Origin of the sequence: Streptomyces sp. Tu 3180 (genome assembly GCF_009852415.1) — a bacterium.
GTDB lineage: Bacteria > Actinomycetota > Actinomycetes > Streptomycetales > Streptomycetaceae > Streptomyces.
The window spans coordinates 6477257-6707942 of record NZ_WOXS01000002.1 but is presented as its reverse complement, the minus strand read 5'-3'; the positions used below and the strand labels follow the sequence as shown (position 1 = coordinate 6707942).

At 74.6% G+C, this 230686-nt stretch carries 176 protein-coding genes and 7 pseudogenes (2 of these 183 cut by a window edge); 69 read left to right on the top strand and 114 right to left on the bottom strand.

What is annotated here, in order from left to right; all coding sequences use genetic code 11:
- Positions 1-885, top strand: the 3' portion of a protein-coding gene (locus GL259_RS30800) for an SDR family oxidoreductase (protein WP_159536542.1). Its footprint begins 684 nt before the window's first position; only the last 885 of its 1569 coding nucleotides appear in the window; the start codon falls outside the window, past its left edge; it ends in the stop codon at positions 883-885.
- Between the two features lie 62 nt (positions 886-947).
- On the opposite strand, the gene GL259_RS30795 is transcribed toward GL259_RS30800, so the two are convergent.
- Complete coding sequence (locus tag GL259_RS30795) at positions 948-1955, bottom strand: MerR family transcriptional regulator (protein WP_159536541.1); 1008 nt, start codon at positions 1953-1955, stop codon at positions 948-950.
- 163 nt (positions 1956-2118) lie between these two features.
- Between GL259_RS30795 and GL259_RS30790 the strand changes: the two genes are divergently transcribed.
- From GL259_RS30790 to GL259_RS30780, 3 genes are all read left to right on the top strand, one after another.
- Positions 2119-2727, top strand: a complete 609-nt coding sequence (locus tag GL259_RS30790; protein WP_159536540.1) for a sigma-70 family RNA polymerase sigma factor — start codon at positions 2119-2121, stop codon at positions 2725-2727.
- 152 nt (positions 2728-2879) lie between these two features.
- Positions 2880-3713, top strand: coding sequence for a DUF4397 domain-containing protein (locus tag GL259_RS30785; RefSeq protein ID WP_159536539.1), 834 nt, complete (start codon positions 2880-2882; stop codon positions 3711-3713).
- Positions 3706-4350: a class F sortase gene (locus GL259_RS30780; protein ID WP_243762423.1), complete on the top strand. Its 645-nt coding sequence runs from the start codon at positions 3706-3708 to the stop codon at positions 4348-4350. The genes GL259_RS30785 and GL259_RS30780 overlap by 8 nt, the downstream gene beginning before the upstream one ends.
- Positions 4351-4841: 491 nt before the next feature.
- Here the strand turns inward: GL259_RS30780 and GL259_RS30775 are convergent, their stop codons facing one another.
- The 3 genes from GL259_RS30775 to GL259_RS30765 form a co-directional block, all read right to left on the bottom strand.
- Complete coding sequence (locus GL259_RS30775) at positions 4842-5420, bottom strand: DNA starvation/stationary phase protection protein (RefSeq protein WP_159536538.1); 579 nt, start codon at positions 5418-5420, stop codon at positions 4842-4844.
- A gap of 159 nt (positions 5421-5579) precedes the next feature.
- Positions 5580-5912, bottom strand: a complete 333-nt coding sequence (locus GL259_RS30770; RefSeq protein ID WP_159536537.1) for a DUF3140 domain-containing protein — start codon at positions 5910-5912, stop codon at positions 5580-5582.
- A 5-nt stretch (positions 5913-5917) separates the two neighbouring features.
- Positions 5918-6148 (bottom strand): DUF2945 domain-containing protein, encoded by a 231-nt coding sequence (locus GL259_RS30765; RefSeq protein WP_159536536.1) that lies wholly within the window; start codon positions 6146-6148, stop codon positions 5918-5920.
- A 257-nt stretch (positions 6149-6405) separates the two neighbouring features.
- Between GL259_RS30765 and GL259_RS30760 the strand changes: the two genes are divergently transcribed.
- Positions 6406-6663: a hypothetical protein gene (locus GL259_RS30760; RefSeq protein WP_159536535.1), complete on the top strand. Its 258-nt coding sequence runs from the start codon at positions 6406-6408 to the stop codon at positions 6661-6663.
- Between the two features lie 80 nt (positions 6664-6743).
- Positions 6744-7208: a hypothetical protein gene (locus GL259_RS30755; protein ID WP_159536534.1), complete on the top strand. Its 465-nt coding sequence runs from the start codon at positions 6744-6746 to the stop codon at positions 7206-7208.
- 128 nt (positions 7209-7336) lie between these two features.
- Here the strand turns inward: GL259_RS30755 and GL259_RS30750 are convergent, their stop codons facing one another.
- Positions 7337-9094, bottom strand: coding sequence for a lectin (locus tag GL259_RS30750; RefSeq protein WP_159536533.1), 1758 nt, complete (start codon positions 9092-9094; stop codon positions 7337-7339).
- Positions 9095-9112: 18 nt separating this feature from the next.
- Positions 9113-11988 (bottom strand): annotated as a pseudogene (locus tag GL259_RS30745) (lectin).
- A gap of 384 nt (positions 11989-12372) precedes the next feature.
- Here GL259_RS30745 and GL259_RS30740 point away from each other — a divergent pair.
- Positions 12373-13395: a glycoside hydrolase family 43 protein gene (locus tag GL259_RS30740; RefSeq protein WP_208026639.1), complete on the top strand. Its 1023-nt coding sequence runs from the start codon at positions 12373-12375 to the stop codon at positions 13393-13395.
- 8 nt (positions 13396-13403) lie between these two features.
- Here GL259_RS30740 and GL259_RS30735 read toward each other — a convergent pair whose 3' ends face one another.
- Together GL259_RS30735 and GL259_RS30730 are read right to left on the bottom strand one after the other, a co-directional pair.
- A complete protein-coding gene (locus GL259_RS30735) occupies positions 13404-14132 on the bottom strand; it encodes a type 1 glutamine amidotransferase (RefSeq protein ID WP_208026538.1) in 729 nt (242 codons plus the stop codon).
- Between the two features lie 123 nt (positions 14133-14255).
- Positions 14256-15028: pseudogene (locus GL259_RS30730) on the bottom strand (beta-galactosidase); the annotation flags it as partial.
- A gap of 267 nt (positions 15029-15295) precedes the next feature.
- On the opposite strand from GL259_RS30730, the pseudogene GL259_RS30725 reads away from it, so the two are divergent.
- Positions 15296-16338, top strand: a pseudogene (locus GL259_RS30725) (LacI family DNA-binding transcriptional regulator).
- A 9-nt stretch (positions 16339-16347) separates the two neighbouring features.
- Here GL259_RS30725 and GL259_RS30720 read toward each other — a convergent pair.
- On the bottom strand, positions 16348-17373 hold the full coding sequence (locus GL259_RS30720) for a DNA topoisomerase IB (RefSeq protein ID WP_159536531.1): 1026 nt from the start codon (positions 17371-17373) through the stop codon (positions 16348-16350).
- Positions 17374-17588: 215 nt separating this feature from the next.
- Positions 17589-19205, bottom strand: a complete 1617-nt coding sequence (locus GL259_RS30715; RefSeq protein ID WP_159536530.1) for an IucA/IucC family protein — start codon at positions 19203-19205, stop codon at positions 17589-17591.
- A 94-nt stretch (positions 19206-19299) separates the two neighbouring features.
- On the opposite strand from GL259_RS30715, the gene GL259_RS30710 reads away from it, so the two are divergent.
- On the top strand, positions 19300-20841 hold the full coding sequence (locus GL259_RS30710; RefSeq protein WP_159536529.1) for an IucA/IucC family siderophore biosynthesis protein: 1542 nt from the start codon (positions 19300-19302) through the stop codon (positions 20839-20841).
- Positions 20842-21100: 259 nt separating this feature from the next.
- Here GL259_RS30710 and GL259_RS30705 read toward each other — a convergent pair whose 3' ends face one another.
- Complete coding sequence (locus GL259_RS30705) at positions 21101-21727, bottom strand: winged helix-turn-helix transcriptional regulator (RefSeq protein ID WP_159536528.1); 627 nt, start codon at positions 21725-21727, stop codon at positions 21101-21103.
- Positions 21728-21815: 88 nt separating this feature from the next.
- Here GL259_RS30705 and GL259_RS30700 point away from each other — a divergent pair, with 88 nt between their 5' ends.
- A complete protein-coding gene (locus GL259_RS30700; RefSeq protein ID WP_159536527.1) occupies positions 21816-23024 on the top strand; it encodes a pyridoxal phosphate-dependent aminotransferase in 1209 nt (402 codons plus the stop codon).
- A 30-nt stretch (positions 23025-23054) separates the two neighbouring features.
- Here the strand turns inward: GL259_RS30700 and map are convergent, their stop codons facing one another.
- Positions 23055-23837, bottom strand: coding sequence for a type I methionyl aminopeptidase (gene map, locus GL259_RS30695; protein WP_159536526.1), 783 nt, complete (start codon positions 23835-23837; stop codon positions 23055-23057).
- 66 nt (positions 23838-23903) lie between these two features.
- On the opposite strand from map, the gene GL259_RS30690 reads away from it, so the two are divergent.
- From GL259_RS30690 to GL259_RS30675, 4 genes are all read left to right on the top strand, one after another.
- Positions 23904-24206, top strand: a complete 303-nt coding sequence (locus tag GL259_RS30690; protein ID WP_159536525.1) for a helix-turn-helix transcriptional regulator — start codon at positions 23904-23906, stop codon at positions 24204-24206.
- A gap of 527 nt (positions 24207-24733) precedes the next feature.
- A complete protein-coding gene (locus tag GL259_RS30685; protein WP_159536524.1) occupies positions 24734-26380 on the top strand; it encodes a multicopper oxidase family protein in 1647 nt (548 codons plus the stop codon).
- Positions 26381-26649: 269 nt separating this feature from the next.
- A complete protein-coding gene (locus GL259_RS30680) occupies positions 26650-27288 on the top strand; it encodes a hypothetical protein (protein ID WP_159536523.1) in 639 nt (212 codons plus the stop codon).
- Positions 27289-27346: 58 nt separating this feature from the next.
- On the top strand, positions 27347-27769 hold the full coding sequence (locus GL259_RS30675; protein ID WP_159536522.1) for an acyl-CoA thioesterase: 423 nt from the start codon (positions 27347-27349) through the stop codon (positions 27767-27769).
- Between the two features lie 43 nt (positions 27770-27812).
- Here the strand turns inward: GL259_RS30675 and GL259_RS30670 are convergent, their stop codons facing one another.
- Positions 27813-28214 carry a helix-turn-helix domain-containing protein gene (locus GL259_RS30670; RefSeq protein ID WP_159536521.1) on the bottom strand — a complete coding sequence of 134 codons (402 nt, stop codon included), beginning with the start codon at positions 28212-28214 and terminating at the stop codon, positions 27813-27815.
- Positions 28215-28315: 101 nt separating this feature from the next.
- On the opposite strand from GL259_RS30670, the gene GL259_RS30665 reads away from it, so the two are divergent.
- The 3 genes from GL259_RS30665 (at position 28316) to GL259_RS30655 (ending at position 31650) form a co-directional block, all read left to right on the top strand.
- Positions 28316-29782 (top strand): MFS transporter, encoded by a 1467-nt coding sequence (locus GL259_RS30665; RefSeq protein WP_159536520.1) that lies wholly within the window; start codon positions 28316-28318, stop codon positions 29780-29782.
- A gap of 220 nt (positions 29783-30002) precedes the next feature.
- On the top strand, positions 30003-30890 hold the full coding sequence (locus GL259_RS30660; protein WP_159536519.1) for a lysozyme: 888 nt from the start codon (positions 30003-30005) through the stop codon (positions 30888-30890).
- 97 nt (positions 30891-30987) lie between these two features.
- The gene (locus GL259_RS30655; protein WP_159536518.1) at positions 30988-31650 is read left to right on the top strand and encodes a peptidoglycan recognition family protein; all 663 of its coding nucleotides are present in this window, start codon (positions 30988-30990) and stop codon (positions 31648-31650) included.
- Between the two features lie 202 nt (positions 31651-31852).
- Here the strand turns inward: GL259_RS30655 and GL259_RS30650 are convergent, their stop codons facing one another.
- From GL259_RS30650 to GL259_RS30620, 7 genes are all read right to left on the bottom strand, one after another.
- Positions 31853-33238 carry a nucleobase:cation symporter-2 family protein gene (locus GL259_RS30650; RefSeq protein WP_159536517.1) on the bottom strand — a complete coding sequence of 462 codons (1386 nt, stop codon included), beginning with the start codon at positions 33236-33238 and terminating at the stop codon, positions 31853-31855.
- 244 nt (positions 33239-33482) lie between these two features.
- Positions 33483-34862: an 8-oxoguanine deaminase gene (locus GL259_RS30645; RefSeq protein ID WP_159536516.1), complete on the bottom strand. Its 1380-nt coding sequence runs from the start codon at positions 34860-34862 to the stop codon at positions 33483-33485.
- A 111-nt stretch (positions 34863-34973) separates the two neighbouring features.
- Positions 34974-35894: a factor-independent urate hydroxylase gene (pucL, locus tag GL259_RS30640; protein ID WP_159536515.1), complete on the bottom strand. Its 921-nt coding sequence runs from the start codon at positions 35892-35894 to the stop codon at positions 34974-34976.
- Positions 35895-35900: 6 nt separating this feature from the next.
- A complete protein-coding gene (gene uraH / locus GL259_RS30635; protein WP_159536514.1) occupies positions 35901-36296 on the bottom strand; it encodes a hydroxyisourate hydrolase in 396 nt (131 codons plus the stop codon).
- Positions 36297-36302: 6 nt separating this feature from the next.
- Positions 36303-36812, bottom strand: coding sequence for a 2-oxo-4-hydroxy-4-carboxy-5-ureidoimidazoline decarboxylase (gene uraD, locus GL259_RS30630; RefSeq protein ID WP_159536513.1), 510 nt, complete (start codon positions 36810-36812; stop codon positions 36303-36305).
- A 219-nt stretch (positions 36813-37031) separates the two neighbouring features.
- A complete protein-coding gene (locus tag GL259_RS30625) occupies positions 37032-37400 on the bottom strand; it encodes a helix-turn-helix domain-containing protein (protein ID WP_159536512.1) in 369 nt (122 codons plus the stop codon).
- On the bottom strand, positions 37397-37648 hold the full coding sequence (locus GL259_RS30620; protein WP_159536511.1) for a hypothetical protein: 252 nt from the start codon (positions 37646-37648) through the stop codon (positions 37397-37399). Before GL259_RS30620 ends, GL259_RS30625 begins: the two co-directional genes overlap by 4 nt.
- 365 nt (positions 37649-38013) lie before the next feature.
- Between GL259_RS30620 and GL259_RS30615 the strand changes: the two genes are divergently transcribed.
- From GL259_RS30615 to GL259_RS30600, 4 genes are all read left to right on the top strand, one after another.
- Positions 38014-38844, top strand: a complete 831-nt coding sequence (locus tag GL259_RS30615; RefSeq protein WP_159536510.1) for a TIM barrel protein — start codon at positions 38014-38016, stop codon at positions 38842-38844.
- Positions 38845-38873: 29 nt separating this feature from the next.
- Positions 38874-39764 (top strand): 2-hydroxy-3-oxopropionate reductase, encoded by an 891-nt coding sequence (locus GL259_RS30610; RefSeq protein WP_159536509.1) that lies wholly within the window; start codon positions 38874-38876, stop codon positions 39762-39764.
- A gap of 613 nt (positions 39765-40377) precedes the next feature.
- A complete protein-coding gene (locus GL259_RS30605; protein WP_159536508.1) occupies positions 40378-40614 on the top strand; it encodes a hypothetical protein in 237 nt (78 codons plus the stop codon).
- Between the two features lie 188 nt (positions 40615-40802).
- Positions 40803-41510 (top strand): TIGR04222 domain-containing membrane protein, encoded by a 708-nt coding sequence (locus tag GL259_RS30600; RefSeq protein ID WP_159536507.1) that lies wholly within the window; start codon positions 40803-40805, stop codon positions 41508-41510.
- A 59-nt stretch (positions 41511-41569) separates the two neighbouring features.
- Here the strand turns inward: GL259_RS30600 and gcl are convergent, their stop codons facing one another.
- The gene (gcl, locus tag GL259_RS30595; protein ID WP_159536506.1) at positions 41570-43354 is read right to left on the bottom strand and encodes a glyoxylate carboligase; all 1785 of its coding nucleotides are present in this window, start codon (positions 43352-43354) and stop codon (positions 41570-41572) included.
- A gap of 211 nt (positions 43355-43565) precedes the next feature.
- Here gcl and GL259_RS30590 point away from each other — a divergent pair, with 211 nt between their 5' ends.
- Together GL259_RS30590 and GL259_RS30585 are read left to right on the top strand one after the other, a co-directional pair.
- Positions 43566-44237, top strand: a complete 672-nt coding sequence (locus tag GL259_RS30590; RefSeq protein WP_159536505.1) for a hypothetical protein — start codon at positions 43566-43568, stop codon at positions 44235-44237.
- 82 nt (positions 44238-44319) lie between these two features.
- Positions 44320-44865: a GNAT family N-acetyltransferase gene (locus GL259_RS30585; protein WP_159536504.1), complete on the top strand. Its 546-nt coding sequence runs from the start codon at positions 44320-44322 to the stop codon at positions 44863-44865.
- A gap of 214 nt (positions 44866-45079) precedes the next feature.
- On the opposite strand, the gene GL259_RS30580 is transcribed toward GL259_RS30585, so the two are convergent.
- Both GL259_RS30580 and GL259_RS30575 read right to left on the bottom strand, forming a co-directional pair.
- Entirely contained in the window at positions 45080-46693 is a 1614-nt protein-coding gene (locus GL259_RS30580; protein WP_159536503.1) for an AMP-binding protein, read from the bottom strand.
- The gene (locus tag GL259_RS30575; RefSeq protein WP_159536502.1) at positions 46690-48363 is read right to left on the bottom strand and encodes an AMP-binding protein; all 1674 of its coding nucleotides are present in this window, start codon (positions 48361-48363) and stop codon (positions 46690-46692) included. Before GL259_RS30575 ends, GL259_RS30580 begins: the two co-directional genes overlap by 4 nt.
- Positions 48364-48507: 144 nt before the next feature.
- Between GL259_RS30575 and GL259_RS30570 the strand changes: the two genes are divergently transcribed.
- From GL259_RS30570 to GL259_RS30560, 3 genes are all read left to right on the top strand, one after another.
- Complete coding sequence (locus GL259_RS30570) at positions 48508-49344, top strand: helix-turn-helix transcriptional regulator (protein WP_159539121.1); 837 nt, start codon at positions 48508-48510, stop codon at positions 49342-49344.
- A gap of 164 nt (positions 49345-49508) precedes the next feature.
- Positions 49509-52319: a LuxR family transcriptional regulator gene (locus GL259_RS30565; protein WP_159536501.1), complete on the top strand. Its 2811-nt coding sequence runs from the start codon at positions 49509-49511 to the stop codon at positions 52317-52319.
- 196 nt (positions 52320-52515) lie between these two features.
- On the top strand, positions 52516-53307 hold the full coding sequence (locus GL259_RS30560; protein ID WP_159536500.1) for a serine protease: 792 nt from the start codon (positions 52516-52518) through the stop codon (positions 53305-53307).
- A 90-nt stretch (positions 53308-53397) separates the two neighbouring features.
- Here GL259_RS30560 and GL259_RS30555 read toward each other — a convergent pair whose 3' ends face one another.
- Complete coding sequence (locus tag GL259_RS30555; protein ID WP_159536499.1) at positions 53398-54516, bottom strand: winged helix DNA-binding domain-containing protein; 1119 nt, start codon at positions 54514-54516, stop codon at positions 53398-53400.
- Between the two features lie 194 nt (positions 54517-54710).
- Here GL259_RS30555 and GL259_RS30550 point away from each other — a divergent pair, with 194 nt between their 5' ends.
- The 3 genes from GL259_RS30550 to GL259_RS30540 are packed head-to-tail and all read left to right on the top strand — an operon-like array spanning position 54711 to position 56274.
- Positions 54711-55640 (top strand): polysaccharide pyruvyl transferase family protein, encoded by a 930-nt coding sequence (locus GL259_RS30550; RefSeq protein WP_159536498.1) that lies wholly within the window; start codon positions 54711-54713, stop codon positions 55638-55640.
- A 60-nt stretch (positions 55641-55700) separates the two neighbouring features.
- Positions 55701-56021: a DUF3040 domain-containing protein gene (locus GL259_RS30545; RefSeq protein ID WP_159536497.1), complete on the top strand. Its 321-nt coding sequence runs from the start codon at positions 55701-55703 to the stop codon at positions 56019-56021.
- A gap of 52 nt (positions 56022-56073) precedes the next feature.
- Complete coding sequence (locus GL259_RS30540) at positions 56074-56274, top strand: hypothetical protein (RefSeq protein ID WP_166461578.1); 201 nt, start codon at positions 56074-56076, stop codon at positions 56272-56274.
- 117 nt (positions 56275-56391) lie between these two features.
- Here GL259_RS30540 and GL259_RS30535 read toward each other — a convergent pair whose 3' ends face one another.
- The 11 genes and pseudogenes from GL259_RS30535 to GL259_RS30485 form a co-directional block, all read right to left on the bottom strand.
- The gene (locus GL259_RS30535; protein ID WP_159536495.1) at positions 56392-57288 is read right to left on the bottom strand and encodes a glycosyltransferase family 2 protein; all 897 of its coding nucleotides are present in this window, start codon (positions 57286-57288) and stop codon (positions 56392-56394) included.
- Positions 57285-58163: a glycosyltransferase gene (locus GL259_RS30530; RefSeq protein ID WP_159536494.1), complete on the bottom strand. Its 879-nt coding sequence runs from the start codon at positions 58161-58163 to the stop codon at positions 57285-57287. Before GL259_RS30530 ends, GL259_RS30535 begins: the two co-directional genes overlap by 4 nt.
- A gap of 31 nt (positions 58164-58194) precedes the next feature.
- A pseudogene (locus tag GL259_RS30525) lies at positions 58195-59115 on the bottom strand (glycosyltransferase family 9 protein); the annotation flags it as partial.
- 314 nt (positions 59116-59429) lie between these two features.
- Positions 59430-60791 (bottom strand): D-glycero-beta-D-manno-heptose 1-phosphate adenylyltransferase, encoded by a 1362-nt coding sequence (gene rfaE2 / locus GL259_RS30520; protein WP_159536493.1) that lies wholly within the window; start codon positions 60789-60791, stop codon positions 59430-59432.
- Position 60792: 1 nt separating this feature from the next.
- Positions 60793-61419, bottom strand: a complete 627-nt coding sequence (locus GL259_RS30515) for an SIS domain-containing protein (protein ID WP_159536492.1) — start codon at positions 61417-61419, stop codon at positions 60793-60795.
- Entirely contained in the window at positions 61419-62636 is a 1218-nt protein-coding gene (locus GL259_RS30510; RefSeq protein ID WP_159536491.1) for a glycosyltransferase, read from the bottom strand. The genes GL259_RS30515 and GL259_RS30510 overlap by 1 nt, the downstream gene beginning before the upstream one ends.
- Complete coding sequence (locus GL259_RS30505) at positions 62633-63583, bottom strand: glycosyltransferase (RefSeq protein WP_159536490.1); 951 nt, start codon at positions 63581-63583, stop codon at positions 62633-62635. Before GL259_RS30505 ends, GL259_RS30510 begins: the two co-directional genes overlap by 4 nt.
- Positions 63580-64578 carry a glycosyltransferase family 9 protein gene (locus tag GL259_RS30500; protein ID WP_159536489.1) on the bottom strand — a complete coding sequence of 333 codons (999 nt, stop codon included), beginning with the start codon at positions 64576-64578 and terminating at the stop codon, positions 63580-63582. The genes GL259_RS30505 and GL259_RS30500 overlap by 4 nt, the downstream gene beginning before the upstream one ends.
- Positions 64575-65240: an HAD family hydrolase gene (locus GL259_RS30495; protein ID WP_159536488.1), complete on the bottom strand. Its 666-nt coding sequence runs from the start codon at positions 65238-65240 to the stop codon at positions 64575-64577. Before GL259_RS30495 ends, GL259_RS30500 begins: the two co-directional genes overlap by 4 nt.
- Positions 65237-66244, bottom strand: a complete 1008-nt coding sequence (locus GL259_RS30490) for a glycosyltransferase (protein ID WP_159536487.1) — start codon at positions 66242-66244, stop codon at positions 65237-65239. Before GL259_RS30490 ends, GL259_RS30495 begins: the two co-directional genes overlap by 4 nt.
- Positions 66241-67878 carry a carbamoyltransferase C-terminal domain-containing protein gene (locus GL259_RS30485; RefSeq protein ID WP_159536486.1) on the bottom strand — a complete coding sequence of 546 codons (1638 nt, stop codon included), beginning with the start codon at positions 67876-67878 and terminating at the stop codon, positions 66241-66243. Before GL259_RS30485 ends, GL259_RS30490 begins: the two co-directional genes overlap by 4 nt.
- A 756-nt stretch (positions 67879-68634) precedes the next feature.
- Between GL259_RS30485 and GL259_RS30480 the strand changes: the two genes are divergently transcribed.
- Both GL259_RS30480 and GL259_RS30475 read left to right on the top strand, forming a co-directional pair.
- On the top strand, positions 68635-69411 hold the full coding sequence (locus GL259_RS30480) for a polysaccharide deacetylase family protein (RefSeq protein ID WP_166461577.1): 777 nt from the start codon (positions 68635-68637) through the stop codon (positions 69409-69411).
- 86 nt (positions 69412-69497) lie between these two features.
- The gene (locus GL259_RS30475; RefSeq protein WP_159536485.1) at positions 69498-69938 is read left to right on the top strand and encodes an SRPBCC family protein; all 441 of its coding nucleotides are present in this window, start codon (positions 69498-69500) and stop codon (positions 69936-69938) included.
- 42 nt (positions 69939-69980) lie between these two features.
- On the opposite strand, the gene GL259_RS30470 is transcribed toward GL259_RS30475, so the two are convergent.
- The 5 genes from GL259_RS30470 to GL259_RS30450 form a co-directional block, all read right to left on the bottom strand.
- A complete protein-coding gene (locus tag GL259_RS30470) occupies positions 69981-71132 on the bottom strand; it encodes an XdhC/CoxI family protein (protein ID WP_159536484.1) in 1152 nt (383 codons plus the stop codon).
- Positions 71133-71177: 45 nt separating this feature from the next.
- Positions 71178-72635: an NCS2 family permease gene (locus GL259_RS30465; protein ID WP_159536483.1), complete on the bottom strand. Its 1458-nt coding sequence runs from the start codon at positions 72633-72635 to the stop codon at positions 71178-71180.
- A 282-nt stretch (positions 72636-72917) separates the two neighbouring features.
- Positions 72918-75302: a molybdopterin cofactor-binding domain-containing protein gene (locus tag GL259_RS30460; protein ID WP_159536482.1), complete on the bottom strand. Its 2385-nt coding sequence runs from the start codon at positions 75300-75302 to the stop codon at positions 72918-72920.
- A 2-nt stretch (positions 75303-75304) separates the two neighbouring features.
- Entirely contained in the window at positions 75305-75883 is a 579-nt protein-coding gene (locus GL259_RS30455; protein ID WP_159536481.1) for a (2Fe-2S)-binding protein, read from the bottom strand.
- Positions 75883-76773, bottom strand: coding sequence for a xanthine dehydrogenase family protein subunit M (locus GL259_RS30450; protein WP_159536480.1), 891 nt, complete (start codon positions 76771-76773; stop codon positions 75883-75885). The genes GL259_RS30455 and GL259_RS30450 overlap by 1 nt, the downstream gene beginning before the upstream one ends.
- A 343-nt stretch (positions 76774-77116) precedes the next feature.
- Here GL259_RS30450 and GL259_RS30440 point away from each other — a divergent pair, with 343 nt between their 5' ends.
- Both GL259_RS30440 and GL259_RS30435 read left to right on the top strand, forming a co-directional pair.
- Positions 77117-78832, top strand: a complete 1716-nt coding sequence (locus tag GL259_RS30440) for a PucR family transcriptional regulator ligand-binding domain-containing protein (RefSeq protein ID WP_159536478.1) — start codon at positions 77117-77119, stop codon at positions 78830-78832.
- Positions 78833-79035: 203 nt separating this feature from the next.
- Positions 79036-79803: a hypothetical protein gene (locus GL259_RS30435; protein WP_159536477.1), complete on the top strand. Its 768-nt coding sequence runs from the start codon at positions 79036-79038 to the stop codon at positions 79801-79803.
- 66 nt (positions 79804-79869) lie between these two features.
- Here GL259_RS30435 and GL259_RS30430 read toward each other — a convergent pair whose 3' ends face one another.
- A complete protein-coding gene (locus GL259_RS30430) occupies positions 79870-80694 on the bottom strand; it encodes a GntR family transcriptional regulator (RefSeq protein ID WP_159536476.1) in 825 nt (274 codons plus the stop codon).
- Positions 80695-80874: 180 nt separating this feature from the next.
- On the opposite strand from GL259_RS30430, the gene GL259_RS30425 reads away from it, so the two are divergent.
- Both GL259_RS30425 and GL259_RS30420 read left to right on the top strand, forming a co-directional pair.
- Positions 80875-81720: a (2Fe-2S)-binding protein gene (locus GL259_RS30425; protein ID WP_159536475.1), complete on the top strand. Its 846-nt coding sequence runs from the start codon at positions 80875-80877 to the stop codon at positions 81718-81720.
- A gap of 303 nt (positions 81721-82023) precedes the next feature.
- Entirely contained in the window at positions 82024-83073 is a 1050-nt protein-coding gene (locus GL259_RS30420; RefSeq protein WP_159536474.1) for a DUF2637 domain-containing protein, read from the top strand.
- A 79-nt stretch (positions 83074-83152) separates the two neighbouring features.
- On the opposite strand, the gene GL259_RS30415 is transcribed toward GL259_RS30420, so the two are convergent.
- Both GL259_RS30415 and GL259_RS30410 read right to left on the bottom strand, forming a co-directional pair.
- A complete protein-coding gene (locus tag GL259_RS30415; protein WP_243762422.1) occupies positions 83153-83665 on the bottom strand; it encodes an ATP-binding protein in 513 nt (170 codons plus the stop codon).
- 206 nt (positions 83666-83871) lie between these two features.
- The gene (locus tag GL259_RS30410; RefSeq protein ID WP_159536473.1) at positions 83872-84489 is read right to left on the bottom strand and encodes a hypothetical protein; all 618 of its coding nucleotides are present in this window, start codon (positions 84487-84489) and stop codon (positions 83872-83874) included.
- Positions 84490-84771: 282 nt separating this feature from the next.
- Between GL259_RS30410 and GL259_RS30405 the strand changes: the two genes are divergently transcribed.
- Entirely contained in the window at positions 84772-86352 is a 1581-nt protein-coding gene (locus GL259_RS30405) for a helix-turn-helix transcriptional regulator (RefSeq protein ID WP_243762607.1), read from the top strand.
- A 6-nt stretch (positions 86353-86358) separates the two neighbouring features.
- Here the strand turns inward: GL259_RS30405 and GL259_RS30400 are convergent, their stop codons facing one another.
- Both GL259_RS30400 and GL259_RS30395 read right to left on the bottom strand, forming a co-directional pair.
- Positions 86359-88101, bottom strand: coding sequence for a pyruvate dehydrogenase (locus tag GL259_RS30400; protein WP_159536471.1), 1743 nt, complete (start codon positions 88099-88101; stop codon positions 86359-86361).
- 68 nt (positions 88102-88169) lie between these two features.
- Complete coding sequence (locus GL259_RS30395) at positions 88170-89741, bottom strand: protein phosphatase 2C domain-containing protein (RefSeq protein ID WP_159536470.1); 1572 nt, start codon at positions 89739-89741, stop codon at positions 88170-88172.
- A 231-nt stretch (positions 89742-89972) separates the two neighbouring features.
- Between GL259_RS30395 and GL259_RS30390 the strand changes: the two genes are divergently transcribed.
- Positions 89973-90455, top strand: a complete 483-nt coding sequence (locus GL259_RS30390) for a DUF456 domain-containing protein (RefSeq protein WP_159536469.1) — start codon at positions 89973-89975, stop codon at positions 90453-90455.
- A gap of 6 nt (positions 90456-90461) precedes the next feature.
- Here GL259_RS30390 and GL259_RS30385 read toward each other — a convergent pair whose 3' ends face one another.
- The 3 genes from GL259_RS30385 to rsgA form a co-directional block, all read right to left on the bottom strand.
- Entirely contained in the window at positions 90462-90968 is a 507-nt protein-coding gene (locus GL259_RS30385; RefSeq protein WP_159539115.1) for a methylated-DNA--[protein]-cysteine S-methyltransferase, read from the bottom strand.
- 5 nt (positions 90969-90973) lie between these two features.
- Positions 90974-92377, bottom strand: coding sequence for an AlkA N-terminal domain-containing protein (locus GL259_RS30380; protein ID WP_159539113.1), 1404 nt, complete (start codon positions 92375-92377; stop codon positions 90974-90976).
- A gap of 100 nt (positions 92378-92477) precedes the next feature.
- The gene (gene rsgA / locus GL259_RS30375; RefSeq protein ID WP_159536468.1) at positions 92478-93581 is read right to left on the bottom strand and encodes a ribosome small subunit-dependent GTPase A; all 1104 of its coding nucleotides are present in this window, start codon (positions 93579-93581) and stop codon (positions 92478-92480) included.
- A 1015-nt stretch (positions 93582-94596) separates the two neighbouring features.
- Here rsgA and GL259_RS30370 point away from each other — a divergent pair.
- The gene (locus GL259_RS30370) at positions 94597-94833 is read left to right on the top strand and encodes a hypothetical protein (RefSeq protein ID WP_159536467.1); all 237 of its coding nucleotides are present in this window, start codon (positions 94597-94599) and stop codon (positions 94831-94833) included.
- A 202-nt stretch (positions 94834-95035) separates the two neighbouring features.
- Here GL259_RS30370 and GL259_RS30365 read toward each other — a convergent pair whose 3' ends face one another.
- Together GL259_RS30365 and GL259_RS30360 are read right to left on the bottom strand one after the other, a co-directional pair.
- Complete coding sequence (locus GL259_RS30365) at positions 95036-96538, bottom strand: cellulose-binding domain-containing protein (protein ID WP_159536466.1); 1503 nt, start codon at positions 96536-96538, stop codon at positions 95036-95038.
- Positions 96539-96751: 213 nt separating this feature from the next.
- Complete coding sequence (locus GL259_RS30360; RefSeq protein ID WP_159536465.1) at positions 96752-98074, bottom strand: radical SAM protein; 1323 nt, start codon at positions 98072-98074, stop codon at positions 96752-96754.
- A gap of 218 nt (positions 98075-98292) precedes the next feature.
- On the opposite strand from GL259_RS30360, the gene GL259_RS30355 reads away from it, so the two are divergent.
- The 3 genes from GL259_RS30355 (at position 98293) to GL259_RS30345 (ending at position 104222) form a co-directional block, all read left to right on the top strand.
- The gene (locus GL259_RS30355) at positions 98293-99549 is read left to right on the top strand and encodes a D-arabinono-1,4-lactone oxidase (RefSeq protein WP_159536464.1); all 1257 of its coding nucleotides are present in this window, start codon (positions 98293-98295) and stop codon (positions 99547-99549) included.
- 128 nt (positions 99550-99677) lie between these two features.
- Positions 99678-100910, top strand: coding sequence for an ROK family transcriptional regulator (locus tag GL259_RS30350; protein ID WP_159536463.1), 1233 nt, complete (start codon positions 99678-99680; stop codon positions 100908-100910).
- Positions 100911-101360: 450 nt separating this feature from the next.
- Positions 101361-104222, top strand: coding sequence for a glycoside hydrolase family 2 TIM barrel-domain containing protein (locus tag GL259_RS30345; RefSeq protein WP_159536462.1), 2862 nt, complete (start codon positions 101361-101363; stop codon positions 104220-104222).
- A 55-nt stretch (positions 104223-104277) separates the two neighbouring features.
- Here GL259_RS30345 and GL259_RS30340 read toward each other — a convergent pair whose 3' ends face one another.
- Both GL259_RS30340 and GL259_RS30335 read right to left on the bottom strand, forming a co-directional pair.
- Positions 104278-104808: a hypothetical protein gene (locus tag GL259_RS30340; protein ID WP_243762421.1), complete on the bottom strand. Its 531-nt coding sequence runs from the start codon at positions 104806-104808 to the stop codon at positions 104278-104280.
- Positions 104790-106499 carry a PHP domain-containing protein gene (locus tag GL259_RS30335; RefSeq protein ID WP_159536461.1) on the bottom strand — a complete coding sequence of 570 codons (1710 nt, stop codon included), beginning with the start codon at positions 106497-106499 and terminating at the stop codon, positions 104790-104792. Before GL259_RS30335 ends, GL259_RS30340 begins: the two co-directional genes overlap by 19 nt.
- A 200-nt stretch (positions 106500-106699) precedes the next feature.
- On the opposite strand from GL259_RS30335, the gene GL259_RS30330 reads away from it, so the two are divergent.
- Entirely contained in the window at positions 106700-107278 is a 579-nt protein-coding gene (locus GL259_RS30330; RefSeq protein ID WP_159536460.1) for a TetR-like C-terminal domain-containing protein, read from the top strand.
- Between the two features lie 229 nt (positions 107279-107507).
- Here GL259_RS30330 and GL259_RS30325 read toward each other — a convergent pair.
- From GL259_RS30325 to GL259_RS30275, 11 genes and pseudogenes are all read right to left on the bottom strand, one after another.
- Positions 107508-107741: pseudogene (locus GL259_RS30325) on the bottom strand (NUDIX hydrolase); the annotation flags it as partial.
- Between the two features lie 55 nt (positions 107742-107796).
- On the bottom strand, positions 107797-108600 hold the full coding sequence (locus tag GL259_RS30320; RefSeq protein ID WP_159536458.1) for an isocitrate lyase/phosphoenolpyruvate mutase family protein: 804 nt from the start codon (positions 108598-108600) through the stop codon (positions 107797-107799).
- Positions 108601-108707: 107 nt separating this feature from the next.
- The gene (locus GL259_RS30315) at positions 108708-109772 is read right to left on the bottom strand and encodes a rhamnogalacturonan acetylesterase (RefSeq protein WP_159536457.1); all 1065 of its coding nucleotides are present in this window, start codon (positions 109770-109772) and stop codon (positions 108708-108710) included.
- Positions 109769-111181, bottom strand: a complete 1413-nt coding sequence (locus tag GL259_RS30310; protein ID WP_159536456.1) for an RICIN domain-containing protein — start codon at positions 111179-111181, stop codon at positions 109769-109771. Before GL259_RS30310 ends, GL259_RS30315 begins: the two co-directional genes overlap by 4 nt.
- A gap of 1 nt (position 111182) precedes the next feature.
- On the bottom strand, positions 111183-112268 hold the full coding sequence (locus GL259_RS30305; RefSeq protein ID WP_159536455.1) for a glycoside hydrolase family 43 protein: 1086 nt from the start codon (positions 112266-112268) through the stop codon (positions 111183-111185).
- Positions 112269-112419: 151 nt separating this feature from the next.
- Positions 112420-113247 (bottom strand): class II glutamine amidotransferase, encoded by an 828-nt coding sequence (locus tag GL259_RS30300; RefSeq protein WP_159539109.1) that lies wholly within the window; start codon positions 113245-113247, stop codon positions 112420-112422.
- Between the two features lie 51 nt (positions 113248-113298).
- A complete protein-coding gene (locus GL259_RS30295; protein ID WP_243762420.1) occupies positions 113299-114684 on the bottom strand; it encodes a diacylglycerol kinase family protein in 1386 nt (461 codons plus the stop codon).
- Positions 114685-114694: 10 nt separating this feature from the next.
- Positions 114695-115144: a hypothetical protein gene (locus GL259_RS30290; RefSeq protein ID WP_159536454.1), complete on the bottom strand. Its 450-nt coding sequence runs from the start codon at positions 115142-115144 to the stop codon at positions 114695-114697.
- A gap of 30 nt (positions 115145-115174) precedes the next feature.
- On the bottom strand, positions 115175-115645 hold the full coding sequence (locus GL259_RS30285; protein WP_159536453.1) for an SHOCT domain-containing protein: 471 nt from the start codon (positions 115643-115645) through the stop codon (positions 115175-115177).
- 109 nt (positions 115646-115754) lie between these two features.
- Complete coding sequence (locus GL259_RS30280; RefSeq protein ID WP_159536452.1) at positions 115755-117107, bottom strand: hypothetical protein; 1353 nt, start codon at positions 117105-117107, stop codon at positions 115755-115757.
- Between the two features lie 29 nt (positions 117108-117136).
- Positions 117137-117802, bottom strand: a complete 666-nt coding sequence (locus GL259_RS30275; protein ID WP_159536451.1) for a DUF308 domain-containing protein — start codon at positions 117800-117802, stop codon at positions 117137-117139.
- Between the two features lie 178 nt (positions 117803-117980).
- Here GL259_RS30275 and GL259_RS30270 point away from each other — a divergent pair, with 178 nt between their 5' ends.
- Entirely contained in the window at positions 117981-119384 is a 1404-nt protein-coding gene (locus GL259_RS30270; RefSeq protein WP_159539105.1) for a DUF2252 domain-containing protein, read from the top strand.
- A 19-nt stretch (positions 119385-119403) separates the two neighbouring features.
- Here GL259_RS30270 and GL259_RS30265 read toward each other — a convergent pair whose 3' ends face one another.
- The 4 genes from GL259_RS30265 to GL259_RS30250 form a co-directional block, all read right to left on the bottom strand.
- A complete protein-coding gene (locus GL259_RS30265; RefSeq protein ID WP_159536450.1) occupies positions 119404-119601 on the bottom strand; it encodes a hypothetical protein in 198 nt (65 codons plus the stop codon).
- Between the two features lie 140 nt (positions 119602-119741).
- The gene (locus GL259_RS30260) at positions 119742-120266 is read right to left on the bottom strand and encodes a hypothetical protein (RefSeq protein ID WP_159536449.1); all 525 of its coding nucleotides are present in this window, start codon (positions 120264-120266) and stop codon (positions 119742-119744) included.
- Positions 120267-120282: 16 nt separating this feature from the next.
- Positions 120283-121914 (bottom strand): MFS transporter, encoded by a 1632-nt coding sequence (locus GL259_RS30255; protein ID WP_159536448.1) that lies wholly within the window; start codon positions 121912-121914, stop codon positions 120283-120285.
- Positions 121915-122050: 136 nt separating this feature from the next.
- On the bottom strand, positions 122051-124741 hold the full coding sequence (locus GL259_RS30250) for a LuxR C-terminal-related transcriptional regulator (RefSeq protein ID WP_159536447.1): 2691 nt from the start codon (positions 124739-124741) through the stop codon (positions 122051-122053).
- A gap of 107 nt (positions 124742-124848) precedes the next feature.
- Between GL259_RS30250 and mmuM the strand changes: the two genes are divergently transcribed.
- Positions 124849-125760 (top strand): homocysteine S-methyltransferase, encoded by a 912-nt coding sequence (gene mmuM, locus GL259_RS30245; RefSeq protein ID WP_159536446.1) that lies wholly within the window; start codon positions 124849-124851, stop codon positions 125758-125760.
- 83 nt (positions 125761-125843) lie between these two features.
- Here mmuM and GL259_RS39015 read toward each other — a convergent pair whose 3' ends face one another.
- Positions 125844-126266: a hypothetical protein gene (locus GL259_RS39015; RefSeq protein ID WP_243762419.1), complete on the bottom strand. Its 423-nt coding sequence runs from the start codon at positions 126264-126266 to the stop codon at positions 125844-125846.
- A gap of 222 nt (positions 126267-126488) precedes the next feature.
- On the opposite strand from GL259_RS39015, the gene GL259_RS30235 reads away from it, so the two are divergent.
- Entirely contained in the window at positions 126489-126920 is a 432-nt protein-coding gene (locus GL259_RS30235) for a VOC family protein (RefSeq protein WP_159536445.1), read from the top strand.
- Positions 126921-127156: 236 nt separating this feature from the next.
- Here the strand turns inward: GL259_RS30235 and GL259_RS30230 are convergent, their stop codons facing one another.
- The gene (locus GL259_RS30230) at positions 127157-128716 is read right to left on the bottom strand and encodes a carboxylesterase family protein (RefSeq protein WP_208026537.1); all 1560 of its coding nucleotides are present in this window, start codon (positions 128714-128716) and stop codon (positions 127157-127159) included.
- 178 nt (positions 128717-128894) lie between these two features.
- Between GL259_RS30230 and GL259_RS30225 the strand changes: the two genes are divergently transcribed.
- Positions 128895-129953 (top strand): substrate-binding domain-containing protein, encoded by a 1059-nt coding sequence (locus tag GL259_RS30225; protein WP_159536444.1) that lies wholly within the window; start codon positions 128895-128897, stop codon positions 129951-129953.
- Positions 129954-130243: 290 nt separating this feature from the next.
- Positions 130244-131473, top strand: coding sequence for an MFS transporter (locus GL259_RS30220; protein ID WP_159536443.1), 1230 nt, complete (start codon positions 130244-130246; stop codon positions 131471-131473).
- A 78-nt stretch (positions 131474-131551) separates the two neighbouring features.
- On the opposite strand, the gene GL259_RS30215 is transcribed toward GL259_RS30220, so the two are convergent.
- Positions 131552-132202 carry a ThuA domain-containing protein gene (locus GL259_RS30215; protein ID WP_159536442.1) on the bottom strand — a complete coding sequence of 217 codons (651 nt, stop codon included), beginning with the start codon at positions 132200-132202 and terminating at the stop codon, positions 131552-131554.
- 186 nt (positions 132203-132388) lie between these two features.
- Between GL259_RS30215 and GL259_RS30210 the strand changes: the two genes are divergently transcribed.
- Positions 132389-132772, top strand: coding sequence for a hypothetical protein (locus tag GL259_RS30210; RefSeq protein ID WP_159536441.1), 384 nt, complete (start codon positions 132389-132391; stop codon positions 132770-132772).
- Positions 132773-132782: 10 nt separating this feature from the next.
- On the opposite strand, the gene GL259_RS30205 is transcribed toward GL259_RS30210, so the two are convergent.
- Both GL259_RS30205 and GL259_RS30200 read right to left on the bottom strand, forming a co-directional pair.
- A complete protein-coding gene (locus tag GL259_RS30205) occupies positions 132783-134807 on the bottom strand; it encodes a transcriptional regulator (protein ID WP_159536440.1) in 2025 nt (674 codons plus the stop codon).
- Positions 134808-134828: 21 nt separating this feature from the next.
- On the bottom strand, positions 134829-135854 hold the full coding sequence (locus tag GL259_RS30200) for a polyprenyl synthetase family protein (RefSeq protein ID WP_159536439.1): 1026 nt from the start codon (positions 135852-135854) through the stop codon (positions 134829-134831).
- Between the two features lie 380 nt (positions 135855-136234).
- Between GL259_RS30200 and GL259_RS30195 the strand changes: the two genes are divergently transcribed.
- Positions 136235-138391, top strand: coding sequence for an MMPL family transporter (locus tag GL259_RS30195; RefSeq protein WP_159536438.1), 2157 nt, complete (start codon positions 136235-136237; stop codon positions 138389-138391).
- Between the two features lie 10 nt (positions 138392-138401).
- Positions 138402-140387: an AarF/UbiB family protein gene (locus GL259_RS30190; protein WP_159536437.1), complete on the top strand. Its 1986-nt coding sequence runs from the start codon at positions 138402-138404 to the stop codon at positions 140385-140387.
- Positions 140388-140528: 141 nt separating this feature from the next.
- Here GL259_RS30190 and GL259_RS30185 read toward each other — a convergent pair whose 3' ends face one another.
- From GL259_RS30185 to GL259_RS30000, 31 genes are all read right to left on the bottom strand, one after another.
- Positions 140529-141317 (bottom strand): ABC transporter permease, encoded by a 789-nt coding sequence (locus tag GL259_RS30185; RefSeq protein ID WP_159536436.1) that lies wholly within the window; start codon positions 141315-141317, stop codon positions 140529-140531.
- The gene (locus GL259_RS30180; protein ID WP_159536435.1) at positions 141314-142270 is read right to left on the bottom strand and encodes an ATP-binding cassette domain-containing protein; all 957 of its coding nucleotides are present in this window, start codon (positions 142268-142270) and stop codon (positions 141314-141316) included. Before GL259_RS30180 ends, GL259_RS30185 begins: the two co-directional genes overlap by 4 nt.
- Complete coding sequence (locus GL259_RS30175) at positions 142267-142842, bottom strand: DUF3995 domain-containing protein (protein WP_159536434.1); 576 nt, start codon at positions 142840-142842, stop codon at positions 142267-142269. The genes GL259_RS30180 and GL259_RS30175 overlap by 4 nt, the downstream gene beginning before the upstream one ends.
- Positions 142843-142909: 67 nt before the next feature.
- Entirely contained in the window at positions 142910-144181 is a 1272-nt protein-coding gene (locus GL259_RS30170) for a cytochrome P450 (protein ID WP_159536433.1), read from the bottom strand.
- A 61-nt stretch (positions 144182-144242) separates the two neighbouring features.
- Positions 144243-148214: a non-ribosomal peptide synthetase gene (locus tag GL259_RS30165; protein ID WP_159536432.1), complete on the bottom strand. Its 3972-nt coding sequence runs from the start codon at positions 148212-148214 to the stop codon at positions 144243-144245.
- Positions 148211-154402, bottom strand: coding sequence for a non-ribosomal peptide synthetase (locus GL259_RS30160; protein WP_279578654.1), 6192 nt, complete (start codon positions 154400-154402; stop codon positions 148211-148213). The genes GL259_RS30165 and GL259_RS30160 overlap by 4 nt, the downstream gene beginning before the upstream one ends.
- Complete coding sequence (locus tag GL259_RS39010; RefSeq protein WP_279578637.1) at positions 154303-162588, bottom strand: non-ribosomal peptide synthetase; 8286 nt, start codon at positions 162586-162588, stop codon at positions 154303-154305. The genes GL259_RS30160 and GL259_RS39010 overlap by 100 nt, the downstream gene beginning before the upstream one ends.
- Positions 162585-168374 carry a non-ribosomal peptide synthetase gene (locus tag GL259_RS39005; RefSeq protein WP_243762418.1) on the bottom strand — a complete coding sequence of 1930 codons (5790 nt, stop codon included), beginning with the start codon at positions 168372-168374 and terminating at the stop codon, positions 162585-162587. The genes GL259_RS39010 and GL259_RS39005 overlap by 4 nt, the downstream gene beginning before the upstream one ends.
- Positions 168374-169732 carry an AMP-binding protein gene (locus GL259_RS39375; RefSeq protein WP_279578636.1) on the bottom strand — a complete coding sequence of 453 codons (1359 nt, stop codon included), beginning with the start codon at positions 169730-169732 and terminating at the stop codon, positions 168374-168376. Before GL259_RS39375 ends, GL259_RS39005 begins: the two co-directional genes overlap by 1 nt.
- Positions 169705-184185 (bottom strand): non-ribosomal peptide synthetase, encoded by a 14481-nt coding sequence (locus GL259_RS38995; protein WP_279578635.1) that lies wholly within the window; start codon positions 184183-184185, stop codon positions 169705-169707. The genes GL259_RS39375 and GL259_RS38995 overlap by 28 nt, the downstream gene beginning before the upstream one ends.
- Before the next feature lie 279 nt (positions 184186-184464).
- A complete protein-coding gene (locus GL259_RS30100; protein WP_159536431.1) occupies positions 184465-184677 on the bottom strand; it encodes an MbtH family protein in 213 nt (70 codons plus the stop codon).
- Between the two features lie 68 nt (positions 184678-184745).
- Entirely contained in the window at positions 184746-185366 is a 621-nt protein-coding gene (locus GL259_RS30095) for a DsbA family protein (protein ID WP_159536430.1), read from the bottom strand.
- An 84-nt stretch (positions 185367-185450) separates the two neighbouring features.
- Positions 185451-186197, bottom strand: coding sequence for a 3-oxoacyl-[acyl-carrier-protein] reductase (fabG, locus tag GL259_RS30090; RefSeq protein WP_159536429.1), 747 nt, complete (start codon positions 186195-186197; stop codon positions 185451-185453).
- A gap of 9 nt (positions 186198-186206) precedes the next feature.
- The gene (locus GL259_RS30085) at positions 186207-186686 is read right to left on the bottom strand and encodes a 3-hydroxyacyl-ACP dehydratase FabZ family protein (protein WP_159536428.1); all 480 of its coding nucleotides are present in this window, start codon (positions 186684-186686) and stop codon (positions 186207-186209) included.
- Positions 186683-187141: a hypothetical protein gene (locus GL259_RS30080; RefSeq protein ID WP_159536427.1), complete on the bottom strand. Its 459-nt coding sequence runs from the start codon at positions 187139-187141 to the stop codon at positions 186683-186685. The genes GL259_RS30085 and GL259_RS30080 overlap by 4 nt, the downstream gene beginning before the upstream one ends.
- Complete coding sequence (locus GL259_RS30075; RefSeq protein ID WP_159536426.1) at positions 187141-187380, bottom strand: acyl carrier protein; 240 nt, start codon at positions 187378-187380, stop codon at positions 187141-187143. Before GL259_RS30075 ends, GL259_RS30080 begins: the two co-directional genes overlap by 1 nt.
- Before the next feature lie 55 nt (positions 187381-187435).
- Entirely contained in the window at positions 187436-188527 is a 1092-nt protein-coding gene (locus GL259_RS30070; protein WP_159536425.1) for a beta-ketoacyl synthase N-terminal-like domain-containing protein, read from the bottom strand.
- 22 nt (positions 188528-188549) lie between these two features.
- Positions 188550-188939, bottom strand: a complete 390-nt coding sequence (locus GL259_RS30065; RefSeq protein WP_243762417.1) for a hypothetical protein — start codon at positions 188937-188939, stop codon at positions 188550-188552.
- 32 nt (positions 188940-188971) lie between these two features.
- On the bottom strand, positions 188972-189379 hold the full coding sequence (locus GL259_RS30060; RefSeq protein WP_159536423.1) for a hypothetical protein: 408 nt from the start codon (positions 189377-189379) through the stop codon (positions 188972-188974).
- Between the two features lies 1 nt (position 189380).
- On the bottom strand, positions 189381-189737 hold the full coding sequence (locus GL259_RS30055; protein WP_159536422.1) for a hypothetical protein: 357 nt from the start codon (positions 189735-189737) through the stop codon (positions 189381-189383).
- Positions 189734-190705 (bottom strand): hypothetical protein, encoded by a 972-nt coding sequence (locus tag GL259_RS30050; RefSeq protein ID WP_159536421.1) that lies wholly within the window; start codon positions 190703-190705, stop codon positions 189734-189736. The genes GL259_RS30055 and GL259_RS30050 overlap by 4 nt, the downstream gene beginning before the upstream one ends.
- Positions 190702-191553, bottom strand: coding sequence for an alpha/beta hydrolase (locus GL259_RS30045; protein WP_243762416.1), 852 nt, complete (start codon positions 191551-191553; stop codon positions 190702-190704). Before GL259_RS30045 ends, GL259_RS30050 begins: the two co-directional genes overlap by 4 nt.
- Positions 191553-192506 (bottom strand): beta-ketoacyl synthase N-terminal-like domain-containing protein, encoded by a 954-nt coding sequence (locus GL259_RS30040; protein WP_159536420.1) that lies wholly within the window; start codon positions 192504-192506, stop codon positions 191553-191555. The genes GL259_RS30045 and GL259_RS30040 overlap by 1 nt, the downstream gene beginning before the upstream one ends.
- A complete protein-coding gene (locus GL259_RS30035) occupies positions 192503-193648 on the bottom strand; it encodes a beta-ketoacyl synthase N-terminal-like domain-containing protein (protein WP_159536419.1) in 1146 nt (381 codons plus the stop codon). The genes GL259_RS30040 and GL259_RS30035 overlap by 4 nt, the downstream gene beginning before the upstream one ends.
- Positions 193642-194901 (bottom strand): beta-ketoacyl-[acyl-carrier-protein] synthase family protein, encoded by a 1260-nt coding sequence (locus GL259_RS30030; RefSeq protein ID WP_159536418.1) that lies wholly within the window; start codon positions 194899-194901, stop codon positions 193642-193644. The genes GL259_RS30035 and GL259_RS30030 overlap by 7 nt, the downstream gene beginning before the upstream one ends.
- Positions 194902-194961: 60 nt before the next feature.
- Complete coding sequence (locus GL259_RS30025) at positions 194962-195216, bottom strand: acyl carrier protein (RefSeq protein WP_159539097.1); 255 nt, start codon at positions 195214-195216, stop codon at positions 194962-194964.
- A 174-nt stretch (positions 195217-195390) separates the two neighbouring features.
- Positions 195391-196158 carry an alpha/beta fold hydrolase gene (locus GL259_RS30020; protein ID WP_159536417.1) on the bottom strand — a complete coding sequence of 256 codons (768 nt, stop codon included), beginning with the start codon at positions 196156-196158 and terminating at the stop codon, positions 195391-195393.
- 184 nt (positions 196159-196342) lie between these two features.
- Positions 196343-197278: an ACP S-malonyltransferase gene (locus tag GL259_RS30015; protein ID WP_159536416.1), complete on the bottom strand. Its 936-nt coding sequence runs from the start codon at positions 197276-197278 to the stop codon at positions 196343-196345.
- Positions 197279-197546: 268 nt separating this feature from the next.
- On the bottom strand, positions 197547-198539 hold the full coding sequence (locus GL259_RS30010; RefSeq protein WP_243762414.1) for a transcriptional regulator: 993 nt from the start codon (positions 198537-198539) through the stop codon (positions 197547-197549).
- Complete coding sequence (locus GL259_RS30005) at positions 198532-199329, bottom strand: helix-turn-helix transcriptional regulator (protein ID WP_243762413.1); 798 nt, start codon at positions 199327-199329, stop codon at positions 198532-198534. The genes GL259_RS30010 and GL259_RS30005 overlap by 8 nt, the downstream gene beginning before the upstream one ends.
- Positions 199330-200739: 1410 nt before the next feature.
- Positions 200740-201087, bottom strand: coding sequence for a hypothetical protein (locus GL259_RS30000; RefSeq protein WP_159536415.1), 348 nt, complete (start codon positions 201085-201087; stop codon positions 200740-200742).
- Positions 201088-201223: 136 nt separating this feature from the next.
- Between GL259_RS30000 and GL259_RS29995 the strand changes: the two genes are divergently transcribed.
- On the top strand, positions 201224-201619 hold the full coding sequence (locus tag GL259_RS29995) for a VOC family protein (RefSeq protein WP_159536414.1): 396 nt from the start codon (positions 201224-201226) through the stop codon (positions 201617-201619).
- Between the two features lie 11 nt (positions 201620-201630).
- Here GL259_RS29995 and GL259_RS29990 read toward each other — a convergent pair whose 3' ends face one another.
- Complete coding sequence (locus GL259_RS29990) at positions 201631-202419, bottom strand: helix-turn-helix transcriptional regulator (protein WP_243762412.1); 789 nt, start codon at positions 202417-202419, stop codon at positions 201631-201633.
- Positions 202420-202429: 10 nt separating this feature from the next.
- Positions 202430-203359, bottom strand: coding sequence for an AraC family transcriptional regulator (locus GL259_RS29985; protein ID WP_159536413.1), 930 nt, complete (start codon positions 203357-203359; stop codon positions 202430-202432).
- An 81-nt stretch (positions 203360-203440) separates the two neighbouring features.
- On the opposite strand from GL259_RS29985, the gene GL259_RS29980 reads away from it, so the two are divergent.
- The gene (locus GL259_RS29980) at positions 203441-204277 is read left to right on the top strand and encodes an NmrA family transcriptional regulator (RefSeq protein WP_159536412.1); all 837 of its coding nucleotides are present in this window, start codon (positions 203441-203443) and stop codon (positions 204275-204277) included.
- 25 nt (positions 204278-204302) lie between these two features.
- Here the strand turns inward: GL259_RS29980 and GL259_RS29975 are convergent, their stop codons facing one another.
- On the bottom strand, positions 204303-205448 hold the full coding sequence (locus GL259_RS29975; RefSeq protein ID WP_159536411.1) for a YihY/virulence factor BrkB family protein: 1146 nt from the start codon (positions 205446-205448) through the stop codon (positions 204303-204305).
- Positions 205449-205536: 88 nt separating this feature from the next.
- Here GL259_RS29975 and GL259_RS29970 point away from each other — a divergent pair, with 88 nt between their 5' ends.
- The 15 genes from GL259_RS29970 to GL259_RS29900 all read left to right on the top strand — a co-directional run bounded on the left by GL259_RS29970 (position 205537) and on the right by GL259_RS29900 (position 220821).
- Positions 205537-207171: an acyl-CoA dehydrogenase family protein gene (locus tag GL259_RS29970; RefSeq protein WP_159536410.1), complete on the top strand. Its 1635-nt coding sequence runs from the start codon at positions 205537-205539 to the stop codon at positions 207169-207171.
- A 318-nt stretch (positions 207172-207489) separates the two neighbouring features.
- The gene (locus GL259_RS29965; RefSeq protein WP_159539091.1) at positions 207490-208764 is read left to right on the top strand and encodes a GAF domain-containing protein; all 1275 of its coding nucleotides are present in this window, start codon (positions 207490-207492) and stop codon (positions 208762-208764) included.
- Between the two features lie 222 nt (positions 208765-208986).
- The gene (locus tag GL259_RS29960) at positions 208987-210306 is read left to right on the top strand and encodes a hypothetical protein (protein WP_159536409.1); all 1320 of its coding nucleotides are present in this window, start codon (positions 208987-208989) and stop codon (positions 210304-210306) included.
- A gap of 148 nt (positions 210307-210454) precedes the next feature.
- On the top strand, positions 210455-211027 hold the full coding sequence (locus tag GL259_RS29955; protein WP_159536408.1) for a GNAT family N-acetyltransferase: 573 nt from the start codon (positions 210455-210457) through the stop codon (positions 211025-211027).
- A gap of 185 nt (positions 211028-211212) precedes the next feature.
- Entirely contained in the window at positions 211213-211296 is an 84-nt protein-coding gene (locus GL259_RS39560) for a putative leader peptide (protein WP_310887545.1), read from the top strand.
- A 181-nt stretch (positions 211297-211477) separates the two neighbouring features.
- The gene (locus tag GL259_RS29950) at positions 211478-213175 is read left to right on the top strand and encodes a nitrite/sulfite reductase (protein ID WP_159536407.1); all 1698 of its coding nucleotides are present in this window, start codon (positions 211478-211480) and stop codon (positions 213173-213175) included.
- Entirely contained in the window at positions 213172-213351 is a 180-nt protein-coding gene (locus GL259_RS29945) for a hypothetical protein (protein ID WP_159536406.1), read from the top strand. Before GL259_RS29950 ends, GL259_RS29945 begins: the two co-directional genes overlap by 4 nt.
- Positions 213348-214058 carry a phosphoadenylyl-sulfate reductase gene (locus GL259_RS29940; RefSeq protein WP_159536405.1) on the top strand — a complete coding sequence of 237 codons (711 nt, stop codon included), beginning with the start codon at positions 213348-213350 and terminating at the stop codon, positions 214056-214058. The genes GL259_RS29945 and GL259_RS29940 overlap by 4 nt, the downstream gene beginning before the upstream one ends.
- A gap of 41 nt (positions 214059-214099) precedes the next feature.
- Positions 214100-214636, top strand: a complete 537-nt coding sequence (gene cysC, locus GL259_RS29935; protein WP_159536404.1) for an adenylyl-sulfate kinase — start codon at positions 214100-214102, stop codon at positions 214634-214636.
- Between the two features lie 91 nt (positions 214637-214727).
- The gene (gene cysD / locus GL259_RS29930; RefSeq protein WP_159536403.1) at positions 214728-215684 is read left to right on the top strand and encodes a sulfate adenylyltransferase subunit CysD; all 957 of its coding nucleotides are present in this window, start codon (positions 214728-214730) and stop codon (positions 215682-215684) included.
- A gap of 2 nt (positions 215685-215686) precedes the next feature.
- Entirely contained in the window at positions 215687-217021 is a 1335-nt protein-coding gene (locus GL259_RS29925; RefSeq protein ID WP_159536402.1) for a GTP-binding protein, read from the top strand.
- 223 nt (positions 217022-217244) lie between these two features.
- Positions 217245-218348 (top strand): aliphatic sulfonate ABC transporter substrate-binding protein, encoded by a 1104-nt coding sequence (locus GL259_RS29915; protein WP_159536400.1) that lies wholly within the window; start codon positions 217245-217247, stop codon positions 218346-218348.
- 46 nt (positions 218349-218394) lie between these two features.
- Positions 218395-219183 (top strand): ABC transporter ATP-binding protein, encoded by a 789-nt coding sequence (locus GL259_RS29910; RefSeq protein ID WP_159536399.1) that lies wholly within the window; start codon positions 218395-218397, stop codon positions 219181-219183.
- Positions 219170-220066: an ABC transporter permease gene (locus GL259_RS29905; RefSeq protein WP_159536398.1), complete on the top strand. Its 897-nt coding sequence runs from the start codon at positions 219170-219172 to the stop codon at positions 220064-220066. The genes GL259_RS29910 and GL259_RS29905 overlap by 14 nt, the downstream gene beginning before the upstream one ends.
- Positions 220067-220074: 8 nt before the next feature.
- The gene (locus GL259_RS29900) at positions 220075-220821 is read left to right on the top strand and encodes a sirohydrochlorin chelatase (RefSeq protein WP_159536397.1); all 747 of its coding nucleotides are present in this window, start codon (positions 220075-220077) and stop codon (positions 220819-220821) included.
- A 22-nt stretch (positions 220822-220843) separates the two neighbouring features.
- On the opposite strand, the pseudogene GL259_RS38985 reads toward GL259_RS29900, so the two are convergent.
- Positions 220844-221055, bottom strand: a pseudogene (locus GL259_RS38985) (disulfide bond formation protein DsbA); the annotation flags it as partial.
- Between the two features lie 60 nt (positions 221056-221115).
- Entirely contained in the window at positions 221116-221664 is a 549-nt protein-coding gene (locus GL259_RS29895) for a DUF1697 domain-containing protein (RefSeq protein WP_159536396.1), read from the bottom strand.
- A 466-nt stretch (positions 221665-222130) separates the two neighbouring features.
- Between GL259_RS29895 and GL259_RS29890 the strand changes: the two genes are divergently transcribed.
- Positions 222131-224380, top strand: a complete 2250-nt coding sequence (locus GL259_RS29890) for an MMPL family transporter (protein ID WP_159536395.1) — start codon at positions 222131-222133, stop codon at positions 224378-224380.
- Positions 224381-224438: 58 nt separating this feature from the next.
- Here GL259_RS29890 and GL259_RS29885 read toward each other — a convergent pair whose 3' ends face one another.
- The 5 genes and pseudogenes from GL259_RS29885 to GL259_RS29870 form a co-directional block, all read right to left on the bottom strand.
- Positions 224439-225689 carry a glycosyltransferase gene (locus GL259_RS29885; RefSeq protein ID WP_159536394.1) on the bottom strand — a complete coding sequence of 417 codons (1251 nt, stop codon included), beginning with the start codon at positions 225687-225689 and terminating at the stop codon, positions 224439-224441.
- Positions 225686-225836 (bottom strand): annotated as a pseudogene (locus GL259_RS38980) (ErmE/ErmH/ErmO/ErmR family 23S rRNA (adenine(2058)-N(6))-methyltransferase); the annotation flags it as partial. The gene GL259_RS29885 and the pseudogene GL259_RS38980, both read right to left, overlap by 4 nt.
- A 429-nt stretch (positions 225837-226265) precedes the next feature.
- Positions 226266-227546: a sugar ABC transporter substrate-binding protein gene (locus GL259_RS29880; protein ID WP_159536393.1), complete on the bottom strand. Its 1281-nt coding sequence runs from the start codon at positions 227544-227546 to the stop codon at positions 226266-226268.
- On the bottom strand, positions 227546-228379 hold the full coding sequence (locus GL259_RS29875) for a carbohydrate ABC transporter permease (RefSeq protein ID WP_159536392.1): 834 nt from the start codon (positions 228377-228379) through the stop codon (positions 227546-227548). The genes GL259_RS29880 and GL259_RS29875 overlap by 1 nt, the downstream gene beginning before the upstream one ends.
- Positions 228376-229296 carry a sugar ABC transporter permease gene (locus tag GL259_RS29870; protein WP_166461675.1) on the bottom strand — a complete coding sequence of 307 codons (921 nt, stop codon included), beginning with the start codon at positions 229294-229296 and terminating at the stop codon, positions 228376-228378. The genes GL259_RS29875 and GL259_RS29870 overlap by 4 nt, the downstream gene beginning before the upstream one ends.
- Positions 229297-229523: 227 nt before the next feature.
- Here GL259_RS29870 and GL259_RS29865 point away from each other — a divergent pair, with 227 nt between their 5' ends.
- A complete protein-coding gene (locus tag GL259_RS29865; protein ID WP_159536390.1) occupies positions 229524-230387 on the top strand; it encodes an aminoglycoside phosphotransferase family protein in 864 nt (287 codons plus the stop codon).
- A 22-nt stretch (positions 230388-230409) separates the two neighbouring features.
- Here GL259_RS29865 and GL259_RS29860 read toward each other — a convergent pair whose 3' ends face one another.
- Positions 230410-230686: the 3' portion of a 3'-5' exonuclease gene (locus tag GL259_RS29860; protein ID WP_159536389.1), read on the bottom strand. 446 nt of this gene lie beyond the right edge of the window; 277 of the gene's 723 nt are visible here — the last part of the coding sequence; its start codon lies off the right edge, out of view; its stop codon occupies positions 230410-230412.

The window sequence follows — 230686 nt, the reverse complement described above, 5'->3', positions numbered from 1 at the left end:
CGGGAGATGATGCGCCGCTACGCCGCCGTCGCCGGACTGCGGCGGCGGCTCATCGTGCCGGTGCCGGTCCTCACCCCGGGCCTCTCGAGCCACTGGGTCGGCCTCGTCACCCCGGTGCCCGCCTCCATCGCCCGCCCGCTGACCGAGTCGCTGCGCCACGAGGTCGTCTGCCACGAGCACGACATCGCCCGGTACGTGCCCGACCCCCCGGGCCGGCCGATGCCGTTCGACGAGGCGCTGGCCCTGGCGCTGCGCAGGGTGCGGGAGGCGCAGGTCGCCACCCGCTGGTCGTCCGCCGCCGTCCCGGGGGCGCCGAGCGACCCGCTGCCCACCGACCCGGACTGGACCGGCGGCAGCCTGTACCAGGACGAGCGGCAGCTGCCGGTCGACGCGTCCCGGGAGGCGCTGTGGAAGGTGGTCGAGGGCATCGGCGGCGACAACGGCTGGTACTCCTTCCCGCTGGCCTGGGCGGTCCGCGGCTGGCTGGACCGGTTCGTCGGCGGGGTCGGCCTGCGCCGCGGGCGGCGTGACGCCGAGCGTCTGCGGGTCGGCGACTCGCTGGACTTCTGGCGGGTGGAGGAGATCGAGCCGGGCCGTCTGCTGCGGCTGCGGGCGGAGATGCGGCTGCCGGGCCTGGCGTGGCTGGAGATGTGGGTCGAGACGGACGCCGAGGGCCGCACCCGTTACCGTCAGCGCGCCCTGTTCCACCCGCGCGGCCTGCCGGGCCACGCCTACTGGTGGTCCGTCTCCCCGTTCCACGCCGTCGTCTTCGGCGGGATGGCCCGCAACATCACCCAGGCCGCCGCCAAGGGCATGAGCGCGCGCGGGAGCGCGTCGCACACCGGCCGCGCCCGGCGCCGTCGCGAGCGAGGGGCCCGGCGGTAGCCCACACGGCCGGACGCCCGGCCGGGCACCGCCACGACCGGGGCGACACGTGTGACGCCCCGTCACCCCCTTGCGACCGACTGCACGAGCGCGACGGCCTCCGCCAGCCCCGACGGACGCGGCAGACCGGACGCGCCCCGCCCGGCCCAGCCGGGCCCGAGCGTCAGGACGACCGGCTTGCGGCGGGCCCCGCGCACCCCCCACTCCATCGCGGCCACGTGCTGTGCCAGCGGCCGGCTCGCGGTGGTGCGGGACTGCGCCCACAGCCCCACCACGGCCGGCCCGGTCCTGCGCACCACCGCGACGAGCGACTCGACGGGCAGCGCGGCGCCGAACATGCGCACCGGGAGACCGCGTTCGGCCAGCGCGGCGGCCAGCGCCTCCAGCGGCAGCGTGTGGTTCTCCCCCGGGACGCAGGCGAGCACCGTGACGGCACCGGGACGGCCGGCGCCCGCGGGGGGCGCGCTGCGCCGCAGCGCACCGGAGACGTGCCAGGACAGGAAGTGCTCGACCTCGACGTACCTCTCGCCCGAGCTCTCCCACTTGCGGCCGACCGCCTGCAGCGTCGGCATGATCACCTCGGTCCAGGCGGCGACCAGGCCGTGCTCGGCGATCGCGGCCAGCAGCAGTTCCTCCAGGGCGGCGGCGTCGAGGCGCAGTGCGGCACGGGCGATCCCCTTGCACTCCTGGCGCACGTCGCCGAGCCGGAGGCCGCTGCCGGCCCGGCCGCGCTCCCGGGCCGGCGGTCGCGGTGACGGGGCGGCGTCCCGCCGGAGCGGGGCCGCGTCCGGGGACGCGTCGGCGCGCGCCACGCGCGCGGCCTCGGCGGGCGGCATCCCGGTCGCCGTCAGGGCGCACATCCGCTCCAGCCGCGCCACGTCCGCGGCGGTCCAGCGCCGGTGCCGGCCGCCGGTGTGCGCGTCCGGGCCGAGGCCGTAGCGGCGGTCCCAGGTGCGGACCGTGGTGGGCGCCACCCCGAGCCGCCTGGCCACCTCGCCCGTGGTCAGTCCTCCGCCGCCCCGCACGTCTTCGCCGTCCCGGCCGTCACCGGCCTCTCCGTTCACGTCCATGAGCCCACTGTACGACGCACAAACGACGCATGTTGTCTGCGTCGTTTGCGCGTCCCGAGACTGAGGACGTGCGCACGGCCACCCCGGCCCGCACGGCGACCGGCCCCGACCGGCGGACGGCCTTCCGTCCCCACACGGGACGCACGGCAGGAGGAACCGGGCCATGAGTACGAACACGCGCTCCACCGACACCCTCGTCCCGCCCGTGGAGGAGACGCGGTACGAGGACGAACTCGCCCGCGGCCTTCGCGCCTCGGACGAGAACGCGTTCGCGGCGATCTACCGGCGCTGGGGGCCCCTGGTCCACACGATGGCCACCCGGTCGCTCGGCGACACCCACGAGGCCGAGGACGTGACCCAGCAGGTGTTCCTCGGCGCCTGGCGCGGGCGGGCCGGCTTCCATCCCGAGCGGGGCACGCTGGGCGCCTGGCTCGTCGGCATCACCCGCCGCAAGATCGTCGACGCGCTGGCCGCCCGGACGCGACGGCCGGCGCTCACGGACTCGGCCGCCCTCGGCGCCGGCCCGGCCCCGCCGGGCGAGGCGGCCCCGGAGAACGTCCTGGACCGGGTGCTGCTGGTGGACGAGCTGTCCCGGCTGCCCCGGCACCAGCGGGACGTGCTGTGCCTGGCCTTCTACGAGGACCTGACCCAGCCCCAGATCGCGGAGCGGACCGGGATGCCCCTGGGCACCGTCAAGAGCCACGCCCGCCGCGGCCTGCACCGGTTGCGCGGGGCGATCGAACAGGGGCGCGTCCGGGGGACGGACGCCTAGGCGGGGCGGAGAACCGGAGGAACCGAAGGAACCGAACAAGTCGGAAGAACCAGGAGAAAGAGTGCCGTCCGCGCATCCGCGGCGGCACTCGCGCACGAATCAGGACCAAGACTCCACAACGAGCGAAGACCCCTTGCGAAGGGATGATCCCCATGACCCCCCGCACCCCCCTCGCCGTCGCCGCCTCGGCCGGCGCCTGTGCCCTGGTCCTCGGCGTCACCGCGCCCGCCGTGGCGGCTCCCGCCCAGGACGACCGGGCCATGGTGTCCGTCTTCCACGGCATCCCCGGGCTGACCGTCGACGTGTACGCCAACGGCGACGAACTGCTCGGCGACTTCGAGCCCGGCACGGTGACCGACCCGCAGGCCCTCGACGCGGGCACCTACGACATCCAGATCTTCGAAGCGGGCCAGGGCCCGGACGGCACGCCGGCCCTGGAGAAGGAGATCAAGGTGCCCGAGGGCGCGAACGCCACGGTCGCCGCCCACCTCGGCGCCGACGGCAAGCCCCGGCTGACGGCCTTCGTCAACGACGTCTCGCAGGTCGAGGCCGGCAAGGCACGGCTGACGGTGCGCCACGTCGCGGCCGCGCCCGCCGTCGACGTCCGCGCGGGCGGGCAGCCGGTCTTCACCGGCCTGGAGAACCCGAACGAGGACACCGCCGAGGTCGACGCGGGCACCGTGAACGCCGACGTCGTGCTCGCCGGCACGGACACCGTGGCCATCGGTCCGGCCGACCTGGACCTGAAGGAGGGGACCAGCAACGTCGTCTACGCCTGGGGCAGCGCCGAGGACGAGAACCTGGCCCTGAAGACGCAGACGTTCAGCGGCATGGAATCGGCGCCCAACGGCGTGAACGCGGGCGGCGACGGCACCGCCGTGACCGCGAACTCCTCCGACCGGTGGATGGCCTGGGCCGCCGCGGCCGGGGCGGTGACGGTGACGGGCGTGCTGGTGGCCCGCCGGGTCGCCGGACGGCGTGTCTGAGGGCCGGCTGCGGCTGTCCGGCCTGGCGGTGGCCGCCGCCGCCCTGGCGGCCGTGCTCGGCCTGGCGGGGGCGCCCCCGGATCCGGTGGCGCCCCCGTCCGACTTCGGCCCGGCGGCCCCCGTGCGCGACAGCGCGGCGGCCCGGTCGCCGGACGGCGCGCAGCCGCGGGCCGGGGCCCCGCGCCGGGACCCGCCGCCGCGGCGCGTCCTGGTGCGGGGCGTCGGCCTCGACGCCCGGGTCGAACCGGTCGGTGTGACCGCGCGGGGCGCCGTGACCGTCCCCGAGGACCCCTCCGTGGCCGGCTGGTACCGCTTCGGTCCGGCGCCCGGAGACGACCGGGGATCGGCCGTGCTGGTCGGGCACGTGGACGACGACACCGGTGCCCTCGGCGAGTTCGCCGCGCTGTACGAGGTACGGCGCGGCGACCGGGTCGAGGTGCGGAGCGCGGGAGCGGAACCGGCCGTCTACCGCGTCGTGTCGCGCTCGACGGTGCCGAAGGACGCCCTTCCCTCCTCCGTCTTCCGCCGGACGGGTGACCCGGTCCTCACGCTCGTCACCTGTGCGCCTCCGTTCGTCCCCGAGCGGGGAGGTTATCTGGCCAACCTCGTGGTCACGGCGGAGCCGGCCGGCCCCTGACGGCACGCGCGCGGACGCCGGGGCCGGACGCGAGCAGGGCGGGGAACAGGCATCGGGCACGAGCAACAGGGAGGGTACGGTGGCCCACGTCGAGCCGGCGCACCTGGTGGAACTGGCGCTGGGACACTCCGCTCACGACGACGCGAGCGCCCTGCGGCACATCGCGGTGTGCGACCGCTGCCGGGACGAACTGCGGACGCTCAGACGCGTGGTGACCGCCGCACGCACCGCGGACATCGTGGATCTGCCGGCGGCGCCCCCGGAGCACGTGTGGCGGCGGATCGCCCGGGAGCTGTCGGAGGAGGCCGGCGCTCCCCCGCCGCCCGCAGGGGCCGCCGGCCGCCGGTCTCCCGCGAGCGCGGCCGGCACGGCGGTGCCCGGCCGGACCGCCGGCGCCGTCAGGCGGGCGCGCCGGCTCGTGCCCGGTCTGCTCGCGCTCGGTCTGCTCGCGGGGATCGCCGTGCTCCGCCGGTCGGGACGCGGCCGTCCGGTCAGGGCTGCTTGCGGGCCTGTTCGGCGGCCTGGCCGGCGGCGCCGGTCTCCGTGGTGGCGCCGTGGGTGCTGAGCCTGCCGCCGCTCGACTCGAGGTGGGCGCGGACGAACCACTGGAAGAGCTCCAGACCCCGCAGCTGCTCGATCAGGATGTCCTGGGTGACGGGATCGGAGGTCTCGGTCTCCTTCATGGCCTCGCGGTGGTCCTCGATGACGGAGGTGTACACGAGGTCCAGGGCGCCGAGGTGCTCGATCGCCTCGGCGCGGCCGATCGAGTAGTCGTTCCAGGTCCGCTCGTTCACCAGCGCGCCGGGAGTGCCGTTGGGTTCGCCGCCGAGGGTGGAGATCCGCTCGGCGAGGTCGTCGGTCATGGCGCGGACCTGGTCGACCTGGGGGTCGATCATCTCGTGCACGGCGATGAAGTGCGGTCCGACGACGTTCCAGTGGATGTGCTTGAGGGTGAGGTGGAGGTCGTTGAGGGAGTGCAGACGCATCTGCAGCAGCGCGATGATGCGCTGGCTGTCCCGGGCGTTCATCCCCGGCACGGTGTACGGGACGCCCGAAGGCTGTGACGGCACGGTGGTGCTCCTTGCGCGGTCCGGTGCTGGAACCTCCAGACAAGCGGATCAGCCGTCGTCTTCGGCCGTTCGACGGCGTCCGGCGGATCCGATCTCACCGGTGTGGAGCAGAGGGCGGGAGGCCGCCGCCCCCTTGGGTCCCGGTCCCGCCGGCGCACGTCACGCCAGCGGGTCGTGGCCCCAGTTCATGAGCGAGTGCCTCCACCGGGTGTCCCGTGCGTCGCCGGAGGGCCGCTGGGCGAGGTGCCGGCGGACGTAGCCGACGACCTTCCGCATGTGCTGGTAGTCGTCGTCCGAGAGGTCGCCCTTCTTCGCGCGCAGGATGTCCACGATCCGGCGGCCGGAGGCGTGCCCCGTGGACTCGCCGCCGTCCTTGTGCTGCCCGGCGCTCTGCGACTGCTCCGAGGCCAGCCACTCCTCCAGCTCGGCCGGCTTCATGTTCACCAGCTCACGGAACTCGTCCGAGATCTCCCTGCGCTCGTCGTCGTCCACGCGGCTCACTTCTTCCTCTTCAGCGCGGACGGCTTGTGCACCGCGGACCTGCCGGACTTCTCGCTGCGGACCTGGTACTGCGGATCCTCGGCGGAGGCGTCCACCGTCCGTCCCGCGGCTTCCGTCCGCTCGGTGATCTTCTTCTCCACCTCGCCCTCGGCCTGACCGCCGTGGCTGCTCCAGGCGACCTTGTCGCCCTTCTTCAGGTTCTTGTCCCCGCTGTGGCCCTTCGTCATCCTGTCCTCCTTCTCGCGCGCCGCCGTGGACGGCTCGGTGCCCCTCCTCCAGGGTGCGGGCTCCCGGGCCGCGTCGCAGCTCACGGGCGGACGCGGCCGGACCGCCCGCCGTCCTGCGGCGGCGGGGGCGTCACGCCGTGACGGCCGGCGCCCTCCCCCGCCCGCACGCCCACCAGCGGATGCACCGGCCACCGGATGCCCCGATCATGGCGTTGCAGGCTTCGGCTCTCCGGCTCCCCACGGAACAGGCAGGACACATGGACAAGTCCCAGTTGATCCAGGCGACCGCGGACAAGGCGGCGGACGGCGGCGGCCGGCCCGGCACCGAGAACGTCGAACGGGTACTCGACGCCCTCTTCGGGACCGTGGAACACCCGGGTTCGATCGCCGAGGCCCTCCGCCGGGGGGAGACGGTCGTCCTGGGCAGTTTCGGCAGTTTCCACGCGGAGGGCGGGACGGCCGCGTTCCGTCCGGGCAAGGCCCTCACCGAGTTCCTCCAGGACGCGACGGGATGAACGGACCGCACGGCGCGCCCGCCCGGTCCCCCTCGCCGGCCCGTGATCCGGCCGCGCCGGCGGGGGCAATCCGGTCCGGCATGATCCGGAGCATCCTGCGCGGCGGTGTCGCGGGCGCCGCCGGAACGACCGCGCTGAACGCCGTGACCTGCGCCGACATGGCGTGGCGGGGCAGGCCGTCCAGCGAAGTCCCCGCCCGGGTCGTGGACAGGCTCACCGAGGAGGCGGGGCACCCCGTCCCGGGGACGGGCGGCACCCGTGACAACCGGCTCTCCGGCCTCGGCGCGCTCTCGGGCATCGCCGTCGGCTGCGGCATCGGGGTGGCCGTCTCGCTGCTGCACCGCGCCGGCGTCCGCGTGCCCGTGTGGCCGGGCGGCGTGGTCACCGGTGCGCTCGCCATGGCCGCCACGGACCTGCCGATCGCCCGGCTGAAGGTGAGCAGCCCGGCGGACTGGTCCGCCCGGGACTGGGCGTCGGACGTGGTGCCGCATCTGGCGTACGGACTGGTGACCTACGGCGTCGTGAGGGCCGCGGAACGTCCGTGAAGCGGGCACGGGACCGGGTGTGACGGCCGGCGGGTCCGCGGGCGGCCCGTGCCGCGGCCCGCCCGCACGGGGAGCGGGCCGGGGACCCGGTCCCCGGCCCGCTCCGCGCTACCGTCGTGGTCCCCCGGTCACGGCAGGGTCCATTTCTGGTTGGGGCCGGTGTGGCAGGTCCACAGGTGCACGGCGGTGCCGTCGTTCCAGGTGGAGCCGGAGGCGTCCAGGCACTTCCCGGACTGCGGATTGCGCACCGTGCCGTCCGGCTGCGCGGCCCACCGCTGCGCACCGGTGCCGTTGCACGTCCACAACTGGACCCTCGTCCCGTCCGCCGTCCCGCCGCCCGAGACGTCCAGACACCTGTCGAACGCCCTCAGCGAACCGTCCCCGGCCACCGTCCACCGCTGCGCACCGGTGCCGTTGCACGACCACAGCTGCACCTGCGTCCCGTCCGCCGCCACCGCACCCGCCACGTCCAGGCACTTGCCGTTCACCCCCCTCACCTCACCGGAACGCGGATCGGGGGGCGTGGTGCCGTCCCCCTGCTTGATCCGGACGTTGCGGAACGCCACCTCGTCGCCGTCCCCGTGGTTCTGGATGCCGACGTGGCCCTGGCGCAGGCTGCGCGCCGGGTCCGTGTTGGTGAAGTCGTTGATCCGCCGGCCGTTGAGGAACACCTCCAGCCGCTCCCCGGTGACCCGGATCTCGTACGTGTTCCACTCGCCCGGGGGGTTGAGCGCCGCGTCCCGTGCGGCGAGGTCGGCCGACCGGAAGCCGTAGACGGCGCCCGTGGTGCGGTCGGGGGCGTCGGTGGCGTCGATCTGGATCTCGTAGCCGCGGTCGACCGCCGACCACGGGTCGTCGGAGGCCGGGAAGCCCACGAAGACACCGGAGTTGTCGTCCCCGCTCGCCCTCCAGTCCAGCTTCAGCGAGTAGTCGCCGGTGAACTCCTCGGCCTCGTACCAGTACAGGCCGAGCCCGCCGTGGGAGGTGAGCGTGCCGTCGGCGAGGGTGAACCCGCCGGGGCCCGCCTGCTTCCAGCCGGTGGTGCCGGTGCCGTCGAAGAGGGGGCGGTAGCCCGTCTCGGGGCGGCAGTCGGCCTCGGTCATGCCCGCCGCCCAGCGGATGCCGCCCAGCAGGTGCCGGCGGAACGCGGGCTCGGCGTAGGACTCGTCGGTGTGCCCGCCGCCCGTGTAGAACGCGCGGCCGCCCCGGTAGTCCTTGCACCAGGCGATGGGGTGGTCACCGGACATCGAACCGCCCGAGTAGCTGGACTCGTCGAGCGAGGCCAGCACGTGCGCGGTGGTGCGGGGGTTGGTGCGGTAGTCGTACCACTCGTCGGTGCGCTGCCAGGTGGGGCCCAGGTGGGCGGTGGCGTCGTGCGCCCGGTCCTCGACCTCGACCGTGGCCCGCTGGACCGCCGGGTGGGACCGGAACAGCGCCCCGGCGAGCCCCGCGTAGAAGGGCCAGTCGTACTCGGTGTCGGCGGCGGCGTGGACGCCGACGTACCCGCCGCCGTTCCCGATGTACTGCTCCATGGCGGCCTGCTGGGCGTCGCCCAGCACGTCCCCCGTCGTGGACAGGAACACGACCGCCCTGTACTGGGCGAGGTTGCCGGTGGTGAACGCCTGGGCGTCCTCCGTCGCGTCGACGCCGAAGCCGTTCGCGGCGCCCAGCTCCCGCAGGGCCGCGATGCCGTCGTCGATGGAGGAGTGACGGAACCCGGCGGTTTTCGAGAAGACGAGGACCTTGTAGGCCGGGTCGGCCGCGGCCGCCCGGAAAGCCGGGGCGGGCCCGTCCGCCCCGGACCGCGGTGCCGCCCAGGACTGCGGTGCCGCGCACAGCAGGGCGCTCGCCACGAGGACGGCGGCCGCTCTCAGTCGGTTGCGCATGGGTGTCGCCTCCTTCCGCTAGGGCAGGGTCCATTTCTGGTTGGGGCCGGTGTGGCAGGTCCACAGGTGCACGGCGGTGCCGTCGTTCCAGGTGGAGCCGGAGGCGTCCAGGCACTTCCCGGACTGCGGATTGCGCACCGTGCCGTCCGGCTGCGCGGCCCACCGCTGCGCACCGGTGCCGTTGCACGTCCACAACTGGACCCTCGTCCCGTCCGCCGTCCCGCCGCCCGAGACGTCCAGACACCTGTCGAACGCCCTCAGCGAACCGTCCCCGGCCACCGTCCACCGCTGCGCACCGGTGCCGTTGCACGACCACAGCTGCACCTGCGTCCCGTCCGCCGCCACCGCACCCGCCACGTCCAGGCACTTGCCGTTCACCCCCCTCACCTCACCGGAACGCGGGCCGGGCGTGCCCCCGCCGGACGTGGTGAAGGAGAACTCGTCCACGTCGAACAGCGGTCCGCCACCGCCCTTGAACACCAGGTACAGGGTGGTGGAGCCGCCCGGCTGGTTGCCGAGGGGGGCGGTGACGTCCTGGAACGTCTCCCAGCCGCCGGTCACGGGTACGGTCGCGGTGCCCAGCAGGGTGCCGGTCGGGGAGCCCGCCCGGACCTCGAGGGTGCCGCCGCTGCCGCCGGAGGAGACGCGGGCGGTGAACGCGGTCGCGTTGCCCAGGGCGTACGGCGTGAAGGAGATCCAGTCGCCGTTCTCGATGTGGCCGACCGTCTTCCCGCCGTGCGCGGGGGCGTGGTCCACGACCTGGACCCCGAGGAGTCGCCGTGGTGCTCGCCCTGCCGGTGGGAGGGCTGGGTGATGTGCTGGTCGTGGGTGGTGAGCGCGGGCTGGCCGTTCGCGCCCCGGTCGGTGTACTCGGCGTCGAGCACGCCGAAGATGTTGGCGTTCGGGTCGTGCTCGCCGTCGGCCAGGGTCCGCAGGGTGCCGGAGCAGCCGGTCGCCGAGGTCTGCGGGTGGCCGTGGCTGTCGTGTCCGACGATGAAGGTGACCTTGACCCGGGAGCAGTCGATCGAGCCGTCCTCGGGGTCGGTCACCGTCACCTCGAACGGGATCGCGTCGCCGAAGTCGTGGATCGCGCCGTCCAGGGGCGCGACCAGCGTCACCTTCGGGGCCGTGTTGCCCACCGTGACGAGGACGGAGGCCGAGCCGGACTTTCCGGTGGGGTCGGTCACCGTCAGCGTCGCCGTGTACCGGCCGTCGGCGCGGTACGTGTGCGACGGGTTCGCCTCGGTGGAGGCGGCCCCGTCACCGAACGTCCACGCGTGGTCGAGCGCGTCGCCGTCGGGATCCGAGCTGCCCGCCGAGGAGAACGACACCGTCAGCGGTGCCCTGCCCGACGTGACGTCCGCCTTCGCCTGGGCGACGGGGGCGCGTCCGCCGGTGACGTGCTCGATGCGGTAGAGCGCCGAGTTCGCGTCGCCGTTGAAGTAGCCGGTGCCGTAGTCGAGGACGTACAGGGCGCCGTCCGGGCCGAAGGCCATGTCCATCACCTGGGTGCCGCTCCAGGGGAAGGCGTTGATCGACTGCACGGTGCCGTCGCCGCCGGTCTCGATCCGCTTGATCCAGCGGCGCCCGAACTCGCCCGCGAAGAAGTCGCCGTCGAACTCCTGCGGGAACTTCACCTCCGAGGCCGAGGAGGCGTCGTAGCGGTAGACGGGGCCGCCCATCGGGGACTCCGAGCCGCCTCCGAACTCCGGTACGGAGCCGCCGTCGTAGGGGATCCACGCCGGCTGGGCGGGCGGCAGGTCGGTCAGGCCGGTGTTGCGGGGCGAGGTGTTCCTCGGCGCGGCGCAGTCGAACGCCGCGCCGGAGGAGCCGGAGGCGAAGTCGTGGTCCCGGTAGGCGTCGTTGTCGCCGGTGCAGTAGGGCCAGCCGAAGTTGCCCGCCCTGGTGATGCGGTTGAACTCGACCTGGCCGGCCGGTCCCCGCGAGGCGTTCGCGGTACCGGCGTCCGGGCCGTAGTCGCCGAGGTACACGATGCCGGTGGCCTTGTCCACGCTCATCCGGAACGGGTTGCGAAAGCCCATGGCGTAGATCTCGGGGCGGGTCCGGGCCGTGCCCGGCGGGAAGAGGTTGCCGCCGGGGATCGAGTACGAGCCGTCCGCGTTCACCTTGATGCGCAGCACCTTGCCGCGCAGGTCGTTGGTGTTGCCGGAGGAACGCTGCGCGTCGTACGCGGGGTTGCGGGAGGCCCGCTCGTCGATCGGGGTGTAGCCGTCGGAGGCGAAGGGGTTCGAGTCGTCGCCCGTCGACAGGTACAGGTTGCCCTGCGCGTCGAAGTCGATGTCGCCGCCGACGTGGCAGCAGATGCCGCGCGAGGCGGGCACGTCGAGGACCTTCTTCTCGCTGGCGAGGTCCAGGGTGCCGTCGGTCCGCAGCACGAACCGGGACAGGCGGTTGACACCGTCGAAGGGGGTGAAGTCCGACGCCTGGCCGTCGGACGGGGCGTCACCGCCCGGCGTGCCGAGCTTCGGGGCGTAGTAGAGGTAGACGTACCGGTTGGCGGCGAAGCCCGGGTCCGCCGCGACGCCCTGCAGTCCTTCCTCGTCGTGGCTGTAGACGTCCAGCTTCCCGGCGACCTTCGTGGTGCCGGCGGCGTCGGTGAGCCGGAGGGTGCCGTCCCGCGAGGTGTGCAGGACGGAGCGGTCGGGCAGCACCGCCAGGGTCATCGGCTCGCCCGTCTCGGCCACCCCCTTGGCGAGGGTGACCTGCTGGAAGTCCTCGGGCGCCGCGGCCGCCGGGGGCGGGGCGGCGACGGGTTCCGCCGCGCCGGCCGCGGTCACCGGCAGGAAGCAGCCGGCGACGCACACCACGGCGAGCGTCAGTGAGCGGATCCGCCGGGTTCCCGGCGGACGTGGTCGTAACGGTCTCGTGCGCACAGGTGTCTCCCGGGTGTGGGGTGGTGGCAGGCCGAGTCGTCCTGCCGGGGAGTACAGGCGCGCGCCGTCGCGCCGTGAGATCACCGGCCGTCGTGAGCATGACCGGTACACTTCAAGGAAGTTAGCGGCCCCCGCCGGACGGCGTAACCCCTTCCGCGCGAGGACCGTCTTCTTTTTCCTCACCGGGGACAAAGCGCGCGGACCGGCCGGCGGGCGGGTGGAGCGGCGGGCGCGGACGGCACGCGTCGGGCACGCATGCCATTGTTGACAGGTTCATAACAGGTCGGCAAGCTGCGACCGACCGTTCCATCGATGTAAAAGCGTGGCGTGGAAGGGAACGAGGCCACGAGCCCTTCCCGCCTGCTCCCCGGCGCCCTCGCCCTCGTGCTGTCCGGCGTCTTCACCCTCGTGCTGTCCCTGTCCTGCGCCGGTCCGGCCCGGGCGGAGCAGACCGGCCTCAGGGCGGCGGACCCGAGCGTGCTGCGGGTCGGCGGCACCTACATCGCGGTGCAGTCGGCCGGTGACGGCATCGTCGTACGGCAGGCCCCGTCGACCGCCCGGTTGGGCTCCGCGCCCGCCCGGCGGGTCTGGTCGGACCCCCGCGGGCTCGGCGAGGTCTGGGCCCCGGAGATCGTGCGGGACGGCGGGCGCCACTACATCCACTTCACCGCCGGCCGCGGAGCGGCCCACCGGATGTACGTGATCAGCTCCGCCACCCCGGACAGCGGGTACACCGCCGGGACCGAGCCGGCCCTGCCGGACGACGAGTGGGCCATCGACGGGACCCTGTTCACCTTCAACGGGCAGCGCTGGTCCGGCTGGGCCGGTGACACCGACGTCGAGCAGAACCTCTACATCGCCCGCATGAGCAGCCCGACCACGCCGGCCGGCACGCGGTACGTCGTCTCGCAGCCGCGCGAGCCCTGGGAACGGGTGGTCGGCGACCCGTTCGTCAACGAGGCCCCCGAGGCCGTCAAGGACCCGAACGGACAGCTGCACATCGTCTACTCCGCCAACGGCAGCTGGAGCGACCGGCACTGCCTGGCCGACCTGCGGCTGCGCTCCGGCGGCGACCCGACGTACGTGTGGGACTGGTACAAGTCCGACGGCTGCCTCTTCGGCTCCCACCGCGCCACGATGACGGCCGGCTGGGACCCGACGCTGCACGCCGACGGACCCGGGCACCACAGCTTCGTCCTGCTCGACGGGGACATCGGCACGAGCCCGCCCGCCGGGCCGAGGTTCCCCCTGATGTTCCACGCGGTGCCGAAGGGCACGCCGTACGCGTGGGAGAACCGCTACGGGTACACGGGCACGTTCTGCTGGTGGGGCGGCACCACCTACAGCCGCGCCGACGTCCCCGGCCCGCACACCGACACGGGCTGGAGCCTCAAGTTCTTCGAGTGACCACCGGGTCACGGCTCCGTGCGGGTCCGCAGGACTTCCCGGGCGAACCGGTGGGTGAACGCCCGCCAGGCGGGCGTCGACGCGGGTTCGTCGGCCAGCGCCCGCTCGTACAGCCGGTCCCGGTCGAAGCCGTGCGCGGACAGCGGTCCGGCGTCCCAGCCGCGGATCCTCTCGGCGGTCACCTCGGGATGGAACTGCAGGCCCCAGGCGCACTCGCCCAGGCGGAAGCCCTGGTAGGGGCACCGCTCGCTGTCCGCCAGCCAGACGGCCCCCGCAGGGAGTTCGGTGATGGCGTCCACATGCCGCTCGATGACGGGCGTCACGGCGGGCAGTCCGCCGAAGAGCGCGTCCCCGCGGGCGTCGGCACGCAGCCGGACCGGCGTGCTGCCGTACTCCGGCTCGCCGTGCCGCCCCTTCACGGTGCCGCCCGCGACGTGGGCGAGGAGCTGACCGCCCAGGCAGATGCCCAGCATGGGGGTGGCCTCCCGGAGCGCCTGGCCGGTGAGGCGGCGCACGGCGGGGAGCCAGGGGGCGCGGTCGTCGTCGTACGGGAGGAAACCGCCGCCGAGGACGACCAGGGCCCGGTGGTCCAGGAGTCCGGGCAGCGGTTCACCGGCGTAGGCGCGCACCACCTCCAGGCGCAGCCCGGCCTCCCGCAGCCATGCTCCGACACGGCCGGGACCACCGGCCGGCGTGTTCTGGACGACGAGCACGCTCCGTCCCGGTACGTCCCTCATCGGCATCCGCCTCCCGGCTCGGTGCGCGGACATGCTAGTGGCGCCGGTGCGCGCCCGACAACGCGCCCGGGACCCGCCCGCCGGGAGAGCACCTCCCCGGTGCGGGCGCCGCGGCCGCCGCCGCTATGTCCGGTCCTGCTCCTCGATCGCGGCCGGGCGCAGCTGGGCGGCGCGGACGCGTCCGACGTCCAGCTCGGGACCGCGGTCGAAGCGGTGGATGCCGCTGCGTTCCTGGAAGACGTCGGTCAACTGGGTGTAGCAGTAGCCGAACATGCCACGGTCCCCCAGCAGCACGTCGGTGAGGCCGCCGAAGCGCGCGTGGAACTCCTCCTCGTCGCGGACCCGCTCGCCGTGGCCCCAGGAGACGGTGCGGTCCTCGCCGGACTGCCCGGCGGCGGCCTCCGGGTCCCACCAGATGCCGCCGCCGGACTGCCCGGCGGCGGCCTCCGGGTCCCACCAGATGCCGCCGAACTCGCTGACGAAGTACGGCTGGCCCCGGTACGGCTGCGAGGAGGCGGTCCCGTCCTCGTGGGAGTCGACGAAGGGGTCGCCCTGGGCGAGGTCCAGGTCGGCGCGGGCCTCGGCGCGGCTCACCTCGCCGTCGCCGAGGACGGCCCGCACCCGGTGCCCCGGGCGGTCGCCGGACAGGGGCAGTTCGAGGGGAAGGCCGAGCCTGCGAGGTCGGGGGTGATCCGGGGGCGCCGCAGGTGCACCTCGGGGACGGGCTCCGGCCACACGGTCTGCCAGATGCCGGTCACCCGGGTGTAGTGGCAGTCGTGGTCGGCGTACCGGACGGCCTGCTTGCCCCGGGCCTGCGGGCCGGACCCGGGGTCGCGCGCCCGGACGGTGACGACGACCTCCTCCCCGGCGACGTCGCCGAGGCCGGCGGTGAACGGCCGGCGGACGACCGCCGTGCCTGCGGGTGCGGCGAGGGGACGGGGCCGGGAACCGCCGGGGCCGGTGCGGCGCGGCCGGACAGCGGTCCCGCGGCGGCCGGAACGGCGCGACGGCACTTCTTCACATCGATGTACGCGGGCTGTGAAGAGCGCGGGACGGACGGCCGGGGACCGGGGACCGGGCCGTCACCGGGCGGCCCGCGCCCGGATCCGCGGCCCGCCGGACCCTGGACTCGGCGGCGGCGGCGAGGGGCAGGGAGGTTCCCGATGGCACGACCGAGGATCAAGGACGTCGCACGGCGCGCGGGGGTGTCGGAGAAGACGGTGTCCAACGTGATCAACGACTACGCCCACGTCTCCGACCGGACCAGGCGCGCGGTCCGGGAGGCCATCGAGGAACTCGGCTACCGGGTGAACCTGGCCGGCCGTCACCTGCGCAGGGGGCGCACCGGCATCATCGCCCTGGTCGTTCCCGAGCCGGACGTCCCCTACTTCGCCGAACTCGCCCGGCACGTCGTCCGCGAGGCCGAGCAGCGCTCCTGACCGTGCTGATCCACCAGACCGGTGCGGACCGCGCTCACGAGCTGGAGGCGCTGGCCGGCTTCGGCTCCGCCTTCGTCGACGGGGTCATCCTCAGTCCGCTCGCCCTCACCGCCGACGACCTGCGCGACCGCGCGGGCGCGCCGCCGACCGTGCTGCTCGGGGAACAGCTGGAGGAGGGCGCCGACCACGTCGCCATCGACAACGAGAAGGCCGCGCGGGAAGCGACCGAGCACCTGATCGGCCTCGGGTGCCGCACCGTCCTGGTGGTCGGCGGGCGCGACGACGCGGGCCTGGGGACGGCCGAGGCCCGCACCCGTGGTTACCGCGCCGCCCTCGCGGAGGCGGGCATCGCCCACGATCCGGCCGCCCTGCTGCCCGTCGCGTCCTTCCGGATGCCCGACGGCGCCGAGGCCGTCGCCCGGGCACTGGACGCCGGCGCACGGCCCGACGCACTGCTGTGCCTCAACGACCAGCTGGCGCCGGGCGCGCTGCACGAGCACGGCGTCCGGGTGCCCGAGGAGGCCGCCGTCATCGGCTTCGACGACGTGGAGGGCGGACGGTTCAGCATCCCGACGCTGAGCACGGTGGCGCCGGACAAGGCCGCGGTGGCCAAGGTCGCCGTCGAGCTCCTGCAGCGCCGCATGGAGGAGGAGGCGGGAACGGACGGGGCGGACGCCGCGCCGGCCGGCGGCCGGTCGCCCCGGGACCTGCTGGTGCCGCACCGTCTCGTCCTGCGCGAGAGCACCGAGGGCCCGGCACGGCGCTGAACGGGGGCCTCAGCCGGACCGCCCGTTCCGGAGCATGCGCAGCACGGCCCGTTCCGCGGGCCCCTGGGTGGCGGGGGTGCCGTAGGCGCCCTCGTTCCCGAGGTGGGGCAGCGCGGAGGCGACCGTCTCGCCCTCCTCGTACAGCTCGATCACCCGCGGGTTGATGTAGGAGGCGCGGCAGACCGCGGGTGTGTTGCCGAGGTACCCGGCCACCTCGCGCGCCGCCCGCGCGATGGCCCGGCGCCGGGCGGTCTCGCTGCGCGCGACGGGCTGCGAGACGGCCAGGGCCACGGCGGCCATGACGGTGGCGTGCCAGGTGCGGAAGTCCTTCGCGGTGATCTCCAGGCCGGCCAGTTCCTTGAGGTACGCGTTGACGTCCTCACCGCTGACCTCGTGCCAGGAGCGCCCTTCCCAGTAGGACAGGAGCCGGTCGCCCCCGCCCCGGCGCCGCATCAGGGCGGTGAGGCTGCGGCAGGCGGCGGGGTCCGCCACCGTCCGGACGATCTCCTTGCCGTGCTTGCCGCTGTAGGTGAACAGGACCGAACCCGCCCGGCAGCGGGAGTGCTCGCGCAGCAGCGTGGTGAGGCCGTAGCTGTTGTTCAGTTCGGTGTAGCGGTCGCTGCCGATGCGGAAGAAGCCGAGGTCGAGCAGGCGTACGGCGGTGGCCAGCACCCGCTGCCGGGTCAGCCCGCGATCGCCCAGGTGGCCCTCGACGGTCTCCCGCACCTCGGGCAGGACCTCGGCGACGTCGAGCACGTGCTCGTGCTTGGCCCGCTCCTGTTCGGCGCGGAACTGCGGGTGGTACAGGTACTGGCGGCGGTCGGCGGCGTCGGTGCCCACGGCCTGCAGGTGCCCGCTGGCCCGGCTGCAGATCCACACGTCGCGCCAGGCCGGCGGTATGACCAGTTCCCGGATGCGGGCCAGTTCCGCGGGGTCGCGCAGCGGTTCCCCGCGGGTGTCGAGGTACCGGAAGCCGCGCCCGTGCCGCAGGCGGCGGTACCCGGGGTCCGTGGGACGGCTGTGGTGAAGACGCATCCCGACCTCCTGTGCTCGCCCGGTGGGACCGGTGGGCGGGCCCGTCACCGCCGTCGCCCGGTGTTCAGCAGGTCACCTGGTTCCCCGTTCCCGTCCGGCCAATCGGACCGCGGACGCCCGGAGCGTTCACGACCGCCGCCCCGGTGGCACCCGCCGGCGCCGGCCGTGCGCCCGGGCGGGTGCCCGGCCGCCCGGGCCGCCGGCCGCTCCGGCGTTCACCCCCCGGCCAGCGGGTTGGGCAGCGGACGGTAGCGGGCGTCGGCGCCGTCCGCGCCGGTCCAGCGCAGCAGCAGGTTGGTCTTGCCGGGGAGGGTGGGCGCGGCGCGCAGGGCGGCGGCCTCGGGGAGGTCGTGGCGGGCCAGCTCGCGGTGCACGGCGGGCCACGGGTCGAGGCCGGGGTGGTGCTCGGCCAGGGCGGCGGCGATCTCGATGAGGTGGTTGACGACCAGGCAGTACGCCAGCCGCTCCCAGCCGGCCTCCCGGGACACCTCCGGCAGCGGGGAGGCGCCCCGTGCCGCCCGGGCCGCCTCCGGCAGGAGCTTCACCCCCTCGGCGTCCCGGAACAGCGCCTGTACGGGGGTGCCGCCGGCGTCCATGGCGACCAGGGTGTTCTGCAGGTGCGCCTCCAGGACGACGCCGTGTCCGGCGAAGGCCGCCAGGACCGGCGGCACGACCCGGGCCAGGTACGCCTCCCACCAGGCGGCCGGGTCGGCGGCGGCGGCGAGCGGATTGCCGTCGAAGCCCTCGACCAGTGCCGCCGCGAGGTACGGGGTCGCGCCGGGCAGCAGATGCGCGCGCAGTCCGTCGCGCACCACGACGGCCAGCTGTTCGTGGGCGAAGTCCGCGGTGCGGTGACCGCGGTCGCTCAGCCAGGCCGCCGTCCCGTCGAAGGCGGCGAAGGCGGAGCGCGCGGCCGTGTCGGTCCCGCGCAGCTTCAGCAGGTCGTGGCGCCACAGCCGGCGGATGTCGTTGGTGATGCGCACGTCCAGGCTGAACTTCAGGAACAGGTCGCTCCCGGGGGCGTACAGGGTGCGGACGGCGGCCGTGGGCCACACCGGGAACGCGGTCTCGCCCAGCCGCACCAGGCGGCCGTCGGCGAACGCGGGGGCGAGGTCCCGGGCGGCGAGGTCCAGCTGCCAGGGGTGGGCGGGCAGCAGGCGGTAGCCGGGCGGGGCCGTGCCCAGGCGGTCGAGGGCGCGGGTGTCGCCCTCGTCGACGACCGTGTCCTCGCGCAGCCCGAGCAGCGTCAGCGGGAAGCGGGCGTGCGCCTCGGGCGCGTACGGCAGCCAGCCGGGCGCGGGGCCGCCGCCCCGCGTCTTGGGGGCGGGATGGTGGGTGTGCCCGGTGAGCAGGGACTGCTCGGAGCGCAGGTACGGGTCGTCGGGCGGGGTGGCCCGGGCCCGCGCGGCGAGCAGCGCGGCCACCGCGTCCCTGCTGTCGATCATCTCGGCGGGCAGTTCGCGGTTGGACAGGCCGGTGTGCCGGCGCAGCTCCTCGGCGACGAGTCCGACCAGCTCGGTGTGGCCGATCCGGCGCCAGGCGCCGGCCGTGTACACCTCCGGCGCGGCGGGGCGCCGGGTGCCGCGCACCCGCAGCAGACGGTCCGTGCCGGGCAGGCGGTACGTCCGCGGCTCGCCGGGCCCCCGCACGGGCCGCGCGCCCGGGCCGGACGGGCCCGGCAGGGGCCGGGCCACCTCGCGCAGCAGGCAGTTCAGCAGCGGCACGGCCGCGTACGCGTCGGCGCGCCCGGCGAGTTCTGCGGGGTCGGCGAGACCGGCGCGGCGCACCGCGTCGTCGTCTGCGTGCGGGGGCAGGAGGTCCACGCGTTCCACTGGTTCCTTACGGTCTGTCCGGGCGGAGACGATCAGTATGTCTGTCGTCGTCCGCCCTTTCGTCCCACCGTGTGCGTACCCGAGGAGCCCGCCCGTGCACCGTCCCCCCACCGCCGAGACCGAGGTCGCCGACGAGCTGGCCGCCGTCCGGCCGGGCCTGCTGCCCCGGTACGCGGACGCGCTGCCCGGCGCCCGCGCGGCCGTGCTGACCCGTCTGTGGCGCGGCCTCGCGCACGAGCCGCTGCCGTGGATCGCCCGCCGCGAACCAGGCGGTGACGGGCTCACGCTGCGCCTGACGGACGGGCGGCGGCTGCACGGCCCGCGGGCGGACCCGTACGCGACCGGCGCGTACGTCACCGCCGTACGGCTCGACGAGACGGTGTACGACGATCCGGCACGGCTGATGACGGACCTCGCCGTACCGCACTCGGCGGCCTTCGCGGCCGAGCTCGGGCACAGCGCCGCCTCGCTGGCGCTCTCGCGGGCCGGCCGGACGGATCACCCGCAGGAGTGGCCGCGCAGCGACTGGGAGTGGGAGCAACGGGTGGTCGACGGGCATCCGTTCCATCCCGGCTGCCGTTCCCGGCCGGGCTTCTCGGTGGCCGACCAGCTCTCCTACGCGCCGGAGCACCGGCCGGTCGTGGAGCTGGAGCTGCTGCCGGTCCCGGCGCGGGAGTGCCTGGTGACCGGGGTCTGGCCGGACCGGCTGCGGGACGGTGGACGGGTGGTGATCCCGGTGCACCCCTGGCAGGCGGCGCACGTGCTGAAGCGCAGGGGCGCGGAGGGAGGGACGGGACGGGAGGGACGGGAAGGACGGGAGCGGCTCGCCGCGCATCCGCTGATGGCGCTGCGCACCCTCGCGCTGCCGGACGGGCCGCACGTCAAGACCGCGCTGAGCGCCCGTCTGACGTCCTCGGTGCGGGACATCTCGCTCGGCTCGATCGCCGCGTCGGCGGTGCTGTCGGACTTCGGGGAGGCGGTGGCGGCGCGGACGGACGGGCTGCTGCACGTCACCCGCACCCTGGGCGCGGCGGCCGCCGGCTCCCCCGACCTGGCGGCCGTCCTGCGCGAGTCGCCCCTGGTGCACGCGGCGGCCGGGGAGCGGGTGGTGCCGGTGGCGGCCCTGGCGACCACCGGACTGGCCCGGTCGGACGCCTGGCTGGCCGCGCTCGCCCGGCTCGCCCTGACGGTCGGGCTGCGGCTGCTGGAGCTGGGGGTGGCCCTGGAGGCGCACGGCCAGAACCTCCTGGTGGTGCTGTCGCCGGCCGGGGAACCGCTGCGGCTGGTCTACCGCGACCTGGCCGACATCCGGGTGGGCCCGGCCCGTCTGGCGCGGCACGGCGTCCCGGTCCCCGAGCTGCCCGCGCGCGTGGTCACCGACGACGAACGCGCCCTGCGGCGCAAGCTGTTCGGTTCGCTGGTGGCGGGCGCGCTGGCGGGGACGGCGGGTTCGGGACCGGCGCTGCGGGCGGCCCTGGAGACCGCCGTCCGGGATCTGCCGCGCACCCCGGATCTGGCCGCGCTGCTCGGTGAGCCGCTGCCCGCGAAGGCGCTGACGCTGATGCGGCTGTCCCCGGGGACGGCCGGGGACCAGTGGGCGGAACTTCCCAATCCCCTTCGCCCGGAAGGGTTCTGACCGCTCGTTCCGAGGACGCGGAGGGTGCCTCCGGCTCCCCCGTGCCGGCCGCTTCGGAGCCCGAGGACGGCTGGTCCTCCGGCCGGTGGTCCGACCGCTGGGTGTGGACGGCGGCGGATGTCGCCGGGTACCGCCCGGCCCGCGGGTCCCGGCGTCCGCCCCCGGGTGCCGCCGGGTGCGTGACGCCCGTCCGGAAGGCCCGCTCCGCGCGGGCCTTCCGCTTTCCGTCACGCCGTCACACGCTCACGCCGTCACGCCGTCACGCCTCCCGCAGGGTCTTGGCGAGCGTGCCGTCGCCGGTCACCTCGACCCGTCCGGCGCGCACCGCGTCGGCGACGGTCAGCTCGCCCCGGCTGATCTCCGTACAGGTCGCGGTGTCCAGGGCGAGCCGGGCGTCGGGCTCCCGGGGGGCGGGTCCGTCGCCGTACACCGGACCCTCCCCGGCACCGACGTGCAGATGGAACACCCCTTCCTCCAGCAGGACTTCGGCCAGGCCCTCGCCCTCCAGCGCCCGCAGCAGGGGCAGCGCGAACCAGTGCGCCCGCACCGCGTCCGTGGGCCGCCGCTCCCCCAGCCCGGCCTGCCCCCAGGCACCGAGGGCCTGGAGCACGGGCAGCAACTCCCGCCCCCGGCAGGTGAGTTCGTACACGTACGCCGCGCCGGGCGGGGGCAGCCGCCGCCGGGTCGTCAGCCCGTCGCGCTCCATGTCCTTCAGCCGCGAGGCCAGTACGTCCGTGCTGACGCCGGGCAGGTCCGCGTGCAGGTCGGTGTAGCGCCGCGGGCCGGCGAGGAGTTCGCGGACGATCAGCAGGGTCCAGCGGTCGCCGACGGCGTCGAGCGCACGGGCGGCGGAGCAGTACTGGTCGTAGCTTCGGCGAGGTGACATGCGACGCAGTCTAGACACGTTGTTGGACTTTCCAAGCTCCCACTTGGTAAAACCAAGCAACACCAGATGGCGTGAGGGGAAGCGGCGCATGGAGTTCCGGCAGTCGAGCAAGCTCAGCGAGGTCTGTTACGAGATCCGCGGTCCGGTCATCGAGCACGCCAACGCGCTGGAGGAGGCGGGGCACAGCGTGCTGCGCCTGAACACCGGCAATCCGGCCCTGTTCGGTTTCGAGGCGCCGGAGGAGATCCTTCAGGACATGATCCGGATGCTCCCGCGGGCACACGGCTACACCGACTCGCGGGGCGTCCTCTCCGCCCGCCGGGCCGTCGCCCAGCGCTACCAGACCCTGGGCCTGGAGGTCGACGTGGACGACGTCTTCCTCGGCAACGGCGTCTCGGAGCTGGTGTCGATGGCCGTGCAGGCCCTGCTGGAGGACGGCGACGAAGTCCTCGTCCCCGCGCCGGACTTCCCCCTGTGGACGGCGGTGACGACCCTCGCGGGCGGCAAGGCGGTCCACTACCTGTGCGACGAGCGGGCCGACTGGTACCCGGACCTGGACGACATGGCGGCGAAGATCACGGACCGCACCAGGGCCGTGGTCATCATCAACCCCAACAACCCGACCGGCGCGGTGTATCCGAAGGAGGTCGTCGAGGGCATCCTCGACCTGGCCCGCCGGCACGGTCTGATGGTCCTCGCCGACGAGATCTACGACCAGATCCTCTACGACGACGCCGTGCACCACTCGGCCGCCGCGCTCGCCCCCGACCTGGTGGTGCTCACCTTCTGCGGCCTGTCCAAGACCTACCGGGTGGCCGGGTTCCGGTCCGGCTGGCTGGTGGTCACCGGGCCGAAGCAGCACGCGAAGGACTACCTGGAGGGCCTGACCATGCTGGCCTCCATGCGCCTGTGCGCCAACGCCCCCGCCCAGTACGCGATCCAGGCCGCGCTCGGCGGCCGGCAGTCCATCCGCGAGCTGACCGCGCCCGGCGGACGGCTGCGCGAACAGCGGGACGTGGCCTGGGAGAAGCTGAACGAGATCCCCGGCGTGAGCTGCGTGAAGCCGAAGGGCGCGCTGTACGCGTTCCCGCGCATCGATCCCAAGGTGCACCCGATCCACGACGACGAGAAGTTCGTCCTGGACCTGCTGCTGAGGGAGAAGATCCAGGTGGTCCAGGGCACCGGCTTCAACTGGCCGGCGCCCGACCACTTCCGCATCCTCACCCTCCCCCACGCCGACGACCTGGAGGCGGCGATCGGGCGGATCGGGCGCTTCCTGGGCGGCTACCGGCAGTAGGGGGCCGGAAGGAGCACGGGGGCTCCGGCCCTACGGCCGCGCCCGCGTCGGCGAGGTGAGGATCTCGGCCCCGTCCTCGGTGATGGCGATCGTGTGCTCACTGTGCGCGGTCCGGCAGCCGGTCGCGCTCCGGAGCGTCCACCCGTCGGCGTCGGTGACGAGCCGAGCGGTGTCCGCCATGACCCACGGCTCCAGCGCCAGCAGCAGCCCGGGGCGCAGCCGGTATCCACGGCCCGGCCGCCCGGTGTTCGCGATGTGCGGGTCCTGGTGCATCGTCGATCCGATGCCGTGGCCTCCGAACTCGGTGTTGACCGGGTAGCCCGCCTCGCCGAGGACCGTGCCGATGGCATGGGAGATGTCGCCGACGCGGGCCCCGGGCCCGGCGGCGGCGATCCCCGCGGCCAGCGCGCGTTCGGTCGCGTCGATCAGCGCGACGCTCTCCGGGGACCTCGCGTCACCCACGAGGAAGCTGACGGCGGCGTCCGCGGCGACTCCGCCCCGGGAGACGGCGAGGTCGAGCGTCAGCAGATCGCCGTCGGCGAGCGCGTAGTCGTGCGGCCGCCCGTGGAGCACGGCGTCGTTGACGGCCGTGCAGATGTAGTGGCCGAACGGGCCGCGCCCGAAGGACGGCTCGTAGTCGACGTAGCAGGACGTGGCTCCCGCCTCGACGATCATGGCCTTGGCCCACCGGTCGATGTCCAGCAGGTTCGTGCCGATCGCGCTGCGGCTCCTCAGCGTCTGCAGGATGTCGGCGACCAGGGCGCCGGTGTCTCTCGCTCGGGCCAGCAGGGTGGGGTTCAGAATCTCGATCACGTGGCGCCCTTCCCATGCCGCCAATAACTATACCGGCAATACTATACCGGTACTAGAATCGGAGTCATGGTCAGGTTGCCGCTCACCCCCGAAGAGGTCGAACGCGGACAGCGCCTCGGCGCCCTCCTGCGCAGGGCCAGGGGAGAACGCTCGATGCTCGACGTCGCGCTCGCCGCACACGTCTCGCCGGAGACCCTCCGGAAGATCGAGACGGGCCGCGTGGCCACCCCCGCCTTCCCGACCATCGCGGCGATCGCCGACGTCCTCGGCCTCTCCCTGGACGCGGTGTGGGCCGAGATCAGCCGGCCCGGGGGCGGCGTCGGACCGACCGGCCCCGGTCACCCCGCCGGAGAGCGGCTGGCCTCGTAGGACCCGCTCCCGCGGCCGTGCGGAAGGCGCGGACGCGGCCCTCGTCCCGCGGCTTCCCGATCGGCACGGGGTGCGGGAGGACCCGGGCGACGCGGATGCGGGGCCCGCGCCGCGTCCCCGCACACCGGCGGACCGCCGCGCCGAGCACCCGGGACCGGACACGTCCCACGGGGCCGATATAAGTCATATATCCGGCTTATACGCCTGACAAGGGTAAGATCTCTGACGTGATGACCGACCCGAGGGCCCGTTACGGGCGCGGCATGCCCGAACGGCACGCGCCGTCCGAAGCCCTGCCGCTCGGCATATCCGCACGGCCGCTCTGAGAGACGGCCCGGACGCCGGCGCAGAACGCCCGCCGTCCGTACAGCCGGTTCCGCCACCCGCCGGATCGTGCTCATCACCTCGTCGGTGCCCCGCCAGGAGGAGTGCCTCCGGCCGTCCCGCCCTGCCCGGGCGGCGTGGCAGATCCACACGCCTTCATCTGCCTTCTCCCGCCTTCCCCCACCAGCGAGGTGCACCCCTTCATGCGCACGGACCACACCAGTCAGACCCCTCCCACCCGTCGCGCCGTGCTCGGCGCCGGGATCGCGGCCGCGGGCTCCGGGCTGCTCGCCGCCTGCTCCCCCAGCGGCTCTCGCGACCGGGGCAGCCCCGGCGCGACCGCGGCGGACACCGTCGACGGATTCGTCACGCCGCACGGCAGGGAGGCCGGCGAGCCGCGTCCGTCCCCCTCCAGGCCGCTGCGCAAGCACACCTTCAGGGCCATCCAGTCGCCGGTCGAGCTGGGCGCCGGGCGCACCTTCGGGTCCTGGACGTACGAGGGACGGCTGCCGGGGCGGGAGGTGCGGATCACCGCGGGCGACACCCTGGCGCTGACGTTCGCCAACGACCTGCCGGTGGCGACGACCGTGCACTGGCACGGCATCGCGCTGCGCAACGACATGGACGGCGTGCCCGGCGTGACGCAGCCACCGGTCGAACCCGGCGGGACGTTCGACTACCGCTTCACCGTGCCGCACCCCGGCACCTACTGGTTCCACCCCCACATGGGGGTGCAGCTCGACCGCGGAATGTACTCGCCGCTGATCGTCGACGACCCGAGGGAGCCGCTCGAGTACGACCACGAGTGGGTCGTCGTGCTGGACGACTGGGTCGACGGCGTGGACGGCTCCACCCCCGACGACGTTCTCCGCCAACTCCGCAAGGGCAAGCCCGTGATGGGCCACGGCACCGGGCCGGAGGGACCGGTGGACGCCGGCGGCGGGGCGCTCGCGGACGACGGGAAGGGCCCCGGAAGGGCGCCCTCGTCGTGGACGTACCGCGGGAAGGGGCCGAAGCGGCTGATGTCGGGCGCCACCAGCAAGCTGCTCGGCGGCCACGCGGGAGACGTCGACTACCCCTACTACCTGATCAACGGGCGCACGGCGGACGACCCCACGCAGTTCACGGCCAGGCCCGGCGACCGGATCAGGCTGCGCATCATCAACGCCGGCGGGGAGTCGGCCTTCCGGGTGGCGCTCGGCGGGCACCGGATGACCGTCACCCACAGCGACGGCTTCCCCGTGCAGCCCCACAGGACCGACGCGCTGGTCATCGGCATGGCCGAGCGGTACGACGTGCTGGTCACCGCGAAGTCCGGGGTCTTCCCGCTCGTCGCGCTCGCCGAGGGCAAGCGGGGCCGGGCGATGGCCGTCCTGCGCACCGGCGCCGGAGCGGTTCCCGGGCCGTCCGCGCACCCCGTGGAACTGGACCGCGAGGTGCTGGTGTCCGCCCGCCGGCTCCGGCCGGACGAGTCGGTCGCGATGCCCCGCCGCAGGTACGACCGTCTGATCAGGATCAAGCTGACCGGCGGCATGGAGGAGTACGACTGGGGGATCGACCACCGGCCCTACGACCCGGACAGGCTCCTCAAGGTCGAACGGGGCGAGCGGGTGCGGCTGGTCGTCATCAACGCCACCCACATGTGGCACCCCGTGCATCTGCACGGCCACACCTACTGCCTCGCCGGCACCGACTCCCACGGCGCCCGCAAGGACACGTCGATCCTGCTGCCGCACCACAAGATGGTGGCGGACTTCGACGCGGACAACCCCGGACTGTGGATGCTGCACTGCCACAACATCTACCACTCGGAGTCCGGGATGATGACGACCCTCGCGTACCGCGGGTGATCCGGCCCGTCCCGGAACACCGCCCCGCTCCCGCTCCGCCGCCGGTGCCGTGGGAGCGGGGCGCCCCGCTCCCACGGCACCGGCGGCCCTCACCCCCGCCTCGTCCCCGGGGCGGGCCCGGCACCTCGGTGACGGGACCCGGCGGCGTCCGCGGGAGGGGTGCGGCTCCGGACGGCCGGAGTGTCGGTCCCGGCCCCTACGCTTCGTACGAGGCCGTACCGCTCGTCCGCGGCCGTGTCCGAGGAAGCACCCACGGGGAGGCGCACGCCGTGACCCGACCGCCCACCGCCGCCCAGCGGCGCGTCATCGACGCCGCCGATCCCGTCACCGGGCGGCTGAAGGGGACGCAGGCGCAGCTCGCGGCGCTCGTGAGGCACGGGCTCGCCTTCCGGCACCCGAGGCCGCCGCACGACCACTTCCTCACCCCGGCGGGGCACCGGCTACGGGAGGCGGGGGCGGAGGCGGCGCCGGTGGAGGCGGAAGCGAGGGCACCGGCCGCGACCGGGGTGTTCGCGGCGCGCGTCGGCGGCGAGGACGCGGCGCCCCCGTCCGGTCCCGCCCGGCGCCGGGAGGTGCACAGTGCCTGGCAGGGCATGCTGGAGCTGCGCCGGATGACCAACCCCGACGGCGCCACGGACCGGCCCTGCGGCTGGGAGCGCTCGCACCTCGTGCAGGCCGCCGCGCTCGCCCTGGAGGCGGCCGGGCACGCCCCGGCCGGGCCGGACACCGAGGGCGGCTACCGGGTGCGGGCGACCCCGCAGCCGGAGGCGGTCGCCGTGTACGAGCCGGACGGCGGGGCGCTGCGGGCCTGCGCGGCCACGCTGGAGCGGGCCGGCTGGCAGGCCGGGGAGTACACGGAGCCGAGAACGCGGACACGCTATCTGCTGGCTTCCCCGCGCCGGGTGTGAGGCGCGTGCCAGGATCGGTGGGCAGGGCGTCGAACCGAGAAGACGTGAGGGGGACGCGGTGAGCGAGCCGTTTTCCGTCCGTGTGACCGTGCGCGGATACGAGACCGACGTACAGGGCCACCTCAACCAGGCCGTGTACCTCAACTACGCCGAGCACGCGCGCTGGTCGCTGCTCCAGGCGGCGGGGATCACCCAGTCCGGTCTCATCGCGCAGGGCGTGGGACCGGTCGCGCTGGAGACCACCGTCCGCTACCGGCGCGAGCTCCTCGCCGGCGACGAGGTGGACGTGAGCTGCTCCTTCACCTGGGGCGACGGCAAGACCTTCGGCATCACGCAGACGATCACCAAGTCCGACGGCACGGTGGCGGCCGAGATCACGGCGGTCGGCGGCGTGCTGGACCTCGGGCGGCGCAGGCTCGTGCCGGACCCCCGGGAGGTCTTCCGGGAGCTGGCGAAGGATCCGGGCGTGTTCGGCCTGTAGGACGGCCGGCGCGCCCGGACCGGGGCGCGCTCCCCCGGTCCGGCTAGGCGTCGACCAGGTCGGGATCGTGCTGGACGTCGTAGGCCGCGCGCGACTCGGCGATGTAGACCCGGTTGCGTTCGGCCCAGTCCGTCAGCCGCTGCAGCGTCTCGTGCAGTTCGCGGGCCGCCGGGGTGAGTTCGTACTCCACCTTCGGCGGCACCGTCGGGTACACGGTGCGCCGGACCAGTCCGTCGCGCTCCAGGTTGCGCAGGGTGAGGGTCAGCATCCGGCGGCTGATCCCCTCGATGCCGCGCTCCAGTTCGGTGAACCGGATGGGGCCGTGCGCGGCCGCGACCAGGATCTGCACGCTCCACTTGCCGGCGACCCTGTCAAGAACTTCCCGCACCGGGCACGCGTGCGCGTTCACCACCTGCGGGGTAACACCGGTGTTCCTCTGGGACATTCGACTGCCTCCTTACGGCCGCCTCCATGGTCACCCACGATGTACCCCGTTACAAGTCGTGCACCTTGGGGATCCATGCAGGAAGTGGAGGCCGTACTGCCATGTCGACCTTGACCGAGTCACCGGCACCGGTGTCATCACGGCGACCGTACTCCCGCTGGGCGTCCCTCGTCGTCCTGTGCGCGGGAACGCTGATGACCGTCCTGGACGGCAACATCGTCACCGTCGCCATGCCGGCCGTGCAGAGCGATCTCGGCTTCGACGCGCCGGGGCTGGCGTGGGTGGTCAACGCCTACCTCATCCCGTTCGGCGGCCTGCTCCTGCTGGCGGGCCGGCTCGGCGACCTGGTGGGCCGCAAGCGGATGTTCACCAGCGGGCTCGCGGTGTTCACCGCGGCCTCCGTCCTGTGCGGGGTGGCGACCGACCGGGGCGCGCTGATCGCGGCGCGCGCGCTGCAGGGCGTCGGCGGGGCGATGACCTCGGCGGTGGTGCTGGGGATGCTGGTGGCGCTGTTCCCCGAGGCGCGCGAACGGGCCCGGGCCATCGCGGTGTTCAGTGCGGTCGGGGCGGCGGGCGGCGCGCTCGGCACGTTCCTCGGCGGGGCGCTGACGCAGTCCCTGGGCTGGCACTGGATCTTCCTGATCAATCTGCCGATCGGTGTCGTGGCGCTGGTCGCCGCGGTCCGCGTGCTCGCCCCCGACCGGCCGGACGCCGGCGCGGGGTCGGTCCGGGAAGCCGACCACGCGGGGGCGGTGCTGGTCACCGGCGCGCTGATGCTCACCGTGTACGTCATCGTCGGCGCCGGCGAGCGGGCCCCGACCGGCACCCTGCCGCTGTCCGCGCTCGCCCTCGCCCTGTTCGTGGCGTTCACGGTCCGCCAGGCACGGGCCGCGCGTCCGCTGCTGCGGCTCAGGCTGTTCGGTTCGCGGATGCTGAGCGGCGCGAACGCGGTGCAGGTGCTGATGGTCGCGACGATGTACGGCTTCCAGTTCATCGGTGCGCTGTATCTGCAACGGGTGCTCGGCTACGGCGAGTTGGTCACCGGACTGGCGTTCCTGCCGGCCCCGGTCGCGATCGGGGTGCTGATGCTGGGCCTGTCCGCGCGCACCATCGACCGGTTCGGGGCCCACCGGGTGCTGCTGTCCGGGCTGGTGCTGATCGTCGCGGGGATGGCGCTGCTGAGCCGGGCGCCCGTGGGGGGCGCGTACGCCACGGACGTGCTGCCGCCCCTGCTGCTGCTCGCCGCCGGGTTCGCCGCCGCGATGCCCGCGCTGACCGGTCTCGCCATGGCGGGGGTGCGGGAGGAGGACGCGGGGCTGGCGTCCGGGCTGTTCAACACCACGCAGGTGGTGGGCGGTTCCCTGGGCCTCGCGGTGCTGTCGGTGCTCGCGGCGAGCCGTACGGACGGACTGCTCGCCGCGGGCGGTGAGCCGGTGCCGGCGACCGCCGAGGGGTACCGGCTGGCCTTCCGGGTGGCGACGGCGGTCGCGGTGGCGGCGCTGGTGCTGGCGGCGGCGGTCCTCAGGACGCGCCGCCGGCCGGCGGGCGTCGCGCCGGAGGCCGGCTGAAGCTTTCACGCGCTGAAAGTTTCCGCCATCCGGGTCATGAGCTTCCAGGCCATCGGCCCGGATGGTGGTACAGACCACCAGAGAAGATGGAAGCTCTTTACACACGTGGAAACAGCGTGCGTAACTTGTGACGCGCGCACGTCAAACATGCATGGATCTACCCGGGTAGATGACCGAGATCGTCTCCTTTCCCGCACCCCCACCTCTGTCTGGAGGCAGCATGTTCTCGCTCCGTCGCACCCTCACCGGCTCCCGCAGACGGACGGCGGCCGCTCTCGGTGTCCTGGGCACGGCCCTCGCCCTGACGGCGGCCACCGCGGGCGGCGCCACCGCCGCGTCCGAGCGGGCCGAGGACCCCGTCAAGATCAAGCCCGGCCAGGCCTACATGGGCGTCGGCATGAAGATCCACAAGAGTGGATCCGCCTCCGCCGGGACGACGGCGGGCATCCTGGCCCCGACCGACGGCGTCCAGGGCATCGACGTCTCGCACTGGCAGGGCGCCATCAACTGGGCCTCCGTGCGGGGCGCCGGCATCCAGTTCGCCTGGATGAAGGCGACCGAGGGCACCGGCTACAAGGACCCGAGCTTCAACACCAACTACCCCGCCGCGTACTACGCGGGCGTGATCCGCGGCGCGTACCACTTCGCGCTCCCCAACGCCTCCAGCGGTGCGACCCAGGCCAACTACTTCGTCACCAACGGCGGCGGCTGGTCGCGCGACAACCTGACCCTCCCGGGTGTCCTGGACATCGAGCACAACCCGTACGGGGCGATGTGCTACGGCCTGTCCACCACGCAGATGCGCACCTGGATCACCGACTTCTACAACACCTACAAGTCGCGCACCGGCCGCGACGTGGTGATCTACACGACGGCGAGCTGGTGGAACACCTGCACCGGCAACTGGACCGGCATGTACAGCAAGAGCCCGCTGTGGGTGGCGCACTGGACCACCGCCCCGTCCCCGACGATCCCGAGCGGGTTCCCCACCTGGACGGTGTGGCAGTACACCAGCACCGGTTCGGTCAGCGGCGTCTCCGGCAACGTGGACCGCAACCAGTTCAACGGCTCCCGCGACCGGCTCCTGGCGCTCGCCAACAACACGTGACGGCGCAGGCAGTACGCGATCACGCGGTGGGGCCGGCGGCCGTCCGCCGCCGGCCCCACCGCCTCCCCCACCGTCCCTCCCACCACGAGGAGTGATCGTGCACCCCGAGAACGCCCTGAGGCGCCGCCTCCTGATAGCCGGCGCGGCCGGCCTGGCCGCCGCCGGCACCGGCGCCCTGCCGGGCACCGCGCACGCCCGGGACGCCGTCGTCGAGCCGGACATCGACTCCACCGCGACCTGGGGCGCCCGGTCGCCCCGGGGGACCATCAGCGTCCTCCAGTACCGGCCGAGCAGGCTCGTCGTCCACCACACGGTGAGCGCCGACACCTCCGACTTCTCCCGCGCCCGGGCGCACGCCCACGCCCACTGGGTCCAGGACCTGCACATGGACAGGAACGGCTGGGTCGACACCGGCTACCACTTCCTGGTCAGCCGGGGCGGCTGGATCACCGAGGGGCGGCACGGCAGCCTCCGGGCGCTCACCGACGGGAGGAACTTCGTCCAGGGCTCCCACACCTCCGGGCAGAACAACCAGTCCATCGGCGTCGCGTGCGAGGGCGCCTACCACGACGGCGCGGTACCGCCCGCCGCCCAGTGGGAGGTCCTGGTGACCCTGTGCGCGTACGTGTGCGCACGGTACGGCGTTCCCTCCGCGCAGATATACGGCCACAAGGACTACGGCGACACCCTCTGCCCGGGGGTCCTCCACGACATGCTGCCCCGGCTGCGCGAGGAGGTGGCGGCGGCCCGGGCGGCCTGACGTCCTCCCGTCCGACGGCCCCACGACGCGGCAGCCCCGGCCCGTACGTTCCCGTCGGCACCGGGGCCGACGGACCCGGCCGGGGCGGGGCTGCCGCTGCGGGCGGTGGCGAAGGGCACCGTGCCGCGCGAGCCGGTGCCGCGGCGCCGGCGCCCCCCTCAGGCTCTCGGCCCCGCTCGAGCAGGCCGGGCCGTCCGCCCGCCTACGGCGTGGCCGGGGCCTTCGCGCCCGTCATCTCCTCGCCCGCCTCCATCGGGTGGGTGACGTCGGCCGCTTCGCGGCGGCCGTCGCCGAGGTGGTTGAAGACGAAGTTCAGCAGGACCGCCACCACGCATCCGGTGGAGATGCCGGAGTCCAGGACGATCCGCGCCGTCTCCGGGAAGGAGTGGTAGAACTCCGGCGCGCTGATCGGGATGATGCCGACGGCCAGCGAGACGGCCACGATCAGGACGTTGTTGTCCTTGTCCAGGCCGGCGCGGACCAGGGTCTGGATGCCGCTGGCGGCGACCGAGCCGAACAGCACCACGCCGGCGCCGCCGAGCACCGGGCGCGGCACGACGGCGATCAGCGAGGCGGCCATCGGGCACAGGCCCATCAGCACCAGGAAGCCCCCGCCGGTGGCGACGACGTACCGGCTGCGGATCCTGGTCATCGCGACCAGGCCGATGTTCTGCGCGAAGGCGCTGCACATGAAGCCGTTGAACAACGGGCTGAGCGCCGAGCCGAGGGTGTCGGCGCGCAGGCCGGCCGCGATGGTCCTCTCGTCCGCCGGGCGGTCGACGATCTCGCCGAGGGCCAGCATGTCGGCGGTCGATTCGGTCATCGAGACCACCATCACCACGCACAGCGAGACGATCGCGGCGAGCTGGAACTGCGGGGCGCCGAAGTGGAACGGCGTCGGGAAGCCGACGACCTCCGCCTCCGCGACCGGCGAGAAGTCCGTGATGCCGAACGGGATCGCGAGGAGCGTGCCGGCCACCAGGCCGAGCAGGACGGCGATCTGCTTGACGAAGCCGCGGGTGAAGCGGCGCAGCAGCAGGACCGCCAGAAGGGTGGCGGCGGCCAGGCCCAGGTTGGTCGCCGAACCGAAGTCGTCCGCCGCCGGGTTCGGACCCTGCGCCCAGCCGAAGGCGACCGGCAGCAGCGAGACACCGATGAGGGTGATCACCGTGCCGGTGACGACCGGCGGGAAGAAGCGGACCGCCTTGCCGAAGAAGGGGGCCGCGAGGAAACCGAGGAGGCCCGCGACGACGACCGCGCCGAAGATGACCGGCAGGGCGTCGTCCTTGTCGTCGGTGGAGGCGACGATCGCGGTCATGGGGGCGACACCGGCGAAGGTGACGCCGTTGACGAAGGGCAGCCGGGCGCCGATCTTCCAGATGCCGAGGGTCTGCAGGAGCGTGGCGAGGCCCGCGGTGAACAGGCAGGCGCCGGTGAGGAAGGTGAGTTCGGCGCCGGTGAGGCCGATGGCCGCGCCGACGATCAGGGGTGGGGCGACGACGCCCGCGTACATGGCGGCCACGTGCTGCAGGCCGGTGGTCGCCATCTTGAGCGCGGGGAGTTTCTCGTCAACGGGGTGGTCGGCCACTGCGGCTCTCCTCCGGTCGGGTACGCGTCGGCTCCGACGCGGGTGTCAAGGAGGTGGTGCGGGTGGGCATGGGGTACCTCCCGCTCGAGCGACGTCGAGAGAGGGGGGGAGGGACCGGGACGGGGAACCGTCCCGGGGCGCGCGCGTCCACGCGCGCGCCCCGGAGACGGCCGCCGCGGGCCCCTCGCGGGGACCGCGGTCACCGGCCGGGAGCCGTCCCTCCCGGCCGGAGCTCTCCGGCTGTTCAGCCCTGCGCGGCGATCCTCGCCAGCCGCCGCGCCTCGGCCCGGGTCGTGCGGGCGATCGTGTCCTCGTCGGCCGTGAGCAGCCGGCCGTTCTCCACGATCTGCCGGCCGTTCACGAAGGAGGCGGTGACCGGGGCCGCCGCGCCGAGGACCAGCGCGGTCACCGGGTCGGCGATGGAGGCGTGCGCGAGGGTGTCCATCCGCCACAGCACCAGGTCGGCGAGCTTGCCGGGCTCCAGTGAGCCGATCTCCTCCGCGCGCCCGAGCACCCGGGCGCCGCCGTACGTGCCGAGCCGCAGCGCCTGCCGGGCGTTCAGGGCGGCCTCCCGGTGCGCGCCGAGGCGGTTGACCAGCAGGGCGTTGCGCAGTTCGGTGTGCAGTTCGCCGGACTCGTTGGACGCCGTGCCGTCCACGCCGAGGCCGACCGGGACGCCGGCCGCGAGCATGTCGGGAACGCGGGCGATGCCGGCCGCGAGGCGGGCGTTGGAGGAGGGGCAGTGGGCGACGCCGGTCCCCGTGCGGGCGAAGGCGGCGATGTCGGAGTCGTTCATGTGGACGCAGTGCGCCATCCAGACGTCCTCGCCGAGCCAGCCGGTGGACTCGAAGTAGTCGGTGGGGCCCATGCCGAACAGCTCGTGGCAGAACTTCTCCTCCTCCACGGTCTCCGAGCCGTGGGTGTGCAGGCGCACGCCGAGGCGGCGGGCCAGTTCGGCGCCCCGGCGCAGCAGTTCGGTGGAGACGGAGAAGGGGGAGCAGGGGGCGACCGCGACCTGGGTCATCGCGCCGAAGGAGGCGTCGTGGTGCTGCCGCACCGTCTCCTCGGTGGCGGCCAGGGCGTCCTCGAGGGACTCGACGGCGAAGTCCGGGGGCAGCCCGCCGTCCTTCTCGCCGCGGTCCATGGAGCCGCGGGCCAGGGTGAAGCGGACGCCCATGTCGCGGGCGGCGCGGACGAGGGCGCCGGACAGGTCGCCGCAGCCGCGCGGGAAGACGTAGTGGTGGTCCATGGCGGTGGTGACGCCGCCGCGGGCCATCATCGCGAGCGAGCCCTGGGCCGCCGCGTGCACCATCGGCTCGTCGATGCGCGCCCAGGTCGGGTAGAGGGCGACGAGCCAGTCGAAGAGGTTGTGGTCGGTGGCCAGGCCCCGGGTGATCCACTGGTAGAAGTGGTGGTGGGTGTTGACCAGGCCGGGGGTCGCCAGGTGCCCGCCGGCGTCGATGCGGCGGACGACGTTCTGAAGGCTCTCGGGGGCCGGGCCCGCGCCGAGCGACTCGATGCGGTTGCCGGCGAGGACGAGGTGGCCGGAGGCGTACTCGGTGTCCTTCGCGTCGACGGTCGCGATCGCGCAGTTCTCGATGACGGTGCGCCGGTCTGCTGCCATGGTTCGTCCTTTTCGCTCGCACGGAGAGGGCACGGCAGGACCCTGGGGGATTTGAGTGCCGTGGCCGGGAAGGCGCGTGCTCCCCGGCCGCGGGTGCCGAAGGGGATGCGGTCAGAGGTTGGTCAGGTCCACCGGGATCCGCGCCTCGCAGCCCTCGCGCAGGACGGTGGCCTCGATCAGGCCGTAGGGCCGGTCGGCGGCGAAGTACACCTCGTTGTCGTTCTCGAGGCCGAACGGCTCCAGGTCCACCAGGAAGTGGTGGCTGTTCGGGAGGGAGAAGCGGACCTCGTCTATCTCGGCGCGGTGGTCGATGATCCTCGCGCCCATCTGGTACAGCGTCTGCTGGAGCGAGAGGGAGTAGGTCTCGGCGAAGGCCTGGAGCATGTGCTTCCTGGTCTGCTCGTAGGACCTCTCCCAGTCGGGCGCCTCCTGTTCGTCGTCGGTCCAGTTGAACCGCCAGCGGCCGGAGACCGAGGTGGCGAGGATGCGGTCGTGGGTCTCCCGGAGCGTCGTGTACTTGTCCTTGACGTAGCCCCAGAACTCGGAGTCGGTGGAGTTCATCACCGTCAGGTCCTTCAGCCCCGAGACGACCTCCCAGCCCTCACCGTCGTAGGTGATCTGCGTCAGGCGGGTCTCCTGGCCCTTGCGGACGAAGGAGTGCTCGGCCTCGCCGGAGGTCTCGATGCGCTCCCAGGCGTACTCCTCGATGCGGATGCGCGCCCGGTGGATGGGTTCCTGGGAGGTGACGAAGTGGCGGGCGAGGTGGATGCCGAACTGCTCGGCGGACTCGACGCCGTGCTCCTTGGCGAACGCGTACACCGTGTTCTTGGTGGTGTCGGTCGGCAGGACGCTGGCGTTGGAGCCGGAGTAGTGGACCTCCTCCATGTCACCGGACAGGGCGACGGAGACGTTCAGGTCCTTGATGTGGTGGGTGGCGCCGTCCCGCGTGATCCTGACGACTCGGTTCTCGGCCTTGCCGTACTGGTTCTGTCCCAGGATCACAGGGCGGGCAGGGCGGGAAGGGGTGGTCATTCCTAGCTAGCTCCCTCGGTAAACGGAGTAGCCGAACGGGTTGAGCAGCAGCGGCACGTGGTAGTGCTCGCCCGGCACGACGGCGAACGTGATCGCCACCTCCGGGAAGAACACCGCCGGGCCGCTGTCCCGATTCGCGGGGGCGTCCTGCTGCACATCGGCTTGCTTCTCGGCGAAGTACGGCTCCACGGCGAAGTCGAGCCGTACGTGGGTGGTCCCCTCCGGCGGCGCCGGAAGGTCCTTGCACCGCCCGTCCGCGTCGGTCGCGGAGCCGCCGAGCGCCTGCCAGTCCGCCTCCCGGCCCGGACGGGCGGAGAGCCGGACGGCGACGCCCTCGGCGGGGCGGCCGGCGCTGGTGTCCAGGATGTGCGTGGACACGGAAGCGGTGGTCTCGGTGCTCATGCTGCGTCAGTCCTCTTCGACGAGTCGGGCCAGCCGGATGCGGTTGATCTTCCCCAGTTCGGTGCGGACGATCTCGCGCTCCCGCTCCGGCGCGTTGCCGAGGCGTTCCCTGGCGGCGTCGCGCATGTCCTCGCCGGTCCGGCCGGTGGCGCAGATGAGGAACACATGGCCGAACTTCTCCTGGTAGGCCAGGTTCAGTTCGAGCATCTCGGCCTTGAGCCCGTCCGGGGCGCCGGCCATGCCGCTCTGCTCCCGGGCGGAGACCGGGTCCCCCGGCTCGGGGCGGCCGATCGGCGGGTGCCCGGCCATCGCCTCCTGAAGGTCCGCCGTGGTCAGCTCGGCCGTGGCGGCGTCACTGGCGGCGTACAGGTCCTCGGCGGTGGCGTGGGGACGGGCGGCGAGCAGCCGCCGGGCCCACGCCGTGGAGGCGCACACCGCGTGGAGCGCGGCGCGGGCCGCGGACTCCTCGAGGGCGTTGAAACGGGCCAGGCCCGGGGGCGTGGAAGTCGACGTCACGGGAGCCTCCGTGGCCGCGAACGGCCTTCGTGCTGAACGGGCGTGCCGACAGTGAACGCCGCCACGGGCAGCGCGTCAACAGTTTGTTGAAAATTCGGGGGAACAAAGAGGAGTACGCCGCGACCCTCCCTCCGGGCCCGTTCCAGCATGCGCCCACCACGTCACGGGCCGCCCCCGGATACCGGGGGCGGCCCGTGACCACGTCGACGAACTCCCTGCTCAGGAGCCCTTCTCGCGGTTGAGGTAGTTGTAGACGGTGAAGCGGCTGACCCCGAGCGCGCTCGCCACGGTCTCCACGCCGTGCCGCACGAAGAACGCGCCGCGCGCCTCCAGACTGCGTACGATCTCCTGCTTGGCCTTGCGGTCGAGGTCCGCCAGCGGCCTGCCCTTCCCGCGCTCCAGGGCCGCGAGGATGTGGTCGAGGGAGTCCGCGAGCTGCGGCAGGCGCACGGCGACGACGTCGGCGCCCTCCCAGGACAGCACGACGTCCTCGGCGCCCGCCTCGTCCGGCGGGAGCATCTCGCCGCCCATGGCGTCGACCAGCGGCTTCACCGCCGCGATGAAGGCCTCGTCACCGGTACCGGTCACCGCTCGCCTCCCTCCACCACGTTGACCTGGAGCGAGATGCGGGTGGCGCCGGCCGCCAGGGTCCTGCGCAGCAGCGCGTCCACGGCGGTGAGCACCGCGTCGGCACCGCCCTCGGCGGTGTTGCCGAACGGGCCGACGTCCACCGCGTCCAGTTCGGCCGCCTCGATGACCTCGCGGGCCACCACCGCGTGCGCGGGGGCCTCGTCGAGGTCGAAGGGCTCGGTCGTGAACTCCACCTTCAGTCGCACTGCGCCCCCATGGCATCCGCTGTGACCCGCGCGTCCCGCCGGGTCCGGCCCCGGGCCCGGACCGCCCGGCCGCTCGGGGAGACCCTAACGGACCCGCTCGGCGGACGGCGCCCCGGGAAATCCCGGTCGCGGACGACGGTCCGGGCCCGGACCGGGTCCGGACGCCGCCCGGCCGCACGTCACCGGGGTGGAGGGCGAGCGCTGCCGACGCACCGCGAGCGCCCCTCCCCGGCACCACGCCCCGCGCCCCGCACGGGGGCGCTTTTTTGCGGCCGCTCTTGACAGCCCCTTCACCCCGCGGGCAGTCTTCCAGTAAGCAGAAATCTACTTCCGTAATGCGAAATAACTGGGAGGAGCGCGGACCGATGGGCTTCGCCGACCAGCGCTTCAACGTCAACCTGTCGATCCTCTTCACGGAACTCCCGCTCCTGGAGCGCCCCGCGGCCGCCGCCGCGGCCGGCTTCACCGCGGTCGAGCTGTGGTGGCCCTGGGCCGACTCCCCCACCCCCGAGCAGTCCGAGCTCGACGCCCTGCGCGGGGCGATCCGGGACGCGGGCGTACGGCTCACCGGCCTGAACCTCTACGCCGGACGGCTGCCCGGCCCCGACCGCGGCGCGCTGTCCGTCCCCGGCGAGGAGTCGGAGCGGTTCCGCGCCAACGTCGACGTGGCCGCCGGTTTCGCCGAGTCCCTCGGCTGCACGGCCCTCAACGCGCTGTACGGCAACCGGGTCGACGGCGTGGACCCGGCCGAGCAGGACGCGCTCGCGCTGGAGAACCTCGCCCTCGCGGCCCGGGCCGCCGACCGGATCGGCGCGATCCTGCTGATCGAGGCGCTGAACGCGCCCGAGTCGCCCCGCTACCCGCTGGTGTCGGCGCCGGCCGCCGTGGACGTCGTCGACAAGGTCAACGCGGCCACCGGTCTGGACAACGCCCGCTTCCTGATGGACCTGTACCACCTGGCCATGAACGGCGAGGACCTGCCGCAGGTCATCGAGCGGTACGCCGCGCGGACCGGTCACGTCCAGATCGCCGACAGCCCCGGCCGCGGCGCCCCGGGCACCGGCTCGCTCCCGCTGGAGGACCTGCTCGACCGGCTGCGCGAGGCCGGATACGACGGCTGGGTCGGCCTGGAGTACAAGCCGGGCGACCGCACCGGCGCGGAGGCCTTCGACTGGCTGCCCCGCGAGGCCCGCTGACCACCGTTCCCGTACCGAGAGGCACCCTCATGAGCAGTCTTCCCAAGGTTTCCTGGATCGGCCTCGGCATCATGGGCTCCCCCATGTCCGAGAACCTGATCAAGGCGGGTTACGACGTCACCGGACACACCCTGGAACAGGAGAAGCTGGACCGGCTGACCGCCGCCGGCGGCACCGCCGCCTCCTCCGTGGCCGAGGCGGTCCGGGACGCGGACGTGATCATCACCATGGTCCCGGCGTCCCCTCAGGTCGAGGCCATCGCCTACGGCCCCGACGGCATCCTCGCGAACGCGCGCCCCGGCGCCCTGCTGATCGACATGTCCTCCATCACCCCGCAGACCTCGGTCGACCTGGCCGCCGCCGCGCGGGAGAAGGGCATCCGGGTGCTCGACGCCCCGGTGTCGGGCGGTGAGGCCGGCGCCGTCGAGGCGGTGCTGTCCATCATGGTCGGCGGCGAGCAGCCGGACTTCGACGAGGCGAGGCCGATCTTCGAGGCGCTGGGCAGGACCATCGTGCTGTGCGGCCCGCACGGCTCCGGCCAGACCGTGAAGGCCGCCAACCAGCTGATCGTCGCGGTGAACATCCAGGCGTGCGCGGAGGCCGTGGTCTTCCTGGAGAAGTCGGGCGTGGACCTGAGGGCGGCGCTGGACGTGCTGAACGGCGGCCTGGCCGGCTCGACCGTGCTGACCCGCAAGAAGGACAACTTCCTGGACCGGGACTTCGAGCCCGGCTTCCGCATCGACCTGCACCACAAGGACATGGGCATCGTCACCGACGCCGCCCGCGCGGTCGGCGCGGCCCTGCCCGTCGGCGCGGTGGTCGCCCAGCTGGTGGCGAGCCTGCGGGCGCAGGGCGACGGCGGCCTGGACCACTCCGCGCTGCTGCGCGCGGTCGAGCGCCTGTCCGGCGCGCGGGTCTGACGCGTCGCACCGACCCGCGCCGAAGACCTCCGGGCGGCGCCGGCGCCGACACCTGTCCTGTCGCGCCCAAGGCGGCGGCGCCGCCCGGAAACCCCGTCCTCCCGCTCCTTCGGCTTTCTCGGCAACCGCCTCCGCGCGCCGGCCCGGTCACGGCACGCGCGTGGGGGAAGCGGTCCGCGCCCCGCGCGAGGACTGCGTGCGACGACTCGCGTACGGCCCCTGACGGGAGGCCGGGGCCGTACGCGCGGCCCGCGGCGACTGCGGACGGCCCGGATGAGGGGTGGCCGTACGGAGTCCGCGGGCGGGTGAGGGCTCCGCGGCGGCGTGCGAGCCAGTGCGGTGGTGAAGGCACGGGACTCCTTCTTCGACCTGAGGGGAGGAGCCCCGGAGCCGTCGCACCCGCCGCGGTCCCGAGCCCTTCCTCCCACGGACCCCGTCCGGCGGCGCGAACGACCCGTCGCGCCCGGCCCCGTCCCGCCGGACGGCCCCGGCCGGACGCCTCGGCGCCGGGGGAAGCGCCCGGACGCGGACGGCCCCGCGTCCGGGCGCTTCCGGGTTCCGGGGCCCGGACGTCCGGGGTGCGGACCGGCCCGGTGCGCAGCAGCCTGGGGGCATGGCACATCCCACGGAGCATCCGCACATCGTGGTGCACCCTCCGGCCCTGGACGGCTCCCGGCGGGTCACCTCCGGCGACGAGACGCTGGGCATCGCCACGCACGTCGACGACGTGAGCGAGATCCTGCGGCTGGCCGACCTGTACGTCACGGACGTCGAGGGGACCGACGTCATCGAGTGGCAGGGCGGCGGCCCCGACGACTGGCCGGGCCTGTCCGAGCACCACGACGCCTGAGCAGGTCCGGCACCGGCGGCCCCGGGCCCGTCTACGGCTTCGGCCGTAGGCCGGCTACGGCACCCTCAAATCAAGCTCTGAACCGGGCCCCGGGAGGCTTCGACCGCCCCGGCCGACGGGCACACTTCCCGCACACGGGGCCCGCCGGCACGGGGGCGGGCGGGCCCCGGCTCAGGGGGTGCCACGTCATGAGCGACAGCACGGGCGTCCGGGGGACGCCGCACGAGATCGCCCTGCTGGCCGGAGGTCCGCGCGCCGCGGTGACGGTCGCCGTCGTCGCGCTGCACCTGCGGGGCGCCGTGGAGGCGGGCGCGCCGGGGACGCTGCGGGCGGTCGACGGGGAGGCGGGGCGGGCCCTGCCCGCGCTCCCGCCGCCCGGGGTCACCCTGGACCCGCGGTCCGCGGACGGCCCGGGGCCGGCGGATGCCGTCACCGGTGCGCGGCGGGCGCTGTACCTGGAGAGCGCGGTCCACTCCTGCCTCGCGGAGCCGTCCGAGGTCCGGGAGCTGCTGCGGCACCCGGACGTCCGCTGGGCCGTCGCCGAGGTGCGGGTCGGGCTCGCGGAGGCGGGGCTGCTGCGGTATCCGCTGCTGCTCGGGCCGACCGGGGCCGCCCGCCGGCGGCTGCGGGTCCTGCGGAAGGCGTATCCGGTGCCCGCGAGCCGGCGCGGCCTGCCCGACCGGGACAAGCTGCTCGCCGTCGCCCTGCACGGCGAGGCGGCGCTGCGGGTGCTCGTCCCGCGTTTCGCCCTGCGGGCGGGGCTGACCGACCGGGTGGAGGTGGCGGACAGGGGAATGCTGCGGCGCTCCCCGCGCGAGAGCACCTACGGCGGGGGCGGCGGCACCTACTCCTGCGGCGGCGGAGGCGGCTGCGGGGGCGGAGGCGGCGGGGGCTGAGCACAGGGGGGAAGGGCGGTCCCGTTCCGGGACCGCCCTTCCCCGTGCGTCCCCGTCCGTCAGGCCTTCAGCGTCCTGATCGACGTCGGGGCGTGCCCCGGCTCGGTCGCGAGCTCCTCGAACTCGACGACGGCGCCGATGTCGTTGGTCACCGACATGGAGATGTTGGTGACCCGCTCCAGGATCGCCTCGACGACGACCGGCACCCGGAACTCGGCCGCGAGCTTCTTCGCCTGCTCCAGGGCAGCGCCCAGTTCGTTCGGGTCGGTCACCCGGATCGCCTTGCAGCCGAGCCCCTCGGCGACCTTGACGTGGTCGACGCCGTAGACGCCCAGCTCGGGCGCGTTGACGTTCTCGAACTCCAGGTTGACCTGGAAGTCGATGTCGAACGCCCGCTGCGCCTGGCGGATCAGGCCCAGGTAGGCGTTGTTGACCAGGACGTGGACGTAGGGGATCCGGTGCTGCGCCCCGACCGCCAGCTCCTCGATCATGAACTGGAAGTCGTAGTCGCCGGACAGGGCGACGACCTGCGCCTCGGGGTCGGCCCTGGCCACGCCGAGCGCCGCCGGGACGGTCCAGCCGAGGGGGCCGGCCTGGCCGCAGTTGATCCAGTGCCGCGGCCGGTAGACGTGCAGCATCTGGGCGCCGGCGATCTGCGAGAGGCCGATGGTGGAGACGTACCGCGTCCCGGGGCCGAAGGCCTTGTTCATCTCCTCGTAGACGCGCTGGGGCTTGATCGGGATGTCGTCGAAGTGGGTGCGCCGCTGGAGCGTGGCCCGCCTCTCCTGCGCGGCGGCCGCCCAGGCGGAGCGGTCGGGCAGCCGGCCCTCGGCCCGCAGTTCCTCCGCGACCTCGACGAACAGCGCCAGGGCGGCGTGCGCGTCGGAGGCGATGCCGTAGTCGGGGGCGAAGATCCTGCCGATCTGGGTGGGTTCGACGTCGACGTGGACGAACGTCCGCCCGGCCGTGTAGACGTCGAGCCTGCCGGTGTGGCGGTTGGCCCAGCGGTTGCCGATACCGAGGACGAAGTCGGACTCCAGGAAGGTCGCGTTGCCGTAGCGGTGCGAGGTCTGCAGGCCGACCATGCCGGCGTTGAGCTCGTGGTCGTCGGGGATGACGCCCCAGCCCATCAGGGTCGGCACCACCGGCGTGCCGGTCAGCTCGGCGAACCGGACCAGCAGTTCGGCCGCGTCGGCGTTGACGACGCCGCCGCCCGCGACGATCAGCGGGCGCTCGGCGGCGTTCAGCATGCCGAGCGCCTTCTCGATCTGCGCGCGGGACGCGGCGGGCCTGTAGACCGGGAGCGGCTCGTAGGTGTCCGGATCGAACTCGATCTGCGTCATCTGGACGTCGACCGGCAGGTCGATCAGGACGGGCCCGGGGCGGCCGGAGCGCATCAGGTGGAAGGCCTGCTGGAAGACGCCGGGGACCTGCGCGGCCTCCAGGACGGTCACCGCCATCTTGGTGACCGGCCTCGCGATCGCGGCGATGTCGACGGCCTGGAAGTCCTCCTTGTGGATCACGGCGGTCGGGGCCTGGCCGGTGACGCACAGGATCGGGACGGAGTCGCCGGTCGCGGAGTACAGGCCGGTGATCATGTCGGTGCCGGCCGGTCCGGAGGTGCCGACGCAGACGCCGATGTTGCCGGGGCGGGTCCGGGTGTAGCCCTCGGCCATGTGCGAGGCGCCCTCCACATGGCGGGCGAGGGTGTGGGTGATCCCGCCGGAGGCCTTGAGCGCCGCGTAGAACGGGTTGATCGCCGCGCCCGGGACACCGAACGCGTCGGTGACCCCCTCGCGCTTGAGGATTTCGACTGCCGCGCGGGCAGCGGTCATTCGAGCCATCGAGTACTCCTGCTTCGGCTGTCGGATTCGCACTCCCGTCGCGCCCCGCGGTGAGCTCTTCCGTAATGCGGAAAATATATTCTGCAATCTGAAATGAATGTAGGGCGAGTGGCCGAAGCCGTCAAGAGAGCGGGCAAGTACCGGACACGCGGAGGACTCGTGCAGGACGATGGGGGCGCTGCCCAGAGATGCCGTCGTCCGGGAGTGGGCCATGCCCGAGAGCGTCCCGGTGCGCTGTCCCGCCTGCCGTCGCGCGCACCGTTACACGGCACCGCCGTATCCCTGCGCGTGCGGCGCGCCGGTCACCCCGCCGCTGGACCCGGACGCGGTGCCCGTCCCCGTGGGCCCCCGCGCCTGGCGGGAGGAGTGGGTCACCGTGCGGTGCGGGCACTGCGGACGCGACGGCGAGTGGCCGCGGCCGGAACTGGGGTGCCCGTGCGGGACGGTGCTGCGGATCCCGGTGACCGGCCCGCGGGCCGCCGCCCCGGCCCCGCCTTGGGGACGCCCCGCCTTCCGCCCCGTGCCGATCCGCACCGCGCGGGACGCGGTCACGGCCGCCGTGCTGTACCTGCGCCGGCTCGGCCACGAGGACGTCCGCCGCGCGGACCGGCACCCTCCGGCCGGCGTCGGGCTGGCCGGGCGGGGCGTCCTCGCCCGGGTCGACCCGTGGGCGCGTCCGGCGACGCCGCGGGACGTGGAGTGCCTGTGGCTGGCGGCGATGACGGAGTCCGCCCGGTGCCTGTACTTCTCCCTCACCGGATACGCCGAGGACGCCCGGACCCGCGCCGGCGCCCTGGGCGTCCCGCTGTTCCTGCTCGACCTCACCGGCGTCCCGCGGCCGGTGAACGGCCCCGCCGACGCGCTGGACGCCGACGGGGAGTGAGGGAGGGGCCGGGGGCGGGGCCGGAAGGGAGGGGCCGGAAAACCCGGCGACGCGTCCGGCGCGGGCGGCCGATACTCGGCGGATGCACATCCGCCCCGCCGCACCCGGTGACCTGCCCGTCCTCCAGGAGATCGAACGGGCCGCCGGCGCCCCCTTCCGCGACCTCGGCATGGACCGGATCGCCGACGACGCACCGCCCGGCCTCGGCGCCCTGGAGCGCTACCGGCGGGCCGGCCGCTGCTGGGTCGCGGCCGACGAGCGGGACCGGCCCGCCGCGTACCTGATCGCCGAACCGGTGGACGGCGCGCTCCACGTCGAGCAGGTCTCGGTCCACCCGCGCGCCGCCCGCCGGGGCGTGGGCCGGGCCCTGCTCGCCCACGCGGCCGGGTGCGCCCGCGCGGAAGGGCTGACCGCGCTGACGCTGACCACCTTCGCCGAGGTCCCGTGGAACGCCCCGTACTACGCCCGCCTCGGCTTCCGGACGCAGGCCGGGCCCGACCTCACGGCCGGCCTGCGCCGGATCCGCGCCGAGGAGTCCGCGCACGGGCTCGACCGGTGGCCGCGGGTGTGCATGCGCCTCGACCTCCGGCCGGGCGGGGCGGCCCCCGCCGGACCGCCCGGACGGTGACCGCACGCGCACGCGAGCGGGGCTTCCCGGCTTGCCCGGTCCGCGGCCCCGACCGAGCGGTGGTCCGGCCCCGTGGCCGGGGAGCCCGGTCCCCCCGGTGCCGTGCGCGAGCACGTCCCCCGGCTCCGTGGCGCTCGCCGCCGTCCCGTCGGGGCCGGTCCGAAGGGGCGGCCGGCCGCGGCGCCCCGTGCGGGCCGGCGTCCCCGGAGCGGGGTCAGCCGGCCGCGTACCGCTCCCGCAGTTCCACCTTGCGCACCTTCCCGGACACCGTCATCGGGAAGGCGTCCAGGAGCTCGAGCCTGGTCGGGATCTTGTAGTGGGCCAGCCGGTCCCGGCAGAAGGCGCGCAGGTCCTCCAGGGTGAGCGGGTCGGCCGGGTCGCGCGGGACGACGCAGGCGAGGACCTCCTCGCCGTAGCGCTCGTGCGGGACGCCGACGACCTGGACGTCCGCGACCCCCGGGTGGGCGTAGAGGAACTCCTCGATCTCGCGCGGGTAGATGTTCTCCCCGCCCCGGATGATCATGTCCTTGATGCGGCCGACGATCTCCACGTACCCGTCCTCGCGCATCACCGCGAGGTCCCCGGTGTGCATCCAGCCGGCCGGGTCGACGGCCTCGGCGGTCTTCTCGGGCTCGTTCCAGTAGCCGAGCATCACGCTGTAGCCGCGGGTGCACAGCTCCCCGGCGGCGCCGCGCGGCCGGGTCACCCCGGTGGCCGGGTCGACGACCTTGACCTCGATGTGCGGCAGGACCCGGCCGACGGTGCCGGTGCGGTGCTCCATGTCGTCGTCCATCCGCGTCTGCAGCGACACGGGGGAGGTCTCGGTCATGCCGTAGCAGATGGAGACCTGCTCCATGTGCATCTCGGCGACGACGCGCTTCATCACCTCCACCGGGCACGGCGAGCCCGCCATGATGCCGGTGCGCAGGGAGGTGAGGTCGTAGGACGCGAAGCCGGGGAGGTTCAGCTCGGCGATGAACATGGTGGGCACGCCGTAGAGCGAGGTGCAGCGCTCCCGCTGGACGGCCTCCAGGGTGGCCTCCGGGTCGAAGGAGGGCGCCGGGACGACGATGCAGGCTCCGTGGGAGGTGGCGGCCAGATTGCCCATCACCATGCCGAAGCAGTGGTAGAAGGGCACCGGCAGGCAGACCCGGTCCTGCTCGGTGTAGCCGATGGTGCGGCCCACCCAGTAGCCGTTGTTGAGGATGTTGTGGTGGGAGAGCGTGGCGCCCTTGGGGAAGCCGGTGGTGCCCGAGGTGTACTGGATGTTGACCGGGTCGTCGCAGCTCAGGCCGGCGGCGATCGCCTCGACCCGCTCCCGCGGCACGGAGGCCGCGCCCGCGGTCAGCGCGTCCCAGGAGGGGTCGCCGATGAAGACGGTCTCCCGCAGCTCCGGGCACTTCCCGCGCACCTGGTCCACCAGCGCCCGGTAGTCGCTGCCCTTGTGGGCGAGCGAGGAGACCAGCACGGAGATCCCGGCCTGCTCGAGCACGTACTCCAGCTCGTGCGCGCGGTAGGCCGGGTTGATGTTGACCATGATGACGCCGATGCGGGCGGTGGCGTACTGCACCAGGACCCACTCGGGGCAGTTGACCGCCCAGATGCCGACCCGGTCGCCCTTCACCACGCCCTTCGCCAGCAGTCCGCGGGCCACCTCGTCGACGGCGGCGCCGAACTCGGCGTAGGTCCAGCGCCGTCCGGAGGCCACGTCGACCAGCGCCTCGCGGTCGGGCCACGCGGCGACCGCCCGGTCCAGGTTGGCGCCGATGGTGTCGCCGAGCAGCGGGGTCGTGCTCGTGCCGTGGCTGTACGAGGCCCGTGCGGTCATCGGAAGTCCTCCTCGCGGTACTCGTTCACGGAACCGGCGGCCGTGGCCTCGCGCAGTTCGATGCGGCGGATCTTGCCGGAGACGGTCTTGGGGAGCTCGCCGAACTCCAGGCGGCGGATCCGCTTGTAGGGGGCGAGCACCCCGCGGGAGTGCTCGAAGAGCACCTTCGCGGCGTCGGGGCCCGGCTCCCAGCCCTCCGCGAGCACGACGTACGCCTTGGGCACGGCCAGACGCAGCTCGTCCGGGGCCGGCACGACGGCCGCCTCGGCGACCGCCTCGTGCTCCAGCAGGGCGCTCTCCAGCTCGAACGGGCTGATCTTGTAGTCGGAGGCCTTGAAGACGTCGTCCGCGCGCCCGACGTAGGTGAGGTAGCCGTCCTCGTCCCGGGAGCCGATGTCGCCGGTGCGGTAGTAGCCGCCGGCCATCGCCTCCGCCGTGCGGTCGGGGTCGCCGTGGTACCCGGTCATCAGGCCGACCGGGCGCTCGGCGAGGTCCAGCGCGATCTCGCCCTCGTCGGCGCCGGGCGCGCCGGTGACCGGGTCGAGCAGCACGACGCGGTAGCCGGGGCTGGGGCGGCCCATGGAGCCGGTCTTGAGGACCTGTCCGGGGCTGTTGGCGACCTGCACGGCGGTCTCGGTCTGGCCGAAGCCGTCCCGGACGGTCACGCCCCAGGCCCGCCGGACCTGCTCGATGACCTCGGGGTTGAGCGGCTCCCCCGCGGCGACGACCTCGCGGGGCGGGGTGCGCAGCTGGGCCAGGTCGGCCTGGATGAGCATGCGCCACACGGTCGGCGGGGCGCAGAAGGAGGTGACGCCGGCCCGGTCCATCTCGGTCATCAGCCGGGCGGCGTCGAAGCGGGTGTAGTTGTGCAGGAAGACGGTCGCCTCGGCGTTCCACGGGGCGAAGAGGTTGGACCAGGCGTGCTTGGCCCAGCCGGGCGAGGAGATGTTCAGGTGCACGTCGCCGGGTTTCAGGCCGATCCAGTACATGGTGGCCAGGTGCCCGACCGGGTACGACGTGTGGGTGTGTTCGACCAGCTTGGGCCGGGCGGTGGTGCCCGAGGTGAAGTACAGCATCAGGGGGTCGTCGGCGAGGGTGGGCCCGTCGGGCGCGAAGTGCTCGGCGGCGCCGTACGCGTCCGCGTAGGGCAGCCAGCTCTCGCCGGCCCCCTCCCCGACCGCGATGCGGGTGTAGTCGCCGGGCACCTCGTCGAACTTCGCGGTGTCCGCGGCACGCACGATCACGTGCCGGACCCGGCCCCGGTCGACGCGGTCGCGCAGATCGGCCGGCCCGAGCAGCGGGGTGGCCGGGATGACCACGGCGCGCAGCTTCATCGCGGCCAGGGCGGTCTCCCACAGCTCGGCCTGGTTGCCCAGCATCACCAGCACCCGGTCCTCGGCGGTCACGCCCCGCTGCCGCAGCCAGTTGGCGACCTGGTCGGAGCGGCGCGCCAGCGCGGCGAAGGACAGCCGGGTCTCGCCGCCGTCCTCCTCGACGAGGTGCAGGGCGGTGCGGTCGTTGCCGTCCGCGACCACGTCGAACCAGTCGAGCGCCCAGTTGAACCGCTCGGGCCTCGGCCAGGCGAAGCCCCGGTAGGCCGTGGCGTAGTCCTCACGGTGTTCCAGCAGGAAGTCCCGGGCCCTGCGGAACTCGTCCGTCGCCGTCGTCATCTGTCCTCCTCGCTCTTCCCGGACCATTGCCGGGCGGCTCGTCGTCATCGTGTAATCCGTGATGCAGGTCTCACTACCCCCGAACGGGGGGGTGCGCCCGTACAGGAGTCGCGGTGGAGGGGCGGACAGGTGACAGCTGACCCGATGAGGGAGGCCGACGCGGTGGAGATCCGTGGGGCGCTGGCCCGGCTGCGGCGCGCGACCGGACTGCCGGTCGCCTTCGGCGGTCTGGTCGAGCCCGGGCGGCGGCGGGTGCGGATCAGTGAGCTGAGCGGCACCGCGACGCCCGCGCTGAGCTCGCTCGCGGTGACCTCCGGCAACGGCCTCGGCGGCCGGGCGGTGGCGCTCGCCCGGCCGTGCGCGGTGACGGACTACTCCGTCTCGCGGCAGATCAGCCACGAGTACGACGCCCCCGTCGCCGCCGAGGGCCTGCGCGCCGTCCTCGCCGTGCCGGTGGTGGTGCGGCGGCGGGTGCGCGGCGTGCTCTACGGCGCCCTGCGCTCGGCCCAGCCGCTCGGCGACCGCACGCTGGGCTTGGCGGTGCAGGCGGCGCGGGACGTGGAGCAGACCCTGGTGGTGCGCGAGGAGGTGGGTGAGCTGCTGGCCGCGGCCCGTCCGGGGCCGGACCCGGGGCCGGACCCGGCGTCCAGGGCCGTCCGGGAGCAGGTGCGGGAGGCGCACGCGGCGCTGCGGGCGCTCGCCCCGCGCATCGCGGACCCCGCCCTGCGGACCGAGCTGCTCGAGGCGTGTGCCCTGCTCACCGCCGGCGCCGCCCCGGCCACCGGGGGGCGGCTCGCGCCCCGTGAGGTGGACGTGCTCGCCTGTGTGGCGGGCGGGGCGACCAACGCGGTGGCCGCCGAGCAGCTCGGGGTGACGGCCGAGACCGTCAAGGGGTACCTGCGCTCGGCGATGCGCAAGCTGGGGGCGCACACCCGTGGCCAGGCCGTGGTCGCGGCCCGCCGGGCGGGGTGGTTGCCGTAGGTTTGGGGCGTTTTCCCGGACTGGCCATTACCACGGGTACCGTGAGTGCGGCTTTGGATTTACCGTTGCCCGGCTCGCTGTTATTTCCCTCACCACACCGTCCGTCCGAAATTAAAGAGCCTGTTGCCTAATATTGGCCGGGACACGCCACACGGAGGGGAGCGGTGACCGTGCGCCGGGACTTCAAGGAGCCTGCCAGGTGCCGCCCCGACCTGGTCATCGGCCGGGAGGAGCTGTTCTCCGACGCGCGCGGGCAGCTCGCCCGCGGTGGAAGCGTGCTGCTCCACGGGCCCGCCGGAATAGGAAAGTCGACCGTGCTGCGGGCACTTGCGGCGGAAAACGCCGGCGCGGCGCGGACGGTGTTGCGGTGCTCCGCCACGGAGTCCGAATCCCATCTGCCGTTCCTGGCGCTGGCCGACCTGTTCGGCCTGGTCCTCGACGAGGTCTCCGCCCGGCTGCCCGTCGCCCAGCGCACCGCGCTGGAGTCGGCGCTCACCGGGCGCGGCGAGTCCACCCTCCAGCGGGACGGGCTCGCGCTGCGCCTGGCGGTGCTGTCCACGCTGCGCGCGCTGGCCGCCGAGGGCCCGGTCCTCGTCGTCGCCGACGACCTGCAGTGGCTGGATTCGGCCAGCGCCGAGCTCCTCGGCTTCGCGGCCCGCCGGCTCGGCGACGCCCCGGTGCAGATGGTGTGCGCGGTGCGCACGGAGGGCCAGGAGTACGACCGTCATCTGCGCGCCTGCCCGCCGGACACGCTCGCCGTGCGGCTGGGCCCGTTCTCCCGCACCCAGGTGTCGGCGCTGCTCGACCACCGCGGCTACACCGGCCTGTCCCGCTCCACGGTCCGTGACATCCACCGCACCAGCGGCGGCAACCCGCTCTTCGCCCTGGAGCTGGGCCGCGCCCTCGCCGAGAGCCCCGCCCGTCCCCGCCCGGGCGATCCGCTGCCGGTGCCGACCTCGCTGCGGGCCCTGGTGCTGAGCCGGCTGGAGATGCTGTCGGACGACGCGCGCCGCACCCTGCTGGTGGCCAGTGCGGGCGCCCGCCCCACCCTGGCGCTGCTGCACGCGGCCGGCCGGGACGACGCCGAGGCGGAGACCGCGCAGGCCGCCGCCCTGGGGCTGCTGACGACGGATCCGGAGGAGCCTGCCCTGCGCTTCGCGCATCCGCTGATCTCGGCGGCCCTGTACGCGGAGGCCCCGGCGCACGAGCGGCGGGCGGTGCACACCGCGCTGTCCACGGCCGCCTCCGACCCCATCGAGCGGGCCCGGCACCTGGCCCTGGCGACCACCGGCACCGACCCGGAGGTGGCCGCCCGGCTCGCCGGGGCCGCCGCGCTGGCCCGGGACCGCGGGGCGCCCTCGGTCGCCGCCTCGCTCGGGCTGCTCGCCGCCCGGCACACCCCGGCCGACAGCGTGCCGGGCCCGGACGAGCGGCGGCTTCAGGCCGCCGAGGACGCGATCACCGCCGGAGAGGCCGACCTCGCCCGGGACATCGCCCGGGAGGTGCTGACCCGGGCCACCGTGCCGGCGGAGCGGGTACGGGCCTGGATGGTGGTCATCGAGGCGGCCGGGCAGGCGCTCGGCGAGGTCGACGCCGTCTTCCCGCAGGTGCTGGCCGACGCCGGCGACGACCCCCGGCTGCTCGCCCTGGTCCACTACCAGCTGGCCTGGCGCGAGGTGGTGGTGGACGGCGACTTCGCCGAGGCCCGTCAGGAGGCCGCGCACGCCGCGGAGCTGGCCGCCCGGGCCGGGGACCGGCGCACCGAGCTGATGGCGCTCGCCTTCCAGGCCTCCACCGAGACCCTGATGGGCCACCCGGACGCCCCCGCCACCATCCGGCGGGCCCTGCAGGAACCCCAGGACCCCGACGTGGCCTGCCACCACAACGGCGCCGCCATGGCCAGGTTCCGCTGGCTGCTCATGAGCGACCGGCTGCCCGAGGCCCGTACGGCCGTCACCGCGCTGCTGCGGGAGGCACGGCGGCGCGGCATGGTCGAGAGCGAGGTGCACTTCCTGCGCATGCTCGCCGACACCGAACTGCGTTCCGGCCACTGCGGCCGGGCCCTGGACCTGACCCGTGAGAGCCTGCGGCTGGCCCGGGACTCCGGGATCGGCGAGAGCGCCTCGGCCATGCTCGCCTCCTTCGCGGAGGCCTCGGGCGGGGACGTGGACCGGGCGCTGGCCCTGGCCCGGGAGGCCGCGGACCACGCGGAGGTGGACGGCGACCAGTTGTACCTCTCCCTCGCCCTGGCCGCCCTCGGCTACGCCCAGTTGGTCGCCGGGGACGCGGCGGCCGCGGTCCGCTCGCTGCGCCGGGTGCGGGAGCTGGAGCACGCCATGGGCATCAGCGACCCGGCGCGGGGCCGCTGGCACGGCGATCTCGCCGAGGCGCTGGTGCGGATCGGCGAGCCCGGCGAGGCGCAGGAACTCATCGACGTCACCCGGGTGCACGCGCTGCGCCTGGACCGGGCGAGCGTGCTGGCCGCGCTGGACCGCGCCGAGGCGCTGGTGCGCGCCGCGCGCGGTGAACACCAGGCCGCACAGGCGCAGTTGGTGGCGGCGCAGGACCGATTCGGCAAGCTGGGCCACGGCCTGGAGGAGGCGCGGGCGGCGTTCGCGCTGGCCCGGCTGCGCGCCCGGGGGCCGGGACCGGCCGGATACGAGGAGGCCGCCCGGCTGTTCCGGCGCTGCCGCGCGCTGCCCTGGCTGCGCCAGGTGGACGAGGCCGTGGCCGCCGGCCCCTCGGCGGCGGCGACCGTGCCCGCCGCCGTACCGGCCGTCCTGGACGGGCTCGCCTCGATGGAGCGGCAGGTGGCCGCGCTGGTGATGGAGGGCGCCACCAACCGGGAGATCGCCGGCCGCCTGTTCATCAGCGTGAAGACCGTCGAGGCGACCCTCACCCGGGTCTACCGCAAGCTGGGGATCCGTTCCCGGGTCGACATCGTCCGACTGGCGGCGGGGCACCGCGCGCCGTGACGGACCGCGGTCCGCGCGGGGCGGGACCGAGGGTTTTCCCTGCCCAACTCCCTTAGGGGGTTCCCTCATTGGGAGCCCGCGCTCCGGCTCGTAGCGTGAATCCGTGCCGCTCGCCGGGCACACGGGGGCCGGTCCCGAGGCCCTCGTGCTCCACCCCACCCCGCGCGACCCCCACCGGCAACCCACGAGGAGACCCATGCCCGGGCTCACCCGCGCCAAGAAGGCCGCCGCCGTCGCGGCGGCCACCGCTGCCGCCGCCGCGACCGCTCTGCTCGCCGCCCCCTCCGCCGCCGCCGCTCCCCAGCCGATCGTCGGCGGTACGACGACCACGACGTCCACGTACCCCTTCATGATGCAGATCACCGACGCCTCGCAGAACCAGTTCTGCGGCGGCACCCTGGTGTCGCCCACCAAGGTGGTCACGGCCGCGCACTGCATGGTCGGCGAGACCACGAGCAGCGTGCGCGTGGTCGGCGGGCGCACCTACCTCAACGGCACCAACGGCACGGTGGCGAGAGTCAGCAGGATCTGGATCCACCCCGACTACAGAAGCGTCACCCGGGGCGACGACGTGGCGGTGCTGACGCTGTCGGCGTCGATGCCGTACACCCCGGTGGGGTACGTGTCGTCGACGGACACCTCGGTGTACGCGGCCGGCACCACCGCCCGCATCCTCGGCTGGGGCACCACCTCCTCGGGCGGCAGCTCCTCCAACCAGCTGCGCACCGCGACCGTGCCGACCGTCTCCGACACCGGCTGCCGCACCTCCTACGGCACCCGGTTCGTGCAGAGCGACATGGTGTGCGCCGGGTACACCTCCGGCGGCGTGGACACCTGTCAGGGCGACAGCGGCGGGCCGCTGCTCATCGGGGGCCGCCTGGCGGGGATCACCTCCTGGGGGGACGGCTGCGCGGCGGCCGGCTACCCGGGCGTGTACACCCGGCTGACCACGTTCTCCGGGCAGGTCGCGGCCCAGGTCAACTCGTAGGTCCCATCAGTTCCTGAGCACCCCTCAGGCAGCAGACCAGGGGGCGTTGCGGGCTTCCACGAGCAGCCCGCAACGCCCCCTCTCCACGCCCTACCCCCGCACCGTCCCGAAGCGGACGTCGTACGCCGTGTCCGGGTGCAGCACGCGCAGCGTCCGCTCCCCCTCGGCGGCGACCTCCTCCCGCCGGGCCGTGCCGAGCCCGCGGAACGGCTCGACGACGAGGGCGCCCTCCTCCAGCCGCCACAGGCCCGCCAGGAAGCCGTCGACGAGGAGGGCGCGGTGGGCGGTGTTCCCCTGCCAGGAACGGCCCCGGAACTCGGGCGGCACGACGCGGGTGCGGTCGGCGTGGGAGAGGAGCAGGTTGTCGAACTCGGGCAGGAAGCGCGGCGGCGCCGGGGTGTCCGGGTCGGGCCGGGGGGCGTCCGGGAGGTCGAAGAGCTCGACGCCCCCGGCGTCGCGGAAGGTGACGAGCCGCGGCCGGAGGCGTTCGAAGGCCTCGCGCAGCCGGGTCAGTCCGGCCCAGACCTGCATGTCCTTCACGGAGGCCGGGCCGAAGGCGGCGAGGTAGCGCAGCACGATGCCGTCGGGCTCGGGCGCGGGCCCGGCGGGGCGGCCCAGCCAGTGCTCCGCGGTGGTGAGCATGACCTGGCCGCTGCGGCCCCACAGTCCGCGCGGGGTGATCTGGACCAGGGGGAGCCTGCAGCGGGCGGCGACGGACAGGGCCTGCGGGTCGGCGTCGGGCCACTCCTTCAGCAGGGCCTCGCGCAGCTGCCCCATGGTGCGCGGCTCGTCCTCGACGAGCTCACGGACCAAGGCCGCAAGCCGGTCCGGGTCGACGCCGGCGAGCCCCTTGCGGAAACCGGTGAGCTCGCGGTCGCGGGCGGGCTGCACCCACGGCCGCAGGGTGAGGCAGTCGTCGGCGGTGTGGGTGTGGAGGGTCGAGCGCAGGGTGACGATGCGGACGACCGCGCGGTCGGCCATCGGCCGGGACAGCTCCTCGGGAGTGAAGCCGTCGAGCCGGGCGGCGAGCGCGTGGTACGGCGGCTTGACGTTCTGCGCCTGGAGCCCGACCAGGTGCGCGACCGCCGCCTCGGCGGACATCGGCGAGCGGCGCAGCAGGAGCTGCCGTGCGAGGGTGGCGCGGTTCAGGGCCCGGACTCCGAGCACCTCGCCGGCCGGCGGGGTGACGCTCCGCTTGGTCTTCGTCATGTCAGCACGCTAGCGGGGCTTGCGGTCACCTTCTGTCCGCAAGGGGTGCACCGTCCCGGGGAGGCCGCCGCTGAAGGGACCGACGGCGGGCGCCGGCCCCGGCCCCGGCCCGGCGGTCCCTCGCCGTCCGGGCCCGCGTCCGGCCGTCCCGGGAGGTGATTGCCCCCCGCCGGAGCGGGGCACCCGGTGGCACTGTGCACGGAACGGAACCCGCGCGACCGGAGAGGGTCCTGCTGACCGGGTGGTTCAGCTTCCCCGAGGGGGAGGCGACCGCCGGGGACGTGCTGGCGCTGCACCGGGTGGAGGAGGTGCTGCGCCGGGCCCGGATCCCCTACGACGTCGTCTGGAGCCCCGGCTTCCTGCCGGACGCCCGGCACCTGGACGACGTACGGCCCCGCGACTACTCCCACCTGGTGTTCGTGTGCGGCCCGCTGCACGGGCCGCAGGTCGAGGAGCTGCACCGGCGCTTCGCGCACTGCGTGCGGATCGCCGTGGGGACCTCCGTGGTCGACCCCGAGGGCACGGCCGTGACCGGGTTCCACCGCGTGCTGGCGCGGGATGCCCCCGGCAGCGAGCCGTCCGAGGACCTGGCGGCCCGCGCTCCGGCGGTGCCCGCCCGGCCCGTGGTCGGGGTGATCCTCACCCACGGGCAGCACGAGTACGGACAGCGGCGGCGGCACGGGCAGGTCGCGGACCGGGTGACGCGCTGGCTGGCCGGCAAGGACTGCGCCCGGCTGGAGCTGGAGACCCGGCTGGACACGCACGACTGGCACCTGAGCGCGACGCCCGCGCAGGTGCAGTCGGTGCTGGCCCGCCTCGACCTCGTCGTCACCGACCGGCTGCACGGGCTGGTGCTCGCGCTGCGGGTCGGCACGCCGGTGCTGGCCGTGGACCCGGTCGCGGGCGGCGCGAAGGTGACCGCGCAGGCCCGCGCCTGCGGCTGGCCCGCGCTGCTGGGCGCCGAGCAGCTGGACGAGCGCCGGCTGGAGCGGTGGTGGGACTGGTGCCTGACCTCGGGCCGGGTGGCCGCCCGGCAGGTCCGCGACGCGTTCCGGGAGGACCGTGTGCCGGACGGCGCGGACCGGCTCGTGGAGGTGCTGGCGTCCCGCGCCGCCCCCGGTTAGCGCGGCGCCCGCCCGGGCACCCGGGATCCCCGCGCCCCGGTCGCCCCTGGAGGAGAGACGGTGTCCCTCGGTCGGCTCCCCGCACACGAACAACGCGTTCTCGACGAGATCGAACGGACCCTGCGCCGCGACCGCCGGCTCGACCGGCGGCTGCGCACCCTGCGGCCGCGCCGGCGGCCCGGCGTGCCGCACCTGCTGCTGCGGGCCGCGTCGTACCGTCCGCGCGGCCGGACCGTGGCCGTGCTCCTCACGGTGTCGGTCACGCTGATGGTGACCGGGATGGTCACCTCGGCTCCCGGCGTGATCTGGGCGTTCGCGGTGGTGTGGCCGCCGACGCTGTTCGCGGTCTTCCGGCTGCTGTGCCGGTGGTCGGGCGGCTGAGCGTTTGCCCTCCGGGGGCGGCGGGGACCCGGCCCGGCAGGAGGTGATCGTCGTGCCCGAGCCCGGAAGCAAGAAGTACGACACGCGGCGGGCCAGGCTCCGCAAGGACGCCGAGCGGTCCGGTGTCTCCGACCAGGACGCCAACGCTGCCGCCAACGAGGAGCTGCGGGAGGGCGAAGGACTGCGCAGCCGCGGCCCGCGCACCGAGCGCGGCCGCGGGCCCAAGGGCGAGCGCCCGGAGAGCACCGGCTGAGTCCGCGCCACGACCGTGTCGCGTCGCGCACGCGGTGACGGGGCCCGCCCACCGGTGCCGGTGGGCGGGCCCCGCCGCCGTGCGGTGTGCCGGCCCGTGCGGTGGCGGGCCCGCGGGTCAGCCCGTGTAGCGGCGGGCCGTGGAGGTGCGCTGGGCCGGTTCCAGCAGGCGCAGCCGGGACTCGACCTCACGGGGCAGGACGCGGCGTTCGCGCAGGACCCAGGGCAGGGCGGCCGCCGCCTCGGCGAAGGCGCGCAGGGAGGTGGTGTCGCGCGGGACCGTGCGGGCGAGGTCCAGGGTGCGGCGCAGCGCGGGGCCGGCCGGGCGGCGCAGCCAGGTGAACCACAGGGTGTTGCGGATGCCGTGCATCCGGCGCAGCGTGGGGTCCCGTGCCGTGGAGGCCTGGTGGTGGACCGTCAGGTGATCGGCGTAGGTGAGCCACCAGCCGTCGGCCGCCAGGTCCGCGGCGAGCAGTTCCTCCTCCCCGCCGAGCCAGAGTTTCGGGTGGAAGCCGCCGGCGGTCCTGAAGGCGCCGGTGCGCAGGACGGTGGCGGCGGCGAGGAACGAACCGAGGGCCGGTCCGGGCAGCCAGGACGGGCCGGGCACGGGCGAGTCGCGCAGTTCGCGGACGATCGGGTCGTCGGTGCCGTCCGGTTCGACGATGATCCGTGCCGTGACCGAGCCGAGCGCCGGGTGCCGGTCGAGCAGGTCGGCGGCGCCGGCCAGGGAGCCGGGCGACCACCAGGAGTCGTCGTCGCAGAAGGCGACGTACGGCGTGCGGACCTCGCGCACCGCGAGGTTGCGGCCGACGGCGCCGAGGTTGCGGCCGGGGCGCAGCAGCCGCACCCGGGGGTGGTGACGGGCGACGGCCCGGGCGGTGCCGTCCGTGGAGCCGTTGTCGGTGACGATCACCGGTGGCCGCTCGGGGAGTTCGGCGAGGTGGCCGAGGGTGCGCAGGAGTTCGCCGCACCGGTTGTGGGTGATGACGACGACGGTCGTCCGGGGGTCCGTCACACGGCCCTCCCCTCCAGCATCCGGGCGGCCCGCTCCACGTGCGGGGGCAGGGGCCTGCGCTCGCGCAGGGCGGCCGGCAGCCGGGCGAGGGTCTCGCGCAGCGCGCGCCGGGCGTGGTCGTCGCCGCGGGCCTCGGTCGCGAGGGCCCCGGTGCGGGCGAGGGCGTGGGGGACGGGGCGCCGCAGCCAGGCGGTGAGGAGTTCGTTGCGGCGCTGGATCGCCGGGCGGCCGGGGCGGGGCGCGGGGGCGGGATGGTGGTGGGCGACGACGTCGGGGCAGTGGGTGACGCCCCAGCCGCGGGCGGCCAGGTCGTAGGCGAGCAGGGTCTCCTCGCCGCCGATGGACAGCAGCCGGTGGAAGCCGCCCGCGTCGAGGTGGGCCTCACGCCGCACCACGGCGCCGCAGGCGAGGAAGCCGAGCACCTGGGTGCCGGGGAGGTCGGTGGCCGGGCCGAGCGGGGAACGGGCGAGGACCTCGTTGAGCGGATCGGGGTCGGCGGCCGGGCCGACGAGGGTGCGGGCGGCGATCAGACCGAGCCGGGGGTGGGCGTCGAACAGCTCGGCCGCCCGGGCGAGGGCGCCGGGCGCCCACCAGGAGTCGTCGTCGCTGAACGCCACGTAGGGGGTGTCGAGGGCGCGGGCGCCGTGGTTGCGGGCGAGGGCGCCGTGGTTGGCGGGGAGCGCCAGCACGCGGACCTCGGGGAAGTCGCGGGCGAGCAGGGCGCGGGTGCCGTCGGTGGAGGCGTTGTCGGCGACGAGGATCTCGGGCCGCTCGGGCAGGGCGAGCAGGTGGCGCAGGGTGACGGCCAGCCGGTCGCAGCGGTCGCGGGTGGCGATGACGACGCCGAGGCGGCCGTCCGTGGGCGGAGTGGTCATGGTGTGTTCTCCCCTCCCGGGTGGCGGGGGCGGGCAGTCGGTCGAGGGCGTCCAGGACGTCGCCGGGGGTCAGGCGCAGCAGCGCCGGGTCGGGCCGGCGGCCGTGCGGGTCGCCCTCCGGTCCCCGCCACAGGGCGATGTGCCGCGGGTGCGCGGGCGGGCCCCAGCGGCGGGGCGGGACCGGGCCGAAGAGGGTGACGGTGGGGGCGGCGTGGGCGACCGCGAGGTGCGCGATGCCGGTGTCGCCGCTGACGACGGCGCGCGCGCCGGCGACCAGGGCGCGGAGCCGGTCGAGGGGGAGGCCGCCGCCGAAGACGTCGGTGTCGGGCAGGCGGGCCTGCTTGGCGAGCCTCGCCACCAGGTCCGGCTCGTCGGCTCCCCCGGTGACCACGACCCGCAGCCCGCGTGCGCGCAGTGCGGTCGCGACGGCCGCGTACCGCTCGACGGGCCAGCAGCGGGCGGGGGCGCCCGCGCCGGGGTGCAGGACGACGGCGCCGGGGGCGGGGGACGCGGCGCCCGGCGGGGGCAGCAGCAGGTCGGCGGGGTCGGCGTCGATGCCGTACCAGCGCAGCAGCCGGCACCAGCGGTCGCGCTCGTGCTCCTCCGCGTACCAGGCCGGGCCCTCGACCTCCGGGGTGCCGGGGTGCGCGAACGCGAGGAGCCGGGCGGGGGCGAGGCCGCTCAGCAGGCGGTGGCTGGGCGGTCCGTTGCCGTGCAGGTCGACGGCGACGTCCGGGGGAGGCCCGGTCCAGCCGAGCGAGCGGGGGACCGCCCGCCCGGGTGCGGAGGCGGGCAGCACCCGGTCCACGGCTCCCGTGGCGCCGGCGACCGGCGCGAGCTCACCGGGCACGGCCAGCACCAGCTCGTGCCCGGGGAACGCCCGGCGCAGCGCCCGCAGCGCGGGGACACCGGCGAGCAGATCGCCGAGGCCCAGCGCGCGCAGAGCCAGCAGGCGGGGCCGCGGGGCCGCGGACCGCGCCGACGGGGCGGGGTGCGTCCGCGGTGCAGCGGCGGGGCCCCGCCGTCCGGACGGCGGGGCCCCGCCCCCGCCCGGTTCCGGTTCGGCGCGGCCGGCACCGGGCACGTCCGGCACCGGCTCCCCTCCTGGCGCGGGGCCGACAGCCGACGCGGGCGCGTCGTCCCATGCGGCCGGTGCCTGGCCGGGGGACGGACCGGGGGCGGCGGTCTCCTCGGGCCGGGGCGGCCCCGGCCCGTCGGCCGTGGGGGTCTCGCCGCCGGGCCGCGGCACGGCGCGGCGCGGTCCGGTCATCGCGTCCCCTCCGCGGCGCGTTCCAGCATCCCGGTCGACGAGCGGCCGTCCAGGTACGGCAGGAGGACCGCCTGGCCGCCCCACTCCTCCAGCAGCACCGCCTCGGGGAGGTCGGCGGCCGCGTAGTCGCCGCCCTTGACCCAGACGTCGGGGCGCAGGTCGGCCAGGAGGCGTTCGGGGGTGTCCTCGTCGAAGACCGCGACGGCGTCGACGCAGGCCAGGGCGCGCAGCACGCGGACGCGGTCGGCGAGCGGGTTGACCGGGCGGCCCGCGCCCTTGCGGCGGCGCACCGAGGCGTCGGAGTTGACGCAGACCACCAGGCAGTCGCCGAGCTCCCGGGCGGCCTGGAGCAGCCCGACGTGCCCGGCGTGCAGGAGGTCGAAGCAGCCGCCCGCCGCGACGACGGTGCCGTGGGCGGTGCGGATCCGGTCCGCGAGGGCGAACGGGTCGTCGCCGTCCGCCGGCGGGAGCGCGGCGTCCGGCCGGGGCAGGGCGCCCGCGCCGCCCGCGCCGACGAAGTCGGTCGCCGCGGCGACGGCGGCCTCGACGGCCTCGCCCACCAGGGCGCCGTCGGCGAGCAGCCCGGCCGCCGTCGCGGCGAACCGGTCGCCGGCGCCGCAGCTGTCGCCGTGGTGGGCGGCGGAGGCGGGCACGAGCAGGGGGTGCTCGCCGTAGGAGAGGAGGGCGCCGCGCGCGCCGAGGGTGACCGCGACGGCGGCGGCCTTCCAGTGCCGCACGAGCGCGGCGGCGCTGTGGGCGGCGGCGGCCAGGTTCCGGCGCGGGGTCGCGCCGTCCGGCGCGAGGGCGAGCGCCTCCTTCTCGGCCGGGGTGACCAGCCGGGTGCCGGGCACCGGCGGGCCGCCGCGCGGATGCGGGTCCCACAGCAGCGGCGGGCGGGCGGCCAGGACGTCCCGGAGGGCGTCGGCGGCGCCCCGGCCGTAGTCGGAGACGAGGACGGCGGGCGCGGCGCGGACGGTCTCGCGGGCCCGGTCGGTGGCCTCGCGGGCGCGGCCGTCCCCCCGGTCCAGGCGGGCCACCGGGCGGTCCGCGGCCAGGACGCGGCTCTTCTCCGGGAGCGGCCCGGTCAGCGGCAGCGGGACCAGGGTGACCCAGGGGTCGAGGAGCCGCCGCAGTTCACGGCTCGCGGGGTCGTCGCCCACGCCGGCGACGAGGGTGACCTCGCGGCCGTCGCGTGCGGCGAGGTACGCGGTGAGCGCGGCGCCGCCGGGGCGGGTCCGCTCCCCGTAGTCGTCGACCACCGGGACGGGCGCGTCGGGCGCGAGCCGTTCGGCCCGGCCGGTCAGGTCGCGGTCCAGCAGGGCGTCGCCGACCACGACGAGGGGTGCCTTGCCGTTCATGTCACCTCCCGTCGCCCCGGCCGCCCCGGTGCCGCGGGTCCGGGTTCCGCCGCCTCCCGCTCTCCAGCGCCGCGTCGAACGCCGCGCACACCATGTGCACCGCCACCAGGTGGAGTTCCTGGACGGTGGCCGCCGTGGGCGCCTCCACGCACAGCGACTCGTCGCTGCCCGCCATCAGCGGGTTGGGGGCGGGCCCGGTCAGGGCCCACACGTGCAGGCCGGCCGCGCGGGCGGCGTCGGCGGCGGACAGCAGGTTGGCGCTGGCGCCGCTGGTGGACAGCAGCATCAGCACGTCGCCGGGGCGGCCGTGGGCCCGGACCTGGCGGGCGAACACCGCGTCGACGCCGTAGTCGTTGGCGATGGCGGTGGTGCTGGAGGTGTCGGCGTGCAGGGCGATCGCGGAGAACGCGGGCCGGTCGTCGCGGTAGCGGCCGACGAGTTCCGCGGTCAGGTGCTGCGCCTGGGCCGCGCTGCCGCCGTTGCCCGCGGCCAGCAGCCGGCCCCCGCCGGGGAGCACCTCGGCGAGCCGTTCGCCCCACCGTGCGGTGGTGTGGGCGGAGGCGCGGAACGCCCCCAGGGCGTCCTGGAGTTCGTCGCAGTGACCGGTGACGGGAGGGTGGACGGTCATCAGGCCACCTCCTTCGGGGTCGCGTGTGCGGTCAGGACCCGGCGGTGCACGTCCTCGACGCCGTCGGCGACGCGGCTCCACGTGTAGTGGGCCAGGACGCGTTCGCGTCCGGCGGCGCCGTAGCGGCGGCGCAGTCCGTCCTCGGCGAGGAGTTCGCGCACGGCGGCGGCGAGCGCCCCGGGGTCCTCGGGCGGGACCAGCCGGCCGGTGGTGCCGTGGGCGACGCTGTCGCGGTGGCCGCCGACGGCGGTGGCGACGACCGGCACGGCGCACGCCATCGCCTCCAGCGGCACGATGCCGAACGGCTCGTAGTCGGGGGTGCACAGCACCAGGTCGGCGCTGCCGATGAGGGCCGGCATGTCGGCCGGGTCGACCGCGCCGAGCAGCCGGACCCGGTCGGCCACCCCGACGCGGTGCGCCAGGTGCCACAGCCGCCGCGCCTCCGGGTCGCGGCCCAGTCGTCCGGTGGCGGGCCCCCCGGCGACGACGAGTTCGGCGTCCGGGATCGCCGTCAGCGCGCGGACGGCCCGGTCGTAGCCCTTGCGGCGGACCAGCCGGCCGCAGGCGAGCAGCCGGTGCCGCGCGCGGCGCGGCGGTGTGCCCGCCCCCTCGGCGCCGGGGCGGAAGTGGTCGGCGTCCACGCCGCAGGGCACCACCGACACCCGGCTGCGGTCCACGCCCATCTCGGCCAGTTCGCGCACCTCGTCGCCGCAGGTGGCGAGGACGCGCGCGCAGCCGCGTCCGATCTGCCGCTCGGCGGCGATGCGTTCGGGCGGGCTGGTGTCCCGCCACCCCTGGTGGCGGCGCTTGACGGTGCCGAGGGCGTGGAACGTCTGCACCACCGGGACGCCGTACGGGCGGGCGCCGGTCCGTGCGGCCAGGCCCGACATCCAGAAGTGGGCGTGCACGACGTCCGGCCTCTCCCGCCGCCAGGCCCGGGCGAGGTACGCGCCGAAGGCGGGCATGTGGGGCAGCAGTTCGTCCTTGGGGACGGCCTCGGGCGGGCCGGCCGGCACGTGCTCCACGACCGCGCCGCCGGGCAGCGCCACCCGGTCGGGCAGGCCGGCCGCGTCGCGGCGGGTGTACACCGTGACGCGGTGGCCGCGCCGGGCCAGCTCCTCGCTGAGCCGCGCCACGTACACGTTCTGGCCCCCGGCGTCGACGCCGCCGAGCGCGGCGAGCGGGCTCGCGTGCTCGGACACCATGGCGATCCTCATCGAGTCACCTCCTTCAGCAGCCGCTCCCAGTCGTCCAGGAAGCGGGACAGCCCGTAGCGGGACAGCGCCGCCGCCCGTGCGCCCTCGCCGGTCAGGCGGGCGCGCAGCGGGTCGGCGACGAAGTCCCTCACGGCTTCGGTCAGTACGTCGATCCGGTTGGAGACCACTCCGGCCCCGGGCGGCACGGCCTCGGTGACCTCGGTGGTGGCGAGCGCGACGACGGGCATGCCCAGGTGCATGGCCTCCAGCAGGGACAGGCCGAGGGAGGTCCAGCGCACGGGGTGGACGTAGACGCGCCGGCGGGCCATCTCCGTGTGCAGGTCGGCCTGCGTCAGTTCGTGCGCGCGGCAGCGGCCGGCGGGCAGCCCGAGGTGGCCGGCGAGACCTTCGGTGCCCATGCCGAAGACGTCGAGGGGGGCCGCCTCGGCGAAGACCGGCAGCAGGTCGGTGCCGGTGGTGCGGCCGCGCCGCACCGGCTCGTTGACGACGACGGCGGCGTGCGGCAGTTCGCCGGTCCACAGCGGACCGGGGTCGACGATGCCGTGCTCGACGACGGTGGCCGGGGCGGGACCGGCGTCCCACATCAGGCGGTTGAAGTGGGTGACGTGGACGAGGGTGGCGCCGGGGATGTCCGCGGCCGGGTGGCGGGTGTCGGGCACGTTCCCGTGCGGGGCGTTGTGCTCCAGGTAGACCAGGGGCGGGCGGCGGCCCAGCCACCGGTCGACGAGGGCGGGTTCGTGCGGCCGTTGCAGCACGACGACGTCGATGTCCGTCTCGCGCAGGCGTTCCGGGGGCACCTCGACGACCGAGTCGGGCCAGTCGAAGGTGCGGGCCCGGCCCAGTCCGTCGGGTCCGCGGTCCGGGGTGACGGGGACGACGTAGGTGTGCGGGCCCTGCACGAAGGCCGTGGTCCACGACCCGTGCACGTGCCAGAGCAGGATCCTCATGCCACCTCCACGAGCTTGTCGACGGCGGCGACGACGTCGAGCGCGGTCACGTCGTCCAGGCACGGGTGGCCGGGCACGGGGCACTGCCGGGCCCGGGTGCCGGCGCACGGCGCCCGCTGGTCGCCGAGCAGCACGTACGGCACGCCGTACGGCCGCCACCGCTCGGCCGGGACGACCGGCGCGAACAGGGACACCACCGGGGTGCCGACGGCGGCGGCGAGGTGCGCGGGCCCGGTGTTGCCGGTGACGGCGCAGGCGGCCCCGGCGAGCACTCCGGCGAGTTCGGCGGCGCCGGTGCGGCCGCCGAGGTCGAGGGCCCGGTCGCCGGCGACGTACGCGGTCAGGTCCCGCTCCCCCGCGCCGCCGGTGACCACCACCCGGCGGCCCGCGGCGGTGAGTTCGCGCACCGCCTGCGCGCACCGCTCGGGGCTCCAGGCGCGGGCGGGCACGCTGACGCCGGGGTGGACGACGACGTAGCCGGCCGGGCCGGTCAGCTCCTCGACCGGGGGCGGCGGGAGCACCCGCAGCCGTCCGTCGTCGGCCCGGGGGAAACCGGCGGCCTCGGCGAGGTCGAGCGCGGCCTCGGCCTCGTGGGCGTGCGGGGCGCGGTGGTGGCGCACGTCGAGGAGGGAGCCGGGGTAGTCCTCGCTGTCGGCGGCGAGGAACCGGATCCCGGCCAGGCGCAGCAGCAGGGCGGTGGGCAGCGGGGACTGGTGGAAGGAGGTGAGGATCAGCGCGGTGTCGGCCTCCACGGCGGTGACGGCGGCGACGAGTCCGTCGATCTCCTCGCGGCGGACCGGGGGCGGCTGGAAGCCGGCCCAGGGGGCGTCCCAGACCAGGACCTCGTCCACGCCGGGCAGCAGCCGGGCGGCGGGGGCCCCGTGCGGTCCGCACAGCAGCGTGACGGTGTCGGCCCGGGCGGCGACGGCGCGCACGGCGGGTCCGGCGAGCAGGACGTCGCCGAAGTTGTCGAGGCGGGTGACCAGGGCCTTCACGCGCGCCTCCCCGGTCCGGGGCGCTCCGCGCGGGGCACGGAGACGCCCGCGCGTCCGTCCCGCGGCGGTGTCTTCCCCGCGCGGTCCGCGACGGGCGGTGCGGCGGCCGCGTCCCGGTCGTGCGGCAGTCCGTCCAGCACCGCGCGCACCGCGGTCGCGAGGTCCGGCGCCACGTGTGCGGCGGCGGCCGTCTCCTCGGGGCGGGTCCGCGGGGTGGGGACGAGGATGCCGTGGGCGCCGGCCCGGCGGGCGGCCTCGACGTCGGCGCCGATGTCGCCGATGACGACGCAGTCGGCCGGGTCCGTGCGGATCCGCCCGGCCGCCCACAGGATCATGCCGGGCCGGGGTTTGCGGCAGGGGCAGCCGTCGTCGGGCCCGTGCGGGCAGACCGCCCACACGTCGAAGGGGCCGAGGAGTTCGTCGACGCGGTGGTTGACGCGGCGGACGTCGGCGTCGGTGAGCAGTCCGCGGGCGACGCCGGACTGGTTGGTGACGACGCCGGTGCGCACGGAGCGGGCGCGCAGCGCGTCGAGCGCCTCGCGGGCGCCCTCGACGGGGCGCACCCGCTCGGGGTCGGCGTTGTAGGGGACGTCGTGGACGAGGGTGCCGTCGCGGTCGAACAGCACCGCCCGCACCGGGCGCCCCGGGTTCGCCCGGCTCACCGGGCCGCCTCCGGCCAGGCGGGTGCGTGCCGGTGGCGCCAGGCCCCGGCCAGCCGGTGCCAGGTCGCGGCGGGCGGGATGAGCACGCTGGTGGCCAGCATGTCCGTCACCTCGTCGCGGGTGCGCGGCCCGGGGGCGATGCGGGCGCGGGCGAACTCGGCGGTCCCGGCGGCCCAGCCGAGGGCGCAGGCGGCGGCCGCCCGGCGGCGCCCGGTGAGGGCGAGGGCGCAGGCGGCCGCACCGGCGGCGGTGATCGCCGCGTGGCGGCGGATCCGGCCGCGCGGCGCGACCGCCTTGTCCCACCAGCCGGGTCCGTGCAGGCGCCGCATCAGGGCGTCGTCGGCGTTGCCGCGCTGCTGCCCCACCGACGCCCAGCGGGAGACGGGGCGCACGGGGTGCAGGGTGGTGCGCCGGCCCTGGCGGACGCGCCAGCCGGCGTCGAGGAGCCGCAGCGCGAGGTCGGCGTCCTCGCGGAAGGCGCGCGGGAAGCGCTCGTCGAAGCCGCCGACCTCCTCGAGGGCCTCGGTGCGGTAGGCCATGTCGGCGGTGATCCAGTGGGCCCGGGCGAGGCCGGCGGTGCCGCGTTCCCAGTCGGTGGGGCGGCGTCCGCCGGGCAGCGGCACGGTGATGACGCCCTGGACGCCGGCGGTGTCGGGGGACGCCTCCTCGAGGTCCTGGACGAGCTGGGCGCACCAGTGCGGGCCGACCTGGACGTCGTCGTCGAGGAAGGCGACCCAGGGCGCGGTGACGGTGCGCAGCCCGGTGTTGCGGGCGGCGGCGGGCCCGCGGCCCCCGCCGGTGAGGACGGTGGTGCGTTCGCGCAGGTCGCCGAGGACGCTCAGCGCGTGGTCCAGCACCCCGGGGCCGGGACCGGAGCCGGGCCGCCGGTCGTCGACGAGGACGATCGCGTCGGGGTGCGGCCCGTTCGCGGCGGCCAGCGCAGCGAGGCAGTCGGCGAGGGTGTCCCGCACCAGGGTGGGGATCACGACGGCGTACGACGTCATCCGAAGGCCCTCCCCCTGCGCACCGCGTACGGCCCGATCGCCAGCAGGTCCACCGGGGCGGAGCCGAAGCACTCCAGGGCGTCGCGCGGGTCGTCGACCATCGGCCGGCCGGCGGTGTTGAGGCTGGTGTTGACGACCACGGGCAGTCCGGTGCGCCGTTCGAAGCCGCGCAGCATCCGCGCGACCAGGGGTTCCCGGCGCTCCTCGACGGTCTGGATGCGGGCGGTGCCGTCGACGTGGACGACGGCCGGGATCCGCTCGCGCCACTCGGGGGCGACGTCGTGGACGAAGAGCATGTACGGACTGGGGACCGGGCCGCGGGAGAACAGCTCGGCGGCGCGGTCGGCGAGGACCATGGGCGCGACGGGCCGGAACTCCTCGCGGCCCTTGACGTGGTTGAGCCGTTCCAGGTTCTCGGCGCGGCCCGGGTGGGCGAGCAGGGAGCGGTGCCCGAGGGCGCGCGGCCCGTACTCGCTGCGGCCCTGGAACCAGGCGACGACGCCGTCCCGGGCGAGTTCCGCGGCGACGGTCTCGGCGATGTCGTCGGGCTCCTCGTAGGGGACCGCGGCCTGCTCGAGCCAGGCGCGCAGTTCGTCGTCGCTCCAGCCGCGGCCGAGGTCGGCGCCGGGCATGGGCTCGGGGGTGATCTCCTGCGCGGCCACGTGCAGGGCGCCGCCGAGCGCGGTGCCGGCGTCACCGGCGGCGGGCTGCACCCACACGTGCCGGTACGGGCCGCGCGCGGCGATCGCCGAGTTGGCGACGCAGTTCAGCGCGACGCCGCCGGCCATGGTGAGGGCGTCGCCGCCGGCCTCGCGGTGCAGCCAGTGCACGAGCTCCAGCAGCACCTCCTCCAGGACCGCCTGGGCGCTGGCGGCCAGGTCCGCGTGGTCCTGGGTCCAGGGTTCGTCCCCGGCGCGGGGCGGGGCGAGGGCGGCCCAGTCGACGCCGTGGGCGCGGAAGCCGCCGTGGCCGGTGGGGTGGACGTCCTCCCGCAGGCGGGCCAGGTGGCGCGGGGCGCCGTAGGAGGCGAGGGCCATCACCTTGTACTCGTCGCTGCTGCGCAGGAAGCCGAGGTGGGCGGTGAGCTCCTCGTAGACCAGGCCGAGGGAGTCGGGCAGCGCCTGGGTGGCGAGGGTGTCGAGCTTGCCGTCGCGGTAGCGGCCGGCCAGGTGGGAGGCGGACTCGCCGCGGCCGTCGAGGACGAGGACGGCGCTGTCGGGGTGCGGCGAGGCCGGTCCGGCGGAGGCGGCGTGGGCGACGTGGTGGGGGACGAAGACGACCCGGGCGGGGTCGAGGCCGGGCAGGGCCTCGGCGAGGAACTCGGGGGCGCGGCGCGCGTACTCCAGGCGCAGCGGGTCCCAGGGGTCGTCCAGGCCCATGTCGCGGGCGGGCCGGGCCAGCGCCGGGTCGAAGGAGTAGGTGACGGCGTCCAGGCCGGCGGGGGTGAGGCCCGCCTGCTCCAGGCACCAGTGCGCGGATCGCTCGGGCAGTTCCCAGGCGGAGAACGGCAGGGGCCGCTTGCCGTGCTTGCGCCGGCTGAAGCGCTCCTCCTCGGCCGCGGCCACGGTCCGGCCGTCGACGACCAGGGCGGCGGCGGGGTCGTGGAAGAGGGCGTTGATACCAAGGATGCGCATGGGGGTGTGCTCCGTCCCTGCGATACATGTGGTGCTCTCGGGACGCGAGTGCCGCACCGCAGTTGTCTCAAACACTTGGAGACAACTCGCATTGATATGTCCATATTTACAGCCTTATGCACCCGTCTCCGACCTGCGACGACGGCACGGATCGGGCCGGTCGGCGGCCCCGGACGGTGAGGGAGCGAAACGATCCGGCCAATGGGTTCGGACGGCGGCGACGGCGCGGGGCGGGCCGGCCGGCGGGCCCAGGCGGCCACCGCCCGCGTGAACCGGCCGATGGTGCGCCCCAGGCCCTCGCTCCGGCCGGCCCGGGGCCGCCGGCCGAGCCGCTCCCGGGCCGGCCGGGCGTCGGGGCCGGCGGCGTCGGCGCGGACGAAACGAAAGCCGCGGTACCGCTCCGGCTCGGCGACGTCGGCCCGGGAGCCGGTGGCCAGGTCGTCCAGGCACACGATCTCGGTGCCGGCCCCGGCCGGCCGTGCGCACAGGCGGGATCCGGCGCGTCCCGCCCCGCCGGCCACCAGGACCCTGCGCCGGGGGCGTTCGCTCACGGGGTCCCTCCCCGATCCCGCGCTCCCGTCGCAGGCGCCGGCGCCGTACGCGTCGGCGTCGCACGGGCCGGCGCCCCGCGCGCGGGCGTCGCACGGGCCGGCGCGAGTAACCCGGTGACGACTCTCACACGCCCCCGCCCCTCCGCCCGAGGGCACGCGAAACGGACTATACATCGCGCGTATAAACGCTGTGTACAGTCCCGGCATGCCTTCTCCGACCAGGAAGATGAAAAGACCGGGAGCCGCGTTCCGGGCCGTGGCGAGCGTGCTGGCGGTCGCGGCCGTGACGTCGGCGCTGGGCGGCTGCACGCGGATGGAGACCACCGCCCCCAGCGCCGTCCGGTCCGCGGACGCACGGGCCCGGTTCGGCACCGTCGACTGCCGCGAGGCCAAGTGCATCGCGCTCACCTTCGACGCGGGGCCGAGCGAGCACTCCACGCGGCTGCTGGACATCCTGAAGCGGGAACAGGTCCCGGCGACCTTCTTCCTGTTGGGCGAGCGGCACATCGAGAGGTACCCCGAGCTCGTCGCGCGGATGGCCGAGGAGGGGCACGAGGTGGCCGGTCACACCTGGACCCACCGGATCCTGACCGAGCTGGAGCCGGAGGAGATACGCGAGGAACTGGAGCGCCCCAACGAGGAGATAGAACGCCTCACCGGCCGCCGCCCCACCCTGATGCGCCCGCCGCAGGGCCGCACGAACGACACCGTGCACGAGATCTGCCGCGACCTGGGCCTCGCGGAGGTCCTGTGGAGCGTGACCGCGAAGGACTACCGGACCACCGACTCCGGCCTCATCACCCGCCGCGTCCTCGCCCAGTCCTCCCGCGACGGCATCATCCTGCTCCACGACATCTACGACGGGACCGTCCCCGCCGTGCCCGGCATCATCGACGCGCTGAAGAAGCGGGGGTACGTGTTCGTGACGGTCCCCCAGCTCCTCGCGCCCGGCGAGGCGGAGCCGGGGAAGGTGTACCGGTGAGCGCCGAAGGAGCGGGGAGGGGTCCGACCGGGTGACCCGCTCCCGGGACGCGCCGGCCGGCGGAGGGGATTCCCTAGGATCTCCTCGTGGCCACCTTCCTTGTCCAGCGCACGGCGCCCCTCCCCCTCGACGAGGCCTGGCGCCGGGTCACGGCGTGGCCGCGCCACGGCGAGGCGGTCCCGCTGACCCGGGTCACCGTGACGACCCCCCCGCCCACCGGCGAGGGCACGATGGTCGTCGCCCGCTCGGGGCTCGGCCCGTTCTCCTTCGACGACCCGATGGAGGTGACGGTGTGGCGGCCCCCGCGGGACGGCTCACCGGGCCTGTGCCGGCTGGAGAAACGCGGCCGCGTCGTCACGGGCTGGGCGGAGCTCGAGGTGCGGCCGGGGCCGGGCGGCCGGGCCCGCGTGCTGTGGCGCGAGGAGATCCGCGTCCGCGCCGTGTCCACCCTGTTCGACGGCGTGGTGGGGCGAGCGAGCCGCCATGTCTTCGGACGAGCGCTGAACCGGCTCCTGCGGCAGCCCTGAGACCACCGCCCTCCCGGGCCCCGCGCTCCCGGGCCCGCGCTCTCAGGCCACCGAGCCGATCCGGCCCGTGGGCGCGGGCCCGCCGTCGTGGTGGATCGGCGTGTGCGCGCCCGTGAGGGACGCCCCGCTGCCGCCGCGCCGGTCCGCGACGATCTCCGCCGCGATGGACAGGGCCGTCTCCTCCGGTGTGCGGGCGCCCAGGTCCAGGCCGATGGGCGACCTGAGGCGGGCCAGCTCCAGGTCGCTCACGCCGGCTTCGCGCAGCCGCGCGTTGCGCTCCAGGTGGGTGCGGCGGGAGCCCATCGCGCCGACGTAGGCCACCGGGAGGCGCAGCGCGAGCTTCAGCAGCGGCACGTCGAACTTGGCGTCGTGGGTCAGGACGCACAGGACCGTGCGGGCGTCGACGCCGGTGCGCGCGAGGTACTCGTGCGGCCACTCGACGACGATCTCGTCGGCCTCCGGGAAGCGGGCCCTCGTGGCGAACACGGGCCGCGCGTCGCACACCGTGACGTGGTGGCCGAGGAACTTGCCGACCCGGACCAGGGCCGACGCGAAGTCGACCGCGCCGAACACGATCATCCTGGGCGGCGGCACCGACGACTCGACCAGCAGCGTCAGCGGCGCCCCGCAGCGGGAGCCCTCCGCGCCGATCTCCAGGGTGCCCGTGCGGCCCGCGTCCAGCAGCGCGCCGGCCTCCGCCGCCACCGTGCGGTCCAGCTCCGGGTGGGCGCCGAAGCCGCCCTCGTACGAGTGGTCCGGGCGGACCACGAGCGCGCGGCCCCTCAGCTCCGCCGGGCCGCTCACGACCCGCGCCACCGCCGCCGCCTCCCCGCGCGCGGCGGCGGCGAGCGCGGACGCGAGCACCGGACGGGCGGGGTCCGCCGCCCGTACCGGTGCGACCAGGACGTCGATGACGCCGCCGCAGGTCAGACCGACGGCGAAGGCGTCCTCGTCGCTGTAGCCGAAGCGTTCCAGGACGGTTTCGCCGTCCCTCAGCGCCTGCTCGCACAGCGCGTACACCGCGCCCTCCACGCACCCCCCGGAGACCGATCCGATCGCCGTGCCGTCGGCGTCCACCGCGAGTGCGGCGCCGGGCTGCCGGGGCGCGCTGCCGCCGACCGCCACCACCGTGGCGACCGCGAAGTCGCGGCCCTGCCCGACCCACCGGTCCAGTTCCTCGGCGATGTCCAGCATGTCTCGGTCTCCTCGGGTTGCGCGGAAGGGGCTCGGGAGCGGCGGCTAGCGCACGCCCAGCCAGCTCTCGATCGGGGCGAGGGCGAAGTAGACCAGGAAGATCAGCGTCAGGCCCCACATGAAGGCGCCGATCTCCCGTCCCCTGCCCTGGGCGGTCCTGACGGCGACGTGGGAGACGACCCCGGCGGCCACCCCCGCGGTGATGGAGTACGTGAACGGCATGATCACCACGGTCAGGAACACCGGGATCGCGGTGGCGCGGTCGGCCCAGTCGACGTGGCGGGCGTTCATCATCATCATCGCGCCGATCACCACCAGCGCGGCGGCCGCGACCTCGCCCGGCACGATCGCCGTCAGCGGGGTGAAGAACAGACAGGCGGCGAAGAGCAGTCCGGTGACGACGGAGGACAGGCCGGTCCGCGCGCCCTCGCCGACGCCGGTCGCCGACTCGACGAACACCGTCTGCCCGGAGGCTCCCGAGACGCCGCCGATCGCGCCGCCGGCGCCGTCGACGAACAGCGCCCTGGACAGGCCCGGCATCCGGCCCTTGTCGTCGGCGAGCTTGGCCTCGGTGCCGACGCCGATGACGGTCGCCATGGCGTCGAAGAAGCCGGCGAGGACGAGCGTGAAGACGATCATGCCGACCGTCATCGCGCCGACCTCGCCCCAGCCGCCGAACTCGACGTTCCCGAAGGCCGAGAAGTCGGGCATCGAGACCGCGCCGCCGTGCAGTTCGGGGGCGCCGCCCGCCCACTGCCCCGGGTCGACGACGCCGAACGCGTTGAGCGCGACGGCGAGCACGGTGCCGCCGACGATGCCGATCAGGATGGCGCCGGGGACGCCGCGCGCCTGGAGCATGAAGACGGCGAGCAGGGTCACGGCGAACAACAGGACCGGCCAGCCCGCCAGTTCGCCCGCCGGGCCGAGGGTGACCGGGGTCGCCTCGCCCTGGTGGACGAAGCCCGCCTTGTAGAAGCCGATCAGGGCGATGAACAGGCCGATGCCCATGGTGATGGCGTGCTTGAGCGCGAGGGGGATCGCGTTCATGATCATCTCACGCAGGCCGGTGACGACCAGCAGCATGATGACCACGCCGTACATCACGCACATGCCCATCGCCTGCGGCCAGGTCATCTCGGGCGCGACCTGCGAGGCGAGCACCCCGGAGACGGACAGGCCGGCGGCCAGGGCGAGCGGCACCTTGCCGACGAAGCCCATCAGCAGGGTGGTGAGGGCGGCGGCGAACGCGGTGGCGGTGATCAGGGCGGTGCGGCCGAGGGTGTTCCCGGCGGCGTCCTGTCCGGACAGGATCAGGGGGTTGAGCAGGAGGATGTACGCCATCGCCATGAAGGTGGTGACGCCGCCGCGCACTTCACGTGCGACGGTGGATCCCCGGCCGGTGATGTGGAAGTACCGGTCGAGCCAGGACCGTCCGGCCGGGACGCGGGTTCCCGCGCCCGCGTCGTCGGCGGTGGTCCTGGGCTGCACTGACGGGTGGGTCATGGTGCCATCTCCCAAGGTTCACAGGGACACCCGGCGCCGCGCCTGCGGCGGCGACGCGGGATCTGGGAGGTGCCAGACCCGGGGGACGGCCCGGTACTGCACCTTTCCGTGGGGACCGGCGCCGGGGCGCCGTGGGTGCGGCGCGCCGTCCGGCGCCGGGGTGCCTCCCCCGCTCCCGGCTCCGTTCGGGCGGGGGGTGTCCCCACCGCCCGCCCGTGCCGCCGGGGTCCCCCGGGTCCTCGGGGCACGGGGGAGGCACGACTGCCCGCGAGGGCGGGTGGGTCACACGGTGCCCGTGAGGTGTTCCGGGCGGACCGGGGTTCTGTTCAGCTCCAGGCCCGTGGCGTCGCGGATGGCCGCCAGGACCGCCGGGGTCGACGACAGGGTGGGGGCCTCGCCGATGCCGCGCAGGCCGTACGGCGCGTGGTCGTCGGCGAGTTCGAGCACGTCGACGGGGATGGTCGGCGTGTCGAGGATGGTGGGGATGAGGTAGTCCGTGAAGGAGGGGTTGCGCACCTTCGCGGTCTTCGGGTCGACGACGATCTCCTCCATGACCGCCACGCCCAGGCCCTGGGTGGTGCCGCCCTGGATCTGGCCGACGACGGACAGCGGGTTGAGCGCCTTGCCGACGTCCTGGGCGCAGGCCAGCTCGATCACCTTCACCAGGCCGAGTTCGGTGTCGACCTCGACGACGGCGCGGTGCGCGGCGAAGGAGTACTGGACGTGGCCGTTGCCCTGCCCGGTGCGCAGGTCGAAGGGCTCGGTGGGCCGGTGCCGCCACTCCTCCTCGACCTCGACGGCCTCGTCGCCGAGGACGTCCACCAGGTCGGCGAGCACCTCGCCGCCGTCGGTGACGACCTTGCCGCCCTCCAGCAGGAGTTCGGCGGTGGCCCAGGCGGGGTGGTGGGGGCCGAACCTGCGCCGGCCGAGCTCCAGCACCCTCTCGCGGACCAGCTCGCAGGCGTTCTTGACCGCGCCGCCGGTGACGTACGTCTGCCGGGACGCCGAGGTCGAGCCCGCCGACCCCACCCGGGTGTCGGCCGGGTGGATGGTCACCCGGGCGACACCGAGCTCGGTGCGGGCGATCTGCGCGTGGACGGTGACGCCGCCCTGGCCGACCTCCGCCATCGCGGTGTGCACGGTGGCGACCGGCTCACCGCCGACCACCTCCATCCGGACGCGGGCGGTGGAGTAGTCGTCGAACCCCTCGGAGAAGCCGACGTTCTTGATGCCGACCGCGTAGCCGACCCCGCGCACCACGCCCTCGCCGTGCGTGGTGTTGGACAGGCCGCCCGGCAGCTGGCGCACGTCGGCGCCCTCGCTGGACTCCCACTGGCGCTCCGGCGGCATCGGCATCGCCTTGACGCGGCGCAGGAGTTCGGCGACCGGAGCCGGGGAGTCGACCGGTTGCCCGGTGGGCATGATCGTGCCCTGCTCCATGGCGTTGAGCTGCCTCAGCTCCACCGGGTCCATGCCGAGCCTCTTCGCCAGCTTGTCCATCTGCGCCTCGTAGGCGAAGCAGGCCTGGACCGCGCCGAAGCCGCGCATGGCGCCGCAGGGCGGGTTGTTGGTGTAGAGGGCGACGGCCTCGATGTCGACGTCGTCGACGACGTACGGCCCGATGCCGAGCGAGGAGGCGTTGCCGACCACGGCCGGGGAGGCGGAGGCGTACGCGCCGCCGTCGAGCACGATGCGGCACTTGACGTGGGTCAGCTTGCCGTCGCGGGTGGCCCCGTGCTCGTAGAACAGCTTGGCCGGGTGGCGGTGGACGTGCCCGAAGAACGACTCGAAGCGGTTGTAGACGATCTTGACGGGCTTGCCGGTGCGCAGCGCCAGCAGGCAGGCGTGGATCTGCATGGACAGGTCCTCGCGTCCGCCGAACGCGCCGCCGACGCCGGCCAGCGTCATCCGCACCTTGTCCTCGGGCAGGCCGAGCACGGGCGCGATCTGGCGCAGGTCGGAGTGGAGCCACTGGGTGGCGATGTAGAGGTGGACGCCGCCGTCCTCCTCGGGGACCGCGAGCCCGGACTCGGGGCCGAGGAAGGCCTGGTCCTGCATGCCGAAGGTGTACTCGCCCTCGACGATCACGTCCGCGCGGCGCCGGGCCGCCTCCACGTCGCCGCGCACGATGGGCTGGCGGTGGACGATGTTGGGGTGCGGGACGTGGCCGCTGTGGTGGTCGTCGCGGTTCTCGTGGACGAGGACCGCGTCGGGGGCCAGGGCGGAGGCCTCGTCGGTGACGACGGGCAGTTCGCGGTAGTCGACCTTGATCTTGGCGGCGGCGCGGCGCGCGGTCTCCGGGTGGTCGGCGGCGACGATCGCGACGGGCTCGCCGTGGTGGCGGACCTTGCCGTGCGCGAGGACCGGGGTGTCCCGGATCTCCAGGCCGTAGTGCTTCACGTCGGCCGGCAGGTCGTCGTACGTCAGCACGGCGTACACGCCCGGGGTGGCGAGGGCCTCGCTCGTGTCGAGGGACACGATCTCGGCGTGCGCGACCGTGGAGCGCAGGATCTGGCCCCAGAGCATGTCCTCGTGCCACAGGTCGGAGGAGTACGCGAACTCGCCGGTGACCTTGAGGATGCCGTCCGGGCGCAGGGTGGACTCGCCGATGCCGCCCCGGGTGCCGGAGCCCTGCGTGATCTTGGTGGGAACACCGTTCGTCGGCATGCTCAGACCCCCTCGGACTGGCGGGCGGCCGCCAGGCGGACCGCGTCCATGATCTTCTCGTAGCCGGTGCAGCGGCACAGGTTGCCCGACAGCGCCTCGCGGATGTCCGCGTCGGTCGGGTTCGGGTTGCGCTCCAGCATCTCGTCGGCGGCGACCAGCAGGCCCGGGGTGCAGAAGCCGCACTGGACGGCGCCCGCGTCGATGAACGCCTGCTGGACGGGGGAGAGTTCGGCTCCCTCGCCGGTCCGGGAACCGGTGCCGCCGGCCTCCCACTGCCGGGCGTCCTGGAGCGACGTGCCGCAGTCCCCGGTCCCGCAGCCCTCGGCGCGCTGCCTGGCGAAGTCCGCCAGGCCCTCCACGGTGACGACCTCGCGCCCCTCCGCCTGGCCGGCGGCGACGAGGCAGGAGCACACCGGCACGCCGTCCAGGCGGACCGTGCAGGAGCCGCACTCGCCCTGCTCGCAGGCGTTCTTGGAGCCGGGCAGGCCGAGCCGCTCGCGCAGCACGTACAGCAGGGACTCGCCCTCCCAGACGTCGTCGGCTTCCTGGGGGCGTCCGTTGACGGTGAAGTTGAGGCGCATCACGCGGCTCCCTCCGTGGTGCGGTGGGCGCCGCGGTACGACTCCCAGGTCCAGGTCAGGGTCCGGCGGGCCATGACGCCGACCGCGTGGCGGCGGTAGCTCGCGGTGCCGCGGACGTCGTCGATCGGGTTGCAGGCGGCGGCGCACAGGTCCGCGAACCGCTTGGCGACCGACGGGGTGACGATCTTCCCGTTGTCCCAGAAGCCGCCCTCCTCCAGCGCCGCGTTCAGGAACTCCTCGGCGGCCTTCGCCCGGACGGGGGTGGGGGCGGCGGAGCCGATGCCGGTGCGGACGGTCCGGGTCCCGGGGTGCAGGGCCAGCCCGAAGGCGCACACCGCGATGACCATGGCGTTGCGGGTGCCGACCTTGGAGTACTGCTGCGGCCCGTCGGCCTTCTTGACGTGGACGGCGCGGATCAGCTCGTCGGGCGCCAGCGCGTTGCGCTTCACGCCGGTGTAGAAGTCGTCGATGGGGATGCGGCGCGATCCGCGCACCGACTCGGCCTCGACCTCGGCACCGGCGGCGAGCAGCGCCGGGTGGGCGTCGCCGGCCGGGGAGGCGGTGCCGAGGTTGCCGCCGACGCCGCCGCGGTTGCGGATCTGCGGGGAGGCGACCGTGTGGGAGGCGAGGGCGAGGCCCGGCAGCTCGGCGCGCAGGTGCTCCATGATCCTGGAGTACGGGACGGAGGCGCCCAGCCGCACGCTCTCCTCGCCGACCTCCCACTCGTGGAGGTCGGCGATGCGGTTCAGGTCCATGAGGTACTCGGGCCGGCGGTGGTCGAAGTTGATCTCGACCATCACGTCGGTGCCACCCGCAATCGGCACAGCGGTGGGATGCTCGGCCTTCGCGGCGAGCGCCTCCTCCCAGCTGGCGGGGCGAAGGAAGTCCATGACCGGCTCTCTTCTTCGTCTCGTGGGGCGTACGGATCGAGCCAATCCGTGTGCGGCGGGTCCGGCTCGTTCATGTGCTGTTCACGCGGAGTGGCCTCAGTACACCGCCGTGTACTCCGCCGGTGTCAGTCACCGAAACCATGAAGGAGTTGGCTGGCCAGCGAAGGCATCTTGTAGATTCGTATGAACGGAGGTCATCGGTAACCTCCCCGCATTCCTCCGGAAACAGGGGACACAGCGCAGGAGACGGCCGGCACCACTGACCGGCCACCCACCGGGCCCTCGCCGGAAGATCCCTCCACGCTCCATCGTAGATATCGAGAAAAGAACGGCGGCGACGAGAATGCGGCTGCGCGCACTGCTGGACACCGACGCGCTGGGCCTGAAGCTGCTCGGCGGCGAGGACGAGCTGGACCGCACGGTGCGCGGGGTGATGACCACCGACCTCAGGGATCCCAGCCGCTACCTCTCGGGCGGGGAACTGGTGCTCACGGGCCTGGCCTGGCGCCGGGACGCCACGGACTCCGAGCCGTTCGTGCGGATCCTGGCGCAGGCCGGGGTGGCCGCCGTCGCGGCCGGTACGGCGGAGCTGGGCGACGTCCCGGACGACCTGGTCGTGGCCTGCGCGCGGCACCGGCTGCCGTTGTTCGCGGTGCACGAGTCGGTGGCCTTCGCGACCGTCACCGAGCACGTCGTGCGGCAGGTGTCCGGCGAGCGCGCCGGGGACCTCGCGGCCGTGGTGGACCGGCACCGGCGGATGATGACCTCGGGTCCGGCGGGCGGCGGCCCGGACGTGGTCCTCGACCTGCTGGGCTCGGACCTGGACCTGCGGGCCTGGGTGCTGTCGCCCGCGGGCCGGCTGATCGCCGGGCCGAAGGCGCAGGGGGCGTCGGCGGAGGAGCCGACGCTGCCCGCCGACGTGTGCGCGCGGCTCGCGGCGGAGCACCTGGCGGCCGGCCGCACCGGACGGCGCGGACCGCACCGGGTGACGGTGGGGCAGACGACGTACAGCCTCTTCCCGGTGCGCGCCGGCGGGCGGGCGCCGCAGGACCCGCCGGGCGGGCCGTCCGCGCGGGACGTGCGCGACGTGCGGGAGACGGTGCTGTCGGACTGGCTGCTGGCCGTCGAGGCGGACGCCGCGGACTGGGCCGGGGAACGGCTGGACCTGCTGCACGGCGTCACCCAGCTGATCGCGGTCGAGCGGGACCGCCGGGACGCGGCGCGCACGGTCCGGCGCCGGCTCGCGCAGGAGGTGCTGGAGCTGGTGCAGACGGGCGCCGCGCCCGCCGAGATCGCGGCACGGCTGCGGGTGGCGGCCCCGGTGCTGCTGCCCGGGCTCGGGACCGCGCCGCACTGGCAGGTGGTCGTGGCCCGCGTCGACTGGGACGGCGGCGAGGTGGCCGGCGGTCCGGTGGCCCAGGCGCTGCTGGAGGAGATCCTGGTCGACCCGGCGTCGACCGGGCCCGAGCCCTCGGACCGCATCGCGGTCGCCCACACCGGGGACGAGGCGATCGCGCTCGTCCCGCTGCCCTCGGTGGCGAGCGGCCACGCCGACTCCGGGACGGGGATCCTCGCCGACGCGCTCCTGGAGGCCGTACGGGACCCGCTCACGGCGGGTCTGGAGGACGACGGCCGGGTCACGCTCGGGGTCAGCGCGGCCGTGCACTCGGCGGAGGGCCTGCGCGGGGCCCTGGAGGAGGCGCGGCACGCGCGGCGCGTGGCCGCGGCCCGGCCGGGCCGGGTCTGCGCGGCCGGCCACCAGGAGCTGGCCTCGCACGTCCTGCTGCTCCCCTTCGTCCCCGACGACGTGCGCCGCGCCTTCACCGCCCGGCTCCTGGACCCCCTGCGGGACTACGACCGCCGGCACCGCGCCGAGCTGATCCCGACGCTGGAGGCGTTCCTCGACTGCGACGGCTCCTGGACCCGGTGCGCCTCCCGGCTGCACCTGCACGTCAACACGCTGCGGTACCGGGTGGGCCGCATCGAGCAGCTGACGGGCCGTGACCTGTCGCGCCTCGAGGACAAGCTGGACTTCTTCCTGGCCCTGCGGATGAGCTGAGGGCGCGGCGCGCACGGCGCGGCGCGCGCCGGGAGGTGGTGCGCGGGCGCCGTCCGCCGGTGCGGCGTTCGCGCCCGCCGCCCCACGCCTTTGTGAAATCTTTCACCCGTCCTCTTGGCCCGGCCCCGTGGTTCGTGCTGAGATGCGGCCACCACTCAACAGCTCGACGGCGTGCTCGGGGAGGCAACGTGGCGCATACCGCCATGTCTGGTAACGGAACGACCGCCGGTGACGATCCCCTCCAGACCGCGGTATGGCGGCTGCGCTCCCGCGCCTGCTGGGCCGACGCCGCCGCCCTGCTCGCACCCGACACCCCGGCCGCCGCCCTGCAGCGGGCGGCGCTGCTGGTGGAGCGGTGCCTGTACACCGAGGCGGGGTGGGAGGAGGCCGAGGACGCGCTGCGGACGGCCGAGGCGCTGGCCCACACCGACGAGGAACGGGGTGCCGCCGCTTGTGAACGCGGGTACGTGGCCTACGCCGCCACGCTGTTCGGCGTGCGCGACCGGTCCGACGAGGCGCGGGCCGCGCTCGGCCGGGCGGCGGCGCTGATCCCCCCGGGCGCGGCGGGGCGGGCGCTGCTGGACTTCCGGCGCGGGCTGATCGCCGAGAACCTCACCCGCTCCCCGCAGGCGGCGCGCGCCGCGTACCGGCGGGCGCACGCGGGCGCCACCTCCCACGCCGACCCGCTGCTGCTGTCCGCCACCTGGCGCCACCTCGCCGGACTCGCCCTGCGCGAAGGGGAGCTGGCGGAGGCGCGGCACGGCTTCGCGGAGTCCCTGCGGATCCGCGAGGAGCTGGGCTACCTGGTGGGCACGGCCCCGGCCCTGGTCTCGCTCGCCGACACGGAGACCGAGCCGGAGGCGTCCCGCCTGCGCGAGGAGGCCCGCCGCCTGTTCCGCCTCCTGGGCGGCGTCCCCACCTGGCTGTCCCGGCACCTGGCCCCACCGGCCACGGGAGCGGCGACGGCGTAGTCCGCGCCCGTCCACGTCCACGGGGGCGGCCCCGCCCGGCGCGAGCGGTCCGGGCGGGCGGGCCGCTCAGGCCGCCCCGTTGAAGTGCTCCCCCACCAGTGACCGCACCACGTCGAGGTCCTCCGCGATCAGCGCGTCCAGCAGGGCCGTGTGCTCATGGGCGTCGGCCACCAGTTCCGCCCGGCCGCGGACCCCGGGGACGGCGCCGACCAGGGGCCACTGGGCGCGGCGGTGGAGGTCCTCGGCGATCCGGACCAGCTGCTCGTTCCCCGCGAGGGCGAGCACCGCGCTGTGGAAGGCGCGGTCGGACTCGGCGTACGTGGCCCGGCAGCCGGAGGAGGCGGCGCGGACCGTGGCCTCGGCCAGGGGGCGCAGTTCGGCCCAGCGCTCGGCGGGCACCGTGCGGGCCAGCCGCAGCATCACCGGGACCTCGATCAGCGCCCGGACCTCGGCCAGCTCGGCCAGCTCCCGCGTGCCCCGCTCGACGACCCGGAAGCCCCGGTTCGGCACCACCTCGACCGCGCCCTCGAGCGTGAGCTGCTGCATGGCCTCCCGGACGGGCGTCGCGGAGACGCCGAACCGCTCGGCGAGCACGGGCGCGGAGTACACCTCGCCGGGCCGCAGGTCGCCCGTCACCAGCGCGGTGCGCAGGGCGGCGAGGACCTGCCCGCGCACGGAGGACCGCTGGACGGCCGGCCGGGGGGACGGGACGACCGGTTCGCCGTGGGTGTGCTCACCGCGCACGGCCCCGCCCCCGGCGCCCCGCGGCCGGACGCGCTCCCGGTCCGCGCCCTGCGCCCGGGGCTGGGCGGGCACCCGGAAGCGGCCCGCGCCGTCGCGGCCGGCGCCTTCCCGGCCCGTCCCGGTGGGGCCCTGCGTGTCCTGCTTCACGGGGTCCTCCTGCGGACGTGTCGGTACTTGGGGTCATTACGGCGGGTTGGCGCTCGTTCGTCAAGCACCATAAGCGCACCGGCCGCCGGTTCACATATCCGCGATCTTGGGTAAGGTGAGCCTTACCTTTATCGGCCCGGCTCTCCGAGACGTGGCCCGTCCGTCGTGGAGGGAAATCGCATGCCTGTGCCCGGTTCGGCCGTCGCGGACGCGTACGCCCGCCTGGCGGAGGCCTTCCCCGCGCTGGCCGTCACCGAGCTCGGCGCCGGCGAGGAGCTCCCCCGGGGCGGCGGCTGGGTCGCCGCCTCCGCGCTCGCCGAGGGCGGGGCCGCCCTGGAGGCGTTCCTGGCCTGGGACGACACCCAGGTGCTGCGGGACTACGGGCAGCAGGCCCGCCCGGACGTGATCGCGAGCTTCGGCCTGCACCGCTACGCCTGGCCCGCCTGCCTGCTGATCACCGTGCCGTGGTTCCTGCACCGCCGCGTGCCCCGCTACCCCGTGACGCACGTCTCGTTCGACCGCACCGCCCCCGGCCTCGCCGTGGGCCGCATGGCCGTGCGGCCGGACGGCTTCGCCTGCCTGCCCGGCGACCCCGCGGCCGCGCTGCCCGGCGCCCGGGTGGTGCCCGACGAGGAGGCGCTGCGGGCGGAGGTGCGGGCGGCGGTCGCCGGTCACCTCGAACCCGTCCTGGCCGGCTTCGGCCCGCGCATGCGGCGGCGCGGCCGGGCCCTGTGGGGCATGGCGACCGACGAGATCGTCGAGAGCCTGCGGTACGTCTCCCAGCTGCTCGGCGAGGAGGAGCGGGGACTGCGGGAGCTGGAGCTGCTGCTGCCGGGCGCGACCAAGCCGTACGTCGGCGCGGCGACCTTCCGCCGGCTGACCGGCCCCGGCGGGGAACCGGTGCGCACCCGGGAGCGGGTCAGCTGCTGCATGTTCTACACCCTGCGCCCCGAGGACGTCTGCGCCACCTGCCCGCGCACCTGCGCGGCGGAGCCGGACAAGCAGCTGGTCGCACAGGCCGGCTGACACCGCGTCGGGCGACGGCACCCCCGCCGTCCCGTAAGATCATCGGGCACCGGGGACACCCCGCGCGCACGGATGGTTCACCCTTTCCTCACCCGCCACGGGAACTTTCCGCGGAACCCCCCGTACGGGTAGTCTTGCTCGAACTCAACTCCCGCCCCTCAAGCGACAGTTCGAGCAGAACCCCGCCCTGGGCATACCCTCATACTTCCTTGGCGGCCTCTTGCCCCGAAACCCCCTGAGAGCCGGTGGGATTGGGCCACTATGGCGGGCGTTACGCCCTATCCCAATGCAAGGGACCCCTAGATGAGACTGACCGACATATCGCTGAACTGGCTGCTTCCGGGCGCCGTGCTGCTCCTGGGCATGCTGGCGGCGGTGGCGGTGCTGGCGCGCGGCAAGCGCTCCTCGGTCAAGGACACGAGCGCGGACGACTCGTGGGAGCGCAGCGAGGAGCGTCGCAGGCGCAAGGAGGCCATCTACGGCACCGTCTCCTACGTCCTGCTGTTCTGCTGTGCGGCGGTGGCCGCCGCGCTCTCCTTCCACGGACTGGTCGGCTTCGGCGAACAGAACCTCGGCCTGTCCGGCGGCTGGCAGTACCTCGTCCCGTTCGGCCTGGACGGCGCGGCGATGTTCTGCTCGGTGCTCGCCGTGCGCGAGGCCAGCCACGGTGACGCGGCCCTCGGCTCGCGGATACTCGTGTGGACGTTCGCCTTCGCCGCGGCCTGGTTCAACTGGGTGCACGCGCCCCGGGGCGTCGGACACGACGGCGCTCCCCACTTCTTCGCGGGCATGTCCCTGTCGGCGGCGGTGCTGTTCGACCGCGCGCTGAAGCAGACCCGCCGGGCCGCGCTGCGCGAACAGGGCCTGGTGCCGCGTCCGCTGCCGCAGATCCGCATCGTCCGCTGGCTGCGCGCTCCCCGGGAGACCTACCGGGCCTGGTCGCTGATGCTGCTGGAGGGCGTGCGCAGCCTCGACGAGGCGGTCGAGGAGGTGCGCGAGGACAAGATCCGCAAGGACGAGGCGCGGCAGCGCAGGCGCGACCAGCAGCGGATGGAGCGGGCGCGGCTGAAGGCGATCAGCCGCGGCCACCGCGGTCTCGTCGGCCGGGGCGGCGGACGCCGGCTGGAGACGCCGGCGGTGGAGCGCGGCTCCGACCTCGACATGGTCTCCGCGGAGCCTGCCATATCGGCGACGGAGGCCCTGCCCGTGCCCTCGCGTCCCTCCCTGCAGCCGGTGCGCGGCGGCTCTGACGCGGTGACCGTCGACCTCACCGCCGAGGACGACACCCAGGCGCTGCCGCGTCTGGACTCCCTGGAGCGCAAGCTCAAGGACCTGGAGCAGCAGTTCGGCTGACGGAACGGAAGACGTACGACGGGACGGGGTGCGGCCCGGTGCGGGCCGCACCCCGTCCCGTTCGCACGCCGGGCGGGCCTCAGGCGGCGTCCGCGTCCAGGGCGAACCAGACCGCCTTGCCCACCCCGTGCGCCCTGACCCCCCACGCGTCGGCGAGGGATTCGACCAGCACCAGGCCCCGGCCGTGCGTACCGTCGTCGGCGTCCGGTACGCACGGCCGGGGCTCGCGGGCCACGAAGTCCCGCACCTCGACCCGCAGTCCACGGGGTCCCACGGTGGCCGTCAGGACCGCCTCGCGGTCGGTGTGGACGAGCGCGTTGGTGACGAGCTCACTGGTGAGCAGTTCCGCGATCTCGGACTGCTCCGGCCTCCCCCACGGTCTGAGCAGTTCGCGCAGCGCCCTGCGGGACTCGGGCACCGCCCGCAGGTCCGCCCGCCCCAGCCGGCGCCTCAGCTGCGCCGCGGGCGCCCGCGCCGCCGCGCCCTCGGTCGTCACGCCGTCGGCGGTCGCACCGTCGGCCGTCGTCTCCACGGTCCTCGCCGAGGAGGCTCCGACCGTGGCGGAACCGCCTCCTCGTGCCTTCCTTTCCATGTCCCCCCGCCCGTGTGCCGATGTCGGTCCCCCTGCTGCTCGAACACGTTCACGGGAATGCTTGCCCCGTCATCCGCGCGGCAGTCATGCCGGACCGCCGGTGACCGGTTGTTGGCCGAAGTGCGATGGCCACACAACCGCGCGGGGCCGTCCTCCCGACCCCCGTGGCGAGAGGACGGCCCCGGCTCGCGCGGTGGCCGCGGCGGTCAGTACAGCTTGTCGACGGCCTTCGTCGTCGTCTTCCGGAAGGCGGTCACCGGGGCGTCGTCGAAGTCGCCCATCTGCCCCCAGCTCACGACGGTCACCGTCCTGCCGTCCCGTCCCACGGACAGCAGGTGGACGTCCGTGGCGCCCCAGGACGCGGCGGTGTGCAGACCGTGCACCTGCGCGCCCTCCTCGACCGGGAGCCAGCCGTAGAACCGGCCCTCGGCCTCGGTCTCCGGGTCGGCCTGCTCGATCCGGTCCGCGCAGGAGCGGATCTCCCTGTTCAGCAGGGCGGCCAGCGCCTTGGCCTTGGCCGCGGAACCCGTGACGACGGTGGCCTGCACGGCGCCGGTGTCCAGGTCGGTGGAGAAGACCCGGTGCCGGTAGTCGTAGGCCGGCACGCCCTCGCCCAGGCAGTAGGCGAGCTCCGCCGGGAAGCCGTCGGTGACCGGGCCCGCGGTCCAGTCGGACCAGGGGTGCGGCGGCAGTTCGGACGCCGCGAGGAACTCGGGCGCGGCCTCCTTCGGCGCGGCCCCGGCGGGCGCCGTGAGTGCCGTGCCGGCGGTGAGGGCGGCGACGGTGAGGGCGGCCAGGGCGGCGGCTCGGGTGCGCATGGGCATGGGCATGGGTGTCCCCCGTGAGGAGTGCGGTGTGGAATGCGTGGTGAAATGCGGAACGGCACGCCGGGAGGCGGCCGGGACGGTCCGTCCGGCAGCCGCCGGGGCGGTGCCAAGAGCATCGGCCGCCCGGGGGGACGGGTGCAAGCACCGCCGCCGGATTCACCGGCATGGAACCGTCCCACCCCTTCCGACGTGCAGGTATACGAGGTGCCTGGGATACCCGGGATGCCCGCGGGACCCGGTCCCCGGGGCCGGGCCGGGCCGGACGAGTGCGGGGTGACGGTGTCGGTACAGGACGACGTGGCGCGGTTCGCGGCGCTGCTGCGGGAGTTGAAGGAGCGCACGGACCGCAGTTACGGCTCGCTGGCCCGCCGCGTCCACATGAACACCTCCACGCTGCACCGCTACTGCGCCGGCGAGGCGGTCCCCGTCGACTTCGCGCCCGTGGAGCGCTTCGCCGCCCTGTGCGGTGTGTCGAGCGAGGAGCGCCTGGAACTCCACCGCCGCTGGCTGCTCGCGGTGGCGGCACGGCGCAGGCCGCGCACGGCGGAGGCGGCGGGGGCGGCCGGCGGTGAGGACGCGGGACCGGGCGCGGGCTCGGGTCCGGGTGCGGGTGCGGTCCCGGGCTCGGGCTCGAATCCGGATGCGGTCCCGGGCGAGCGCGCCGCCGCCGGGGAGCCGGTCGCCGGACCCGCCACTGCCGAGGAGCCGGTCGCCGGACCCGTCACCGACGGCGGGACGACCACCGGATCAGGCCACGCGCACGGGACGACCACCGCACCGGACACCCCGAGCCGGCCGGACGCCCCGGCGCGCCCCGCCGGAGGGGCGGGCGGCGGGTCCGGGGGATCCGGGCACACGAGCGACCCGGTGGCCGAGGGGGACGTCGTGAGCGGCCCCCGAGCGGACGACGCGCGCGGCCGGCCCTGGTACCGCCGTAAGCGCGTCGCCGTCGCACTGGCCGTCTCCTGTGCGCTGCTCGCCACCGTGGGAAGTCTCTCCGCCCTGCCCGGCGACGGCCGGCGCCCCTCCGCCGGCGGGGGACCCTCCGCCGGCGGAGGGCCTTCCGCCGCCCCGGGCGTCTCCGTGCCGGCGGATCCCGCGACGCCCCGCGCCCGTGCCTCGTCGCCCGCCCCGTCCGCTTCCCCGGCGCCGGGCAGGAGCCCCGTCTCCACCGGCGCACCGCGCGAGTCCTCCGCCCCGGCCGCCGGTCCGGCCACCCCGGCGGACCCGGCCCCCGCCGGGCCTCCCCTCACCTGGACGGTCGACTCCCAGGCGTGGGCGCACGGCTGCGGCCACGACTACGTCATCGCCAAGCCCCCGCAGCAGGTCCCCCCGCCGCCCGCTCCCCAGGACGCCGGGACCTGGGCGGCGACGCAGTCGGCCGTGCACGGGGGCGAGACGATCGTCGGGCTGTCGGTGCAGGGGACGTCCGACACGGCCGTCGTCCTCACGGCGCTGCGCGTCCGCGTGGTCGGCCGCGGCGCCCCCGCCCCGGGGAACGCGTACGCCATGGACCAGGGGTGCGGCGGCGCGCTCACCCCGCGGTACTTCGCCGTGGACCTGGACAAGGACCGGCCGCTCGCCCGCGCGGTCGCCGGGAACGACGCCGGCACGCCGATCCCGGCGGTGCGCATGCCCTACCGGGTCTCGGCGACCGATCCGGAGGTGCTGCTGGTCACCGCCCGGACCGGGACCTGCGACTGCCGCTGGTACCTGGAGCTGGACTGGTCCTCCCGGGGCCGCACCGGCACGGTCCGCGTCGACGACCACGGCCGCCCGTTCCGCACCAGCGGCATCGAGGGCCTGCCCCGCTACGAGTACGACACCTCGGCCCGCCGCTGGGCGCCCCGAACGGAGTGAACCCCCTTACGGGCGGGGCACGTTGCGCAGGTTGGACCGGGCCATCTGCAGCATCCGGCCGACCCCGCCGTCCAGCACGACCTTGGAGGCGGACAGGGCGAAGCCGGTCACCATCTCCTTGCTGATCTTCGGCGGGATGGACAGCGCGTTGGGATCGGTGACGACGTCGACGAGGGCCGGGCCCTTGTGCCTGAACGCGTCCTTCAGGGCCCCGGCGAGCTCCTTCGGCTTCTCCACGCGCACCCCGTGGGCGCCGCAGGCGCGGGCGACGGCGGCGAAGTCGGGGTTCCGCATGGCGGTGCCGTGCGAGGGCAGCCCGGCGACCAGCATCTCCAACTCGACCATGCTCAGGGAGGAGTTGTTGAACAGGACCACCTTCACCGGCAGGTCGTACTGGACCAGGGTGAGGAAGTCCCCCATCAGCATGGAGAACCCGCCGTCGCCGGACATCGACACGACCTGCCGGCCGCGGTCGGTGAACTGCGCCCCGATCGCCATGGGCAGCGCGTTCGCCATCGAGCCGTGGGAGAACGAACCGATGACCCGGCGGCGGCCGTTGGGCGAGATGTAGCGGGCCGCCCAGACGTTGCACATGCCCGTGTCGACGGTGAACACCGCGTCGTCGTCGGCCATGTCGTCCAGGACGGACGCCACGTACTCGGGGTGGATCGGCACGTGCTTGTCCACCTTCCGCGTGTACGCCTTCACCACCCCCTCCAGCGCGTCCGCGTGCTTCTTGAGCATCCGGTCGAGGAACCTGCGGTCGTCCTTGGCCCGGACCCGCGGCGTCAGACAGCGCAGGGTCTCCTTGACGTCGCCCCACACCGCCAGGTCCAGCTTGGAGCGCCGGCCCAGGTTCTCGGGCCGCACGTCGACCTGGACGATCTTCACGTCGTCGGGGAGGAAGGCGTTGTACGGGAAGTCGGTGCCGAGCAGGATCAGCAGGTCGCACTCGTGGGTGGCCTCGTAGGCGGCGCCGTAGCCGAGCAGTCCGCTCATGCCGACGTCGTAGGGGTTGTCGTACTGGATCCACTCCTTGCCGCGCAGCGCGTGCCCGACCGGGGACTTGATCTTCTGGGCGAACTCCATGACTTCGGCGTGCGCGCCCTTGGTGCCGGCGCCGCAGAACAGGGTGACCTTCCCGGCCTCGTCGATCATGTCGACGAGGCGGTCGATCTCGGCGTCGCCGGGGCGGACCGTGGGGCGGGAGGTGACGAGGGCGGTCTCGGGTGCCTGCTCCGGGGCGGGCTCGTCGGCGATGTCGCCGGGGAGGGAGACGACGCTGACGCCGGAGCGGCCGACCGCGTGCTGGATGGCGGTGTCCAGCAGCCGGGGCATCTGCCGCGGGTTGGAGATCAGTTCGCTGTAGTGGCTGCACTCGCGGAACAGCTGGTCGGGGTGGGTCTCCTGGAAGTAGCCGAGGCCGATCTCGCTGGACGGGATGTGCGAGGCGAGGGCGAGGACCGGGGCCATGGAGCGGTGGGCGTCGTAGAGGCCGTTGATGAGGTGGAGGTTGCCGGGGCCGCAGGAGCCGGCACAGGCCGCCAGCCTGCCCGTGATCTGGGCCTCGGCGCCGGCGGCGAAGGCGGCGGTCTCCTCGTGCCGGACGTGGATCCAGTCGATGGCGGAGTTGCGGCGCACGGCGTCGACGACGGGGTTGAGGCTGTCCCCGACGACACCGTAGAGGCGTTTGACCCCCGCCCGGGTGAGGATGTCGACGAACTGTTCCGCGACGTTCTGTTTGGCCATGGTTCTCGTCTGCCCCTTCGGGTCTCCTTGAAGGTCCCTCCGGGTTCATGAATTCACACCGGCCCCGCTCACGCCTCCCAGACGGCGACGGCCGTGCGGTCGTCCGCGTACCCCTTGACCCGTACCTGCGTGTCGGCGAGGAACGCGGCGAGGCCGGGCGGTTCGGGGCCGGACCAGCGGTCGGCCAGGTGGGCGCGGAACTCCTCCTCACCGCGCAGCGGCTCGGCGAAGCCGGTCCCGCACATCAGCAGGGTGTCCCCCGGCTGGGCTACGGAGGTGCGGAAGCGGAACGGTTCGCGGGGTGGTTCCGGGGCCGGTTCGTACGGGCTCGGGGGCGTGGGGATGCCCAGGTCCATGGTGAGGCGGTCGCCCTCGGGGGTCTCGGCGGGCGGCGAGCCGAAGCCGAGGACGGGCTCCCCCCTGACCTCGGTGACCCGCGGTTCGATGTCCTGCCACTCGCCGTCCCGCAGCCGGAACAGCCCGCCGGGGCCGACGCCGAAGAAGACGCGGGTGCGGCAGTCGGGGTCGGCGGGCAGCAGGAGGCAGCGCAGGGTGGCCGCGTAGGCGTCGGGTTCGAGGCCCTGCTCGGCCGCGCCGGCGCGGAGCCTGCCGAGACTGCGGTCGGTGAGGCGGTGCAGGCCGGACTTGAGGTCGCCGCGCCGGGCGGCCCTGATGTCCTCGACGAGGCGGGCGTGGCTGCGGCCCACCGCCCGGCCGATCCACCGGCAGGCCTCGGCCGCGGCGCGGTGCGTCCCGGGCGCGGCCCGGCTCCCCGTCGCGACCGCCACGAGGACCAGCGCCTGCTCCCCCGTCCCGAACCGCGCCGCCAGCAGGGCGTCGCGGCGCGGTTCCCCCCGGTACCGGGCGGAGTCCCCGCGCACGGAGGCGGCCCGCAGGGTGCAGGCCCCGTAGCGGGCGCCGTCCAGCACGGTGTCCGGGACCAGGTCGTCCAGCTCGTCGGGGTCGGCCGCCGGGAGGGCGGTGGGCTCGGCGTCGTACGTGGGCGGCCGGGACCCGACGTAGGCGAGGGAGGGGGGTGGGTCCGGGGGCGGTCCCGGGTGCGAGGCGCGGGGGCCGGCGGCGGTGGGGGCGGGAACGGCCGGCGGGGGGTCCTGCGGGACGGGGGGCACGGGCGGAGCCGGGGGCACGGGCGGAGCGGGGGGCACGGGCGGGGCGCCGTCCGGCACGGGGGGCACGGTCCGCGGAGGGGATCCGGCCGCCGTTCCCCGGTCTCCTCCCGACGTGGCCCCGCCCGGAAGGCCGGCGCCCGTCGCGAAGGTCACGGGGCCTTCCGGGGTGGTGGGCGGCTCCCACGGGGCGCGCTGCGGGGGTAAGGCCGGGCGGCGTGGGGGGTGCGCCGTCGCCCCGTCGGGGAAGGACCGGGGGGCCGGCACCCCGGGGGCGGCAGACGCGTCCGCCGGAGGCGGGTCCGCCGGCGCGCTGTCCGCCGGGGGCGGGTCCGGCGGGAGCGCGTCCGCCCGGGGCGGGTCCCCGTGCAGCGCTCCGGACGCGGAGGCGAAGCGGTCGTCCAGGGAATCGGGCCCGGTCGCGGGGCCCGTGTCACCGACGGTGGCGTCGCCGTACAGCTCCTCCCACCAGTCGTCCTCGCGACCGGTGGGCCTTCCCCCCTGCTGGCTCATGCCCCCGATTGTCCCCCGCACCGGCCGGATGGGAACGGGGCAACCGGAAAATCGGTGGCCCGCGCCGCGCACGGGACGGCCTGTCGGGTGACCGGTGGGACGGCTGTGCGAACGGAGTGCCGCGGCCGACCCGGCCGCGGGTGCGCACCGCGCCGACGAGGCCCCTCCCCGGCCGTCCCGCACCGCCCGCGCCGTCCTGCGCCGTGCCCCGGCCTCCCGCACCCTGGACAGATGGGAGCGTGGGACCTCCTGCTGGTCGGACTGGTGCTCCTGCTCGGCCTGTACGGAGTGCTGCTGCCCGGAGTACCGGGGTCATGGCTGGTGTGGGCCGCGGTCCTGTGGTGGGCGCTGGAGGACCCCCGGCCCGTCGCGTGGTGGGTGCTCGTGGGGGCGACCGCCGTGCTGTTCCTCTCCCAGGCGGTGCGCTGGGCGCTGCCGCCCCGCCGGCTGCGGGCGGGCGGTGACGACGGCCGGATGCTGGCGTACGCGGGCTGGGGCTCGCTCCTCGGTTTCGTCCTGCTGCCCGTGCTCGGCGCGGTCCCGGGCTTCCTCGCCGGGATCTACCTCGGTGAGCGGCTCCGTCTGGGCCGCCACGGCGAGGCGGTCACGGCGCTGCGCTCGGCGCTGCGCTCGGGCGGCTGGAGCGTGCTGGCCGAGCTGTTCGCCTGCCAGCTGATCACGGCGGCGTGGCTGGGCGCGGTGTTCTGGGGCTGACCCGCGTCACGGCCGCAGCACGCCCTCGTGCGTGAGCAGCCGCACCTTCCGCTCCAGCCCGCCCGCGTACCCGGTCAGCGACCCGTCGGCGCCGATCACCCGGTGGCAGGGGCGGACGATCAGCAGGGGGTTCGCGCCGATCGCCCCGCCGACGGCCCGCACGGCGGCCCGGGGCGCGCCGATCCGCGCGGCGATCTCGCCGTAGGACACGGTCGCCCCGTAGGGGACGTCGTCGAGCGCGGCCCAGACCTTCTCCCGGAAGGGGGTGCCGGCGGTGCGCACGGCCAGCCGGAACTCCTGGAGCTCGCCGGCGAAGTACGCGGCGAGCTGCTGTCCGGCCGCGCGGAACGGGCCGGGGTCGCGCCGCCAGCCGTCCTGCACGGTGCGCCCGCCTTTCTGCCCGGGCACGGAGAGCGAGGTCAGCTCGCCGGTCGGAGCGGCGGTGAGCAGGAGCGGCCCGAGGGGGCTGTCCGCACTCGTCCAGTACGTCGTGCTGGTCGTGGTGTTCGTCATCGTGCTCATCGGTACTCCAACTCCCCTGCCGCGCGCAGGTGGTTCAGGGCGTACGAGCGCCAGGGGCGCCAGCCGTCGGGGACGTCGGGGCCGGGCGGGGCCACGTCCGGGTCGCCGAGGGCGCGGGTGCGGATCTCGGCGATCGTGCGGGCGTCCAGGCCGGGCACGGCGCCCAGGGCGTCCTGGGCGCCGTCCCGGTCGGCGCCGGGGCCGAGGCGTACGGTGCCGTCGGCGAGGGCGGCGGTGAGCGCGCCCAGGGTGCCGCCGGGCTCGGCCTCGGCGAGGACGCCCGGTTCGGGGAACAGGTGGGTGAGGCCGCCGCAGGGGGCGTCGAGGACCTTGCCGTACCGCTGGACCAGCCGGGCGGCCTCGTCGCGGCCCACCAGGGCGCGCACCGCCAGCTCCTCCGGGTCGGCGGCCCCAGGCGAGCGCAGCCCGGGCCGGGCGGCGACCAGCGGGGCGAGCCGGGGGTCGGCGCCGAGCCGCTCGTCGACGGCGTACGGGTCGGCGTCCAGGTCGAACAGCCGCCGCAGCCGGTGTACGGCGGTGGTCAGGTCGCGCGGGTCGGTGAGGTGGATGCGGGCGTCGAGCCAGCCGCCGGGGTGGGCGCCCGATCCGGTGCGCGCGGCGCCGGGGCGCTCGTCGACGGCGACGATGCCGGTGCCGTAGGGGAGGCGCAGCGTGCGCCGGTAGGTGCGGGCGCCCGGAGCGCCGCTCACGTCCTCGACGCCCGGGACGGCCTCGCGTTCCAGCAGGTCGAAGACGGGTCCGGACGGGTAGGGGCCGCGGTGGGCGAGCCGCAGGGGGATCCCGGAGACGGGGGTGGCGGCGCGGCGGGCCGCCCGGCCGCCGCGGGGCGCGGTGGCGCGCAGTTCGCTGGGCGTGGTGGCGTACACGGCCCGGATGGTGTCGTTGAACTGCCGCACGCTGGCGAACCCGGAGGCGAAGGCGACCTGGGTGACCGGGAGCCCGGTGGTCTGGAGCAGCACGCGCGCGGCGTGCGCCCGCTGTGCCCGGGCGAGCGCGACGGGTCCGGCGCCGAGCTCCCCGGTGAGCTGCCGCTGCACCTGCCGGGCGCTGTAGCCGAGCCGTGCGGCGAGTCCGGCGACGCCCTCGCGGTCGACCACGCCGTCGGCGATCAGCCGCATGGCCCGGCCCACGACGTCGGCCCGCACGTTCCACTCGGCGGAGCCGGGGACGGCGTCCGGGCGGCACCGCCGGCAGGCCCGGAAACCGGCGCCCTGGGCCGCGGCCGCGGTCGCGAAGAACCGCACGTTGCGCCGGTTCGGCGTGACCGCGGGGCAGCTGGGCCGGCAGTAGATCCCGGTCGTCCGCACGGCGAAGAAGAACGCACCGTCGAACCGGGCGTCCCGACTGCGCACCGCCTCGTACCTGCTGTCCTCGTCCATCACACCGTCCAGTCTCCACCGGCCGGGGAGCCTCGGCTGGCGGAAACCGGACATGAAGGTGAGGGTGAGGGGGCGGTCTGCGGGGACCGCCCCTGCCCGGCTACTTCCAGCGGCCGCGCTTCGCCTCCATCGCCGCCCTTCCGATCGCGCCCTTGCGCTTCCAGTCCTTGCGGATCTCCGCGCGGAGCCTCGCGTCGGTCTTGGCCACGATGTACTGGTTCTCCCGCAGCAGCTTGCGGTAGCTCTCCAGACGGCGCTGCGGGAGGGCACCGTCCTCGACGGCGCCGAGGACCGCGCAGCCCGGCTCGCTCTCGTGGGCGCAGTCGTGGAAGCGGCAGCCCTCGGCGAGTTCCTCGATCTCGGAGAACACCTGGCCGACGCCGGTGCCGGCGTCCCACAGGCCGACGCCCCGCAGGCCGGGCGTGTCGATGAGGACGCCCCCGCCGGGCAGCGCCAGCAGGTTGCGGGTGGTCGTGGTGTGGCGGCCCTTGCCGTCGACGTCCCGGGTGGCCCGGACGTCCATCACGTCCTCGCCGAGCAGCGCGTTGGCGAGCGTGGACTTGCCCGCGCCGGACTGCCCGAGCAGCACCGACGTCCCGCCGGCCGTGATCGCGGCGAGGACGTCGAGTCCGTCCCCGTCCCTGGCACTGACGGGGAGCACCGGCACGCCGGGCGCGCTGGTCTCCACGTCCTGGACGAGGTGCGCCCGGGTCACCGCGTCCGGCACGAGGTCGGCCTTGGTGAGCACGACCACCGGCTGCGCCCCGGACTCCCAGGCCAGCGCGAGGAACCGCTCGATCCGGGCCAGGTCGAGCTCGACGGCGAGGGAGACGGCGACGACGGCGTGGTCGACGTTGGCGGCGAGGATCTGCCCCTCGGACCGCTTGGAGGAGGTGGAGCGCACGAAGGCGGTACGGCGCGGCAGGTACGCGCGCACGTAGCGCGGGTTCCCGCCGGGTTCGACGGCGACCCAGTCACCCGTGCACACGACCCGCAGGGGGTCGTGCGGGGTGACGAAGGCGGTGTCGACCTGCACGGTCCCGTCGCCGGTGACGACGTCGCACTGCCCGCGGTCGACCCGCACCACGCGCCCGGGCAGCAGCCCCTGCGCGCCGTACGGGGAGAACGCGGCCGCCCACTCCTCGTCCCAGCCGTAGGGAGCGAGAGCGTGCGAGGAAGCCGGAACGGAAGAGGAGAGATTCAAGGGAGACCCTTCGAAGGGCGGCCCCGGCACCGCGCGTCACGAGCGCGGCAGAGGAAGGAGTGTCAGCCGAGGGCCACGGAGGTGGGATGAACGAGCGTCCGGATGCGGTCAGCACCCCTCACAAAGACAGTCATCGGTCACACCTCCCTTTCACCGCACGCCGGTCACAGCAGCAGCCGACGGCCCTGCTCACTTCCGCGCCACAGCCTAGAGGCCCGACCACCCGGACGGCCAACCCTTTTTCCGGCATCCGTCCTCACCCCGTCACCCGGCCCGACGACGCCCCGCGCACGGTCCGGCTCGCGGCGCCCACCGCCGAAACCCCCGACCCGGCCGGCCCCGTCACGGTCCTGGTCCACGCCCGCAACCCCGCACCCGCCGAGCGCCGTTCACGCACCGGCCCGCGCCGCGCCGCGCCGGACGCACCCCGTCGCCCCGCGCCCGCGACAGGGCCGAAGGCGGCGCCGGACACGGAGCGACCGTGCCCACCGGCGTCACGCCCCCGATCGTCACCGACCGGCCCCGGTGTTCCGGTCCCGGCGTGAAATCAGCCGATCGGCCCAGCGCTTGCGGGATGGCCGGGAGTGTATGAGTGTGGTTGGTGGAACATCCGCTGCAGGGAGTCGGCTGAGCGCCCAGAAGCATCCGGGAGCGCGGAGCACGGCCAGCCACGAACCCCGTAGCCAGCAGCGTGATGTCAGGCTCCGCCCTTGACGGCGGGCGCGCTCCACTCCCCATGGACGGCACCTCGCACGCCGTCGCGCCCCTGCCCCGGCCTGCGCTCGTCGCGCACGGCCGTCGGAGCCGCCCTGAAGCACATCACCGCTCGATGGAGGCTGAAATGCCTACTCGCACCAGGACCACTCTCGGAGCCATGGCCGTCCTGGCCTCGGTCGCAGTCGCCGCGCCCATAGCGGTCGGCACCGCGGCGCACGCAGACCCCGACAACCCGAGGGTGGTTGTCAGCGGAACCGCGAGTTGCCTTCGGCAGGGTGACGACTCGAGCCCGACCAGGGTGTCGATCACCACCCAGCTCCCCCAGGCCACCGTCCGCTCGACCAGCATCAGCACCGAGGCCACGAGCGCGCTGTACAGCCTGACCTTCAACAACATCCCGGCGACCGGTACTCCGGCGACGGCGACGGTCACCTGCCAGGCCCCCGACGGCAACGAGACGAGCTTCCAGGTACCGCTCAGGGTGATCCGCCCGGCTCTCGCCGACGTCCTCACCCTGCCCAGGAACCTCGCCTGAGCGCGTCCTCGAACCCCGACGAAGTCGTTTCTCGTCGGGGTTCGTCGTGCCCGGTGCACAACAGCGGGCCGGCAGCAGCGGGTCGGGGTGCCGGCGGGACCGTCCTCGAGCACACCGCCGGTCGAGGTGACCCCGGCCCGCCCGGAGCCGGACGCGCGGCCCCGCGCGACCGGCTCCGCCCCGTGGGCGCCGTGGGACCCCGTCACCCGGTGGCGCAGGGGCGGCCGTTGAGGGTGATGTCGGTGGGCGGGGAGTTCCTGCCGGTCCAGGAGGCGAGGAAGCCGAAGGCGAGCCTTCCGCCCGCCGGGACCGTGCTGTTGTAGTCGGCGGCGGTGGCGGTGACGCGGGAGCCGTCCTGGCTCGCGGTGGCGTCCCACATCTGGCGGACCCGCTGGCCGTCCCGGAAGGAGAAACCGACGCGCCAGGAGTCGAGGGGTTCCCGTGGGGTGACGGTGACGGTGGCCTGGAAGCCGTCGGGCCACTGGTTGACCAGGTCGTAGACGACCCGGCAGGGGGCCTCACCGCCGCGGGCGGTGGTCTCCGGCGCGGCGGTGGCCGTGGAGGTTCCCTGGGGCTCGGGTTCGGGGCCGGGGCCCTTGCGGTCCGGTGTGCGCCCGGCGGGCCGCTTCGGGGCCCCGGAGGACGCGGAGGAGGACGCAAAGGACGCCGAGGGGGACGGCGCGGCGGGGGCGGGCGACAGGGACGGGCCGGGGTCGGCCGCCGGCCGGCGGCCGGTGCCGGGACGCGCGGCGCTCTCGGCCTCCGTGTCGCCGAACGGCATCAGCGAGACCGCGAGCGCGAGGGCGGAGACCAGGACGGCGGCCACCAGCAGGCCGTTGCGGGCGGCGCGCGCCCCGGCCGTACCGTCCGCCGGGTCGCCGTGCTCCGGGTCGGTCCCGTCCCGGCCTCCGGCCCCGAGCCGTGCCTCGGCGGCCCGGCGGCGGCGTTCCAGGTAGGCGAGGCCGCCCCAGCCGATCACCCCGCCGGCCAGTGCCCCGGGCAGTCCCCCGGTGTGCAGCCGCAGGCAGGCGGCGGCCTCGGCGCACGGCACGCAGGTGGCGAGGTGGCGGGAGAGGTCGCCGGGGGTGTCGGCGGCGGGCGAGCGGGTGACGGCGTCGAGCAGCCGGGCGTAGCTGCGGCACTCGGCGTCCAGCGGCGAGTCGAGGTGGTTGCGGTGGCAGCGGTTGCGGAACGCCTCGGCCGCCTGGGCGAGTTCGTCGGTCGCGGTGGCGGGGTCGAGACCGAGGCGGCGGGCCACCAGGGGCAGCGGCAGGGCCTCCACCTCGGCCAGCCACAGCAGTTCGGCGTCCGCCTGCTGCAGGTCGCGCAGGGCGCGCAGGGCGACCGGGCGCTCCAGGGGCGGACCCGTGTGGCGGGCGGCCCTGTCGGAGTGGAGCCACAGCCGCAGGTCGGGGTCGAGCCGGTGGCCCCGCCCCTCGTCCTCCCAGGCCGTTGCCGTGGTGCGGACGGCGGTCAGCAGCAGGGGTATCCGGGGCAGCCGGGAGGAACGGCGGCCGGTGCCGCGGACGGTGCCCGTCTCGGCGGCGCGGAGCTCCCGCACGCCCTGTGCGAACGCCTCGCGGGCCAGTTCCGCGGCAGCGGTGGATCCGGCCGTGCACAGGTCGGCGTAGGAGAGCACCGCGTCCCAGCACTCGGAGAACAGTGCCGCCTCGTCGGCGTCCTGGGGGCTCGGCAGGTCGGGCATGAGTCTCCCGCATCACGAAGGAGGTCAACTCGCCATAGCGGCATTGGAGTTGGGGAAACCTCGCGGCAGTGGCCGAGCTTTTCACGTTCCCGACACAACTGACAAGCGCCGCCCTTACTTTCCGTGGCGGCATCGCGGCCCCTCGCCGGGACCATACGCAAGGAAGGCCGGAACGTCTCGGTTCCGGCCTTCCCGGTCTTCCTTCCCGGTGCCTCAGACCGCCTCGACGGGCTCCTGGGCCGGGAGGCTGTCCATGAAGGAGCTGACGGAGAACACCGCCCGGCCGGGTCCGGGCGGGCCGTAGCCGGGGGGCGAGGACAGGCCGAAGTCGTCCATGGTGGCGCGGTAGGCCTCGAGCAGCCGGATGTGGTACTCCAGCGGGGCGCCCTGCGGGTTGGCCTTGCCGAGCGGGGTGGTCGGCTCCGGGCACCAGGTGGTGAACCGGGGCGTGATGCCGTGCGACATGAAGAAGCGCAGGCCCTCGGTGGTGGAGGCGATGGCCTCGTCGACCGTCTTGAAGCCGAAGGGCTCGGCCATCTCCACGCCCGCCACGAAGTTGGGGATCACGTTGCGCGCGCCGAAGACGTCGGCGGAGTCCAGGATGCGCCGGTGCCACTCGTCGCGGCCGACGTAGCGCTCCTTGCCCGGGCAGTACATCTTGAACAGGTACTCGTCCCACACCTCGTAGTTGGGGTGGTAGATCTGCACGCCGTAGTCCTTGAAGCGCTGCACGTCGTCCTTGGGCAGCGCCTGGGCGACGACCTTGCCGATCCAGCGGCCGGGGAAGCGCTCCTCGATGGCCTTGGCGTAGTGGCCGTAGAAGTCGGCCTCGTCACGGCCGCCGACGGTCTTGGTGACGGCGCCGCCGGTGAGGGTGTAGGCGGTGGAGGCCTTCGCCGTGTCGTAGCGGTCGATGATCTCCAGGGCCTCGAGGACCTCCTCGACGTCCTTCACCCCGGTGTAGGGCCGGCCGGCCGCCTTGTGCTGGCGCCAGTTGTGGTTGATGTCGCAGTACTGGCACTCCTCCTTGGCGCCGAAGTACTGGCAGACCCGGAAGACGGTCAGGTAGATCAGGTAGCCCCACTGGATGGTGGGCGCCACCTCCATGACCGACTTCCCGTTGGAGAGGGTGTGCCGGTAGTACTCGGGCATCGGCGGCACCCCGACGTCGGCGATCCGCTTCCCGTCGAGGTAGAGCCCGAGCACGCCGTCCCCGTTCGCGGCGACGCGGTACGGCGAGGAGGGGTTCACCCGCACCGAGACCACGGTGCGGCGCAGGTCGTAGGGGCCGCCGGTGAGGATGATCTCCTCCGGCGGGCGCCTCAGCGCGGCCTCGCCCAGCTCGGGCAGGGTGCCGTGGTCGAAGGAGAAGATGAAGTACGACTTCGGCTTGACCTCGCCGCTCTCGTTGTCGCTGAGGGCGGACGGGTCGAAGGCCACGCCGCCCCGGAGCAGGTCCTCCTTGAAGACGGCCTCCCGCGGCACGTGCGGGAACCGCTCCATCAGATCCTCGACCAGCGCGGTACGGCTGCCCATCTAGTGTCTCCTCCCGGCTCGGACGTACGACTCCTCACGGTATGCCCCCGCTCGGGCGTCCGGCGTGCCGGGTCCCCCCACGTGGCGTGGACCACTCCCGCGCGCCGGTGGAGAAATCGCTTGCCGACCGGTGGCGGGACCGGCTGTCCCGGGCGCGGGGGTGCGAGGTAGGTTCCGGCGGGGCCCTTTTCCGGCCCCGTTCCCGGGAAGGACGACCGATGACCGAGACCGTGACGAACTGGGCGGGCAACATCACCTACACCGCCAAGGAGCTGCACCGCCCGCACACCCTGGACGCGCTGCGGGCGCTGGTCGCCGGGAGCTCCCGGGTGCGGGTCCTGGGCAGCGGGCACTCCTTCAACGAGATAGCCGAGGCCGGCGAGGACGGCGTCCTGCTCTCCCTCGACGCGCTGCCCCCGCAGGTGGACGTGGACACCGCGGCCCGGACGGTCCGGGTCGGCGGCGGCGTGCGGTACGCCGAGCTGGCCCGGCGGGTGCACGGGCACGGGCTGGCGCTGCCGAACATGGCGTCGCTGCCGCACATCTCGGTGGCCGGCTCGGTCGCCACCGGCACGCACGGCTCCGGGGTCGGCAACGGCCCGCTCTCCTCGGCCGTGCGCGAGGTGGAGCTGGTCACGGCGGACGGTTCGACGGTGCGGATCGGCCGGGAGGACCGGGCCCGGTTCGGCGGGGCGGTCACCGCGCTGGGCGCGCTCGGGGTCGTCACCGCGCTCACCCTGGACCTGGAGCCGGCGTTCGAGGTCGAGCAGCACGTGTTCACCGAACTGCCGTCGGCGGGGCTGGACTCCGCCGCGTTCGAGGCGGTGATGTCGGCGGCGTACAGCGTGAGCCTGTTCACCGACTGGCGGGCGCCGGGCTTCCGGCAGGTGTGGGTGAAGCGGCGCACCGACCAGCCGCTGCCGGACTTCCCCTGGGCCGCTCCGGCGGCCGAGAAGATGCACCCGGTGCCGGGGATGCCGGCGGTCAACTGCACCGAGCAGTTCGGGGTGCCGGGGCCGTGGCACGAGCGGCTGCCGCACTTCCGGGCGGAGTTCACGCCGAGCAGCGGGGCGGAGCTGCAGTCGGAGTACCTGATGCCGAGGGAGTCGGCCGTCGCCGCGCTGCGGGCGCTGGACGGCGTCCGGGAGACGGTCGCCCCGGTGCTGCAGACGTGCGAGGTGCGGACCGTCGCCGCCGACGACCAGTGGCTCAGCCCCTCCTACGGGCGGGACACCGTGGCCGTCCACTTCACCTGGGTCGAGGACACCGCGGCGGTGCTGCCCGTGGTGCGGCGGGTGGAGGAGGCGCTGGCGCCGTTCGGGGCGCGGCCGCACTGGGGCAAGGTGTTCACCACGCCGGCGGCGGAGCTGCGCGCCCGCTACCCGAGGCTGGAGGACTTCAAGGCCCTGGTCCGCGCCGTGGACCCGGCGGGCAGGTTCACCAACGCGTTCGTCCGGGACGTCCTCGGCGACTGACCCCCACCGCCCCCGGCCGGGCTTCGTCGAGCCCCTTTGCGAACCCCTTGTCGAAGGTTCCGCCTCCTCGTAGCCTTGCCGCGCGTCGGTGCCGGGTCGGCCGGCCCGGCAGGGAGGGGGCGGCTCCGGTGAAGCGCACGTCGCGGGACATCCGCACGGCCAACCGCTACCGGGTGCTGCGCCGGATCGTCGCCGCGGCGCCGACCTCCCGGCAGGAGCTGGCGGCGGCCACCGGCCTCAGCCTCGCCACCGTCGCCACCCTGGTCGGCGAGCTGCTCGACCTCGGCATGATCACCGAGGTCGGCTTCGAGGACTCGGCCGGCGGCCGCCCCCGGGGCCTGGTGGCCGTCAACGCCTCGGGCGGCGCGCTGATCGGCGTCGACCTGGCGGAGACCTACGTCCGGGTCGAGCTGTTCGACCTGGCGCTGAACGTGCTGGCCCGCGCCGAGGAGGGCATGCGTCCCGGCGAGAACCGGCCCGGGCAGGTCGTGGACCGGGTCGCCGCGGCGGTCGGTTCGGTGGTGGCCCGGGCCGGGGTGGAGGGCACGCGGGTGCTCGGGGTGGGGGTGAGCATGCCGGGCCAGGTGGACCGGGACACGGGCGTCTGCGCGTACGCGCCGAACTGGGACTGGCACGACGTGCCCCTGCTCGACCTGCTCGCCGACCGCATCGCCCACCCCCTGCACCTGGACAACCCGTTGCGGGCCTGCGCGGTGGCCGAGCTGTGGTTCGGGGCGGCGCGCGGGCACGGGGACGCGGTGGTGGTCAACCTGGGGACCGGGGTGGGCGCCGGGCTGGTGCTGGGCGGCGAGGTGCACCGGGGCGTGAGCAACAGCGCCGGCGAATGGGGCCACACCACGCTCGTCCTGGACGGCCGCCCCTGCCACTGCGGCGACCGCGGCTGCGTGGAGGCGTACACCGGCGCACCCGGGATCATGCTCAACCTGCGGGAGACGAGCCCGGACAGCCCGCTGCTGCGGCCCGGGGACCAGACGGCCACCGTCGACGCGCTCGCCCGGGGAGTGCGGGCCGGCGATCCGGTGGCGGTACGGGTGCTCGGGCACACCGCCCGCTACCTCGGCGCAGGGGTCGCCGGCCTGATCAACCTCTTCAACCCGGAGGTGGTCGTGCTCAGCAGCTGGGTCGCGGCCGCGTTCGGCGAGCCGCTGCTCGACGAGGTGCGCGAGGCCGTCGCCCGGCACGCGCTCCACCGCCCGCTGGCCGCCACCCGGATCGTCCTCTCCCCGATCCCGACCGATCCGGTGTGCCTGGGGGCGGCGGCGTTCGCGCTGGAGGGCGCGCTGCAGTCGGCGGGACGGGGCAGCGGCGGACGCGCCGCACGCGCACGCCGGGCCTCTTGAAGAGCAACGCCCCACGCCGGGACCCTGAGGGGCAACGCCCCACGGCGCCGGGCCCGTTCACCATCACCAGCAGGCCCGCCGCGCGCCGAGCGGACTTCGTCCGACCCCTTGCCGAAGTGGTGGACGAAGGTTAACGTCCCGCACCGCAGGTCCCTGAGCGCCACCCGCCGCAGCCGCACCCGAGACAAGGACCGCCGACATGCCGGCACGGAGCACCAGCACCGCCGAACCGTCCGGCGATCCGGCGGCCGGCTCCGCCCGGCCGCCGCGGGACCCGGCGGTCACCGGCGTGGCGCGCACCGCCGGCTTCCCCCTCACCTCCGCGGCCACGGCCCCCTCCCTCCTCCCCCGGTGCGCGTGCCCCCGTCCCTCCGGCGCCGGCCGGTCCGGGGCGTCGCGCGGACGGGGACCGGGGGCCGGACCAGGACCAGGACCGAGCTAGGAGACCCCATGTCATCGCACACCCCGGCGGCCGGTCACGTCGAGGACGTCTCCCCCGGCCGCGGGACCCTGCCCCCGCGTGCCCGGTACGCGTCCTCGGACGCGGCGTCCCTCTCCCTGAACGGCGGCTGGCGCCTGCGGGTGTCCGCGACCGCCGACGCCGAGGACGACTCGTTCGCCGAGCCCGGGTACGACTGCGGGGACTGGGCGGAGGTGACCGTGCCCGGCCACTGGGTGCTCCAGGGCCACGGCGCGCCGATCTACACCAACCACCTCTACCCCTTCCCCGTCGACCCGCCGCACGTCCCCACCGAGAACCCGACCGGTGACCACCTGCGCCTCTTCGACCTGCCCGGGGACTGGCCGGACGAGGGCGGTGCCGTGCTCCGCTTCGACGGGGTCGAGTCGTGCGCCCGGGTCTGGCTGAACGGCACGGAGCTCGGGGAGTTCAAGGGCTCGCGGCTGCCGCACGAGTTCGCGGTCGGGCACCTGCTGGAGCCGTCCGGGAACGTCCTCGCGGTCCGGGTCCACCAGTGGTCGGCGGGGTCGTACCTGGAGGACCAGGACCAGTGGTGGCTGCCCGGCATCTTCCGCGACGTGACGCTGCTGCACCGCCCGGCGGGCGCCGCCGGGGACTTCTTCGTGCACGCCTCCTACGACCACGTCACCGGCGAGGGCACCCTGCGCGTCGACTCCGACGTCGATGGACGCGTGGTGGTCGAGGAGCTGGGCATCGACGTGGCGGCCGGCGAGCCGGTCACCCTCCCGGTCGAGCCGTGGACCGCCGAGACGCCCCGGCTGTACGACGGGGTGCTGGCCACGGCGGGCGAACGGGTCCGGCTGCGCATCGGCTTCCGCACGGTCGTCGTCAAGGACGGCCTGATCAAGGTCAACGGCACGGCGGTGCTCTTCAGGGGCGTCAACCGGCACGAGTGGCACCCGCGCCGGGGCCGTGCGCTGGACCCGGACACCATGCGTCAGGACGTGCTGCTGATGAAGCGGCACAACGTCAACGCCGTCCGCACCTCCCACTACCCCCCGCACCCGGCCTTCCTCGACCTGTGCGACGAGTACGGGCTGTGGGTGATCGACGAGTGCGACCTGGAGACCCACGGCTTCGTCGAGCAGGACTGGCGCGACAACCCCGTCGACGACGACCGCTGGACCCCGGCCCTGCTCGACCGCGCCGCCCGCATGGTGGAGCGGGACAAGAACCACCCGTCGGTCGTGATGTGGTCCCTCGGCAACGAGGCGGGCACCGGGCGCGGCCTGACCGCGATGGCCGGCTGGATCCACCACCGGGACCCCTCCCGCCCGGTGCACTACGAGGGTGACGCCGACTGCCGTGACACGGACGTGTACGCGCGGATGTACCCGCCGCACGCCGAGGTGGAGCGGATCGCCCGGGGCCTGGACGGCGGCACCCGCCGCAGGCGGCGACTGCCGCTCGTCCTGTGCGAGTACGGGCACGCCATGGGCAACGGCCCCGGCGGACTCACCGAGTACCAGGAGCTGTTCGAGCGGTACGACCGGCTCCAGGGCGGTTTCGTCTGGGAGTGGATCGACCACGGCATCGAGCACCCGGAGCTGGGCTACGCCTACGGCGGTGACTTCGGCGAGGAGCTGCACGACGGCAACTTCGTCTGCGACGGGCTGCTCTTCCCGGACCGCACGCCCTCACCGGGGCTGATCGAGTACAAGAAGGTGATCGAGCCGGTCCGGATCGAGGCCGGCGACGCGGACGGCACCGTACGGGTGACCAACCGCTACGACCACACGGACCTGTCCCACCTGGAGTTCGCGTTCTCCCACCAGGTGGACGGCCGGCCGACGGGAGGGCGCCGGCTCGCCGTGCCGCCGCTCGCCCCCGGGGAGTCGGCCGAGGTCGAGCTGCCCGGGGCGCCGGACGGCGGGGGCGGGGAGGTGCAGTGGACGGTGCGCGCGCTGCTCGCCGAGGACGCGTCCTGGGCCGGCCGGGGCCACGAGGTGGCCTGGGCGCAGCGGACGGTGGCCCGGCGCGCCCCGCTGCCGGCGGCGGCCGGCGTGCGGCCCCGCGCCGACGGGGACCGGATCACGCTGGGGCCGGCCGTCTTCGACGCCCGCACCGGCGCGGTGCGCACCGTCGCCGGTGTGCCGGTGCGCGATCTGCGCCTGGACGTGTGGCGGGCGACCACCGACAATGACGACGGCGCGCCCTGGCAGCCGGACACCCGGTACGGGCCGCTCTGGCGCGAGCTGGGCCTGCACCGCGTGCGGCACCGCCTGGAGGCCGTCGAGACGGACGGCGAGGCGCTGACCGTACGCACCCGGGTGGCGCCCGCCGGCCGGGAGACGGGCCTGCGGACGGCGTACCGCTGGACGTCCGACGGCACGCGCGTGCGGCTGACCGTGTCGGTCGTGCCGGAGGGCGACTGGCGGGTGCCGCTGCCCCGGCTGGGCGTCCGCTTCGGGCTCGAGGGGTCCCCGGGGGATCCCGTCCGCTGGTTCGGCGGCGGGGGCGAGGCGTACCCGGACACCGGGGCCGCGTCCAGGGACCTGCTGTGGGACGCGAGCGTCGAGGACCTGCAGACGCCCTATGTGCGCCCGCAGGAGAACGGTGCCCGCGCCGACGTGCGCTGGGCGGAGATCGGTGGTCTGCGGATCGACGGCGACCCGGAGTTCCGGTTCACGGCCAGGCCCTGGACCACCGAGCACCTGGACGCCGCCCGGCACCTCACCGACCTCGTCCCCGGCGACACGGTCTGGGTCACCCTCGACCACCGGCAGCACGGCATCGGCTCCCAGTCCTGCGGCCCGGGCCCGCTGCCCCGGTACTTCCTGTGGCCGGAGCCCGCGGAGTTCTCGTTCGTCCTCTCCGAGCCGGCCGGCTGACGAGCGGCTCCGGGGAACGGGTGGCGGTCGGCGGGGACCACCGCCGCCCGTTCCCTCAGTGGTCCGCGCAGCAGGGCGTGGGGTCCGGCGCCTCGAAGGGGACGAGGGTGCCGCCCAGGGCCGGGGTGGCGGCGAGGACGAGTTCGCCGCGCTGCCACTGCGGGCGCACGTGGTCGCGCGTCATCACGCGGGTGCCGGGGTCCGGGTCGCCGGGCGCGCCGAGGACGGTCACCCGGTCGATCGCGGAGCGCGCGAGCAGCTCCGCGACCGTCAGCGTGCCCGTCAGGGCCGGGGCGCCCGGGTAGAGCACCGCGCGCCCCGCCGGGTCGGGCAGGCCCGGGGACAGCTCGCCCCGCCCGGCGGCCGCGAGCCGCTCCCACGTCGTGCGCAGGAGCGGTTCGGACGGCAGGGCGAGGGAGAGGGCCACGCGCGGGCGGTCGCCGCGGACCAGGTGCGTGCAGCCCCACGTCCCCTCGGGCAGGGCGAGTCCGGCCGCCAGCTCGTGGAGCAGGTGGTCGGCCGCGCGCAGGTCCTTCACGCCCGCGTCCACGGTGAGGGCGTACGGCGTCACGAGGGCAGGACCCACACGGGGTTGGAGTAGAACCACAGGTCGCGCCACGGGTCCGCGTCGCCGACGACGTCGAGGGCGGGGCCCGCCGGGTCCACCTGGGCGCCCATCGCCCCGACGGCGGACCGGTTGCCGTCGGTGCCGCGCAGCCGGACGTACAGCGGGCGGTCGACCCGGCCGAGGTCGAAGGTGACCCGGACGGTGCCGGCCGACTTGCCGACGTCGTACGACCGGACGACCTTCGCGGTGGGCGCGGTGAACGTGTCCTTGTCGGCGACCGGGCCGGTCACATCGCCCTGGACGACGTCCACGCGGGCCAGCCGGGGCACGAAACCGGCCCAGTTGGGTCCCCCGGCGAGCGCCACGTCGGCCGTCAGCGTGACCTTGGTGCCCTTCTTCACGTGCAGCGCGCCGCCGAGCGTGGCCCAGCGGCCGCCGCCGGACACGCGGACGTCGAGGCCGCCGATGAGCTGCCCGTGGTCGACCCAGACGCGGCCGGCGCGGATGCCGTCCATGACGGCGGCGTAGGAGAAGCCGTCGGCGCCGACGTGGGTGCGGCTGTACTGGCCGGGCCAGTAGTCGCCCTGGGTGATGTCGATCCGGCCGCCGTACACCGGGTCCTCGTAGCGGCCGTCGGCGTTGAAGTCGCCGCCCGGGCCGCGCACCGCGGTGTCGGCGTAGACCTGGTGGGAGTCGGAGTTGGCGGTGATCCACCAGGGGCGGCCCTCGGCGAGGAGGCTGTCCCACAGGCCGCCGACGGTGGCGGTCATCCAGTCGAAGCCGCCCCAGGTGCGGTAGCTCTCCAGCGGGTAGCCGGGGAAGGAGTTGGCGCTGGGGTTGTTGTCGTAGATGCCGCGGGCGCGGCCCATGCCGAGCGGCTGCGGCAGGCCGGCCGCCTGGTGGCCGGGGGCGCCCTCGAAGCCGACGGCTATCTGGGGGTCGGTGCCGGTGGCGTCGCGCCAGGCCCGGATCTCGTGCGGGGAGTCGACACCGCGCCGCGCCGGGTGGTTGGCGAGCATCAGGGCGTCCTTGACCTTGCGCCGTCTCACCTGGTCGGCGAGGAAGTTGAGGCCGGCGACGGCGAGCGCCTCGTTGGCGGGGGTGGAGTCGGAGGCGCCCTTGACGCTGCCGTCGTAGTCGGTCTCGAACTGCTTGAGGACGGCGACCTCGTTGCTGCCGGGGTGGACGAAGACGGTGCCGTGCTCGGCGGCCGGGATGTTCCACTCCAGGCCCTGGAAGACGAGGGTGTCCTCGTAGGCGGCGCGGGCCTCCTTGATGTCCGGGTTGACCTTCTCCACGCCGATCTTCGCGTGGGTGGCGCTGCCGTGGTCGGTGATGACCAGCCAGTCCATGCCGTGCTTGGCGCCCTGGCGGACCTGGTCGACGACGCGGTACTTGCCGTCGCTGCTGTACTGGGTGTGGATGTGGTGGTCACCGGCGAGCCACAGGAAGCCCTTGCCGCGGCGGCCGTTGCCCGTGGCGTGCGCGGGAGCGCCGGCGCCGGCGGACAGCACGCTGCCGGCCGCGAGCCCCGCACCGAGGAGGCCCGCGCGGCGCAGCAGCGTACGGCGGGACTTCTGCTCGGGGCTGAGCGCCTCGTCGGGCACGGAGGTGTCGAAGGCGGCGGGCAGGGGCGCCGTCGTCTCGTGCTGGTGGTCGTGTCCGTGGTGGTGATGGTGGTGCGGCCCGTGTGCGTGCCCGTGACCCATGTGAAGTGCCTCCTGGATGCCGCCGTTTCGGTGCGGCTGCCTTCCGCGGCGCGACCACGCCGCGTGTGGAGGATCGAGGCACCCCGTGAACGTCGAACGACCTGCAGGTGAGCGGCGCATGCCCCGCGCGCGACGGCTCGCCCGCACCGGCTGGGTAGGCTGATCGCTCCCTGGACCCCCTAGGTTTCCCGGAGGCCCGCATGCCCCGCGCCGGACTCACCGCCGACCGTCTCGTCGCGGCCGCCGCCGAGCTGGCCGACGAGGCCGGGTTCGAGAACGTCACGCTGTCCGCGCTGGCCCGGCGCTTCGGTGTGAAGGACGCGAGCCTGTACGCGCACGTGCGCGGCCTGCGGGACCTGCGCGCCCGGCTGGCGCTGCTGGCGGGCACCGAGATGCTCGACCGGATCGAGGCGGCGGTCGCGGGGCGGACCGGCAAGGACGCCCTGGCCGCGTTCGCCGGCGCCTACCGGGAGTACGCGCTCACCCGGCCGGGCCGCTACGCGGCCGCCCAGATCCGGCTGGACCCGTCCCTGGCCGCCGACGCCGCCGCGCTGCGCCGTGTCCTGGACGTCATCCACGGCGCGCTCGCCGCCTACGGCCTCGAGGAGCCCGACCTCACCGACGCCGTCCGCCTGCTGCGCGCCACCTTCCACGGTTACTGCGCCCTGGAGGCCTCCGGCGCCTTCGCCGCCCCGCGCGACGTCCGGGTGTCCTGGGACAAGGCGGTCGACGCCCTGCACCTCGCCCTGGAGAACTGGCCTCGGGAGAAGGCGGGTTGAGCGCCGGGTGCCCGTGCCGGGTGTGAGAGGGCGAAAACAGCGGCACGGACGTCGAGTCGGAGCCGGTTTCCTGGGACGGGGCCTCGCGGGAACCGAGTGCCGCCGCCCAGGGGGAGGGAGCGCGCCTCGGCCCAGCCGCACCTCAGGCGCGGCCCGTCGAGGCGGGCACGCCCGGACCCGCCGCCGGGCGGACCGGACGACGGGGCGCCGCGCCCCGCGGCGCGGCCCTGGACGACTCGCCCACCTTGCGCACGATCTCGCCGAGCAGGCCGGTCTCCTCCTTCAGCTCGCGCAGCGCGCCGTCGCGGGCGTTCCCGTCGGGTTCGAGCCTGGCGCACGGAACGCCCCGCACCCGGGGCAGGAACCTCTCCGTCTCGCTGCGGCGCACCAGGAGCACGCGTCCCTCGTCGGCCGGCACGACCGCGGCGGCCGGCCGTTCCTCGCCGGGGATGCCCATGTCCATGGTCCCCGGTCCCTCGCCGGAGACGGGTCCGAAGGGCCTGGTACCCGCGGAAGCGTCAACCGTACCAGGGGCGTTCCGAGGAAGCCGTGCCGTCGTCCTCGTCGCGGGCACGGCGTCCCAGCGCCTGGACCTCGTCGTACGACGGCACCGCGCCCTGCGGGGCCAGGCCCGCCCGGATCCCGGCCGCCGCCTCCACCGCCGCGCCCAGCGCCCGCCGGTACAGCAACGAGCCGAGGCTGACGCGGCGTACGCCGAGGTCGGCGAGGTGGCGGACGGAGGGTCCGGCGGGTGAGTGGAGGATGTTGAGGGGGACGCCGTCCAGGCCGCGCACCAGGGCGGCGATCTCCCGCGGGTCGGTGAGCCCGGGCACGAAGACGCCGTGCGCGCCCGCCCCCAGGTAGGCGTCGAGGCGGCGTGTGGTGCCCTCGCCGTCGCCCAGCCAGTGGGTGTCGGTGCGGGCGTTCACGAAGAGGCCGGGGGCCGCCGCCCGGACGGCCGCGATCTTGGCGGCGTGCCGGTCGGCGGGGCCGAGCCCGTCCTCCAGGTTGATGCCGGCGGCGCCCGCCGCGCAGAGCTCCCGGGCCAGCCCGGCCACCTCGTCGGGGTCGTCGCTGAAGCCGCCCTCCGCGTCCACGGACAGCAGGAACGGACCGGGGCCGAGGGTGCGGGCGAGCCGCAGCGTCTGCTCCCGGGTCGCCGCCGCCCCGTCGGGCAGCCCGGCCGCCGCCGCGACGGCGAGGCTGGTGGTGCCGACGGCCCGGAAGCCGTGGGCGGCCAGGGCCAGCGCCGAGGCGTGGTCCCAGGCGCACGGCAGCAGCAGGGGTTCGTCCGCGTGGTGGAGGCCGGTGAAGGTGGTCATGGGACGCACCCTAGGAGCGGGACGCTTCGGTGCCGGCCGAAGCGTCCGCGCCCCGGTGGTCCGGCGGACCTGGGGCGCCCCGGTTCCGGTCGGAGCGCCCCAGGGGTTCATCTCATCCTGACTCCGCCCCCGGGCACCAGACGCAGGGCGACGAGTTCGTCGCGGACCAGGCCCGCGTACACGGTGGCGCCGTGCACGGAGGTGTGCGTGTTGTCCCGTTTCTCGTCGTGGAGGTACAGCGCCTTGGAACCCTCCACGCCGAGGGACTCCACCACCTCCTTGGTCCGCGCCGTGAGGTCGATCAGCGGGACGTCCCGGTCGGCCGCGACGGAGCGGACGACGGCCGGGTGGTCGACGCCGAGCCCGTTGACCAGCAGGGCCGTGTTGTTGTCCAGGGTTCCGTCGGCGTTGAACCAGCGTCGCACGACCGGGGTGACGAGGACCGGCACGCCGCCCCGCTCCCGCACGCCCGCCACCAGGGACTCGAGGCCTGCCCGGTAGGTCGTCCCGTCGGTGGTCTTGTCGTTGTGGGCGAGCTGGATCAGGACGAGGTCACCGCGCCGGATCAGCGGCCTGACGGTGTTCCACAGGAGCGGGTTCCCGAGATAGCTGACCGTACTCTCCCCGGAGTCCGCGTAGTTGGCCACGGACAGGCCCTTGCGCAGGTACCGGGGCAGTTGCTGGCCCCAGCCGGAGTACGGGTCGCCGGGCTGGTCGCAGACCGTGGAGTCGCCGACGAGGAGGACCTGGCGGGTGTGCCGGGCCGGGGTGACCCGGATGCCGGCGAGTGCGGGCGCGCTTCCGCCGACGGTGAGGTCGAGTCCGGGCGTGCCCTCCGGGCCGGTGGGCTCGCCCTCGGGGGTGCGGACGTTCACGGTGAAGCTCCGCACCACGCGTTCCCCGGCCGCCGCGGCGGTCTCCGGGAGCAGGGTGCGCCGGGTCTCGCCGCCGAGGGCGGTGCTGGACGCCCGGTCGCCGCCGAGGGTGACCCGCACGTCGTACGTACCGGGCGGCAGGTCGAAGTGGCAGGCGGTGGCCGTGCAGTTCTCGATGCCGGGGGCGGGCGCACGCCCCTGGTGCCGCTGCGCCTGGGCCGGTACGGCCGACAGGCCGGTGCCCAGTGCCACGGCCGCCGTCACGGCGGCCCGGCCGAGCGTGCGGCCCCGTCTCATGTCCCGCGTGTCCACTGCTGGTTGGTCCCTCCGTTGCAGGTGTACGTGATGATCGCGGCGGAGTTCGCGGTGGACGCGCCGTTCACGTCCAGGCACTCGCCGGTGGCGCGGGAGGTGACGCTGACGTAGGAGCCCGTGGTGGTGACGGACCACTGCTGGGCGGTCGCGGAGGCGTCGCAGTTCTCCTGCGTGACCGTGCTCGCGTTCTCCTGGACGCACAGGCTGCTGCCGCGGACCACCAGCTGGTGGTGGCCGCCGCCGACGGGCTTGAACCAGTACTTCTGGTTGCCGCCGCCGTTGCAGTCGTACTGCTTGATCTGCGCCCCCGGCCACATCGAACGGCCGGTCACGTCCGCGCACCTGCCGCTGTGCCGCGCGGTCAGCGTGTGGTATGTGGCGCCGGTGCCGCCGACCGTCCCGGCGGCCGTGTCGACGGTGATCTCCGGGGACCAGGACATCGACATCGACGTGGCGGACGGGAAGGTCAGCGGCAGCCACACGTACCGGGAGTCGTTGACGGTCCCGCCGAAGGAGTTGCCCCAGCGGTCGCCCATGTACAGGTACGAGGTGCCCGAAGTGCCCTGCACCGGCAGGACGTACGCGGTCTGGGAACCGAAGGCGGTCGGGTCGCCGACGTCGCGCATCGCGGACCAGGGGCCGGAGAGGCTGGTGGCGGTGGCGTACTGCTGCTGGTTGGGGTTCCAGCCGGTGGCGCCCGAGGTCAGCATGAAGTAGACGCCGCCCCGCTTGAACAGGGCCGGTGCCTCGCGGTGGCCGCCGGGCCAGGGGTTGGCGACCAGGCCCGCGATGCCGGTGTGGTCGGCGGTGAGCCGGTAGATGTGCAGGTCGTAGTTCTCGCGGGCGGCGGAGACCATGTAGCCGGTGCCGTCGGTGTCGGTGAAGACGGTGATGTCGCGGGACATGTGCTGCCCCAGCGGCCGGAAGCTGCCCCGCCAGGTGTAGTCGCCGTCCACGGTGTCGGAGACGGCGACGGCGGCGCGCGCCTCGCTGTAGTCGCTGCCGTTCTCCTTGTGCATCCACATCACGAACCGGCCGGTGGACGCGTTGTACATGACCTTGGGCCGCTCGATGTTGGCGGTGGCGAGCTCCGGGTGGCTGTCCTCGGTGAGGACGTGGTTGCGGAACTCCCAGTTCTTCAGGTCGGTGGAGCGGTAGGCGTCCACGGAGCGGAAGGTGTTGTCGGCGTTGCGGTGCTCGCCGAACCAGTAGTAGTACGCGCCGGCCCTGAGGACGCCGCCGCCGTGGGCGTGCACGGGGCTGCCCGAACGGTCGGTGAACTGGGTGCCGTTGGCGATCGTCTGCGGGGCGGCCCGGGCGGGTCCGGCGGTCGCGAGGGCGCCGGCGAGCGCGAGGCAGAGGGCGAGCAGCACCGCGCGGGCACGTCTCATGTCACGCCCCCTCCCCCGCCGCGGTGTCGGCCACGGGGACGCCGAAGTCGGGTGTGCCGTCCGGTTTCCAGCCGAGCTTCTGGACCCGGGTGTGGCGGTTGGGGTCGTCCAGCGGGTCGCCCACGATCTCCTTGTACTGGCGGGCGTGGTAGACGAGCACGTCGGTGCGGCCGTCCTCGGCGACCGTGAAGCAGTTGTGGCCGGGCCCGTACTGCCGGGTCGTGTCGTTGCTGGTGAAGACGGGGACGGGCGACTTGGACCAGCTCGCGGGGTCCATGAGGTCGCTGTCCTCGTCGGCGGTCAGCAGCCCCACGCAGTAGTGGTGGTCGGTGGCGCTGGCCGAGTAGGTCATGAACAGCCGCCCGTTGCGCTTCAGCACGTACGGACCCTCGTTGACCGCGAAGCCGACGCGCTCCCAGTCGTACTCCGGGGTGGACAGCCGCACTTGGGGTCCCGTCAGGGTCCAGGGGCCGGCCATCTCGGAGAGCCAGACGGCGGTGTTGTTGTCCGTTCCGGGTTCGTGCTGGGCCCAGGCGAGGTAGCGGGTGCCGCGGTGGGCGAAGGTGGTGGCGTCCAGGGAGAAGGTCTCCCAGGCGGTCTTGATCTGCCCCTTCTCGACCCAGGTGCCCCTGAAGGGGTCGCGGTGGGCGTTCTCCAGCACCCAGATGCGGATCGCCCACACGTCCTCGGCGGGGGCCGCGGCGAAGTAGACGTACCACTTGCCGCCGACGCGGTGCATCTCCGGCGCCCAGATGTGGGCGCCCATGTCCCCGGTGGGGTGCGCGCGCCAGATCACGGACTCGGCGGCGCCGCCCAGGCCGTTCAGGGTGCGGGAGCGGCGCAGGACGATGCGGTCGTACTCGGGGACGGTCGCGGTGAAGTAGTACCAGCCGTCGGTGTGGCGGGTGATGTGCGGGTCGGCGCGGTTGCGGACGAGCGGGTTCACGTGGGGGGCCGCCTTCGGCGGTGCGGCGTGGGCCGCCGCGGGCGCGGCGGCGGCCAGGGCGCCCGCGGCAAGGGCGCCCTTCAGCAGGAGTCTGCGGGCGGGGGGCGGGGGCAGGTCGGGCAGGTCCTCGGCGCGGCTCATGCGGTCTGCCTCTCGTGGGGGAGGGTGACGTGCGTTCGGCATTTCGGGCCTGTCGAGATGTCGAACGTCATCTGACATGACGAACGCCGAAAAGGTATGGGTGAGCCGGGGACAGGTCAACGGGTCCGGCGAGAGAAACAGATACCGCTTTCTACACGGGTGTGAACGCGTGCATCTCGTCCCCCTCGGGCTGCACGATGCCGTAGGTGCCCTCGGGGACCGCGTTCCAGGCACCGGGCAGACTGCCCAGGGGCTCGGAGACGATGAGACGGGTGTGGTCGGAGATCTCGCGCAGGAAGGCCACGTCCGGGTGGAGGGAGCGCAGGGTCTCCACGCGGGTGCTGTAGAAGAGCGAACGCGACTCCTTCTGGCTCGAGTAGCGGAACGCCCACAGGCGCACGCCGTCGGTCGCCGCGACCGTCATCTGCAGCGGGAACTCCACGCCGTGCTCGTGGCCGACGCGCTCCACCAGGCCGGCCATCCGGGCGACCGCGCCCGGCGGGTCCTCCTCCAGGCCGAAGGTGAGCGCCAGGTAGAACATCATCTCCGAGTCCGTGGATCCCTCGATGTCGGAGAAGAGGTCCGGGTCGACGGCCAGCGCGAGGTCGCGCCGCAGGCGGTGGAACTCGGCGATCGCGCCGTTGTGCATCCACATCCAGCGGCCGTGGCGGAACGGATGGCAGTTCGTCTGCTGCACCGCCGTGCCGGTCGAGGCCCGGATGTGGCCGAAGAAGAGCGGGGAGACGACGTGGCCGGCGATCTCCCGCAGGTTGCGGTCGCTCCACGCCGGGCCGATGTCCCGGATCACCGCGGGGCTGTCCTTGTCCGGCACGTACCAGCCGACGCCGAACCCGTCGCCGTTGGTGGTCTCGACCCCCATCTTGGCGTGCAGGCTCTGGTCGATCAGTGAGTGGACCGGCCGGTAGAGGATGCTGTCGAGCAGGATGGGAGTGCCCGAGTAGGCGAGCCAACGGCACATGTCCACCGCCTTCCTGGTCCCGCGGCCGCGGCCGGTGCCGCGCCCGCCGCGTCACGGACCGTCGTCCCGTCGGCCCCTCCCACGGACCGCGTCCGGCGCCGTCGCCCGCCGTCCCAGCGCGAGCCCGGCCACACGCAGCCAGTCGGGGGCCGCTCCGCCCCACCGCGTACCCACTCGGCGGCGCGGGACGCGGACCCGCAGCGCTCCGGGGACGATCCGGCACACCACCGGTGCCGGCAGCAGCACGTGCTCCCCGTCCACACCGGCCGGGACGGTGGGCGTGTCCGCCTCCACGACCACCTCCTCGGCGGTGAGCCGCAGCAGACCGGCCGCGTGGGGGCCGCGCACCGTCCCGGCGGCCCGCACCGCGCTGTCGACCCGCACCCCCAGCACCCCGAGCCGTCCGGAGTCCAGCCGCTCCCGGCGCCCCGGGTGGGCCGCGTCGACCGCCCGCAGGTAGGGGTTGTTGCTGACGAGCAGGGCCTGCAACCCGTCCGCACGCGTCCCGTCGGCCCGCATCCGCAGCCGGGGCGCCGACGGACCGGACAGCAGCCCGGGCAGCGTCCGGAGCGCGGTGCGGGTCTTCTCCTCGCGGTACGCGGGATCGCCCACGACCGCCGCGTACGTGCCGAAGGAGGCGTTGTTGACGAACACCCGGCCGGCGGCGAACCCGAGGTCGACGCGGAGTTCCACGCCGTCGGTCAGGGCGTGGAGGGCCTTCGCCGGATCCTCCCGGTCCAGCCCGAGGTCGAGGGCGAAGTGGTTGCGGGTGCCGGCCGGGATCACCATGAACGGGACGCCGTGCCGGAAGGCCACCTCCGCCACCAGGGCCTGGGTGCCGTCCCCGCCGGCCACCGCCAGCAGATCGGCCCCGTCGCGTACCGCGTCCTCGGCCAGCCCGGCCGCGTCCTGGTGCCCGGCGCCGAGCAGGACCACGCGGACCCCCGCCTCCCGCGCCCGGTCCACCAGCCGGAAGCGGTCGACCTTGCCGCCGCCCGAGCGCGGGTTCATCAGCGCCCAGGGGCGGCCCGGGGGCGGGGCGGGAACGGGTCCGTGTCCGCGCCCGGCGCGCTCCGGGGCCAGCGCCGCCCGTGCCGCCCCCACGGCCAGCACCCACAGCGCCATGGACAGCGCCGCCGGCAGCAGCATCCCGCCGACGGCGTACAGGGCCAGGACCGTCAGCGGGGCCACCACGCACAGCACCGCTCCGAGGACCCGCACCGTCCCGGAGCGGGCGAGCGTCCACCACAGCCCGACGGCCGCGAGGGCCAGTCCGGCGATGCCGAGCAGCGCCCAGAGCACGCTGCGCAGACCGGCGGCCACGAGCGGGACCAGCAGGCCCACCGCGAGGGTGAGGAGTGCCAGTCGCGCCCACGCCGCGCTCCGGCGGCCGACGGCCGCCCCCATGGGTCGGGGCGGCCGGTCTGCCCGCACCATGGGCCGGGGCTCAGCGCCCGGCGCCGGTGCGCGAACGCGACACGCACAGCGCCCAGATGATGAACCCGGAGAAGGCGATCATCACGACGGACCAGACCGGGTAGTAGGGCAGGGAGAGGAAGTTCGCGATGATGACGAGCCCGGCGATCACCACACCGGCGACGCGGGCCCACGTGGCGTCCCGGACCAGGCCGAGGCTGACCAGCACCGCGAGCACGCCGAGCGCCAGGTGGGTCCAGCCCCAGGCGGTGAGGTCGAACTCGAAGACGTAGTTCTGCGTCGTGACGAAGACGTCGTCCTCGGCGATGCCCATGATGCCGCGGAGGATGCCGAGCACCCCCGCGATCATGAGCGTGACGGCGGCGAAGACCGTCAGGCCCTCGGCCCACTGCCGTTTGGCCGAGGGCGCGTGTGCGCCGGTCGCGCCGCGTACGCCGTGTGTCGGGTGTGTCGCTGCCATCCCGGTACCTCGATTCGGTGTCGTGCGTGCTCAGCGTCCGGCGGAGGAGGCGAAGGGGCCCGGCTGTTCCGAGGAGCCGTGGCCGCTCAGGACCAGTTCCTTCGCCCTGCGGAACTCGTCGTCCGTGATGTCGCCGCGAGCGCGTATCTCGGACAGCCTGACGAGTTCGTCGACGCTGCCGGTCCGTCCGCCGGTGCCCCTGGCGGTCTCGCGGATGTAGCTGTCGAAGGCCTCCTGCTGCACACGCGCCTGCGCGATCTCGCGGCGCCCCATGTTCTTGCCGCGGGCGATCACGTAGACGAAGACGCCCAGGAAGGGCAGGACGATCGTGAACACCAGCCAGCCGGCCTTGGCCCAGCCGCTCAGGCCGTCGTCGCGGAAGATGTCGACGACGACCCGGAAGAGCAGGATGAACCACATGATCCACAGGAAGAACACGAGCATGGTCCAGAAGGCGCTCAGCAGCGGATAGTCGTACGCGAGGTACGTGGTCCCACTCATCTCTCCTCCGTTCCGGGCGGGTGCCCGGCATGCCGTTGCGTGCCGACCCCAGCGTGTGCCGGGCGGGGGGCGTGCCACCTCACCCGGGACGGGTGAAGCGGCGGGACGACTACGAGGGGGCGGCGTGCTCCCGTCCGGCGTCCGGGCCGCCGGGATCCACGGCGGCGTACACCGCCACGGCGGCCAGGACCACGAGGACCAGGACGAGGACGAGGACGACGGCGCCGACCGTGGGGTGGTTCCAGAGCACGAGCGTCAGCGCGCCCGCTCCGACGACGACGCCGGTGATCCACGCCCGGTGCCCGGCCGCCCAGCGTCCGGCCGCCCCGGTGCGCAGTCCCGCGCGGCCCAGCGCCCGGCCCGCGGCCGCGGCCCCGCGGCCGGCCAGGTGCCGCACGCGGCGGGCGATCCGGCCGGGTCCGTACAGGTGGGCGGCGGTCGCGGTGAGCAGGCCGACGACGAGGAGGGTGCGGGCGCTGTCGTGCAGGAACCTGAGGAAGGTGTCGAAGACGGCCGCCGCGGCGTCGGGGGGAAGGGCCGCCTCGGGGACCGAGTCCAGGTAGACACGGCGCACCACGGCCAGCGCGACCAGCAGGAGCGCCATCGCCGCGGCGACGCCCAGGGCCGTGACCAGCAGCATCAGCCGGTGCCGGACGGCGGTCCACACGGCGAGCGCGGCCAGGACGACCGCCAGCACGGGCAGCCAGGTGCCGACGACGTCCAGCAGGAGCATCGCGTCCTGGGCCCGGTCCAGCTTCTCGGTCCGGAACAACGTGATCGTCCGGTCGGTGTCCGGGATGGCGGCGGCCCGCTCGAACCCCGCGTCGACCAGGCGTTCGCGCACCTGGTCCACCACGGGCCCCAGGTCCAGCTGCACGGTGTCCCCCGTGGTGCTGAGCGCGCCCTCCCGCTCGCCGGTGAGCATGCCCAGCACGGCGGCGTGGGCCCGTCGGTTCGAGCCCCCCCACGCCTGCGGGAAGGCGTCGCTGTCGATCACGCCGCTGACGACGCGGTGCACGACGTCGGTCACCGCCGAGCGCAGCGGTCCGGCGAGGGCCTCGGCGCCCTCCACGACGCGCGGCGGTGCCCCGGCGTCGGCCAGCGCCTCGCCGAGCGCGTCCGTGACCGCCTCCACGTCCACGTCGGCGACGACCCGGGCGGTCAGCTTGTCGATCACGGCCTGCCGGACGGCCGGGTCCGAGGCGAGCGGGGCCACGGTCTGCACATAGCGGTCGGTGTCGGAGACGGTGTCCTGCACCCAGGCGGCGACGACGGCCAGGGGCGCCAGCACCAGCGTCAGCACCAGCAGGACCGAGGCGCCCGCCTGGCGCAGGCGCCGGTGGCGTACGCCCGCGGCCCGGCGCAGCCGCTCGTACTCGGCGCGCTGTTCGGCGGTCAGTGCCCGGTCGGCGGGGACGAAGCCGCCGGGGTCGGCGGGCCCGGGGGTGCGGGGCGTGCTCATGCCGCCTCCTTCCGACGGCGGACGGCGGCTCAGCCGGCTCCCACGGGCCGGCGGGACGCGCCCGCGACACCCGACCCGCGCAGCGCGGCGCGCCAGGCGAGGGCGACGGCCGCCTCCACGAGTCCGAGCAGGACGAGCCACAGGCCGAGCAGCCGGGTCAGCGCCCGGGCGGACTCGGCGGGCAGGGCCAGCACGACGACGCCCGCGACGACGGCGAGCACCGCGGCGCCGAGGACGACGCCGCGGTGGGGCAGGTCCCGCGCCGCGACGGCCGTGAAGAGGGTGAGCATCCCGGACACCAGCCAGACGGCCCCGACGATCAGGGAGAGGGCGGTGACGGTCTGCAGCGGGTCGCGCAGGCACAGCACCCCCGCCAGGACGTACAGCACCGCCAGCAGGAGCCCGGGCAGCCGTTCGCCCTGGTCCTCCCGTCCGAAGGCGCCGACGAACCGGAACGCCCCGGTCACCAGCAGGTACAGGCCGATGAGCACCGCGAGGACGTGCAGGGTGGTCTCCGGCCACACCAGCACGACGACCCCCGGCACGAACGTGGCGACGGCGGCGCCGAGGATCCACTCCCACGAGCGCCCGAGTGCCGCCAGGGTCCCGGCGGGGGTGCCCGGCGGCCCGGGGGCGGCGCCGTCGGTTCCGTGCTCCGGTCCGGCACCGGGTGCCGGACCCCGCGTCACGGCCATGGCTCCTCCTCACGCGATGCGTACGGGGTCCGCGGCGCCGTGCGCCGCCCCGCCGGACCAGCGTCCCGCCCGGCCACCGGACACCGGGTCACCCGCGGCGGGTGATCCGGCCGCGGCGCGGGCGGGGTGGGATGGGTGCGAGGAAGTCGTCGTGCGCGTGCGCGGACGGGAGACAGTGATGGCCGTACCGGGTTCGTTCAGTGCCTCTTCGTCCCCGGCCGAGCGGGCCGCGTACGGCAGGAACGCGCGGAGCCGTGCCCCGCGTTCGTCCCACGGCCGGTTCGAGGCGGCACGGGGCCGGCCCGACCCCGTCGACGTGATCGAGCGGCAATCGGCGACCCGGCTGCCCGAGTTGGTACCGGTCCGCTACGGCCGCATGCTCGAATCCCCCTTCCGGTTCTACCGGGGAGCGGCGGCGGTCATGGCGGCGGACCTCGGACCGGCCCCGGACACCGGTCTGACCGTGCAGCTCTGCGGAGACGCCCATCTGCTCAACTTCCGGCTGCTGGCCTCCCCGGAGCGCCGTCTGGTGTTCGACATCAACGACTTCGACGAGACCCTCCCCGGCCCCTTCGAGTGGGACCTCAAGCGGCTGGCGGCCAGTTTCGCCGTCGCCGGCCGGGAGAACGGCTTCACGGCCGGGGAGCAGAACGGCGCGGTGCGCAGCTGTGCGGAGGCGTACCGCCGCCGCATGCGGGAGTTCGCCGGGATGCGCACCCTCGACGTCTGGTACGCGCAGGACGACGCCGACCGGATGCGGGAACTCATGGCCTCCTCCATGGACCGCGGGGCCCGGCGCCGTACCGCCGAGGCGACGGCGCGCGCCCGGACCCGCACCCACCTCCAGGCCTTCGCCAAGCTCACCCGCGTCACGGCCGGCGGGCGGCGCATCACCCCGGACCCGCCGCTGGTCACCCCGCTGCGTGACCTCCTGGACGACCCCTCGGCCGAGGAGAAGGGCCTGCGCGGGGTCCTGGACGGCTACACGCGCTCCCTGTCGTCGGAGCGCCGGCACCTGCTGCGGTACTACCAGCTGGCCGACGTGGCGCGGAAGGTGGTGGGCGTCGGCAGTGTCGGCACGCGCTGCTGGATCGTGCTCCTGCTCGGCAGGGACGACGACGATCCCCTGCTGCTGCAGGCCAAGGAGGCGCAGGAGTCGGTGCTCGCCCCCCACACGGGCGGCGAACGCCACGACAACCAGGGCCGCCGCGTGGTGGCGGGGCAGCGGCTGATCCAGACGACCAGCGACATCCTGCTCGGCTGGACGCACGCCGTGGGACTCGACGGACGCCCCCGGGACTTCTACGTACGGCAGCTGCGCGACTGGAAGGGCATCGCCCGCCCGGAGACCATGGACCCCGGTCTGCTGCGGCTGTTCGCGCGGCTGTGCGGGGCGAGCCTGGCGCGGGCCCACGCCCGCTCCGGCGATCCCGTCGCCATCGCCGCCTACCTGGGCCGCAGCGACCGCTTCGACCGGGCGCTCGCCGGCTTCGCCCAGGACTACGCGGACCGCAACGAGCGGGACTTCGAGGCGCTGGGCGCCGCCGTCCGGTCCGGCAGGGTGCGGGCCTGGAGCCCGTGACGGCGCGCGGCCGCCGGGGTCATTCCGGCGTCTGGCGCAGCTCCAGGATCCGCAGGCCCAGGGACTGGCAGCGGGCCAGCAGCCCGTACAGGTGCGCCTCGTCGACGACGTGCCCGAACAGCAGGGTCTGACCGGACATCGTGACGTGGTCGAGTTCCGGGAAAACCCTGATCAGTGGTTCCGAGAGGTGCCCGTCGACGCGGATCTCGTAGCGCATGAGCTACTCCCCGGGTGGCCTGGGACAGGTGGCCGTGCCCGTACCCTGCGATCGTCCGCCGCCGGGCGGCCGCCCGGCTCACCCCGTACAGGTGATAGGCCGCCCGGCGGGCGCGCCGTCGTCCTCGGCGGTGCTCCGGCTCAGTGCTTGAGCCAGAACTTGCACGAGACGATCACCAGGCCGAGCACCAGGTTGACCGAGGCCGACACGGCCATCAGGCGCCACGTGGCGCCCGCCCGGCGGGCCGCCGCCGCCGACCAGCCCACCTGCCCGGCCACGGCGACGGACAGCGCGAGCCACAGGGCGCCCTGCAGCCCGAGGCCCAGCAGCGGGCTGACGGCCACGGCGGCCGCCGGGGGCAGGGCGGCCTTGACGATCGGCCACTCCTCGCGGCACACGCGCAGCACGACACGGCGGTCCGGCCTCCGCTGCGCCAGTCGTGCCCCGAACAACTGCGCGTGCACGTGGGCGATCCAGAACACCCCGCCGGTGAGCAACAGCAGCAGCACGAGTTCCAGGCGCGGGAACGAGCCGAGCGTGCCGGCACCGACGATCACCGAGGCGGCGAGCATGGATCCGTAGACGCCGCCCGTGTAGTCGGCGTGCGCCCGGCGTTCGGCGGTCCGTGCGGCACGCCCGGCCGCGGCGTGCTCGGTTCCGGACATCACGGCCTCCTCGGGGTCATCGGGGCGACGGGGCCGGACCGGCGGGCGTGCCGGCCTCGGCGCCGGGCCGCCGGGCCCCGGCCGGCCGCCCCGGCAGATGCGGTGTGACCAGGAGGCTCGCGAGGGTGATGCCGCCGGTGGCGAGGATCGCCGCCTTCAGGCCGTCGAGCTGCGCCGACGCGTAGGAGTCCGCCACGGCGTCCACCTCGGACGGCGGGAGCCCGGCGCGGGCGGCCGCCGCGCGCACCTGTTCGGTGGGGACGAAGGCGACCCCGGCCTCCAGGGCGACGCCGACCTCCTGCCGTGCCTCCTGCGACAGCCGCGCGTCGTCCTCCACGTGCGTGGTGAAGGCGTGCGCCAGGGAGCCGATGAGCAGCGAGCCGATCAGCGCGGTGCCGAGGGCCGAGCCCAGGTTCTGCGCCGTGTACTGGAGCCCGCCGGCCTCGCTGCGTTCCTCCTCCTCCACGCCGGACTGGACGACGTTGCCGAGCTGCGAGACGAACAGGCCCATGCCCACGCCGAGCAGCGCCATCGCCCCGGCGAACTGCGCGTCGTCGATGACCGGGTCGACGGTGGCCAGCAGCCACACGACGGCCGCCGCCACGGTGACCAGGGCCAGCCGGACGATCCGGCGGGGTCCGGCCAGGCGTCCCAGCCGGGCCGCGCCCAGGGAGGTCACGAGCATGGTGACGGACACGGGCAGCAGCCTGAGCCCCGTCTCGAAGGCGTCGAAGCCCTGCACGACCTGGAGGTACAGGGGAATGGTGAAGAACAGTCCCAGCAGGACCAGGTTCTGGCTCACGAGCGCCATCAGGCCGGAGCGCAGCGCGGGCCGGCCCAGCAGGGACAGGTGCACCAGCGGGTCGGCGCCGCGCGCGTCCCGGCGCCGCTCCCACCAGCGGAAGACCGCGAGGACGGCCACGCCGGCGCCGATCACGAATAGCGTCGGCGCGAAACCGAGGACGGTGAGGGGCGGGTTGCGCGGACGCACCCATCCCCAGGTGCTGCTCTGCAGGACACCGAGGACCCCGAGGGCCAGGCCCGTCGCGGAGAGCGCGGCGCCGACCCCGTCCAGCCGGGGGCGCGCCCCGGCCCCCGGTGTCTCGGTGATCGCGCGGCGGAGGAGGAGGACGGCCAGCACGACCACGACCTCCCCCGCGAAGACCAGCCGCCAGGTGAGGTACGTCGTCACCCAGCCGCCCAGCAGGGGCCCCACGGCGATCCCGGCACCGGCCAGTCCGCCCACGACGCCGTACGCGACGGCGCGGTCGCGGCCCCGGTAGGACTCGGCGACGAGCGCCGCCATGGCGGGAAGCACCATCGCGGCACCGAGTCCCTCGATGACCGACCAGCCCAGCACCAGCACCCACAGGGTGGGTGCGACCGCGGTCAGGGCCGAGCCCGTGGCGTAGACGGCGAGACCGCCGAGGAAGAGGCGCCGCCGTCCGAGGATGTCCCCCAGCCGTCCACCGATGATCATGAATGCCGCCATGACCAGCGCGTACAGCGTGATGACGGCCTGGATGGCGGTGACCTCGGTGTCGAAGTCCTCGACCAGCCGGCTGATGGAGACGTTCATGACGGACGTGTCGAGGACCATCAGGAACTGGGCGGTGCCCAGGACGATCAGCGCCCGCCAGTGCGTCACGGTGTCCACCTCGCCGGGTCGGCCCGGGACGCCGGTGGCGCCGGCCGGGCGGCGGACCGGCCCGGCCCGCCGCCCCCATGGCACCGCACCGGCCCGGCCCGCACCTCACCCACCACGGGCGAATCACCCGGGAGGGTCACAGCAGGTCCAGCTCGCGCGCCCGGCGCACCGCCTCGTTGCGCCGGTTGACCGACAGTTTCCGGTAGACGCCCTTGAGGTGGGTCTTGACGGTGTTCACCGACACGTACAGGTCGGCCGCGATCTCCTCGGTGGACATCGTCAGGGCCAGGCGGCGCAGCACGTCGCGCTCGCGCCCGCTCAGCTCCTCGACGAGCGGTGGCGGCGGCCCCTGCTCGTGCCGGGGCGGGCCGCCGGGGTGCCCGCCGTCGGGTGCGAGCCAGCCGGTCGCCGCGCCCTGCCGCGACGCCGTGTCCAGGTAGGGCCGGATCCACGGCCCGGCCTCGCGGAAGGGACGGCGCAGCCGCTCACGGCGTGCCTCCAGCAACGCCCGCGCCACGAGTCCGCGCGCGGTCGCGGCGTCCCCCGCCGCGTCCGCCGCCTCGGCCCGCACCAGCGCGGCCCGGACGGTCACCGCCGGACCCGAGCGTCCCTCCGGGTGCGCGCGGTCGAGCAGGCTCACGGCCGCCGCGGGCCGGCCGGCGGCGAGCTGCAGGCGCGCGGCCCCCACCGCGCACGCCACCTGCTCCTCGGGCACCTGCCGCAGCAGCCCGGCCGCGGTCTGCACCCTGCCCTCGGCGAGGTGGGCGGCGGCCGCGACGAGTGCGGTCTGCCCCTGTACCCAGGGGGAGACCGCGTCGGCCGGCACCTCCGGTTCCACCGCCTTGAGCGCGGCCCGCGGGTCGCCCCGCGCCAGGTGCAGGCGCGCGGCGGTGAGGGCGCGGCCCGCCTCCAGCACCGGGTCCCGCAGGGCGGGGTGCGACTCGGCCGACGCGTCGAGCAGGGCCTGGGCCTGTCCCAGCTCGTCGCGGTCCACGGCGACCGCGGCGAGGACGAGCCGCTCGACCCCGGAGCCGGACGGCCGGGACAGCCCGAACCGCTCCGTCTCCGTGAGGGCCGCCCGGGCCCTGCGCTCGGCCCCGCCGAGCCAGCCGTCCAGATGGTCGATCAGGGCCAGACGGCCCAGGGAGTCCTCGTGCGGGAGCGCCGTGGCCGCTTGCGCGGCGGAGTCGGCCACGGTGGACAGGGCGGCCCGCGCCTGGTCGAAGCGCCCGGCCCACAGCCGCGCCGAGCCCACGTGGTCCAGCAGCAGCGCGGTGAGTTCGGGATGCCGCTCCAGCAGGTCGGCGGGGACCAGCTCCAGCATCCTCTCGGCGACCCGGGCGGCGCTCTCCGCCCGGTCCGGCGCACCGGCCAGCCGGGCGGCCAGGGCCTCCAGCAGGGCGCAGCTCAGCCGGGCCGCCGCCGGGCCGACCGCGTCGCCCGCCGTGCCGCCGTACTCCGCCAGCCCCTGTCGCGCCCGGCGCAGGTGGGCCAGGCCGGCGCCGAGGTCGCGCCGGGCCAGCTCACGGGCCGCCCGCACCAGCTCCGGGGCCGTCCCCGTGGTCTCCCGCCGCATCCCGGAGAACAGCCCGGTCACCGCGTCGGAGCGCGGGCCGGTGAAGAACTGGCCGACGGCGAGGTCGTCGATCAGGGCGCCGGCGGTGAACCCCCAGTCGCCGCCGGCGGCACCGTGCCCGAGCGCCTCCGTGAGGTGTCCGGACCGCTGCAGCCACGCCGCGGCCCGCCGGTGCAGCTCGGGTTCCGCGTCGGGCTGCCGCATCCGCAGGTGCGCGTGGAGGATCTCCCTGAACAAGGGGTGCAGGCGGTACAGGCCGTGCTCGAGGTGTTCGACGAACGCGTTGTCGCGGCTCAGCCGGTCCAGGATGGCTCCGGCGTCGTTCCGCCCCGTGAGCGCGTTCGCCAGCCCGGGACAGAAACGGTCGAGCAGGCTGACCCGCAGCAGCAGGTCCTGGGTCCCGGGGTCCTGCCGCTTGAGCACCTCCGCCAGCAGGAAGTCGGCGATCGTGCTGCGGTCGGCCTCGAACTCCTCCAGGTACGCCTGCGGATCCCGGCTCTCCCCCGCCGCCAGGGCGCACAGACGCAGTCCGGCGGCCCATCCCCGGGTGCGCGCCACGAGCGCGCGCACCGCGCCCGCGGGCAGCCGCAGCCCGTGCAGCGCCATCAGCCCGGCCGTCTCGCGCGGGGTGAAGGCCAGCTCCGCGCCCCTGATCTCCGTCAGCTCCCCGGCGGCCCGGTAGCGGTGCAGGGGCAGCAGCGGCTCGGTGCGGGTGACGAGGACCAGCCGCAGCCCCGTCCCGGCGTGACGCAGCACGAAGTCCAGCTGCTCCGCGATCTCCGGGGCGGTGACCCGGTCGAACTCGTCGAGTATCACGATCACGGGCCGTTCCCGGGCGCTCAGCCCGGCGGCGAGCCGGGACGGCAGGGCCGGACTCACCCGGTGCGCGTCCGCCGGGAAGCCGATGTCCGCGGGCAGGGCGACGCCGGCGGTGCGGAGCGCCTGCAAAAGGTACGCCCAGAACATCCCGGCCCCTTCGCCGGCCGCGTCGGTGGTGAGCCAGGCGACGGGCAGCCCGTCACGGCTCTCCGCCCAGTCCGCGGCCAGCAGGGTCTTCCCCGCGCCCGCCGCGCCGTTGACCATGGTCAGCGGCGTCCGCAGGGCCCGGTCGAGATGCCTGGTCAGCCGCTCCCGCCGCAGGAACGTCACCGGGCGCGCGGGGACGGTGAACCGGGTGCGCAGATACGGGTCCCCGTGCGGGTCGGCGACCGGTTCCGCCGACGGCGGATCGTCCCCTTCGAGCCCGCTCATGGCACTCACCGCCACTGCTCGTCGGTCTCACGGTCGTGCTCCCTCCCAGCATCCCAGCACCGCGGCGGAGGCGCGCTGCGGGAGAGGGCTCGGCTAGCGTCGTCGGTATGAGCAGCGCCCCCGCCCTCACCGACGCCCTCGCCGGCGGCACCGTCGTCCTGGACGGCGGCATGTCCAACCAGCTCGCGGCGGCCGGCCACGACCTGGGCGACGAGCTGTGGTCGGCGCGGCTGCTCGCCGAGGACCCCGGGGCGGTGACCGAGGCCCACCTCGCCTACTTCGAGGCGGGCGCGGACGTGGCGATCACCGCCAGCTACCAGGCCACGTTCGAGGGGTTCGCCCGGCGCGGGATCGGCCGGGAGGAAGCGGCCCGGCTGCTCGCCCTCAGCGTGGAGTCGGCCCGGGAAGCGGCCCGGCGGGCGCGGGCGGCCCGCCCGCTGTGGGTGGCGGCCTCCGTCGGCCCGTACGGCGCGATGCTCGCGGACGGCTCCGAGTACCGGGGCCGGTACGGGCTGGGCGTCGCCGAGCTGGAGCGCTTCCACCGGCCCCGCGTGGAGGTCCTGGCCGCCGCCGGTCCCGACGTGCTCGCCCTGGAGACGGTCCCCGACACCGACGAGGCCGAGGCCCTGCTGCGCGCGGTGCGCGGGCTCGGCGTGCCGGCCTGGCTGTCGTACTCGGTGGCCGGCGGCCGCACCCGCGCCGGGCAGCCGCTGGAGGAGGCCTTCGCGCTCGCCGCCGACGCGGACGAGGTGATCGCCGTCGGCGTGAACTGCTGCACCCCCGAGGACGCCGACCGCGCCGTCGCGCTCGCCGCCCGCGTCACCGGCAGGCCGGCCGTGGTCTACCCCAACAGCGGTGAGACCTGGGACGCCGGGGCGCGGGCCTGGACCGGCCGGCCGACCTTCACCGCCGGGCGGGTCGCGGGGTGGCGGGAGTCCGGGGCACGGCTGATCGGGGGGTGCTGCCGGGTGGGACCGGAGACGATCTCGGCGATCGCCGGGGTGCTGCGGGAGCCGTAGCGCACTCGCGCCGGTCGCACCCGGGTGGTCCGGGCCGGGCCACAGCGGCAGCGAGGGCGGCGCGTGCCCCGGCGCCCCCCACCTCACCGTCGTTCCGGGGACCTGGGCGTTCTTCCCGTCCGTACCGTCCGGGAGCACCGGCGCGGTGCGGCCCACCGGGCACCGGACCGGACGTCCCTCATGGAGGACGTGGCACACGTCGTGCGGCGTCCGCGTTCCCCCTCACGCCTCACGCGCTGCCGCGTCCTGCGGGGCTCGAGGAACTGGGACGCCGCCACCAGGACGAGACCGCCCAGAACGAGCGGCATGTTGCCCCCGAAGGGCATGAGGTGTGCGGCCGCGAGCCCTCCGGCCAGCAGGAGCGCGCCGGCGCCCCACAGTCCGGGACGGCTCACGCCGTCGCGGAACCAGGGCAGTACGATCCGGCCGGTCACCAGGGCCACCGCCCCCGCCGCCCCGAGCACCAGCGCCATCACCAGGCCGACGGCCAGAACGAACGTGGACACGCGCCCCCCTCGATCACTCCCGAAATGATCATCTCAGAAGCTCCGGTCCCTCACCGCGGGGGACTTCGCCTTGGTCCGACGGCGGCGGCCCCTTGGCGGCACCGGCATCGGTCCGCCCCCGCGACCGCACGGCGCGGCAGCGGCTCGCGCGGGTCGCCCTCTCGCCAACATGCCTGTTCACCATGGGAATTGAGCAGGAAGTGCCCCTGCTATGGTGGGCCGATGTCATCGGTCAGGCAGTTCCAGGTCACCTTCGACTGCGCGGACCCCGAGCGCGTCGCCCGTTTCTGGTGCGAGGTGCTGGGATACGTCGCACCGTCCCCGAAGGGGTTCGCCACCTGGGACGATTACCACCACTCGCTGCCGCCCGGGAAGCGGGGTGCGTGGTTCGCGTGCAGTGACCCCTCGGGGGTGGGTCCGCGGCTGTTCTTCCAGCGTGTTCCCGAGGGCAAGGTCGCCAAGAACCGGGTGCACCTCGACGTGCGGGTCGGCACCGGACTCGTGGGTGAGGAGCGCCTGGCCACGCTCAAGGCCGAATGCGCGCGACTGGTCGCGCTCGGCGCGGTGTGCGTACAGGTCCTGCTCGCCGACGACGAGAACGAGTCGTGCATCGTGATGCAGGACGTCGAGGGCAACGAGTTCTGTCTCGACTGAGCGTTCTCCGGGACGGCGAGGCGGGAGCCGCCTCCCCCGGGTCTGCCCGGGCGCGTCGCGGCGGCGCCCGGCGCGGGTGAGGGCGAGGCCCCCCGCCACCGCGGGCCGGGGGTCCCGGTGGCCGCCCGGCGTGCCGGTGGGCCGCCCCGGCCGGTCGGTCAGTGCCCTCCGCGCGGCGGGGAGCCCCGCCGTCCCCCGGGCCCCGGATGCCCGGGCCGCGTCCCCCTCCGCTCCGGTCAGCCCCGGCGCAGCGCACCGCTGCGGCGCAGCCGGCGCACCACCGACCGGAGTTCCGGGGACGCGGCCGGAGCGGCCGCGGATCCCTCGGGGGCGGTGTCGGCCGTGGACCACAGGGCGAGCTCGCGGTCCCGCGGGCCGTGAACGACGTGCGGCTCGCCGTCGCCGAAGACCCGCACGGGATGCCCCGGGTCCCATCGCTCCCACCCCGGCGAACCGCCGGAGACGAACCGCACCCACGCTCCGTGCATCGCGTCGGCCAGCTCCTGCGGCGCGCCCTCGCCCGCGAGCCTGCGGGCGTCGGGCTCGTCGCCGCTGTCGAAGACGAACCCCAGCTCCAGGGCGTGGCAGGCGCCCATGCGGGGCCGGTTGGACGGCCAGGCGAACTCGTAGACGTACGAGGGCTCGGTGCGGCCGTCGGCCAGGCGGTGCAGCGGGATGCGCAGCAGGCGGTCGGTGACCATCTGGCCGACGATCTCGGAGGTACCGGCGTCCGGGCGCAGGGCGCGGTAGCCGCGCGGGACCTCGCTGCCGCAGCGGCAGCGGGCCATCGCGCCGGCGAGGGCGACCGCGCCGAGCCGGTCCACGCGCTCCAGCAGGCCGCCCGGGACCAGCCACAGCCGGTACTCGTCGCGGGTCCATCCGGTCAGGAGCCCGACGCCGGGGGCCGCACCGTCCGTCAGCGCCTCCAGGGGATCGCGCGGGACGAGGTCACCGTCGACGACGATGCCGAAGGCGGGGCCGCCGAGCACCGGGCTGCCGAGCCGGCCGACGTCGGCCTGGACGCGGAGCAGCTGCTCGCGGTCGACGCCGGCGAAGGCCTCGGCGGTGGCGGGGACCTTCAGCCGGTTCGCCATCCGGCGGACCATCCGCCGCACCTTGTCACGGTCGGTGACCTCGGGCGGCCCGCTCTGCAGGACGGCCCGCCGGACCAGTCCCCGGGCCTGCGGGGCGGCGATGAGCGCACCGGTGCTGATCGCGCCGGCGGACTGGCCGCCGAGGGTGACGCGGCCGGGGTCGCCGCCGAAGGCCGCGATCGACTCGTGGACCCAGCGCAGGGCGGCGAGCTGGTCGCGCAGGCCGGGGTTGGCGGGGGCGTCGGGGAACAGTCCGTAGCCCTCGACGCCCAGCCGGTAGTTGACCGACACGAACACCACGCCGTCGCGGGCGAAGGTCCGCCCGTCGTACACGGGGACCGAGGAGGCCCCCCTGGTCAGGGCGCCGCCGTGCAGCCAGACGAACACCGGCAGCCGGGCGCCGGGGGCGGGGTCGGGCGTCCACACGTTCAGGTTGAGGCAGTCGTCGCCGGGCACCACCGGGTCGGACAGGTACTGCGCGAAGGCCTCGGAGTACGGCGGCTTCGGGGCGGTCGGCCCGAAGGCGCCGGCGTCGCGCACGCCGTCCCAGGGCTCCGGCGGGACGGGCGGCCGGAACCGGCGGGGCCCGAAGGGGGGTGCCGCGTAGGGGATGCCGCGGAACACGGCGGCGCCCTGCTCCCACCGGCCGCGCACGGCTCCGTGCGGCGTCCTGGCCACGGGGTTCTCCCGGTCTGCCGTCATGTGCCCACCAGCCCTTCGCCGCGCCGCGCCGCGCTCGCGCACCGGCCGGACCCGCCGGTGACACAAGAGCGTCGCGGCGCTCGCCGGTATTCCGGATACGTGCGGAGGTTCTTCCCGCCCGGTGGCGGCGGATCTACAGTAGGAAGCGCTTTCTATCCGGTGGAGAGGCGGGTTCCCGATGGTCCGTACGGGGAGTGCCGGCACGGCGGCCGGGCCGACGCTGGCGGTGGTGGCCCGCGAGGCGGGGGTGTCGGTGCCGACCGCGTCCAAGGTGGTCAACGGCCGGGAGGACGTGGCTCCCGAGACCCGCCGCCGCGTCACCGAGGCACTGGACCGGCTCGGTTACATCAGGCGGCCCCGGTTCGACGGCGGGAGGGCGCCGCGCCTGGTGGACCTCGTGATGCACTCGCTGGAGACCTCCGGGTCGGGCGCGGTCCTGCACGGCGCGGAGGAGGCGGCGCACCGGGCGGGGCTGGAGATCGTCGTCTCGGCGGCGCCGGCGCGGAGCCGTTCCGAGCGCCCGGAGCGGGGCTGGCTGGACCGGCTCGTCCTGCGCGGTTCGCCGGGGGTGCTCTTCCACCTGGCCGAGGTGAGCGAGCCGCAGTGCGCGTGGCTGAAGCAGCACCGCATCCCCTTCGTGATGATCGACCCGGTCCTCGAACCGCCCGCGGGCGTCGTCTCGGTGGGCGCGGCGAACTGGCGGGGCGGGGTGACGGCGACCGAACACCTGCTGTCCCTGGGCCACGAGCGCATCGCGGTGGTCGCCGGGCCCCGGGACACGCTGTGCGGTGACGCGCGCATCGCCGGCTACCGCTCGGCCCTCGCCGCGGCGGGCGTACGGCACCGCGCCGAGTACGTCCGGCACACCGGTTCCGGGGAGACCGCGGCCCGCCGCATGCGCGAGCTCCTCGATCTGCCCGAGCCGCCCACGGCCGTCTTCGTCTGCTCGGACCGCATGGCGCTCGGGGTCTACGAGGCCCTGGCCGAGCGGGGTCTGCGCGTACCGGACGACCTGAGCGTGGTCGGTTTCGACGACCTCCCCGAGGCCCGCTGGCTCGCCCCGCCCCTGACGACGGTGCGCCAGCCGCGCGCCGAGATGGCGGCGACGGCGCTGCACCTGCTGCTGCGCATGATGGACGGCCACCGGCCGGAGAGCACCCGCACCGAACTGTCGACGCGCCTGGTGGAACGCGCGAGCACGGCGCCCCCGGGGTCCCGTCCGGGCGGCCGCGGCTGACGGGGGCAGCGCGCTCCGGCACGGCGACGCCCCGCCGTCCGGCCGGCGGCCGGGTCCCGTCCGGCCGGTGCGGCCCCGTCCGGCACGACGTGACGCAGGTCACTGCAGTGTGCGGCCCGATCTTGGAATGCGCGGCCCGCCGCCCTTGCTCCACTCCTCATGGGCTTGCCCCGTCCTGGGGCGCGCCGGGCAACGGTGCTCAGCGTGACCGGCCACGAGAGCCGGAGACGACCCCGGTCCTCCCCTCCCTCGCACCCTGGCCCGCTGTCTTCGAAAGGTTCCCCCGCACCATGCCACTGGCTCTGCTGGCCCTGGCCGTCGTCGCGTTCGGCATCGGCACGACCGAGTTCGCCACGATGGGGCTGCTGCCCCAGATCGCCGACGGGATCGGCGTCTCCGTGCCGGACGCCGGCAACCTCGTCTCGGCCTACGCGCTCGGCGTCGTCGTCGGCGCCCCCGTGCTGACGGGCATCGGTGCACGGGTGCCCCACAAGCGGCTGCTGCTGCTCCTGACCGGGCTGTTCGTGGTCGGCAACGTCGCGTCCGCGCTCGCCCCCACCTTCGGCCTGCTCTTCGGCGCGCGCTTCCTCGCGGGGCTGCCGCACGGGGCGCTGTTCGGCGTGGGCGCCGTCGTGGCGGCCCGGCTGGTCGCCCCCGACAGGGCCGCACGCGCCGTCTCGAAGATGTTCCTCGGACTCACCGTCGCGAACATCGTCGGCGTCCCGGCCGGCACGGCCCTCGGCCAGCAGCTGGGCTGGCGGTCCGCCTACCTCGCGGTCGCCGTCATCGGTCTGCTCGCCCTCGCCTCGCTGGCCCTCTTCGTCCCCCACCAGCCGCGCGGCCGGCAGTCCGGCATCCGGCACGAGCTGCGGGCGATGGGCAACAGGCAGGTCGCGATCGGCCTGGCCACGGCCGTCGTGGGGTTCGGCGGCTTCTTCGCCGTCTACAGCTACCTGGTGCCCATGCTGACGAAGGTGACGGGCGTCTCCGACTCCTCGACCACCCTGGTCCTCGCGCTCTACGGCGTCGGCATGACGCTCGGCACGCTGATCGCGGGCCCGCTCACGGACCGTGCCCTGCGCCCGACGCTGTACGCGGGGCTCGCCCTGCTCGCCGCCGCGCTGGTGACGTTCTACTTCACCGTCCACAGCACCCTGCCCGCCCTGGTGACGGTCACCTTCATCGGTGCGCTGGGTTCCTTCATCACCACGCCCGTCCAGATGCTGCTCATGGCCAGGGCGAAGGACGCCCCGACGATGGCGGCGGCCTCCAACCACTCCGCCTTCAACCTGGCCAACGCGGGCGGCGCCTGGCTCGGCGGCCTGGCCATCTCGGCGGGCTGGGGCTGGACCTCCCCCGCCCTGGTCGGTGCCGCTCTCGCCCTGGCCGGCTTCGGCCTCGCCCTCACGGGCGGCCTGACGGACCGGGACGGCCGTCGCTCCGAGGTGATCACTTCGTCCGGCACGGACGCCCCGGCGGAGGCCGGACGCGTCACCGGCCTGCCGGAGCGGCACGCCTAGGGTCTGCCGTCCGGATCGGGTCGCGGGGCGTCGGCGGTGACGTGCCGGGCCCCGTTCACGGCATGATCCCGGCAGGCCCTAGGGACGCGGGGCGGCCGCCCAGGTGATCCCGCCGAGCAGGTGGGCGCGGAAGGCGGGGTCGTCGTAGGCCTCGGCGGCGTGCCCGAGGGCGGTGTAGAAGACGCGCCCGGCGCCCTGGCCGCGGCACCAGGCCAGCGGGTGGTCGTCGCCCATGCCGCCCCCCTCGTACGACGACTCGTCGGCGCGGACGAGGACCCGCACGGCGGGGCGCGGGTTGGTCCGGAAGTCGTACCACTCGTCGGTGAACTCCCACACGGGCGGCAGGTGCCGGGTCGCCGGGTGGTCGCGGTCCTCGACGACCGCCCGGCCCGGCTGGTGGGCGGGGTGGCGGTCGAAGCGGGCGCCGAGCAGTTCGCCGTAGTACGGCCAGTCGTCCTCGGTGCAGGCCGCCGCGTGCACGCCGACGAAGCCGCCGCCCCCCTCGACGTACGCGGCGAGCCGGGCGCGTCCCGCAGGGGTGAGCACCTCGCCGCTGGTGGAGAGGAAGACGACGGCGGCGTAGGGGTCGAGGGGCCGCTCCAGGACCGCCGGGTCCTCCGTGTGGTCGGCCTCGAACTCCCCCAGCGTCCGCACGGCGGCGACGGCGGCCGGGATGGAGGCGTGGCGGTATGCGGTGGTGCGTGTGTAGAGAAGCAGTCGGGGCGCCATGACGTCCGACCCTAGACCGTGCCCCGCGGGGCGGTGGCTCCGCGGTCCCCGGCCCTCCACCGGTCCCGCGGGATCCGGCAGGTACGGGGGCGGGCGGATCCGCTCGCCATAGGCACTTCATAGATGTCTCCGGGATCATGTGCCGGCATCGACTGAGCGGATCTGTGACGGACGAGGGAGGCGGCTATGAGCGGCACGACGCCCCGAGGCGGGGAGGGTCGCGACAGCGACCGGGTGCTGGCGGAGCTGGAGGAGGAGATCACGTCCTGGCTGGAGCAGGGCGGGATGAACCTGATGACGGTGCTGAACGGCCAGGGCGCGGCCGACGAGGTGAACGCCAGGAGCACGATCCGGGGCCTCCTGGAGAAGGACGGCTTCGGCCGGACCGAGACCGTCGGCCGGGCCCCGGGGCTGCCGGACCGCAGGGGCGTCGGCTCCGACCTGAACTGGAGCAACGTGGTCGCCACCTACATCGACTACCTGAGCAGCTCCCTGCTGCCGTACACCGGCGACGGGGGCTCCACGATGTCGTTCGGCTTCGACGAGGGGCACGCGGGAGGGTGCGGCTGACCGCGTTCCGTCAGTGGGCGTGGTCGTGCTCGAGGGCGAAGAGGCGCACCAGCGGCCTGAGGCGGTAGCGCGGCGGGGTCGGGCCGGACACCTCCAGCAGGCGGGCACCCGCCAGCCTCTCCAGGGCGTCCTCGGCCTCCTGTTCCGGACAGCCGAGGATGTGCGCCGCCTCCTGCGCGGTGAAGACGCCGGGGCCGGCGGACGCCAGGACCACCAGGGCCCTGCGCACCGGCCCGGTCAGCCTGCGGCGGGCCGAGGACAGCGCCGCCCGGACGTCGAGGTCGCCCGCCCGCAGCTCGTCGAGCCTGCGGTCCTCCGGTTCGAGCCGGTCGGCCGCTGCCGCGAGCCGCCGGTGCGGGTGCGCGGCCAGCCGGGCCGCCACGATCCGCAGGGCGAGCGGCAGCCGGTCGCACAGCTCGACCAGGCGGGCGGCGGCGTCGGGCTCCTCCCCGACGCGTTCGGCCCCCAGGATCGCGCTCAGCATCCCGAGGCCCTCCCCGCCGCCCATCGGGCCGAGGGTGACCGGACGCGCCCCCGGCAGGGTGGCGAAGGAGTCCCGGCCGGTGATCAGCGTGCGGCAGCCGCCCGCCCCGGGCAGCAGCGGGCGGACCTGGCGGTCGTCGGCGGCGTTGTCCAGGAGCACCAGCATCCGGCGGTCGGCGAGCAGACTGCGGTAGAGCTGGCCGCGCTCCTCCGGGGAGGCCGGAAGGCTGTGCTCCGCGACGCCCACGGCCCGCAGGAACCCGCCGAGCACCTCGGCGGGCGAGCGGGGGCGTCCGGACTGCCCGGCCAGGTCGGCGTGGAGCTGGCCGTCCGGGAAGTCCCGCCGCGACCGGTGCGCGGCGCGCACGGCCAGGGCCGACTTGCCGGTGCCCGCGGCGCCCGTCACCACGGTGTGGGAGGGTTCCGCCCGCCGCAGGGCGTCCTCGACGGCGTCCAGCTCCGGGCGGCGGCCGGTGAAGTCCGCGACGTCGGCGGGCAGCATCGCGGGCACGACGCCGCTCCAGGCGCCGCGGTCACGCACCCGTGCCGACGGAGGGCGGGGCCCGCCGTCCGGCGGGACGAGCGCCGCCCCGGCGACCGCCACCGCGCGCGCGGCCGGCGTCGAGCGGGCGCCGGCCAGCACGGACCGCCGGACGTCCCGCAGGTCCGGGCCCGGCTCCACCCCCAGCTCGTCGCCGAGGACCCGCCGGCCGTGCTCGTACACCGCGAGGGCCTCCGCCTGCCGCCCGCACCGGTGCAGCGCGGTCATGAGCTGCCCGAGCAGCCGCTCGCGCAGGGGGTGCTCCCGCACGAGCCGCATCAGCCGCGGGACCGCCGCGGCGTGGCGCCCCAGCGCCAGCTCGGCCTCGATCGCGTCCTCCCGCGCGGACAGGAGTGCCTCGTCCAGGAAGGGCCGTTCTTGTTCCCTGAGGTGGACGGTGACGTTGGAGAGCACCGGCCCGCGCCGCAGCGCGAGCGCCTGCCCGAGGTGGTCGGCGGCCGCGGCGTGGTGGCCCGCCGTCAGCGCCGCCCGGCCGTGGGCCACCAGGCTCTCGAAGGCCGTCCGGTCGAGGAAGGCGGCGCGGGTGTCCAGCCGGTAGGCGCGGGCGTGGCGCTCCAGGCGCACGTGGGTGTGCAGCCGCTTCCTGAGATGGGAGACGTACGTGTAGAGCTGGGCCGTCGCGGTGGCGGGCGGCTCGTCCCCCCACAGCAGGGCCTTGAGCCGGTCGTCGGAGAGCGGCCGGCCCCCGGCGAGCAGCAGTGCCGCGAGGACCGTGCGCTGCTTCGTGCCGCCGAGGGGCACCGCCCGCCCGCCGGTCTCGGCCTCGACCGGCCCGAGCACGCGGAACGCGAACGGGCCGGCGCCGTGCGCACCCGCCGGTCCGTGGTGGACCGGGGGCCCGGCGGCCGGGCGCGGCTGCGCGCAGGGGCGCACGGCCGGCGGCGCGGCGGGCTGGGCAGCGGACGGCACGGCGGACCGGCGGACGGCGCCCGCTCCCACGGGGCCGGGTCGCGCGGAGCGGTCGCGCACGGTGTCGCTGTACCCGGGCATGTTCGTTCTCCAGTAGGTGGTTCAGCCCACGCGGTGGGCCACGAAGTCGCAGAGCCGCTCCAGGGCCCCGCGTGCCGGGGTCCCGGGCAGGGCCGCGAGGGCGGTACGGGCCAGTTCCAGGCGCTCGTCCCTCAGGGCTCCGGCCCCGGCGAACGCGGCGGAGTCCCGCAGGAGTTCCAGTGCCCGGCGGTGCGGGGGCGTCCCGGCGGCCGGTCCGGCGGCGATCAGGGCGCGCAGCTCCCCGTCGCCCGGGGCGTCACCGGCCAGGGCCAGCAGCACGGGGAGGCTGAGCACCCCGGCCCCCACGTCCATGCCCGGCTCCTTGCCCGTCGCGCGGGCGGTCGACCCGACGTCGAGGAGGTCGTCGGAGATCTGGAAGGCGAGGCCCAGTTGCTCGCCGTACTCGGCGAGGGCGTCGGCGTGCTCCCCGGGCGCGCCGGCCTGCAGGGCGCCGAGCCGCAGCGCCAGGGCGAACAGGGACGCGGACTTGCCCGAGATCACCTGGAAGTAGTGGTCCAGGGGGGCCACCCCGGGGCCCGGCCCGAGCAGTTCCAGGCTCTGGCCGCGCACCAGCCGGCCCGCCGCCGCCGCGTTCGCCCGCACCGCCTCGAGCCCGAGCCCGCAGGCCGTCCGGGAGGCCTGGGCGAGGAGCCAGTCCCCGGCGAAGACCGCGCGCCGCTCCCCCCAGCGGGCGTTGGCGCTGGCCGCCCCGTGCCGGGTGCCGGCCCCGTCGATGACGTCGTCGTGGTACAGGGAGGAGGCGTGGACGAGTTCGGCCAGGACGGCCGCGTCGACGACGCCCTCGCGCCCCGCCTCCCCGAACTCCGCCCCCAGCAGGACCAGCAGGGGCCGCAGCCGCTTTCCGCCGGTGGCCACGACGTGCCCGACGAGCTCGGCGACCCGGGGATCGGCGGTACGGGCGGTGCGCTCCCGAAGGCACCGCTCGACGCTCCGCAGACGCTCGGTCAGCCGGTCCCGCAGCGCCGGGTCGCCGGCGGCGAGTTCGGACAGGAGGGAACCGCGCTCCGGGGCGCTCAACACGTTCATCCGGGCTCCTGGGTGACGGGACACGGGGACTCCCCCGGCCGCGGGCACCACGGGCGGCCGCCTCGGGTGGCCCGCCCCTGACGGCCGGCCGCCCTCCCGCCGCCGCGGCAGGGCCCGGACGGTACGCGCGGCGGGCCGGGAGAGGGACGGTGTCCGCGGCGGATCGCGCTGCGGACACCGTGGCTGTCGCACCGGGTCGCGCTGCGGACGTCACGACTGTCACACCGGGCCCGGAGCGCGGACAACGGTCCTGGCAGGTTCTTGCCGCGTTGGCCGCGAGCCGTCGGCGGCGGCGCGCCCCGCGGCCAGACTGCGGAGGACCGGCGCCCCCCGTGTGCGGGCCCCGGTGTCCCCCGGCCCAGGAAGCACGAAGGAGCACCATGTTCGGACGGATAGGGCGGTTCGCCGTCGACCGGCCCTGGCTGACGATCACCGCCTGGGTCATCGCGACCGTCGCCGCGGTCGCGCTCGCCCCCCAGCTGAAGAGCACCAACGACCAGGCGGACTTCCTGCCGTCCCACTACGAGTCGGTGCGCGCCACGGAGCTGCAGCAGCGCGCGTTCCCGGCGGCGGAGCAGCCCAGCGCCGTCGCGGTGTTCCAGCGCGCCGACCGGGGCAGGCTCTCGCCGGCCGACCTGGCGGAGGTGACCCGGATCGCCGGGGCCCTGCAGGCCGAGGGCTACGACAAGGTGAAGTCGGTCCTGACGGGCCCCGAGGCGGTCTCGCCCAACGGCAAGGTGGCGCTGGCGAGCGTCTTCGCCACCACGGAGGACCACTACGACCGGGAGCTCTTCGAGTCGGTGAGGCAGCTCCGGGCGGACGCCCGGCCGTTGCTCGCGGGCACCGGCCTGAGCATGGGGGTGACCGGGCCGACCGCCAGCGGCCTGGACAACCTCGAGTCCTCCGGCGACACCGACGCCATGATCATGATGGCGACCCTGGTGCTGATCGTGGTGCTGCTGCTCCTGATCTTCCGCAGTCCGCTCGTCGCGCTGCTGCCGGTGCTGCTGATCCTCCTGGTGTTCGTCGTGGCCACCGGCCTGATCGCCACCGCCGCCGAACTCGGCGGGCTCCAGGCCGACAGCTCGGTCTCCGCCATCCTCATCGTGGTGCTGTTCGGCGTCGGCACCGACTACATCCTGTTCCTGCTCTTCCGCTACCGCGAGCTCCTGCGGGAGGGCCGGGCGCCCAGGGAGGCCATGACCGGCGCGGTGGCCCGGGTCGGCGAGACCATCGCCTCCGCGGCCGGCGCGGTCGTCGTCGCCTTCCTCGCCCTGGCGCTCTCCACCATGGGCATGCTGCGTGCCATGGGCCCGTCGCTGGCCATCGCCGTCGCCGTCACCCTGCTGGCCTCCCTGACCCTCGTACCGGCCGTCTTCTCGCTGCTGGGCGCCAAGGCGTTCTGGCCCTCCAAGGCGTGGAGGAAGCAGTCCGGGAGCGTCCTCGCCGACCGGCTCGGCGGCCTCGTCTCCCGGCGGCCCCGCCTGCTCGCGGGCCTCTCCGGCGGTCTGCTGGCCGTCATGAGCGTGGCCGCCCTCGGCTTCAGCGCCGAGTTCGACAGCGAGAGTTCGCTGCCGCGGGACCTGGAGTCCGTCCAGGCCTCCAGGGACCTCAGGCTCGGCTTCTCCGCCGGGCAGACCGACCCCTCCCTGGTGCTCGTCACCACCGGGGACGGCTCCCGGCTCGACCCGGCCGGCCTGGAGGCGTTCCGCAAGGAGCTCTCCGCGGTCGAGGGCGTCGGCGACGTCTCCCCGGCCGTGCTCGGCACCACCGGGGACGCGGCGCAGTTCAGCGTCGTACTGGACTTCCGCCCCGCCGAGGAGGCGGCGATCGACCTGGTCTCCGGAGAGCTGCGCGACACCGCGCACCGAGCGGCGCCCGAGGGCACCGAGGCGCTCGTCGGCGGCACCAGCGCCGTGCTCGCGGACATCCGCACCGCCGTCGACCGCGACTACTCGCTGGTCTTCCCGGTCGCCGGCGTCGCCATCATGGTGATCCTCGGGCTCCTGCTGCGCAGCGCCGTCGCGCCCTGGTACCTGATCGCGGCCGTGGGCCTCGGCTTCGGCGCCACCCTCGGCGCGGCCGTCCTGGTCTTCCAGCAGATCAAGGGCGAGAACGGGCTGATGTTCGCGCTGCCCGTGTTCGTCTACCTCTTCGTGGTGGCGATCGGCACGGACTACAACATCCTGATGGTGGCCCGCCTGCGCGAGGAGATCGCCCGGGGCCGGACCCGGCAGGAGGCCGTCCGGATCGCCGTGGCCCGGTCGGCGCCCACCATCGGGGCCGCCGCCGTCATCCTGGCCGGTACGTTCGGCGTCCTGGTGCTGGCCGCCAACAGCATGCTCCAGCAGCTGGGCTTCGCGGTGTCGTTCGGCATCCTGATCACCGCCTTCGTGATGGCGCTCGTCCTGGTGCCGGCGGTCACCTCGCTGCTCGGCGAACGGGCCTGGTGGCCGTCCGGCGACCGTCCGGGACCGGCGGACGGCGACGGCGCCGAGCCGGCACCCGAGCCGGCGCCCGAGCCGGCCACGGCGTGACCTCGTCACGGTGACCGCGTTCGTCGTCGTCCTGACCGCCGTGGGCACCATCGCCCTCGGCCTGGTCGTCCTCGGTGCCGGGGCGCGCAGGCTGCTCGGTCTCCGGATCGGCGTGCTGCGCTCCCTGCTCACCGGGTGCACCGGCCTGCTCACCACCGGACTGGTGAGTTCCGCGATGGGGCCCGCCGCGGCGGGCACCGTGCTGGCGACCGTCCCGGTGGGCTGCGCCCTGCTGGCCGCCATGACGTTCCTGGCCCTGTCCGAGGCGGTGGTGCCCAGCGGGTCGGTCGGCGGCATCGTCCGCTGGCCCCGGGCCGTGAGGCGCCGGGTGGCGCGCACCCAGCGCTTCACGGAGCTCAGCCGGATCGCCCTCCGGCACGGGCTGGGCCGGCTCCCTCGGCTGTCCGGCCTGACCGGCCCGGCGACCGGCGCGGCGCGGGCGGAGCACGCCCGCGCCCTCCGGCTGGCCCTGGAGGAGGCGGGCACCACCTTCGTCAAGCTCGGCCAGGTGCTCTCCACCCGCTACGACCTGCTGCCCGCCGAGTTCATCGAGGAACTGGGCCTGCTCCAGTGCGCGGTGGCCGCGGAGCCCTGGGAGGGCATCGAGCAGGTGCTCACCGAGGAGCTGGGAGCCCCGCCGGGCGAGGTGTTCGCCGCGTTCGACACCGTGCCGGTGGCGGCCGGCTCCGTCGCCCAGGTGCACCGGGCGCGGCTGCGGGACGGCCGGGCGGTCGCCGTCAAGGTGCAGCGCCCCCGGGCCCGCCAGGTGGTGGAACGCGATCTGGACATCCTCCTGCGGGTCGCCCGCAGGACCGGCGAGCGCACCGCGTGGGGCCGCTCCATCGGGGTCACCGGCCTGGTCCTGGGCTTCGCCGCCTCCCTCAGGGAGGAACTCGACTTCCGCACCGAGGCCCGCAACACCCGGGAGATGGCCGCCGCCCGGGAGGCCGACTCCGCACAGCACCCGCCGGAGGGCACCGCCCCGCTCCCGGCCGTGCGGATCCCCGCCGTCCACGACGCCCTGACCACCTCCCGCGTCCTGGTGGTGGACTGGCTGGACGGGGTGCCGCTCGACAAGGCCGCCGAGGCCGCCGACGCACGCGGACACGACCGGACGGCGCTCGCCGGAGCCCTGCTGGACTGCTTCCTCGCGCAGATCATGACCGACGGCGTCTTCCACGCCGATCCGCATCCGGGCAACATCCTGCTGCTGGACGACGGGCGGCTGGGACTGCTCGACTTCGGATGCGCCGGGCGCATCGACCGGGTGCTCCGTTCCGCGCTGCGCGACCTGCTGGTCGCGATCCACCGCAACGACCAGCAGGCCCTGTGCGACGCGCTGCTGGAGCTGGTGGAGCACCGGCCGGAACCGGCCGACGAGAACCGGCTGGCCCGCGAACTGGGCCGGTTCATGGCCCGGCACCTGGTTCCGGGGACCCGGCCGGACCGGGAGATGTTCGCCGCGCTGTTCCTGCTGGTGACCAGGTACGGGCTGGTCGTGCCCGGTGAGATCGCCGCCGTGTTCCGTTCCCTGTCGACGCTGGAGGCGTCCCTGGACCGGCTGGTCCCCGGCTACGACATCATCGCCGAGGCCCGCCGGTTCGCGGCCTCCCAGGTCCGGCGGAAGCTGGCACCGGGGAGCCTCGGACGGTCCGCCGCGGGCGAGTTGCTCGCGCTGCTGCCGGTGCTGCGCCGGCTGCCGCGCCGGGTGGACCGCATCACGGAGGCCCTGGAGCAGGGACGGCTGAGCGTGAACGTCCGGGTGCTGGCCGACGAACGCGACCGGGACTTCGTCCGGGGCGTCGTCCACGACGTGCTGCTGGCCTTCAGCGGCGGCGCGGCCGGGGTGGTCGGGGTGATGCTGCTGCGGACGCCCGGCGGGCCGGAGATCACCCCGTCGGCAGGACTGTTCGAGGTGCTCGGGTGCAATCTGCTGCTCGTCGCCTCGGTGCTGACGCTGCGCGTCCTGTTCTCGCTCTCCCGGGGCCGCCGCTGACGCCCGGTCACCGGCGCCGTCCGTGCGCGCCGGAGGGCCGCCGGTACGGCCGCACACGCGGTTCGCCCGGCCGGGGGAACCCGGCCGGGCGAACCGCGTGGACCACCCCGCGGGCGCGGGCCCTCCGTGGTGCGGGGGTCCTCAGCGGGCCGTCGCCGTGCTGTAGGCGCGGCCGGACAGCGGGATGACCACGGCGAGGATGCCGCCGATCAGGAGCAGCGACATCGCGACGGGGTGCTCGGCCGGCAGTCCCGTGCCGACGCCCACCGTGGGGTTGCCGAAGAGCTGCCGGCAGGCGGTGACCACCATGCTGACCGGGTTCCACTCGGCGACGACCCGCAGCCAGGCCGGCAGCCCGTCCGGCGGGACGAACGCGTTGGACAGGAACACCAGCGGCATCATCGCCATGAACGCCAGGGCGTTGACCGATTCGGTGCTGCGCAGCGCCAGACCGAGCAGCGCGCCGAGCCACGACATGGCGAAACCGAGCAGGAGCAGCAGCCCGAACGCCGCGAGGGCCTTGGGCAGCCCGTTGTGGATGCGCCAGCCGATGAGCCAGCCGACGCCCGCCATCAGCACGCACGACCAGGCGGCGAGCGCCATGTCCGCGGTGGTACGGCCGATCAGCACCGCGGAGCGGGAGATCGGCAGCGAACGGAAGCGGTCCACCAGGCCGTTGCCCAGGTCCCCGACGACGCCGAGGGCCGTCTGGGAGATGTTGGCCATCATCACCTGGATGAAGATGCCGGCCATGATGTACTCCTGGTAGCTGCCGCCCTCCACCTTCATGGCGCTGCCGAAGAGCATGCCGAAGATCAGCACGAAGGCGATCGGCATGATGGTGACGCTGATCAGCTGCTCGGGTATGCGGTAGATGTGCCGGAAGTGACGGCCCACCAGGGCCCGTACGTCACTCAGTGTCTCGGTCACGCCGATTCCTTCTCCTTGGCCGTCTGGCCGGTCAGCGTCATGAAGACGTCGTCGAGCGAAGGACGCCGGACGGCGAACTCCGCCACTTCGATGCCGAGTTCCTCCACCGCCGCGGCCGCGGCGGCGACCCCGGCCATGCCGTCGGGCAGCGGCACCGACACGGTGCGGCCGTCCTCGGAGACGGCCGGGGTGGCCGCGAGCCGGGCGCCGATCGCGGCGACCACCCGGGGGGTGTTCCCGGCGGCGAGCGCGGAGACCTCGAGGCGCTCGGTGCCGACCTTCTGCTTCAGCTGGTCGGCGGTGCCGTCGGCGATGACCCTGCCGGAGTCGATCACCACGATGCGGTCGGCGAGCTGGTCGGCCTCCTCCAGGTACTGGGTGGTCAGCAGGACGGTGACGCCCTTGGCCACCTGCTCGCGGATCATCCCCCACAGGACGACCCGGCTGCTGGGGTCGAGTCCGGTGGTCGGCTCGTCGAGGAAGAGGACCGGCGGGTCGACCATCAGGCTGGCCGCCAGGTCCAGCCGCCTGCGCATGCCGCCGGAGTACGTCCGCACCACCCGGCCGGCGGCGTCGGAGAGTTCGAACCGCTCCAGCAGTTCGTCCGCCTTCCGGTGCGACCGGCGCTTGCCCAGGTGCAGCAGGGTGCCGATGAGCCGCAGGTTCTCGCGGCCGGTGAGCCGTTCGTCGAGGGCCGCGTACTGGCCGGTGAGGCCGATCCGGCGGCGTACCTCCTTGGGCTGCTTCACGGCGTCGAAGCCGGCGACCGTCGCCCGGCCCTCCTCGGGCCGGAGCAGGGTGGCCAGGATGCGGACGGTGGTGGTCTTGCCCGCACCGTTGGGGCCGAGCAGTCCGAGGACCGTCCCCTCGGGCACGGAGAGGGACACCCCGCTCAGCGCCTCGTGTCCCTTGTAGCTCTTGCGGAGGCCCTCGGCCTCGATGGCGTTCGTCACGGGTTCACCTCGGTGGTTGACGGGGCCCGCCGGGTCCGCTCGTCCGGCCGCGGGACGCCGGTCCCGGGGGCGGACGGTCGGCGGCGCAGATGGAGGGCGGCGAGTGCCAGCGACGCGCCCCAGACGAAGAACACGGGATACCAGTAGAAGTTCCAGGGGCCGAAGGAGGCGGCCACCTCCGGGCTGGGCTCCACCCGGCCCACGGCGACGAAGAACCGCAGGTAGCCGTAGCCGAGGCCCCACAGCGCGAGCCCGGTGCCGCCGGTCAGGGCCGCCCCGACGCGCAGCCACCGGGGGAAGAGGTCCCCCCAGGGCCGGAAGAGGGCGGTGGTCGCGAGGGCGGCGAGCGCGGCGGCCGCCCCCATGCCCCAGAAGGCGATCATGCGCTGCCAGGCCACGTCCGGCACCGACTCGGGGGTGTCGGGGTAGGCGAACATGACGCCCATCCCCCACCACAGGTGCGGCAGGGCGTAGGCGAGCCCGGCGAACACCGCGCAGTGGCCGACGGCCCGCTCCCACCGGGAGACCGGGACCGCGGACGCCGGGCCGGCATCCACTCGTGCCTTCGACATCAGATTCCTTTTCCTTCTCTTCGGGACCCGGGGGCTCTTCGGGCCCCGGGGGCGAAGCGGGCGGCCCTCAGCTCCACCGGGCGAGTCCTTCGCGGTCCGCCTCGAAGCGGACGGGCAGGCTCTCCAGACCGCTGAGGAAGTTGGAGAACACCGGCTTCACCGGGCCGTTGGGCTCGACGCGGTCCACCACGGTCCGCAGCCCGTCGAGCATGGCGTTGATCTCGACGCGGCCGAGGAAGGCACCGAGGCAGAAGTGCGGCCCGTAGCCGAACGACACGTGCTTGTTGGGGGTGCGCGCCAGGTCGAACGTGTCCGGGGCGTCGAAGACGGCCTCGTCCCGGTTGGCGGAGGTGTTCCACAGGGTGACGATGTCGTCGGCGGCGATCCGCTGCCCCCCGACCTCGACGTCCCGCAGCGCCCGGCGGCCGAAGTGCATGCCGGGGGTCGTCCAGCGCAGCACCTCCTCCACGGCGCTCTCCACCGTCACCTCGCCCCGCTTCAGGGCGTTCCACTGCTCCGGGTGGCGCATCAGCGCCCGCACCCCGCCGATCATCGACAGCCGGCTGGTCTCGTCGCCGCCGATGATCAGGCTGTAGCAGTTCAGGACGATCTCGTCCTCGTCCAGCGGCTTCCCGTCGATCCGGCCGGTGGCCAGCACGCTGATGACGTCGTCGACCGGGTTCCTCCTGCGCTCCTCGGCCAGCTCGCCGAAGTACAGCAGGATCTCGTTGCGGGCGAGCCAGGAGTCCTCGGCGCTGGTGTCCGCCGTGCTGGAGCTGAGCGCCTCCTTGTTGAGGCCGAGCAGGAAGGCGCGGTCCGACTCGGGGACGCCCAGCAGGTCGCAGATGGTGGCGATCGGGATGTGCTCGGCGACGTCCCGCGCGAAGTCCGCCTCGCCCCGTTCCACCGCGTCCTTGAGGAGCGTGCGGGTGCGCTGCACGACCTGCTCCGAGATGTGCCGCAGGGCGCGCGGCGAGAACGACTTGAGCATCAGCTTGCGGATCGCCGCGTGCCGCGGGCCGTCGGTGACCGCGAGCATCTTGCCGGCCGCCGAGTCACTGCCGTGCAACAGCGTGACCAGCAGGTTCCCCCGCTCGGAGGTGAAGTTGTCGTCGTCCTTGTACACCTTCATGACGTCGTCGTACCGGGACAGGACCCAGAACTCGGGTCCGGCCGCGGTCGCCGGGTGGCGGTGCACCGGGCGCTCGCTGCGGAACCGGCGCCACATGGCGTGGACGTCGGTCGTCTGATAGGTCCCGGGGTCGGTCAGGTCGAAGCTGTCGAGCTCACGGTCCTCGACGTCGGCTCCGCCCGGTGCCGTCGCGGTGGCGCTGGTCATAGGGGCTTGCTCCAAGTGGGTGCGCTGTGGCGGGTCGTCGGTACGGTGGTGCTCCGGTGGTTCACCGGAGCTCGCGCAGCTGCGCTGCGAGTGCCCTGCCGATCTCGCCGATGGGACCCGGCCGGGTCAGCTCGTTGTGCCCGCAGTCGACGACCTGGATGTCGACCCGCCCCTCCACGAAGGGCTGCCACGCCGCGGCCATCGCCTGCGGGGAGGCGTGGTCCCGGCCTGCGACGGTCAGCATGACATCGCCACGGACGACGCCCAGTAGACCAGGGCTGTAGGGGTGGATGATGCTCCTCGACATGTTGGTGCCAACACGGGCGAGCGCGCCGATATGACGCTTTTCCAGTCCGGCCAGTGCGCTGTCCCCCGCCCGCAGGACCTCCATCACCCGCTCGTACTCCAGCGGTTCGGCCGGGTCCCGGTCCGCCGACCGGCCGCTGAGGTCCAGCAGCGTGGCCAGCACGTCCTGCTCGTCGTACGCGAGGCCCGCGTGCTCCTCGGCGGGGATGTCCGGGTCGGTGTCCAGCACGGCCAGCACACCGACCTGCTCGCCGGCCTCCTGGAGCCGGGTGGCGATCATGTGCGCGAGGATCCCGCCGAGGGACCAGCCCACCAGGTGGTAGGGGCCGGACGGCTGGACGCCGCGGATCCGGTCGAGGTAGTCGTCGGCCATCTCCTGGATGGAGGAGGGCAGTTCCTCGTCGCGGGCGAGCCCCCGGGCCTGGAGCGCGTAGATCGGGTGGTCGGCCGGGATGTGCCGCAGCAGGCCCGAGTAGCCCCAGCCGATGCCGGCCCCGGGGTGCAGGCAGAACACGCCCGGCTTCGAGCCGCCGGGCCGCAGGGGCAGCAGCACGTCGAACGGGTCGTGGTCGGAGCCGGCGGTGAGTTCGGCGGCCAGCGCGGCCACGGTCGGGTTCTCCAGCAGGCTGCGCACCGAGAGGCGCACGCCGAACGCGGCCCGCGCCCGGCTGATCACCCGGGTCGCGAGCAGCGAGTGCCCGCCGAGGTCGAAGAAGTTGTCGTCGACGCCGACCCGGGGCAGCGAGAGCACCTCGGCGAACAGACCGCAGAGCACCTCCTCCTCGGGAGTGCGGGGAGCGCCGCTGCCCAGGGACCCGGTGAACTCGGGGTCGGGCAGCGCCTTGCGGTCCAGCTTCCCGTTCGGCATCAGCGGGACCTCGTCCAGCCGTACGAACGCGGAGGGCACCATGTACTCGGGGAGCGTGCCGGCCAGGCCGTCCCGCAGCACGGCCGGCTCCAGCGGGCCGGCCGGTCCCCGCGGGTCCGCCGGGACGACGTAGGCCACGATCATCCGGTCGCCGCCGGCGTCCTCCCGCACCACCGCCACCGCCCGGCCCACACCGGGGAGCGCGGCGAGCGCCGACTCGATCTCGCCGGGTTCGACGCGGAAGCCGCGGATCTTCACCTGGTCGTCGGCGCGGCCGAGGTACTCCAGGGTGCCGTCCTCGGTCCAGCGCACCAGGTCCCCGGTGCGGTACATCCGCTCGCCGGGCCCGCCGTACGGGCAGGCGGTGAACCGTTCGGCGGTCAGCGCCGCACGGCCCAGGTAGCCGCGGGCCAGGCCGTCCCCGGCCACGTACAGCTCGCCCGGTACGCCGACGGGCACGGGGCGCAGCGTGTCGCCCAGCACGTAGACCCGGGTGCCGCGGACCGGCCGGCCGATGGGCGGGGTGCCCCCGCCCGCGGCCAGGGGCTCGCTGAGCGTCGCCGCCACGGTGGATTCGGTGGGGCCGTAGGCGTTGACCATGCGGCGGCCGGGCGCCCAGCGGTCCACGAGTTCGGCGCCGGTGGCGTCGCCGCCGACGACCAGGGAGCGGAAGTCGGGCAGCCCTTCCACGGGCACGGTGGCGAGCGCCGCCGGCGGCACCAGGGCATGGGTCACCCGCTGCTCGCGCAGCACCTCGGCGAGGGCCTCGTCGCCGAGCGGGCCGGGCGGGGGCACCACGAGCGCGGCTCCGGCCGGCAGCGCGGAGCACAGTTCCAGCACCGAGGCGTCGAAGCTCGGCGAGGCGAACTGCAGCACCCGGGCGGTGCCGTCCACGGCGAACCCCTCGGCCACCGCGGCGGAGAACGCCGCGAGCCCGGTGTGCTGCACCAGCACGCCCTTGGGCCTGCCGGTGGAGCCGGAGGTGTGGATGACGTACGCGGGATGCGCGGGCAGCAGCGCGGCGGTGCGGTCGGAGTCGGTCAGGTCGTGGGCCGGGAGCCGGGCGAGCTCCCCGGTGACGGCCGGGTCGTCCAGCCGCAGCACCGCGAGCCCGGCCGGCAGCGTGCCCTCCGGCACGGTGACGTCACCGGCGGTGACGGCGAGTGCCGGAGCCGCGTCGTCGAGCATGAACGCGATGCGCTCGGCCGGGTAGGACGGGTCCACCGGCAGGTAGGCGGCTCCGGACTTGAGCACCGCGAGCTGTGCCACCACGATGTCCACCGACCGGGGCAGCAGCAGGGCGACGATCCTCTCCGGCCCGGCCCCGCGCGCGGCCAGCAGCCGGGCGAGCCGGTTGGCCCGCTCGTTCAGTTCGGCGTAGCCGAGCAGGACCCCCGGCGCGACGACGGCGTCGGCGTCCGGGGTGCTGCGGACCCGCTCCTCGAAGAGGTCGGGGAAGGTGCGGGGCCGCGGGCCGTCGCCGCCGCGGCCCCACTCGCCGACGAGCCGCCGGTGCTCGTCGCCGGAGACGACGTCCAGCCGGCCGACGGCCTGCTCCGGATCCTCGACCACGGCCCGCAGCAGCGCCTCGATGCGCCCGCCCATCAGCCGCACGGTCTCCTCGGAGAACAGGTCGGGCCGGTAGCTCAGCCGCAGGTGCAGCCGGGGGCCGGGGACGGCCGCGAGGCTCATCGGGTAGTGGTTGGCGTCCTCCCCCACCAGCCCGGTGACCCGCAGTTCGTCCGGGTCGGCCGGGTGCCCGGCCGCCAGCGCGGAGGGGTCGACGGGGTAGTTCTCCGTCACGGTGAGCGTGTCGAACAGCTCGCCGACGCCCTCCTTCCAGCCGCCGAGGGACTGGATGTCGGTCAGGCTCAGCTGCTGGTGGTCCATGAGGGCGGACTGCTGCTTCTGCAGCCGGGCCAGGAGCCCGGCGAGCGACTCGGCGGGGTCGAGGGTGACCCGCACCGGCAGGGTGTTGATGAACAGCCCGATCATGTGCTCGACACCGGGCAGCTCCGGCGGGCGCCCGGAGACCGTGCCGCCGAAGACGACGTCGTCGCGGCCGGTGAGCCGGCCCAGCAGCAGCCCCCACACCCCCTGCAGGACGGTGTTCAGCGTCAGACCGCTCCCGCGGGTGCGGGCCGCCAGCGCCGAGGTGAACTCCTCGGACAGGTCCAGCGTGTGATGGCGCGGCCGGACCGGCCGGCGGTTCGGGTCCGCGGGGGCCAGCAGGGTGGGCTCGCAGACGTCGCCGAGCACCTCCCGCCAGGCCTGCTCGCTCCGTGCCCGGTCCTGCTTGGCCACCCATGCCAGGTAGTCGCGGTACGGCGTCACGTGCGGCATGCCGGACGGGTCGCCGTGCTGCCGGTACAGCGTGAAGAGCTCGCCGACCAGCAGCGGCGTGGACCAGCCGTCCAGCAGGATGTGGTGGTTGCTCACCACGAGCCGGTGCTCGCGCTCGCCGAGGCGCACCAGGGTGAAGCGCACCAGCGGCGGCCGGTTCAGGTCGAAGCGGCGCGCGCGGTCCTCGGCGAGCGCCCGTTCCAGCGCGGCGGGCCGCGCGTCCTGCGGCAGCCCGCCGAGGTCGACCTCCCGGTAGGGCGGCCGGACCCGGCTGCGGACGACCTGCACCGGGCGCTCCAGGCCCTCGTGCCGGAAGCCGGCGCGCAGGCTGGTGTGCCGGGCGACGAGCGCGGCCACGGCGGCCGTCATCCGCTCGGTGTCCACCAGGCCGGTCAGCTCCAGCACCAGCTGCACCGTGTAGACGTCCATCTCCTGCTCGTCGAGCAGCGCGTGGAACAGCAGCCCCTCCTGCAGCGGGGACAGCGGGAGCACGTCCTCGATCGCCGGCTTGCTCATCGGTTCCTCCAGTCGGCGCCGGCCTCGGCGTCGTCGTTTGTGTCGTGCTGGTCGTGCGGGTCCCGCCGGTCCTGGAGAGCGCCGGACGCGCCGGAACCGCCGGTGTCGTCGTCGCTGTCGTCCTCGAGGTACTCGTCGAGGTCGTCGAGGTCGTCGTCGAGCCCGTCGATGTCGTGCTGGCTCAGGGACACCAGCGGCAGGTCGGACGGCGTCCAGCCGCCGGCCTCCGGAGCGGCCGCGTGCTCGGCGAGCATCCGCAGCATGCGGAACCACCCCTCGGCCAGCGCGGCCACGTCCTCCTCGCCGAGCAGTTCCCCGGCCCAGGTCCAGGTGGCCACGAGCTGCGGACCCCCGGGGCCGTCCTGGGTGAGGGCGTTGACCTCCAGCGGGTGCGCCAGCGGCATGGCGTCGTCGCAGCCGCCGCCGAGCCCGCCGGACTCGGGGGCCGGGCCCCAGTCCGCGGCCCCGGCCGTGTCGCCGCCCCCGCCGAGCCGGCCCAGGTAGTTGAACCCGATCTGCGGAGGGGCGAGTGCGGCGAGGACGGGACGGGTGTCCGGGTTGAGGTAGCGCAGCAGCCCGTATCCGAGCCCGTTGTCGGGCACCGCACGCAACTGCTCCTTGATCCGCTTGAGGACCCTGCCCGCGCCCGAGCCGGTGGCGGTGAGCCGCTCCCAGTCCTGGTGGCCGGTCTCCAGCCGCACCGGGTGGAGACCGGTGAACCAGCCGACCGTGCGCGACAGGTCGCGGGCGGCGTCGCCGCCCGGTGCGGTCCTGCCGTGGCCCTCGAGGTCCACCAGGACGCCCCGGGTGTGCCGGCCCCGCCTCTCCTGCCACTCGGCGACGGCCAGCGCGAAGCCGGTCAGCAGCACGTCGTTCACCCCGGCGTGGAACGCGGAGACGACGGAGGTCAGCAGCGGTTCGGTGTGCTCGCGCGCGAGGGACAGGGTGAGGGTGCGCGCGGTCGCCTGGGTGTCGCGCGCCGGGTCGAGCGGACGCTCGCCGAGCAGCGGTTCGCCGTCGGCCAGCATCGTCGTCCAGCGGCTCAGGTCGGCGACGCGTTCGGGCCTCAGGGCCTCCTCGTTCAGCAGGCGGGCCCAGGTGCGGAAGGACGTGGGCACCGGTTCGGGCTCCGGCTTCCCGCCGTCGGCCAGGGCCCGGTACGCCGCGGCCAGGTCGGGGGTGACGACACGCCAGGAGACGCCGTCGACCACGAGGTGGTGGGCGATCAGCAGCAGCCGTCCCGGGTGGTCCGGGCCGGCGTCGAACCAGACCGCCTGGACCATGACGCCGTCCTCGGGCGACAGCCGGTCCCACGCCGCGGTGGCGTGTTCCTCCAGCGCCTCGGCGAGCGTCCCGGCCCGGACCGGTCCGGCCGGCAGCGCGACCCGGTGCAGTAGGGCGGCCGCGTCGGCCGTGCCGCGGTCCGGGACCTCCAGCGACCAGCCGTCGGCGCCGCGCGTCAGCCGCGCCCGCAGCATGTCGTGGTGGTCCAGCAGCGTCTGCAGCGCGCCCGTCAGGTGCTCGGCGGACGCGCCCGCGGGCACCTGGAGCAGCATCGACTGGTTGAAGCGGTCGACGGGCCCGCCCCGCTCCTCCAGCCAGCGGACGATCGGCGTCGCCCCCACCGTCCCGATCCCGGCGTCCGGGCCGTCCTCGGCCGTGCGGTCGACGGCGGCGGCGACACCGGCCAGCGCCTCGACCGTCTTGTGCTCGAAGACGTCGCGCGGGGTCAGGAGCAGTCCGGCCTTGCGGGCGCGGGCGACGAGCTGGATGGAGACGATGGAGTCGCCGCCCAGGTCGAAGAAGCCGTCGTCGACGCCGACGCAGGGCAGTCCGAGGACCTCGGCGAACAGTCCGCAGAGCAGTTCCTCGCGCTCGGTCCGCGCCGCGCGGCCTCCCGCGGCCGCGGCGAGATCGGGGGCGGGCAGCGCCTTGCGGTCGAGCTTGCCGTTGGCGGTCAGCGGCAGGTGCGGCAGCGTCACGAACGCCGACGGCACCATGTACTCGGGCAGTTGCGTACGGAGGTGCTTGCGCAGGTCCTCCGGCTCCACGGCCTCGTCCCGGGCCCGCGGGACGACGTACCCGACGAGCCTGCGCTCGCCCGGGCGGTCCTCGCGCACGACGACGGCGACCTGACCGGCCTGCGGATGCGCCGCGAGGCAGGCCTCGATCTCGCCGAGCTCGATGCGGAAGCCGCGGATCTTGACCTGGTGGTCGGCGCGGCCGACGTACTCCAGCTCGCCGTCCGCGTTGCGGCGGGCCAGGTCGCCGGTGCGGTACATGCGGGTGCCGGGCGGGCCGTACGGGTCGGCGACGAAGCGCTCGGCGGTCAGGGCGTGCCGGCCGAGGTAGCCGCGGGCCAGGCCCGCGCCCGACACGTACATCTCGCCGACGATCCCGGTGGGGACCGGTGCGAGGAAGGCGTCGAGGACGTGGACCCGCAGGTCGGGGATCGGCCGGCCGATGAGGCTGGCCGTCGCCGAGGCGGACCCGGCGGCGTCCAGGTCCCGGTGGGTGACGTGGACGGTGGTCTCGGTGATCCCGTACATGTTCACCAGCCGGGGGGCGTCCTCCGCATGACGGCCGTACCACTCCTCCAGCCGCCACAAATCCAGCGCCTCACCACCGAAGACCACGTACCGCAGGGACAACCGAGCGCCCAGGTCCGGACGCTCCCCCTCCACCCGCATCAGCTGGTAGAAGGCCGACGGCGTCTGGTTGAGCACCGTCACCCCCTCCGCCACCAGCAGCTCCAGGAACTCCTCCGGAGAGCGCGACACCTCGAACGGCACCACCACCAGCCGCCCGCCGTGCAGCAGCGGACCCCACACCTCCCACACCGAGAAGTCGAACGCGTAGCTGTGGAACAGCGTCCACACATCGTCCGGCCCGAACCCGAACCGGTCCTCGGTGGCGGAGAACAGCCGCACCACGTTGCCGTGCGGCACCACCACCCCCTTCGGACGGCCCGTCGAACCGGACGTGTAGATGACGTACGCCGCCGAACCACCGCACAGCACACCACCGCGCTCGGCGTCCGACAGGTCGCCGCCCGGCAGGCCGTCGACCTCCGCCGTGACGTCCGGGGCGTCCAGCACCACCACCGACGCGCCGCCGCAGTCCACCCCCGACAGATCCACCCCCGAGGCGGTCACCACCAGCACCGGAGCGGAGTCCGCCACCATGTGCGCCAGCCGCTCCGCCGGATAGTCCGGATCCATCGGCACGTACGCCGCACCCGACTTCACCACCGCCAGCAGCGCGGTCACCAGCTCCACCGACCTCGGCAGCGCCAGCCCCACGAACCGGCCCGGCCCCGCACCCCCCGCCACCAGCCGGCGCGCCAACCGGTTCGCGGAAGCGTTCAACTCCCCGTAGGAGACCGACCGGTCACCGCACACCACCGCCACCGCCCCCGGCGCCGCGGCCGCCCGCGCCTCGAACAACCCCGCCAGCGACACACCACCGGCACCCGCCTCACCCACCGCCCCGACGGCACCGGCGAGAACGGCGTCCCACTCGGCCGCGTCCAGGACGTCCACGTCGGCGAGCGCCCGGTCGGGCTCCTCGGCCCACGCGGACAGCAGCCGGACGAAGCGCGTGGCGAGGCTGTCGGCCGTGGCCTCGTCGAAGAGGTCGACGGCGAACTCCAGCGCGCCCGTGATCCCGGCGGCCGAGCCCTCCGGGGTCCGCTGCTCGGTGAGGCTCAGCGCCAGGTCGTACTTGGCGACGTGGTGCTCGACCGGGTGACCGCCGAAGGTCAGCCCGGGCAGGTCCAGGCCGTCCGCGGGAGAGGCCTGGTTGTGGAAGGTCAGGTTGACCTGGAACAACGGGTGCCGGGCCGCCGAGCGCTCCGGGTTCAGGACCTCCACGAGCCGCTCGAACGGGACGTCCTGGTGGGCGTAGGCGGCCAGGTCGGTGTCCCGGACCCGGGCCAGCAGCTCCCGGAAGGTCGGGTTGCCGGAGGTGTCGGTGCGCAGCACCAGCGTGTTGACGAAGAAGCCCACGAGGTCGTCGAGGGCGCCGTCGGTCCGCCCGGCGACCGGCGTGCCGATCGGGACGTCGGTGCCGGCGCCCATCTTGGTGAGCAGCGCGGCGGTGGCCGCCTGGAGGACCATGAACACGCTGGTGCCGGTGCGGCGTGCCAGCGCCGCGATCCGGGTGTGCAGCTCGGCGTCGAGCTCCAGCGGGACCAGACCGCCGCGGTGGGACGAACGCTGGGGCCTCGGCCGGTCGGCCGGCAGCGCCAGCTCCTCGGGGAGGTCCGCGAGCGCGGTGCGCCAGTGCTCGAGCTGGGCCGAGATCATGCTGTCCGGGTCGTCCTCGCTGCCCAGCACCTCCCGCTGCCACAGCGTGAAGTCCGCGTACTGCACCCGCAGGGGCTCCCAGTCGGGGGTCCGGGCCCGGCGGCGCGCCGCGTAGGCGGTGGACAGGTCCCTGGCCAGCGGCGCCAGCGAGGCGCCGTCGGCGGCGATGTGGTGCACCAGCAGGTGGAGCACGTGCCGGTCGGGGGCGAGGGCGAAGAGGTCCGCCTTCAGCGGCACGTCCGTCGTCAGGTCGAAGACGTGGCCGGCCGCGGCGCTCAGCGCGGCGGGCAGTTCGGCCTCGGTGACCTCGGTCACCGGCAGCTCGACGCCGACGGCGGAGGTCTCCAGCACCGACTGGCGCGGGCGCCCGTCGGTGTCGGGGAAGACGGTCCGCAGGCTCTCGTGCCGGTCGACCACGTCACGCAGCGCGGCGGCGAGGGCCGCCCGGTCCAGGTCGCCGGTCAGGCTCAGCGCCAGCGGGATGTTGTACGCCGTGCTCGGCCCCTCGAGATGACCGAGGAACCACAGTCTGCGCTGGGCGAAGGAGAGCGGGATCTCCGCGGGGCGTTCGACCGCGCGCACCGCGGGGCGGACCCCGGACGCCGGACCGAGCCGCCGGACGAGTTCGGCCACGGTCGGGTGCTCGAAGACGCTGCGCACCGGCAGCTCCACGCCGAGCTCCTCCCGGACCCGGCTCGCGAGACGGGTGGCCAGCAGGGAGTGGCCTCCGAGGTCGAAGAAGCCGTCGTCGACGCCGACGGACTCCACCCCGAGCACCTCGGCGAAGATCGCGCACAGCGATGCCTCCACGGGCCCGGAGGGCGCCCGTCCCGTGCCCGGGGTCCGGCCGTAGGCGGGTGCGGGGAGTGCGGTGCGGTCGAGTTTGCCGTGGACGGTGAGGGGGAGGGCGTCGAGGACGACGACGGCGGCCGGGATCATGTGGTCGGGCAGGGTGGTGCGCAGCCGGTCGCGCAGGAGGCCCGGTTCGAGGTCGGTGTCGGGGTCGGGGACGGTGTAGGCGACCAGGCGGCGGTCGCCGGGGCGGTCCTCGCGGACGGTGACGGCGGCCTGGCGGACGCCGTCGAGAGCGCGCAGGGCGGCCTCGATCTCTGCGGGTTCGATGCGGTAGCCGCGCAGTTTGACCTGGTCGTCGGTGCGTCCGAGGTATTCGAGGTCGCCGTCGGGGGTCCAGCGCACCAGGTCGCCGGTGCGGTACATCCGCTCCCCCGGCGCCCCGAACGGGCAGGCGACGAAGCGCTCGGCGGTCAGGCCGGGGCGGTCCAGGTAGCCGCGGGCCAGGCCGGTGCCGGCCACGTAGAGCTCGCCGGTGACGCCGGGGGCGACCGGGCGCAGTGCCGGGTCCAGGACGTAGGCGCGGGTGTTGGTGAGGGGGCCGCCGATGGGGACGGGGCCGGGCCGGGTGCCGGTGAGCGGGGTGCTCATGGTGGCGCACACGGTGGTCTCGGTGGGTCCGTAGGCGTTGATCATGCGCCGGCCGGGTGCCCAGTCCCGCACCACCCGGGCGGGGACGGCCTCGCCGGCGACGACGAGGGTGGTCAGGCCGGGCAGGTCGGCGGGGTGCATCGCGGCCAGGGCGACCGGGGGGATCGTGGCGTGGGTGACGCGCAGGTCGCTCACGGTGCGGGCCAGGTCGGGGCCCGGGCGCAGCCGGTCCGCGGCGGCGGTGACCAGGGTGGCGCCGGACAGCCAGGCGGTGAAGACCTCCGAGACGGAGGCGTCGAAGCTGGGCGAGGCGAACTGCAGCAGCCGGCTGTCACCGCTCAGCGCGAAGCGGTCGATCTGGGCGGAGGCGAGGTTGCCCACACCGGTGTGGGCGACCACCACCCCCTTCGGGCGGCCGGTGGAACCGGAGGTGTAGATGACATAGGCCGGATGCGCGGCCTCCAGCGGCGACAACCGCTCCCCATCCGTCGGATCACTGGCGGGGTGATGGCCGAGGGGGAGGTCTCCGATGTGCAGAACTGTGCGTGTGCCGGTGGTGGGCGGGAGGGGGACAGGTCGTGGGTGAGGACGAGGACGGGGTCGGCGTCGTCGAGGGTGTAGGCGATGCGGTCGGCCGGGTGGGCCGGGTCGACGGGCAGGAACGCGGCACCGGCCTTGAGGACCGCCAGTTCCGCCACGAAGAGCTCCACCGAGCGGGGCAGGACCAGGGCGACGACGCGTTCGGGTCCCGCGCCGTGGCCGATCAGGAGGTGGGCGAGGCGGTTGGCCCGCTCGTTGAGCTCGCGGTAGGTGAGGCTCTCCCCGTCCGCGCAGAGCAGGGCGGTGCGCGAGGGGGTGCGGGCGGCCTGCGCCTGGAACAGCTCCGGCAGGGTGCCGGTGAGGACCGGCGCGGTGGTGTCGTTCCAGGTGGTGAGGATCTGGGCGCGTTCGGCCGCGGACAGCACGTCCACCGCGCCCACCGGCGCGTCCGGATCGGCCACCACGGCCCGCAGCACCCGCTCCAGCCGCTCCACGAAGGTCTCCACCGTGGCCCGGTCGAACAGGTCCACGGCGAAGTCCACGAACCCCTCCAGCCCGGCCGGAGCCCCCTCCCCCACCGACCGCTCACCGAAGGTCAGGGAGAGGTCGAACTTGGCGGCGCCCGTGTCGGCGTCCTCGTTCCGCACGGTCAGACCGGGCAGGTCGAGGTCGCCCGCCCCCGCGTTCTGCAGGGTGAGCATGACCTGGAAGAGGGGGTGGCGGGACAGGGAGCGCTCCGGGCCCACCAGGTCCACCAGACGCTCGAAGGGGATGTCCTGGTGGGCGTAGGCCTCCAGGTCCCTCTCGCGGACCCGGCCCAGCAGTTCGCGGAACGTCGGGTCGCCGGAGGTGTCGGTGCGCAGCACCAGCGTGTTGACGAAGAACCCCACGAGGTCGTCCAGCGCGCTGTCGGTCCGCCCCGCCACCGGGGTGCCCAGCGGCACGTCCGTGCCGGCGCCCAGCTTGCCCAGCCACACCGCGACCGCGGCCTGCAACACCATGAACAGGCTCGCGCCGGACTCCCGCGCCAGCCCCGCCAGCCCCGCGTGCACCTGCGCGTCCAGCGCGAAGGGCACCACGTCACCGCGGTACGAGGAGTGCACCGGACGCGGCCGGTCCACCGGCAGCGGCAGCTCCTCCGGGATGCCCGCCAGCGCCTCGCGCCAGAAGGCCAGCTGACCCGAGACCAGGCTCTCCGGGTCGTCCTCGCTGCCCAGCACCTCCCGCTGCCACAGCGCGTAGTCCGCGTACTGCACCGGCAGTTCGCCCCACGACGGCGCCTCACCACGGCACCGCGCCGCGTACGCCACCGACAGGTCATGCGCCAGCGGACCCATGGACCACCCGTCGGCGGCGATGTGGTGCAGGACGAGCAGCAGCACGTGCTCCCGCTCGCCGAGCCGGAACAGCGTCGCCCGCAGCGGCAGGTCGGTGGAGATGTCGAAACCGCGCGCCGCGGTCGCGCCGAGCGCCGCCCGCAGGTCCTTCTCGGGGACCTCGACGACGTTCAGCCCGGGTGCGGCGTCGTCCAGGACGACCTGGACCGGGCTGCCGCCGATCTCGCGGAAGACGGTGCGCAGCGCCTCGTGGCGGCCGACCACGTCGTGCAGGGCCGCGGCCAGCGCGACGGGGTCGAGCACGCCGGTGAGCCGCACCGCGACCGGCAGGTTGTACGTGGCGGCCTGCGCGTCGTCCAGCCGGCTGAGGAACCACAGCCGCTGCTGCGCGTACGAGACGGGCAGGTGCTCGGGGCGCGGTGCCCGGGACAGGGCCCGGCGGGCCGGGCGGGCGTCGCCGAGCAGCGGGGCGAGTCCCGCCGGGGTGGGTGTCTCGAAGAGGGCCCGGATGGGCAGTTCGACGTCGGCCTCGGTACGGATCCGGCTGATCAGGCGGGTGCCCAGCAGGGAGTGGCCGCCCAGGTCGAAGAAGCTGTCGTCGGCCCCGGCCGGGGCGTCGAGTCCGAGGACCTCCCCGAACAGGCGGCACAGCAGGGCCTCCTGCTCGGTGGCGGGGGCGCGGCCGGGTTCCCCGGTCCGTGCCTCGGGGGCGGGCAGGGCCTTGCGGTCGAGTTTGCCGTTGGGGGTGAGCGGCAGGGCGTCCAGGGCGACGAACGCCGACGGCACCATGTACGCGGGCAGCGCGGCCGCCAGGTGCCCGCGCAGCACACCGGCGTCCGGAACCGGCCCGCCACCGGACACGGTGTAGGCCACCAGCCGCCTGTCACCGGGCCGGTCCTCACGGACCAGGACCGCCGCCCGGGCGACGCCGGGATGGGACACCAGGACCGACTCGATCTCACCGAGCTCGATCCGGAAGCCCCGCAGCTTCACCTGGTCGTCGGCCCGCCCCAGGTACTCCAGGGCCCCCTCGGAGTTCCACCGCACCAGGTCCCCGGTGCGGTACATGCGGGTGCCCGGACCCCCGTAGGGGCAGGCGGTGAACCGCTCGGCGGTCAGCGCCGGGCGCCCCAGGTAACCGCGGGCCAGCTGCTCGCCCGCGAGATAGAGCTCCCCCGCCACCCCCGGGGCGACCGGCCGCAGCGCCGCGTCCAGCACGTACACCCGGGTGTTCCACACCGGGTGGCCGATCGGGACGGCGCGGGTCCCCTCGGAGGGGTCGCAGGTCCAGTGGGTGACGTCGACGGACGCCTCGGTCGGGCCGTAGAGGTTGTGCAGCTCGGCGTCGAACAGTTCGAAGAAGCGGGAGCGCTGGTCGCCGGTGAGGGCCTCGCCGCTGCAGATCACCCGGCGGAGGGACGCCCCGCACCCGGCCGCGGCCGGCTCGGCGAGGAACGCCTGGAGCATGGACGGCACGAAGTGCAGCGTGGTGATCCGTTCGGCGCGGATCAGCCCGGCCAGGTAGACCGGGTCCCGGTGGCCCTCGGGACGGGCCAGGACCAGGGTGGCGCCGGTGATCAGCGGCCAGAAGAACTCCCACACCGACACGTCGAAGCCGGACGGCGTCTTCTGGAGCACCCGGTCGTCGGCGCGCAGCCCGTAGCGGTCCTGCATCCACAGCAGCCGGTTGACGATGCCGCGGTGCGGCACGGGCACGCCCTTGGGGCGGCCGGTGGAACCGGAGGTGTAGATGACGTACGCCGGGTTGCCGGGACGGGCGGTGTCCGGCAGCGGTGCGGCGTCGAGGGACCGGAGTTCGGCGGTCAGTTCCGCGTCGTCCAGGGCCAGGCGGGGGGTGCGGAGGTCCGGGAGCTCCGGGAGCCCGGCCGCCGCGACCGTGAGCAGCAGGGCGGGGCGCGCCTCGGTGAGCAGATGGCCGATGCGGTCGGCCGGGTAGTCCGGGTCGACGGGCAGGTAGGCGGCCCCGGCCCTGAGGACGGCGAGCAGCGCGACGACGAGCTCGGGAGAGCGCGGCACCGCGACGGCCACGGTCCGCTCCGGCCCGGCGCCCTCGGCGGCCAGGCGGCGGGCCAGGCGGTTGGCGCGGGCGTCGAGTTCGGCGTAGGTGAGGGTGGTGTCCTCGAAGACGAGGGCCGGCGCGTCCGGGGTGCGGGCCGCCTGTTCGGCCAGGAGGGCGTTCAGGGTGGTGTCGGGCACCTCGTGACGGGTGTCGTTGCGGCGCACGAGGAGTTCGTGACGCTCGACCGGGCCGAGGACGTCGATCCGGCCGATGGTGCGGTCCGCGTCCGCGGCGACGGCCTCCAGCAGCCGGACGAACCGGGAGGTGAACTTCTCGACCGTGGCCCGGTCGAACAGGTCGGTGCTGTACTCGACGATGCCGTCGAGCCCGTCGTGGCTGCCGTCGGCGCCGCGCTTCTCGCCCAGTTCCAGCGCGAGGTCGAAACGGGCCGAGCCGGTCCGCGCCGCGCGGGGCTCGACGCTCAGGCCGGGAAGCTCCAGGGTGGCCCGTTCGGTGTTCTGCAGCGTGAGCATCACCTGGAACAGCGGGTGCCGGGCGAGGGAACGCTCCGGGTTGAGGACCTCCACGAGCCGGTCGAAGGAGACGTCCTGGTGGGCGTAGGCGGTGAGGTCCGTCTCGCGGACCCGGCCCAGCAGTTCGCGGAACGTCGGGTCGCCGGAGGTGTCGGTGCGCAGCACCAGGTTGTTGACGAAGAAACCGACGAGGTCGTCGAGGGCTTCGTCCGTGCGGCCCGCGACGGCGGTGCCGATGGGGATGTCCTCGCCGCAGCCGAGCCGGTCCAGCAGGGCCGCGAGGCCCGCCTGGAGAACCATGAAGAGGCTGCAGCGGCTGTCGCGGGACAGCTGGACGAGCCTGCGGTGCAGCTTCGGGCTGAGCGAGAAGGAGACGACGTCGCCCTCCAGGCTCGCCTGCGCGGGGCGCGGACGGTCCGTGGGCAGCGCCAGCTCCTGCGGCAGGCCGGCCAGGGCCTGCTTCCAGTGGGCGACCTGACGCGCGCCGACGCTGTCCTCGTCGTCCTCGCTGCCGAAGAGCTCGTGCTGCCAGAGGCTGTAGTCGGCGTACTGCACCGGCAGCGGCTCCCACGCGGGGGCCGCGCCGGACCGGCGGGCGGCGTAGGCGGTGGACAGGTCGCGGGCGAGCGGTGCGAGCGACCAGCCGTCACCGGCGATGTGGTGCAGCAGGAGCAGCAGGACGTGTCGCCGCTCACCGAGGGCGAAGAGGGTGACCCGCAGCGGCGTCTCGGCCGCCAGGTCGAACGGGAGGGAGGCCGCCTCGGCGAGCCGGTCGTCGATGTCGTCGTCGGTGGCGGCGACCGGGAGGAGCGGAGCGGCCGGGGCCGGGTCGAGGACGACCTGGTGGGGCCGGCCGTCGGTCTCGGCGAAGACGGTGCGCAGGCTCTCGTGCCGTGCGGTGACGTCGGCCAGGGCCTCGGCCAGGGCGGTGCGGTCCAGTTCGCCGTCGAGCTGCAGGACGAGCGGGATGTTGTAGCCCGCACCGGTGTTGTCGAAGCGGCCGAGGAACCACAGGCGCCGCTGGGCGAAGGAGAGCGGGATCTCGGCCGGCCGCGGCCGGGGCTCCAGGGCCGGCCGGCCGTCCGCGGACCGCTGGAGGAGGGCGGCGAGCCCGGCCGGGGTGGCCGACTCGAAGAGGCTGCGCAGCGGCAGCTCGGCGTCGAACGCGGACCGCACCCGGCTGACCAGGCGGGTGGCCTGGAGGGAGTGGCCGCCGAGGTCGAAGAAGCTGTCGTCCACGCCGACGGACGGGCGGCCGAGGATCTCGGCGAACAGGCCGCAGAGGATCTCCTCCTGCGGTGTGCGCGGGGCGCGGCCGGTGCCGCCGGCCGGCTCCTCGGGCGCGGGCAGCGCCTTGCGGTCGAGCTTGCCGTTGGCGGTGAGCGGGAGTTCGTCGAGCACGACGAACGCCGACGGCACCATGTACTCGGGGAGCCTGGCGGACAGCTGGTCGCGCAGCGCCCGGGGGTCGACCGGCGGGCCCTGGACGTCGCGGGGGACGGTGTAGGCGACGAGTCGCTTGTCGCCGGGCCGGTCCTCGCGGACCAGGACGACGGACCGGCCGACCTGCGCGCAGTCGGTGAGCGCGGCCTCGATCTCGCCGAGCTCGATCCGGAAGCCCCGCAGCTTCACCTGGTCGTCGGCCCGCCCCAGGTACTCCAGGGTCCCGTCCTCGGCGGACCGCACCAGGTCGCCGGTGCGGTACATGCGGGCACCCGGGCCGCCGTAGGGGCAGGCGGTGAACCGCTCGGCGGTCAGCGCCGGGCGCCCCAGGTAACCGCGGGCCAGCTGCTCGCCCGCGAGATAGAGCTCCCCCGCCACCCCCGGGGCGACCGGCCGCAGCGCCGCGTCCAGCACGTACACCCGGGTGTCGTCGATGGGGGCGCCGATCGGAGGCGCCGTGCCGGCACCGGCCGTGAGCGGGGCGCTGATCGTCGCCACGACGGTGGATTCGGTGGGGCCGTAGGCGTTGACCATCCGGCGGCCGGGCGCCCAGCGGTCCACCAGGGCCGCGTCGGTGGCGTCACCGCCCACCACCAGGCTCCGGAAGTGCGGCAGGTCGGTGGCCGGCACCGTGGCCAGCGCGGCGGGCGGGATCAGGGCGTGGGTGATTTGCTGCCCGGCCAGCACCCGGGCCAGCGCCTCGTCGGCGAGCGGCCCCGCGGGCGGGACCACGAGCGCCGCCCCCCACACCAGGCTCATGCACAGCTCCAGCACCGAGGCGTCGAAACTGGGCGAGGAGTACTGCAGCACACGGCTGTCCGAGGTGACCTCACAACGCTCGGCGAGCACCGCGGCGAACGCCGCCAGACCCCGGTGGGTGACCACCACACCCTTCGGACGGCCGGTGGAACCCGAGGTGTAGATCACATACGCCGGATGCGCGAGCGACGGACCGACCGGCCCGACCGCCCCCGCCCCCGCCTCCGCGTCCGCCTCCGCGTCCGCCTCGTCCAGGAGCAGCCGGGGCACGCCCACCGACCCCGGAACACGCTCCGCCTCCCGGGAGGTCGTCACCACCAGGACGGGCCCGGCGTCGTCGAGCATGTAGGCGATGCGGTCGGCCGGATAGTCCGGGTCGACCGGCAGATAGGCGCCGCCCGCCTTCATCACCGCCAGCCGGGCCACGACGATGTCCACCGACCGGGGCAGCAGCAGCGCGACGATCCGCTCCGGACCCACCCCCCGCCCGGCCAGCCGGACGGCCAGCCGGTCGGCCCGCTCGTTCAGCTCCGCATAGGTCAAGGACTCCTCGTCGGACACCACCGCCAAGGCCCCCGGCGCACGGGCCACCCGCGCCTCGAACAACGCCGGGAAGGTCGCGGCGGGCACCGCGGGCCGGGCGCCCCGCCACGCCCGGAACAGGTGCTCCCGTTCCTCGTCGGTGAGGACGTCGAGGCGGCCCAGGAGCTGCTCGGGGGCCTCGGTGAAACGCTCCAGGACGTGCCGCAGCCGCAGGCCGACGAGTTCCACCTGCCCGGCGGTGAACAGGTCCGGGCGGTACCCCATCCGCAGCCGCATCCGCTCCCCCGGGAGGATCGCCAGGCTGAACGGGTAGTGGTTGTCGTCGGTGGTGTGCACGCCGGTGACGCGCAGTCCGGCGGCGGGCTCGGAGAAGCTCTCGGCGTCCACCGGGTAGCTCTCGAACGCCGTGATGGTGTCGAAGAGTTCGCCGCCGCCGAGGAGGGACTGGATGTCGGAGAGGCCGTAGTGCTGGTGGTCCATCAGCTCCGACTGCTGGTCCTGGAGCCGGCGCAGCAGGTCGGCGACCGGCCGTCCGGCGTCCAGGCGGACGCGGACCGGCAGGGTGTTGATGAACAGGCCGACCATGTTCTCCATGCCGGCCATCTCCGGCGGGCGGCCGGAGACGGTGCTGCCGAAGACGACGTCGTCGCGGCCGGTGAGGCGGCCCAGCAGGACGCCCCAGGCGGCCTGCACCACGGTGTTGACGGTGAGGTCGTGACGGCGGGCCAGGGACGCGACGGCCGCGGTCAGCTCCTCGGAGAGCTCGTGGTGGTGGTAGTGCGGGGGTTCGGTGGCGGCGGCCGGGGCGGCCGGGGCCAGCAGGGTGGGCTCCTCGACCCCGGCGAGGGCCCGGCCCCACGCCTTCGCCGCCTCGTCGCGGTTCTGGGCGGCGGCCCAGGCGAGGTAGTCCCGGTACGGCGTGACCCGCGGCAGGACGGTGGCGTCACCGCCCTCGGCGTACAGCACGAACAGTTCCCGCAGCATGATCGCCATCGACCAGCCGTCGAGCAGGATGTGGTGGTTCGCCAGCACGAAACGGAACCGCCGGCCCGGAAGCCGCACGAGGGTGAAGCGCACCAGCGGCGGCGCGGCCAGGTCGAAGTGCTGGGCGCGGTCGGCGGCCATGAGCGCCTCGAGGCGCCGCGGCTCGTCCTCGGCCGCCACGTCCGTCAGGTCGATCTCCTGCCAGGGGAGTTCCACCTCGCGGGGGATGATCTGCACGGGCTTGTCGAACCCCTCGTGCAGGAAGCCGGCGCGCAGGTTCGCGTGCCGCTTCAGCAGGGCGGCGGCGGCCGCCTTCAGGGCCGCCACGTCCAGGGCGCCCTCGAAGTCGAAGGCGATCTGACCGCCGTACACGTCGAGCTCCTGCTCGTCGAGCAGGGCGTGGTACAGCATGCCCTCCTGCATCGGTGACAGGGGGAGGACGTCCTCGAGTCCCGCACCATTCATGACGACTTCCTCCACGTGCTTTCCAGAAGATCGAGTTGTGCCTGCGAGAGGTTCACCAGCGGCATGTCCGACGGTGAGTGGCCGCCCGACTCCGGCGCGGCGGCGTGCCGGGCCAGCGCCTCCAGGGCGTCGAACCAGTGGTCCGCCAGGTCCCGCATGTCCCGCTCGGGGAACAGCCCGTCGGGCCAGGTCCAGGTGACGTTCAGTTCCGGACCTCCGGGAAGGTCCCTGACCAGGGCGTTGATTTCGATGGCGTGGGCCAGGCGGGTGTCCGGGTCGCCGGCGGCGGCTCCGGTCAGGGCGGCCGATTCCGGCGCCACGGCCCAGTCCTGTCCTCCGGCGCCCGGAGCGCCGATGCGCCCGAGGTAGTTGAAACCGATCTGGGGGTCCGGGTACGCGGCCAGCAGGGGGGCCGTGGCCGGGTTGAGGTGGCGGAGCATCCCGTGACCGATGCCGTGGTCCGGCACGGCCCGCAGCTGTTCCTTGACCCGCTTCACGGCGCGTCCCAGGGCCGCGCCGCCGGCCCGCACCTCGTCCCGGTCGAGCTGTCCGGGATCGAGCCGTACCGGGTACACGGTCGTGAACCAGCCGACCGTACGGGACAGGTCGGCGCCCCCGACCACGTCCTCGCGGCCGTGGCCCTCCAGGTCGACGAGGACGGCTGCGTCCTCGCCGAGCCCCCGGCGGCGGCGCCACTGGGCCACGGCCAGGGCGAGCCCGGTGAGCAGGACGTCGTCGACCCCTCCGTGGAACGCGGCCGGGACGTCGGTGAGCAGCGGCGCGGTGCGGTCGGCGGGCAGGCTCAGGGTGAGCGAGCGCGCCCCGGCCGCGGTGTCGGTCTCCGCGAGCGGGCGTCCGCCGAGCGGCACCTCCTCCTCGGAGAGCATCTCCAGCCACAGCTCCACCTCGTCCTCCCGCTCGGCGGCGGCCTCGGTGAGGCGCTGCGCCCAGCGGCGGAAGGAGGTGCCGACGGGGGCGAGGTCCGGCTGTCCGCCGCCGGCGGCGGCCTGCCAGGCGGCGGCGAGGTCCGGGAGCAGGATCCGCCAGGACACGCCGTCGACGACCAGGTGGTGGGCGGTGATCAGCAGTCGTCCCGGGTGGTCCGGGCCGGCGTCGAACCAGACCACCCGGACCATCCGTCCGGCGGCCGTGTCGAGTGCGCGCCAGGCGGCCTCCGCCTCGGCGGCGATCAGGGCCTCCAGGTCCGGGCCGGTGAAGCCGCCCGTGGGGACGCGGACGACGACCTCGGCGGCCGGGACGCTGCCGCGCGCGGGTATCTCCAGCGACCAGGGCGTGTCGCCCCCGCCGCGGGTCACGGCCATGCGCAGTGCGTCGTGGTGGTCCAGCACGGCCTGGACGGCCGTGGTCAGGTGCTCCAGGCCCAGTCCGGCCGGCACCTGCACCAGCATCGACTGGACGAACCCCTCGGTGGCCCCGCCGTGCTCCTGGAGCCAGCGGATGACGGGGGTGGCCGGCAGCGTGCCGACACCGGCGTCCGGGTCCTCCGCGGGGGTGTCCCGCGCCTGGCGGACCACGGGCGCCAGGGCGGCGACCGTCCGGTGCGTGAAGACGTCCTTGGGGGAGAACACCAGGCCGGCGGCGCGGGCCCGGGCGACGAGCTGGATGGAGACGATGGAGTCCCCGCCCAGGTCGAAGAAGCTGCTGTCGACACCGACGTCCGGCAGTCCGAGCACGTCGGCGAAGAGCGCGCACAGTGCCTGCTCGACCGGATCGCCCGCCGCGCGGCCGCCCGTCGCCCGCGCCGAGAAGTCCGGTGCGGGCAGCGCCTTGCGGTCGAGCTTGCCGTTGGCCGTCAGCGGCAGCGCGTCCAGCAGGACGACGGCCGCGGGGACCATGTACTCGGGCAGGGTCCGTCCGAGGCGTTCCCTCAGCACGGCGGGCTCCGGGGAGGCGCCGGCGGCGGGGACGGCGTAACCGACCAGCCGGCGGACGCCGGGAGTGTCCTCCCGGACCACGACGGCGGCCGCGGCCACGTCGGGGCCGGCGGTCAGCGCCGACTCGATCTCGCCGGGCTCGATGCGGAAACCGCGGACCTTGACCTGGTCGTCCGTCCGGCCCCGGTACTCCAGCAGCCCGTCCGCCGTGGCCCGCACCAGGTCGCCGGTGCGGTACATGCGGGAGCCGGGCTCCCCGAAGGGGTTGGCCACGAAGCTGCCGGCGGTCAGTGCGGGGCGGCCCAGGTAGCCGCGGGCGAGCTGGTCGCCCGCGAGGTACAGCTCACCGGTCCCGCCCGGCGGGACGGGCCGCAGGTGCCCGTCGAGGACGTGGACCCGGGTGTTGCGCACCGGCCGGCCCACCAGCGGCCTCTCGCTGTCCGCCAGGGGCAGGAACACCGTGTCGATGGTGGCCTCGGTCGGGCCGTAGAAGTTGTACGCGGTGGTGTGCGGGGCGGCGCGCAGACGCGACCACAGGTCGGGGCCGAGGGCCTCGCCGCCGAGCATCAGCACCGCCGGGTGGTGCCGGCCGTCGGCCAGCATCCCCGCCTCCACGAGCTGCCCGGCGAACGCCGGGGTGAGGTCGAGGAAGTCGATCCTCTCCCGGTCGACGTACCCGGCCAGGGCCTGCGGGTCGCGCCGGGTGTCGTCGTCGATCAGGTGGAGTTCGTGGCCGTCGAGCATCCACAGCACGCCGTCCCAGGCCGTGTCGAAGGAGAACACCGCCGTCAGGGCCACCCGGAAGCGGCCGTCGGGTCCGTCGGCGCGGGCGTGCCGGTCGAAGAGCGTCTCCTTGTGGCCGTGGAACAGGTTGACCAGGTTGCGGTGCTGGACGACCACGCCCTTGGGGCGACCGGTCGAACCCGAGGTGTAGATGACGTACGCCGGGGAGGCGGGCGTCAGCGGCGCGGTGCGGTCGGTGTCCGCCACGTCCGCCGGGTCGGCGGCGGCCAGCAGCCGGCCGGTCTCCTCCGTGTCCAGCACCAGGCGTTCGACGTCCCCGCCGAGCCCTTCCGCCGCCCAGTGGGCGTCCACCTCGCGGTCGGTGAGGACCACCGCCGGCGCGGCGTCCTGGAGGAGGTGGGCGACGCGGTCCGCCGGGAGCGCGGGGTCCACCGTCAGGAAGGCGGCACCGGCCTTCAGCACCGCGAACATCGCGACCAGCACCTGCGTGTCGCGCGGCAGGGCGAGCGCGACGATCCGCTCCGGTCCGACGCCCCGCGCGATGAGCAGCCGGGCCAGCCGGTTGGCCCGCTCGTTGAGCTCCGAGCAGGTCAGCGTGGTGTCGCGGAAGACGACGGCGGTCGCGTCGGGCGTGCCGGCGGCCAGGCGTTCGAGCAGCGTCTGGACGGGGTGCCCGGGCACCGGGTGCAGCAGCGGGTTCCCGCCGGTGCGCGCCGCCTCCCGCTCCCGCGCGGTCAGCACGTCCAGCCGGCCGACCGGACGGTCCGGGTCCTCGGCCACCGCTTCGAACAGCCCCGTCAGCCGGGCGGCCAGGTCCTTCGCCCGGTCCTGCGGGAAGCGGCCCGCGGCGTACTCCAGCCGCAGCCGGAGCCGGTCCCCGGGCAGCGCCGCGAGGGTGACGGGGTAGTGCGTGGCGTCCGCGCCGTCGACGTCGGACACCCGCAGCCCGGTGCCGGGGAGGTCCAGGACCCCGGCGTCCATCGGATAGCTCTCGAACACGGTGAGGGTGTCGAAGAGGTCGCCGATGCCGACGAGTCCCTGGATCTCGGAGAGCTGCACGTGCTGGTGGGGCATCAGTCCGCTCTGCGCGGCCTGGACCCGGGTCAGCAGGGCGGTGACGGTCTCCGCCGGGTCGACGGTGACCCGCACCGGCACGGTGTTGATGAACAGGCCGACCATCGACTCGATGCCGGGCACCTCCGGCGGCCGCCCGGAGACGGTGGCGCCGAACACCACGTCGTCCCGGCCGGTGAGACGGCCCAGCAGCACCGCCCACAGGCCCTGCACCACGGTGTTGAGCGTCAGTCCGGACCGGCGCGCCCACTCCTGGAGCGACGCGGTCAGCTCCTCCGTCAGCTCGAAGGGCAGCTGCCGCGGCACCTCGGCCCCGTGGCCCGCGCCCCGCGTCCCGGAGTCGTCCGGGACCAGCAGCGTCGGCTCCTCCACACCGTCCAGCGCGTCCCGCCACGCGTCCAGGGCGACGGCACGGTCCTGCCGGCCGACCCAGGTCAGGTAGTCGCGGTACGGGGTGACGCGCGGCAGTTCGCGGTCGGCGCCGACGTTGCGGGCGTAGAGGGTGAACAGTTCGCCGAACACGATCGGCATGGACCACCCGTCGAGCAGGACGTGGTGGTTGCTGAACACCAGCCGGTGGCGTTCACCGGCCAGCTTCACCAGGGTGAAGCGCAGCAGGGGCGCGACGGACAGGTCGTAGCGGACGGCGCGGTCCTCGGCGAGGATCCGCTCCAGTCCGGCCCGTCGTGCCGTCCCGTCCAGCCCGCTGAGGTCGGCCTCCCGCCAGGGCAGCTCCACGGCGGCGGGGATCACCTGGACCGGGCGGTCCGCGATGTCCAGGCGGAACGCGGCCCGCAGGTTGTCGTGGCGGGCCAGCAGCGACTCGGCGGCGGACCGCAGGGCGCCGGCGTCCAGCGGTCCGTCCAGGCCGAAGGAGAACTGGACGCTGTAGACGTCCGGTCCGCCCTCGTCGAACATCGCGTGGAAGAGCAGCCCCTCCTGGAGCGGCGCGACGGGCAGGATGTCGGACGGCGCGGGGTACGCCTCCTCGATCCGGTCGATCTGGTCCTGGCCGAGCCGTACCAGCGGCAGGTCGGCCGGGGTGAGGCCGCCCGCCCCGGGCAGGGCGGCGTGCGCGGCGATGTCCCGCAGCGCGTCGAACCAGTCGGCCGAGAGCGCCCTGACGGCGGCCTCGTCCAGCAGGCCCTCGGCCCACACCCAGGTGACGGTGAGCTCGGGACCCTCGCCCTGCCCGTCCCGGACGACGGCGCTGATCTCCAGCGGGTGGGGTACGGCCATCTCCGCGTCGGCGACGCCGAGGCCCAGCAGCAGGTCCGACTCGGCGGCCGGGGCCCAGTCGGCCGGGCCCGCGCCGGCGTCCATGCGGCCCAGGTAGTTGAACCCGATCTGCGGAGCGGGCAGCGCGGCGAGCACGGGCCGCGCCCCGGGATCGAGGTGGCGCAGCAGGCCGTAGCCGATGCCGTTGTCGGGGACCGCCCGCAGCTGTTCCTTGACCCGCTTCACCGCGGCGCCGGCGCCGTCCGTGCCCGCGTCCAGGCGTACCGGGAACATGCTGGTGAACCAGCCCACCGTCCGCGACACGTCGACGCCGTCCAGCACGTCCTCCCGGCCGTGCCCCTCCACGTCCAGCAGCACGTCGCCGCCGTCGAGGCCGCGGGCCCGGCGCCACCTGGGCACCGCCAGCGCCAGCCCCGCCAGCAGCACCTCGTTCGCCCGGGCGCGGAACACCTGGGAGACCTCGCCCAGCAGCGCCGAGGTCAGGGGGGCCGGCAGCGACACCGACAGCGACCGGGTGGTGCCCATGGTGTCGCGGGCCGGGTCGGCGGGACGGTCGCCCAGCAGTGGGTCGGGACCGGTCAGGGTCCGCTCCCAGAAGGGCAGTTCGCCGGCGCGGTCGGCCGTGTGGGCGGTGAGCTCCCGGGCCCAGGTGCGCAGCGAGGTCGGCACCGGGTCGAGCTCGACCGGACGCCCCTCGGTGACGGCCGCACCCGCGGCGGCCAGGTCGGTGAGGAGGATGCGCCACGACACACCGTCGACCACGAGGTGGTGGGCGACCAGCAGCAGCCGTCCCGGGGCCTCGTCCCCCGCGTCGAACCACACGGCCCGCAGCATCACGCCGTCCCCGGGGCGAGGGCGGCCTGCGCCAGGTCGTGGTGCCGGGCGACGGCCTGCCGCAGGGCGGCCCGGGCCATGCCGCGCGCGTCGGCACGCAGGATCAGGCCGTCGGCCCGCACCGCGTCGCGCGGGAGCACCTCCAGGGACCAGCCCCCGGCGCGGCGGTGCAGCCGGCTGCGCAGTGCGTCGTGACGGTCCAGGAGCGCCCGCACCGCCTCGGTGAGCTGCTCCCGGCGCATGCCGGCGGGGACCTGCAGCAGCATCGACTGGCTGAACCGGTCCGTGGGACCGCCGAGTTCGGACAGCCAGGCGACGATGGGCGTGGTGTCGACGGGGCCGACGCCCGCGTCCGGGGCCTCCGACACGCGCGCGGTGGCGGCTTCGGCGGCCTTCGCCAGCGCGGCGACGGTCTTGTGCCGGAAGACGTCGCGGGCGGTGATGCCCAGCCCGGCCGCGCGGGCACGGGCGACGAGCTGGATGGAGACGATGGAGTCGCCCCCGAGGTCGAAGAAGCCGTCGTCGACGCCGACGGACTCCACCCCGAGCACCTCGGCGAAGATCGCGCACAGCGATGCCTCCACGGGCCCGGAGGGCGCCCGTCCCGTGCCCGGGGTCCGGCCGTAGGCGGGTGCGGGGAGTGCGGTGCGGTCGAGTTTGCCGTGGACGGTGAGGGGGAGGGCGTCGAGGACGACGACGGCGGCCGGGATCATGTGGTCGGGCAGGGTGGTGCGCAGCCGGTCGCGCAGGAGGCCCGGTTCGAGGTCGGTGTCGGGGTCGGGGACGGTGTAGGCGACCAGGCGGCGGTCGCCGGGGCGGTCCTCGCGGACGGTGACGGCGGCCTGGCGGACGCCGTCGAGAGCGCGCAGGGCGGCCTCGATCTCTGCGGGTTCGATGCGGTAGCCGCGCAGTTTGACCTGGTCGTCGGTGCGTCCGAGGTATTCGAGGTCGCCGTCGGGGGTCCAGCGCACCAGGTCGCCGGTGCGGTACATCCGCTCCCCCGGCGCCCCGAACGGGCAGGCGACGAAGCGCTCGGCGGTCAGGCCGGGGCGGTCCAGGTAGCCGCGGGCCAGGCCGGTGCCGGCCACGTAGAGCTCGCCGGTGACGCCGGGGGCGACCGGGCGCAGTGCCGGGTCCAGGACGTAGGCGCGGGTGTTGGTGAGGGGGCCGCCGATGGGGACGGGGCCGGGCCGGGTGCCGGTGAGCGGGGTGCTCATGGTGGCGCACACGGTGGTCTCGGTGGGTCCGTAGGCGTTGATCATGCGCCGGCCGGGTGCCCAGTCCCGCACCACCCGGGCGGGGACGGCCTCGCCGGCGACGACGAGGGTGGTCAGGCCGGGCAGGTCGGCGGGGTGCATCGCGGCCAGGGCGACCGGGGGATCGTGGCGTGGGTGACGCGCAGGTCGCTCACGGTGCGGGCCAGGTCGGGGCCCGGGCGCAGCCGGTCCGCGGCGGCGGTGACCAGGGTGGCGCCGGACAGCCAGGCGGTGAAGACCTCCGAGACGGAGGCGTCGAAGCTGGGCGAGGCGAACTGCAGCAGCCGGCTGTCACCGCTCAGCGCGAAGCGGTCGATCTGGGCGGAGGCGAGGTTGCCCACACCGGTGTGGGCGACCACCACCCCCTTCGGGCGGCCGGTGGAACCGGAGGTGTAGATGACATAGGCCGGATGCGCGGCCTCCAGCGGCGACAACCGCTCCCCATCCGTCGGGTCGGTGCCCGGCTGGGCGCCGACCGGCAGGTCCCGGACGCACAGGACGGTACGGTCACCGGCCGCCCCGGCCACCGGCTCGCGCTGATCGGTGAGGACGAGGACGGGGTCGGCGTCGTCGAGGGTGTAGGCGATGCGGTCGGCCGGGTGGGCCGGGTCGACGGGCAGGAACGCGGCACCGGCCTTGAGGACCGCCAGTTCCGCCACGAAGAGCTCCACCGAGCGGGGCAGGACCAGGGCGACGACGCGTTCGGGTCCCGCGCCGTGGCCGATCAGGAGGTGGGCGAGGCGGTTGGCCCGCTCGTTGAGCTCGCGGTAGGTGAGGCTCTCCCCGTCCGCGCAGAGCAGGGCGGTGCGCGAGGGGGTGCGGGCGGCCTGCGCCTGGAACAGCTCCGGCAGGGTGCCGGTGAGGACCGGCGCGGTGGTGTCGTTCCAGGTGGTGAGGATCTGGGCGCGTTCGGCCGCGGACAGCACGTCCACCGCGCCCACCGGCGCGTCCGGATCGGCCACCACGGCCCGCAGCACCCGCTCCAGCCGCTCCACGAAGGTCTCCACCGTGGCCCGGTCGAACAGGTCCACGGCGAAGTCCACGAACCCCTCCAGCCCGGCCGGAGCCCCCTCCCCCACCGACCGCTCACCGAAGCTGAGCGCGAGGTCGAACTTGGCCGCCCCCGTGCCCAGCGGCAGGATCTCCGCGTCGACGTCGCCCAGGGGCAGACGGCCGTGCGCGTCGTTGTCCAGGGTGAGCATGACCTGGAAGAGGGGGTGGCGGGACAGGGAGCGCTCCGGGCCCACCAGGTCCACCAGACGCTCGAAGGGGATGTCCTGGTGGGCGTAGGCCTCCAGGTCCCTCTCGCGGACCCGGCCCAGCAGTTCGCGGAACGTCGGGTCGCCGGAGGTGTCGGTGCGCAGCACCAGCGTGTTGACGAAGAACCCCACGAGGTCGTCCAGCGCGCTGTCGGTCCGCCCCGCCACCGGGGTGCCCAGCGGCACGTCCGTGCCGGCGCCCAGCTTGCCCAGCCACACCGCGACCGCGGCCTGCAACACCATGAACAGGCTCGCGCCGGACTCCCGCGCCAGCCCCGCCAGCCCCGCGTGCACCTGCGCGTCCAGCGCGAAGGGCACCACGTCACCGCGGTACGAGGAGTGCACCGGACGCGGCCGGTCCACCGGCAGCGGCAGCTCCTCCGGGATGCCCGCCAGCGCCTCGCGCCAGAAGGCCAGCTGACCCGAGACCAGGCTCTCCGGGTCGTCCTCGCTGCCCAGCACCTCCCGCTGCCACAGCGCGTAGTCCGCGTACTGCACCGGCAGTTCGCCCCACGACGGCGCCTCACCACGGCACCGCGCCGCGTACGCCACCGACAGGTCACGCGCCAGCGGGGTCAGCGAGGAACCGTCGGCGGCGATGTGGTGCAGGACGAGCAGCAGCACGTGCTCCCGCTCGCCGAGCCGGAACAGCGTCGCCCGCAGCGGCAGGTCCCGTGCGAGGTCGAATCCGCGCGTCACCTGCTCGTCGAGGAGCGCGTCCAGGCCGGGGCCGGCCGCGTCCACGTCGACGACGGTCCACTCGGGCCGCGCGTCGCACGCGTCGAGGACCCGCTGGTGCGGCACGCCGTCGGTGTCGGGGAAGACGGTGCGCAGCGGCTCGTGGCGGCCGGCCACGTCGTGCAGGGCCGCGGCCAGCGCGGCGGAGTCCACCGGACCGGTGAGCCGCAGGGCGAGCGGGATGTTGTAGGTCGCGCCCGGGCCCTCGAAGCGGCCGAGGAACCACAGCCGCCGCTGCGCGTACGACAGCGGCACCGCCTCGGGCCGGGGCATCGGGGCGAGCGCCCGCCGGGCCACCGCGGTCCCGCCGTCCAGCAGGGCGGCGAGACCGGCCGGGGTCGGGGCCTCGAACAGCGCGCGCACCTGGAGTTCGGCGCCCAGCGCCGTCCGGATGCGGCCGGTGAGACGGGTGGCGAGCAGCGAGTGCCCGCCCAGGTCGAAGAAGCTGTCGTCGGGACCGACCTCGGGCACGCCGAGGGCGTCGGCGAACAGGGCGCAGAGGACCTCCTCGCGCGGGGTGCGCGGGGCGCGGCCGGTGCCGGCGGCGGTGTGCCCGGGGGCCGGGAGGGCCTTGCGGTCGAGTTTGCCGTTGGGGGTGAGCGGCAGGGCGTCCAGGGCGACGAACGCCGACGGCACCATGTACGCGGGCAGCGCGGCCGCCAGGTGCCCGCGCAGCACACCGGCGTCCGGAACCGGCCCGCCACCGGACACGGTGTAGGCCACCAGCCGCCTGTCACCGGGCCGGTCCTCACGGACCAGGACCGCCGCCCGGGCGACGCCGGGATGGGACACCAGGACCGACTCGATCTCACCGAGCTCGATCCGGAAGCCCCGCAGCTTCACCTGGTCGTCGGCCCGCCCCAGGTACTCCAGGGCCCCCTCGGAGTTCCACCGCACCAGGTCCCCGGTGCGGTACATGCGGGCACCCGGGCCGCCGTAGGGGCAGGCGGTGAACCGCTCGGCGGTCAGCGCCGGGCGCCCCAGGTAACCGCGGGCCAGCTGCTCGCCCGCGAGATAGAGCTCCCCCGCCACCCCCGGGGCGACCGGCCGCAGCGCCGCGTCCAGCACGTACACCCGGGTGTCGTCGATGGGGGCGCCGATCGGAGGCGCCGTGCCGGCACCGGCCGTGAGCGGGGCGCTGATCGTCGCCACGACGGTGGATTCGGTGGGGCCGTAGGCGTTGACCATCCGGCGGCCGGGCGCCCAGCGGTCCACCAGGGCCGCGTCGGTGGCGTCACCGCCCACCACCAGGCTCCGGAAGTGCGGCAGGTCGGTGGCCGGCACCGTGGCCAGCGCGGCGGGCGGGATCAGGGCGTGGGTGATTTGCTGCCCGGCCAGCACCCGGGCCAGCGCCTCGTCGGCGAGCGGCCCCGCGGGCGGGACCACGAGCGCCGCCCCCCACACCAGGCTCATGCACAGCTCCAGCACCGAGGCGTCGAAACTGGGCGAGGAGTACTGCAGCACACGGCTGTCCGAGGTGACCTCACAACGCTCGGCGAGCACCGCGGCGAACGCCGCCAGACCCCGGTGGGTGACCACCACACCCTTCGGACGGCCGGTGGAACCCGAGGTGTAGATCACATACGCCGGATGCGCGAGCGACGGACCGACCGGCCCGACCGCCCCCGCCCCCGCCTCCGCGTCCGCCTCCGCGTCCGCCTCGTCCAGGAGCAGCCGGGGCACGCCCACCGACCCCGGAACACGCTCCGCCTCCCGGGAGGTCGTCACCACCAGGACGGGCCCGGCGTCGTCGAGCATGTAGGCGATGCGGTCGGCCGGATAGTCCGGGTCGACCGGCAGATAGGCGCCGCCCGCCTTCATCACCGCCAGCCGGGCCACGACGATGTCCACCGACCGGGGCAGCAGCAGCGCGACGATCCGCTCCGGACCCACCCCCCGCCCGGCCAGCCGGACGGCCAGCCGGTCGGCCCGCTCGTTCAGCTCCGCATAGGTCAAGGACTCCTCGTCGGACACCACCGCCAAGGCCCCCGGCGCACGGGCCACCCGCGCCTCGAACAACGCCGGGAAGGTCAGGGGCTCGATCGCCCGGGGGGTGCCGTTCCACGTGTGGAGGACGCGCTCGCGCTCCGCCGCGGTGATGTGGTCCAGCCGGCCGACCGGGAGGTCCGGTTCGGCGGTGATGCGGGCCAGCAGGTCCGTCAGGCGGTCGGCCATCGCCTCGGCCCGGTCGGCCGGCAGCAGTTCCGGCCGGTGGTTGAGGCGCAGCTCCAGCCGCTCGCCCGGCAGGACGACGAACGTCACCGGGTAGTGGGTGGCGTCGCGGCCGTCGATGTGGGTGACCTCGAGCGCCCCGGGGGCCCGCAGCCTGTCCGGGTCCAGGGGGTAGTTCTCCAGGACCGCCAGGGTGTCGAAGAGTTCGCCGTGACCGGCGATGCGCTGGATCGCGGACAGGCCGAGGTACTGGTGGTCCATCAGCTCCAGCTGCTCGGCCTGCAGGCGGGTGAGCAGTTCGGCGACGGTCTCGTCGTGGCGCAGCCGGACCCTGACGGGCAGGGTGTTGATGAACAGGCCGACCATCGACTCGATGCCCGGGACCTCCGGGGGACGCCCGGAGACCGTGGCGCCGAACACCACGTCCTGCCGGCCGGTGAGCCCGGCGAGCGTCAGCGCCCACACGCCCTGGACCAGGGTGTTGAGGGTGAAGCCGTGCCGGCGGGCGAGGGCCGTCAGCCGGCCGGTGGACTCCTCGGAGAGCAGCCGGGAGACCCGGCCGGGCGCCACGGTCGGGTCCGTGGCCCCCGGCACGAGGCGGGTGGGCTCCTCCAGTCCGTCCAGCGCCGCGCGCCAGGCCCGTGTCGCCGGCTCGTCGTCCAGGCCGGCCCGCCACGTCAGGTAGTCGGCGAAGGCCGGGGCCGGGGGCAGTGCGGAGGCGTCCCCGCGGGTCTCGTAGAGCGCGAACAGCTCCTCGAGCAGGACGGGCATCGACCAGCCGTCGAGCAGGATGTGGTGGTTGGTGAGGAGGAGCCGGTGCCGGTCGGCGGCGAGCCGGACCAGGGTGAAGCGGATCAGCGGTGCGGTGGTCACGTCGAACCGGGCGGTCCGGTCCGCCTCCATCACCCGGTCGAGCTCGGCGGCGCGCTCGGCCTCGTCGAGGTGGGCGAGGTCGACGTCGGACCAGGACGGTTCCACCGCGCCCGGGATGAGCTGCACGGCGTGCGGCAGGCCGTCCTCGCGGAAGCAGGCCCGCAGGTTCGGGTGCCGCGCCAGGAGCCCGGCGGCCGCGGAGCGCAGCGCCGTGACGTCCAGGGGACCGTCGAGGTCCAGGTGGAGCTGGACGTTGTAGACGTCCGGGGCGCTGTCGTCCAGCAGGCTGTGGAAGAGCAGGCCCTCCTGGAGCGGGGCCGGCGGCAGGACGTCCGCGAGGCCGGGCCGGTCGGCCTCCAGCAGGTCGATGTGGTGCTGTTCCAGGGAGACGAGCGGCAGGTCGGAGGGGGTGAGTCCGCCGGCCGGGCCGGACGTGCCCGTCGGGGTGGCGAGCTTTCGCAGCGACTCGAACCACAGCCCGGCCAGTTCGCGGACCTCGGACTCGTCCAGGATCTCGCCGGCCCAGGTCCAGGTGGCCACGAGGTGCGGCCCGTCGGGGCCGTCCTGGGTGACGGCGTTGATCTCCACCACGTGGGGCATGCCCATGTCGTCGTCGGCGCCGCCGCCGATCACGCCCGCGTCGCCCGCCGGGGCCCAGTCCCCGTCGCCCGGGGTGCCGAAGCGGCCCAGGTAGTTGAAGCCGATCTGCGGGGTCGCCAGGCCCTGCAGCAGCATCGCCGTCTGCGGGTTGAGGTACCGCAGCAGTCCGTGGCCGATGCCGCCGTCGGGGACGGCCAGCAGTCGCTCCTTGACCCGCTTGACGGTCTCGGCGGGGTCCTGCCGGCTGTCCGTGTCCAGGCGTACGGGGTGCAGGCTGGTGAACCAGCCGACGGTGCGGGAGAGGTCCGCGCCGGTCAGCGACTCGTCGCGGCCGTGGCCCTCCAGGTCGATCAGCACTCCCGCGGCCGTGTCGTGGCCGCGGCGGCGGCGCCACTCGGCGACGGCGAGGGTGAGCCCGGCGAGCAGGACCTCGCCGACACCGGTGCGGAAGTCGGCGGGCACGCTGGTGAGCAGCGGCGCCGTGGTCCGCGCGGGAAGGGTCAGCGAGAGGCTGCGGGCGGTGGCGACGGTGTCCCGCCGGGCGTCGAGCGGCCGGTCGCCGAGCGGAGCGTCGGGCGCGGCGAGCATGTCGGTCCAGAACGCGAGCTCGTCGAGCCGCTCCGGCTCCTGGGCCAGGGCGGTGAGCTGCTCGGCCCAGCGGCGGTAGGAGGTGGCGACGGCCGGGAGGCGCGGGGTGCGCCCCGCACGGACGGCGTCCCAGGCGGCCGACAGGTCGGGCAGCAGGATCCGCCAGGACACCCCGTCGACGGCCAGGTGGTGCACGGTCAGCAGCAGCCGGCCCGCCGCGTCCGGTCCGGCGTCGAACCACACGGCCCGGACCACGGCGCCGTCCTCGGGCGCCAGCGCGGCCCGGGAACGCGCCGCGTGGCCGGCGACGAGCTCCCCGAACGCCTCGCCGCCCGTGCCGTCCGCGGGGACGCGGGTGAGCACGGACGCGGCGGTGACGCTGCCGCGTCCGGTCACCTCCAGGCCCCAGAGCGGCCCGCGGCGGGTCAGCCGGACCCGCAGCATGTCGTGCCGGTCGAGCACGGCCTGGAGGGCGGCGGCGAGGTCCCGCTCCGTCGCGCCGGCGGGGGTGCGCACCAGCACGGACTGGCTGAAGGAGCCGACGCCGCCGGACCCGGTGCGCAGCCAGTGCATGATCGGGGTGAGCGGCAGCGGGCCGAGGCCGTCGTCGGCGTCCTCCCGCACGTCCTCCCCCGGGTCCTCCCCGGTGGCACGGGCGACGACCGCGAGGGCGGCGGCGGTGCGGTGGACGAAGACCTCGCGCGGTGTGATGACGAGGCCGCGGGCCCGGGCCCGGGAGACGAGCTGGATGGAGACGATGGAGTCGCCGCCCAGGTCGAAGAAGCTCTTCTCGGCGCCCACCGAGGGAAGGCCGAGCACTTGGGCGAAGAGCTCGCACAGGATCTCCTCCCGCTCCGTCGCGGCGGCCCGGCCGGTGTCGGCGGCCGTCCCGGGGGCGGGCAGCGCCGCACGGTCCAGCTTGCCGTTCGGGGTCAGCGGCAGCGCGTCGAGCACGACGACGGCGGAGGGCACCATGTGGTCGGGGAGTTCGCGGGCGAGCGCGGAGCGCAGCTCCGCCGGGTCGGCCGCGGCCCCGTCGGCCGGCACCGCGTAACCCACCAGCCGGCGGGGGCCGGCGCCGTCCTCGCGCACCACGACGACGGCCTGGGCGACCCGGGGCAGCGCGCTGAGCACGGACTCGATCTCGCCCAGCTCGATGCGGAAGCCGCGCACCTTGACCTGGTGGTCGACCCGGCCGAGGAACTCCAGCTGGTCGTCGTGGTTCCAGCGCACGACGTCGCCCGAGCGGTACATCCGGGTGCCCGCCGGGCCGAACGGGTCGGCCACGAACCGGTCGGACGTCAGGTCCGGCCGGCCCAGGTAGCCGCGGGCCAGACCGGCGCCGGCGATGTACAGCTCGCCCGCGACGCCGGGCGGCACCGGCCGGAGGTTGGCGTCCAGGACGTACACCCGGGTGTTGACGACGGGACCGCCGATGGGCGGCAGTCCGCCGCCGGCGAGGGGGGCGCTCGTCGTCGCGCAGACCGTGGTCTCCGTGGGGCCGTAGGCGTTGACCATCCGGCGGCCGGACGACCAGCGCTCGACCGTCTCGCCGGCGGTGGCCTCGCCCGCGACGACCAGCGTCGAGACCGAGGAGAAGTCGCCGGGGGAGGCGGCCCCGAGGACCACCGGCGGCAGCGTCGCGTGGGTGACCCGGTGCCGGGCGGCGAGCGCCGCGAGCGCCGGACCGGGGGTGACCTCCTCCGGGGTGCCCACGACGAGGGCGGCCCCGGACAGGAGCGCCATCGTCAGCTCCCAGAACGCGGCGTCGAACGAGGGCGAGGCGAACTGCAGCACACGGCTGCCCGGCCCGACGTCGAAGCGCTCGGTCTGTGCGGCGATCAGGCTCGCCACGCCGGAGTGGGTGACCACCACGCCCTTGGGGCGGCCGGTGGAGCCGGAGGTGTAGATCACGTAGGCGGGGCTCGTGACGTCCGCCGGGACGACGGGCGCGAGGGGCCCGGCGAGGTCGTCCGGGCGGTCGACGAGCAGTCGCGGTACGTCGCCGGGGACCGCGTCCGCCGCCGACGAGGTGGTGACGACCAGCGCGGGGCGGGAGTCCTCCAGCATGTAGGCGACGCGGTCGTCCGGGTAGTCGAGGTCGACCGGCAGGTACGCGGCGCCCGCCTTGAGGACGGCGAGCACGGACACGACGAGCTCCGCCGAGCGCGGCATCGCCACGGCCACGATCTTCTCCGGGCCGATGCCCCGGCCGGCCAGCACGGCCGCGAGCCGGTCGGTGCGCTCGTCCAGCTCCGCGTAGGTCAGTGCCCGGTCGCCGAAGAGCACGGCCGGGGCGTCGGGGACGGCGGCGGCCCGCGCGGCGAACAGCTGCGGGAAGGTGTCGTACGCGACGTCGCGCGCGGTGTTGTTGACCCCGCGGACCAGGTGCTCGTACTCGGCCGCGGGAAGGACGTCGATGCGGCCCACCGGCTCCTGCGGACGGTCCGCCCAGAACGCCAGGACCGCCTGGAGGCGGCCCACCAGGTGCCGGACGGCGTCGGCGTCGAACAGGTCGGGCCGGTAGTTGATCCGCAGGTGCAGCCGCTCGCCGGGCATCACGGCGAGGCTCAGCGGGTAGTGGGTGGCGTCGCGGCCGTCGATGGCGGTGACGGCGAGGCCCGGCACCCTCAGCCGCGCCGGGTCCAGCGGGTAGTTCTCCAGCACGGTGATGGTGTCGAAGAGTTCGCCGATCCCGACGATCCGCTGGGCGTCGGCGAGTCCGAGGTGCTGGTGCTCCATCAGCCGGGTCTGCTCGTCCTGAAGCCGGGTCAGGAAGGCGACGGCGCTCTCCCCGGGCACGATCCGCACCCGCACCGGCAGGGTGTTGACGAACAGGCCGATCATCGACTCCACGCCGGGGACCTGCGGCGGCCGGCCGGAGACCGTGCCGCCGAAGACGACGTCGTCGCGTCCGGTCAGACGCCCCAGCACCACGGCCCAGGCGCCCTGGAGCAGGGTGTTGAGGGTGAGGCCGTGCTCGCGGGCGGCGCCCAGGAGCCGCGCGGTCAGATCGGCGGGCAGGTCGGCGAGCAGCTGGTCGGGGGCGACCGGCTGCCGGCCGGCGGCGGCGGGGGCGAGCAGGGTGGGCTCCTCGATCCCGCGGAGTGCCTCGCGCCACACGCTCTCGGTGGCGGACGCGTCCTGTCCGCCCAGCCACTCGAGGTAGTCCCGGTAGGGCGGGGCGCCGTCCGGGGTCCGGCCCGCGTAGAGGTCGAGGAGCTCCCGGACGAACAGCGGCATCGACCAGCCGTCGAGCAGGACGTGGTGGTGCGTGAAGACCAGCCGGTGCCGGTCGTCGGCGAGCGAGACCAGCAGGAAGCGCATCAGCGGAGGGGCCGCCGGGTCGAAGCGGGTGCCGCGGTCCTCCCGGAGCATCCGGTCCAGTACGGTCTGCTGCTCGGTCGCGTCGAGGTGGCGCAGGTCCTTCTCGGTCCAGGGCAGTTCCACCGACTCGGGGATCACCTGGACGGCGTGGTCCAGCCCGTCGAGCCGGAAGGCCGCGCGCAGACCGGGGTGACGGCGCAGCATCTCCTCGGCCGCGCCGCGCAGGGCCGCGGCGTCCAGCCGGCCCTCGAGGTCGTAGAAGAACTGGACGGTGTAGACGTCCGGTCCGCCCTCGTCGAACAGGGCGTGGAAGAGCAGGCCCTGCTGGAGCGGCGTCACCGGGAGGATGTCGGCGGTCGCGGGGTGCGCGGCCTCGATGCCGCGGATCTGCTCCTGGGTGAGCCGCACCAGCGGCACGTCGGAGGGGGTGAAGCCGCCCGCTCCGGGCTGGGCGGACGCGGCCGCGACCTCCCGCAGCGCCTCGCACCACAGGTCGGCCAGGCTGCTCACCTCCGCCTCGGTGAGCAGGCCGCCGGCCCAGTTCCACACGGCGGTGAGCACCGGTCCCTCGGCGGTCTCCCGGGTGTACGCGTTGAGGTCGACGGCGTGGGCGACGGACATCGACGGGTCGTCGGCGCCCGTCAGCGCGCGCTCACCGGCCACCGGCGCCCAGTCGCCGCCCGGTGAACCACCGATGCGGCCGAGGTAGTTGAAGCCGATCTGCGGCACGGGCAGGCCGGAGAGCCCGGCCCCCGCCACCGGGTGCAGGTGGCGCAGCAGACCGAAGCCGATCCCGTTGTCCGGCACCGCTCTCAGCTGCTCCTTGACGCGTCTCAACGCGTCCCCGGCGTCCTCCCCGCCGGCGTCCAGACGCACCGGGAACAGACTGGTGAACCAGCCCACCGTGCGGGACACGTCCACACCGTCCAGCACGTCCTCCCGGCCGTGCCCCTCCACGTCCAGCAGCACCTCGTCGAGGTCCACGCCGCGCGCCCGGCGCCACCTCGGCACCGCCAGCGCCAGCCCCGTCAGCAGCACCTCGTGCGCCCGGGCACGGAACACCCGCGCCGCCTCGCCCAGCAGGGCCGACGTCTCCCGCGCCGGCAGCGACACCGAGAGGGACCGCACCGTCGCCGCCGTGTCCCGCGCCGGGTCCACGGCACGGCTGCCCAGCAGCGGGTCCGGACCGGAGGCGATGCGCTGCCACAGCTCGGCCTCGGCCACCCGCTCGGGGCGGTGGGCCAGCCGCTCGAGCTCGCGGGCCCAGGTCCGGAAGGAGGTCCCGTACGGGGGGAGCGCGGGGCTGCGTCCGGCGGCGGCGGCCCGCCAGGACTCCTCGAGGTCGGACAGCAGGATGCGCCAGGAGACGCCGTCCACGACGAGGTGGTGGGCCACCAGCAGCAGCCGTCCGGGGGCCTCGTCCCCGGCGTCGAACCACACGGCCCGCAGCATCACGCCGTCGTGCGGGGCGAGTTCGGCGACGGCGGCGTCGGTCCGCTCGTCGAGCAGTCCCGGCGCGAGGCCGGCGGAGGGGTCCGGGACGCCGACGCGCCGCAGCGTGTCCCGGGCGTCGATCGTGCCGGCCGGCATCACCTCGAGGGTCCAGCCGCCGTCCGCGGTGGCGACGGCGCGCGTCCGGAGGGCGTCGTGGCGCTCCAGCAGCGCCTGGAGGGCCGCACCGAGGTGCTCCTGCCGCAGGCCGGCGGGGACCTGCACGAGGCTGGCCTGGTGGTAGCGGTCCATGGTGCCGCCGCGGCCGGCGAGCCAGTGGACGATCGGGGTGGAGACGAGCGGGCCGACCGGCTCGTCCCGCACCGTCCCGCCGGCCGCGGGGACGGCGGTCGCCACGGCCGCCAGGGCCGCCGGGGTGCGGTGCTTGAAGACGGAGCGGGCGGTCAGCCGCAGTCCGGCCCGGCGCGCCAGGGTGATCAGCTGGAGGGAGACGATGGAGTCGCCGCCCAGGTCGAAGAAGTTGTCGTCCGGTCCGACGGAGGGCAGGCCGAGCGCCTCGGCGAAGGCGGCGCAGAGCGTCTCCTCCGCCCGGGTGGCGGGGGCACGGCCGGCGGTGCCGGCGGCCACGGCGGGGGCGGGCAGCGCCTTGCGGTCGAGCTTGCCGTTGGCGGTCAGCGGCAGGGCGTCGAGCGCGACGACCGCGGTGGGCACCATGTAGTCGGGGAGCAGCGCGGACAGGTGGTCCCGGAGCGCGGCCTGGTCGCAGTCCCGGCCCTCGGCCATGACCGCGTAGCCGACCAGCCGCTTGTCCCCGGGCCGGTCCTCGCGGACGACGACGGCCGCCTGGACGACGTCGTCGTGGGCCTGGAGGCAGGCCTCGATCTCGCCGAGCTCGATGCGGAAGCCGCGGATCTTGACCTGGTGGTCGGCGCGGCCGACGTACTCCAGCTCGCCGTCGTCGTCCCAGCGGGCCAGGTCGCCGGTGCGGTACATGCGGGTGCCGGGCGGGCCGTACGGGTCGGCGACGAAGCGCTCGGCGGTCAGGGCGTGCCGGCCGAGGTAGCCGCGGGCCAGGCCCGCGCCCGACACGTACATCTCGCCGACGACGCCCGGTGCGGCGGGCCGCAGGGCGGAGTCCAGCACGCGTATCCCGAGGTCGGGGATGGCCCGGCCGATGAGGCTGCCCGTGGCGGACTTGGCGGTCAGCTGGTCCAGGTCCCGGTGGGTGACGTGGACGGTGGTCTCGGTGATCCCGTACATGTTCACCAGCCGGGGGGCGTCCTCCGCATGACGGCCGTACCACTCCTCCAGCCGCCACAAATCCAGCGCCTCACCACCGAAGACCACGTACCGCAGGGACAACCGAGCGCCCAGGTCCGGACGCTCCCCCTCCACCCGCATCAGCTGGTAGAAGGCCGACGGCGTCTGGTTGAGCACCGTCACCCCCTCCGCCACCAGCAGCTCCAGGAACTCCTCCGGAGAGCGCGACACCTCGAACGGCACCACCACCAGCCGCCCGCCGTGCAGCAGCGGACCCCACACCTCCCACACCGAGAAGTCGAACGCGTAGCTGTGGAACAGCGTCCACACATCGTCCGGCCCGAACCCGAACCGGTCCTCGGTGGCGGAGAACAGCCGCACCACGTTGCCGTGCGGCACCACCACCCCCTTCGGACGGCCCGTCGAACCGGACGTGTAGATGACGTACGCCGCCGAACCACCGCACAGCACACCACCGCGCTCGGCGTCCGACAGGTCGCCGCCCGGCAGGCCGTCGACCTCCGCCGTGACGTCCGGGGCGTCCAGCACCACCACCGACGCGCCGCCGCAGTCCACCCCCGACAGATCCACCCCCGAGGCGGTCACCACCAGCACCGGAGCGGAGTCCGCCACCATGTGCGCCAGCCGCTCCGCCGGATAGTCCGGATCCATCGGCACGTACGCCGCACCCGACTTCACCACCGCCAGCAGCGCGGTCACCAGCTCCACCGACCTCGGCAGCGCCAGCCCCACGAACCGGCCCGGCCCCGCACCCCCCGCCACCAGCCGGCGCGCCAACCGGTTCGCGGAAGCGTTCAACTCCCCGTAGGAGACCGACCGGTCACCGCACACCACCGCCACCGCCCCCGGCGCCGCGGCCGCCCGCGCCTCGAACAACCCCGCCAGCGACACACCACCGGCACCCGCCTCACCCACCGCCCCGACGGCACCGGCGGCCAGCACGGCCTCGCGCTCGGCGGCCGTGGCCACGTCGAGGGTGCCGAGGGCCCGGTCCGCCGGGACCTCGGCCAGCTCGGCCAGGAACCCGACGAAGCGCCGCAGGTGGGAGGCGAGTTCCTGCGCGGAGTACAGCTCGGGGTTCGCGTCGAAGTCGATCTGCAGGCCCTGGCCGTCGGTGCGGTCGTAGACGATGACCGACAGGTCGTCGGCGGGGCCGATGCAGAGGTTGTGGACCGTCGCCCGGTGCTCGCCGAAGGTGAGGTCGTAGTCGAACATCATGATGTTGACCTGGGGCCCGGTCAGCCGCTCGTCGCCGCCGAGGAGGCGGAGGTCGCGGCGCAGGTCCTCGTAGCGGTAGCGCTGGTGCCGCACGGCGCCGCGCATCTCGTGGGAGACCCGTGCGAGCAGCTCGGGGAGCGTGTCGGCCGCGGTCACCGGGACCCGCAGCGGCAGCACGTTGGAGACCATGCCGGGCACGCCGCGTGCGGCCCTGCCCAGCCGGGTGGTGACGGGGAGGCCGAGCACGACCTCGTCCGCGCCGGTGAGCCGGTGCAGATAGGCCGAGACGGCGGCGGTCATCATGCAGGGCCACGGCACCCCCGCGTCGCGGGCCGCGTCGCGCAGTCGCCCGGCCGTCGCGGCGTCCAGGTACTCGGTGCGCCGCAGCAGGCCGCGGGCGGCCGTGGGCTCCTTGGCGGAGAGGCTCACGGGCTCGGGCCGGCCGGCCAGTTTCTCCGCCCACCACGCGCGGTCGGCGTCGAAGGCGTCGGAGGAGCGGTAGGCGGCGTCCAGGGCGAGGAGGCTGTCGAGGGGGCCGAAGGGGTTGTCGCTCGTCCCCCCCTTCAGCAGAGCCGTGTAGACCTCGGCGACGCGCCGGGCGACGAGCGCCACGGTGAACCCGTCGACGAGCAGGTGGTGGTAGCGGTGCAGCCAGAACCAGCGGTCGTCGGCGGCCCGGAAGAGGGCGAAGAGGAACAGCGGTCCCGCCGACGGGTCCTGGGGGGACGCCAGGTCCGCGCGCATCCACGCCTCGGCGGCGGCCCGGGGGTCGGCCTCACCGCTCACGTCGACGACCTTCAGCTGCCACTCGGGGTCCGGGTGGAGGTACTGGCGCGGGCCGTCGGGCGTCTCGGCGAAGGTGACGCGCAGGTTCTCCGCCTCGGCCACAACCTGTCGCAGTGCGGCCTCGAATACCGCGACGTCGACGGCCCCGTGAATTTCCAGGTATTCGCCGGCGTTGTAGATCGGATTCGACGCGTCGAGTTGCTGGGCGAACCAGATTCCCGACTGCGCGGACGTAAGCGGTACTCCGTCACCAGCGAGCATGATTCTCTTCCACCTCTAGCGGATCGCCTTGGCAGGGATTACGCGATGTGTGTGCGGCAGATATCCCGGCGGTTGGATCCGCGACCGGACATGGCCGACGTTGGTCAATTCCGAGCACTGTGGCACCGGCTTCGGAAGACGGACAATGGCGGCTGCATCAAGCTGCCACCGGAAAGACGGGAAGAGGGCCCGGTGGGCGTCGCACCTCGCCCACCGGGCCCTCTGCCCGGGGCGCGGCCGGCCGGATCGGGGGCCGCGCGTTCCTGCGGGACGCCCTGGTCAGGCGTCCATGGCCGCCGCGAGGCTCCTGGGCCGCATGTCGGTCCAGTTCTCGGTGACGTGGTCGAGGCAGGCCTGCCGGGACGCCTCGCCGAACACGACGGTCCAGCCGGCGGGCACCTCGGCGAACACGGGCCACAGCGAGTGCTGGTTCTCGTCGTTGACCAGGACGTAGTAGCTCGCGTTGTCGTCTTCGAACGGGTTGGTCGCCATGTCGGGCTCCTTCACTGGGGCTCGGTGATCGGGATGTGCGGATGTGGTCGAAAGGGGCGACGGGTCGTTCAGGCGGCGCGGGAACGGACCGAGGAGACGAATCCGGGCAGCCGGTCCACTCCCCAGAACTTCTCGTAGCCGTCGATGAAGAACGGGACCCCGAAGACACCGTCGCGGTAAAGGGAGTCGAGGGCCCGCAGACCGTGCTCGCGGACGGCCGGATCGTCGCACGCGGTGGACAGGCGCACCGGGTCCAGCCCGACGCGCTCGGCGACGTCCGCGATGACGGCCGGGTCGGAGATGTCCCGGCCCTCCTCCCACCGGGCCCGGTAGACGGCCTCGATGAACTCCCGTCCGCGGCCCAGCTCGTCGGCCACCAGGTACGCCAGGTGCGACACCTCCCACCGGGGTTCGCGGTCGACCGGCCACACCATCTCCAGGCCGCGGTCACGGGCGAGCCGGCGCACGTCCTGGAGGATGTAGAGGTGCTTCTCCCTCGACATCGCCACGTACGGCAGCCGGACGCCGGCCTGCTCCAGGTGGTCGCTCGTCTCCGGGTCCGGCTCCCAGAAGGGGAACCAGTCGATGCGTTCCGCGACGTCCCGGTGGTCGGCCATCAGGTCCCGGTAGGCCATCCACGAGTAGGGACTGCGGAACGAGAAGTACCAGCGTGGCCTCTTTCGGGCCATCACCGCCTCCAAACATGCTGAGTGCTGCCGCCGGTCACGGATCGGGCCGGGGCGGACGGCCGGGTGTCGCGGGCCGTCCGGTGGTCAGATGGTGATGCCGCCGTCGATCTGCAGGACGGAACCGGTGATGTACTCGGCCTTGTCCGACACCAGGTACGCGACGAGGTCGCCGACCTCCTCGGCGCGGCCCATGCGGCGCAGCGGGATCGTCCGGGTGATGTCCTTGCGGGCCTTCTCGTTCATCGCGGCGACCATGTCGGTGTCGATGAAGCCGGGGGCGACGGCGTTGACCCGGATCCCGGAGCGGCCGACCTCCTTGGCCAGCGACTGGGACAGGCCGATGATGCCGGCCTTCGAGGCGGAGTAGTTGGTCTGGCTGGCGTGGCCGTACACCCCCGCCACCGAGGAGATGTTGACGATCGCGCCGGTGCGGCGCTTCATCATGGAGAAGACGACCGCGCGGCACAGGTGGTAGACGCCGTCGAGATTGGTGTCCAGGACCTGGTGCCACTGCTCGTCGTCCATCAGCACCAGGGGGTTGTCACGGGTGATCCCGGCGGCGGTGACCGCCGCGTCGACGGGGCCGAACGTCTCCTCCGCCTCCTCGACGAAGGAGCGCACGGCCGGGCCGTCGGTGACGTCCGTCCGCCGGGACATGACGCGCACGCCCAGCTGTCCGGCCTCCTTCTCCAGCTGCCGGGCCGCCTCCTCGTCGGCGCGGTAGCAGAAGGCGACGTCGAATCCGTCGCGGGCGAGCGACAGCACGCACGCCCGTCCGATCCCGCGTGATCCGCCGGTGACCAGGGCCACCCGGGAAGTGTTGTCCTGCATGGTCTTCGCTCAGCTCGCTTCGGGTCTCAGGACTTCGGCCGGGCGGAAGGCCATGACGATCCGGCCGACGGTCATCACCGTCTCGCCGTCCACCAGGCTCTCGCCCTCGAACATCACGGTGTCGTCCACCCTGCGTTCCGCCCGCACGCGGTGCTCCAGGACGTCGCCGGGCAGCACGGTGCGGTGGAACTCGACCCCGGTCATGCCGCCGAAGAGCATGACCTGGCCGGCCAGCACATCGGGGTTGGGGTCGTCCCAGGTGGCCAGGACGCCCGCGGACTGGCACCAGGACTCCACGAGCAGCGGTTTCGGGTAGCCGAAACCCTCCTCGGGGGTGTCCGGACCCAGGTCCGCGTACCAGGGCTCGTTGCAGGTGACCGCCTTGAGGGCGGTCAGCGCGCGGCCGGGTTCGACGTGCGTGACCCGGTCCACGAGCAGCATGGGGTAGCGGTGCGGCAGCCTGCCGCGGATCTGCGCCTGTCCGCTCACGCCGGCGCTCCGTCCGTGGTGCGGCGGTAGCGCAGGCGCACCGACGCGGCGTCGCCCCGGCCGGAGCGGACCTTCGCCCGGCACTGCCACGCCGGGCCGTCCACCGGCTTCCAGTCGATGTCCGCGCTCAGCGCGTCGCCCGGGTACACGGGCCCGGTGAACCGGGTGCTCTCCACGGCCACGAGCTCGGGCTCCGGCTCCCCGGCGGGGGCCGTGGCGAGCACGCTCCGGTGCACGTACTCGACGAGGCACACGCCGGGGAGGATCGGGAAGCCCGGGTAGTGACCGGGGAGGACCGTCTCGTCGGCGGACACGGTGAACCGGGTGGAGGTGCGCCCGTCCTTCTGCGCCGGCACGACCTCGACGGCGCCCGTCAGCGCCCCGGCGGCCCGCGGTCCGGACCGGGGCGCGGCGGGGTCCGGGGCGCCCGGACGCGTCTCGGTGAGGACGTCCATCAGACGGCCTGCAGCTTTCCGGCCAGCAGGTCGTAGGCGCTCTGCAGGGTGACGATCTGCCGCAGCTCGGACTCCGGCAGCTTCACCCCGTACTTCTTCTCCAGGACGACCACGATCTCCAGGGCCAGGAGGGAGTCGACCTCCAGGTCGTCGACGAACTCGGCGTCGTCGGTGATCTCGGCGACGTCGACGTCCAGCACCTGGGCGACGATCCGGCGCAGTTCTTCCTTGTCCAGCACGGTGGTACCTCTCAGCGTTTCGTTCTTCGGATACGGCGGTGGGGCGGACGGCCGGTCAGCGCAGCCGGAGCAGGGCGCAGCCGACGGTCCCGGTCCGGTCGACGGAGGTGACGAGGCCGACCTTCCCGGCCAGGGCGCGGTCGTCCTCCGCGTGCGCCAGCAGAGCGGCGGTCTGGAAGGCGGCGGAGGCGGCACCGGTGTCGCCGATCAGCGCGACCTGGGTCAGGTCGGCCGCGTCCACGCCGGCCAGCACCTCGCCGACGGCGGCGGCCTCGGCCTCGCCCTCCGCCCCGGGGGCGCCGGAGCGGGCGACGACGGCGATCTCCGCGAGGCCGGCGCCGGACCGGCGCAGCGCACCGTGCAGGCAGGCCGTGAGGCTGCCGGCCACGTCGTCGCGGAGCACGACGCCCAGCTCGACGGCCAGGATCTCGGCCAGCACCGGCTGCCCGGCGTCCTCGCCCGCCGCGGGCTCGACGAGGAGCACGGCGCAGCCCTCGCCGAGCGGCGCGCCCGGCGTGCCGTCACCGGAGTGGTGCTCGAGCCAGGCGCGGGCGGGGGAGTACTCCTCGGCGGCGCCGCACAGCACGGTCCGGGCACGGCCCGCGGCCAGCAGCCGGCGGGAGTAGTTCAGGGCGTGCAGCCCGGCCGCCCGGCCGCCCGCGATGGTCGTGTTGGGCCCCTTCAGCTGGTACCAGATGGCACTCTGGCCGGCCGCGCAGTTCATCACGGTGTTGGGGAAGCGTGCCGGGTCGACGAAGAACGGCTGCTCGCCGGTGAACGAGTCCCGGGTGAAGTCCATCATGCTCTGGGCGCTGCCGGTGGTGGTGCCCAGAGCCAGCGCGGCGCCCTCGCCGGTGCCGACGGCCCGGCTCCGTTCGGTGTCGTCGAGCAGCGCCCCGACGGCGGTGACCGCCAGTCCGGTGACCCGGTCCATGGACCGGGTGCCCTTCTTGCCGAGCACCGCGCGGACGTCGAAGCCCGGGACCACGCAGGCGTCCTCCCGGGGCCCGGCCCCGTCGAGCACGGAGACGGCGGGGCGCCGTTCGCGCACCCCCTCGGCGAACGCGGTCCGGCCGATGCCGAACGGCGACACCGCGGACCACGCGGTGATGACGGGGCGCCCGGCGCCCGTTGCGGTGGTGGTCATGTCCGCCACGCTTCCCTTCGGTTCACAGGTAACAGACCATTCGGTACTCGGGCCAGCGCAGGGCCATGGCGGCGTCGGGGACGGCCAGCACGCCGTCCAGCAGCCGGTCGGGGCCCAGCCCGTGGGCGGCCAGGCCGGACTCCTCGGCGTGGATCCGGACCCCGGCGTCCATGAGGGTGCGCAGGTCGCGGCGGGGGTCGGTGAGGGTGTCCACGGTGCGGCTGCCGATCCGCAGGGCCGGCACCGGCTCGGCGCGCACGCCGTAGGTGACGGCGCGTCCGCGCAGCAGCACGTCGAGCCCGCCGAGCTGGCGGTGCAGCTCCACCGCCAGGTACAGGGCGTCGAAGAACTGCTTCTCCAGCGCCCCGCGGTAGGCCTTCTCCACGACGGCCAGGGCGCGCGGTCCGGGCACGCCGGCCTCCTCGGTGGTCCGTGCGCCGGCCGTCACAGGACCCCCACCAGCAGGGTCCGCCCGGCCGCGGCCACGTTGGCGCCGTAGCCGGACGGGGGCCGCATGACGACCTGCGGCAGGTGGTCCGCGGCGCCCCGGTCGTCGCTGCAGAACCGGCAGCCGTACCAGTACAGCCGGCCGGGGAACGTCTCCAGCATGTCCTTCACCAGGGCCGCCGTGGACGGGTACTCCCCGTTCCAGTTCGCCAGGTTGCGCGGCTTGTCGTCGCCCAGCGCGTTCTGCGTGAGCAGGGTGGCGTTCCCGCAGGTCCACACCTGCACGGCGCGGCCCTGTTCCAGCAGCGCCTGGACCAGGCGCAGCGCGCTGGTGGTGCGGTCCGACTCGTGCGGCGAGCCCATGAGGGTGACCAGCACGTCGGTGGGCGGAACACTGCGTGCCATGTCAGTGCCACACCGCCCGCACGTCGGGACCGGTGATCCAGCCGGCCAGTTCGTCCATGTCCGAGACCTTCGCCCGGGGGCGCAGCGGGAGGTGTCCGATCCCCCGCTGCACGAGGGAGAAGCGGTCGACGGCCAGCCGGCCGCCCGCCGCCTCGAAGCGGTCCAGTTCCTCGTCGGTCCCGGGCCGGGCGAGGAGGCAACCGTCCTCCACCAGGTACATCAGCACCGGATACCCGGCCCGGGCCTGCGCCGTGGCGTCCCGCCGGAGGCCGGCGTCCACCGGGGCGCACGGCCCGTGGCTCTCGATCAGCAGGATCCGCGGCGTCTCCCCGCGGCCCCCGCTCCAGGCGTCGTTCACGGCTGCCGCGTCGTCCCGCCCAGTGCGTCCAGCACGTGCTGGTCGAAGTTCTCCAGCCGCCAGTCGCGGCGGTTGTCGATGACCGCGTAGCCGTGCACGATGGTGCCCGTGGCGGTCCTGAGGAGGCCGCCGTCGCGGACGACGTACCAGTTCATCCGGGTGGTGTAGGTGAAGTCCTTGAAGACGTCCTCCACCTCGTAGGTGGTGTAGAGGTCCTCCTCCATCATCGCCTCGTCGAGGATCCGGATCTCGGAGCGCGGCACGACGGGGATCCACCGGCGGTCGTCCAGCAGCGTCTTGATGGAGATGCCGCGGTCGGCGACGAACCGGTCCTTGCCCTCCTCCATCAGCCTCAGGTAGCCGGACATCTGGAGGCGCTCGGTGAAGTGGCAGTACGGGTAGGGGATGTTCCACTTCCACCCGTAGGCGTTCTTGCCCTCCAGCAGCTCCCCGAGGATCGCGTCCTCGGAGCTGAACGGGGTGAGCGGCGCGGGCTCCAGGTCGGCTCCGAGCCGGTCCACGGCGAAGCGGGCCAGTTCCCCGGGCACCTCGCCCGCGGAGTCGAGGTAGGTGTCGATCCGCAGGGACACGCGCACCTTGGAGGTGACGGCCTTGAGGATCTCCCCGCCGCGTTCCACGGACACGGTCACCTTGAAGCCCAGCGTGCCGTCCGCGTCCTTGGTGGACGGCACGACCTCGGCGGTGGCGACGTCGTCCATGTGGAAGGCGTGCAGGATCCGGGTGTCGATCCCGACGACGTCGAGGCCGAGGCCGTGCTCCTCGTACAGGCCCCGGGCCGGCAGGGCGGCCTGCCGGAAGTGGTCGAGGACCGCCTCCTCGACCATGTAGTTCACGTGCTTGAAACCGATCCAGGTGCAGATGTTGGAGCCCTCGTAGCGGGGGCGGACCTGGACGGAGGTCGTCTCGTTGAGGAGTGCCTTGACGGCGGTCTCCGTGACGATGGTCATCGGCGGTGCTCCAAAGCGGTGTCGGGGACGGGCTCGCGCTGCGGAGCGCCGGTCCCAAGGGAGTTGACGAAGGCGACGGTCTCGGAGGCGAACCGTTCCGCTTCCTCGATCATCGGGAAGTGCCCGCAGCCGGGGAGGACGAGCGCCCGGGCGTCCGGCAGCGCGGCGGCCAGCGTCACGCTCTCGCCGGGCGGTGCCGCGAAGTCGTTCTCGCCCCCCAGCACCAGGCAGGGCACGGTGACCCGGCCCGTCTGGAGCTGCGGAGTACGCAGGTAGAGCTCGAAGAAGCGCAGCCAGCCGTACGGGCCCACCCGGTCCCGTACCCGCTCCCCCATGGCCGCCCGCAGGGAGGCGGGAAGCCGGTCGCCGGAGTGGACCCGCAGGCCCTCCTCCATGATCAGGTGGAAGTCGTTGAGGTAGTGGCTGATGGTCTCCCAGTCGAACTCCTCGACGGTGCGCCGGTAGAACGGCGACACCAGCACCAGGGCGCGGATCCCGAGCCGGGCGAGGGCGTCACCGCCCTGCCGGCTCTCCCGGTCGACGAGGTCCAGCAGGACGTCCGCCGACATGGAGTGCGCCACCACGATCTGCGGTCCGCCGGGCACCGCGGCCAGCACCTGGGCCAGGGGGCCGACGAGATCACCGTCGACGCCCCAGTCGGGCACGCCCTCGGCGCTCCAGGGCAGCCGGGCCGACCACACCTCGTACGCGCGGGGCAGCAGCCCGACGCAGCGGTCCCACACGCTGTCGTTCGCCGCCAGTCCGTGGACCAGCAGCAGCCGGGGACCGCCGGTGCCGGCGGTGCGCCGGCGGACCGCCTCGGCGCCGGGGCCGTCGGGCGCGGGCATCAGCGGATCTCCGCGGCCGGGGGCTCCAGCAGCACGAGTCCGGCCGAGGCGTCGTCGGCGTCGGTGCCGCACACCGCGAACACCGGCCCCTCGCCGCATTCGTCGAACATGCCGACGGCCGTCGCGCACTGCAGCAGGCCGAGCGCGCCGGAGGCGCGGCCGAACCCCTCGGGCAGGGCCGTCCGCTCGACCCCGGGCAGCAGGCCGGCGCCGACGCCCCCGGGAGCCGCGTCGGGAAGGTGCCACCATGCGGGTTCCGGCACGCCGGAGGCGGCCAGCCGCTCCAGGACCGCCCCGACACCGGCCGCACGGACGTACCGGCCGAGCACGGCGCGGATCCTCGCGCCCCGCGCACGGGCCGCCCGCGCGTCCTCCAGGACGACGGCGGCGCCGCCGTCGACGGCGTGCCCGCCGCCGAGCAGCCGGCGTACGACCTCGTTGTCCGGTTCGACGCCGAGGACGAGCACCCGGTCCGCGCGGCCCGCCGTGATCATGGTGGCGGCCCAGTTGACCGCGTCCAGGCCGGAGGTCGCGCCGTTGCACACCATCAGGTTGGGGCCGCGCAGGCCGTAGCGGATGGCGGCCGAGGAGGCGATGACGTTGCTCGACGCGTTCGGCAGGTCCATCGGGCTGGTCGCCGTGACGGTGTGCTCCCGCAGGGTGTCCAGGGCGCGGGCGACGGTGTCCAGGTTGCCGTAGTTGGAGCTGACGACCACGCCGACGTCCCCGGAGGTCACCGTGCCGTCCTCGCCGAGGAGTCCGGCGTCGGCCAGGGCCGCGGAGGTCAGGCAGTAGCCGAGCTGCGTGGCCCGGTCCTTGTAGCGCAGGCCCTTCCTGCCCACCAGGGCGGCCGGCTCGACGGGTGCGGCGCCGGGCTCGGGGCCGGCGGCCAGTGCCTTGGCGGAGTCGGCCCCGGGGATCAGGACGGACACGCCGCTGACGACGACGCTCACGGGGTGGCCTCCACGATGGCGACGGCGTTGATGCCGCCGAATCCGAACGCGTTGAACTGCGCCACGTTCATCGACGCGGACGCGGCGTCGCCGGTCACGAAGCGGAAGCCCGCGGCCTCCTCGACCGGCCGTTGCAGACCGACGGTGGGCGGCACGCGCCCCTCCTTGAGGGCGGTGACGCCCACGACCAGGCCCATCAGCCCGGACGCGCCGGACGTGTGGCCGGTCATCGACTTGATCGCCGTCATCAGCGGGCCGCTCGCCGCGTCGCCCAGCGCGTCGGCCATCGCCGCCGCCTCGGCCTCGTCGTTGAGCAGGGTCCCGGTGCCGTGCAGCATCACCAGGTCGATGTCCTTCGGCTTGACGCCCGCCATGTCGTACGCGCTGCGCATGGCCTTCGCGATGCCCTCCGGGGAGGGCGCGGTGACGTGGAAGGCGTCGCAGTTGACGGCGACGCCGCGCAGCAGGGCGTGCGCCCGCCGGCCTCCGGTCTCCCGGCTGAGCACGACGGCGGCGGCGCCGTCGCCCATGAGGACGCCGGTGCGGTCCCGGTCGAAGGGCCGCACCCGGTCCGGCGGGGTCGGGTGGACCCGCTCCAGCAGTCCGTACATGCTCTCGGTGAGCACGTCCACGCCGGCGACGATCACCGTGTCCGGGGCGTCGTCGCCCTCCTGGGCCAGCAGGTCCGAGCCGAGCGCCAGCGCGTACAGCGAGGCGGAGCAGGCGTTGGAGAAGGTGTGCGTCACGTCGGCGCCGAACCGCTCGCGCAGCGCGGTGCCGAAGTGCAGGCCGGTGTCGTCCAGGTCGGTGTCCCCGCGCCACCAGAGCTCCAGGGAGCGCAGCTCGCGCAGCCCCGTCCCGATGAGCACCGGTGTGCCGGAGAGGTCCTCGCCCAGGCCCGCGTCGGCCGCCGCCTGGGCGATCGCCTCGACGAGCAGCGCGGTGGCGCGGGCGGGCACGTCCTCGCCCCGCGCGGGGCGGTCGTCCACCTCGTAGGCGTGCTGCGCCCGGAAGCGGGTGCGGTCGAACCCGCGCAGCTCGGCGCGGCCGGTGACGCCCCGGCACAGGTTCTCGAAGAGCGTTCCGACGCCTCTTCCGGTGCTGGCGACGGCGCCCATGCCGGTGATCGGACGGCTCAGCATGCTTCCTCCTCGTGGTCGTACCGGCCGAGGAGGACCACCGCGTTGTTGCCGCCGAACGCCAGACCGTTGTTCTGGACGACCCTGAGGTCGGCCTCGACGGCCCGGTTCGGCACGCAGTCGACGTCGCACTCGGGATCCGTCGTGACGTGGTTGATGGTCGGCGGGATGAAGCGGTTCGCGATGGCCAGCGCGCAGCCGATGGCGCCCAGGGCGCTGGCCGCGCCCATGCTGTGGCCGAGCATCGACTTCATGGACACGGTGCGCGGCGGGGTGCCGAACACCTCGCGGATCGCGCCCGCCTCGGTGATGTCGTTGGCCTTGGTCCCCGTCCCGTGGGCGGAGATCAGGTCCACCTCGGCCGGTTTCACGCCCGCGTTGTCCAGGGCCAGTTCCATGCAGCGCGCCACGCTCGCCCGGTTGGGCGCCACCTGGTGGTGGGCGTCGCAGTTGAGTCCGTAGCCGAGCACCTCGGCGTAGATGGTGGCGCCGCGTTCCAGGGCCGACTCCAGCCGTTCCAGGACGAGCACCCCGGCACCCTCGCCGGTCAGGATGCCCTTGCGGTCGGCGTCGAACGGCCGGCAGTGCTCCGGCGCTATGGTCCCCAGCCGGTAGAAGCCGGTGAAGGTCTTGCGGCACATGGCGTCCGCGCCGCCGCAGAACGCGTAGTCCGCCTCGCCGGAGCGCACCGCGTCGAAGCCGTAGCCGATGGCGTAGTTGCCGGCGGCGCAGGCGGTCGGAACCGTGACGGCTTCGACGTCGGCCAGTTCGAGCTCCTGGGCGACGGCGACCGAGAGGCGTCCGGCGGGGATCCGCCGGGCCGCCGTCGCGTCGAACGCCCCGGGCCCGTCCGCGAGTTCGGCCTCGACCAGCTGGTCGAGGTCGTAGGACTCGCCGTCGGTGGTGCCGATGGAGATCAGACCCCGCCGGCCGCGCAGATCGGCAGCGGCGAGGCCGGCGTCCTCCAGGGCCATCCGGGCCGCGGCGGCGGAGAACTGGGCCGCCCTGCCGAGCTGTTCCGTCTCCAGCGTGCGGATCCAGTCCAGCGGCTCGAACTCGACGACCTCGCAGCCGTTGGCGTGGGCGAACCCCTCGGTGTCGAACACCGTGATGGGCCGGGCCCCGCTGCGGCCCTCCTTCAGTCCCGCGAGAAACTCCTCCACCCCCAGCCCGATGCTGGAGACCACTCCGAGTCCCGTGAGGACCACCCGGTGCCGTCCCGTCGCCTCCGGACCGGCGTCGTGCACTGCCGACATGCCTACCTCCCTGTCCACGTCCGACCTACGCGCGCGCCGCCCGGGGGCGTCGCGGGCGGCTTACCAGCCGGCAGGCTCCGATACGACCTCGTACACGCCCTTGAGGTTGACCATCCGCGGCAGTTCGGACTGGTTGATCACCACGCCGAATTCCTTCTCCAGCGCCGCGAGGATCTCGATCGCGCGAAGCGAGTCGGCGTTGTGCTCCTCCTTGAAGAGGCTGGTCTCCGTGACCTCTTCCTCTTCGATCTCGAGAATGTCGCAGACGATTTCCTGGATGACGGAAAGACGCTCTTCACGCGTTGCAGCGGGCATGCTGCCACCCCTTTCACGAATTGCCCCCGCGGGCAATTTCATTGAGTTCCCGACGATTTTTAAGCCACCGCTGTCCCACGCGGCAAGGCGCATTGCACAAAGCTGCCAAGCGAGGTCGGGAGTTCCTGCGGGCAGCGGGTACGGGCGGGCGGGGCCCGGCCGTACGGGCGGGCGTCAGCGCAGACGGGACGCCACGTCGGCGACGAGTTCGTCCCGCCGCGGCACCAGGTAGAAGTGGTCGCCCCGCAGGACCTTCAGATCGAAGCCCTTGGGGGCGACGTCGGCCCAGGCGGCGACCTCGTCCACGGTGACGTTGGGGTCGCGGTCCCCGACGTAGCCGACGACGGGGCAGCGCACGGGCACGGCCGGCCGGGGGCCGTTCTCGGCGTACCGCCCGACGACGGCGAAGTCGGCCCGGAGCGCGGGCATCACCAGGTCCCGCAGGTCGGGGTCGTCCAGCAGCTCGGCGTCGGTGCCGCCCAGCCTGCGGACCTCGGCGAGGACGGACTCCTCGCCGTCCAGGTGCGCGGTGCGCGGCCGCTGTCCGTGGGGAGGCCGCTGGGCGGAGACGAGCAGCAGGCTCGGGCAGAAGCCGTGCCTGCGCTCCAGGCGGACCGCCACCTCGTAGGCGAGCGAGGCCCCCATGCTGTGGCCGAAGAGTGCCAACGGCTTGTCGAGGAGGGGCAGGACGGCGGCGGTCACCGCGTCGGCCATCTCCTCCATGCTCTCGAGGCAGGGCTCGGCGATCCGCTCCTGGCGCCCCGGGTAGCGGGCCGCCAGCACCTCGACGTCGTCGCCGAAGGCGTGGCCCCAGGAGTGGAAGAAACTCGCCGAGCCGCCCGCGTACGGCAGGCAGAGCAGCCGCGTCCGGGTCGGGGCGGACGGGGGGTGGCGCCGGAACCACGTCGCGTCGCTCCGGGAGGTGTGCTTCAGGGGGTTCATGGCACCGGGCTTCTCGTGTCGGGGAGTTCGGCAGGACGGCGGGGGCCGTACGGCGGCGAGACCTCCGGGGCACCGGAGGCCGTACGGCGGCGGGGCGTTCAGGGCGCCGGAGGTCGCACGGAGGCGAGACCTCCAGGGCGCCGGAGGGGGCGCACGGAGGCGAGGCCCTCCGGGGCGCCGGGGATCACGCGGCGGCGAGGTCCCTCAGGGCGCCGGGTCCGTCCACGGCGCTCACCTCGACGCCGGGGTCGATCCGGCGGATCAGGTTCGTCAGCACGCGCCCCGGGCCCAGCTCGACGAGCCGCCGGCAGCCGAGCCGTCCGGTCAGGGTCCGTACGCTCTCCTCCCAGCGCACGGGGGAGACCATCTGGCGCACGGCCAGGTCCGGCCAGTGGCCGCCGCCGGTGTACGGCTGCGCGTCCACGTTGGCGACCACCGGGAGGTGTCCCGGGGCGAACCGCACGTCCCGCAGGGTCCGGGCCAGGCGCTCGGCCGCGGGCGCCATGAAGGGGCTGTGGAAGGCGCCGCCCACGGAGAGGCGGATGAGCTTGGCCCCCACGCCCGGAGCCCTGTCCGCCGCCCTCGCGATGCCGTCCTCCGAGCCGGAGAGCCCGGTCTGGCCGGGAGCGTTGGCGTTGGCCACCCACACGTCGAGTCCTTCGGCCCGCACCTCGGCGGCCAGCGCCTCGGCCTGCGGGAGCCCGGCCCCGACGAGCACGCCCATCGTGCCCGGCCGCAGCCGCTCGGCGTCCAGCATGGCCTGCCCCCGGTCCCTCACCAGGGCGACGGCGTCGGGCAGCGTGAGCACCCCGGCCGCCGTCAGCGCCGCGTACTCGCCCAGGCTGTGCCCGGCGCACGCCACGGCGCCCTCCAGCGCCCCGCACCGCGCCGCCTCCGCGTGGGCCATCAGGGCCACCGTGAAGACCGAGAGCTGGGCCAGGTCGGTGCGGCGCAGCACGTCGGCCGGGGTCCGCAGCAGCAGTTCCTCGACGTCCTCGCCGCAGTGCCGGGAGACCTCGCCGGCCAGGCTCCACGCGGCGGTGTCCCGCCAGGGTTCGCCCATGCCTTGGCGTTGCGTTCCCTGTCCGGGGAATATCAGACCGATCGGCGTCGGGGTCACCTCTCCACACCTTCCACGGGGCGCTGGACGGAAACGGGGGCCTGTACCCGGCCGGGCCGGGTCTCGGGTGACAGGCCCCCGCCCATCGGTGCGTCACGGGCCAGGAGCGGGGGTCCCCGTGGCCCGCGGCGCACCGGATCACCGGCGACGCAGGGGAAGCGCAGGCCGCCGGAGTTCTCGGGTCAGGGGCGTCCGGCCGTCCGCCGGGGGCGGAGGCCGTTCGTGTCGTCCCTGTCTAACCGGCCCCGGCGCGCGGGGGCAACGACGGCTACAGGAAGCTGCCAGTGCCGGACCGGCCGTCGCGGGGAGTCGTGCCGCCCGCGTCGCGGGCGTCCCGCGCCGTCGGCCGGGCCGGCGCGTCCGGCCGCCGCGCGCTCCGCGGGGACTGCGGTCCGGACGCGTCCTTGGCCGGTCCGGCCGGCGGCTGTCCGGAGCCCTTGCGGCCCTTGGGCAGCAGCCCCAGCTCGGCCGCCCGGACGCCCGCCTGGAAGCGCGAGCTCGCCCCGAGGAGCGCCATGATCTCCGCGACGTAGCGGCGGTAGGTGCGCACCGAGACGGAGAGCTCGCGCGCGGCGACCTCGTCGGTGATGCCGCCCTGGAGGCGGACCAGGATCTGCCGGGCCACGTCGGCGCGGTCGCGGTCGCCGAAGTCGATCCGCTCCTCGACCGGGACCGCGTGGCGCCAGAGTCCGTCGAAGAGGGTGCCCAGCGTGCCGATCACGGTGCTGGCGCGGATCACCGAGGCCTGCCGTCCGACGACCGCCTGCGAGGTCACCAGCGCGGCCGCCCCGTCGACGAGCATCATCTGGAGCATGGGCACCCTGGCCACCCGCACCTCGTACCGCAGGCTCTTCAGCATGTGCGGCTGGACCACGCCGTCGTCGAGCATCGCCTGGGTGCACAGGAGCCGCAGCCGGACGTCCTTCCGGCAGCTCTCCAGCTCCCAGTACACGGAGTTGATCGCCTCGACGTGCTCCGAGTCGGCCAGCACGATGTCGATGGTGCGCTCGGCCTCGGCGACGAGCCGGAGGGCGGCCTCCGTCACCTCGCCCCCGCAGGCGGCGACGTTGGTGATCAGCGAGTCGCGCACGACACGGTCGCGGTGCTTGGCGACGGTGGCCTCGATCAGCCGGCTGACCTCCATGAGCGTCTGCTCCAGGTCGTCCGCGGGGCACTCGTCGGGTGGTCCGGTGTCCTCGGCCCGGTCGCGCGGGTCCTTCGCGGCGTACCGCGGCCGGTCGGCGGGATGGTGGTCAGCCATGGTGGCGCGACCCCCCGTGGGGGGCTCTGCCGGAGGCGCAGGTGCGCTGCGGGAGCAGCGCCATCTCCACGGCCCTGACCCCGGCCTGGAAGCGGGAGCTGGCTCCCAGCGCCTGCATGATCTCCGCGACGTGACGCCGGTAGGTGCGCAGGGACACCTGGAGTTCGCGGGCCGCCACCTCGTCGGTACGGCCCTCGCACAGCTGCTCCAGGATGCGTCGCACCGACTCGGTCCGCATCCGCGCGCTCGTGCGCTCGTACTCGGCGAGCGAGCGGGCGTTGGCCCACGATCCGGCGAACAGCAGGTCCAGTACGCGCGCCGACGCCGTGTCCTTGATGATCGCGGCGGGACCCGGCTTCCCGGGGGAGGCCGGCATCAGGGCGACCCGGCTGTCGACGATCAGCATGCCGCGCAGCTCGCCCTCGTCGACCCGGATCTCGCACCGCGTGTCCCGGAAGTCCTCGGCGCTCGGCCGGCAGTCGTTCACCGCCTGCGGCGTGCACAGCAGCCGGATGACCGGGCCGCCCCCGGCGCCCGTTCCGCCGCGCGCCGTCCGGCCCTTGGAAGGCGTGGCGTGGGCGGCGAGCGCCTCGAACACGGCGGACACGTTCTCGCCGGTGGACAGCGATACGGAGACGGAGTGGCGGGCCCGTCCGACGAGCCGGGCGACCGTGCTGCCGATGTCGGCGTCGTCGGCGCGCAGGACGAGGGATTCACGTACCGGCCTGGTCCGGTGCAGCGACATCGTCGATTCGATCAGCGCACGTGCCTGGAGCAGTGCGCTTTCCATCCTGTTGATGCCTTCGGCGCTGTCGACGGTGTCGCCGGTCGGCCCGCCCGGTGAAGGTGCCCCGATCACGACCGGCACAAGGCCTTCACCATGGGTTTTCAACGTGGAAGTATTCATTACACCGATCATTCCCCGTAATGCTCAGCGATACATCCTCGTCCTGGCCGAGGACTGAATTACCAGAATCGGCAGCAGGAACCGTATTCCTGTTTAAATGAGGGCTGTGACCCGCGGCTGTTGAAACTTAACCGAAAAACCGTCCATTCATCGTCAATTCACCCACCATGGGAAAACGGTTCACGACGCGGCGGTCAGGGCTCCGGAGGGGCCAAGTCCGCTCGGCTCCGAAGCTCAGACATTATGGGCTGGCCGCGAGCCAGTCAACGTGGGGGCGTTGGCATAGTCCAGGTAAAGTCTCGCCCCTGCGGGGCCCCGCCAGGCATTGCGCCCGAAACCTCCGGCCGGGCTGTCATTAAGTTGCAGCAATTCTGTCGACCGTCACGGAACCAAGCACCGGATCGGGCACGTATCGCATCCGGGCGGTGACAGCCAGTCGCACGCACGGTGTGTCACTGTCCACTTACTGTCATTCGCCTCGGGACCGGCCCGGCGTTCCGGGGCGCGGCTGCGCCCCGCGCCGGTGCCGAACCGGCCAGCGGCGTGCGGACGTCGGGAGTGCGGGAGGGGAGGTCCGTACGGCGACGCTCCGGGTGGGCGGGCGCGTGGCGGTGTCACGGCCCCCGGGCCGGCGGAGGGATCCGGCCACCGCCGACGCGGCCGCGTCGCCGCCGGGTGCCCGCCGGTGCGCCGGGTGCGATCCGGCCGCCGGCCCGCTCCGGCTGCGTGTTCGCACTGAAGGCGGAGTCCGCCCGGAGAAGCTACTTTCCGGTAATAGCGTGTCCCCCAAGGGGAGGCGCAGGAGTCGCTTGTAGCGGTACAGGTCAACGGCCGGGCGAGAAATGCCGGGTAATTGCGGGATTCGCTCGAGCGGGACCGGGTCAGCGGTAGTCGGACATCCGGGAGACGGTCCGCCCGATCACTCGTCCGCGGCGTCCGGGCCGTTCAGCGGACCCGATTCCCCCGGGGAGGACACGCACTCCGGTCCGCTTGTCACGTCACCGCTTCCGCAGATCAGGCAGGACGAATGCGCGGTCGGCGGACAGGCGCCGAGGGGGCTCGAAACACCGGTCCCTGTGAAGACCGTGTCCCGTCCAGGGGCCCGGGACCGGATCGGAAACCGGTGGTGGGCGGCCGGCTCCGGGACGCCGGAACGGGGTGACGGGGCCCGCCGGGCGCAGCCGCCGACCCGCACGTGGACGACGGCGGCGGACAACGTCCCCCTCAGGCGCGCCCCGCACCCCGCCGCACCGCGGACGCGCCCTCGACGCGGTGCCGTCCGGAGCGGCCGTCCTAGGGCGCGGATCCCGTGTCCGGACGGTGTGCCGCGGCGTCCTTGGTCAGCCGGACGGCCGAGAGCAGGCTGAGGCCGGGTGCCGCCTCGCGCAGGACCTTGACGGCCTGCACGGAGTCGGCGGGGCCCCGGTAACCGGCCGCGGCGAAGCGCTCGTGGACCCAGCGGGCGCGCAGCTCCGCGTCGGACGCGGCGGCGGCCCGCCCGGCCAGGGCGGCGGCGCGCTCCAGTCCGGGCCGCTGCTCGGGCGTCGCCTCGGCGAGCGCCCGGCGGATCCCGTCGGCGATGACGTCCGCGTCGCGCAGGACGAGGACGTTGAGTTCCGGTTGTCTGCTCCGTCCGAACATGGGGGTCATGGTCGACGCCGTGATCTGTCCGATCAAGCGACTTGAGGGGCTTCTGAGCCACGGACACCGGGCGGCCTCCCGCCCGGTGTCCGTTTTCTTCAAGACCGGCCCGCACGCCCCGCCTACGGTGGCCCCCATGACCGCACGATTCGACGCCATCGGCCTCGTCGTCTCCGACATGGCCGCCTCCGTGACCTTCTACCGCCGGCTCGGTTTCGCCTTCCCCGAGGGCTCCGAGGACCAGCCGCACGCCGAGGCCGGGCTGCCCGGCGGGATCCGGCTGCTGCTCGACACCGAGGAGACCGTCCGCTCCTTCCACTCCGCGTGGCGGCCGCCGGCCGGCGGCGGACGGCACTCGCTCGCCCTGCTGTGCGACACGCCCGAGGAGGTGGACGCGCTGTACGAGGAGCTGACCGGTGCCGGGTACCACGGCGAGCTCAAGCCCTGGAACGCCGTCTGGGGGCAGCGGTACGCCGTCGTGCACGACCCGGACGGCAACGGGGTCGACCTGTTCGCGCGGCTGGTGGCCTGAGCCGGGAGTCCTCAGGCGGACCACGGCCGCGGTTCACCAGTCCCGGCCGACGGGCGTCGGGGGACGACCGCGGGACGCGGCGGAGCACCACCGGACGCGGCGGAGCGCCCCTGGACGTGAGCGGCCAGCAGCTCGCCCAGGGGCAGGCCCGTCAAGTCCCGTACCTCGCGGGACAGGTGGGCCTGGTCGGCGTAGCCGGTCCGGGTGGCGGTCTCCGCGAAGGGGGTGCCGGAGCGGACCAGGGCCAGGGCGCGGCGCAGGCGGAGGATGCGGGCCAGGGTCTTGGGGCCGTAGCCGAACGCGGCCAGGGAGCGGCGGTGCAGCTGCCGTGCGCTCAGGCCGAGTCCGTCGGCGGTCGCGGCGACCGGGCGGCCCGCCTCCAGGGCCCTCACGACGCGGTCCGGCACGGGGTCGGGCGGGGCGGTGTCCGCGGCCCGGCGCAGGGCCAGGTCCTCCAGGCCGCGCGCCGGGTCCCCGGCCGCGTTCACGCGGGCGGTCGCGCGGCGCACCTCGGCCGCCGGCCAGAGGTCGGCCAGGTCGACGCGGCGGTCGCGCAGCTCGTGCGCGGGGACGCCGAGCAGGGCGGGGGCCGTGCCGGGGCGGAAGCGGATGCCCGCCCAGGTGCTCGGCGGGCCCCCGGTGAGGTGCGCGCGGGTGTCGGGGCCGGCGACCAGCAGGCGTCCCTCGTGCCAGAGGAGGTCCATGCAGCCGTCGGGCAGCACCCGGCCCTCCCCGGTCCCGGACGGGGTGCTGGTCCACACGGCCGCGCCGGCCAGCCGCGACGCCCGTTCGCCGTACATGCCGCCGAGGCTACGCCGTCCGCCAGTCCTGCGGGCTGACCCCGTACGTCCGCTTGAAGGCCGTCGACAGGGAGAACGCGCTGCCGTAGCCGACCCGGCGGGCGATGGCGCCGATCGTGTCGTCGGTGTCGCGCAGCCGGTCCGCGGCGAGGGCGAGGCGCCAGCCGGTGAGGTACGTCATCGGGGGCTCGCCGACGAGGTCCGTGAAGCGGCGGGCCAGGGCGGCGCGCGAGACGCCGGCCTTCGCGGCGAGCGCGGCGACCGTCCAGGGGTGCGCGGGGTCGTCCTGGAGCAGGCGCAGCACGGGGCCGACGACCGGGTCCGCCTGCGCCCGGTACCAGGCGGGCGGCTGCGCCTGCGGCCGGGCGAACCAGGCCCGCAGGGCGGCGATGACCAGCAGGTCGAGCAGCCGGTCCAGGACGACCTCCTGCCCCGGTGCGTCGCGCACGATCTCCTCCGTGAGGAGCGGGGTGAGCGGACAGTCCCACACGTCGGCGGTGAGGGAGAGCAGCGGCGGCAGGGCGTCCAGCAGCCGGCCGCCGATCTCGCCCCGCATCCGGTACGTGCCGATCAGCAGCACCGTCCCGCCGTCCGGCCGGTCGCCCCAGGTGCGGACGCCGAGGTCCATGACGCCGTTGAGGGGGCGGCCGTCGGGGTAGTGGCACTCCCCGCCCGGCAGGATCAGCGCCTGGGGCGCCGTGCCGGGGGCGTCGGCGCAGGTGTACGGGTCCGGGCCGCGCGCGACGGCGAGGTCGCCGGGGCGCAGCCGCAGCCGCTCGCCCCGGTCCGGCAGGACCCACGCCTCGCCGCGGACCGGCAGCATCACCGTCAGCGGGGCCTCGTCCTCGACGCGGATCGCCCACGGCGGGTCGAAGCACGCCCTGATCATGAACGCGCCGCGGGCGCGGGGGCCCTCCAGCAGGCCGGTGAGAGCGTCCATGGGGTCAGCGTAGACGCAGGCTCATGGGACGGAGCCGTTCGACGATGGTCCCGTGCGGTGGACGGGAGTTGACTCGTCGGCATGACACAGGACACCGGGAACACGACGGTCGTGGTGACGGGCGCGCGGGGGCGTACGGGCAGCCGGGTGGCGCGGGCCGCCCGGGCGGCGGGGCTCACCGTGCGGGCGGCGTCGCGGGCGACCGGATTCGACTGGGGGGACCGTTCGACCTGGGCGGACACCCTGCGCGGCGCCGACGCGGCGTATCTCGTCCATCCCTCGGACGTGGGCGCCCCCGGCGCCGCCGAGGCGGTCGGCGACCTCGCCCGCGAGGCGCTCGCCCTCGGCGTGCGGCGGCTGGTGCTGCTGTCCGCCCGGGGCGAGGACCAGGCGCTGCCCACCGAGGAGGCGCTGCACGCGTCCGGCGCGGACCGGACGGTCGTGCGGGCCGCCTGGTTCGCGCAGAACTTCAGCGAGGGACCGCTGGCGGAGGAGCTGCGCCGGAGCGGGGAGCTGGTGTTCCCGGCCGGTGAGGTGCCCGAGCCGTTCGTGGACCTGCGGGACGTCGCGGACGTGGTGGTGGCCGCGCTGACGGACGGGGAGCGGTACGCGGGGCGGACGCTCACGGTGACGGGGCCCCGGCTGCTCACCTGGCGGGAGGCGGTGGCGGAGATCGCCGCGGCGGCGGGACGCCCGCTGACGTACCGGGCGGTGCCGGCGCACGACTACGGCGAGGCGCTGCTCGCCCTCGGGGTGGAGCGGGAGGAGGCCGGCTTCCTCACCGGGTTGTTCGAGGACCTGCTCGACGGCCGCAACGCGCACCTGGAGGACGGGGTGCGGCGGGTGCTGGGGCGGGAGCCGCGGGACTTCGCCGACTTCGTGCGGGAGGAGGCGGCGGCCGGCACCTGGAAGGGGTGACGCCGGCCCGGAGGGGGCCGGCGCCTCACTTCTCCTCGTCGTCCGCCGGTCCCTCCCCGTTCCTTTGGTGGGTGGTCCTCACGTGCGTGCGCAGCCGTGCCGTGACGTCCTCCGGCGGCAGGAAGCGGGACCAGCGTTCGGGGAACTCGGAGGGCATGTCGGGGTCGGCCCCGCCGGCCGCGGCGGCGGTGCGGGCGACGTACTCGGCGACCTGGGCCTGGCGCAGCCGCTCGTTGGCCTCGCGGGCCGCGGCCGTCGCCGCGGCCGGCCAGACGCGGTCGATGGCGGCGTTGACCGCGGCGCCGACGAGGACGGCGAACGCGGACACGCCGATCCACAGCAGGACGGCGACGGGGGCCGCGAGGGAGCCGTAGATGGTGGGGCCCTCGACCGTGTTGGTCAGGTAGATCCGCAGCAGGAAGCTGCCCAGCACCCACATGGCGAGGGCGACCAGCGCGCCGGGCACGTCCTCGATCCACGGGGAGCGCACGGGCACGGAGACGTGGTACAGCGTGGTCAGGAAGGCGACGGACAGCAGGATCACGACCGGCCAGTACAGGATCTGGACGAGCGTCGTCGACCAGGGCACGATCCGCACGACCGCGTCCGGGCCGGCCACCATCAGCGGCAGCGCGACCGAGCCGATCAGCAGGGCCACGATGAACAGCAGGAAGGCCAGCAGCCGGGTCTTGACGATGCCCCGCACGCCGTCGAGGCCGTACATGACGGTGATGGTGTCGATGAAGACGTTCACCGCGCGGGAGCCCGACCACACGGCGATCAGGAAGCCGAGGGAGATGACGTCGGGCCGGCCGCCCTTGGTCACGTCCCGCAGGATCGGCTCCGCGACCTCCCTCACGCCCCGGTCGGACAGCACCGTGCGGGATGCCTCCAGGAGGTTGCGCTGCAGGCTCTGGATGGTGTCGGCGCCGGTCCAGGCGTCGACGTAGCCGAGCAGGCCGATCATGCTGAGCAGCAGCGGGGGCACCGACAGCAGCGTGAAGAACGCCGCCTCGGCGGCCAGGCCCAGGATGCGGTACTCCACGCACGAGTTGACGGTGTCCTTGAGCAGCAGCCAGGCCGTCCTGCGCTTGGAGACGTTCCGGTAGAGGGCCCGGGCCCGGTGGAGGCGGCCGGAGGGCGCGTCGGGGGTTTCACTTGCTGGCTGCACGCACTAAAGGTATCCGTCGCGCCCGGCCGCACTCATCCCAGGCGGAACCGCCGAGTGAGACGGGCTTACTGCGGGGTACGTTCGACGCATGGCACGCACCACGCACACCGTGACCAACCAGGCTCCACCGCTGGTGCAGTACGACGTGTTCGGCGCCGACCGCGCCCTGGCGGAGGCGGTCGGGCGGCACCTGGATCCCGGCCTGCTGGACGAGGCCCTCTCCGAGCTGTCGGGGCTGGGGCGGACCGCCGGGTCCGCGCAGGTGCAGGAGTGGGGTGTGCTGGCCGACGGGCATCCGCCGCGGCTGCGCACCCACGACCGCTACGGCCACCGGATCGACGAGGTCGAGTTCCATCCGGCCTGGCACCGGCTGCTCGGCAAGGGCGTCTCCGCGGGGCTGACGGCGGCCTGGGGAAGGCCGGGCGGGCACGTGCGGCGGGCGGCGGCGTTCGTGGTGTGGACCCAGGTGGAGGCGGGCAACGGCTGCCCGCTGTCGATGACCCACGCGGCGGTCCCCGCCCTGCGCACGGACCCGGAGCTGGCCGCCGAGTGGGAACCCCGGCTGACGTCGACGGTCTACGACCGTGAGCTGCGGCCCGCCCACCACAAGCCCGGCGTCCTGTTCGGCATGGGGATGACGGAGAAGCAGGGCGGCAGCGACGTGCGGGCGAACACGACGGCCGCCCGGCCGCTGGCCGAGGACGGCGCGTACGAGCTGACCGGGCACAAGTGGTTCTGTTCGGCACCCATGTCGGACGCCTTCCTGGTGCTGGCGCAGGCGCCCGGGGGCCTCACCTGCTTCCTGGTGCCGCGCGTGCTGGCGGACGGCACGCGCAACGTGTTCCTCATCCAGCGGCTCAAGGACAAGCTGGGCAACCGGTCCAACGCCTCCGCCGAGGTCGAGTTCGACGGGACGTGGGCGCGCCGGGTCGGCGACGAGGGCGCCGGGGTGCGCACCGTCATCGGGATGGTGGCGGCGACCCGGCTCGACTGCGTCCTGGGATCGGCGGGGCTGATGCGGCAGGCCGTGGCGCAGGCGGTCCACCACTGCTCGCATCGCGAGGCGTTCGGCGGGAAGCTCGTCGACAAGCCGCTGATGCGCAACGTGCTCGCGGATCTGGCACTGGAGTCGGAGGCGGCCACCACGCTGGCGCTGCGGCTGGCGGCGGCGTACGACGACGGCGGTGAGCAGGAGCGGGCGCTGCTGCGGATCGCGGTGCCGGCGGCCAAGTACTGGGTGACCAAGCGGTGCGCGCCGGTCGCGGTGGAGGCTGCGGAGTGCCTCGGCGGCAACGGGTACGTCGAGGAGTCGGGGATGCCCCGGCTGGTGCGCGAGTCGCCGCTGAACTCGATCTGGGAGGGCGCGGGCAACGTCCAGGCGCTGGACGTGCTGCGGGCGCTGCGCCGGGAGCCGGGGGCGCTGGACGCGTACCTGCGGGAGGTCGGGCAGGCGCGCGGGGCCGATCACCGGCTGGACGGGGCGATCAAGAACCTGCTGACCGAACTGGCGGACCTGGAGGGCGTCGAGGGACGGGCGCGGCGGCTGGTGGAGCGGCTGGCGCTGGTGCTCCAGGGATCGCTGCTGGTGCGGTACGCGCCGCCGGAGGTGGCGGACGCGTTCTGCGCGGCGCGGCTGGGCGGCGACGGGGGCGCGGCCTTCGGGACGCTGCCGCACACGCTCGACCTGGCGTCGGTGGTGGAGCGGGCCCGGCCGGTGTCCTGAGGCGCTCGTCCCGGGCGGCGGGCGCGACGCGGGGGTGGTGCTGCGCCGACACGGCACCACCCCCGCCGCACGGACCCCTTGAGAGCCGTGACCGCCGCTCGGGACGGCGTCGCTCAAGTTTCAAGCAATACGGGGCCGTCCACCAGGGTTGCAGGGGGTTGCAACTTGCCGCCGCCGTGCCGTACTGGGCATCTCGGCCGGGGGCAGACGGCAGTATGAGACCGACAGTCAGAACGGATCTCGGGGGCGCGGCCGGCGGGTCGTACGGGCGGCTGCCCTCCGGGCCCTGCCCCGGGAGGACCAGTGGCGCTCTCGCCGATGGACGTGACGCGGCTGACCGCCGTCGACACGACGCGGGCGGCCCGGGTGCTGAGCCAGGTCCGCTCCGCCGCGCTCGCCGGACAGCCCACGCCCGTCGCCCCGCGCCCGGTGATCGGGCAGTCCTGGGAGCGGATGCTGCGCAGCGGCGTCGACCCGGACCGCGACGTCCGCAGCGGGCTGCTGTCCCGCGAGGAGGTGCAGCGGCGGCGGGAGTCCTCCCGGCTGCGGCACGTGCTGCCGGTGCTGCGGGAGGGACTGCTGTCGGTCGCGGACGTCGCCCACCACATCATGGTGGTGGCCGACGAGGAGGGCCGGGTGCTGTGGCGGGAGGGCAGCGCGCCGGTGCTGCGCAAGGCCGACGGGCTGGGCTTCGAGGTCGGCGCGGACTGGCGTGAGGAGGTCGTCGGCACCAACGGGGTGGGCACGCCGGCGGTGGCCCGGCGTCCGGTGCAGGTCTTCGCCTCCGAGCACTTCGTGCGCTCGCACGCCACCTGGACCTGTGCCGGGGCGCCGCTGACGGACCCCCGGGACGGGCGGCTGATCGGCGTGGTGGACGTGAGCGGTCCGCTGGAGACGATGCACCCGGCCACGCTGTCCTGGGTCGACTCGGTGGCCAAGCTGGCCGAGGCGCGGCTGCGGGAGATGCACCTGGAGTCGCTGGAGCGGCTGCGCGCGGTGGCGGCGCCGGTGCTGGCCCGGATCGACGGGCGGGCCCTGGTCGTGGACCGGCACGGGTGGACGGCGGCGGTCACCGGGATGCCGTACACGCGGCGGCTGGCGCTGCCCGGGTCGGTGTCGGCGGGGATGCGGTGGCTGCCGGCGCTGGGGCGGTGCTCGCTGGAGCCGCTGGCCGGGGGCTGGCTGGTGCGGGCGGCGGACGAACCGGTGACCCGCGACGCGACCCGGATCGTGCTGGACCTCAGGGATCCGCGCCGCCGGTCGGTGGAGGTGTCCGACGGCGCGGACTCGTGGACGCGGGAACTGAGTCCGCGGCACGCCGAGTTGCTGTACCTGCTGGCCGTGCACCGCTCGGGGCGCAGCGCCGCCGGGCTGGCCCAGGACGTCTTCGGCGACCCGGCGCGCACGGTGACGGTGCGTGCGGAGATGTCCCGGATCCGGCGCTATCTGGGCGGTCTGCTGGACCACCGTCCGTACCGCTTCGTGGAGAACGCCGAGGTCGGCGTCCTCCTCCCGGACGGCCCCCGCGACCTCCTCCCCCACTCGGCGGCCCCGGCGCCGGACGGACGGCGGACGCGGGCGGCGGGGCGGTAGGACACCGCGCCCCGCGGGCGCTCACCCGCCCCGGCCCGCACGCCCGGGCCTGCACCCACATGCTCACCGCCTCACCCAGGAGGTTGCGGATTCCCCACATTTGCAGGGTCTTCGCCTTCCACGGCGCTCCCCTGCCGTAGCATCCCGGGACGGGCCACCCCATCTGCTCCACGGTCAACCCACGGATCACCGGACGCAGTTGGCTCGTCTCGGGAGGACGTCATGAAGCATCGCGGCAGGCACCGTCGGCGCAGGCGGGGCAGGGCGCTGCGGGCCGCGCTGGCCGGTACCGCCCTCGCGCTCACCGCGGCGGCCACCATGATCAGCGCCTCCCAGGCCACCGACGCCGACGATCCGGGCGCCTTGCGGCCCCTCACCGCGTCCGCCGGGACCGCGCCGCTGCGGCTGACCGAGCACCAGGTCCCGCGGGACTGGCTCGACCGGCTCTCCTCCGGGATGGGCCGGCCCGTCGGCGTCGGCGCCGTGCTGGCCGACCCCGACGGCGTCCTGCGCGACGCGCAGGACTGCCCGGCCGACGACCGGCGCGCCCTGCCGGTCGAGCCGGCCGCCACCCGGGCCTACTGCTGGGCCGGCACCGACGGCTGGCGGTCCGGCGCGGTCACCACCTCCGGGGACGCGGACGACGACGGGCGCTGGGGCGGGCACCGGGTGGTCCTCTCCGGCTGGAGCCACGAGGGCGCTGAGGGGACGGGGGACACGGCGGCGCGGGACGGCGCCGCCACCGCCGGGCGCGGGCTCGCCCGCGTCGCCTTCGTCGACGCCGGTGACCCCGCCGGCCTGCGCTACACCTGGGCCCTGCTGGCCGTCCCGGTGGACGGCGGCCGGGACTACCGCGGGCTCGGCTCCTCCGTGTCCGGCATGGTCTGGTACCAGGACAAACTGCTGGTCACCGCGGGACGCGGGGAGGACGGCGCGCTGTACGTGTACGACCTGGACCGGGTGCTGCGGGCCACCGTGGACGGCACGCCGGTCGGCCGGGTGCCCGGCGGCTGGTCGGCGGCCGGGGCACGGTACGTGCTGCCGGCCGTCGCCTCCTACCGGACGGCCGGCGCGGGCGCCCCCCGGCCGGGCGGCATCTCCCTGGACCGCAGCACCGCGCCGGACAGCCTGGTCGCGCACGAGGCGGTGCCCGAGGACCACGACGGGCCGACCCGGCTGTGGCGGTACGCGTTCAGCGACGCCCCGGAGCGGACGGGCCTGCTGGCCACGGACCCGGCGTCACGGGCGGAGGCGGTCGAGGCGTACGAGACGGAGCTGACCGGTGTGCGCGGCGTGCTGTCGTACCGGTCGGGCTGGTACCTGGGCCGGATGACCGGGACGCCGGAGGAGCGCGGCTCGCTGTGGCGGCAGGACCTGGACGGGGCCCGGCCCACCCGGTGCGGCGCGGACGAGACGCACCGCTGCTGGAGCGGCCGGGCGGCGTCCCTGTCCTACTGGCAGGAGACGGGCGAGGTCTGGTCCCAGTCCGGCCGGACGCTGTTCGCCCTGCCGCTGGCCTCGGTCGACCGCTCCCTGGACTAGGGGGTGTCGTTTGGATCTTGCCGGGGTCGCGGGGTCTGCAAGGCACCGTTGCCTGGAGTCGGCCTGATCCAAACGACACCCCCCAGGGCCGTCCGCGCCTTGATCAGGCGTTCGACAGGAACGCGCACCGGGTGGTTCCCTTTCGGACATGACGACCATCGCCGTGACCACCTGGTCCCTGGAGCAGACCGCGCCCACCGATCTCCTTCCGGCCGCCGTGCCCGAGGGGGACGTGCGGGTCGTCCGCTCCGAGGTGCCCTCGCCCGAGTTCAGCCGTTTCCTGTACGCCTCGGTCGGCGGTGACATCCGCTGGACCGACCGGCTGGGCTGGACGTACGCGCAGTGGCTGGAGCACCTGGACCGGCCCGGCGTGGAGACCTGGGTGGCCTACGACCGCGGGACGCCCGCGGGGTACGTGGAGCTGGAGTCCCAGGACGACGGGGTCGTGGAGATCGTCTACTTCGGGCTGCTGCCCGGCTTCCGGGGCCGGCGCATCGGCGGGCACCTGCTGTCGTACGGGACCGCCCGCGCCTGGGACCTGGCGGAGCGCTGGCCGGGGGTGAAGCCGACCACCCGGGTGTGGCTGCACACGTGCAGCAAGGACGGCGAGCACGCCATGGACAACTACCGGCGCCGGGGCTTCAGGCTGTTCGACACCAAGGTGGAGGAGGAGCCGGACGTGGCCACGCCGGGCCCGTGGCCGGGGGCCCGCCCCGCCTGACCCCGGCGCCGGGGGCCCGCCCCGCCCGGCGCCCGTGCCGGGGGCCCGCCTCCCCCGGCCGGTGCGGACAAGACCTCCCGCGGCATGTGTGACCAAGGACACCCTTGTCTCTCATGACGAGACAAGGGTGTCCACATCTTGGATGAAGGTGGACTGTGTCCAGATCGCCGTGACACGCTTCCGCCATGCCTGGAACTGGAATCGCCTTGGTGAGTCGGCGGCACGTCGACCTCGGCCGCATGTCCAGCGCCATCTGTCCGGCGCGCTGAGAGCACCCGGCAGCGCCCGGCACCCCTCTCCCCGCCCCCCCTCCCCGCGCAATGACGCGCACCTCTGACCTGCCCCCGTACGCGCAGGTCAGAGCCTTCCGCCCGTCGCCCGACCGCCACCTTGCACCGAGGGCGCCACGCACCGACACCATCCGTCGCTGTCCCGAAGGACGTATCCACCATGGCCGCCACCCCGCAGAAGCCCGCCGCCGCGACTCCCCGCCGCAAGGTGAGCCGTCACCGCGGAGAGGGGCAGTGGGCCGTGGGGCACTTCACCCCCCTCAACGGCAACGAGCAGTTCAAGAAGGACGACGACGGTCTCAACGTGCGGACACGTATTGAGACGATCTACTCCAAGCGCGGGTTCGACTCGATCGACCCGAGCGATCTGCGCGGCCGGATGCGGTGGTGGGGCCTCTACACCCAGCGCAAGCCCGGGATCGACGGCGGCAAGACCGCGGTCCTGGAGCCGGAGGAGCTGGACGACGAGTACTTCATGCTGCGGGTGCGCATCGACGGCGGCGCGCTGACCACCCGGCAGCTGCGGGTGATCGGCGAGATCTCGCAGGAGTTCGCGCGCGGAACCGCCGACATCACCGACCGGCAGAACGTCCAGTACCACTGGATCCGCATCGAGGACGTGCCCGAGATCTGGGACCGCCTCGAGGGCGTCGGCCTGTCCACCGTCACCGCCTGCGGCGACACCCCCCGCGTGATGATCGGCTCCCCCGTCGCCGGCATCGCCGAGGACGAGATCATCGACGGCACCCCGGCGCTGGAGGAGATGAAGCGCCGCGTGCTGAACAACAAGGCGTACTCGAACCTCCCCCGCAAGTTCAAGACGGCCATCTCCGGTTCGCCGGCGCTGGACGTGGTGCACGAGATCAACGACGTCGCGTTCGTCGGCGTCCGCCACCCCGAGCACGGGCCGGGCTTCGACCTGTGGGTCGGCGGCGGCCTGTCCACCAACCCCAAGCTGGGCGTGCGGCTGGGCGCCTGGGTGCCGCTGGAGGACGTCCCGGACGTCTACGAGGGTGTCCTGTCGATCTTCCGCGACTACGGGTACCGCCGGCTGCGCAACCGGGCCCGGCTGAAGTTCCTGGTCGCCGACTGGGGCGCGGAGAAGTTCCGTCAGGTGCTGGAGGACGAGTACCTGGGGCGCAGGCTGACCGACGGTCCCGCGCCCGAGCAGCCGGTGCAGCAGTGGCGCGACCACATCGGTGTGCACCGCCAGAAGGACGGCCGCTTCTACGTCGGTTTCGCCCCGCGCGTCGGCCGCGTCGACGGCACCACGCTCACCAAGATCGCCGACCTCGCGGAGGCCCACGGCTCGGGCCGGGTGCGGACCACCGTCGAGCAGAAGATGATCGTCCTCGACGTCGAGGAGGACCGGGTCGACTCCCTCGTCGAGTCCCTGGAGGCGCTGGACCTCAGCGCCAGGCCCTCCCCCTTCCGGCGCGGCACGATGGCCTGCACCGGCATCGAGTTCTGCAAGCTCGCCATCGTCGAGACCAAGGCGCGCGGCGCCTCGCTGATCGACGAACTCGAGCGCCGCATCCCGGACTTCGACGAGCCGATCACCATCAACCTCAACGGCTGCCCGAACGCCTGCGCCCGCATCCAGGTGGCGGACATCGGTCTCAAGGGCCAGCTGGTCCTCGACGACGAGGGCCGGCAGGTCGAGGGCTACCAGGTGCACCTCGGCGGCGCGCTCGGCCTTCAGGCGGGCTTCGGCCGCAAGGTGCGCGGCCTGAAGGTCACCGCGGACGAACTGCCCGACTACGTCGAGCGGGTGCTGAAGCGCTTCCAGGCGGAGCGCGAGGACGGCGAGCGGTTCGCCGCCTGGGTCGGCCGGGCCTCCGAGGAGGCCCTGTCGTGAGCGAGCGCGCGGCGCCCTTCTACTGCCCCTACTGCGGCGACGAGGACCTGCGCCCCGGCGAGGAGGGCCACGGGGCCTGGGAATGCGCGGCGTGCAACCGAGCCTTCCAGCTGAAGTTCCGCGGGCTGCTCGCCCGGGGGCTCGAGCGATCCGACACGGGAGGGGACCGGACATGACGGCTGTTCAGGAAGAGCGCACCACCGAGGACCTGAAGGCGCTGGCCGAGCGGGCCGGCCGCGACCTGGAGGACGCCTCCGCGCTGGAGATCCTCCAGTGGGCCGCGCGGACCTTCGGCAAGCGCTTCTGCGTGACCTCCTCGATGGAGGACGCGGTGGTCGCCCACCTCGCCTCGCGCGCCCTGCCCGGCGTCGACGTGGTGTTCCTCGACACCGGCTACCACTTCCCGGAGACCATCGGCACCCGGGACGCGGTGGAGGCCGTGATGGACGTCAACGTCATCACCCTGACCCCGCGCCAGACGGTCGCCGAGCAGGACGCCCAGTACGGCCCGAAGCTGCACGACCGCGACCCGGACCTGTGCTGCGCCCTGCGCAAGGTCAGGCCGCTGGAGGAGGGCCTGCAGGGCTATGTGGCCTGGGCGACCGGCCTGCGCCGCGACGAGTCCCCGACCCGGGCGAACACCCCGGTCGTCGGCTGGGACGAGAAGCGGCGGAAGGTGAAGATCTCCCCGATCGCCCGCTGGACCCAGGACGACGTGGACGCCTACGTCGCCGAGCACGGCGTGCTGACCAACCCGCTGCTGACGGACGGCTACGCCTCCGTCGGCTGCGCCCCCTGCACCCGCCGTGTGCTGGAGGGCGAGGACGCCCGCGCCGGCCGCTGGGCGGGCCGCGCCAAGACCGAGTGCGGGCTGCACGGATGACGGCCCCTCAGACTGCGACCCCTCACCCCCAGGAGAGTCACGTGACGACCGGAGCCACCGTCTGGCTCACGGGTCTGCCGAGCGCCGGCAAGACCACCATCGCCCACGAGCTGGCCGGCCGGCTGCGTGAGCGGGGCCGCCGCGTCGAGGTGCTCGACGGCGACGAGATCCGCGAGTTCCTCTCCGCGGGCCTCGGCTTCAGCCGCGAGGACCGGCACACCAACGTCCAGCGCATCGGCTTCGTCGCCGAACTCCTCGCCCGCAACGGCGTCACCGCGCTCGTCCCGGTGATCGCGCCGTACGCCGACAGCCGGGACGCGGTCCGCAAGCGGCACGAGGCGAACGGCACGCCGTACGTCGAGGTGCACGTGGCGACGCCGGTCGAGGTCTGCTCCGTGCGCGACGTGAAGGGTCTGTACGCCAAGCAGGCCACGGGCGAACTCACCGGGCTCACCGGGGTGGACGACCCCTACGAGGAGCCCGAGACGCCCGATCTGCGGATCGAGTCCCAGAACCAGACCGTGCGGGAGTCCGCGGCGTCGGTGTACGCCCTGCTCAGCGAGAGGGGACTCCTGTGAGCGACGCACGTGCGGCCACCCGGCCGCGGTCGACCACGAAGGCGGCACCTGCGCGCCGCACGGGCGGAGAAGCGAACGAAAGGGGCGCAGCATGACGACGACCGTCGCCACGGTCAAGGAAGGCGACGAGGGCGCGGCCGGTGCGGAGAGCCCGTACGCCCTCTCCCACCTGGACGCCCTCGAATCCGAGGCGGTGCACATCTTCCGCGAGGTGGCGGGCGAGTTCGAGAACCCGGTGATCCTGTTCTCCGGCGGCAAGGACTCCATCGTCATGCTGCACCTGGCGCTGAAGGCGTTCACGCCGGCGCCGGTGCCGTTCGCGCTGCTGCACGTGGACACCGGGCACAACTTCCCCGAGGTCCTGGACTACCGGGACCGCGCGGTCGCCCGGCACGGACTGCGCCTGCACGTCGCGTCCGTGCAGGACTACATCGACCGCGGGGTGCTCAAGGAGCGCCCGGACGGCACCCGCAACCCGCTGCAGACCCTGCCGCTCACCGAGAAGATCCAGGGCGAGCGGTTCGACGCCGTGTTCGGCGGCGGGCGCCGGGACGAGGAGAAGGCACGGGCGAAGGAGCGGGTGTTCTCGCTGCGTGACGAGTTCTCCCAGTGGGACCCGCGCCGTCAGCGTCCCGAGCTGTGGAACCTCTACAACGGCCGGCACGCCCCCGGTGAGCACGTGCGCGTGTTCCCGCTGTCCAACTGGACCGAGCTGGACGTGTGGCAGTACATCGCCCGGGAGGGCATCGAGCTGCCGGAGATCTACTACGCGCACGAGCGCGAGGTGTTCCGGCGCGGCGGCATGTGGCTGACCGCCGGCGAGTGGGGCGGCCCGAAGGACGGCGAGAAGGTCGAGAAGCGGCTGGTCCGCTACCGGACCGTGGGCGACATGTCCTGCACCGGTGCGGTGGAATCCGACGCCGACACCATCGAGAAGGTGATCGCCGAGATCGCCGCCTCCCGGCTCACCGAGCGCGGGGCCACCCGCGCCGACGACAAGCTCTCCGAGGCCGCGATGGAAGACCGCAAGCGCGAGGGGTACTTCTAGAGATGAGCACCACCACGACCGAGGAGCTCTCGGCCACCACCCTGCTGCGGTTCGCCACCGCCGGTTCCGTCGACGACGGCAAGTCCACCCTGGTGGGCCGGCTGCTGCACGACTCCAAGTCGGTCCTCGCCGACCAGCTGGAGGCCGTGGAGCGGGCGTCGGCGAGCCGGGGTCAGGAGGCGCCCGACCTCGCGCTGCTCACCGACGGCCTGCGGGCCGAGCGGGAGCAGGGCATCACCATCGACGTCGCCTACCGCTACTTCGCCACCCCGCGGCGCCGGTTCATCCTCGCCGACACCCCCGGCCACGTGCAGTACACGCGGAACATGGTCACCGGCGCCTCGACGGCCGAGCTGACCGTGATCCTGGTCGACGCCCGCAACGGCGTGGTCGAGCAGACCCGCCGGCACGCCGCGATAGCCGCCCTGCTGCGCGTCCCGCACGTCGTCCTCGCCGTCAACAAGATGGACCTGGTCGACTACCGGGAGCCGGTGTTCGCGAGGATCGCCGAGGAGTTCACGGCGTACGCGACCGAGCTGGGCGTCCCCGAGGTCACCGCGATCCCGATCTCCGCGCTGGTCGGCGACAACGTGGTGGAGCCGTCCGCGCACATGGACTGGTACGGCGGCCCGACCGTGCTGGAGCACCTGGAGACCGTCCCGGTCAGCCACGACCTGGCGCACTGCCACGCCCGGCTGCCCGTGCAGTACGTGATCCGCCCGCAGAGCGCCGAGCACCCGGACTACCGGGGCTACGCCGGCCAGATCGCCGCGGGCACGTTCCGGGTGGGCGACGCGGTGACCGTGCTGCCGTCCGGCCGGACGACGACGATCACCGGGATCGACCTGCTGGGCAGGCCCGTCGACGTCGCCTGGACCCCGCAGTCGGTGACGCTGCTGCTGGCCGACGACATCGACATCTCCCGCGGCGACCTGATCGTCCCGAGCAAGGACGCGCCGGCCACCACGCAGGACGTCGAGGCCACCGTGTGCCACGTCGCCGACCAGCCGCTGACCGTCGGCCACCGGGTGCTGATCAAGCACGGCACCCGCACGGTCAAGGCGATCGTCAAGGACATCCCGGCCCGGCTCACGCTCGACGACCTGTCCCTGCACCCGCACCCGGGACGGCTCGTCGCCAACGACATCGGCCGGGTGAAGATCCGCACCGCCGAGCCGCTGCCGGCCGACTCCTACTCGAACTCGCGGCGCACCGGCTCGTTCATCCTCATCGACCCCAGTGACGGCACCACCCTCACCGCGGGCATGGTCGGCGAGTCCTTCGCCGACCCGGAGCCCGTCAAGGACGAGGCCGAGGACGACGGGTGGGACTTCTGAGCATGAACCCCACCGATGTCTACTCCACGTTCGCGAAGGAGGGCGGCCGCGTCGGCAGCGGTGCTCTCGGCAGCGGGCAGGGCGGAGTGGCCCGATGTGCGCGATGACGTGCGCGCACCGCTCGCGCGCCCTCACCCCCCACCGCCGCAGACGAAAACCCGCCGATCTCCCGGCCACGACCTGAGAGACCGTGACCGCCGGGCCAACGAGAGGAAAGCCTCCCGTGCCTGCCACCACCGCCCTGCGCCGCGCCCTCGCGGTCATGGCCGTGCTTCCGCTGCTCACCCTGGCCGCCTGCGGCTACGGCTCCCAGGCCAAGGACGACGGCACCGCCCAGGTCGCCGCCGGGGCGAAGAAGACCGACGGCCTCGACGCCGTCAGGATCGGCTACTTCGGCAACCTCACCCACGGCACCGCGCTGGTGGGCAACAAGAAGGGCTTCTTCCAGAAGGAGCTCGGCGCCACCAGGGCCACGTACGCGGTCTTCAACGCGGGACCGTCCGAGATCGAGGCGCTCAACTCCGGTTCCCTCGACATCGGTTTCATCGGGCCGTCCCCGGCCGTCAACGGCTACACCAAGTCGGGCGGCAAGAACCTGCGGATCATCGGCGGTTCGGCGTCCGGCGGCGTGAAGCTCGTGGTGAACCCGGACCGGGTGGAGTCCCTGGAGGACGTCGAGGGCAAGCGGATCGCGACCCCGCAGCTCGGCAACACCCAGGACGTCGCGTTCCTCAACTGGGCCGCCGAGCAGGGCTGGAAGGTCGACGCGCAGAGCGGCAAGGGCGACGTGACCGTCGTCCGCAGCGACAACAAGGTCACCCCGGACGCCTTCGCCGCCGGCTCGATCGACGGCGCCTGGGTGCCGGAGCCGACCGCTTCGAAGCTGGTCGCGCAGGGCGGCGAGGTGCTGCTGGACGAGGCGTCCCTGTGGCCGGACGAGAAGTTCGTGATCACGAACATCATCGTGCGCCAGGAGTTCCTGGCGGAGCACCCCGAGGCCGTCGAGGCGGTGCTGAGGGCGTCCGTCGAGACCAACGAGTGGATCAACGCCCACCCGGACGAGGCGAAGGCCGCCGCGAACGAGCAGCTGAGGACCGACTCCGGCAAGGCGCTGCCCGCCGAGGTGCTGGACCCGGCGTGGGAGTCGATCCGGTTCACCGACGACCCGCTGGCCGCCACCCTCGACGCCCAGGCGGAGCACGCCGTCAAGGCCGGGCTGCTGGACGAGCCCGACCTGACCGGCATCTACGACCTCACGCTGCTCAACGAGGTCCTCGAGGCCGCGGGCGAGCCCGCCGTCGACGACGCCGGACTCGGCGCCGAGTAGTCCCGGATCAGCCAGGATCACGAAGAGTCCCCAGGAGGTGACGACCATGGCCACGACCCTCGCCAAGGCCGCCGACGACACCGGGGCGGCCACGCACGCCGCCCGGATCGAGCACGTCTCGAAGTCGTTCGCCGGCCCCGCCGGGCGACAGCTCGTGCTGGACGACATCAGCCTCGATGTCGCGCCCGGCGAGTTCGTCACCCTTCTGGGTGCCTCGGGCTGCGGCAAGTCGACGCTGCTGAACCTGGTCGCGGGCCTCGACCGCCCCACGGCCGGCACGATCAGCACGGACGGCCGTCCGGCGCTGATGTTCCAGGAGCACGCGCTGTTCCCGTGGCTGACCGCGGGCAAGAACATCGAGCTCGCCCTGAAGCTCAGGGGCGTGCCGAAGAACGAGCGCCGCGGCCGCGCCGAGGAGCTGCTCGAACTCGTCCGGCTGAAGGGCTCGCACGGCAAGCGGGTGCACGAGCTGTCCGGCGGTATGCGGCAGCGGGTGGCGCTGGCCCGGGCGATCGCCCAGGAGAGCAGGCTCCTGCTGATGGACGAGCCGTTCGCGGCGCTGGACGCCATCACGCGGGACGTGCTGCACGACGAGCTGACCCGCATCTGGAACGAGACGCGGCTGTCCGTCCTGTTCGTCACGCACAACGTGCGCGAGGCCGTCCGGCTCGCCCAGCGGGTGGTGCTGCTGTCCTCCCGTCCGGGCCGGATCGCCCGCGAGTGGACGGTCGGCATCCCGCACCCGCGCCGCATCGAGGACACCGCCGTGGCGGAACTGTCCGTCGAGATCACCGAAGAACTCCGTGGGGAGATCCGCCGTCATGGCCAGCACTGAGACCACCGCGAAGGACAAGGACGGGGGCGACCTCGCCGGACTGGAGGCGGGACTCGACGCCCTGGAGACGGTGCAGACCGGCCGCAAACCGTTCCGGCAGACCTTCGTGGAGAAGATCCTGCCGCCGGTCATCGCCGTCACCCTGGTGCTGGCGGTGTGGCAGGCCCTGGTCTCGTTCGGGATCGTCGACGACCCGACCAGGCTGCCCTCGCCGGGCGCCGTGTGGGAGGTCGTCCGGCAGGCGTGGCTCCAGGGGGAGCTGCTCGGCTACATCTGGACCAGCGTCTCGCGCGGTCTGCTCGGCTTCTTCTTCGCGCTGCTGATCGGCACCCCGCTCGGGCTGCTGGTGGCGCGGGTGAAGTTCGTGCGGGCGGCGATCGGCCCGATCCTGTCCGGTCTGCAGTCGCTGCCGTCGGTGGCCTGGGTGCCGCCGGCCGTGATCTGGCTGGGACTGAACAACCAGATGATGTACGCCGTCATCCTGCTCGGCGCGGTCCCCTCGATCGCCAACGGCCTGGTCTCCGGCGTCGACCAGGTGCCCCCGCTGTTCCTGCGGGCCGGCCGCACCCTGGGTGCGACGGGGCTGAAGGGCACCTGGCACATCGTCCTGCCGGCCGCGCTGCCCGGCTACGTGGCGGGCCTGAAGCAGGGCTGGGCGTTCTCCTGGCGTTCCCTGATGGCCGCGGAGATCATCGCGTCCTTCCCGGACCTCGGCGTGGGCCTCGGCCAGCTGCTGGAGAACGGCCGCAACGCCAGCGACATGGCCATGGTCTTCGAGGCCATCCTGCTGATCCTGACCGTCGGTATCGCCATCGACCTGCTGATCTTCAGCCCGCTGGAGCGGTGGGTGCTGCGCAGCCGCGGTCTGCTGGTGAAGGGCTGAGGCACACCATGCACCGTCCGGTCCGCCCCGTCCTGGTGGTCGTCGCCCACGGCAGCCGCGACCCGCGGCACGCCGCGACCGTGCACGCCCTGGTGCGGCGGGTGCGGTCGCTGCGGCCGGGGCTGCGCGTGGAGACCGGTTTCCTGGACTTCAACCTCCCCTCGGTGGAGCGGGTGCTGGATTCCCTGGACGCGGAGGGCGTCCGTGACGTGGTCGCCCTCCCGCTGCTGCTGACCCGCGCCTTCCACGCCAAGGCGGACATCCCGGCGGTCCTCGCCCAGGCGCCGCCGCGGCTGCGGATCCGCCAGGCCGAGGTGCTGGGCCCTTCGCCGCTGCTCCTCTCGGCGCTGGAGCGGCGCCTGTACGAGGCGGGCCTGACGCCCGCCGACAAGTCCTCGACCGGGGTCGTGCTGGCCTCGGCGGGATCCACCGACCCGGAGGCGATCGCAGTGATCGCAGAAATCGCGCGGGAGTGGCGGCACACCGGTTGGTGCGCCGTGCGGCCTGCGTTCGCCTCCGCATCCCTGCCCCGCACCGAGCAGGCGGTGAGCGAACTGCGCGCCCTCGGCTGCGCGCGCGTCGCCGTCGCCCCGTACGTCCTGGCCCCCGGTTTCCTGCCGGACCGCATCGCGCGGGGCGCGGCCCGGGCGGACGTCCTGGCGGACGTCCTGGGCCCGGCGCCGGAGGTGGCGCGGGTGCTGCTGGAGCGGTACGACGAGGCACGGGTGCCCGTGCCGGCGGCGGTCGGGGCCTGACCCGCGGGCACCGCCGTCCCCGGCCGAAGGACAGGCCGCCCGTCCGGGTCCGCTTCGGTTCGAGGAAGCCGGGGCCGGCGGCCGGGACCCGGAAGCTGTCGAGGAGTCCGGCCGCCCGCCCCGGGGGACGGCCCGCGGCACGGGGCCGTACCGCACCGTCCCGCCGGCGTGGACCGTGGGCGTCCCCACGTAGCCGCCCGAGTCCGGTTCCGTGCCCGCCTCGTGGCTGCGGCGGGGCTCCTCCCCGGGCCGCTTCCCGCTGCGCGTGCGCGTTCGCCCCCGGCGGTGTCGCGTTCAGGTACGGGTGAGCTCCACGAGTTTGAGGACGGTGTTCCAGTTGCGGGTGGTGGCGATCACGCCCCGGTTGACGCGGGGTCTGGCCAGCTGCTCGGCGAGCGCGGAGCGGCCCAGGCCGTTCGGCGCGTACAGGTAGAGCGCGCGGTCGCCCAGGCGGAACTCCTCGGGGAGGTGGGCCGCCCGGTCGATCCCGGCGAAGCGCTCGGGGCCGACGGGCGCGGAGAAGTAGGTGACGTGGAGCTGCCCGGGCTCCAGCTCGGCGGCCGGGAACGGGCAGGCTCCGGCGATCGCCGCCAGGTAGGCGTGGTCGCGCACGATCACGTCGACGCCGAAGCCGAAGTGCCTCTCGATCGCGGCCGCGAGTTCGGCGGCCAGCGACTCCTCGTCGCCGTGCCCGGAGGTGAACACCGCCTGGCCGCTCTGGAGGTGGGTGCGCACCCCGTCGTGTCCGAGGCCCTCCATGAGGGCGCGCAGGTCGGCCATCGGGACTCTTCTGCTGCCGCCCACGTTGATCCCGCGCAGCAGCGCCGCGTACGTCGTCGCCATGCACACACCCTAGGTCGGCCGTCGTGCCCCGTGGGGGCGGGCACGACGGCCGGATCCGCGCGGGCGGACTGCGCGGAAACTCTGTCGGAACGGCGGGTCCCGGATCAACCGCTACACGCCCCTGTGACTTATTCGACAGAGCCGTGGGAGGACAAAGAGGATCTCCGCCGACGGACCGGACACGGCCGGGCCGCGGGGCGCCGGACACCACCGGCCACGCGGCACCGGATGCGACCGGCCACGGGCGCCGGGCCCCGGCACCCTGATCCCCGCCCCGACGGCACCGGATAGATGTAAGGGACCGCGGTCCTCCCCAGTGGGGAGGGCGGCGGCGCCGAGGGGATGACTCCGGCCCTTCGAGCTTCACCGGACAGCACGACGAGACGGCCTTATCCGGCCCATACCTTCGAAGAGCGAAAGGTGGCGGCAGGAGGGTCGCTGCCGTACACGAGGGAGCGAACCCGTCATGGGGAACGGAGATTCGCGGGTACGGGGCTTCGCCGCCCGGGCCGGCGGCTGGAGCGCGCGGCACCGCTGGGCGGCCGTCGGCATCTGGGTGCTGTTCGTGGTGCTGGCGATGGGGCTCGGGTCGGCCGCCGGCCGGGTCGACGTCGCCGACAGCGACCAGCTCAAGGGGGAGACCAGCACCGCCGCCCGCATCATCGAGGACGCCGGGATCGAGGAACCGGCCAGTGAGACCGTGCTCGTCCAGGCCAGGGACGAGGGCCTCACGGCCACGGACGCCGCGTTCCGGTCCGCCGTCGCCGCGGTCGTCGCGGCCGTGGAGAAGACCGGTGAGGTCACGGAGGTGACGTCGCCGTACGAGAGCCGCACGATCTCGAAGGACGGGCGCAGCGCGCTGGTCCAGTTCGACATGCGCGGCGACTCGGACACCGCCGGTGAGCGGGTCGAGCCGGTGCTGAACGCCGTGCAGGAGGTCCAGAAGGACCACGAGTCGCTGCGGATCGAGGAGATCGGCGGCGCCAGCATGATGAAGACGTTCGACGACGCGTTCGGCGACGACTTCAAGAAGGCCGAGTACTCGGCGGTGCCGGTGGCCCTCGGCATCCTGCTGATCGCGTTCGGCGCGCTGGTGGCGGCGCTGCTGCCGGTGGCGCTGGCGATCACCGCGATCATGGCGACGATGGGCCTGATGGGCCTGGTCAGCCACCTGCAGCCGATGAGCGAGACCGCCAACTCGGTGATGCTGCTGGTCGGTCTGGCCGTCGGCGTCGACTACTGCCTGTTCTACCTGCGCCGCGAGCGCGAGGAGCGGGCGGCCGGCCGGGACGCGCAGACCGCGCTGCGGATCGCCGCCGCGACCAGCGGCCGGGCGATCGTGGTCTCCGGCGTCACGGTGTGCGTGGCCATGGCGGGCATGCTGTTCACCGGGCTCGCCGAGTTCGAGGCGATGGGCCTGGCCTCGCTGATGGTCGTGGCGGTCGCCATGGTCGGCTCCGTGACCGTGCTGCCGGCGCTGCTGTCGCTGCTGGGCGAGCGGGTCGAGAAGGGCAGGCTGCCGTTCCTGCGCAGGCGGCGCACGGGCGGCGGCAACGACAGCCGCTTCTGGGGGGCCGTGCTCGACCGCGTGCTCGCCAGGCCGGTCCTCGCCGTGCTGGTGGCGACCGGTGCGCTGCTCGCGGTCGCGGCCCCCGCGGTCGGCATGAAGACCCAGAACCTGACCCTGGACCAGGAGTTCGGCGACTCGCTGCCGATCGTGCAGACGTACAACCGGGTCAACGAGGCGTTCCCGGGCGGCTCCGAGCCGGCCGAGGTGGTCGTCAAAGCCGACGACATCAACGCCCCCGAGGTGAAGTCCGCGCTGGCCGAGTTCCGGGAGCGGGCGATCAGTTCGGGTGCCTCGCGCGGCCCGGTCGAGATCAAGCTGCACGACCAGCAGAACGTCGCCTTCGTCTACGTCCCGCTGGTCGGCGGCTCCGACCAGGACAAGGCGGGCGAGAGCCTGGACAGGCTGCGCGACGAGGTGCGGCCCGCGACGCTCGGCGAGGTGGACGGCGTCGAGGCGCCGATCACCGGGCAGGTCGCCGGTTCGAAGGACTTCAACGACCAGCTGGTCGGCTCCGTCGTCCCGGTCTTCGTCTTCGTGGTGGTCTTCGCCTTCCTGCTGATGCTGCTGTCCTTCCGCTCGCTGACGGTCGCGATCACCTCGATCGTGCTGAACCTGCTGTCGGTGGGCGCCGCGTACGGCATCCTGGTGGCCGTCTTCCAGCACGGCTGGGGCGCGTCCCTGGTGGGCGCGGAGGGCGTCGGCGCGATCATCACCTGGCTGCCGCTGTTCCTCTTCGTGATCCTGTTCGGTCTGTCGATGGACTACCACGTGTTCGTGGTCTCCCGGATCCGCGAGGCCCGGATGCGGGGCCGTACGACGCGGGACGCGATCCGGCACGGTGTGGTCACCACGGCCGGGGTCGTCACCAGCGCCGCGGTCATCATGGTCGCCGTGTTCGCGATCTTCGGGACGCTGTCCATGCAGTCCATGAAGCAGATGGGCGTGGGCCTCGCGGCGGCGGTGCTCATCGACGCGACGATCATCCGGGGCGTGCTGCTCCCGGCGGTGATGGCGCTGCTCGGCGAGCGCAACTGGTACCTGCCGAAGTGGCTGCACCGGATGCCCGACCTGACCCACGACGAGGCGCCGGAGGCGGTGGTACCGCCGAAGGCGCGGGACGACGAGGGCGAGCCGGTGCGGGTCTGATCCCGCGGCCGCGTGACGGGGCCCGGCGGTTCTCCGCCGGGCCCCGTGCGCGGGTGGACTACCGCCGCGCGGGCAGCTCCGCCTCGATGAGGTCGGCCGCCCTGCGGGTGCCGCCCTCCTCGGCCATGCCGGCCTGGACGTCCTTCAGCCGGCGGGCGACCTCCGGGTCGTCGACGAGGGCGAGGGCCGTGCTGCGCAGGGTCTCGGCGCTCGCCTCGCCGGTGGGGACGTGCCGGGCCACACCGAGCGCCTGGAGCATGTCGGCGTTGCCGAACTGGTCCACGGCCTGCGGTACGGCGATCATCGGCGTGGCGGTGGCCAGCCCCTCCTGGCTGCCGCCCGCACCGGCGTGGGTGACGAACAGGTCGGCCTGCTTCAGGACCGCGAGCTGCGGCACCCAGGAGCGCACCTCGACGTTCGCCGGTACGTCACCGAGCTCGGCGGGGTCGACGTGCCTGCCGATCTGGAGCACCAGGTGCCAGCCGGGCAGGTCGCCGAAGGCCTTGACGCACTCCCGGTAGAAGGCCGGCTGCTTGGTGAAGGACGACCCGAGCGACACGAGCACGACCTTCTCGGCGCCGGCGGGCCGCCGCCACGTCCCCTCGGCGCCGCGGTCGCCCTGGCAGGCCCCGACGAAGGAGTGCACGCGCTCGTCGACCCGGTCGGCGTGCGGCTGCAGCGCCTTGGGGATCAGGACGATCGAGCGGGCGGGGCGGCCCGTGAACGGGTCCGGGTGCTCGGTGATCCCGTTCTCCTCCAGCCAGGCGTGGAAGCGGGCGTAGTAGGCCCGCCCCCGCTCGGTCCTCTTCGGCTCCTCCCACATCGGCTCCGCGACCTCCTGCTCGTACCCGTCCCAGGCGACGAGGTTCGGTGAGAGGGAGATCGCCGGCACGCCCCAGCGGTGGGCCAGCACGCGCGCCGGGTAGGAGGTGATGTCGTGCAGGACGAGGTCGGGGGTGTCCCCCTCGTACGCCTCGATCAGCTGCGGGAGCGCCTGGATCGCGTCGTCGAGGAACGGCTCCACGTTGTCCAGCAGCGTGCTCCCCCAGGCCTCCGGGTCGGCGTCGGGGCCCGGCAGCGTGCTGTTCCACAGCTTGGGTTCGGCGCCGGTCTCGGCGACCTTCTCCGCGAAGAGCGGCGGGATCGCGTACGTCACCCGGTGCCCCCGCGCCACGAGCTCGCGGATCACCTCCAGGCTGGGGTTCACGTGGCCGTGCGCGGCGATGGAGAACATGGCGATGTGCGCGGGAGTGGTCATGCGCCGACAGTAAGCGAGACGAGACGTCTCGTGCAAATTCTTTTCGCTCACGCCGCCGGCGCCTCGTGCGGCCGCAGCCACCGCTCCGGCGCCACCTCACCGGCCAGACCCCCGGATCCAGCCGCGCCGCCGGGGACACGCCCGGCGCGGGGACGCGTGCAGCGAGCCGCCGGCCCCGGAGAAGCCCGGCTCGACCAGGCTTCCGCCGGCTGCCGGACGCGGCGGCGTCGAGCAGCAGCGGGACGAGTCCACCGTGCGGGACGGCGAGGCGGGCGGGACGGCGGGCGGTCGCGCGGCCGGCGGGGAAGTCCTGCGGGAGCGCGCGAGAGGTGGAGCCGGGGCGGGCCATGGCCTGCGGTCCTTGTCCTCCGTGAAGGGGAAAGGGCGGACGGCGGCCCCGACCGGAGGACGGGGGTGAGGAAGGGGGAGGCGCGCGAACGGCGGCCGCGCCGGATCAGCGGGCGTGACTCCCCGGGCCGGCCGGGGCTCCGGGGCCACGACGCATCCGGGCGACGTGCGTGCGGCCCCGGCCGGGGGACCGGAGTCGAAGATCGCGCCGGACGCTGCCCCGCGGGGGACGCCGGGCTCCGGGCGCGGCCGCGTGCGACGGGTCTGCGGCGGGCCGGCTCAGCGCTGGTAGCGGGCCAGCACCAGGTTGCCGTCCTCCTCCAGCCGTTCGCGCAGCGCGTCGAGGCCGATCGCCCCGCTGTAGTACTCCTGCAGGGCCGGGGTCGCCACCTTGTCCTTCCACTCGGGATAGCCGCGCACGGTCTGCGCGGGAGCCGGGCGCAGATGGGCGGCGAGCGCGGTGCCGGTCGCCCAGCCGTGTTCGGCGGTGCGCAGGGCGGGGTCGGCGAGGGCCGTGCGCCCGGTGGGCAGCATCCAGTCGCCGAGGGCGAGGCGGACCATGTTCTCCGGCTGGAGCAGGAAGTCGAGGAAGGCGGCGGCCTCCTCCTTGTGCGGGCAGTCCTCGGCGATGGAGAGCGTCTGCGGGCTGACCCCCTGGGTGAGTCCGCCGGCGCCGGCCGGGGCGGGCAGCACCTGCCAGTCGAAGCCCTCCGGCGCCTGCTGGACGATCTGCTGGCGGTAGGAGAAGCCGAGCGGCACCATCGCGTACCTGCCGGCGAAGAAGCCGGGCAGGGTGTCGGAGCCGCCGCTGCCGAGCGTCGTGGGCGAGGCGCTGCGGTCGGTGTTCACCTGCTCGTGCACGGTGCGCGGGACGACCTCGTCGCCCTCCTCGAACCGCACGGTCACCTTGCCGTCGGCGCCCCGGTGGAAGAGCCGGCCGCCGGCGGAGAGGGAGAGGTTGAGCGTGGCGGACACGGGCTCCTTGAGCGGCCAGGCGACGCCGTACCTGCCGTCTCCGCTGAGCCGCTTCGTCACTTCGCGGAACTCGGCCCAGCTCCAGGGGCGTTCGGGGGTCGGGACGCGGACGCCGGACTCCTTCAGCCGGGTGGCGTCGGCGATGAGCACCCGCGGCTCCTGGAGGAAGGGCACGCCGTGGATGCCGTCCCCGAAGGTGACGGTCTGCCAGCTGCGGGGCGGGATGTCGGACTTCAGCCGCTCGGACAGCAGGTCCGTCAGGTCGGCCAGGTGGCCGCCGTAGGCGAAGTCGGCGAGGTCGTCGGAGGCGTCGTGGATGACGTCGGGGGCCTCACCGCCCTCGAAGGAGGTGAGGAGCTGGTCGTGGACGCTGTCCCAGCTGCCCTGGACGTACTCCACCCGGACGTCCGGGTGGGCGGCGTTCCACTCCTCGACCAGTTCCCTGGTGGCCTCGACGGACTCCTGCTGCCAGGCCAGGGACTGGAAGCGCAGGGTGATCCGGCCGTCGTCGCGGGTGCCGCCGGAGGAGCAGCCCGCCAGGAGCAGGGCGACGGCCAGTGCCGCCACGAGGATCCTGGTCCGCATCAGCTCTTCACCGCCCCGGCGAGCATGCCGCCCGTGATCCGCCGCTGGATGATCGCGAAGACGGCCAGGGAGGGCAGCGTCGCGAGGAACGCGGCGGCCGCCAGCGGGCCGAGGTCGGCGACCCCCTCGGCACCGATGAAGTGGGTGAGGACGACCGGCAGCGTCTGTTTCTCCGGCGTCTTCAGCAGGACGAGGGCGAAGAAGAACTCGTTCCACGCGGTGATGAACGCGAAGAGCGCCGTGGCCACGATGCCCGGCGCGAGGAGCGGCGCCGTCACCGACACCAGGATGCGCAGCCGCCCGGCCCCGTCGACCGCCGCCGCCTCCTCCAGCTCGGCCGGCACGGCGCGGACGTATCCGGTGAGCATCCACAGGGCGAAGGGCAGCGCCCAGACCACGTAGACCATCACCAGGCCGGGCACGGAGTCGATCAGCCGCAGGTTCTTCAGCACGAGGAACAGCGGGATGATCAGCAGCACGAACGGGAACGCCTGGCTGACCACCACCCAGCCGCTCGCGGCCCGGGCGAGCGCGGTGCGGTGGCGGGCCATGGCGTACGCCGCCGGGGTGGCGACGACGACGGCGACGAGCGCCGCGCAGAGCGCGGCGAGCAGGGAGTTGAGGGCGGCCTGCAACAACGGCTGTTCGTCGAAGGCCTGACGGAAGTTGGCGAGGGTGGGGTCCTCCGGGATCCAGGTGGGGCGCAGGCCGGCCAGCTCCCGCGGGGGCTTGAACGCGGTGGAGACCAGCCAGAGGAACGGGAAGGCCAGGAAGACGAGGTACGCGAGCAGCGCGGCGTACTGTCCGGCGCGGGCACCCTTGCTCGTCCTCATGTCCCGTCACCTCCCCGCAGCCGGCCCACGAGGAAGACGGCCAGCAGGACCGAGACCGCGGCGACCATGACACAGCCCATCGCCGCCGCGTAACCGAACTGCCCGTAGCGGAAGGCCTCTTCGTAGGCGAAGAGCATGGGCAGCCGGGTGCGTCCGCCGGGCCCGCCGCTGGTCAGCACGTACACCAGGGCGAAGGAGTTGAAGTTCCAGATCAGGTTGAGCGCCGTGACGGCGAGGGCGACGGGGCGGATCGCGGGCCAGGTCACCGTGCGGAAGCGGCGCCAGGCGCCGGCGCCGTCCACCGCCGCCGCCTCGTGCAGCTCGCGCGGGGTGTTCTGCAGTCCGGCGAGCAGCGCGACCGTCGTCTGCGGCATGCCCGCCCACACCCCCACGACGATCACGGCGGGCAGGGCGGTCGCCAGACCGCTGAGCCAGTCCCGGTCGCCGCCGAGGCCGATGTCGCGCAGGGTCTCGTTGAGGACGCCGGCGTCCGGGTTGTAGACCAGCCGCCACATGATGCCGACGACGACCTCGGGCATCGCCCAGGGGACGATCGCCAGGGCGCGGGCCAGCCAGCGCAGCTTCAGGTCCTGGGCGAGCAGCAGGGCGAGACCGAGCGCGAGCAGGAACTGCGGCACCGTCACCCCGACCGCCCACACCAGGCCGATGCGGAACGACTCCCAGAACAGCGTGTCGTGCAGCAGGTCCCGGAAGTTGAGGGTGCCGATCCACCGGGTGGGCCCGGTGCGGCCCGACTGGGCGTCGGTGAAGGCCAGCAGGATGCCGTGGAGCAGCGGCCCCACGCTGAGGACGAGGATCGGGATCAGCGCGGGCAGCACCAGGAACCAGGGGCCGTGGTCGAGGGCACGCCGCGGCCCGCGCCCCGGATCGGGCACCCTGCCCGGCGGTCTTCTCACCTCGGTCACCGATGTCACCTGATCAGCCCCTTTGCGCGGCTCGGGTGGGCCAGGCCATGCTCGTGAAGGCGATCTGCCTCGTCAAGGCACCGCGCACACCGCCGGAGCTGTGCGAATGCGACACTGGCCGACGAATGGCCGGATCCCGGTGGTGCGCACGCGCACGGACCGCGGGCCGGCCGCACGGGCACGAGCGGTGCGACGAGGACGGACACGGAGGCGGACGGATGGACGAGGCGCGGGCGCGGGACGTACTGGCCGCTGCGGGCGTGCTGCCCGGTGCGGCACGGGACACGCGGCTGCTCGCCCTGGGCGAGAACGCGGTGTTCGCCGCCGGTGACCTGGTCGTCAGGGTGGGCCGCGACGCCGAACTCCTGGAGCGGGCCCGCCGGGAGCTGGACATCGCGCTGTGGCTCGCCGGGGAGGGCGTGCCGGCGGTGCGGCCGGCCGAGCCGGAGGCCCTGCTGGTCGAGGGGCACCCGGTGACCGTGTGGCACCGGCTGCCCGAGCCGGTGCGGCCCGCCGAACCGCGGGATCTGGCCGAACTGCTGCGGCTCGTCCACGCCCTGCCCGCTCCCCCCTTCGCGCTTCCGCCCCGTGACCTGCTGGGCGGGGTGGAACGCTGGCTGCGGCTCGCGGGTGACGTGATCGACCCCGCGGACGCGGCGTACCTGCGCGAGCGGCGCGACGGTTTCGCCTCGGCCGCCGCGGCGCTGACGCCCCGTCTGCCGCCGGGCCCGATCCACGGGGACGCCCTGCCCCGCAACGTGCACGTCGGAGCGGACGGTCCGGTCCTGGTGGACCTGGAGACCTTCTCGGCCGATCTGCGCGAGCACGACCTGGTCGTCATGGCCCTCTCCCACGACCGCTACGGACTGCCGCAGGAGGCGTACGCGTCCTTCACCGAGACCTACGGCTGGGACGTGCGCGCCTGGGAGGGCTGCTCGGTGCTGCGCGGCGCGCGGGAGACCGCCAGTTGCGCCTGGGTCGCCCAGCACGCGCCGAGCAACCCCAGGGCACTGGCCGAGTTCGAGCGCCGGGTGGCGTCCCTGCGGGACGGGGACACGACGGTCCGCTGGTACCCGTTCTGAGACGGCCCTCGGCGGGGGACGGTCAGACCGGTTCGCCCGCCGGCTCCCGCAGCGGCCAGGTGCCGTCGACCAGCGCGGTGGCGTCGCCCTTGCGGCGCAGGAAGTCCTGGAAGTCGGCCGCCCACGCGGCGTACCACTCGATCTGGCGCCGGTGCAGTTCCGCCGGGTCGAGGGCCGCGACCCGGGGGTGGCGGCCGGCTATCGCGCAGGCCAGGCGGACCGCGGCGAGGGCGTCGGCGGTGGCGTCGTGCGCGGCGTCGAGGACGACGCCGTACTCCGCGCAGACCGCTTCGAGGGTG

Excerpts from the sequence above, each read along its gene's own strand:
- GL259_RS30795 (WP_159536541.1), bottom strand. The coding sequence starts at position 1,955 with ATGGACGTGAACGGAGAGGCCGGTGACGGCCGGGACGGCGAAGACGTG.
- GL259_RS30790 (WP_159536540.1), top strand. The coding sequence starts at position 2,119 with ATGAGTACGAACACGCGCTCCACCGACACCCTCGTCCCGCCCGTGGAG.
- GL259_RS30785 (WP_159536539.1), top strand. The coding sequence starts at position 2,880 with ATGACCCCCCGCACCCCCCTCGCCGTCGCCGCCTCGGCCGGCGCCTGT.
- GL259_RS30765 (WP_159536536.1), bottom strand. The coding sequence starts at position 6,148 with ATGACGAAGGGCCACAGCGGGGACAAGAACCTGAAGAAGGGCGACAAG.
- GL259_RS30760 (WP_159536535.1), top strand. The coding sequence starts at position 6,406 with ATGGACAAGTCCCAGTTGATCCAGGCGACCGCGGACAAGGCGGCGGAC.
- GL259_RS30755 (WP_159536534.1), top strand. The coding sequence starts at position 6,744 with ATGATCCGGAGCATCCTGCGCGGCGGTGTCGCGGGCGCCGCCGGAACG.
- GL259_RS30750 (WP_159536533.1), bottom strand. The coding sequence starts at position 9,094 with ATGCGCAACCGACTGAGAGCGGCCGCCGTCCTCGTGGCGAGCGCCCTG.
- GL259_RS30735 (WP_208026538.1), bottom strand. The coding sequence starts at position 14,132 with ATGAGGGACGTACCGGGACGGAGCGTGCTCGTCGTCCAGAACACGCCG.
- GL259_RS30720 (WP_159536531.1), bottom strand. The coding sequence starts at position 17,373 with ATGCGTCTTCACCACAGCCGTCCCACGGACCCCGGGTACCGCCGCCTG.
- GL259_RS30705 (WP_159536528.1), bottom strand. The coding sequence starts at position 21,727 with ATGTCACCTCGCCGAAGCTACGACCAGTACTGCTCCGCCGCCCGTGCG.
- GL259_RS30700 (WP_159536527.1), top strand. The coding sequence starts at position 21,816 with ATGGAGTTCCGGCAGTCGAGCAAGCTCAGCGAGGTCTGTTACGAGATC.
- GL259_RS30690 (WP_159536525.1), top strand. The coding sequence starts at position 23,904 with ATGGTCAGGTTGCCGCTCACCCCCGAAGAGGTCGAACGCGGACAGCGC.
- GL259_RS30685 (WP_159536524.1), top strand. The coding sequence starts at position 24,734 with ATGCGCACGGACCACACCAGTCAGACCCCTCCCACCCGTCGCGCCGTG.
- GL259_RS30670 (WP_159536521.1), bottom strand. The coding sequence starts at position 28,214 with ATGTCCCAGAGGAACACCGGTGTTACCCCGCAGGTGGTGAACGCGCAC.
- GL259_RS30665 (WP_159536520.1), top strand. The coding sequence starts at position 28,316 with ATGTCGACCTTGACCGAGTCACCGGCACCGGTGTCATCACGGCGACCG.
- GL259_RS30660 (WP_159536519.1), top strand. The coding sequence starts at position 30,003 with ATGTTCTCGCTCCGTCGCACCCTCACCGGCTCCCGCAGACGGACGGCG.
- GL259_RS30645 (WP_159536516.1), bottom strand. The coding sequence starts at position 34,862 with ATGGCAGCAGACCGGCGCACCGTCATCGAGAACTGCGCGATCGCGACC.
- pucL (WP_159536515.1), bottom strand. The coding sequence starts at position 35,894 with ATGACCACCCCTTCCCGCCCTGCCCGCCCTGTGATCCTGGGACAGAAC.
- uraH (WP_159536514.1), bottom strand. The coding sequence starts at position 36,296 with ATGAGCACCGAGACCACCGCTTCCGTGTCCACGCACATCCTGGACACC.
- GL259_RS30615 (WP_159536510.1), top strand. The coding sequence starts at position 38,014 with ATGGGCTTCGCCGACCAGCGCTTCAACGTCAACCTGTCGATCCTCTTC.
- GL259_RS30610 (WP_159536509.1), top strand. The coding sequence starts at position 38,874 with ATGAGCAGTCTTCCCAAGGTTTCCTGGATCGGCCTCGGCATCATGGGC.
- GL259_RS30605 (WP_159536508.1), top strand. The coding sequence starts at position 40,378 with ATGGCACATCCCACGGAGCATCCGCACATCGTGGTGCACCCTCCGGCC.
- GL259_RS30600 (WP_159536507.1), top strand. The coding sequence starts at position 40,803 with ATGAGCGACAGCACGGGCGTCCGGGGGACGCCGCACGAGATCGCCCTG.
- gcl (WP_159536506.1), bottom strand. The coding sequence starts at position 43,354 with ATGGCTCGAATGACCGCTGCCCGCGCGGCAGTCGAAATCCTCAAGCGC.
- GL259_RS30590 (WP_159536505.1), top strand. The coding sequence starts at position 43,566 with ATGCCCGAGAGCGTCCCGGTGCGCTGTCCCGCCTGCCGTCGCGCGCAC.
- GL259_RS30585 (WP_159536504.1), top strand. The coding sequence starts at position 44,320 with ATGCACATCCGCCCCGCCGCACCCGGTGACCTGCCCGTCCTCCAGGAG.
- GL259_RS30580 (WP_159536503.1), bottom strand. The coding sequence starts at position 46,693 with ATGACCGCACGGGCCTCGTACAGCCACGGCACGAGCACGACCCCGCTG.
- GL259_RS30575 (WP_159536502.1), bottom strand. The coding sequence starts at position 48,363 with ATGACGACGGCGACGGACGAGTTCCGCAGGGCCCGGGACTTCCTGCTG.
- GL259_RS30570 (WP_159539121.1), top strand. The coding sequence starts at position 48,508 with ATGAGGGAGGCCGACGCGGTGGAGATCCGTGGGGCGCTGGCCCGGCTG.
- GL259_RS30560 (WP_159536500.1), top strand. The coding sequence starts at position 52,516 with ATGCCCGGGCTCACCCGCGCCAAGAAGGCCGCCGCCGTCGCGGCGGCC.
- GL259_RS30555 (WP_159536499.1), bottom strand. The coding sequence starts at position 54,516 with ATGACGAAGACCAAGCGGAGCGTCACCCCGCCGGCCGGCGAGGTGCTC.
- GL259_RS30530 (WP_159536494.1), bottom strand. The coding sequence starts at position 58,163 with ATGACCACTCCGCCCACGGACGGCCGCCTCGGCGTCGTCATCGCCACC.
- rfaE2 (WP_159536493.1), bottom strand. The coding sequence starts at position 60,791 with ATGAACGGCAAGGCACCCCTCGTCGTGGTCGGCGACGCCCTGCTGGAC.
- GL259_RS30515 (WP_159536492.1), bottom strand. The coding sequence starts at position 61,419 with ATGACCGTCCACCCTCCCGTCACCGGTCACTGCGACGAACTCCAGGAC.
- GL259_RS30510 (WP_159536491.1), bottom strand. The coding sequence starts at position 62,636 with ATGAGGATCGCCATGGTGTCCGAGCACGCGAGCCCGCTCGCCGCGCTC.
- GL259_RS30505 (WP_159536490.1), bottom strand. The coding sequence starts at position 63,583 with ATGAGGATCCTGCTCTGGCACGTGCACGGGTCGTGGACCACGGCCTTC.
- GL259_RS30490 (WP_159536487.1), bottom strand. The coding sequence starts at position 66,244 with ATGACGTCGTACGCCGTCGTGATCCCCACCCTGGTGCGGGACACCCTC.
- GL259_RS30485 (WP_159536486.1), bottom strand. The coding sequence starts at position 67,878 with ATGCGCATCCTTGGTATCAACGCCCTCTTCCACGACCCCGCCGCCGCC.
- GL259_RS30480 (WP_166461577.1), top strand. The coding sequence starts at position 68,635 with ATGCCTTCTCCGACCAGGAAGATGAAAAGACCGGGAGCCGCGTTCCGG.
- GL259_RS30470 (WP_159536484.1), bottom strand. The coding sequence starts at position 71,132 with ATGCTGGACATCGCCGAGGAACTGGACCGGTGGGTCGGGCAGGGCCGC.
- GL259_RS30465 (WP_159536483.1), bottom strand. The coding sequence starts at position 72,635 with ATGACCCACCCGTCAGTGCAGCCCAGGACCACCGCCGACGACGCGGGC.
- GL259_RS30460 (WP_159536482.1), bottom strand. The coding sequence starts at position 75,302 with ATGCCGACGAACGGTGTTCCCACCAAGATCACGCAGGGCTCCGGCACC.
- GL259_RS30455 (WP_159536481.1), bottom strand. The coding sequence starts at position 75,883 with ATGCGCCTCAACTTCACCGTCAACGGACGCCCCCAGGAAGCCGACGAC.
- GL259_RS30450 (WP_159536480.1), bottom strand. The coding sequence starts at position 76,773 with ATGGACTTCCTTCGCCCCGCCAGCTGGGAGGAGGCGCTCGCCGCGAAG.
- GL259_RS30440 (WP_159536478.1), top strand. The coding sequence starts at position 77,117 with ATGCGGCTGCGCGCACTGCTGGACACCGACGCGCTGGGCCTGAAGCTG.
- GL259_RS30435 (WP_159536477.1), top strand. The coding sequence starts at position 79,036 with ATGTCTGGTAACGGAACGACCGCCGGTGACGATCCCCTCCAGACCGCG.
- GL259_RS30425 (WP_159536475.1), top strand. The coding sequence starts at position 80,875 with ATGCCTGTGCCCGGTTCGGCCGTCGCGGACGCGTACGCCCGCCTGGCG.
- GL259_RS30420 (WP_159536474.1), top strand. The coding sequence starts at position 82,024 with ATGAGACTGACCGACATATCGCTGAACTGGCTGCTTCCGGGCGCCGTG.
- GL259_RS30415 (WP_243762422.1), bottom strand. The coding sequence starts at position 83,665 with ATGGAAAGGAAGGCACGAGGAGGCGGTTCCGCCACGGTCGGAGCCTCC.
- GL259_RS30410 (WP_159536473.1), bottom strand. The coding sequence starts at position 84,489 with ATGCCCATGCGCACCCGAGCCGCCGCCCTGGCCGCCCTCACCGTCGCC.
- GL259_RS30400 (WP_159536471.1), bottom strand. The coding sequence starts at position 88,101 with ATGGCCAAACAGAACGTCGCGGAACAGTTCGTCGACATCCTCACCCGG.
- GL259_RS30395 (WP_159536470.1), bottom strand. The coding sequence starts at position 89,741 with ATGAGCCAGCAGGGGGGAAGGCCCACCGGTCGCGAGGACGACTGGTGG.
- GL259_RS30390 (WP_159536469.1), top strand. The coding sequence starts at position 89,973 with ATGGGAGCGTGGGACCTCCTGCTGGTCGGACTGGTGCTCCTGCTCGGC.
- GL259_RS30385 (WP_159539115.1), bottom strand. The coding sequence starts at position 90,968 with ATGACGAACACCACGACCAGCACGACGTACTGGACGAGTGCGGACAGC.
- GL259_RS30380 (WP_159539113.1), bottom strand. The coding sequence starts at position 92,377 with ATGGACGAGGACAGCAGGTACGAGGCGGTGCGCAGTCGGGACGCCCGG.
- GL259_RS30365 (WP_159536466.1), bottom strand. The coding sequence starts at position 96,538 with ATGCCCGACCTGCCGAGCCCCCAGGACGCCGACGAGGCGGCACTGTTC.
- GL259_RS30360 (WP_159536465.1), bottom strand. The coding sequence starts at position 98,074 with ATGGGCAGCCGTACCGCGCTGGTCGAGGATCTGATGGAGCGGTTCCCG.
- GL259_RS30355 (WP_159536464.1), top strand. The coding sequence starts at position 98,293 with ATGACCGAGACCGTGACGAACTGGGCGGGCAACATCACCTACACCGCC.
- GL259_RS30345 (WP_159536462.1), top strand. The coding sequence starts at position 101,361 with ATGTCATCGCACACCCCGGCGGCCGGTCACGTCGAGGACGTCTCCCCC.
- GL259_RS30335 (WP_159536461.1), bottom strand. The coding sequence starts at position 106,499 with ATGGGTCACGGGCACGCACACGGGCCGCACCACCATCACCACCACGGA.
- GL259_RS30330 (WP_159536460.1), top strand. The coding sequence starts at position 106,700 with ATGCCCCGCGCCGGACTCACCGCCGACCGTCTCGTCGCGGCCGCCGCC.
- GL259_RS30320 (WP_159536458.1), bottom strand. The coding sequence starts at position 108,600 with ATGACCACCTTCACCGGCCTCCACCACGCGGACGAACCCCTGCTGCTG.
- GL259_RS30315 (WP_159536457.1), bottom strand. The coding sequence starts at position 109,772 with ATGAGACGGGGCCGCACGCTCGGCCGGGCCGCCGTGACGGCGGCCGTG.
- GL259_RS30310 (WP_159536456.1), bottom strand. The coding sequence starts at position 111,181 with ATGAGACGTGCCCGCGCGGTGCTGCTCGCCCTCTGCCTCGCGCTCGCC.
- GL259_RS30305 (WP_159536455.1), bottom strand. The coding sequence starts at position 112,268 with ATGAGCCGCGCCGAGGACCTGCCCGACCTGCCCCCGCCCCCCGCCCGC.
- GL259_RS30300 (WP_159539109.1), bottom strand. The coding sequence starts at position 113,247 with ATGTGCCGTTGGCTCGCCTACTCGGGCACTCCCATCCTGCTCGACAGC.
- GL259_RS30295 (WP_243762420.1), bottom strand. The coding sequence starts at position 114,684 with ATGGTGCGGGCAGACCGGCCGCCCCGACCCATGGGGGCGGCCGTCGGC.
- GL259_RS30290 (WP_159536454.1), bottom strand. The coding sequence starts at position 115,144 with ATGGCAGCGACACACCCGACACACGGCGTACGCGGCGCGACCGGCGCA.
- GL259_RS30285 (WP_159536453.1), bottom strand. The coding sequence starts at position 115,645 with ATGAGTGGGACCACGTACCTCGCGTACGACTATCCGCTGCTGAGCGCC.
- GL259_RS30280 (WP_159536452.1), bottom strand. The coding sequence starts at position 117,107 with ATGAGCACGCCCCGCACCCCCGGGCCCGCCGACCCCGGCGGCTTCGTC.
- GL259_RS30275 (WP_159536451.1), bottom strand. The coding sequence starts at position 117,802 with ATGGCCGTGACGCGGGGTCCGGCACCCGGTGCCGGACCGGAGCACGGA.
- GL259_RS30270 (WP_159539105.1), top strand. The coding sequence starts at position 117,981 with ATGGCCGTACCGGGTTCGTTCAGTGCCTCTTCGTCCCCGGCCGAGCGG.
- GL259_RS30265 (WP_159536450.1), bottom strand. The coding sequence starts at position 119,601 with ATGCGCTACGAGATCCGCGTCGACGGGCACCTCTCGGAACCACTGATC.
- GL259_RS30260 (WP_159536449.1), bottom strand. The coding sequence starts at position 120,266 with ATGTCCGGAACCGAGCACGCCGCGGCCGGGCGTGCCGCACGGACCGCC.
- GL259_RS30250 (WP_159536447.1), bottom strand. The coding sequence starts at position 124,741 with ATGAGCGGGCTCGAAGGGGACGATCCGCCGTCGGCGGAACCGGTCGCC.
- mmuM (WP_159536446.1), top strand. The coding sequence starts at position 124,849 with ATGAGCAGCGCCCCCGCCCTCACCGACGCCCTCGCCGGCGGCACCGTC.
- GL259_RS30235 (WP_159536445.1), top strand. The coding sequence starts at position 126,489 with ATGTCATCGGTCAGGCAGTTCCAGGTCACCTTCGACTGCGCGGACCCC.
- GL259_RS30230 (WP_208026537.1), bottom strand. The coding sequence starts at position 128,716 with ATGACGGCAGACCGGGAGAACCCCGTGGCCAGGACGCCGCACGGAGCC.
- GL259_RS30225 (WP_159536444.1), top strand. The coding sequence starts at position 128,895 with ATGGTCCGTACGGGGAGTGCCGGCACGGCGGCCGGGCCGACGCTGGCG.
- GL259_RS30220 (WP_159536443.1), top strand. The coding sequence starts at position 130,244 with ATGCCACTGGCTCTGCTGGCCCTGGCCGTCGTCGCGTTCGGCATCGGC.
- GL259_RS30215 (WP_159536442.1), bottom strand. The coding sequence starts at position 132,202 with ATGGCGCCCCGACTGCTTCTCTACACACGCACCACCGCATACCGCCAC.
- GL259_RS30210 (WP_159536441.1), top strand. The coding sequence starts at position 132,389 with ATGAGCGGCACGACGCCCCGAGGCGGGGAGGGTCGCGACAGCGACCGG.
- GL259_RS30205 (WP_159536440.1), bottom strand. The coding sequence starts at position 134,807 with ATGCCCGGGTACAGCGACACCGTGCGCGACCGCTCCGCGCGACCCGGC.
- GL259_RS30200 (WP_159536439.1), bottom strand. The coding sequence starts at position 135,854 with ATGAACGTGTTGAGCGCCCCGGAGCGCGGTTCCCTCCTGTCCGAACTC.
- GL259_RS30195 (WP_159536438.1), top strand. The coding sequence starts at position 136,235 with ATGTTCGGACGGATAGGGCGGTTCGCCGTCGACCGGCCCTGGCTGACG.
- GL259_RS30175 (WP_159536434.1), bottom strand. The coding sequence starts at position 142,842 with ATGTCGAAGGCACGAGTGGATGCCGGCCCGGCGTCCGCGGTCCCGGTC.
- GL259_RS30170 (WP_159536433.1), bottom strand. The coding sequence starts at position 144,181 with ATGACCAGCGCCACCGCGACGGCACCGGGCGGAGCCGACGTCGAGGAC.
- GL259_RS30165 (WP_159536432.1), bottom strand. The coding sequence starts at position 148,214 with ATGAGCAAGCCGGCGATCGAGGACGTGCTCCCGCTGTCCCCGCTGCAG.
- GL259_RS39010 (WP_279578637.1), bottom strand. The coding sequence starts at position 162,588 with ATGAATGGTGCGGGACTCGAGGACGTCCTCCCCCTGTCACCGATGCAG.
- GL259_RS39005 (WP_243762418.1), bottom strand. The coding sequence starts at position 168,374 with ATGCTGCGGGCCGTGTGGTTCGACGCGGGGGACGAGGCCCCGGGACGG.
- GL259_RS39375 (WP_279578636.1), bottom strand. The coding sequence starts at position 169,732 with ATGCACCCCGCCGACCTGCCCGGCCTGACCACCCTCGTCGTCGCCGGC.
- GL259_RS38995 (WP_279578635.1), bottom strand. The coding sequence starts at position 184,185 with ATGCTCGCTGGTGACGGAGTACCGCTTACGTCCGCGCAGTCGGGAATC.
- GL259_RS30100 (WP_159536431.1), bottom strand. The coding sequence starts at position 184,677 with ATGGCGACCAACCCGTTCGAAGACGACAACGCGAGCTACTACGTCCTG.
- GL259_RS30095 (WP_159536430.1), bottom strand. The coding sequence starts at position 185,366 with ATGGCCCGAAAGAGGCCACGCTGGTACTTCTCGTTCCGCAGTCCCTAC.
- fabG (WP_159536429.1), bottom strand. The coding sequence starts at position 186,197 with ATGCAGGACAACACTTCCCGGGTGGCCCTGGTCACCGGCGGATCACGC.
- GL259_RS30080 (WP_159536427.1), bottom strand. The coding sequence starts at position 187,141 with ATGGACGTCCTCACCGAGACGCGTCCGGGCGCCCCGGACCCCGCCGCG.
- GL259_RS30070 (WP_159536425.1), bottom strand. The coding sequence starts at position 188,527 with ATGACCACCACCGCAACGGGCGCCGGGCGCCCCGTCATCACCGCGTGG.
- GL259_RS30060 (WP_159536423.1), bottom strand. The coding sequence starts at position 189,379 with ATGGCACGCAGTGTTCCGCCCACCGACGTGCTGGTCACCCTCATGGGC.
- GL259_RS30050 (WP_159536421.1), bottom strand. The coding sequence starts at position 190,705 with ATGACCATCGTCACGGAGACCGCCGTCAAGGCACTCCTCAACGAGACG.
- GL259_RS30045 (WP_243762416.1), bottom strand. The coding sequence starts at position 191,553 with ATGCCCGCGCCCGACGGCCCCGGCGCCGAGGCGGTCCGCCGGCGCACC.
- GL259_RS30035 (WP_159536419.1), bottom strand. The coding sequence starts at position 193,648 with ATGCTGAGCCGTCCGATCACCGGCATGGGCGCCGTCGCCAGCACCGGA.
- GL259_RS30030 (WP_159536418.1), bottom strand. The coding sequence starts at position 194,901 with ATGTCGGCAGTGCACGACGCCGGTCCGGAGGCGACGGGACGGCACCGG.
- GL259_RS30025 (WP_159539097.1), bottom strand. The coding sequence starts at position 195,216 with ATGCCCGCTGCAACGCGTGAAGAGCGTCTTTCCGTCATCCAGGAAATC.
- GL259_RS30020 (WP_159536417.1), bottom strand. The coding sequence starts at position 196,158 with ATGAACCCCCTGAAGCACACCTCCCGGAGCGACGCGACGTGGTTCCGG.
- GL259_RS30010 (WP_243762414.1), bottom strand. The coding sequence starts at position 198,539 with ATGGCTGACCACCATCCCGCCGACCGGCCGCGGTACGCCGCGAAGGAC.
- GL259_RS30005 (WP_243762413.1), bottom strand. The coding sequence starts at position 199,329 with ATGGAAAGCGCACTGCTCCAGGCACGTGCGCTGATCGAATCGACGATG.
- GL259_RS30000 (WP_159536415.1), bottom strand. The coding sequence starts at position 201,087 with ATGTTCGGACGGAGCAGACAACCGGAACTCAACGTCCTCGTCCTGCGC.
- GL259_RS29995 (WP_159536414.1), top strand. The coding sequence starts at position 201,224 with ATGACCGCACGATTCGACGCCATCGGCCTCGTCGTCTCCGACATGGCC.
- GL259_RS29990 (WP_243762412.1), bottom strand. The coding sequence starts at position 202,419 with ATGTACGGCGAACGGGCGTCGCGGCTGGCCGGCGCGGCCGTGTGGACC.
- GL259_RS29985 (WP_159536413.1), bottom strand. The coding sequence starts at position 203,359 with ATGGACGCTCTCACCGGCCTGCTGGAGGGCCCCCGCGCCCGCGGCGCG.
- GL259_RS29980 (WP_159536412.1), top strand. The coding sequence starts at position 203,441 with ATGACACAGGACACCGGGAACACGACGGTCGTGGTGACGGGCGCGCGG.
- GL259_RS29970 (WP_159536410.1), top strand. The coding sequence starts at position 205,537 with ATGGCACGCACCACGCACACCGTGACCAACCAGGCTCCACCGCTGGTG.
- GL259_RS29965 (WP_159539091.1), top strand. The coding sequence starts at position 207,490 with ATGGACGTGACGCGGCTGACCGCCGTCGACACGACGCGGGCGGCCCGG.
- GL259_RS29960 (WP_159536409.1), top strand. The coding sequence starts at position 208,987 with ATGAAGCATCGCGGCAGGCACCGTCGGCGCAGGCGGGGCAGGGCGCTG.
- GL259_RS29955 (WP_159536408.1), top strand. The coding sequence starts at position 210,455 with ATGACGACCATCGCCGTGACCACCTGGTCCCTGGAGCAGACCGCGCCC.
- GL259_RS39560 (WP_310887545.1), top strand. The coding sequence starts at position 211,213 with ATGCCTGGAACTGGAATCGCCTTGGTGAGTCGGCGGCACGTCGACCTC.
- GL259_RS29950 (WP_159536407.1), top strand. The coding sequence starts at position 211,478 with ATGGCCGCCACCCCGCAGAAGCCCGCCGCCGCGACTCCCCGCCGCAAG.
- GL259_RS29940 (WP_159536405.1), top strand. The coding sequence starts at position 213,348 with ATGACGGCTGTTCAGGAAGAGCGCACCACCGAGGACCTGAAGGCGCTG.
- cysD (WP_159536403.1), top strand. The coding sequence starts at position 214,728 with ATGACGACGACCGTCGCCACGGTCAAGGAAGGCGACGAGGGCGCGGCC.
- GL259_RS29925 (WP_159536402.1), top strand. The coding sequence starts at position 215,687 with ATGAGCACCACCACGACCGAGGAGCTCTCGGCCACCACCCTGCTGCGG.
- GL259_RS29910 (WP_159536399.1), top strand. The coding sequence starts at position 218,395 with ATGGCCACGACCCTCGCCAAGGCCGCCGACGACACCGGGGCGGCCACG.
- GL259_RS29905 (WP_159536398.1), top strand. The coding sequence starts at position 219,170 with ATGGCCAGCACTGAGACCACCGCGAAGGACAAGGACGGGGGCGACCTC.
- GL259_RS29900 (WP_159536397.1), top strand. The coding sequence starts at position 220,075 with ATGCACCGTCCGGTCCGCCCCGTCCTGGTGGTCGTCGCCCACGGCAGC.
- GL259_RS29895 (WP_159536396.1), bottom strand. The coding sequence starts at position 221,664 with ATGGCGACGACGTACGCGGCGCTGCTGCGCGGGATCAACGTGGGCGGC.
- GL259_RS29890 (WP_159536395.1), top strand. The coding sequence starts at position 222,131 with ATGGGGAACGGAGATTCGCGGGTACGGGGCTTCGCCGCCCGGGCCGGC.
- GL259_RS29880 (WP_159536393.1), bottom strand. The coding sequence starts at position 227,546 with ATGCGGACCAGGATCCTCGTGGCGGCACTGGCCGTCGCCCTGCTCCTG.
- GL259_RS29875 (WP_159536392.1), bottom strand. The coding sequence starts at position 228,379 with ATGAGGACGAGCAAGGGTGCCCGCGCCGGACAGTACGCCGCGCTGCTC.
- GL259_RS29865 (WP_159536390.1), top strand. The coding sequence starts at position 229,524 with ATGGACGAGGCGCGGGCGCGGGACGTACTGGCCGCTGCGGGCGTGCTG.